A 230,686-nucleotide genomic window follows, 5' to 3' on the forward strand; every position below is an offset into this window, starting at 1 on the left:
CGCGCACAACATCGTCTTCCCCGGCGGGCACTGCATGATCTACCGCATCCCGGACGGCGCCGGCGGTCACCGCCTCAACTGGGTCCTGTACACCACCCCGCCGCAGGCCGAAGGGCTCCACCCGGACCTGCGGACCCCGACCTCGCTGCCGCCGGGCCGGCTCAACTCGGAACTCACGGAGTACCTGCGCGCCCTCGTGACCGACCACTTCCCGCCCTACTGGGCCGCCCGGGTCCTCCGGACCCCCGCCGAGACCACCTTCATCCAGCCCATCTACGACCTGGAGGTCCCGCACTACGCCTCCGGCCGAATGGTCCTCGTCGGTGACGCCGCCAGCGTCGCCCGGCCGCACATCGGCGGCGGCAGCGTGAAGGCCCTCCAGGACGCCCACGCCCTGGAGAACGCCTGGACCGCCGGGGGCAGCTGGAAGGAGGTCATGGACACCTACGACGCGAGTCGCGGCGCGATCGGGGCGGCCATGGTCGCCCTGGCCCGCAGGATGGGCGCGGCGCAGGTCGAGCACACCCCCGACTGGTCCGCCATGGGGCAGCCGGAGTTCGACGCCTGGTGGCAGGACCAGAACAACGGCTCCGACCGGCGCAGCGGATTCGGCGGGCACAGCATCAAGGCCGGGTAGCCGGGGAACCAGGTAGCCGTGCAGCCGGGCGGCCAAGTAGCCGGGCAGCGCGCGGATCGCGGGGCGGGGGCGCGGCGCCGGGGTGGGGCGCCGTCCGGGGGCGTCCTCTACCCGTCCGCTCCGTCCCGCCCCGCGGCCGGCGCGAGTTCGAGCGCGGCATTCAGCTCGGCGGGGTCCGCCCGGACACGCGCACCGTCCAGGCGCAGCGTCGCCCGCCCCGAGGTGAGAACCGTCAGCGTCCGGGCGCATTCGGCCGCGAGCACCGGGCTGGGGGACACCAGCAGGACGGCGATGCCCTCGTCCGCGAGCGTGGCGACCAGTTCGTGCACCTGCCGCACGAGCACCGGCGCCAGCCCCTCGGTCGGCTCGTCGAGCAGCAGCACGCGCGGCGAACCCAGCAGCGCCCTGGCCAGGGCCAGCATCTGCTGTTCACCGCCCGACAGCGCCGCACCCCGGTGGCTCCGGCGCTCGCCCAGCCGGGGCAGCAGCTCCAGCACCCGCGCCGGTGTCCACACGCTGGGGCGTGCGGTGTCGCCGCGCCGGGGCGGGCGGTACGACAGCCGCAGGTGTTCGGCGACCGTGAGCCCGGCGAAGACGCGGCGCCCCTGCGGCACGAGCCCGATTCCGGCCCGTGCGATCCGGTGCGGCGGCCGCCCCGTCACGTCCTGTCCGTCGAGGCGGACGGTGCCGGCCCCGGGGCGTATCAGCCCCGCGACGGTGTGGACGAGGGTCGACTTGCCGGCGCCGTTGTGGCCGACGACGGCGTGCACCGTGCCGGCGGGCACCGACAGGTCGAGCCCGTGCAGGACGGTGCCACCGTGGTAGCCCGCCGTGAGGCCGGTCAGTTCGAGCATCGGGGCCGGTCATCCTCTCGCTTCGGGGTCTGCTGCCGCGCGGGTACGGGGTGTGCCCGCGTCGGCGTCCGCCGGTGCCCCGCCCCCGTGGTACGCCGCGCGGACCTCCGGATGGGTGAGCACCTCCTGGGTCGGACCGGTGAGCAGGACGCGTCCCGCCGTCAGCACGGTCACCGTCGACGCGAGGTGGGCGACGACGTCGACGTGGTGCTCCACCAGGACGACCGCGACGCTCTTCGGCAGGGCGCCGAGGATGTCGAGCAGCCGTCCGATGTCGCGGTCGGTCAGCCCGGCCGCCGGCTCGTCCAGGAGCAGCAGGCGCGGGTCACCGGCCAGGGCGGCGGCCAGGTCCAGCATGCGGCGCCGGCCGTGGGAGAGCGTGGCGGCCGGCCGGTGCGCGAGGTCCGCCAGGCCGGCCGTCTCCAGATGGCGGAGCGCGGACTCGGTGTGCGACCGGTGGCGGGACGGGCTGCGCCAGGCGCCGCGGCGCTTCGGATGGTGCGGCCAGCCGGCCAGGACGACATTGTCCAGAACGGTCAACTCCCCGATGACCGAAGGCTGCTGGAAACTGCGCGCGATGCCGAGCCGGCTCCGCCGGGCCGTGCTCCGGCGGGTGACGTCGGTGCCGTTCAGGGTGATCGTGCCGTGGTCGGGGCGGTCGGTGCCGGCGACGAGGTCGAGCAGCGTGGTCTTGCCGGCGCCGTTGGGGCCGATGACGGCGTGCCGGGCGCCCGGGGGCAGCCGCAGGCTGACGCCGTCCACGGCGGTGAGGCTGCCGTACCTCCGGGTGAGACCGCTCAGCTCCAGCACCGGCGGCTCCGACGGCACCGGAGGCACCGGCGAGGGGATCGGGTCGGGTGTCATGGCGAGGCCTCCCCGGCCGGGGCCGGTACGGGTGCGGACGGGGAAGGGCTCCCGGGCGGCGGTCCGGCCGGGGCGCGTCCGCCCGGACCCGGGCCGAGCAGCCCGGCCAGTCCGCGCGGCAGCAGGTACACGGCGGCCACGAACAGCGCGCCGAGCAGCAGCGGCCCGTGCCCCGGCCAGGAACCGGCCACCCAGTCCCGGGTCATGACGATGAGCCCGGCACCCAGCACCGCGCCGACGACGGACGTCGTCCCACCGATGACGACGGCCAGCAGCGCGAACGCGGCGATCTCGAAGCCGACGTCGGCGGGGGAGAGGTACTGCTGCACGCTGACCATCAGCGAACCGCCGATGCCCGCCAGCGCGCCGGCGCCGATGTACGCCACCAGCAGATGGCGCCCCACCGGATGCCCCGAGGCGCGCATCCTCGCCTCCGCGCCCCGGACCCCGGTCAGCAGTCTCCCGGCCGGGGAGCGCAGCACGAGGAGGGTGACGGCCACGGCGACGACGGTGACGACGAGCGCGTAACGGTAGAGCGCGCTCTCCTCCGTCATCCCCTCCCCGCCCCACAGCGCCCGGGTGGCGGGGAAGCCGACGAGCCCGTCGGCGCCGCCGGTGAGGGACTTGACCTGGTTGATCACCACACCGGTCAGCTCGCCGACCGCCAGGGTGATCATCAGAACCGTGGTCCCGCGCGCCCGGATGACGGCGGGGCCCGTCACCGCGGAGAAGAGCGCCGCCGCGAGCGCGGACAGGACGATCTGGACGGGGCCCGCGGTCCACCCCGCGTCCGCGAGGTTGGCGGTGGCGTACGCGCCGACGGCGAACGGCGCGGTCTGCCCGAGGGTGGGCAGACCGGCGTAGCCGGTGAGGACGGTGACGCTCACCGCGAGCAGTCCGAGCGCCAGCGCCGACCCGGCCAGCGAGATGCTGTACGCGTCGAGCACCCCCGGCAGCGCGATCAGCACGGCGAGGAGCACGAGCAGCGGAGCGGCCCGCCGCAGGACCGCGCCGCCCGGCAGCCGGCGGACGTCCGGGAGCCGGCCGCGCAGGCGGTCCGCGAGGCGGCGGCGGAGCCGTTCGAGCGGGTCGGGGGAGGCGTCCCCCGGGCCCTGCGCGGTCTCCGGTTCGGCGATCCGGGGGCGTATGACGAGCACCGCCGCCATCGCCGCGAAGAGCAGGTACGGCGCCAGGTCCGGGGCCACCGAGACGCCCAGTGTCTGGACCTCGCCGACGGCGACGGCCGCGGCGAACGTCGCCCACAGCGAGCGCAGCCCGCCGAGGACGACGACCACGAGGGACAGCATCAGCACGTTCTCGGACGTGCCGGGGCCGGGGCCGATGATCGGTGCCCCGAGCACCCCCGCCGCACCGGCGAGGGCGCCCGCCGCCGCGAGCACCCCGGTGTGCACCGCCCGGGGGCTGTGCCCGGTGGCGGCGAGCATCTGCGGATCGTCGGCGGACGCCCGGACCGCCGTACCCATCCGGGTCCGGGTCAGCACCCAGGTGCCGAGCGCCGCGAGCAGCACCGCCATCACGATGAAGCAGAGCCGGTACGCCGGGTAGCGGTGGCCCAGCAGCGTCACCGAGGTGTCGAGCGCCTCGGGGACGCGTACCGGGAGTTCGTCCGCGCCGAACAGCTGGACGAGCAGATCGCCGCCGATCAGGGCGAGTCCGAACGTCAGCAGGGCCTGGGCCAGATGCCCGCGCCGCGCGAGCGGGGCCGTCGCGGCGGACAGCCCCACTCCGGCGGCGCACGCCGCGGCGGTACCGGCGGCCAGACCCAGGGCGAGCCCGCCCCAGGTGCCGTCGCTCAGCTCGGCTCCCGTGTAGGCGCCGATGGCGTACAGCGTGCCGTGCGACAGGTTCAGCACGCCCGCGGTGCCGAAGGCGAGACTCAGACCGGCGGCGACCACGAACAGCAGCAGCCCGTAGGCCACACCGTCCACCGCCGGTACGAGGTGGGCGTCCAGGAGTCCCATGTCAGCTGCCGAGCGTCGCCAGGTCCTGGACCATGACGTTGGCCAGCTGGCCCCCGTCCTGCCGCACCTGGCGCAGGTACCAGGTCTGCACCGGCGAATGCGCCTTGTCGCCGAACTCCCAGGCCCCGCGCGGGCTGTCGATCTGGCCCAGGTCCGCGATCGCCTCGTTGATCGTCTTCGACGTCACGTCGCCCTTCTTCGCCGCGTTGGCGATGGCCTTGTCCAGCACCGCCGCCGCGTCGTACGACGCCATCGCGTACGTGGTCGGCTGGGTGTCGTGCTCGGCCGTCCAGTCGGCCGCGAACTTCCGGTTGGCGGCGTTGTCGAGGTCGGCCGCGTAGTTCAGGACGGAGTAGATGTCCTTCGCCGCGGCGCCCTGGGCCTGGAGGACGCTGCCCTCGGTCACGAAGGCCGTGTACAGCGGGAGGTCGGCGATGTCGGACTGGGCGTACTGCTTGGCGAAGTCGATCGCGGCCTTGCCGGCGTAGAAGCAGTACACCGCCTTGGCGTCCGTCTTCGCGATCTCGGCGAAGTACGGCATGAAGTTGGTCGTCTTCGGGAACGGCGTCCAGGTCGTCTTGCCGCCGGGGTTGGCGAGCTTCCCGCCGATCCGCTTGAACTCCTCGGTGAAGCCGCGCAGTTCGTCGTAACCGCCCTGGTAGTCCGGGCCGATCGCGTAGACCGGTCCGTCGACCGTCTTCTTCACGTACGGGGCGATGGCCTTGCCCGGCTCGTCGGACAGGAAGCTCGTCGTCCAGACGTACTCGATGTCCTTGACGGGCGGCCGGGCGTTCGAGCCCAGGAACGGGATCTTGGCCTGGGTGACCAGCGGCAGCACCGCGTTGACCGATCCGCCGCTGACGAGGCCGGTCAGGACGTCGACCTTGTCCTTCTTGACCAGCTTGGTCGCGGCCGGAACGGCGGTGGGCGGGCCGTCCCCCTCGTCGGCGACGACGAGCTTCACCTTCCGCCCGCCCAGCTTGTTGCCGTGGGTGCTCAAGTACAGCTCGAAACCGGCCCGCAGCTCGGTGCCGACCGGTTCGTAGGTGCCGGACAGGGAGGCCACGAGGCCGACCTTCACCGTGGCGTCGTCGCCGCTGTCGCCGCTGCATCCGGTGACGGCGGCCAGACCGAGGGCGAGGGCGGTGGCGACGGCCGGCCGCAGTCTGCGGCGGCGGGTGCGGGATATGTCGAAGAACATGAGGGCTCTCATCGGGAGTGGGTGGCGGACGGGGGAATGGGGCCGGGAACGGGGGAAGGGTGCGGCCGGTCAGTGCGCCTGGGGGAGGCCCGCGTCGCGGACCTGGGGGGACAGCGCGTCACCGACCTGGTTGATCAGTTCGGACATCATGTAGCTGACCTCGCCGATGTCCGCGTCCCTGGTGGTGGTCACCAGCAGGGACGCACCGCTGGAGACGGCCATGGAGAACATGTAGCCGCCCTCCATCGCGGTGAGGCTGTGCTCGACGGGGTCCGTGTTCGTCAACTGGGCGGCGGCGGAGAGCAGGTTGACGACTCCCGAGGCGATGGCGGCCAGCCGCTCGGCGTCGTCCCGCTCCACACCGGCGTAGGCCAGCGCGAGGCCGTCCACGGACACGGCGATCACCTGGGTGACGTCCGGGATGCGCGCGGCGAAACCGCTCAGGATCCAGTTCAGGTCGGTGGGAGAGGTCATTTCTCGGTCCGTTCGGTGTCGTCGTCGGCGGTGGAGCGCCCGCGCTTGTTCGTGCTCCGGTTGATGCCCTGGGCGTACGCGGCCAGGACGTCGGAGACCTGCCGGGAGTCCCGGCGGCGGGGCGTCGGCCGGGGAGTCCCGGCGCCGTCCCGTGGTCCGGCGCCCTCCCGCCGGCCCGGGGCGGGCCGGTGCTGGGGCGTGCCGCGCTGCCGCAGCGGCAGCCCCGAGGGGCTGACCGCGTGTACGGCCGGGGCCGGTTCGTCGTGCACGGGATGCGGCGCGGGCGCGGTGCCGTGGTCGCGCGGGGCGGGGCCGGGCGGCGGAGCGGCCGGGACGCCGCCGCGCTCGGGCCGCGCGGCCGGGGCGGGCGGCCGTCTGCGGACGGGCGGGGCCACGGGCCGGGGCGCCTCGTACCGCACCCCGTTGTCGGGGCCGGCGGCGGCGGGGTCGGGCGGCGGCTCCACCGGGGCGGTGGCCAGCACCTTCGCGGGCAGGGTGACCTCGGCGATGGTGCCGGGGCCGGACGAGCCGCGCAGTTCGACGACGATGCCGTGGCGCGCGGCGATCCGGGCCACCACGTGCAGCCCCATGGACCGTACGTCGCCGATGCCCGCCTGCGGCTCGCGCAGCGCGGTGTTGAGGAGGGCGCGGCGCTCCGCGGGGATGCCCACGCCCTCGTCGACGATCTGCACCACGGCCCGGTCCCACAGCCGCCACACGGCGACGCCGACCGGCTTGTCGGGGGCGGAGAACCGGGTCGCGTTGTCCAGGAGTTCGGCCAGGATGTGCGCCACGTCGTGCACGGCGCGGGCGGCGATGCCGATCCCCGCCTCGACGACCCCGAGGGAGACCCGGTCGAAGCGCTCGATCTGCTGGGCCGCGGCCACGATCACGGAGGAGCAGGCGGCATCGGCGGTGCGGACCCGGGCGTTTCCGTAACCCCCGAGCACCAGCAGGCTGTTGGTGTTGCGTTCCATGCGGATCGCGAGGTGGTCGAGGGCGAAGAAGGCCCGCATCCGCTGCGGGTCGGCCTCGTCGCGCTGGACGGTGTCCAGCTCGGACACCATGACGGCCGTCAGCTGGGCGCCGCGCCGGGCGACCCCGACCAGCGTCTCGGCGAACTGCTCGTGCACATGGGCCTGTTGGGCGGCGAGTCGGACGGCCTCGTGGTGGACCGCGTTGAAGGCCTCACCGACCTCGCCGATCTCGTCCCTGCCGGTGGTCCCGACCGGATCGCCGGTCCGCCGCGCCACCTCCTCGGGCGTCGCGCCGCTGAGCGCGCCGGGCCGGGACAGTTCGGCCATCACCGCGGGCAGTCCGGTGTGGGCGACGTCGTGGGCGGCGTTGCGCAGATCGCGCAGCCGCCGGATCATGACCCGGCCCAGCCGGACGGCGACGACGAAGGCACCGACCAGGGTCAGCACCACCAGGGTGATCTCGGCCCCGGCCGTCCACATGAGCGTGGAGCGGGCGTCGTAGACCGTGTCGCGGACGGAGGCGTCGATCCGCTGCTCCACCGAACGCAGCAGTGTCTGGCGGTCGTTGAAGGCCTTCTGCCACTTCTCCGGGGCGACATCGATGTCCTTGCCGGTGCCGGTGCGGCCGATCTCGTCCTCCAGCCGGCGGGCCTCCATGGCCTTCGCTCCGGAGAGGGTGCGCTCCAGCCAGGTCCGCCACTCGCCGGGGCCGAGGTCGAACAGCACACCGATCGATTCGGTGTAGCCGAGCCGGCCGGCGTCGAAGGTCCGCTGCGAGGCGATGGTGAAGCCGCCGGCGGCCTGCGCCTTCGCGACGGTGACCTGCTGCTGGGCGGTGTGCTCGGCCGCCTCGGAGAGGGCGGCGGCGGCGCGGATGCGGTCCGCGATCCCGGCGTCGACCCCGTCCGCCTGGGCGATCCCGTCGCGGTAGCCGTTGAGGTCGGCGATGACGATCCGGTAGCCGAAGGCGAGCGCGGAGACCGTGCTGCTGCCGGAACGGGCCTGCGCGCGCAGCGCGGGCATGTCGTCGATGAAGCGCTCGATGCGGTCCAGGGCGGCCCGGGTGCTGCCCGGCACCCCGGACAGGTCCTTGATCCGGCTCCGGAATCCGGTGACGCTCCGGTCGGTCGCGTCGGCGCGTAAGCGGAAGGCGTTCGCGTCCCCCTGTCCGGAGACCAGTGCGGTGGCCGCCGCCCGCTCGCGCTGTAACTGATGGGCCAGCTCGCCCGCACCGGCCGCGGCGTCGACCATCGAGGCCAGCCGGTCGGCCTGGAGCGCCTTCTCGGTGGCGGGGGCCAGGGCCAGCACCGAGAAGGTGACGGCCACGGTGAGCGGTGCGGTGACGAGCAGTACGAGACGTCGATTGATTCTCACTGCGCGGCTCCGTCGCCGGAACCGGTCCTGAATATCGGTAACACGCAGATACCTGTCAACGGGGGTGTGGGGGGCCATGGGCACGTCGGCACACACCGATCCGCGCTGTGACGGATGGTGCGAAAGGGATGGGTGGGACTGGTGTGACGCGGCATGATCCTATGCCGTTGCCAGGGCTTTGGGGTGGGTACATCGATGAAAGAGATACGTACTCAACCGCGCACAACCGCTCTGACCAAGTCACGTTCGGTCACAAGACGATCGAAGCCGGGCCGCCTGGCGGGTCAGATGGTCGCGTTCCGGTACGGTCGGCGCCGTCCGGGCGGCCCGGACGTACAGCCGCGCCGCCGTCTCCCGGTCCCCGTCGCGTTCGTGGAGGTACGCCGAGACCGCCGCGTACCTCGGCAGTGCGGGGTCCAGGCCGTCCAGCGCGGCCAGACCGGCCCGGGGGCCGTCGGCCTCGCCCACCGCCACGGCCCGGTTGAGCCGGACCACCGGACTGTCCGTGAGGCGGACCAGCTCGTCGTACCACTCCACGATCTGCACCCAGTCGGTCTCCTCCGCCGTCCGCGCGTCGGCGTGCAGCGCGGCGACGGCGGCCTGCGCCTGGAACTCGCCCAGCCGGTCGCGGGCGAGCGCGGCCTGGAGCACCCCGACCCCCTCGGCGATCATCCGGGTGTCCCACAGCCCCCGGTCCTGCTCGGCCAGCGGGACCAGCCGCCCGCCCGGAGCGGTCCGGGCCGGGCGGCGGGCGTGGTGCAGCAGCATGAGCGCCAGCAGGCCCGCGACCTCCTCGTCGTCCGTCCCGGCCGCCAGCCGGCGGGTCAGCCGGATGGCCTCCGCCTCCAGGTCGACCTCACCGGAGTAGCCCTCGTTGAACACCAGATAGAGGACGCGCCGCACGGTGGCGAGATCGCCGGGCCGGTCGAACCGGACCGTCGACACCGTCCTCTTGGCCCGGCTGATCCGCTGGGCCATCGTCGCCTCCGGCACCAGATAGGCGCGGGCGATCTGCCGTGTGGTCAGCCCGCCGACCGCGCGCAGGGTGAGTGCCACGGCCGAGGCCGGGGTGAGCGAGGGATGCGCGCACAGGAAGTACAGCCGCAGCGAGTCGTCCACCGCCCCGGCCGGTCCCGGGGCGGGTTCGGCGTCGGCCCGTTCCTCGCGCCGGCGCCGCGCGGTGTCCGCGCGGACGGCGTCCAGATACTTGCGCCAGGCCACGGTGATCAGCCAGCCCTTGGGGTCCCGCACCGGGGCCCCCTCGCCCGGAGCACCGGGGGAGGAGGCGTCCGGCCAGGTGCGCACCGCTTCGACCAGGGCGTCCTGGACCGCGTCCTCGGCCGCCGCGAAATCGGCTCCGCGGCGGACGAGGACCCCGATCACCGCGGGCACCAGCTCGCGCAGCAGCGAGGTGTTCACTCGGCCGCGGCGGGGTTCACCCCGTAGAACGGACGCAGCTCGATCCACTCGTGGATCGGCTTCCCGCCCGCGCCCGGGGCCGCCGACAGCTCGCCCGCCAGCTCCACCGCGCGGTCGTACGTCTCGACGTCGATGATCATCCATCCCGCGATCAGGTCCTTCGTCTCCGCGAAGGGCCCGTCGGTCACCGGCGGCCGGCCCTCGCCGTCGTAGCGGACGAAGGTGCCCTCGGGGGAGAGCGCCTGGCCGTCCACGTACTCACCGGTCTTCTCCAGACGGTCGGCGAAGTCCCGCATGTACTGCATGTGGTCGGTCACCTCCCCGGGCGTCCAGCGGTCCATCGGTACGTCGTTGACCGCCTCGGGCGCGCCCCGGTAGTGCTTGAGAAGCAGGTACTTGGCCATCGTGTTCTCCTGGTTCGAGGTACGGCCATCGTGGCCGTGTTCGAGCCTGGGACGGAGCGGGACGCGCGTTCTCGACATCGATCGGGAAGAAAATCCGGGAATTCTCCGGAGGGATTCCCGGGGATGTCTCCGGGAGGGCGCCCGGGGCGGCGATCGGGTGCCGTCGGCGCTCCGGCCGGGTGTCGGGGGCGGCCGGACATGACCCTTCCACGGCGATGTACTAGAGTTATCTCGACATCGAGATATATGCCGAAGGCGCACAGCGGACGGCCGCAGGTAAGGGTTACCTAACTAATCCTTACCTTAGCGGATGGTCGGCGGGCCGAGGCGGCACCACGCGGCGCCCGCCGAAGCGAGGCGCGGCGCGGGGTTACGCGCACATTGATGAAGGAGACTGTCGTGTCGGCGAACAGCTTCGACGCCCGCAGCACGCTGCGCGTGGGCGACGAGTCGTACGAGATCTTCAGGCTGGACAAGGTCGAGGGCTCCGCGCGCCTCCCCTACAGCCTGAAGGTGCTGCTGGAGAACCTGCTCCGCACGGAGGACGGCGCGAACATCACCGCCGACCACATCCGGGCGCTCGGCGGCTGGGACTCCCAGGCGCAGCCCAGCCAGGAGATCCAGTTCACGCCGGCCCGTGTGATCATGCAGGACTTCACCGGTGTGCCGTGCGTCGTGGACCTCGCGACCATGCGTGAGGCCGTCAAGGAGCTGGGCGGCGACCCGGCGAAGATCAACCCCCTCGCGCCGGCCGAGCTGGTCATCGACCACTCCGTCATCGCCGACAAGTTCGGTACGAAGGACGCCTTCGGCCAGAACGTCGAGCTGGAGTACGGCCGCAACAAGGAGCGCTACCAGTTCCTGCGCTGGGGCCAGACCGCCTTCGACGAGTTCAAGGTCGTCCCGCCGGGCACCGGCATCGTCCACCAGGTCAACATCGAGCACCTGGCCCGCACGGTCATGGTGCGGGGCGGCCAGGCGTACCCCGACACCCTCGTCGGCACCGACTCGCACACCACCATGGTCAACGGCCTCGGTGTGCTGGGCTGGGGCGTCGGCGGCATCGAGGCCGAGGCCGCGATGCTGGGCCAGCCGGTCTCCATGCTCATCCCGCGCGTCGTCGGCTTCAAGCTGACCGGCGAGCTGCCGGCCGGCACCACCGCCACCGACCTCGTGCTGACCATCACCGAGATGCTCCGCAAGCACGGCGTCGTCGGCAAGTTCGTCGAGTTCTACGGTGAGGGCGTCGCCGCCACCTCGCTCGCCAACCGCGCCACCATCGGCAACATGTCGCCGGAGTTCGGCTCCACCGCCGCGATCTTCCCGATCGACGACGAGACGCTGAACTACCTGCGTCTGACCGGCCGTGACGCCCAGCAGGTCGCGCTCGTCGAGGCGTACGCCAAGGAGCAGGGCCTCTGGCTCGACCCGGCCGCCGAGCCCGACTTCTCCGAGAAGCTGGAGCTGGACCTCTCCACGGTCGTCCCGTCGATCGCCGGTCCGAAGCGCCCGCAGGACCGCATCGTCCTCGCCAACGCCAAGGCCCAGTTCGCCCAGGACGTCCGCAACTACGTGGACAGCGTGGACGAGGCGGGCAAGGAGTCCTTCCCGGCCTCCGACTCCCCGGCCATCGCCGCCGCGGGCCCGACGAACCCGGTCACCGTCACCGCCCCCGACGGCACCACGTACGAGATCGACCACGGCGCCGTCACCGTCGCCGCGATCACCTCCTGCACCAACACCTCGAACCCGTACGTCATGGTCGCCGCGGCGCTCGTGGCGAAGAAGGCGGTCGAGAAGGGCCTGACCCGCAAGCCGTGGGTCAAGACCACCCTCGCCCCGGGCTCGAAGGTCGTCACCGACTACTTCGACAAGGCGGGTCTGACCCCGTACCTCGACAAGGTCGGCTTCAACCTCGTCGGCTACGGCTGCACCACCTGCATCGGCAACTCCGGCCCGCTGCCGGAGGAGGTCTCCAAGGCGGTCAACGAGCACGACCTGGCCGTGACCTCGGTGCTCTCCGGCAACCGCAACTTCGAGGGCCGGATCAACCCCGACGTCAAGATGAACTACCTGGCGTCCCCGCCGCTGGTCGTCGCGTACGCCATCGCCGGTTCGATGAAGGTCGACATCACCAAGGACGCCCTCGGCGTCGACCAGGACGGCAAGCCGGTCCACCTCGCGGACATCTGGCCCTCCGAGGCCGAGGTCAACGACGTCGTGGCGAACGCCATCGGCGAGGACATGTTCAACAAGTCCTACCAGGACGTCTTCGCGGGCGACGCCCAGTGGCAGGCGCTGCCCATCCCGACCGGCAACACCTTCGAGTGGGACGCCGAGTCCACCTACGTGCGCAAGCCCCCGTACTTCGAGGGCATGACCATGGAGACCACGCCGGTCGAGGACATCGCCGGCGCCCGGGTCCTGGCCAAGCTCGGCGACTCGGTCACCACCGACCACATCTCCCCGGCCGGTGCGATCAAGGCCGACACCCCGGCCGGTCAGTACCTCACGGAGCACGGCATCGAGCGCCGTGACTTCAACTCCTACGGCTCGCGCCGTGGCAACCACGAGGTCATGATCCGCGGCACGTTCGCCAACATCCGCCTGCGCAACCAGATCGCGCCGGGCACGGAGGGCGGCTTCACCCGCGACTTCACCCAGGACGGCGGTCCGGTGTCGTTCATCTACGACGCCTCGCAGAACTACCAGGCCGCCGGCACCCCGCTGGTCATCCTGGCCGGCAAGGAGTACGGCTCCGGCTCGTCCCGCGACTGGGCGGCCAAGGGCACCGCGCTCCTGGGCGTCAAGGCCGTCATCGCCGAGTCCTACGAGCGCATCCACCGCTCGAACCTCATCGGCATGGGCGTCCTCCCGCTCCAGTTCCCCGAGGGCCAGACCGCCGAATCCCTGGGTCTCACCGGCGAGGAGACCTTCTCCTTCACCGGCGTGACCGAGCTGAACGACGGCACCACCCCGCGCACGGTCAAGGTCACCACCGACACCGGTGTGGAGTTCGACGGCGTCGTCCGCATCGACACCCCCGGCGAGGCGGACTACTACCGCAACGGCGGCATCCTGCAGTACGTGCTCCGCAGCCTGATCCGCAGCTAGTCCGCACCGCCCGGCCCCGCAGGGGGCCGGGCGCGGCACGGCGAGAGGGCCGCACTCCCGGTGACGGGGGTGCGGCCCTCTCTCAGTGTGTGGGGGGTGCGGCGGGGATCAGAACAGGAAGCGGTAGGTGTTCCAGCCGCCGTTGCCGATCTTCACGCGGCCGCTGTACGGGGCCGAGGCCTTGCCGGTGCCCTTGTACAGGTACAGCGCACCGGTCTTGTCGCGGGCGACGAGGTCGGTCTTGCCGTCCTCGGTGAGGTCGCCCGTGGAGATGAGCTGGTTGTACGTGTTCCAGCCGGCACCGATCTTGGTGCGGGTGGCGAAGGGCGCCTTGTAGTTGCCGGTGCCCTTGTACAGCCACAGCACGCCGGACGTGTCGCGGGCGACGATGTCGTTCTTGCCGTCGCCGGTGAGGTCGCCGTTGCCGGCGATCTCGGTGTACGCGTTCCAGCCGCCGCCGACCTTGTAGCGGCTGGTCAGCGAGCCGTTGCCGTAGTTCAGGTACAGGTACAGGTTCCCGCTCTTGTCACGGCCGAGCAGGTCGCCCGCCGCGGCGCCGCCGAGGTTGCCGGGGGAGACCACCTTGTTGTAGATGTTCCAGCCCTTGCCGACCTGGGTCGACGAGGTGGCGTCGAACTTCATGTACCCGAGGTACCCGTCGGTCTCGCGGAACCAGATGCCGTCGCTGTCGCCGCTGGCCTTCTGGGTGTTGGCGACCTGGAGCAGGTTGGCGATGCCCGCCCAGCCCGAGCCCTTGTCCTCGCGAGCGGTGAGGCCGCCCTTGCCGTTGGACCGGTACGCGTACGCCTCGCCACCGGAGGTGACGCCGTACAGCGCGAAGTTGGGGACGACGGCGGCCGCGGCGGCGGTGGCCGCGGCGGGCGCCTTGTCCGACGAACCGAGCGCGGGGCTCGGGGAGTCGGAGGCGAAGGCGGTGGTGCCCGTGCCGACCAGGGCGGCGGTGAGCGCCACGGCGGCCGCGCGGGCGGCTATGCGTCTGTGCTGACGGCCAGAAGTTTCGGCCACGAAGTACTCCATGGGTCTGGATGACATGTGGCCCGCCCACCCGATCCGGGTGAGCAGGCCACGGGATTCATGCGAATCGTGTCATGACTTCGGGGGGAAAACCTCCACCTTTGGTCAGAAGATCAGACGGTAGGTGTTCCAGCCACCGTTCCCGATCTTCACGGCGCCCGCGTACGGCGCCGCCGCCTTGCCGGTGCCCTTGTACAGGTAGAGCGCACCGGCCTTGTCACGGGCGATGAGGTCCGTGATGCCGTCCAGGTCGATGTCGCCGGTGGCGTAGAGGCCGTTGTACGTGTTCCAGCCGCCGCCGATCCTGGTGCGGGTGGCGAAGGGGGCCTTGTAGTCGCCGGTGCCCTTGTAGAGCCACAGCACGCCGGACTTGTCGCGGGCGACGAGGTCGTTCTTGCCGTCGCCCGTGAGGTCGCCGTTGCCGGCGAGCTGCGTGTAGACGTCCCAGCCTCCGCCGACCTTGTACCGCTTGGTGACGGTTCCGTCGCCGTAGCCCAGGTACAGGTAGAGGTAGCCGCTCTTGTCGCGGCCGAGCAGATCGCCGGCCTCGGCGCCGCCCAGGTTGCCGGGCGCGACGAGCTTGTCGTAGATGTTCCAGCCGTGTCCGACCTGCTCCGGGTCGGATCCGTCGTTGGCGGCGTAGTCGAGGATGCCCGCCGCGTTCGTCTGCCAGCGGCCGTCCACCGCGCCGTCCGCGTCGTTGTCCACGCGGCCGGCGAACGTGACGTCCTTCCAGCCGGAGTCCAGCGGGGTGCGGGCCGTCAGACCGCCCTCACCGTTCGGGGCGTAGAAGTACGAGGTGCCGGCCGCGTCGAGGCCGACCACGCCGAACATGGGCGCGTCGCCGGGCTCGGCCGCGAAGGCGGTGGCGCCGGTGCCGACGAGCGCCGCGGCTATCGCGGCGGCGGCGAGACGGGAGGCTGCGCGTGCGGGCAGCCGGCCAGAGGTCTTGGCCACGTGTGTTCTCCATGGATGACGGGACGAGGCGTGACGCGCCGCGGGATACGGGGACACGCCACGGAATTGATGTGATCCTTTCACGAGACCCTCACCGCACCAAGGGTTTGACGAGAGACGTCAAGTCCGCATCTCCGCCCCGGGGACGGGCCGTTGCCGGAGCGGCCGGTTCAGCGCCGCACCGCGCGGGCGCCCGCCGCGCCCACCGCGGTCAGCCGGTGGATGCCGTGCGCCTGCGTCATCACGTCCCGCAGCGAGCGGCAGTCCCGCGGCCCCGGCCCGGGTGCCGGACGCGCCGTGCGGTGGCCGTCCTCCAGGCGTCCGCCAGCACGGACAGCGCCGATGTCACGCGGGCCGCCTCCGCCGGGGCCGGCCTCGGCACCCCGTTCCCGACCCGCAGCGCGCACGCGGTCGCCGCGTCGACGGCCCGCTCCGCCGCGACGGTCACCGCCGACCAGTCCTGGCGCCTCCCGCCGAACGGGCCCGGCAGTTCGGCCGCCGCCGTCTCCGCCGCGGCCCGCGCCTCGGCCAGCGCCCGGTACGCGGCGGCGCGCAGGGCCGGCCCCCGGACGTCGTCGCGCGGCCGGTCCCCGCCGTCGTCCGGGGCCTCCAGCACATGCCGCAGATACCGCTCGGTGCACCGCAGCGTGACGGCGAAGCGGTGGCCGACCCGCACCCGGGGGTCGGCCACCCCCGGCAGATGCCCGACGAGCAGCACGATCACACAGGCCAGGAAGGTCTCCAGCAGGCGGGGCCCGGCGGCCTCGGCATCACCCGCCGTGTGCGCGAACGCCAGCACCAGCACCGTGATCACCGCGGTCTGGAACGCGAAGTGGCGGGTGGACAACGGGATCAGGGCACCGGCCGCGACCGCCGCCCCCACGACGGGCACCGGCCCGGAGCCGCCGGACACGCCCGACAGGACGACGAAGACCAGGACTCCGGCGGCGGTCCCGGCGAACCGGTTCACCACCCGGGAGAACAGCGGGCCCATGTCCGGCTTCACGAGGAACGCGGCGGTGGCCGGCAGCCAGTACCAGTGACGCTCGTGCAGCGACAGCGCCACGGCCGCCGTGACCGCCACGCACAGCGCCACCCGCAGTCCGTACTCGCGCCCGGCCGGCGTGAGGAGACCGGACCGCGGCCCGGCGGGGGCCGGTTCCTCGCGGTGCCGGGCGGCCCGCTTCCCGTCGTACGCGCCGGGCGGGCGGCCCGAGGTCGTCCGGTCGAAGACCACTGCGGCCTCCAGGACCGCCCGGTCGAGGGCGAGCCGTTCCACGGTGTCGGGCGCCGCGCTCGGCAGCGGCCCCGCCGGACCGCCGGACCGGACGGCCGCGGCCAGCCGCCTGGGCCCTTCGGCCACCGCGTCCGGCACCGGACTGCCCGCCCACAGCAGCGCGATGCTCGCCTCGCAGAGCGCGACCCCGGCGCCGAAGCGGGCGGCGAGGGCCCGCCGGGCCGCGTCACCGGATCCCGCCGGACCCGGCAGCAGCCGCGTCAGGCGCGAGGGCGTGTCCGGAAGGCCGCGCCGCCCGCCCGCAGGACCGCCGAGCAGGCGGGACTTCCCGGACACGCCCAAGGCCTCGTCGGCCTGCTGCTGCGCGGCGACCAGCCCGCGGCGGGCGGCCGGCGCCCCGGCACTCCCGAGCGCGGCCAGCGCGTCCGCCAGCGCGTCGAACACCGCCGCGACGGCCTCGCGTTCACCGCTCCACCGGGCCGGAGCTGACCGGTCCGCCGCGTCCCGCGCCCCCGAGGTGGGGCGCCGCCGCACGCGTACCGCCGAGAGCCGGGGCAGCAGCCGCAGCGCCACCAGCCAGCCCGCCCCGCCCAGGAAGCTGAGCGCGTGGGCCCAGGCCGGTCCGGTCAGGGGCATGCCCAGCCCGATCGTCGTGGCGACCAACGCCTGGAGGGCGGCCGCCGACCGGACGGGTCCGCGCGCGCTCAGCACCCCGGAGATCCAGCCCACCGCGAAGAGCACCGGCACGGCCGCCCACCGCGCGGTCGCCTCCGCGACGAGCGCGCCGCCGTACAGGCCGAGCGATCCGGCGACCGCCGGAACGCCCATGTGCACGAGGCCCTTGCGCCTGGTTCCGGGCCGGTCGTTGACTCCGGCGAGCATGGCGCCCAGCGCGGCCGGCACGCCCGACCCCGGCCACCCCAGCAGGATCCCGCCCGCCAGCAACGGGCCCGCGCCCAGGGCCCCGCGCACCATCGCGGCCCCGGGCACCGGAGCACTCCGCGACCGCAGCGCATGGGTGAGCCACACCGGGGCGGTCCCGCGGGGTCCGCCCCGGCCGAACCGACGTACCGGGACACGCACCGCGGACCCCCTGACACCGTACCGACGAGGACCCCCGCCCCCACCGGCCCCACAGGGCCCGGAGACGGGGAGAAGCGGGCGACGCCGGCCGCGTACGGCCAACGTAGCCGGGGGATGTGGCGGGGCGGCTGCGGTGGTGTTTCGGGGGTGTGATCACCGGAGGGAGGACGGGGACGTCCCCGGCCGGTGGCGCACGGCCGCCCGTCCGGGCCCCGCCGCACCGGGTCCGCCGCCCCGCTCCGTCGAGGCCCTACGCTCGAAGCCCTGATGACCACGACGAATCCTTCCCCCTCGCCCGGTGCCAAGGCCGGCACCGAGTCCGTCCGGCGGAACAACCTCGGCCTCGTCCTGCGCGCCGTCCTGGAGGAGGGCGAGGCGACCCGTGCCCGGGTGGCCTCCCGCGTCGGACTGACCCGTGCCGCCGTGTCCTCGCTGGTCGAGGAACTGCTCGCGCTCGACCTGCTCACCGAGTCCGGCAAGACGTTCAGCGGCAGCGCCGGACGCCCCGGCACGGTGCTCACGGCCTCCGGCACCGGACCGGCCGGGCTCGGCGTCGAGATCAACATCGACTACGTCTCGGTGTGCGCGGTCGGGCTCGGCGGGACCGACCGGGTCCGCGTCACCGAGCACATCGACAACCGGCACACCCCGCCCGCCGAGGTCCTGGCCCATGCCGCCCGGCTCACCCACCGGGTCATCACCTCCACCGGTGAACAGGGGCTGCGGGCGGTCGGCGTCGAGCTGGCCCTGCCCGGTCTGGTCTCCGGCGGCATGGTCCGTCAGGCGCCCAACCTCGGCTGGTACCGCGTCGCCGCCGAGGGCATCTTCGGCCAGGCCCTCTCCACCCTCCGCCCGGCCGGCCGCGCGCTGGCGGTCAGCTCCGACAACGAGGCCAACCTCGCGGCCCTCGCCGAGCTGTGGTTCGGCGGACACGGCGGCGAACGCGGCTTCCTCTACCTCACCGGGGAGATCGGCGTGGGCGGCGCCCTCGTCCTCCAGGGCGAACTGCTGCGCGGCGCCCACGGTTTCGCGGGTGAGGTCGGCCATGTGGTGGTGGACCCCGAGGGGCCGCCCTGCGGCTGCGGCGCGCGCGGCTGCCTGGAGCAGTACGCCGGGCAGGCCGCGCTGCTGCGCGCCGCCGGCATCGACCCGGCCGCCGGTGTCCGCGGACTCGGCGAACTGGAGCGGCGGGCGGGCGCCGGCGACCCCGGCGTCCTGGAGGTGCTGCGGGCGGCCGGCGACCGGATGGGCGTCGTCCTCTCCGGGGCCGTCAACCTCTTCGACCTCGACGCCGTCGTCCTCGGCGGCATCTACCGCGATCTGATGCCCTGGCTGGCCCCCGCGGCCGACGCCCAGCTCGCCGCCCGCGTCGTGTCCGGCGGCTGGCGGGCCGGCGACGGCGGCGGGCTCCGCGCCTCCTCGCTCTCCGGCGACGCGGCCCGGGGCGCGGCGGCCCGGGTGGTGCGCGGCGTCCTCGCCGACCCCGCGGCGTACGCCGGCCGCTGACACCGTACGGGCCCCGACACCGCTCCGCCCCCGTCCGGGTCAGGCCGGACGGGGGCGGAGCGGGGGGCTCTACAGGGGCTCGTACGGGGGCTACTTCTCCCCGCGGTGGGCCGCGATCAGCTGCTGGTACCAGCGGTAGCTGTCCTTCGGGGTGCGCTCCAGGGTGTCGTAGTCGACCCGGACGATCCCGAACCGCTTCGCGTAGCCGAGCGCCCACTCGAAGTTGTCCAGCAGCGACCAGACGTAGTAGCCGCGGACGTCGACGCCCGCGTCCATCGCCGCGCGCAGCGCCGTGAGGTGCGTACGGAGGTACTCGACGCGGTCGGCGTCGCGCACCTCGCCGTCCGTGTCCACGGTGTCGTACTCGGCCGAGCCGTTCTCCGTGATGTGCACCGGCGGCAGCGCGTCGCCGTAGGTCTGCCCGAGCGCCGTCAGGAGATCGGTGAAGGTCTCCGGCACGACGGGCCAGTTCATCGCGGTCCTGCGGACGTCGGGGTACTCGCCCTCGCTGTACCGGTTGTCGGTGGCGACCCGCAGCGCCGGGTCGGCCTCGCGGTGCGGGGCGGCGGCGACGACGATCGGGCGGTAGTAGTTGATGCCCAGGAAGTCCAGTGGCTGGGAGATCAGCTCCAGGTCGCCCTCGCGCCGGAAGTCCTCCCCGGTGATCAGCTCGCCCCAGGTCTCCTCCTCGGTGGCCGGGTAGCGGCCCGCGAGGATCGGCTCGGTCCACACCAGGTTGTGCTGGGTGTCCGCGCGGACGACGGCGGCGAGGTCGGCGTCCGATTCGGTGGCGGGGACGTTGCGGTCCAGGTTGAGGGTGATGCCCGCCTCGCGGACGCCGGCGGCGCGCAGCTCCTTCATGGCCAGGCCGTGGCCGACGAGCAGGTGGTGCGCGGCGGCCAGCGCCCCGCGCCCCTCCTTGGCGCCCGGCGCGTGCCGGCCCACGGAGTAGCCGAGGAAGGCGCTGCACCACGGCTCGTTGAGCGTGATCCAGCGCGGCACCCGGTCGCCCAGGCGCTCGGCCATGAGCGCGGCGTACTCGCCGAAGCGCTCCGCGGTCTCGCGGACCCGCCAGCCTCCCTTGTCCTCCAGCGCCTGGGGCAGGTCCCAGTGGTAGAGGGTGGCGGCGGGCTCGATCCCCGCCTCCAGGAGCTCGTCGACGAGCCGGGAGTAGAAGTCCAGGCCCTTGGTGTTCACCGCGCCCGAGCCCTCCGGCAGGACGCGGGACCAGGCGATCGAGAAGCGGTACGAGTCGACGCCCAGGCCGCGCAGGAGCGCCACGTCCTCGGGGTAGCGGTGGTAGTGGTCGCAGGCCACGTCACCGGTGTCGCCGCCGTCCGTCCTTCCGGGCGTGTGGCTGTACACGTCCCAGATCGACGGGCCTCGGCCGTCCTCCCGCACGGCGCCCTCGATCTGGTACGCGGCCGTGGCCGCGCCGAACACGAAGCCGGGCGGGAACACGGGGAACTCACTCATGGGTACGACCCTCACTTGACGGAGCCGCCGGTGATCCCGGCGGCGATGTACTTCTGGGAGAGGACGAGCAGGACGGCCGCGGGGATCGCGGACAGCACGGACGCGGCCATCACGGAGCCCCAGTCGCCGACGTGGGCGCCGATGTACTGGTAGATGCCCAGCGTGATGGGCTTCACGTCGTCGGTGGTGTTCAGGGTCAGCGCGAACATGAAGTCGCTCCACGCGTACAGGAACGAGAACAGCCCCGCGGTGATCAGGGAGTTGCGGCTCATCGGGAGCACGACCTGCACGAACGTACGGAAGCGGCCGGCGCCGTCCACCTCGGCGGCCTCGATGACCTCGCGCGGGATGGCGACCATGAACGACCGCATCAGGACGATCGCGAACGGGATGCCCAGCGAGGCGTCGGCCAGCATCAGCCCGACGTAGGAGTTGACCAGGCCCAGGTCCACGTACGCGCTGTACAGGGCGTTCGCGATGACGATGCCGGGCACCATCTGGGTGATCAGGGTGCCGAAGACGACGGTCTTGGTGCCGCGCAGCTTGAACTGCGCCAGGCCGTACGCGGCGGGCGCCGAGATCGCCAGGCAGATCGCCACGGCGCCGAGCGCGACGCCCAGCGAGGTCAGCAGATTGCCGCCCTGGTCGCTGAGGGCCGAGCGGAAGCCCGACAGGTCCAGGCTGTGCGGGAAGGCGTCGACCTCCAGCAGCCCGGACTCGGGCTGGAGCGCGGTGTTCACCATCCAGTACAGCGGGAACAGCATCACGCACAGCACCAGGATCCCGAAGGCCATGGCGCCCCAGCGCCGCTTGGTGCGGCGGACGGAAGGCGTGGGGGCGGCGGGGGTACGCACAGTGCTCGCCATGCCGGTCACTTCCCCTCGTTGCGGTTGGCCCGCAGGTAGAACACCGCGAAGACGGCGGAGATCAGGATCAGGATGTTGCCGACCACGGCACCGGCTCCGAAGTCCAGCTGGACGAAGGAGTTCTGGTACGTGAGCGTGCCCAGGGTCTGGGTGGAGTCGGCGGGGCCGCCGTCGGTGAGGGCGAGGATCAGGTCGAGGATCTTCACCGTCGACATGAAGCCGAGCACCAGCACCACGGTGATGACCGGCCGGAGCATCGGCAGGGTGATCGAGCGGAAGGTCCGCCAGGCGGAGGCGCCGTCGAGCGAGGCGGCCTCGTACAGCTCCTTGGGGACCTCCTGGAGGCCGCCGTAGAGGATCACCATGTTGAACGGGATGCCGATCCAGATGTTCACCAGGACCACGGAGGTCAGGGCCATGCTGGTGCTGGTCAGCCACGGGGTGTCGCCGCCGAAGCCGATCGTGCCGAGGAAGGAGTTGAGGACGCCGGTGTCCTGGTCGAGGATGCGCCGCCAGACGACACCGGAGACGACCATCGGGACGAGCCACGGCAGCAGGATCAGCGAGCGGAGCAGCCCGTTCAGCGGGAAGCGCCGGCTGAAGAAGACGGCGAGTCCCAGACCGATGCAGAACTGGCCGATCAGCGAGCCGATGGTGAACAGGATCGTGTGCCACAGGGCCTTGCCGAAGAGCTCGTCGTTGAAGACGTTGCTCCAGTTGTCCGTGCCGTTGAACGGGGACTTGCCCGTGAAGAACGTGGACGGCGAGTAGTCCTGGAAGCTCATCACGACGTTGCGGACGAGCGGGTAGCCGAAGAACAGCGCCATGAAGATCACGGCGGGGGCGATGAAGCCCCACTGGGCCAGGCGCTTGCGGCGCCGGGCGCGGGCCGGGTTCGGCGCCTTCTTGACCGCGGCGGCCGGGCGGGCGGCGCCGGTGGCCGCGGAGGCGGTGGTGGTCGACATGTCAGGTACCTCAGTTCCCGCTCGTGGCGCGCTGCTGGGCGCGCTTGAGGGCGGTCTCGCTCGACTCGCCGGTCAGGGCGGACTGGAAAGCGCTCTGCAGCGCGAGGGAGACGGACGACCAGCGCGCGCCGAGCTTGGCGGTACGCGAACGGGCCGTGGCGACCTGGTCGGCGAGGGCGGCCAGCTCCGGCGCCTTCGTCCGCCACACGGCCGCGGCCTTCTCGTTGGCGGGGACCATCCAGCTGTTGATGGCGTAGGTGATCTCCTCCTGTTCGCCCGACATACAGCCGATGATCTTCGCGGCGGTCTTCTCCCGCTCGCTGTCCCCGGTGTTGGGGACGGTGAGCACACCGCCGCCCAGCGGGCCGACGGACTCGTCGCCGGCCTTCGGGACCGGGATCTGGGCGATGCCCCAGTTGAGGCCCTTCTTGGAGTTGAGGGTCTCCACCTGCCAGGGGCCGTTGATCATCATCGCGGCGTTGCCGGCCATGAACTGGTCGTTCACGTCGGCCTGGGTCCAGTTGACCGTGGACTTGGAGAGCGAGCCGTCCTTGAGGAGGCTCTTCCAGTAGTCCAGCGCCCCGGCGACCTCCGGGCTGTCCAGCTTCGTCTCGTCGCCGCCGTTGGACCACATGAACGGGGTGAACTGGAAGACGCCGTCCTCCGCGCCGCCCGCGCTCAGCGCCAGACCGTACTTCTTGCCCGAGGTGAGCTTCTTCGCGGTCTCCCGCATCTCGTCCCAGGTGGTGGGCACCTTCAGCCCGGCCTTGGCGAGGGTGTCCTTGTTGTAGAACAGCGCCAGGGTGTTCACGGTGCGGGCCGCGCCGTAGTACTTCCCCCGGTACGACCCGAAGTTGACGATCCCCTCGGGGATGTCGGTCGTGGTCAGGCCCAGGTCCTTCAGCGGGATCAGCCCGCCGGCCTCGGCGAACGTCGGCATCTCCGAGGCGTCCAGCTGGAGCACGTCGGGCAGCGACTTCGAGGACGCCATCCGCAGGGCCTTCGTCATCACCTGCGAGGCCGGGACGCTCTGCTGCTCGATGGTGATCCCGAGCTGCTTGCTGCACCGGTCCAGCGTCTGGGCGTCCCAGCGGTGGTAGGACTCGTCGGTGGACGAGTTCAGGACGGTGTACACGTCCGGGTCCCGCTGCTGACCGCAGCCGGAGAGGACGACGCCGCCGATCAGCGCGGAGACGACGGTGAGCGGGACGACGACCCGCCGGTGGGGACGGCGGCGCGGCTGGCGCGTTCCGTCCGGAGAAGGTGCTGTCACGATGGTGCCCTTGCGTGAGAGGGGTGCCGGCCCGGGGGGACCACTGTGTCCCGACGAGGTGGTTCCGTCCGCCCGGACGCGGGTCCGGCAGGCCCGCGTCCGGGGAGAAGGGGTGCTCCGGCCGGAGCACCCCGGGGGCGTCAGCGGACGCCGAGCAGGTGCTCCATGGCGAGCTGGTCCAGCGCCTCGAACGCCATCGAGCGCTCGGCGGCGGCGTCCACGTCGAAGTCCTCGAACGCGGAACGGTCCGCGAGCAGGCCCTTGACGCCGTCGGCGGCGGTGGGCTGCGCCAGCTCGTCCAGACGCGAGGCGCGCAGCGCCTCCTGCACGGCCGGGTCGGCGCGGAAGGCCAGCGCGCGCTCCTTGAGGATCAGGTAGTTGCGCATGCAGTTCTTCGCGGACTCCCAGACGCCGTCGATGCCGTCGGTGCGCACCGGCTTGAAGTCGAAGTGCAGCGGGCCCGTGTAGTCCGAGCTCTCCAGCAGGTCGACGAGCCAGAAGGCCTGGCGCAGATCACCGGCGCCGAAGCGGAAGTCCTGGTCGTACTTGATGCCGGACTGGCCGTTGAGGTCGATGTGGTACAGCTTGCCCGCCCACAGGGCCTGCGCGATGCCGTGCGGGAAGTTGAGCCCGGCCATCTGCTCGTGGCCGGTCTCCGGGTTCACCCCGTACAGCTCCGGGCGCTCCAGGCGCTCGATGAACGCCAGCGCGTGACCCACCGTGGGGAGCAGGATGTCGCCGCGCGGCTCGTTCGGCTTGGGCTCGATGGCGAAGCGCAGGTCGTAGCCCTGCTCGGTGACGTACTCGCCGAGCAGGTCGAAGGCCTCCTTCATCCGGTCCAGGGCCACCCGCACGTCCTTGGCGCCACCGGACTCCGCGCCCTCGCGCCCGCCCCAGGCGACATAGGTCTGCGCGCCCAGCTCGACCGCGAGGTCGATGTTGCGGATGACCTTGCGCAGCGCGTAGCGGCGCACGGCGCGGTCGTTGGAGGTGAAGCCGCCGTCCTTGAAGACGGGGTGGGTGAAGAGGTTGGTGGTGGCCATCGGGACCTTGAGACCGGTGCGGTCCAGGGCGTCCTTGAAGCGGCCGACGATCGCGGCGCGCTCGGCGTCGGAGGAGCCGAACGGGATCAGGTCGTCGTCGTGGAAGGTCACGCCGTGCGCGCCGAGCTCGGCGAGGCGCTCGACGGACTCGACCGGGTCCAGGGCGGGGCGGGTGGCGTCACCGAAGGGGTCGTTGCCTCGCCAGCCGACGGTCCAGAGCCCGAAGGTGAACCTGTCGGCGGGGGTGGGGGTGAAGCGGTTCGACATTCTGCTGCCTCTTGTCGACATGGACCGGGGCGGCTGCACTGCCGCCCGACCGATTTGTTTGCTGGCAGTACTAATACGGCATCTTGCTGTTTGTTTCTAGACCATCCTGGTGACACATCCGTCACATAGGGGCAACACGGGTGGTGCCGCAAGGGTTTTCGGCCCGGAAAGAGCCCGGTCGCAGCCGTGCGCAGCCCCAGGTGAAGCGCTTCGAAGATTTATTTGTTTTGTGTACGATCAAAACCGGGACCCACAGGAACGAGGTACGACATGCCGCCGCGACCCGCCCAGGACCCGGCCGCCGCGCCGGTATCGGCCGTCATCGGAGTGGACAGCTCCACCCAGTCCACCAAGGCCGCCGTCGTCGACACCGCGACCGGCCGGCTGCTCGCCGTGGGCCGCGCCCCGCACACCGTGACCGGCCGGGCCGGCGCCCGCGAGAGCGACCCCGGACAGTGGTGGGACGCCCTGTGCGCCGCCGTCGCCGCGGCCCTCGCCGAAGCGGACCTGGACCCGGCCGCCGTCACCGGCATCGCCGTCGCCGGCCAGCAGCACGGACTGGTCGTCCTCGGCGCCGACGGCACCCCGCTGCGCCCCGCCCTCCTCTGGAACGACACCCGCTCCGCCCCCCAGGCCGCCGCCCTCACCCGGGCACTGGGCGGGAGCGACGCCTGGCTGGAGCGCACCGGATCGGTGCCCGTCGCCTCGATGACCGCCGCCAAGTGGATGTGGCTGCGGGAGAACGAACCGGACACCGCCGCCGCCACCGCCGCCGTCCGCCTCCCGCACGACTACCTCACCGAGCGGCTGACCGGCACCGCCGTCACTGACCCCGGCGACGCCTCCGGCACCTGCTGGTACGACCCGGCCGCCGGCGCCTACGACCCCGTGCTGCTCGACCTCACCGGCATGCGCGCCGCACTCCTCCCCGAGGTCGCCCCCACCGGAGCCGCCCCCGCCGGCCGCCTCACCCCCGAAGCGGCCCGTGCCCTCGGCCTGCCCCCGGGCATCCCGGTCGCCGCGGGCACCGGCGACAACATGGCCGCCGCCGTCGGACTGGGCCTGGGCGCCGAAGGACTCCTCGACCACCCCGTCATCAGCCTCGGCACCTCCGGCACCGTCTTCGCCGCCACCCGCAACCGCCCGCACTCGCCCCTGCTCGCCGGCTTCGCCGCCACCGACGGCACCCGCCTCCCGCTCGGCTGCACCCTGAACTGCACCCTCGCCGTCGACAAGGTCGCCGCCCTGCTCGGCCTGGACCGCGAGGACGCCGCCCCCGGCGGCGAGACCGTGCTGCTGCCCTTCCTCGACGGCGAACGCACCCCCGACCTCCCCGACGCCTCCGGCCTCCTGCACGGACTGCGCCACGACACCACCCGGCAGCAGATCCTCGGCGCCGCCTACGAGGGCGCCGTCGTCGCCCTCCTCCGGGCCCTGGACGTCCTCCCGCTCGACGCGCCGGACGCGCCGCTGCGCCTGATCGGCGGGGGCGCGCGCGGCACGATGTGGGTGGAGACCGTGCGCCGGCTGTCCGGCCGCGCGGTGGTGCTCCCGGCCGCCGGCGAACTGGTCGCGCTCGGCGCGGCGGCGCTCGCCGCGGGGGCCGCCACCGGCCGCGACCCGGTGGCCCTCGCCGTGGAGTGGGGCACCGGCGAGGGGCGCGAGCTGCCCGCCGTCCCGCGCGACACCGCCACCTGGGACCGGGTGACCTCGGTCCTCGACCGGGCGGCGCCCGCGCTCCTGACCACGCGCCCCTGACGGCGCGCCCCACGACGTACCCCGCACACCCCCGTACCACCGGCTAAGGAAGACCCCCCATGAAGTTCACCGACGGCTTCTGGCAGATGCGAGACGGTGTCCACGCCTCGTACGCCACCGAGATCCGCGATCTGCGCCTCGACGCCGACCGCCTCACCGCGCACGCCGCCGTCAAGCGGGTGACCCGGCGCGGGGACACGCTGAACGCGCCGCTGATCACGGTGGAGGCGCACGCCCCGGCCGAGGGCGTCATCGCCGTCCGCGTCACCCACCTCGCGGGCAGGCGCAGCCCCGGCCCCGACTTCGAACTGCCCGGCGCCACCGGCGACCGCACGGCGGCCACCCACGACGACGGCCCGGCCGCCCGGCTCACCAGCGGCCCGCTCACCCTGCGGCTGCCCACCGAGGGCGACTTCGGCATGGAGTTCCTGGACGCCGACGGCCGCACGCTGACCACCGCCGGACGCAAGGGCACCGCCTTCGCCACGGTCGCCGACGGCGGCCACCACATGATCGCCCAGCTCGCCCTCGGCGTCGGCGAGAACGTCTACGGCCTCGGCGAGCGGTTCACCCCGTACGTCAAGAACGGCCAGGTCGTCGACATGTGGCAGGCCGACGGCGGCACCAGCAGCGAGCAGGCGTACAAGAACGTCCCGTTCTACCTCTCCTCGCGCGGCTACGGCGTCTTCGTCAACCACCCCGGCAAGGTCTCCTTCGAGGTCGGCTCCGAGGCCGTCGGCCAGGTGCAGTTCAGCGTCGAGGGCCAGGTCCTGGAGTACTACGTCGTCGCGGGCCCCACGCCCAAGGACGTCCTCACCCGCTACACCGCCCTCACCGGCCGCCCGGCGCTCCCGCCGGCCTGGTCCTTCGGCCTCTGGCTGACCACCTCGTTCACCACCGACTACGACGAGGCGACCGTCACCTCCTTCGTGGACGGCATGGCCGAGCGCGGCATCCCGCTCTCCGTCTTCCACTTCGACTGCTTCTGGATGCGCGAGTACCAGTGGTGCGACTTCGAGTGGGACCCGCAGACCTTCCCGGACCCGGAGGGCATGCTCGCCCGGCTCAAGGAGAAGGGGCTGAAGATCTGCGTCTGGATCAACCCGTACATCGCGCAGAAGAGCGCCCTGTACGCGGAGGGCGCCGAGAAGGGCTACTTCGTCCGCACCCCCGACGGCGACATCTGGCAGTGGGACAAGTGGCAGGCCGGCATGGCCCTGGTCGACTTCACCAGTCCTGAGGCCACCGCCTGGTTCCAGGGCAAGCTGAAGACGCTCCTCGACCAGGGCGTCGACGGGTTCAAGACCGACTTCGGCGAGCGCATCCCCACCGACGTCGTCTGGCACGACGGCTCCGACCCGGAGCGCATGCACAACTACTACACCCACCTGTACAACAAGGCCGTCTTCGAACTCCTGGAGAAGGAGCGCGGCCAGGGCGAGGCCGTCCTCTTCGCCCGCTCCGCCACCGCCGGCGGCCAGCAGTTCCCGGTGCACTGGGGCGGCGACTGCTGGTCCTCCTTCGAGGCCATGGCCGAGTCCCTGCGCGGCGGGCTCTCCCTGTCGCTCTCCGGCTTCGGCTTCTGGAGCCATGACATCGGCGGCTTCGAGGGCACCCCCGACCCCGCCGTCTTCAAGCGCTGGCTCGCCTTCGGCCTGCTCTCCTCGCACAGCCGGCTCCACGGCTCCTCGTCCTACCGGGTGCCGTGGGCCTTCGGCGAGGAGGCCGTCGAGGTCGCCAAGCGGTTCACCGAACTCAAGCACCGTCTGATGCCGTACCTGTACGGAGCCGCCGTCGAGGCCCACCGCACCGGCGTCCCCGCGATGCGCCCGATGCTGCTGGAGTTCCCCGGCGACCCCTCCGCCCGCATCGCCGACCGGCAGTACCTGCTCGGCCCCGACCTGCTGGTCGCCCCCGTCTTCAGCGAGGACGGCGAGGTCGAGTACTACGTCCCCGAGGGCACCTGGACCCACTTCCTGACCGGCGAGACCGTCACCGGCCCCGCCTGGCACCGGGAGACCCACGGCTTCGACAGCCTGCCGCTCCTCGTCCGCCCCGGCGCCGTCGTCCCCTTCGGCGCCGACGCCTCCCGCCCGGACGGCGACTGGACCGAGGACCTCGAACTGCGGGTGTACGCCCCCGAGGGCCTCGGCGACTTCACCCGCACCGTGACCGTCCCGGACCTCACGGGCGCCCCGGCCGCCACGTACGAGGTGGTCCGCGAGGGCGGCACGCTGCGCGTCACGGCGGACGCGGACCGGCCGTACCGGGTCGTGGTCGTCGGCGAGCCGCTGGAGGCCGTCCGGGGCTGAGCCCGCACCACCCGCCCGGCGGGCGCGCCCCGCGCCCGCCGGGCCCTGCCGGAATGCGAAGGTGGGCCGGCGGGTTCACACCGGCGACAGCACCCGAGCGGTACGGCACACGAGAACGGATGGTCTCCATGGGCGAGTTGATCCTGATCCGGCACGGCGAGACCGAATGGTCCCGCAACGGACAGCACACGAGCCACACCGACCTGCCCCTGACCCCCCTCGGCGAGCGCCAGGCCCGCGCGCTGGCACCGCTGCTCGCCGACCGCGCCATCGCCCTCACCCTGGTCAGCCCCTCCGTCCGGGCCCGGCGCACCGCGGAACTCGCGGGGCTCGCCGCGCCCCGCATCACCCCCGAACTGCGCGAATGGGACTACGGCGGCTACGAGGGCGTCACCACCGACGAGATCCACCGGACCCGCCCCGGCTGGAACCTGTGGACCGACGGCGTCACCCCGGGACCCGAGGCCCATCCGGGCGAGACGCCGGCCGCCGTCGGCGCCCGTGCCGACCGGGTGCTCGCGGAGGTCCGGGAGGCCGCCGGGCGCGCCGGTGACGAGGACGTCGTCCTGGTCGCCCACTCGCACTTCCTGCGCGTCCTGACCGCCCGCTACCTCGGACTGACCCCGGCCGAGGGGACCCTCTTCCAGCTGGCCACCGGGGCCGTGTCCCGGCTCGGCAGGGAGCACGGCCAGCCGGTGATCACCGCGTGGAACGTCACGCTGCCCGAGAGCCTGTTCCCCACCGCCGTACCGGAGACGCCGGAACGCGTCTGAGCGCGTCCCGGCGCCTCCCATACGGGGGAGCGCTCAGCGCAGGGCGCTCGTCATCGTGTTGAGCAGCGTGCCCGAGGCGTCGTCGTTCTCCAGCGAGAAGGCGAACATCCCGGCCAGCCCCTTGCTCTTCGCGTAGGCCGCGCGTGCCTCGATGGCGCGCGGGGTGTCACCGGTCCAGAAGTTGGTGCCGTCGTAGATCCAGGAGCTCTCGGTGACCGGGTCCCAGAAGGTCTGGGCCTCGGTGGGGTTCAGCTCCTTCCAGGCGGCGAGCCCGGACTCCTGGCTCAGCGGCTTGGCGGGGGTGGGCCCGGTCGCGCTCTGGTAGAGCCCGTGGTTCGCCCCGGCCGGCACCCCGGTCCAGCCGCGCCAGTAGAACGGGATCCCCAGGACCAGCTTGGAGGCGGGGAAACCGCCCGCGATGCCGTACTCGGGCAGCCCGTCGGTGTACGCGGTGAGCGCGGTGTCCAGGTTGTACCTGGCGGTGCCGGGCGCCACCGGGGTGGTGGGGTCGGCGGCGCTGTCGTGCAGCGGGTCCTGGTGGTTGGTGGGCCCGGTGGCGTCCCAGGCGCCGTGCATGTCGTACGTCATGACGTCGGCGTAGTCCAGGTAGGCGCCGATCTTGTCGGTCTCCAGGTAGGCGATCTTGTCCTGGCCGCTGGGCAGCGCGGCGGTGAGCAGGAACCGCTTGCCCTGCGCCGCGCCGTAGGCGTCGAGCTGGGTGCGGAACTCCTTGAGGAGCAGGGTAAAGTTGGCCTTGTCCGCGTCCGTGTAGTGGTTGTCGGTGTGACCGCCGGCCGAGCCCGGGTACTCCCAGTCGATGTCGATACCGTCGAAGATCCCGGCGGCCGAGGCGGGACCGCCGGACGGGTCGCCCTGGACGTTCTTCGGCAGGTTGCCCTTCAGGAACATGTCGATGCAGGAGGAGACGTACGCCTTGCGGGAGGCGTCGGTGGCCGCGGCGTCGGAGAAGTACTTGGAGTAGGTCCAGCCGCCCAGCGAGACGGTGAACCGCAGGTTCGGGTACTTCGCCTTCAGCGCGCGCAGCTGGTTGAAGTTGCCCTTCAGCGGCTGCTCGTAGACATCGGCGGTGCCGTCCACGCTGTCCGCCGCCGAGACGTCGGCCTGGTAGTCGGCGTAGGCGTCCCCGGCGCCGTCACCGGCGTTCGGGTTGTCCTCGTTGCCCGCGTCGGAGGCCTTGATGGTCTCGAAGCACTTGTGCGTCGTGGGGTGGATGTTCTCGAAGGCGTAGGTCACCACGTCGAGTCCGGCCGCGGCGCCGCTGGTGCCGATCTGCTTCGGGTAGTAGGCGTTCTCGTAGATCCCCCACTGGTCGAAGTAGGCGGAGGCGTAGGGCTTCGCGGCGGGCGCGGCCCCGGTGGTCACCTCGACCGCCGTGGACTGGGCGGAGGCGTGGGAGCCCTGGTAGCCCTGGACGGTGAAGGTGTAGGTGTGGTGGGGCAGCAGCGAACTGACCGCGACGGTGGTGCCCATCGAGGTGGCCACGAGTTCACCGCCCGACCACACCTTGTACGAGGCCACGCTGCCGTCCTGCGAGGACGTCGTCGACCCGTTCCACTTGAGGACGGCGGCGTTGCCGGTGACCTTGGTCGCGGCGAGGCCGGTGGGGGTGGTGACCTTGCCGTCGCCGCCGGGCCCGTTCGGGTCGCCCGGGGGGTCCGTCGGCGGGTCGGTCGGATCGGTCGGCGGGTCGGTCGGGTCCGTGGGCGGGTCGGTCGGGTCGCCGCCGCCGGGACCGCTCAGGCCGAGGTCGTCGGCGTGGAAGGCGCCCTGCCCGTACCAGCCGTGGGTGTAGACGGTCACCGAGGTCGTGGTGGCGCCCGTTTTGAAGGTGGTGGACAGCTGCTGCCAGGAGGACGCGGAGGGGGCCCAGGCGCTGGCGTCCACGCCGGTGCCCTTGGCGCCCAGATAGACATAGCTGCCCTGCACCCAACCGCTCAGTGTGTAGGTGGTGTTGGGCAGTACGGCCACGGTCTGGCCGCACTGGCCGGTGTCGGCGGCGGAGGCGTTGCCGGCCAGGCCGTGCGTTCCGCTGTGGGCGGTCGAGGTCACCGAGCCGCCGTTCGCGCAGCTCCATCCCTCCAGGGTGCCGGTCTCGAAACCGGCGTTGGTGAGCAGTTCGGCGCCGGCGGCGGAGGCGTGGCCGGGGACGGCGGCGAGCGCCGCTCCCGAGGCGACGAGGACGGCGGCGACCGCCAGGGCCCCGTTGCGCCGTGCGCGTGCGGCGGGACCGCGGACCGGTGCGGCGGGGGAACCGGCTGGATGTGCGGGCATGTTCTTCCTCCGTGGGGATGCGGGGGGACAGGTGGCCGATGTCATGACATCGGCCATCTTTTAGGTGTTCATGCCAAGTGGTCGTACCTGGTGAGATTGGACTGGACCAATAGATCGAGTCAAGGGATCGCGCGGACTTGGGAGAAATTTGGTGTAGACCAATTTTGGGACGCGTGGAGCCGCTCCGGGGGTCGTCCGCGGCGCCGCGCCGAGGTGCCGGAGGTCGTGGGCGTACGGAACCGGCGGCGTCCATCATGAGGTCCGGCCGTCGGAGGGCCGGTCGCGGGCCGCAGCGCCCCTGTCCTGGGGTTATGGCCTCGGAGGGGGTGCCGGAAGGGGGTGGAGTGACAGCCGGTGTCAAGGGTTTCGGCGCCGATTCGGCGGGCCGGTCGACCGGAATGCGGAAATCGTTACCTCCGGTTGAGGGCCACCGGGGTCCAGGTGTCCGCGAGGTCTCAACTCGGGAAAGACTGCCGACCAAACCTGCATTCGATCTTGCTCAGTTGGCGGCAAGTGGACTATACCTGTCGGCGTCCGCACAGGTTCTTTCCATCTGCGCGGCTGGGGGAGACACGGGGGCAGGACATATCGGGACGCCAGGGCGGCGTCCGTTGTTCCGTCTTCCCGGACCCCCCCACTGCAATGGCTAGCCTGAAAATCTGCACCACCCAAGCGCAACTGACCGCGGTGGCGGGGCCCTTCGCCTGAGGCGAATTTCGACGGGGCGACCGGTACACACCGCCTGAGTCCTGGAGAAGGCGAGGACTTGAGCATGGGATCCACCTCCGCCCACAAGAATGAGGGCCTTGGCCGTCGCGATCTGATCAAGCGGTCTGCCGCACTCGGTCTGATCACCGTTCCGACGATGAGCTTCCTGTCGGCCTGTGCGAGCAGCGACGGCGGCAGCGACGACACGGTCAAGAAGGGCAAGACCAGCGCGAAGAACCCGCTGGGCGTCAACGAGACGGCCGCGCTCGACGTGGTCATCTTCGACGGCGGCTTCGGCCAGCAGTACGCGATCGACGCGGAGAAGAAGTACACCGCGGCCTACCCCAAGGCCAAGGTCAAGCACACCGCGACGCAGAAGATCCAGTCGCAGCTCCAGCCGCGCTTCAACGGCGGCACCCCGCCGGACCTGATCGACAACTCCGGTGCCGAGCAGATGGACATGGGCGTCCTCGTCGACAAGAAGCAGCTGTTCGACCTGACCCCGCTGATGGACGCCCCGTCCATCGACGACCCGAGCAAGAAGGTCCGCGACACCCTGCGGCCGGGCGTCCTGGAGATGGGCCAGTTCGACGGCGCCCCGGTCTGGATCATGTACTACGCGTACACCGTGTACGGCGTCTGGTACTCGCAGACCAACCTGGAGAAGCTGGACGCGCAGTACCCGGAGAACTGGGACGACATGCTCGCCCTCTGCGCGAAGGCGAAGAAGCAGGGCATCGCGGGCTGGACGTACCCGGGCAAGTACCCGTACTACCTGCCGTTCTCCCTCTACCCGTTCATCGCCAAGATCGGTGGCCGGGAGGTTCTCGACAAGATCGACAACCTGGAGCCGAACGCCTGGAAGGACCCCGCGGTCAAGGCGGCGTTCGAGGCGTACTACGAGCTGTACAAGAAGGGGTACATCCTCAAGGGCACCCCGGGTCTGACGCACATCCAGTCGCAGACCGAGTGGACGAAGGGCAAGGCGCTCTTCATCCCCAACGGTTCGTGGGTGGAGAACGAGGCGGCGCCGACCACGCCCAAGGACTTCAAGATGATGGTCGCGGCGCCCTCCAGCCTGGACGCGTCCGACAAGATGCCGTTCGGCACCATCTGGGCGTCCGGCGGCGAGCCCTTCGTCGTCCCGTCCAAGGCGAAGAACCCGCAGGGCGGCATGGAGCAGCTGCGCATCATGCTCTCCGAGGAGTCCTCGAAGAACTTCACCAAGCAGGTCAAGTCCCTGTCCGCCTTCAACGGCGGCACCGACGGCCTGACCCTCTCCACGGCCCTGCAGGCCGGTGTCGACGCGCTGAAGAAGGCCGGCGACAACGTGGTGAACCCGCGGATGCAGGACTGGTACGTGAAGCTCCAGAAGGAGCAGATCGGCACCGCCGGTCTCGGCGAGATGATGGCCGGGCGCCTCACCCCCACCGAGGCCATCAAGAAGATCCAGGGCTTCGCGGACGCCGCGGCCAAGGACTCGTCCGTCAAGAAGTACAAGCACCAGTGAGCAACCGTCACCAGCGGCGGCACCCGCGGAAAGATCGGGGTCGGTAAAAGATGCAGCACGGCAAGTACCGGTTCATTGTGGGATTCTTGGTCGTCCCACTGGCGTTGTACGCGGTCTTCGTCATCTGGCCGTTCATCCAGTCCATTTACTATTCGTTCACGGACTGGACCGGCCTGAGCCCGGACTTCAAGATGGTCGGCCTGGACAACTACACCAGGATGTTCAAGGACGACATTTTCTGGAAGTCGCTGCAACACAGTGTGCTGCTCGTGCTGCTGCTGCCGCTGGTGACGCTGGGCCTCGCGCTCTTCTTCGCCTTCATGCTCAATGTCGGCGGCCGACGGCGCAAGAACGCCGCGGTCGCCGGCGTGCGGGGTTCGGGTTTCTACAAGATCGCCTATTTCTTCCCGCAGGTGCTCTCGATCGTCATCGTCGCCCTGCTCTTCCAGTTCGCGTACAACCCGCGCAGCGGCATGCTGAACTCGGCGCTCAAGGGCGTCGGACTGGACTCCGTCCAGCCCGACTGGCTGGGCGACCCCAACCTGGCGCTCATCTGCGTGATGGTTGTTTTGGTCTGGTCGACGGTCGGCTTCTTCGTCGTCCTCTTCTCCGCCGGCATGGCCTCCATCCCGAAGGACTTCTACGAGGCGGCGCTGCTGGACGGCGCCAGCCGCGTCACGACGTTCTTCCGGATCACCGTGCCGCTGCTCTGGGACACCATCCAGTCGGGCTGGGTCTACATGGGCATCCTGGCGCTCGGCGTCGAGGCGTTCACGGCGGTCCAGGTCATGACCGTGGGTCCCGGCGGCCCCGACTACGCGACCTCGGTGCTTCCGCTGTACGTCTACCAGACGGCGTTCCGCGACGGTCAGGCCGGCTACGCGACCACGATCGGTGTGGGGCTGCTCGTCGTCACCATGGTGTTCGCCGCCGTCGTGATGCGTCTGGGCCGTCGCGAGCGGCTGGAGTTCTGATGCCGAGCTCCCCGGGACTTGCCGCCCGGACCCCCAGCAGGCACAACCACCCGGTCCCGGGGGCCGGCTCGACCGTACGAGGTGACCACGCGTGAAGACCACCGAAACCCCTGCCGTGGTCAAGGTGACGCCCCCGGGCCCGGTGTCCGGGACGCCCGGGAAGAAGGGCCGGGAGAAGAGCGGCGAGGGCAGGGTCCTCAACGTCTTCTCGCACGGTGTGCTGATCATCTGGGCGATCCTCGTGGTCATGCCGCTCCTGTGGGCGGTCATGACCTCGTTCAAGACGGACGACTCGATCCTGTCGACCCCGTGGGCGCTGCCCGACAAGCTCCACTTCGAGAACTGGTCGCGCGCCTGGAGCCAGGCGCACATGAGCGAGTACTTCGGCAACACCCTCGTGGTGGTCGGCGGTTCGCTCATCGGCACCCTGCTGCTCGGTTCGATGGCGGCCTACGTCCTGGCCCGCTTCGACTTCCCGGGCAACCGCTTCATCTACTATTTGTTCATCGGCGGGATGAGCTTCCCGATCATCCTGGCGCTGGTCCCGCTGTTCTTCGTGATGAACAACATGGGGCTGCTGAACACCACGCACGGGCTGATCCTGGTCTACATCGCCTACTCGCTGCCGTTCACCGTCTTCTTCCTCACCTCCTTCTTCCGGACGCTGCCCAGCTCCGTGGCGGAGGCGGCGATGCTCGACGGGGCCTCGCACACCCGGACGTTCTTCCAGGTGATGCTGCCGATGGCGAAGCCGGGCCTGATCAGCGTCGGCATCTTCAACTTCCTGGGGCAGTGGAACCAGTACATGCTGCCGACGGTCCTCAACAGCGACCCCGACCACCGGGTGCTCTCCCAGGGCCTGGTCGAACTGGCCAACAGCCAGGGCTACAAGGGCGACTGGTCCGGACTCTTCGCCGGACTCGTGATGGCGATGCTCCCGGTCCTCGCGGCCTACATCGTCTTCCAGCGCCAGGTCGTCGCCGGTCTGACCGCCGGGGCGGTGAAGTAGCCCGACCGCGGGTGCCGTGAAGTAGTAGGCACCACTCCCGTCCCACCAGCACCTCCGCTTCACCGAACCGCCCGCCGGCAGCCATGCCGGCGGGCGGTTCGTCGGTGTACGGGGGAGTTCGTGCCGGACCCCGTGCGGGGGTCCGGTGCTCATCGGCGCCTCGGACTGCTCAAGGTCTTGACGGGGAGCACCCCAAAACGCTGAGCTTAGAGTTCACATGTTGGAGAATACGGCAGGAGTGAGAGAGTCGATGGAGACTCCGGGGTCGCAGACGTCTCTGCATCGCGCCAACCTTGAGCGGGTCGTGCGCGCCGTACGGATGGCGGGGTCACTCACCCAGGCGGAGATCGCCAGGAGCACGGGCCTCTCCGCGGCCACCGTCTCCAATATCGTTCGCGAACTGAAGGACGGCGGCACCGTCGAGGTGACGCCCACCTCGGCCGGCGGCCGACGCGCCCGCAGCGTCTCGCTCAGCGGGGACGCGGGCATCGTCATCGGCGTGGATTTCGGCCATACGCACCTGCGGGTGGCGGTCGGCAACCTGGCCCACCAGGTGCTCGCCGAGGAGTCCGAGCCGCTGGACGTGGACGCCTCGTCCGCCGAGGGCTTCGGCCGGGCGGAACAGCTGGTCAACCGGCTGATCGAGACCACGGGCATCAGCCCCGGCAAGGTCATCGGGGTGGGGCTCGGTGTTCCCGGCCCGATCGACGTCGAGTCCGGCACGCTGGGCTCCACGTCGATCCTGCCGGGCTGGACGGGCATCAACCCCGGCGAGGAGCTCGCCGGACGCCTCGGCGTCCCGGTCTACGTGGACAACGACGCCAACCTCGGCGCCCTCGGCGAGCTGGTCTGGGGGAGCGGCCGCGGGGTCAGGGACCTCGCGTACATCAAGGTCGCCAGCGGGGTCGGCGCCGGTCTGGTGATCGACGGGCACATCTACCGGGGGCCCGGCGGCACGGCCGGCGAGATCGGCCACATCACCCTCGACGAATCGGGCCCCGTCTGCCGCTGCGGCAACCGCGGCTGCCTGGAGACCTTCACGGCCGCGCGCTACGTCCTGCCGCTGCTCCAGCCCAGCCACGGGCCCGATCTCACCATGGAGCGGGTGGTCCAGCTGGCCCGCGAGGGCGATCCGGGGTGCCGCCGGGTGATCGGCGACGTCGGACGGCACATCGGCAGCGGGGTGGCCAACCTCTGCAATCTCCTGAACCCGAGCCGCGTGGTGCTCGGGGGGTCGCTGGCGGAGGCCGGGGAGCTGGTCCTGGGGCCCATCCGCGACTCCGTGTCGCGCTACGCCATCCCCAGTGCCGCCCGGCAGCTCTCGGTGCTTCCCGGGGCCCTGGGCGGCCGTGCGGAGGTGCTGGGAGCGCTGGCCCTCGTACTGAGCGAGATGGGGGATTCGACCCTTTTGGAGAGCACCCTCCCCGCGGCGACTCCTGCCTTCACTTAGATAACGGATGGCACCGTTGTCATCTCGTTAAGGATTTACTCCTTGACGTCGCCTCTGCGGCCGAGTTGACTCCAAGCCACCTCGGCCGCAACGCTGCGGCCTCGTCAGGGAGGCACACCCCCAATGAACGCAACGACGCGACGCATCGTCATCGGCACGGCCGCCGTCTCGATGGCCCTCTCCCTCGCCGCCTGCGGCAAGGCCGGCGACGACAAGAAGGACTCGGCGGACTCGGGCAGCAAGACCAAGATCGGCCTGCTGCTCCCGGAGAACAAGACCGCCCGCTACGAGACGCTGGACAAGCCGCTGTTCATCGAAGCGGTCAAGAAGGACTGCGCGGACTGCGAGGTCGTCTACAACAACGCGGCCGGTGACGTCGGCCAGCAGAAGCAGCAGTTCGAGCAGCAGATAGCCGACGGCATCAAGGTCATCGCGATCTCCTCGGTCGACGCCGAGAAGTCCGCCGCGTGGGTCGCCGACGCGCACAAGAAGGGCGTCAAGGTCGTCGCGTACGACCGCGCCATCGCCGGTGCCGACGCCTACGTCAGCCACGACAACGAGAAGATCGGCACGCTCCAGGGCCAGGCCGTCCTCGACGCCCTCGGCTCCAAGGCGGCCACCGCCAACCTCGTCATGATCAACGGCGACGAGAAGGACCCGAACGCCGGTCTGTTCAAGAAGGGCGCCCACGCGGCCCTCGACGGCAAGATCAAGATCGCCTACGAGGCCTCGGGCGAGTGGGACCCGAAGATCGCCGGCGAGAAGATGACCGCCGCCATCTCCTCGGTCGGCAAGGGCAAGATCAACGCCGTCTACTCCGCCAACGACGGCATGGCGGGCGGCATCATCACGTCCCTCGACAACGCCGGCATCAAGGACATCCCGGTGGGCGGCCAGGACGCCGAACTCCCCGGCATCCAGCGGATCATCGCCGGTACGCAGACCTTCACGATCTACAAGTCGCCGAAGCAGCTCGCCCCGGCGGCCGCCCAGTTCGCCGTCAACCTGCTCCAGGGCAAGGACATCGGCGCCCAGGGCGAGACGGACGGCGTCCCGTCCACGCTGCTGGAGCCGACCGTGGTGAACAAGGACAACATCCAGGACACCGTGATCAAGGACGGCATCTACAAGGTCGGCGACGTCTGCGTCAAGGACATCGCCGCCAAGTGCACCGCGCTGGGCATCAAGTAGTCCCCCCTCGCGCCGGGGTCGAGGGACCCCGGCGCACACGGGTGTGATCCGCGCCGTACGGCGCGGTCCGCCCGCCCCGTGACTGTCCGGCCCCGGCCCGGTTCACACCCCGCTGCCGGCCGGGTGCCGGACACTCGACCCCCAGAACTTCCAGTACGTCGACGCCGCCCCCTCGTGGCGTTGCGTCTCCGCCGGTCAGGCGGCACATCCCCGCCGGTCAGGCGGCGAAGGAGATGGTTCACGTGTCACAGACGCCCGTGCTGGCGTTGCGTGGAGTCTTCAAGCGATTCGGAGCGGTCCAGGTCCTCTCCGGTGTCGATCTCGAAGTCCACGCCGGAGAAGTGGTCGCCCTGGTCGGCGACAACGGTGCAGGAAAGTCCACGCTGGTCAAGACGATCGCCGGCGTGCACCCCATCGATGAGGGCGTCATCGAGTGGGAGGGCGAGAAGGTGGACATCAGCCGCCCGCACGACGCCCAGAACCTCGGCGTCGCCACCGTCTACCAGGACCTCGCGCTCTGCGACAACCTCGACGTCGTCGCCAACCTCTTCCTCGGCCGCGAGATCAAGAAGGGCGGCGTCCTCGACGAGGTCGCCATGGAGAAGCGGGCCCAGGACCTCCTGTCCACGCTCTCCATCCGCATCCCCAGCGTCCGTATCCCGGTGGCCGCGCTCTCCGGCGGCCAGCGCCAGGTCGTGGCCATCGCCCGCGCCCTGGTCGGCGACCCCAAGATCGTGATCCTGGACGAGCCCACCGCCGCCCTCGGCGTCGAGCAGACCGCACAGGTCCTCGACCTCGTGGAGCGGCTGCGCGAGCAGAACCTCGGCGTCATCCTGATCAGCCACAACATGGCCGATGTCAAGGCCGTCGCCGACAAGGTCGCCGTGCTCCGCCTCGGCCACAACAACGGCACCTTCCCCGTGGCGACGACCAGCCACGAAGAAATCATCGCCGCGATCACGGGCGCCACGGACAACGCCGTGACCCGCCGCAAGTCCCGCACCGCGGAGGCATCCAAGTGAGCAACACCAACGAGACGTCGGCCAAGGTCCCGGCCCAGGCGGAGACCACCGAGGCACCCGCGGCGGCGCCCGGCGCCGTCCCGGCCGTCGACCCCCGCCTGCTCGTCCGCGAGCAGGGCTTCAAGGGCTACTGGACCGAGTTCAAGCGCAAGGTGCGCTCGGGCGAGATCGGCTCGCTGCCCGTCGTGGTGGGCCTGATCATCATCGGGATCGTCTTCCAGGCGGAGACCGGCAACTTCCTCACCTCGTACAACCTCGACCAGATCACGCTGTACGCGGCGGGCCCCGGCATCATGGCCGTGGGCATCGTCTTCGTCCTGCTGCTCGGCGAGATCGACCTCGCCGTCGGTTCCGTCGCGGGTCTCGCGGGCGCGGTGTGGGCCGTGCTCGGCACGGACATGCCCGACTCCCTCGCCATCGTGCTCGGCATCCTGTCCGGCACGGTCATCGGCGCCTTCCACGGCATCGTCTTCGCCAAGATCGGCGTGCCCGCGTTCGTCGTGACCCTGGCGGGCTTCCTGGGCTGGGCCGGCATGCAGACCTGGGTGATGGGCGAGAAGTCCACCATCACCACCCCGCTCGGCAGCTTCGTCCGCGACCTGACCAGCTACTACTTCGAGGACGTCGCCGCCGCCTACGGCCTCGCCGTCTTCGTGATCGTCGCCTTCTACCTCGCGCAGCTGCGCGACGCGAGGCGCCGCAAGGCCGCGGAGCTGCCGCACCGCCCGCAGAGCGAGATCATCCTGCGCACCGCGCTGCTCGCCGTGCTGTCGCTGCTCGCCGCGTACGCGTTCAACCAGGAGCAGGGCCTCCCGCTCTCCCTGGTGATCTTCCTCGCGATCCTGGTCGTCACCGACTTCGTCCTGCGCCGCACCACCTACGGCCGGCAGATCTTCGCGGTCGGCGGCGGCATCGAGGCGGCGCGCCGTGCCGGTATCAACGTCTCCTGGATCCGGATCTCGGTGTTCATGATCTCCGGCACGCTCGGTGCGGTCGGCGGTCTCTTCCTGGCCTCCGCGACCGGCGGCGCCGACCGTTCGCTCGGTGGCGGAAACCAGCTCATGATGTGCATCGCCGCGGCCGTCATCGGCGGTACGTCCCTGTTCGGCGGACGCGGCAAGGTCTGGTCCGCGCTGCTGGGCATCCTGGTCATCCAGTCGATCGTCCAGGGCCTCAACCAGATGAACCTGTCGTCGAACGCGATCCAGTACATGATCACCGGTGCGGTGCTGCTCATCGCCGTGATCATCGACTCGGTCTCGCGCCGGACCCAGAAGACGGCGGGGCGCGCCTGACGCGCCCCCCGAGGTCCGTGCCCGGCACCCGCCACGGGTGCCGGGCACGGCCGCGTTCCGGCACGGGTGGGCCAGCACACCCCCGCCCGCTGCCCGCCGGAGCGGGCGGAACATTAGACTCATCGGATCGGCAATGCTCGACCAGCACAATCGCAAGGAGGCACGGTGACACAGCCGCGCGAAGCGCGTCAGGCACGGGCGGTGGTGGGCGACGGATGGGATCTGCTGACCCGCATCGGCGGACCGCGTGACCTGGACCGGCTCACCCCCGAGCAGCTGGAGCAGCTCGCCGAAGAGATCCGGACCTTCCTCGTCGACGCCGTCTCCAAGACCGGCGGCCACCTCGGACCCAACCTCGGCGTGGTCGAGCTGACCATCGCCCTGCACCGGGTCTTCGACTCGCCGAAGGACAAGGTCCTCTTCGACACCGGCCACCAGAGCTATGTGCACAAGCTGCTCACCGGCCGCCAGGACTTCTCGAAGCTCAAGAGCAAGGGCGGCCTCTCCGGCTACCCCTCGCGGGCCGAGTCCGAGCACGACGTCATCGAGAACTCGCACGCCTCCACGGTCCTCGGCTGGGCCGACGGCCTGGCCAAGGCCAACGAGGTCCTGGGCAAGGACGACCACGTCGTCGCGGTCATCGGTGACGGAGCCCTCACCGGAGGCATGGCCTGGGAGGCGCTGAACAACATCGCCGCCGCCAAGGACCGCCCGCTCGTCATCGTCGTCAACGACAACGAGCGCTCCTACGCACCGACCATCGGCGGCCTGGCCAACCACCTCGCCACCCTGCGCACCACCGACGGCTACGAGCGCTTCCTGGCCCGCGGCAAGGACCTCCTGGAGCGCACCCCCGTCGTCGGCAAGCCGCTCTACGAGACGCTGCACGGCGCCAAGAAGGGCCTCAAGGACTTCATCGCCCCGCAGGGCATGTTCGAGGACCTGGGGCTCAAGTACGTGGGCCCGATCGACGGCCACGACCTGGAGGCCCTGGAGTCCGCGCTCCAGCGCGCCAAGCGCTTCGGCGGCCCGGTCATCGTGCACTGCCTCACGGAGAAGGGCCGCGGCTACACCCCGGCCCTCCAGGACGAGGCCGACCGCTTCCACGCCGTCGGCAAGATCCACCCCGACACCGGGCTGCCCGTCGCCACCTCCGGTCTCGACTGGACCTCCGTCTTCGGCGAGGAGATGGTCAGGCTCGGCCACGAGCGCGAGGACATCGTCGCGATCACCGCGGCCATGCTCCAGCCGGTCGGCCTGACCGCGTTCGAGAAGGAGTTCCCGGACCGGATCTACGACGTCGGCATCGCCGAGCAGCACGGCGCGGTCTCCGCCGCCGGGCTCGCCACCGGCGGACTGCACCCGGTCTTCGCGGTGTACGCCACCTTCCTCAACCGCGCCTTCGACCAGGTCCTCATGGACGTCGCCCTGCACAAGTGCGGGGTGACCTTCGTCCTGGACCGGGCCGGGATCACCGGTACGGACGGCGCCTCCCACAACGGCATGTGGGACATGTCGATCCTCCAGGTGGTGCCCTCGCTGCGGATCGCCGCCCCGCGCGACGCCGACCAGGTCCGCGCCCAGCTGCGCGAGGCCGTCGCGGTCGACGACGCCCCGACGGTCGTCCGCTTCTCCAAGGGCGCGGTCGGCCCCTCGGTCAAGGCCGTGGGCACGGTCGGCGGCATGGACGTGCTGCGCGAGTCCGCCGCGGCCCGGCCGGACGTCCTGCTGGTCTCCATCGGCGCGCTCGCCCCGATGTGCCTGGAGATCGCCGGTCTGCTCGACGCCCAGGGCATCTCGACCACCGTCGTCGACCCGCGCTGGGTCAAGCCGGTGGACGCGGCCATGGCCCCGCTCGCCGCGAAGCACCGCGTCGTCGTCACCGTCGAGGACAACAGCCGGGCCGGCGGTGTCGGCTCCGCCGTCGCCCAGGCGCTGCGCGACGCCGACGTCGACGTACCGCTGCGCGACTTCGGCATCCCGCCGGTCTTCCTCGACCACGCCTCCCGCAAGGAGGTCATGGCAGAGATCGGGCTGACCGCGCCGGACATCGCCCGTCAGGTCACCGGTCTGGTCGCCAAGCTCGACGGCCGCTTCGGCGCGGACCGCGCCGAGACCTCCGTGGTGGAGCCGATCCGCGACTGATACGTACGTCCGTACGGCTCACGGGGCCGGTCTGTCACCCGCACGGGTGATCCGACCGGCCCCTTCGCGTGAAATACCGCCGCTTCCGGCGTCGCCCGGCGGACGGCGGCCCCGGGGTCCGAATCATGGCGTGCACGACGAGTGCGTGGAGGTACGCCGGTGAGCACCCAGCAGGACCTGCCCCCGGGCGGAAACGGCCTGTTCCGGACCAAGACGGTCGAGCAGTCCATCCGCGACACCGAGGAGCCGGAGCACGCCCTCAGGAAGTCGCTGTCGGCGCTGGACCTCACGGTCTTCGGGGTCGGCGTCATCATCGGCACCGGCATCTTCGTGCTCACCGGAAAGGTGGCCAAGGAGACCGCGGGCCCCGCCACCGCCATCGCCTTCGTCGTCGCCGGTGTCGTCTGCGGACTGGCCGCGCTCTGCTACGCGGAGTTCGCCTCCACCGTCCCGGTGGCGGGCTCCGCGTACACCTTCTCGTACGCCTCCCTCGGCGAACTGGTCGCCTGGATCATCGGCTGGGACCTCGTCCTGGAGTTCGCGCTGGGCACGGCGGTGGTGGCCGTCGGCTGGTCCGGCTACGTCCGCTCGCTGCTGGACAACGCCGGCTGGCACCTGCCCGACGTGCTCTCCGGAACCGATGTGGCGAATGGTTTCGGCTTCGACATCCTCGCCACCGCTCTGGTCCTCGTCCTGACCGTCGTCCTGGTCCTCGGGATGAAGCTCTCCGCCCGCGTCACCACGGTCGTGGTGGCGGTCAAGGTCGCGGTGGTCCTGATCGTGATCGTCGCCGGAGCCTTCTTCATCGACACCGGCAACTACTCGCCGTTCATCCCCGAGGCCGAGCCGCAGCCCGCCGGATCGGGGCTCACCGCCCCGCTCGTCCAGCTGATCTTCGGCTACGCGCCGACCAACTTCGGCGTCATGGGCATCTTCACCGCCGCCTCCATCGTCTTCTTCGCCTTCATCGGGTTCGACGTGGTCGCCACGGCCGCCGAGGAGACCAAGGTCCCGCAGCGCGACATGCCGCGCGGGATCATGGCCTCGCTCTTCATCTGCACGGCGCTCTACGTCGCCGTCTCGATCGTCGTCACCGGAATGCAGCACTACACCGAACTCTCCGTGAGCGCCCCGCTCGCCGACGCCTTCAAGGCCGTCGGCCACCCCTTCTACGCGGGCGTCATCAGCTTCGGGGCCGCCGTCGGCCTCACCACGGTCTGCATGATCCTGCTGCTGGGCCAGACCCGGGTGTTCTTCGCGATGAGCCGCGACGGGCTGCTCCCGCGCTTCTTCTCCAAGACGCACCCCCGCTTCCGCACCCCGTACCGCCCGACCATCCTGCTGGGCGTGGTGATCGCGATCGTCGCCGGTTTCACCAGCATCGACGAACTGGCGACGCTGGTGAACATCGGCACCCTGTTCGCCTTCGTCGTGGTCGCCCTCGGGGTCATCGTCCTGCGGCGCACCCGCCCCGACCTGCACCGCGCCTTCCGCACCCCCTGGGTCCCGCTGCTCCCGCTGCTGTCGGTGGCCGCCTCGGTCTGGCTGATGCTCAACCTGCCGGCGGAGACCTGGCTGCGGTTCGGCATCTGGATGGCCATCGGCGTGGTCGTCTACTTCGCCTACGGGCGCGGACACAGCCGGGTGCGCCGGGGGCGCTGACGACACGACCGGCCCCGCAGGCCCGGGTGGGCCGGCGGGGCCGGTCGTCGTCGTGCGGGTTCCGGCCCGTCAGCCGCCCGTGGCGGGGGACTTCTTGGCGGACTCGGGGATGGTGCCGTCCTCGCGGATCGCCTTCCAGAGCGTGTCGGCCTGCGGCTGCGCGGCCACCACACGGTTCCGGTCGATCTTGTCGTACGCGACGGGCAGCATGATCGTCTCCATGGTCTCGGGGTCGACCCCGTTCATGGACCGTGCGAACTGCGTCAGGGACTTGAGCGAGGACAGGCCCTCGTCGGTGGTCAGCGACTTGGTCGCCGAGTTGGCGATCTTGTAGGCGCTGGTCGGGCTGCCGAGCAGGTCCTGCTTCTTCACCTCGCTGAGCAGCGCGAACAGGAACTGCTGCTGGAGCGTGATGCGGCCGAGGTCGCTGCCGTCACCGATGCCGTGCCGGGTCCGGACGTACTTCAGCGAGTCCGTGCCGTCGAGCTTCTGCGGCCCGGCCTTCACGTCGAGCCCGGTCGAGGTGTCGTGGATGTCCTGCGGGACGTCGACGGTGACCCCGCCTATCGCGTCGACGAGCCCCTTGAACCCGGCGAAGTTGATCTCCAGGTAGTGGTCGATGCGCACACCCGACATCTTCTCGACCGTCTTCACCACACAGGCCGGTCCGACCTGCGCGTACACCGAGTTGAACATCCGCCGCTCGGCCGAGGGCACCTTCGTCCCGTCGGACTTGGTGCACTCGGGCCGGGTGACCAGCGTGTCACGCGGGATCGACACGGCGACGGCCCTGCTCCGGCCCTCGGGGATGTGCACGACCAGCGCGGTGTCCGAGCGCGCGCCGCTCACACCCCCGCCGCCGCCCAGCTCCTTGTTCTCGGCCCCCGCACGCGAGTCCGATCCCAGCACCAGCAGGTTCTGCCCGCTGGTCGGCAGCTTCTCGGGCCGGTCCTCACCGAGCGCCTTGTCGATGTCGACGCCCTTGATGTTCCCGTCCAACTGGCTGTAGAGCCAGTAGACGGTGCCGCCTGCGGCGATGACGAGGACGAGCAGCACGCCGAGGGTGATCTTCAGGCCGCGGCGGCGCTTGCGGCGGCCGTCCTTGCGCTTGCGTCCGCCGCCATGAGACGCCGGACGGCCTTCGGGGGTGTCCTGGGGCGTGGGGTCGTGACTCATCGTGGTGGAGTCCTCAAATCTCGTGGCCCCGGAGGGGCTGTGGAGTGCGTGGGACTCGGGTGGGGGGTGGGGCCGGTCCGTATGTGCATGGCTGAGCGTGCACTATAGAACAGAGAATCGTTCGAATGGGTGTTTTGGTCCGGGGGGTCCCCGGCGGGGCCGCCCGGAACCGCGCCGTCCGAATCCCCGTCCGCCCGGCGGAGGACGGATCGTCCGGGGCTCCCGCGAGGCCCCGGGGCGCGGCCCCGTACGGGCGGCCTCCTGCCTGATGGGGCGGGTGGGCGCTGAGCATATGATGTCGTCGCCCGTGTGCGGGCGGTACGAAGAACCGGTGAAGCGGAGAGGGCGTTGCGGGCCATGCGGAGAAGAGGATCGGGCTCCGCGGGCAGTGCCCCTGCGCCGGGCCGGGTGACCGGACGCCACGAGGTCGGCGGAACGCCGCGCGGCCGCTGGATGACGCGGGGCAAGGACGGCCGGCTGACCGTCTACACCCTCACGGACGGCGGGCTGCTGCGCTGGACGGAGGCGACCCCGGGCGGCGACGGCTGGGAGGGCCCGGTCTTCGTGGAGATCGAGGGACTGACCGATCTCACCGTCGTGCAGGGCGCCGACTCCTATGTGCACTTCCTCGGCCGCCGCGAGCGCGGCGGGGCCGGTGGTCCGGGCGTCGACTTCGTGCACGCCATCCAGTACCAGACCGGCCGCCCCGTCACGGAGTGGCGCTCCCTCGGCAATTTCTACGCCGACAAGGAGAAGGGCCGGCTGGTGGGCCGGCCCGCCGCCGTGGTCACCCCGCAGGGTGTGGTCTTCGTCTTCGTGCGCAACGCGGGCGGAGGCCTGCAGATGCGCCGCGAGGGCAAGGGCGGCAAATGGTCGGGCTGGACGGACCTCAAGGGGGCCGGGCTCTCCGCCGACCTCGTGGCGTCGACGACCTCCGGCGGACTGGTCGAGGTGTTCGCGACGGGGGAGCGCGGGGTGCAGCAGTGGCGGCAGAGCGATCCGGACGGCCCGCCGGTCATCGCCCCGCCCGTGCAGTTCCAGGCGCTGGAGGGCTCGGTGACGGCGCTGGAGACGGCGCCCGAGCGGCTCACGTACTACTGGACCGATGTGAACCGGTCCGGCGTCGTCGGCTACCGGCCGGGCGCCTGGCCCGTCCCGGTGGGGGGACAGCCCGGGGACGGTGCCGTCGTGGCGCTGCGGGCCCCGCTGGACGGCTACGACTGCACGGTTCTGGCGCAGCGCGGCGCGGGCGGCACCCTGCTGATCGGGGTCTGCGGCACCGAGGCCGAGCAGGACGGTGTCTGGTGGACGGACACCGCCGCTCCGTGCGTGGGTGATCCCGCGCTCGCCCTGGACGGTCAGGGCCGGGTCGTCGTGGCGATGTGCGGCCGCGACGGTGCGGTCGCGGTGGCCCGTCAGGAGCCGGGGCCGGGGCTCACCCTCTCGCCGCACTGGCGGCGGCTCTGAGCCGGAGGGGCCGACGGAGGCGTTCGACGGCGAGGATTCACCGCGCGTTCATGTGATGCTTCCGTGAAGTTGTAAAAGGTTGTACAGAGCATTCGTGGGATTCGTCACGAGCATTTGTCTCCTATGTCCCCTTTTTTGACTGGACGTTGACCGGCTCTTTATGTGAAGGTTCTGTGACTCGCTCACCGGTGCGCGGGGGCGGCCGTCCCGAGGGGCGGTCTGAAGGGGATGACAGGTTTCGGTCTCGTACCGTCCGTCAGACGGAGGCGATGCCGCCCGTCGGCGGGCGTTGGACCGCAGTGGCGTGGACGGTGGATGCCTCGTGGTCGGTTCCGGCAATCCGGAGGCGGGATCGCTGGTTTCGGCGTATCGGTCCGTGATGCCGGCCGGGGCGCGCAAGGGCATCGTCCGCAAGGTGCCGGCCCCGCTGCGTTCCGCCGTGAAGTCCTCGTTCACCTCCGTGGACGCCATCCGGTCCGCGACGGTCGTGTGGGCGATGGGCGGGCGCCGCAGCGCCGCCCGGCACAGCGCCGCCGCCTCCCGCCGCGTGGTGCGCGTCAAGGGGCGGCACATGCGGGCGCTGCTGGTGGAGGGCGCCACGGCCTGGGCCGCCCGCGCCCGCAATCTGCACATCCTCATCGCCGCCCTGGAGGCCGGCGGAGTCGAGTACTTCTGCGTCCGCGGCGGTGCGAAGGACATCCCGACGGTCGCCGTCCCCGTGGCGATGCGCGAGTCGGCCACCGAGATGCTCCAGATCGCCTTCGACCAGACCCCCGGCTACATCGGCGCGGCCACCGGCGCGGAGTCGGACATGCGCCCCGGCGAGGACGACCGCTCCTGGCGGGCCCTGCGCAAGCACGACGTCCTGCGCGTGGCCTGGTACGTCACCGACCCCACCCAGCACCTGGTCTTCGGCGCCGACCAGGGGTGCGACCTGGAGTTCTGGGCGGAGCGGGACGGGAGCTACGAGGCGCCCCGCCCCAACCGCGTGGTGGACCTGGTCCCCTCCGGCACGGCGCGGCCGGTCGCGCCGCAGGCCCTGTTCGCCCTCGTCCCCGGCGCCTACACCACGGGTGTCGCGCACACCCTGCCCGAGTTCACCCAGCCGCTTCCGGACGACCATCTCTTCCCCGTGGACGTCGTCTACACCTGGGTCGACGACAAGGACCCGGTCTGGGCCGCGAAGCGGGACGCCGCCCGCTCCGGGCGCGCCGGTTCGCCCGCGCCCGGCCTGCACGCCCAGGCCGCGAACGACGCCCGCTTCACCAGCCGCGACGAACTGCGCTACTCGCTGCGCTCCCTGCACCAGTACGCGCCCTGGGTCCGCAACATCTACCTGGTCACCGCCGGGCAGCAGCCCGCGTGGCTCGACACGGACGTGCCGGGGCTCCGGGTCGTCGACCACCGGGAGATCTTCTCCGACCCCGAGGCGCTGCCCACGTTCAACTCGCACGCCATCGAGAGCCAGCTCCACCACATCGACGGTCTGTCCGAGCAGTTCCTGTACCTCAACGACGACGTGTTCTTCGGCCGTCCGCTGACGCCGGGGCACTTCTTCCACGCCAACGGGCTGAGCAAGTTCTTCCAGTCCAAGGCGCTCGTGCCCACCGGACCCTCCGGCCCCGGCGACCTCCCGGTCAACGCCGCCGGCAAGAACAGCAGGGCCCTGATCGAGCGGTCCTTCGGCACCCGGATCGCGCAGAAGATGAAGCACACGCCGCACGCCCTGCGGCGCAGCGTGCTCGCCGACATTGAACTGGTGTACGCCGAGGAGCACGGCCGTACGCAGTTCTCCCGCTTCCGCTCGCCGGAGGACGTGCCGATCGCCTCCTCCCTGCACCACTACTACGGCTTCCACACCGGCCGCTCGACCACGGGCAATGTGCGCTACCAGTACATCGACCTCGCCGCCGACCAGGCCCGGCGCCGGCTGAACAGCCTGCTCGCGCACCGGAACTTCGACACCTTCTGTCTGAACGACACCGTCGAGCACCCCGACCCCGAGGCCCAGGAGCGCATGGTCCGGGACTTCCTCGACGCCTACTTCCCGGTGCCCAGCCGCTTCGAGCGCGTGGACTCCGCCGAGTACCGCAACGCGAGTCTGCCGAGCCGGTCGCCGCAGGCCGGCATCAAACGCTGAGGAAACGTTTCCTCTGTTCTCGTACCACCCATCCCTCGCAACGAAAGTGAACCGCGTGTTTGACAACTCCGGTCGAGTAGCGGCCGGCGGGACCACCGCGGGCACCGGCCCCCGCCCGGAGCCCGCGCAACTGCGCAGGAGCCGTACGGAGCGGCACGTCATCGTGGACATGCACAAGCGTGTCGCGCTGGTGCACGACCGGCTCACCCCGCTGTCCGCACGCGAGCTGAACAACCTGGAGGTCCGCCGCGCCCTCGAAGCCGCGCAGATCGACTGGTTCGCCGTACCGGGCCTCGACGACACCGCGTCCGCCGTCGGCGTCGACGCGCGTCTGCGCCCCCAGGCCCTCGCGGCGCTGCGCACCCTGCTCTCCGGCAGCAAGGGCTACCTCGCCCGGCCCAAGTCCGGAATGGCCCCCGGCGACGGCGCGTGGGAGGGCGCCGCGGACAAGACGTGGGAGCGGGCGAGCACGCTGGCCGTCGTCCGCGCCTTCTGGTTCCGCACCACCCAGGAGGGCCACCTGACCCACGGCGCCGACACCGGCTGCGACGTCGAGTTCTGGGAGCCCGCCGAGGGCGTCCCCGGCCGGGGCGTCGACCGCCTCGTCGCCCCCCGCCGCAACCGTGCCAGCGAGTACGTCACCCTGGACCACCAGCAGCTCGTCGTCCCCGGCGAGCAGATGACCCGGCTCGTCGGCCGGGCCCACGGGGCCGAGGCGCCCCAGCTGCGCCCCACCCGCACCCGGCCCGAACTGGACATTCTCTTCCCCGACGAGCACCCCTTCCCGATCGACGTCGTCTACACCTGGGTGGACGGCGACGACCCGGAGTGGCAGCGCCGCCGCGCCGAGAGCCGCGGCGAGGTCTTCCACGCGGAGGCGGCCAGCCTGGCCCGCTACGTCTCCCGGGACGAGCTGAAGTACAGCCTGCGCTCCGTGCGGATGTTCATGCCGTGGGTACGGAACATCTACATCGTCACCGACCGGCAGACCCCGCACTGGTGGGCCCCGGGCGACGGCCGGGCCCGTGTGGTGGACCACCGGGAGATCTTCGACGACCCCTCCCACCTGCCCACCTTCAACAGCCACGCGATCGAGTCCCGGCTCCACCACATCCCGGGACTCTCCCGCCACTTCGTCTACTTCAACGACGACATGTTCATCGGCCGCACGCTCACGCCCTCGGCCTTCTTCCACCCCAACGGCATCGCCAAGTTCTTCCCGTCCCCGGCCCAGGTCCCCTACGGCCCGCCGGAGCCGGACGAGGTGCCCACCTCGGTCGCCGCCAAGAACAACCGCCGGCTCATCCAGCAGCGCTTCGGCCGCACCCTCGTGCAGAAGATGAAGCACGTCCCGTACGCCCTCAACCGGGACGTCCTCACCGCGATCGAACGGGACTTCCCCGAGGAGCACCGGGGCACCTCCGCCAGCCCCGTGCGCAGCATCACCGACCTGTCCATCGCCTCCTCGCTGCACCACTACTACGGCTACTACTCGGGCTGCAGCCTGCCCGGCGACCTGCGGTACGGCTACTTCGCGCTGGACGACCCCGAGCTGGAGCACAAGCTGGAACTCCTGCTGCTGCGCCGGGACAGGGACACCTTCTGCCTCAACGACTCGGCCAGCGACCCCGCCGAGATCGAGCACCAGAGCGAGCTGCTCCACCGGTTCCTGGAGGCCTTCTACCCGGTGCCGAGCCCGTACGAGAAGACGGCGGACTGAGCCCATGAACATCGAGATCCTGGCCCGCACCGTGGCCACCGACTCCGCCGGCGCGCGGGCCGCCGCCCGCCTCGCCCAGACCCTCGCCGCCGGGCACCGGGTCACCGTCGTCGCCGTGCGCGGCGCCGGCACCGCGCACCCGGCGCTCAGGCTGCCCGAGCACATCGACGTCGTCGCCCTCGCCCCCGGGGTCGCGCCCGGCGACCGGGACGCCGAGGACACCTCCCAGCTGGTCATCGCCGGCGACCCCGAGTTCCGGCGCTACGGCCGCGCCGACGACGACCGGATCCGGAAGCACCTGGCGGAGACCGGCGCCGACGTGGTCATCGCGCTCAGCTCCGCACTCGGCGCCGCCCTGGCCCAGTGCCGCACCCCGCACGCCCGGCGCATCGCCCGCCAGCCCTCCCCGGTCGAACGGCTCCCGGAGTCGGTGCGCGCCCGCTGGACCGAGCTCTACCGCTCCCTCGACGCGGTCGTCCCGCTCACCCGGGGCGACGCCGCCGACCCCGCCTACCGGGACCTGGCCGAGGCCGGCGTCGAGGTGCGCCAGATCGCCGAACCCGTCCTGATCGCCGACAGCCCCGACAAGGCGACCACGGGCGTGGTCGTCAGCGCGGGACGGCTCGTCTCGCACCGGCGGGTGGACCTGGCGCTCCACGCCTTCGCCCGCACCCACGAGACCCAGCCCGGCTGGCAGCTGAGGGTCTTCGGCACCGGACCGCTGCGCCGCGAGACCCGGGACCTCATCACCGCGCTCGGGCTCCACGACCGGGTCCTGCTCGTCGACCGGGAGGCCGGCGAGGAGGACTTCTACGACGCCGACATCGCCCTGGTGACCGCCGAGCGCCAGGACAGCGCCCGCCCCGCGCTGGAGGCACTCGCCCAGGGCACCCCCGTCGTCGCCACGGACGTGCCCTACGGCGCGGCCGAAGTGCTCGGGGACGGACACGGCGGACTGCTGGTCCCGGTCGGGGACGTCGACGCCACGACCCGCGCCCTGGAGCGCCTCATGGCCGACGAGCAGCTGCGCGCGGTGCACCGGGGACACGCCCTGCACCTCGCCCGGTCCGCCGGCACGGAACAGGTCGGCGGCGCCTACGACGACCTGTTCACGGCGGTCAGGGCCGGGGTGCGCGGCCGGTGGGGCCAGCGCCGCCGGGCGGCCGGCGGCGCCCCCGCCGAGGAACGCCCCCGCCCCACCGCCGACTGCCGGATCCTGCCGAACGGCCAGTGGGAGCTCACCCTGCACGGGGTGTCCTCCACCCGCACCGTACGCGTCAAGGAACAGGGCAAGGGCCGCCAGGAGGTCGTCGACTTCCCGGCCGAGGGCGGCACCCGGGCCCGCGTCGACGTCCGCGCGCTCGCGGCGCTCGGCGAGGGCCGCGCCGACCTCTACGCCGTCGACGGCAAGGGCAAGGAACGCCGGCTGCGCTACGGACGGTGCACCGTCGGCGGGGCCCGCGACGTCGGACACCTCGGCGATCTGGAGCACTTCCACTGGGTCCTGCCGTACGCGACCGAGGGCGGCTATCTGCGCCTGCGCGTCTGGTCCCGCACCAGCCACGCCGAACTGGTCACCGTCGAGTACGGCGACACGAGCCTGTGGCTCACCGGCTGGCTCCAGGGACAGTGGCGGCTCGGCGAGGAACCGCTGCTGCTCCTGCGCCGGCGCCAGGAACCCACCGTCACCATCGCCGCCGGACGGGTCCGCTTCGAGGGCGGCTGGTTCGGCGCGGAACTGCACATGGACGAGCCCATGCGGGCCCGGCTGCTCCTCCGCGAGAACTGGGACGTCCTCATCACGGACGGCAACGGCGGGGAGCCCGTGAGGCTCGCGCGCATCGCCGACGACCAGGTGGTCCGGCGCGATGTGCAGCGCTTCCCGGAACTCGTGGGGGAGGAGCCCTCCGACCTGTTCGGCCCCGACGTCGGCCGCGCCGTCGTCGGACTGCGCCCCTACTTCACCGCGGACAACGAACTCTCGCTCGTGGTGACCGAGCATCACTGACAGCGGTTCCCAGAACCCCGAGCATCCCAGAGGACAGTTGTGCGGATCTCCTTCCTGCTCCACAGCATCGACAACTTCGGCGGGGTACCCCGGGCGACCAGCAGTCTGGCCTCCGCGCTCGCGGTCCACCACGAGGTCGAGATCGTCTCGGTCTTCCGCACGGCGGACCGGCCGCCCTTCGCCCCGTCCGACCGGGTGGGGCTGCGGTACCTGGTGGACCAGCGGGGCGGCGCGCCGAAGACCGCGGGCGGCCCCCGGTCCCGGATCATGCCGCGCGAGGACAGCTGGTCCGACCAGTACACCCAGGACATCGACGACCTGATCCTCGGTGCGCTCGGACGCGGCGGGAGCGACATCGTGATCGCCGCCCGGCCCTCGTTCGGCGCGTACTTCATCGCCCACGGGCGCCACGGCTACGGCCGCGTGGTCATCGACCACGAAGGCTCCATGGTGCCCTCGCAGGAGCTGCGCGACCGCACCCTGGAGCTGTACCGCGAGATGGACGGCGTCGTCTGCCTCACCCAGGCCGACGCGGACAACTACCGCCGCCAGCTCGGCGACCAGGCACCCCCGTTCGCCGCCATCGGCAACATCGTGCCGCCGCCGGCCCGTCACGCCCCCGTGCGCGGCCTGCCGCTCATCATGGCCGCGGGCCAGCTCGTCCCGCGCAAGGGCTTCGACACGCTCATCAACGCCTTCGCCCGGGTCGCACCCCACCACCCGCAGTGGCGGCTGCGCATCTTCGGCCGCGGCCCCGAACGCGAACGGCTCCAGGACCTCGTCCACGCCCACGGGCTCAGCGACGCGGTCCGTCTCATGGGCGCCGTGCCGGATCTCACGGCCGAATGGGACAAGGCCGCCTTCGCGGTCAGCTCCGCCCGTCGCGAGTCCTTCGGCCTGACCCTCGTCGAGGCCATGCACCACGGACTGCCCGTGCTGGCCGCCGACGCGCCCTTCGGCCCCGGCGAGATCGTCGCGCCGGGCCGCAACGGCATCCTGGTGCCCGTCGGCGACGACGAGGCGATGGCCCACGGGATGCGCTACCTCATCGAGCAGCCCGCCGAACGCGAGCAGCTCTCCCAGGGCGCCTATGCCTCGGCGCCGCTCTACAGCGCCGAGCGCATCGCCTTCCGCTACGACACCTTCCTGCGGGAGGTCTCGGCGGCGGTCCCCCGGCCGGGCGCGGGCGCGGACACCGGCCCGGCCCCCGCGCCCGTGGGCCTGCCCGTCGAGGTACTGGTGCGCGGCGACGGCACCATCGAGGTCGGCGCCGTGCTGCCCCCGGGGACCGAACCCCCCGTGCTCCGCGTCACCCTGCGCAAGGCCGACAGCCCGCTGGCCCGCCTGGCCGCGCTCGGAACCTCGGTGGACGAGGCGACGGGCGCCGTACGCGCGGTGTACGCGATCCCCGCCGAACCGGCCGTCCTCGGCGAGGGCCGCTACGACATCGACGCCGAACTGCCGGACGGCGGACGGAGCCCGCTGACCGTGGAGAGCATCCACACCGGCGGCCTGCTGGTCCGCCGCATCGCGCCGGAGGGCCCCGCCTACTGGCCCTTCCCCTACCGCACCGCCGACGGCCACCTCTCGGTCTTCGTACGCCACCGCGCCGAGCACGCCGAGGTGACCTCCGTCGTCGTCGGCCCGGACGGCTGGCTCGTGCGCGGCACCCTGATCCTGCCGCCGGGCGGCGACACGAACGGGCTGCGCCTGGCGGCCGTGCCGCGCAAGGGGAGCGCCGCCTCCACCGTGTCCGGCCAGGTCTCCGTCGGATACGAGGGCGCCTTCGAGGCCCATCTGCCGTTCGCCGGGGTGGTCGCCGCCTCCTCGGGCGGCCACGACGACTGGGACCTGTGCCTGGAACGCGAACCGGGCCGGCCGCGCATCCGGCTCGCGCGCTTCTTCGACGACCTCCTGGAGCGCAAGCGGATCGACGTCTACCCCACCCAGCGCTGGCACCACCCGACACAGGGCGCCTCGCGCGGACGGGTCTTCTACACCCCGGGCAACGAGCTGTCCTTCACCGTCAGCCCCGACAAGTCCTGACCCCGACTTCTCCGGAGTACACGCGTACATGACCACGCACCACCGCCGCACCCGCAAGGCCGTCATCCCGGCCGCGGGCCTCGGCACCCGATTCCTCCCCGCGACCAAGGCCACGCCCAAGGAGATGCTCCCGGTCGTGGACCGGCCCGCCATCGAGTACGTGGTCGCCGAGGCCGTGCGCAGCGGACTCGACGACGTCCTCATGGTCACCGGCCGCAACAAGCGGGCCCTGGAGGACCACTTCGACCGCGCCTACGAGCTGGAGCACCTGCTGGAGCTGAAGGGCGACCTCGGCCGGCTCGGCCAGGTCCGCGAGTCGAGCGACCTGGCCGACGTCCACTACGTACGCCAGGGCGACCCGCTGGGCCTGGGCCACGCCGTCCTGTGCGCCGAACCCCACGTCGGCGACGCCCCGTTCGCCGTGCTCCTCGGCGACGACCTCATCGACGAGCGCGATCCGCTGCTCGCCCGGATGCTGGAGATCCAGGAACGGCACGGCGGCAGCGTCGTCGCCCTCATGGAGGTCCCCGACGACCGCACCCACCTGTACGGCTGTGCCGCCGTGGCCCCGCTGGACGGCGAGGCGGACGACGTCCTGGCCGTCACCGACCTCGTGGAGAAGCCCGAACCGGGCACCGCGCCCAGCAACCTCGCCGTCATCGGCCGCTATGTCCTCGCCCCGCAGATCTTCGGCGTCCTGCACGACACCCCGCCGGGCCGCGGCGGCGAGATCCAGCTCACCGACGCCCTGCGCCGACTCGCCCTCGACCCCGCGCTCGGCGGCCCCGTCCACGCCGTCGTCTTCGACGGCCGCCGCTACGACACCGGTGACCGCGGCGACTACCTGCGCGCCGTCGTCCGCCTCGCCTGCGAACGCGACGACCTCGGCCCGGACTTCCGCGCCTGGCTGAAGGAGTTCGTCCAGGAGGACGCCGCCCGCTAGGGCGTGTCCGCAACCGCACACGACGAGGGCCGTACGGGAAGATCCCGTACGGCCCTCGCGCGGCACCCGCAGGCGTTACGCCGGAACGCTCGCCACGCCCCGCTCCAGGAACTTCTTCCCGTTCACCCGCTCGGAGACGCCCTCGCGGTCCAGGTACGGCGTGATGCCGCCCAGGTGGAAGGGCCAGCCCGCGCCGGTGATCAGGCAGAGGTCGATGTCCTGGGCCTCGGCGACGACGCCCTCGTCGAGCATCAGGCCGATCTCCTGGGCGACGGCGTCCAGGACGCGGTCGCGGACCTGCTCCTCGGACAGGACGGAGTCGCCCTGCTTGAGGAGGGCGGCGACCTCCGGGTCCAGCTCCGGCTTGCCGGATTCGTAGACGTAGAAGCCGCGCTTGCCGGCCTTGACGACGGCGGCCAGGTTCTCGGAGACGGTGAACCGGTCCGGGAAGGCGCGGTTCAGGGTCTCGGAGACGTGCAGGCCGATCGCCGGGCCGACCAGCTCCAGGAGCACCAGCGGGGACATCGGCAGGCCGAGCGGCTCGATGGCCTTCTCGGCGACCTCGACCGGGGTGCCCTCGTCGATGACGTTCTGGATCTCGCCCATGAAGCGGGTGAGGATGCGGTTGACGACGAACGCCGGGGCGTCCTTCACCAGGACCGCGGTCTTCTTCAGCTTGCGGGCGACACCGAAGGCCGTGGCCAGCGAGGCGTCGTCGGTCTGCTCGCCGCGCACGATCTCCAGGAGCGGGAGGATCGCGACCGGGTTGAAGAAGTGGAAGCCGACGACCCGCTCGGGGTGCTTCAGCTTCGACGCCATCTCGGTGACCGAGAGGGAGGAGGTGTTGGTGGCGAGGATCGCGTGCGCCGGGGCGACGGCCTCGACCTCGGCGAACACCTGCTGCTTGACGCCGATCTCCTCGAAGACCGCCTCGATGATGAAGTCGGCGTCGGAGAAGCCCTCCGCCTTGTCCAGCACACCGGAGACCAGGGCCTTCAGGCGGTTGGCCTTGTCCTGGTTGATGCGGCCCTTGCCGAGCAGCTTCTCGATCTCGGCGTGGACGTAGCCCACACCCTTGTCGACGCGCTCCTGGTCGATGTCGGTCAGCACGACCGGCACCTCCAGGCGGCGCAGGAACAGCAGGGCGAGCTGGCTGGCCATCAGGCCCGCGCCCACCACGCCGACCTTGGTGACCGGGCGGGCCAGGTTCTTGTCCGGGGCACCGGCCGGGCGCTTGGCGCGCTTCTGGACCAGGTTGAAGGAGTAGATCCCGGAGCGCAGCTCGCCGCCCATGATCAGGTCCGCCAGGGCCTGGTCCTCGCGGTCGAAGCCGGCCGACAGGTCGCCGTCCTTGGCCGCGGCGATGATCTCCAGCGCGCGGTACGCGGCCGGGGCGGCGCCGTGCACCTTGGAGTCGGCGATGGCCCGGCCGCGGGCGACGGCCTGGTCCCAGGCCTCCCCGCGGTCGACCTCGGGACGCTCCACCGCGACGGTGCCGTTGAGCACGTCGGCGGTCCAGACGAGCGACCGCTCCAGGAAGTCCGCGCCCTCGAAGATCGCGTCGGCGATGCCCAGCTCGTGGACCTGCTTGCCCTTGAGCTGGCGGTTCTGGTTCAGCGAGTTCTCGATGATCACCGAGACCGCGCGGTCGGCGCCGATCAGGTTCGGCAGCAGGGCGCAGCCGCCCCAGCCGGGGACCAGACCGAGGAAGACCTCGGGCAGCGAGAACGCCGGCAGCGCCTTGGAGACGGTGCGGTACGAGCAGTGCAGACCGACCTCGACACCGCCGCCCATGGCCGCGCCGTTGTAGTACGCGAAGGTGGGCACGGCGAGGCCGGAGAGCCGGCGGAAGACGTCGTGGCCGCCCTTGCCGATGGCGAGCGCGTCCTTGTGCTCCTTCAGCAGCTCGACGCCCTTGAGGTCGGCGCCGACGGCGAAGATGAACGGCTTGCCGGTGATGCCGATGCCGGTGATCGCGCCCTCGGCGGCCTCCTTCTCGACCTGGTCGATCGCGGCGTTCAGGTTCGCCAGCGACTGCGGTCCGAAGGTGGTCGGCTTGGTGTGGTCCAGGCCGTTGTCCAGCGTGATGAGGGCGAAACGGCCCGCACCGGCCGGGAGGTCCAGGTGGCGTACGTGCGCCTGGGTGACGACCTCGCCGGGGAACAGCGCGGCCGCCCCCTTCAGAAGCTCGGCGGTGGTGCTCACTTGTCGCCTCCGGCGTTCTCGAAGTGCGGGTTCTCCCAGATGACGGTGGCGCCCATGCCGAAGCCGACGCACATCGTCGTCAGGCCGTAGCGGACCTGCGGCTGCTCCTCGAACTGGCGGGCCAGCTGGGTCATCAGCCGGACGCCGGAGGAGGCCAGCGGGTGGCCGTAGGCGATGGCGCCGCCGTACTGGTTGACGCGGGCGTCGTCGTCGGCGATGCCGTAGTGCTCCAGGAAGGCCAGCACCTGTACGGCGAAGGCCTCGTTGATCTCGAAGAGGCCGATGTCCGAGATGGACAGGCCGGCCTTGGCGAGGGCCTTCTCGGTGGCCGGGATCGGGCCGTAGCCCATGACCTCCGGCTCCACGCCGGCGAAGGCGTAGGAGACCAGGCGCATCTTGACCGGGAGGCCCAGCTCGCGGGCGACGTCCTCGGCGGCGAGCAGCGAGGCGGTGGCGCCGTCGTTGAGACCCGCGGCGTTACCGGCCGTGACGCGGCCGTGGGCGCGGAAGGGGGTCTTCAGGTTCGCCAGGGACTCCATGGTGGTGCCCGGACGCATCGGCTCGTCGGCGGTGACCAGGCCCCAGCCCGTCTCACCGGCCTCCGCGTTGGTGCGGCGCACCGAGACCGGCACCAGGTCCTGCTGGATCGTGCCGTTGGCGTACGCCTTGGCGGCCTTCTCCTGCGAGCGCACCGCGTAGGCGTCCGCGCGCTCCTTGGTGATCGTGGGGTAGCGGTCGTGCAGGTTCTCCGCGGTCATCCCCATGAACAGGGCGGACTCGTCGACCAGCTTCTCCGACACGAAGCGCGGGTTCGGGTCCACGCCCTCGCCCATCGGGTGGCGGCCCATGTGCTCGACACCGCCGGCGACGACCACGTCGTACGCGCCGAAGGCGATGGAACCGGCCGTCGAGGTCACGGCGGTCAGCGCGCCCGCGCACATGCGGTCGATCGAGTAGCCCGGGACCGACTGCGGCAGTCCGGCGAGGATCCCGGCGGTACGGCCGAGGGTGAGGCCCTGGTCCCCGATCTGGGTGGTCGCGGCGATGGCGACCTCGTCGATCTTCTTGGGGTCCAGATCCGGGTTGCGTCGCAGCAGCTCCCGGATGGCCTTCACGACGAGATCGTCGGCGCGGGTCTCGTGGTAGATGCCCTTCGGGCCCGCCTTGCCGAACGGGGTGCGGACGCCGTCGACGAAGACGACGTCCCGGATGGTACGAGGCACGATGGCTCTCCTCCAGGGTGCGGGATGGCACTGCTGCGAGGCACGCCCGGAGGCGTGCCGCCCTCACATGCTACTAGCGGGTAACCAGACTGCCCAGTCCTTGCGCCGGGAGCGGCGAAGGTCACATGCGGGAAACGGGCCTCACACCTTCCGGGACGATGCGCGAAAGGGCCCGGACCGCCTCCGGGGAGAGCGGTCCGGGCCCGGTGCGTCCGCTGAACGGACACCACGCGAACCTGGCGTGAATACGACCCTGGCAGCGCGTCCGCCCGGCGGCGCTCAGGCCCCCGTGGCGAGCGCGCGGACCAGGAGGGGGGCCACCTGTTCGATCTGCCAGTGCCGCGCGCCGTGTCCGGCGAGCGCGTCCTCGACCGTCTCGGGCGTCAGCCGCTTCGGCGGCTCCCAGCAGACCCGGCGCACGGTGTCCGGCGTGATCAGGTTCTCCTGCGGCATGTGCAGCCGCTCGGCCAGCCCGGAGACGGCCGCGCGGGCGGCCGACAGCCGGGCCGCCGCCGCCGGGTCCTTGTCCGCCCAGGCCCGGGGCGGCGGCGGACCGGCCAGCGGCTGGCCGGGCTGCGGCAGCTCCGTGTCGGGCAGCGCCTTGGCCCGGTCCACCGCGGCCTGCCACTGCTCCAGCTGGCGCCGGCCCATGCGGTGGCCGAAGCCGGGCAGCGCGGTCAGGGCGTGGGTGCTGGACGGCAGCGCGAGCGCGGCCTCCACGATCGCCGCGTCGCCGAGGACCTTGCCGGGCGAGATGTCGCGGCGCCGGGCGACCTGGTCGCGCAGGGTCCACAGCTCGCGGACCACGGCCATCTGCCGGCGGCGGCGGACCTTGTGCATCCCGGAGGTGCGGCGCCACGGATCCTGGCGCGGGGGAGCGGGCGGCGCGGAGGCGATGGCCGCGAACTCCTCCTGCGCCCACTCCAGCTTGCCCTGCCGGTCCAGCTCCTCCTCCAGCGCGTTGCGCAGGTCGATGAGCAGCTCGACGTCGAGGGCCGCGTAGCGCAGCCACGGGTCGGGCAGCGGGCGGGTCGACCAGTCGACGGCCGAGTGGCCCTTCTCCAGGGAGTAGCCGAGGACGCTCTCGACCATGGCGCCGAGGCCGACCCGGGGGAATCCGGCGAGCCGCCCGGCCAGCTCCGTGTCGAAGAGACCGGTCGGTGTCATCCCTATCTCGCGCAGACAGGGCAGGTCCTGGGTGGCCGCGTGCAGGATCCATTCGGTGCCGTGCAGGACCTCGCCGAGACCGGACAGATCGGGGCAGCCGACCGGGTCGACCAGGGCGCTGCCCGCCCCGTCGCGGCGCAGTTGCACCAGGTAGGCGCGCTGCCCGTAGCGGTAGCCCGAGGCGCGCTCGGCGTCCACGGCCACCGGGCCGGAGCCCGCGGCGAAGGCCGCGATCACCCTGGCCAGGGCGTCGTCGGTGGCCACCACCGGCGGAATGCCCTCGCGAGGTTCGAGCAAGGGGATCGGCGCCGGGGCGACGTCGTCCGGGGGGGCGCCCCCGGTGGTTCGCAGTGAACTGTCTGCTGCGGTCTCTTGGGCGTCGGTCACGTGTCAAGGGTATCCGGGGATGTGCGGCGCCCGTCGACGGAATGATCCGTTGACGGGCGCCGATGCATGTAATCCGGCCGGATCCGCATGGCTGCGCACCGGCGGGGGTGCTGTGTCGTCGGGGGCGGGTGGACTCGTGGTCGGGTGGGCTCGGGGTCAGTGGATGATGCCCGTGCGCAGGGCGACGGCGACCATGCCGGCCCGGTCGCCGGTGCCGAGCTTGCGGGCGATGCGGGCGAGGTGGCTCTTGACGGTCAGGGCGGAGAGGCCCATGGAGACGCCGATGGCCTTGTTGGACTGGCCCTCGGCGACCAGGCGCAGGACCTCCACCTCGCGGCCGGAGAGCTCCCGGTAGCCGCCCGGGTGGCTCGGGGTGCCGGGGGGCCGGCGGTGCATACGGGCGGCGGTGGCGCCGATGGGGGCGACGCCGGGGCGGGCGGGGTGGCCGATGTTGGTGCGGGTGCCGGTGACGACGTAGCCCTTGACGCCGCCCGCCAGGGCGTTGCGCACGGCGCCGATGTCGTCGGCGGCCGAGAGGGCGAGACCGTTGGGCCAGCCGGCGGCTCGGGTTTCGGACAGCAGGGTCAGCCCGGAACCGTCGGGCAGATGGACGTCGGCAACGCAGATGTCGCGCGGGTTGCCGACGCGGGGACGGGCCTCCGCGATGGACGACGCCTCGATGACGTCACGAACTCCGAGTGCCCACAGATGGCGGGTGACGGTGGAACGGACGCGCGGGTCGGCCACGACGACCATGGCCGTCGGCTTGTTCGGGCGGTAGGCGACCAGGCTCGAGGGCTGCTCTAGGAGAACGGACACCAGGCCTCCTGGGGAGTGGCGGGACGGCCGGCTCGGGGATGAAGCCGGGGCGAACCGTGCTTGAAGGGTCATTGACTCCTTCGGCAGGGGACCCCTGCTCCTTTAGGGGAAGATCACGATTTGGTGAGTAACAATTCGGGCAAATAGGACGCGCGATCGATTGTACGAAAAGAACGCCGGTGACTGTGCGAGAGCATGTGACGGAGCGTCACGGAGAACGCCGGCGGGGCACGCGGCCCCGCCGGCGGAACGAGGATCCGGAATCCGGACCGGTTACGGCGTCTGCGGACCCCGCCGCTGCGGCAGCGTCACCACGGCCGCGTCCACCGGACCCGACGGGGGCAGCCCGGCGATCTGGCACAGCAGATCGCCCCACGCCATCAGGTGTGCCCCGGTGTCCGGCACCCCGCCGCGGCCCTCGCGCGGCGTCCAGGACGCCCGGATCTCGATCTGCGTCGCCGGCCGCCGGGTCTCCAGCGCCCCGAAGTAGTGCGAGCCCGCCCGCGTGACCGTGCCGCCCGCCTCGCCGTACGACAGCCCGCGCGCCTCCAGCGCACCGGTCAGCCAGGACCAGCACACCTCCGGCAGCAGCGGATCGGACGCCATCTCCGGTTCCAGCTCCGCGCGCACCAGCGTCACCAGCCGGAAACCGCCCTGCCAGGCGTCGTGCCCGGCCGGATCGTGCAGCAGCACCAGCCGCCCGTCCGCGAGGTCCTCGTCGCCGTCGACGACCGCCGCCTCCAGCGCGTACGCGTACGGCGCCAGCCGTTTCGGCGGACGCGTCGGCTCCACCTCCAGCTCGGGGCGGAGCCGCGCCGTGCGCAGGGCGTCCACCGCCGCACGGAACGCGGGCGGGACGGATCCACCCTCCGCGCCGCTCTGCTCGCCGGCGCCGTCGGATTGTTCGGAGAAGTGTCCCTGAGCCGCAGCCATGCGGGGAAGAGTAGGCGGAACCGGAGCCCCGCGTCCGGAAGGACACCCGTGCGGGGGCGGGCTCATTCCGCGTACATGCGAAGATTCTGTACGTGAGCGCCATTGACCGCCCCTCGGGCCAGCAGACGACGACCTCCGCCCCCCACGACTCGGTGTTCCTGAAGGCGTGCCGGCGCGAACCCGTGCCGCACACGCCGGTCTGGTTCATGCGCCAGGCGGGCCGGTCGCTCCCCGAGTACCACAAGGTGCGCGAGGGCATCCCGATGCTGGACTCCTGCACGATCCCGGACCTCATCGCCGAGATCACCCTGCAGCCCGTGCGCCGCCACAAGGTCGACGCCGCGATCTACTTCAGCGACATCGTCGTCCCGCTCCGCGCCATCGGCATCGACCTGGACATCAAGCCCGGCGTCGGCCCCGTCATCGCCGAGCCGATCCGCACCCGCGCCGACCTGGCCCGGCTGCGCGACCTCACCCCCGAGGACGTCCCGTACGTCACCGAGGCCATCGGCACGCTCACCGCCGAGCTGGGCGCCACCCCGCTGATCGGTTTCGCGGGCGCCCCGTTCACCCTCGCGAGCTACCTCGTGGAGGGCGGCCCCTCCCGCAACCACGAGCACACCAAGGCCATGATGTACGGCGACCCGGAGCTCTGGGCCGACCTCCTCGACCGGCTCGCGGAGATCACCGGAGCGTTCCTCAAGGTCCAGATCGAGGCCGGCGCGAGCGCCGTGCAGGTCTTCGACTCCTGGGTCGGCGCCCTGTCCCCCGCCGACTACCGCCGCTCGGTGCTGTCCGCCTCCGCGAAGGTCTTCGACGCCGTCGCCCCGTACGGGGTCCCGCGCATCCACTTCGGCGTCGGCACCGGCGAACTGCTCGGCCTCATGGGCGAGGCCGGCGCGGACGTCGTCGGCGTCGACTGGCGGGTCCCGCTCGACGAGGCCGCCCGCCGCGTCGGCCCCGGCAAGGCGCTCCAGGGCAACCTCGACCCCGCCGTGCTCTACGCCCCGACCTCCGTCGTGGAGGCCAAGGCGCAGGAGGTGCTGGACGCCGCAGCCGGTCTGGAGGGCCACATCTTCAACCTGGGCCACGGCGTCATGCCGTCCATGGACCCCGACGCCCTGACCCGCCTCGTCGAGTACGTCCACCGCAGCAGCGCCCGCTGACCCGGGCGCGGGGCCGGCACGCTCAGACCGTGCCGGCCGCCCGCACCGCGGCCACCGCCTTGCGCGCCGCCACCAGGACCGGGTCCCAGACCGGGGAGAACGGCGGCGCGTAGCCCAGATCGAGCGCGGTCAACTGGTCGACGGTCATCCCGGCGGTCAGGGCCACCGCCGCCACGTCCACCCGCTTCGCCGCCCCGTCGCGGCCGACGATCTGCACCCCCAGCAGCCGTCCCGTGCGGTACTCCGCGATCATCTTCACCGTCATCGGCCGCGCCCCCGGGTAGTAGCCCGCCCGGCCCGTCGACTCGATCGTCGCCGTGACGAACCGCAGCCCCACCGCACGGGCGTCCTTCTCGCGCAGCCCCGTCCGGGCGATCTCCAGATCGCAGACCTTGCTCACCGCGGTGCCGACGACACCGGGGAACGTGCCGTAGCCGCCGCCCACGTTGGACCCGATGATCTGGCCGTGCTTGTTGGCGTGCGTGCCCAGCGCGATGTGCCGGGTGCGGCCCGCCACCAGGTCCAGGACCTCGACGCAGTCCCCGCCCGCCCAGATGTCCTGGTGGCCCACGACCCGCATCGACAGATCGGTGAGCAGCCCGCCGTGCGGCCCCACCGGCAGCCCGGCCGCGCGCGCCAGCTCCGTCTCCGGCTCGACCCCGATGCCGAGCACCACCACGTCCGCCGGGTACGAGCCGTCCGCCGTCTCCACGGCGCTCACCCGGCCGTCCGCCCCGGTGCGGATCGCGGTGACCGCCGCCCCGTTCACCGTCGTGATCCCCAGCCCGGCCATCGCCTCGCCGACCATCCGGCCCATGTCCGGGTCGAGCGTCGCCATCGGCTGCTCGCCCCGGTTGAGGACCGTCACCTCGAAGCCCCGGTTCAGCATCGCCTCGGCCATCTCGACGCCGATGTACCCGGCGCCGACGACGACGGCCCTCCGTCCCCGCGTACGGTCCAGCGAGTCCAGCAGGGCCTGTCCGTCGTCCAGGGTCTGCACCCCGTGCACCCCCGCCGCGTCCATCCCCGGCAGCTCCGGGCGGACCGGCCGGGCACCCGTGGCGATCACCAGCTTGTCGAAGTCCGTCCAGTACGTCTCGCCCGAGTCCCGGTCCCGGGCGCGCACCCGCCGTCCCGCGGCGTCGATCTCCGTCACCTCGGTGCGCATCCGCAGATCGATGCCGCGGGCCCGGTGCTCCTCGGGCGTACGGGCGATCAGATCGTCCCGCTCCGCCACGTCGCCGCCCACCCAGTACGGGATGCCGCAGGCGGAGAACGAGGTGAAGTGACCGCGCTCGAAGGCGATGATCTCCAGCTCCCCGGGGCCCTTGAGCCGGCGCGCCTGGGAGGCGGCGGACATGCCCGCCGCGTCGCCGCCGATGACCACCAGTCGTTCCGCCGCCATGCCCGTACCTCCGACGCCCGTCCGAAAAGGCCCACGCTACGGCGCCGGGGTACCCGGGGGCGCGGCGGCGCCCCCGGGACGCGCTCACCCGCCGGCCGGCGGCGCCGCCTTCCGCCTCCGGCGGGCGGCGAACCGCCACAGGACCAGTGCGGCGGCGGCCACGGCCAGGAACGGCGCCGAGGCCCCCACGGCCATCGCCAGCCACCGCAGCATCGTCGTGAAGGCGTGCCAGCCGCCGGCCAGGGCGTCCACGAACCCCGGATCGTCGTCGGACGCGGCGGCCGGGGACTCCGGCTCGATCAGGTCGAGGGTGACCGTGGCCATCGAGGTACGGTCCCGGAGCGAGGCCTGCTGGGCGAGCAGCGACTCCAGCGCGGCCTGGCGGCTGCTCAGTTCGCCCTCCAGGGCGACCACGTCGGTGAGCTTGTCGGCCCGGTCCATCAGCGCGCGCACCCGGGCCACGCTGGAGCGCTGGGTGGCGATCCGGCTGTCGGTGTCGACGACCTGGTCCGTGACGTCCTTCGCCTCCGAGGTGCGCGACAGCAGCTTCCCGGCCCCCGACAGCTCCCGCAGCACCCGGTCGTACGCGTCCTGCGGGACGCGCAGCACGAGATGCGAGGTGGAGCGGTCGCCGTCCGCCCGCTCGGTGTTCTCCTCGGCGACCAGCCCGCCCGCGTTCTGCGTCACGGTCCGGGCGCTCGCCGCCGCCCGGGAGGCGCTCTTCACCTCGACGGACAGCGTCGCGGTGCGGATGACGTGGGTGGCGGCCGGTTTCGGCTGCTTCGGCGCCGCCGAGCCGGCCGCGCCCTTCGCGGAGCCGTCCGCCCGCGCGGCGCCGGCCGCCTCACCGGCGGCGGAGTCGGCCTTCCCCCGGGCATCGGCGGTCAGTCCGCGCTTGTCGCCGTCCCCTCCGGAGTCGTCGGACGCGGCGCCGCAGCCGCCGAGCGCGAGCGCGGCGGCGAGCAGTCCGGCGGCGAGGGCGATCCGGGAACGGCGGGCGGCGGACGCCGCCGGGCCGGAGCGGAGGTCGGGCACGGGATGCATAACAGTCCCCCCAGGACAGGTGGTTGATGGTGCCGGTTCGACGGATGAGGGGGCGTCAGCGGTTTCGTCCCGACGGTTTCGAAGCGGTCACGGTCAGGACTCGGACGGGGTTTGAGAGAGTGGGGGCATGCAGCGTTCAACACAGCGTGCGGACCGGGCCCCGGCCCATGTGGTCGTCATCGGCGGCGGCATCGCCGGACTCGCGGCCGCCCACCGGCTTCTCGGCAGCGGTCTGCGGGTCACCCTCCTGGAGGCGACCGCCCGGCTCGGCGGCAAGCTCATGACCGGCGAGGTCGCGGGCGTCCGGGTCGACCTCGGCGCCGAGTCCGTGCTCGCCCGCCGGCCGGAGGCGGTCGACCTGGCCCGCGCCGTCGGCCTCGCCGACCGCCTCCAGCCGCCCGCCACCGCCACCGCCGCCCTCTGGACGCGCGAGGCCCTGCGCCCCATGCCCAAGGGCCATGTGATGGGCGTCCCGGGCGACCCGGCGGCCCTGGGCGACGTCCTGACGCCCGAGGGCCTGGCCCGGATCGCCCAGGAGCGCGAGCTGACCCCCACCGCCGTCGGCGAGGACGTCGCGGTCGGCGCCTATGTCGCGGACCGGCTCGGCCGCGAGGTCGTCGACCTGCTCGTGGAACCGCTGCTGGGCGGGGTGTACGCGGGCGACGCCTACCGGATCTCGATGCGCGCCGCCGTACCGCAGCTCTTCGAGGTCGCCCGGGGCTCCGGCTCGCTCCTCGACGGCGTCGCCCGGATCCAGCGGGAGGCGGCCGCCCGGCAGCTCACCGGCCCGGTCTTCCAGGGCATCGAGGGCGGCATCGGCACCCTGCCCGGAGCCGTCGCGGACACCGTGCGCGCGGCCGGCGGGGAGATCCTCACCGAGACCCCGGTGCTCGGCCTGACCCGTACCGCCGACGGCTGGGACGTGCGCACCGACGCCCGGGTGATCGCCGCCGACGGCATCGTCCTCGCCGCCCCCGCCTGGTCGGCGTCCACCCTGCTCGCCGCCGAGTCCCCGGCCGCGTCGGCCGAGCTGGCCGGCGTCGAGTACGCCTCGATGGCCCTGGTCACGATGGCGTTCAGGCGCTCCGACGTGGCCGGGCTGCCGGCCTTCGAGGGGCGCTCCGGCTTCCTGGTGCCCCCGGCCGAGGGCCGCACGATCAAGGCCTCCACCTTCTCCACCCACAAGTGGCGATGGGTCGCCGACGCGGCCCCGGGGCTCTTCGTGCTGCGAACCTCGGTGGGCCGCTACGGCGAGGAGGACCATCTGCACCGCGAGGACGCCGACCTCGTCGCCGTCTCGCTGGCCGACCTCGCCGACGCCACCGGACTGACCGCCCGCCCCGTCGGCACCGAGGTCACCCGCTGGATCGGCGGACTGCCCCAGTACCCCGTGGGCCACCTCACCCGGGTCGCCCGGATCCGCGAGGAGGTCGCCAAGCTGCCCGCGCTGCGCGTCTGCGGTGCGGTCTACGACGGCGTCGGCATCCCCGCCTGCATCGCCGGCGCCCTGCGTGCCGCGGACGAGATCGCCCACGACCTCGGGGGCGTCCGGGCGGCGGAGCAGGGGGAGATCATCGCCACCCCACCCCTGGTTCAGGGCACAGGGAGCGAGGCGGGACAATAGCCGTATGAGTGCTCCTGAGACTGCGACATCCAGCAAGACGCCCAACGCCGGAAAGAAGGCGAAGGACCTCAACGAGGTCATCCGCTACACGCTCTGGTCCGTGTTCAAGCTGCGCGACGTCCTGCCCGCCGACACGGACCGGGCCGACCTGGCCGGCGAGGTCCAGGAGCTGTTCGACCAGCTCGCGGCCAAGGACATCACGATCCGCGGCACCTACGACGTCTCCGGCCTCCGCGCCGACGCCGACGTGATGATCTGGTGGCACGCGGAGACGGCGGACGAGCTCCAGGAGGCGTACAACCTCTTCCGCCGCACCCGGCTGGGCAGGAACCTCGAACCGGTCTGGTCGAACATGGCGCTGCACCGCCCCGCCGAGTTCAACAAGTCGCACATCCCGGCCTTCCTCGCCGACGAGAACGCGCGCGACTACGTCAGCGTGTACCCGTTCGTGCGCTCCTACGACTGGTACCTGCTGCCCGACGAGGACCGTCGCCGGATGCTCGCCGACCACGGCAAGATGGCCCGCGGCTACCCCGACGTGCGCGCCAACACCGTCGCCTCGTTCTCGCTCGGCGACTACGAGTGGATGCTGGCCTTCGAGGCGGACGAGCTGTACCGCATCGTCGACCTGATGCGTCACCTGCGGGCCTCCGAGGCGCGGATGCACGTCCGCGAGGAGGTCCCCTTCTTCACCGGCCGGCGCAAGTCGGTCGCGGACCTGGTGGCCGGGCTCGCGTAGCGAGCGGGACCCGGTCACCCCAGCCCGGAAGATCAGACGGCGGACCGAGCGGCACCTTGTGCCGCCCGCCGGTCCAGCGACACCGGGTTCGGCTCACGGTGCGGCGCGCCTCCCGCGCGCCGCACCGTTGTCATCTACGGGACGGTGCGCGCCGTCCGGCCGGTGAGCGCGGCCCGCAGCGCCGGATCGGCGACCGCCGCGACGCCCCGTACGGCGACCGCCGCCAGCACATCGCCCTCCGGACCGGACGCGGCGAGCCGACGGGCGTCCAGCAGCCGCTGTCCGGCCGGTGAGGCCCACGGGCTGTGCGGTCCCGACTCCATCCGCGCGATGAGCAGACAGCCCACGGTCAGCACCAGCGGCATCGCGAACCAGACGAGCACCGGCACCTCCGACCCCGCCGGACGCGCTCCCTGGATGGGCACGGTCAGCGCGGCGGCACCCATCACGAGCACCAGCGCGGCCGCCCGGCGCACCGCGTGCACGGCCGCGGCGATGTCCGACCCGCCGCCCGGCAGGGCCAGGCCCGCGGCGACCAGCCGGTCCGCGAGGGCCCGCACCGCGTCCGCGGCGGCGGCCGCCGCCCGGACCGGCGGTATCGGCGACTGCCCCTGGGGCCCTATGGCACGGATCACGGTCCGCTCCATGTCGTCCCGGCCGTCCGGATCGACGACCGTGGCCCAGCCGGTGTGGGCCAGCAGCAGCCGGCGGCGCAGATGCATCGAGACCAGCGCGGTGTCGGCGACCCGGTGCGGGCCGCCGGCCAGGAACGCCGTCTCGTACAGGCTCAGTTCGTCCCGCGTGGCGGTGCGCGGCGCGGGCCGGGGAGGGGCGGCCTGCCGGGCGGTGGCCAGGCAGAGCCGGATGCAGGACAGCGCGGCGGCACCCCACGCGACCAGCAGGAACAGAACCCAGAGCATGTCCGATTTCTATGCGACACGCGCGTTTCGCGCCATGGGCTGTTCACCATGCGGACGCGGGACCGCTCAGGAACTGCTGCCGCAGCTCGATCCGCAACTGCTGCCGCCACCACAACTGGACCCGCCGCCACCACAACTGGACCCGCCGCCCCCGCAGCTCGACCCGGACCCCGAACCGCAGCCCGACCCGCCGCCGCAGCCCGAACCGCCGCCGCTCCCCGATGAACCGCCGCAGCTCCCGCCGCCCGGCGCGGACCCCGCGCACCAGACCGCCGGGGCCAGCAGCAGCGCGGAGGAGGCGCCGTCGTGCGACGGGGACGGTGTGCCGCCGGAGCGCCGGGGCGTCCCGCTCCCGGCCCCGGCCCGGACCGCCGTGAGCAGATACGCCCGCAGGACGGGGTCGGGGTGCGCCCGGGGACCGGCCGTCGCCACCAGATGGGCCGCGTCGGTGCGGCCGGGGTGGGCGGCCCGGAACGCGGCGGCGGCCCGGCGCCCCGCCCGGGTGATCCGGGAGCGGGCGACCGCCGCCGTGACCAGGCCCACGACGCTTCCGGCGACCAGGGCGGGCAGCACCTTGAGGACGAACGGGACGCCCTCGTCCACGAAGCCGTCCGAGGCCATCCACTCCGCGACGGTCAGCGCGAACGCGACGGGCAGGGCGAGCAGGCAGAGCACCCCCTGCGTCATGCCCCAGCGCTGCTGGAGCCGGTGCGCGCCGGGGACCTGGAGCAGCCCGCGCGCGGCGAGGCCGTCCCCGATCTCCTGGACGGCGGGGTGGCGCATCACGGCGTCCCGCAGCGTGTGCAGCGCCCCGTTCGGGGCGGCGGCGTGCGCGTGGAGCACGGCGCGCTCCACCGGGTCGTGGGCGACGGCCCGCTGCACGGCCACGATGCCGGGGCCGCCGACGAGGAGCCGGCCGTCCGCGTGCATCGCGGTGAGCGCGGCGTCGACGACCCGCCCGGGTCCGCCGCCCAGGAACGCCGCCTCGGCCGGATCGTGGACCGGGCCGCCGGACGCCCGGCGGTCGCGGACGAGCCCGGCGACCAGCAGCACCGAGGACACGGCGACGGCCAGCGAGAACAGCACGGCGAGCGTGGTCATCCCGTTCACCGCCCCACCAGCACGGAGCGGGCCGCGCGGGCCAGCCGGGCGGCCCGGCCCGGTGGCCGGGACCCCGCGCGGTCCTGCCACCACAGGGTGAGCCGGCGCCGCGCCGCGTCGTCGGCCGGCCGCCCGGCGACCAGCAGGTGCTCGGCGAAGTCCAGCGCGTCGCGCCGGTATCCGCCGGACATCGGCCGCGCCCCCGCGTACGCCAGGAACGCCTCCCGGTAGCCGCGCCCCAGGATCTCCGGAAGCTCGGGAGCCACCTTCGCCACCACATCGGCCCGCTTCGCGGCCAGCGCCCGGCTCTGCACCCCGAGCCTGCGCCGGTCGAAGCCCTCCGGGGCGGGGGTGCCCGCGACCAGGGCGGAGAGCAGCGCGGTCTGGTCGACCGCGAGCCGGTCCCGTACCGCCTCGGACGGTGCGGCGGCGGGCCGTACGGGCTCCCGCCGTACCGGTCCGCGCACCGCACGGTCCACCCCGTGGTCGTCCCCGCCCCGGTCCAGGACCGCGCGGATCGCGTCCAGCTCACCGGCGAGTTCGGCGGCGGGCGGGAAGGCGTCGTCGCGTTCCAGGAGGACGCCGGGCGGGGACACCCGGGAGCGCAGTTCGGCCAGCACGTCCAGGACCGGGGCGGTGACGGGATGGGCGTGGGTGTCGTGCCAGACACCGTCCTTCTCGGTCCCGCCGGCGACATGGACGTACGCGAGGGCCTCCACCGGCAGCGCGGCCAGCGCCTCGGCCGGGTCCTCGCCCCGGTTGACATGGTTGGTGTGCAGATTGGCCACGTCGATGAGCAGCCGCACCCCGGTGCGCTCGACCAGCTCGGCGAGGAACTGCCCCTCGGTCAGCTCCTCGTCCGGCCAGGAGACCAGGGCCGCGATGTTCTCCAGGGCCAGCGGCACGGGCAGCGCGTCCTGCGCGATCGCCACGTTCTCGCAGAGCACGTCCAGGGCGGCCCGGGTCCGGGGGACGGGCAGCAGATGCCCCGCCTCCAGGGCCGGGGTGCCGGTGCGGACACCGCCGGCCCTGACGAACGCGATGTGCTCGGTGACCAGCGGCGCCTCCGTCAGCGCGGCCCGTTCCGCGAGCGCGGCGAGCCGTCCGGCGTCGGGCCGGTCCGCCCCGCCGAGCCCCAGCGAGACGCCGTGCGGCACCACCGTGACCCCGCGTTCCCTCAGCCGCACCAGTGAGTCCGGCAGATGGCCGGCGCAGAGGTTCTCCGCGACCGCCTCCACCCAGTCGATCCCCGGCAGTGCCTCCACCGCTTCGGCGATCTCCGGCCGCCAGCCGATGCCGATTCCCAGCTCCACGCCGTCCCCCCGTCTCCGTTCCGTGCAGGGGTGATGGCCCCGCGGTGTCCTGCCGAACCCGCGAAGGGAGACGTTCAGAGCTTGATTTGAGGTTCCGCCTCCCGGCGACTCAGCGGCGCAGCGCCGGATGGTCGGCGACCACCGTGCAGGAACCGGGGGCGATCTCCGTGAACCCCGCGTCCCGGACCACGGGCAGCCCGCTCACCGTCAGCTCCTTCCAGCGCACCGGGTCCGGGGTGGCGACCGAGAGCGGGAAACCTGCCTCGCGCCAGGCCGTGCGCTCCGCGTCGGACAGCTCCCACCAGGCGAGCTGGGCCCCGTGCCCGGCCTGCGCCATCTCCTTGCCGGCGGACATGCCGAGATCCGGGTTGAGCCAGAGGACCGGGCCCGAGAGGTCCGGGGCGGCGGGCGGCTCCGGATCGTCCAGGTCCGTCCCCGAGACCTGGAGCTTCGCCAGCTCCTTGGGCCAGCCGTCCAGCGGCACCGGGGGATAGACCCGGACCTCGGCCTCCGCGCCGGTGACGGTGATCCCGGGCAGCGCCGAGGCCTTGCGCCACTCCGCGCCGCGCGCCCGCCGGACCACCTTGCGGATCCGGGCGTCCTGCCAGTCCCGCATCGCCTCCGCCCACACGCCCTCGCCCGTGGACCGCTCGTCGGAGAGCATCACGAGCACCGCGCGGGCGGCCGTGCGCAGGGCGTCGGTACGGGCCGGGGGTGCCGTCTTCTCGATGTGCACGACCAACGGCAGGACGTACTGGGGTGCTTCGTCCCGGTCCGTCCGTTCGGTGCGGAACGGGCTGTCCTCGGACAGACCGGCGGAGCCGGACGCGGGGGAGGGGGTGTCGGACGCGGGGGAGGAGGTGTCGTTGCTGCTCACCCGTCCAGTCTGCCAGCCGCCCGCACCGGGTCTCTTGGCGGAATGAAACCCTCCGGGCGAGGATGCACGCCATGAAGAGCGATCTCTTTTCCAGCGAGCACATGGCCCAGCAGGCGACCGTGCCCGGAATGACCCTGCAGAACCCCAAGTCGGTGAAATACGCGGTCAACGGCGAGATGCACGCCCGCCAGGGATCGATGATCGCCTTCCGCGGCAATCTCCAGTTCGAACGCAAGGGCCAGGGCATCGGCGGCATGCTCAAGCGGGCCGTCACCGGCGAGGGGCTGCCGCTGATGGCGGTGCGCGGCCAGGGCGAGGCCTGGTTCGCCCACGAGGCGGCCAACTGCTTCATCGTGGACATCGAGCAGGGCGACGCGCTCACCGTCAACGGCCGCAACGTGCTGTGCTTCGACGCCACGCTCGCCTACGAGATCAAGACCGTGAAGGGCGCCGGCATGGCCGGGGGAGGGCTCTTCAACAGTGTCTTCACCGGGTACGGGAAGCTCGCCCTGATGTGCGAGGGCCACCCGATCGTGATCCCCGTGAGCCCGCAGCAACCGGTCTGCGTCGACACCGACGCGGTCGTCGGCTGGAGCGCCCACCTCGCCACCTCACTGCACCGCTCGCAGAGCGTCGGTTCCATGCTGCGCGGCGGCTCCGGCGAGGCCGTCCAGCTCCGGCTGGAGGGCGAGGGCTTCGTGATCGTCCGGCCCAGCGAGCTGAAGCCCGAGAAGGCGTCGTCCAACTGAACCGGCCCCTGCTGCGGCTGGAGGCGGTGGGCCGCCGGTACGGACTGGCCGGGCCCTGGGTGCTGCGCGGGATCGATCTCGTCCTCCCGGCGGGCTCCCTGATCCGGGTCGAGGGCGCCAACGGCACCGGCAAGTCCACGCTGCTGCGGCTGCTCGCGGGGACGGACGCCCCGACCGAGGGCAGCATCACCCGGCACCGGCCGCGCACCGCGTACGTCCCCGAACGGTTCGCGGCGGCCCTGCCGTTCACGGCCGTCGGCTACCTCGTCCACCTGGGCCGGATCCACGGACTGCGGCGCGCCGAGGCGGTCCGGCGGGCGGAGGAGTGGCTGACCCGCTTCGGTGCCGCCGCTCATGCCGGGACGCCCCTGGCCGAGCTGTCCAAGGGCACCGCCCAGAAGGTCGCGGTCGCCCAGGCGCTGCTGGCCGAGCCCGGACTGCTGGTGCTGGACGAGGCGTGGACCGGACTGGACACCGCGGCCCGCGACGAACTGGACCGGGCCGTCGCCGCCCGTGTCGCTGCCGGATCCACCGCCGTCTACGTCGACCACGACCCGCGCCGGCCGGCGGGCGCCGCGGACACGGTGCTGCGCGTCGAGGGCACCGGGCTCCGCGAGGTGCCCGTTGCCCCGGTCGGACCGGCCGCCGGCCCCCGGGTCCGCATCGAGGTGACGGGACCGCCCGGCACCCCGCTGCCGGACCGGCTCCCCGGAGCCCCCGAACGCACCGCCACCGAGGACGGCGCCCTGCACCTCACGGTGGCCGCCGCGCACTCCGACGCCCTGCTCACCACCCTGCTCACCGCCCGGCCGCCCTGGCACGTCACCGGGGTCGCGGCCCTGCCGGACCTCTCGGGCGAGCCCGTATGACCGCATTGATCGGCTACCGGGCCGCCCTGCCCACCGCCCGGCCGTCCCGGCCTGTCACCGGGGTCGCGGCCCTGCTCAATCCCTCGGACGAGCCCGTATGAACGCACTGATCCGCTACCAGGCCGCCCTGCTCCTGCGCTCCCAGCGCTGGCTCGCCCCGGTGCTGCTCCACCTGGCCTTCGTCGGCACCGTGGTCCAGGCCGGCCAGCCCGTGCTGGACTCGCTCGGTTACACCGCCGCCGCGCTGCTGCCCGTCACCGCGTGGCTCGTTCAGGTCTGCGCGACCCAGGAACCGTCCGCCGCCCGGACCGTCGTCGCCGCGGCCGCCGGGGGCCGGCCCCGGGTCCATCTGGCGGCCCTGGTCACGGCGCTCGGCTGCGCGGTGCTGCTGGGCGCGGCGGCCACCGCCGTCGTGCTGGCGATCAGCGATCCGGCCAGTACCGACCACCGGGTCCGGGTACCGCTGCCCGCGGCCGGTCTCGCCGGGCTGCTCGCCGCCTGCTGCTGCGCGCTGACCGGGGCGGCGGTGGGGACGCTGGGCAGCCGGCCGCTGCTGCACCGGCGCGGCTGGTCGCTCACCGCGATTCCGCTCGGGGCGCTGCTGTGCCTGGTGACCACCGGATCACCCGCGAAGTCCGCCGTGACGGGCCTGGTCACCGGCTCGTTCACCGGAACCGTCCGGGTGCCCGTGCTGCCGCTGCTCGGCGCGGCCGCGGTGGCCGCCGCCGCGGGGGCGCTCGCCTGCCGGCTCACCTCGGTGCGCGGCTGAGTAGGCTCGTACGCATGGACGAGCGCGGAGCTGAGCCCCTGAATCCCGAGGACACGGACTGCTGCGGCACCCCGGACGTCCGGCCCGGGGCGTCCCCGGACGGGCCCGCCGGACCGCCGTACGCGGAGTGCGTGCTGTGCCGGAAGCCGACCGAGTACCCCGAGTCGGTCAAGGGCATCACGCTCTGCCCGGTCTGCGAGTGGCAGGAGGCCCAGCGGACGGCCTGCTCCGGATGACCGGCTGACCGGCTGCCCGAGGCTCTCACCGCCCGGCGATCAGCTGCGAGACGCGCACGAAGCGGTAGCCCCGGGCGCGGAGTTCGGGCACCACCCGCCGGACCGCCTGCGCGGTGACCGGGGCGGCGCTGCGGGTGCAGTGCATGACGACGAGCGAACCGGGCTCCACTCCGTCCAGCACCTGTTCCGCCACCGCGTCCGCGTCGGTCGCGAACGCGTCCCCGCTGACCACGTCCCACTGCACCGCCGTGACCTTCTCCGGCGCGATCGCGCGCAGCGCCGCCCGGTCGTAACACCCGCCCGGGAAACGGAAGTACGGCACCACCCGGCGCGCCCCCGACCGCCGGATCGCGCCGAACGCCCGCTCCACCTCCCCGCGCATCGCCGCCGGATCGCCGTCCACGGCCGGCAGTCCGTAGCAGGGCGTGGTGAACGCGTAGTGGCTGTAGGAGTGGTTGGCGATCTCGAACAGCGGGTCCGTGCCGATGGAGCGGGCCTGGTCGGGGTACTCCTCGGCCCAGCGCCCCGTCATGAACACGGTCGCCGGCACCTTCAGCCGGCGCAGCAGCGCGATCAGCTCCGGATTGTCGAACCGCTCGCCCGCCGCCGCGCGCGGCCCCTCGTCCGCCGTCATATCGGCGTCGAACGTGAGCGCCACGACCTTCTCCGTACGCCCGGCGCCGCGTTTCAGCACGGGCGTCAGACCGCCCGGCCCGGGGGCCAGGACCGGCGGCTCCGGCGCGGGCGGGGGTGTGCGCGGGGCGGCGGGGGAGGCGGGTGCGGAGGCGGACGCGGGGGAGTGCGCGGGGGACGGGGCGTGGGCCGCCGGGGGCGCGGCCTCCGGGGAGCCGTCCGCGTCCGCGCAGCCGGCGAGGCCGCCGCACAGCACCGCACCCAACATGCTCAGAGTCGTCAATTTCCGTGCAGACATGATCACTCACGGAAACTAACCGATCAGGTCATGGGTGCCGTCCCCGGCGCTCCCGGGGCAGCGAAGCCGCCCCGGGATTCACTCAGTCGTCGAGCAGGTACTCCGCCGTGAAGCCGAACAGCCGCTCCGCCGCCGAGGTGTCCACCGGTGCCGCCCGGCCGGGCAGCGGGCGGCGCAGCGGCGTACCGGGGTGGTAGCGGCGCAGCAGTTCCTCCGTCGGGAACGGCACCAGGGTCTCGGGGGCGCACACATGGACGGCGTGCGCGCCCGGCCCCGGCACACCGAGCGCCAGCAGGGCCGCCCGCGCGGCGTCCCGCACCTCCAGATACGTCCACAGGTCCCGGGCCCCCGCCGCCGGATCCGCCGTCAGCCGCGCCGCGTGGGCCCGCAGCCGTTCGTCGAAGCCGCCGACGAAGGGGTAGCGCAGACAGACCACGCCCATCCCGTGCCGCCGCGCCATCGCCGCCGCCGTCGCCTCGTCGACCTGCTTGGACAGCCCGTAGGCGTCCGCCACCTGCGAGGGCATCGCCTCGTCGACCGGCAGATAGGCCGGGTGCGGCGAGGGATCGGCCGTCCACGGCAGTCCCGTGACCCCCCAGGAACTCGCGACGACGGCCCGCCGCACCCCGGCGAGACCCGCCTCCTCCAGCACCGTGAACGTGGCGAGCGTATTGGCACCGAACAGCTCCCGCGCCGGGGTGCGCTCCGGCGTGGGGATCGCCGCCAGATGGATCACCCCGTCCACCCCCTCCAGTGCCGCCCGCACCGCGTCCGCGTCCGCCGCGTCCCCGGTGACGACCCGGCGCGCGGCCAGGTCCCCGGGATCCTCCAGGACCAGGGCGTGGGCCTGCACGGACCGCTCCGCGAGCAGCGCGAGCACCGCCCGTCCGATCCGCCCGGCCGCCCCGGTGACCAGGACTCGTGTGACCATCCGCTGCTCCTTACGCGTAGGCGCGGACCGCGACGACGTGCGCCGACGCGGCCCCGTTGGTCGCTTCGGCCACCAGCCGCACGGCCGAGGCCGTGACCGGAGTGTCCAGCCGGTGCACCTGACGGCGGCGCCGGTTGCCCGTGGTCCGCGCCACGGTCTCCCAGCTCCCGTCCGCGCGCCGCGCCTCGATCCGGTAGTCGCGCAGCAGCGTCGGAAGGACGTCGAACGGGGTGCGGTGGTGGTGCAGATTGATCAGGTCCTCGTTGACGTCGTCGTCGGCCAGCACATCGAACCGCGACAGTGTCACCTGACCGGGCCAGGACAGCTGGAGCCACTCCTCGCCGCCCTCGCGCAGCGGCTCGGAGACCCACATGTGCGGTCCGGCGTACGGGCGGGCGAAACCGTCCACCGCCTTCCGCGGCGCGTACGCCGAGGTGGCCCCCGTCCGCAGGCAGAACGTGCGGCGCAGCAGCCCGGCGTCGGTCCACTCCCGCAGCGGCTGCGGCGACTCGTCCTGCGGCCGCAGCGCCACCCGGGTCAGCGCCAGCACCCCCGGGGCCGGCGCGTCCGAGGTGTACAGGGCGAGATCCGCGTCGGCCCGCACGACGACGAAGGCGTTGCGGGCGCTCTCCGGCGACCAGCGCAGACCCGTGCGCACCCACTGCTTCTCCCCGGCCGCGACCGGCACCTCCACCCGTTCCACCAGGTGGCGGGGCACGTAGTTCTGCCCGAGCCCCGGGTCGTACAGCTCGACGACGAGCCGGGTGTCGCGGGCGGCGTCCACCAGCAGCTCCAGCGCGTCCAGCGCCGGATCGACGGGCACCACGAAACCGGCGTCGGCCGCCAGCGGCCACCGCTCCTGCGCCACCGTCGCGTCGGGGGCCGCCAGCACCGAGGAGGCGGTGGCCGTCGCGCCCAGCGCCAGATCCTCCGGATCGGCCGAGGCCAGCCCGATCACCGAGGCGTCCTCGCGCAGCAGCGTCCGCTGGAGGGCGGCCGGGTCCAGCTCCTTCGGGGCGATCCCGTCGGCGGCGCACAGCGCCGCGGCCGTGCCCGCCGCCTGGCCGAGCGTCGCACAGGTCGCCATGACCCGGGTCGAGCCGAACGCGACGTGGCTGGCCGAGATGTTCCGCCCGGCGAACAGCAGGTTCGTCGTGTTCACGGAGTACAGACTGCGGTACGGGATGTGGTAGATCCCGTCCGCGTACCGCTGCTTGGCCCCGTCCTCGGTGGCGTACACGCCCTTCGGCGGGTGCAGGTCGATCGACCAGCCGCCGAAGGCCACCCGGTCGGCGAACTCGCTCTGGCCCAGGATGTCGCCCTGGTGCAGGACGTAGTCGCCGAGGAAGCGCCGGTACTCGCGCTTGCCGGGCACCGAGCCCACCCACTCCAGCGTCATCGAGTCGGCTTCGAACTCGCCGGAGTTCTTGATGTGGTCCCAGATGCCGTGGATGACCGCCCACAGCTCGTCACGGATGCGCTCGTTGTCGTGCACCGTGTCCAGTTCGCCGCCGAACTCGATCCACCAGTACGCGCAGCCGTTGTCCCCGGACTTGATGATCCGGCGCTGCGGGATGGTGGTCTCGGCGATGTTCCGGGCGAAGTCGGGGGCGACGTACTTGACGGGGTGCCCGGCGTCCTTGGTGTAGAAGAGCAGCGTCGAGCCGAGCGTGATCGAATCGGCGGTCTCCGGCGCCCACGGCTCCGCGTACTCGGCCCGGGACTCCCGGCCGATCCGGTGCCGGGCCCCGGCCAGATGCCCCACCAGCCCGTCCCCCGAGCAGTCCAGGAACAGCGCGCTCTCGAACCGGATCCGCCGCTCGGACCCCATCATCCAGCCGGTGACCGCCGTGATGCGCCGGGCGTCCTCGGGGCCCTCCGCGTCCACCTCGCGCACATCGGTGTTCAGATAGAGCGTGATGTTCGGTTCCGCCCGCACCACGTCCAGGATCACCGCGTCCCAGAAGTACGGATTGCCGTCCGGGTTGCGGAACTGGTTCTCGACGAACAGCTCGCCCATGACGCCGCCCTCGCGGGCGTAGTGGTTGCGGCCGTGCCCGGTCGCGCCGCAGACCCAGACGCGGACCTCGCTGCTGGAGTTCCCGCCGAGGACCGGCCGGTTGTTGATCAGGGCGACGGTGCGGCCCAGCCGGGCGGCGGCGACGGCCGCGCTCACCCCGGCCAGCCCGCCGCCGACCACGGTGACGTCGTGGCGTGCGGTTTCGTTCCTCATGGTGCCGGTGCTCCTACTTCCAGTCGGGGTTGGCGGCGAGGCCGTAGTAGACGCGGGGCGCGCCGTCGAGCGTGAGGGTGACCTTGCCGCCGGCGGCGGTGAGCGTGCGCTCCTGCCCGATGCAGTTCAGCTCCCGCACGGTGCCGTCGACCACGGCCGAGTGGGCCACGACGTCGGTACGGCTCGTCCAGGTGTCGGTCCAGGGCTCCGGCGAGGCGTACCACGGGTCCTCGCCGTGGTCGGCGTTGAGGACGTACCCGTCCGCGCGGCTCCACAGCACCGAGACCGGACCGTCCGGGGTGGTGAACAGCAGCCCCTTGACGTCCGCGTCCGCGAAGACCAGCGGCCGGACGTACACGGCCCCGTCCAGGACCCGCGCCGCCGTGGCGTACGCCAGCAGCGACGGCTTGGGGGAGGTGTCCCGGTGCATCAGCCCGTAGTGGTACTCCGCGTTCGCCGGGTCCGCCTCCTGCGGGTGCAGCACGGTGGAGTCGTGCAGCTGGTACCAGTTGACGCCCCGGACCCCCTCGGCCTTCGCCAGGACGAGCGTCAGCAGGACGTTCTCGGCGGCGTGCCGGTAGGTGTCGGACCACCAGGCGTTCGGCCGGGTCGGCGCGTACGCCTCGGTCAGCCACAGTTCCTTGTCGCCGCCGTACTCCGCGATCACCGCCTTCGCCTTGCGGACCGCGCCCAGGAAGTTCCAGTAGGTGCCGGCCGAGCCCTGGGTCCAGTCCGCCGGATCCGGTGCGAAGTCGGGGGTGAAGTTGCCCCGGCCCGGATGGACGGCGAGCGCGTCGATGAGGTCCCAGCCGCCCGCCGCGCGGAAGTTCTCCAGCCAGACGTAGTCCATCCCGCCCAGGCCCGCGTTCATCACCTTCATCGTCGGACCGGCCGTGGCCAGCCGGTCGGTGACCTGCTTCAGCCCGTCGCGCACGTAGACGTCGGCGCCCCGTCCGGACATCCACGGCTGGTTGACCTCGTTGGCCACCTCGAAGTACCGGGCGCGCGCCGCCACCGCCTTCGCGACGTTGGTGTCCGCCCAGGCGGCGATCTGCTCGGCCGTGCCGCCCAGCGGAATGGAGCTGAGCTCCACGTTGTGCGCGATGCCCGCCGCGTCCAGGGTGTCGATGTCGATGCCGGGCGCCCCCTCGTACGCGATCCGCACCCACTTCACGCCCAGCTTCCGCAGCAGCCCGAGCACCTCCTCCCGGCCCGGCTTCAGCAGCCACGGGTAGTTGGCGATGCCGAACATGGACTCCGTGCCCGCCCGGTAGGTGAAGCCGGGGAGCACCGCGAGGCTGGTCCGGGCGAGCGCCCGGTCGGTGCCCGAGGCGACGGCCACCTCGGTGAAGACGATGCCCTGGCCCGGGGCGGTCAGCGGGAACGAGGCGTCCCACGAGGCGCCCGCCGCCAGCTCCCGGGTCTCCGTGCCGGACCCGAGCACCGCCCCCGCGAAGTCGCGGGCCCACCAGGTCAGCGTCACCGGCCGCGACGCCGCCCCGCCGTTGACCACCTGGGCCCGCAGCAGCATGGAATCCCCGGCCGCCTCGTACAGGTTGAACGGCTGGTCGGTCCACACCTCCACGCCCAGCGGCCGGCCCGCGGCGATCGTCCCGGCCGCACGCGGCCGCAGCTCCCCGAGGACGAAGGCGGCCTCCGTGACGGCGCTGTCCGCGCCCGTCGACGTGCCCGGGGCGTGGATCCAGGTGGCGTTCGTGTAGGACGGATTGGTGGCGTCCAGGCAGAAGAAGCCCGAGGCGTCGCCCCAGGAGGCCGCGTACACCCCGCCGGCGTTGATCTCGTACGGAATGCCGCCCCGGGCGTCGCGCTCCCAGACCGTCAGTGCCTCGTACGACTCCGGGACGCTCGGCTGCACCAGGGTCCGGGCGACCATGAAACCGGTCGGGGTCAGCGTGGCGGAGCCGCCGGCCTCCCAGCGCATGCGCAGGGTCCGGGCGGTGACGTCGAAGACGCCGCTGACGGTGACGCCCGGCGCCCCGCTGCCCATCGTGTACGTGATCCGCAGGGCGGGCCGGCCGTCGGGCAGGGTGATCCGGGCCGGGGTGCCGCCGAAGGTGCGCTGCTGGCCCAGCACGCTGTCCTTGATCATGAAGTGGCTGATCAGGACGCGGTCGGCGCCCGAGCCGTCCCGGACGAGCACGCCGCCGTCGCTCTGGCCGACGACCGTGATCCCCTCGGCGGTGAGGGTGACCGGGTCGGCCGCGTGCGCGGGGGCGGCGGGGAGCAGGGCGGCGCCGGTGGCGACGGCCGTGCCCCGGAGGAAGGTGCGGCGGTGAACGGACATGGTGGTGCCTTTCTCTCGTCCCGAAGAGGAAGGTGCGGGGGAGGGCGTGGAGGGTCAGCCCTTGACGCCGGTGAAACCGAGCCCGGCGACGATGTACTTCTGGCAGACCGCGAAGACGAGCACCGGCGGCGCGACGGCCAGCACCATCGCCGCGATCAGCTGGTCCTGCGGGGCCTGGGTGGCGAGCTGGGCCAGTGCCACGCTGACCGGCTGCTTCTCCGGATCGGTCAGCGCGACCAGCGGCCAGATGAAGTCCTTCCAGCTGTGCATCACGGCCAGCAGACTGATCACGGCCAGCACCGGCCGGCTCATCGGCAGCACGATCTTCGTGAGCAGCTGCCGGGTGGAGACCCCGTCGACCCGGGCCGCGTCGAACAGCTCGCGGGGCAGCGCGTCGAAGAACTGCTTGGCCAGCAGCACCGTGAAGGCGTTCGTCCCGGCGGGCAGCCAGATCGCCCAGTAGGTGTCACCGAGGTTGAGGTGGAGGAACGGTACGTCGATCACGGTCATGAAGAGGCTGACCATGTTCACCGTGTACGGCACGAACATCGTCGCCAGGACCGCCCCGTAGACGACCTTGCCGAAGCGGGGCCTGAGCACCGAGAGCGCGAAGCCGGCGGTGGCCGACACGAAGAGCTGCACCAGCCAGGAACCGCCCACCACCAGCACGGTGTTCATCAGGTAGTGGCCGACGCCCAGATCGCGGTAGGCGGTGGCGAAGTTGCCCGTCAGCGGCCGGTCCGGCCACAGGGCGAGCGGGTGCGTGGTCAGTTCGGCCGGCGGCGACACCGCGCCCTTGACCATCCAGTAGAGCGGTCCGACGCCCAGGAGCAGCAGCAGGACCAGGGTGAGCACCTGGACGGAGCGCACGGCCGCCCGGACCCCGGGCCGCTGGCGGTCGTTGACGGAGACGAAGGTGGTGAGGGAGGTCATGTCTTGCTCCAGCTGCGGGTGGCCCGCAGATAGACCGCGGAGAGCAGGGCGAGGGTGAGGACCATCAGGAAGGAGAGCGCGGCGGCCTGGCCGTACGCCCCGTCCTGGAAGGCGTACCGGAAGATCAGCAGCAGCACCGTGAGGGTGGAGTTCTCCGGGCCGCCGCCGGTGAAGACGTACGGCTCGGTGAAGACCTGCACCGTGTTGATGAGCTGGACGAGCAGCAGCAGACCGATGACCGGACGCAGCTGCGGCAGCATCACGTGCCAGAGCCGCCGCCAGATGCCGGCCCCGTCGACCTCGGCCGCCTCGTACAGCTCGCCCGGGATGCCGACCATCGCGGCGAGGTAGATCAGGACCGCCCCGCCCATGCCCGCCCAGGTCGCCTCCAGGACCAGCGAGAGCATCGCGCTGCCGGAGGACTCCAGCCAGGGGTACGGGCCCAGGCCCACGGTCCCCAGCACGCTGTTGAAGAGCCCGCTGCCCGGGTCGTAGAACCACTTCCACAGCAGGATCGCCACCACCGGCGGGATGACCACCGGCAGATAGACCAGGAAGCGGAAGACCCCGGCGCCCCGCCGCACGGTCGACATCACCGCGGCCAGCAGCAGCGGCGCGGGGAAACCGATCAGCAGGCCGAGCCCGACGAACAGCAGGGTGTTGGAGACGGCGGTCCCCAGCAGCGGATCGTCGAAGACCGCCCGGAAGTTGTCCAGCCCCACCCAGACGGCGGGATCGACGAGATTGGTCCGCTGGAAGCTCAGCAGCAGGCTGCGGACGATCGGCCACCAGGCGAAGAGCCCGAAGACCAGCAGCGTCGGCACGAGGAACAGCCAGGCGGTGAACTGCTTGCGCAGGCCCGCGCCGCGCGGGGTGCCGGAGGGCCCGGCCGGACCGGACCGGTCCGGCTTTCCGGGGGGTGCGGCGGCGGGGCGCCGGGAGGGGGTGAGCAGGCTCATGGCGGACTACTTCTGGCCGGCGGCGAGCTTGGCGTTGACGTCCTTCTCGGCCGAGGCGAGGAGGGCGTCGACATCGGCGTCGCGCTTGGTCAGCACCGCCTGCACGACGGAGTCCAGCGCGGTGTACAGCTGCTGCGCCTGGTACGGCGGTTCGGCCTTGAGCTCCAGCTTCGCCAGCCCGTCCGTGTACGGCTTGAAGTGCTCGGCCTTCACATTGGCGTAGGGGGCGATCGCCGCGTCGATCTGCTTCTGCCGCTCGGCGTCGAAGACCGGCAGCGTCGGCACGCCGACCGCGGACTTCGGGTCGGCGGCCAGGGCCTTCGCCTGCTGCGCGGCGCTCTCGGTGCTGTACTGCGGCTGGGCGTACGCGAAGGTCAGCCACTTGACCGCGGCCGCCGCGTGCTTGCTGTCGGCCGACTTCGGGACCATGTAGATGTCACCGCCGGTCAGCGTGGCGTTGCCGCCGGACTGCGGCAGCGGGCCGATGCCGAAGGCGTCGATGTCCTCCATGCCGAACTGCATCTTGGCCAGCCGGTACGTCCCCGGGCTGCCCATGAACATCCCGACCTGGCCGGCCGCGAACTGCTTGACCACGTCGTTCTGGTTGTTGAGCTGGTTGCGGCCGAGCGAGTCGTCCTTCCAGCGCATGTCCTTGAGCAGGGTGAGCGCCTTCTTCGTGGCGTCGCCCGTGAGCGTGGCGGTGTACGTGTCGCCCTGCCGGGTCTCCAGGTCCCCGCCGAACGCGTACGACAGCATGGTCAGCTGCCAGCCGCCCTGGTTGTCCTTCGACTCGTGGACGAACCCGGCCTTTCCGGTCTTCTCGCTGATCCGCTCGGCGGCGGCCCGGACCTCCTCCCAGGTGGCCGGCGGCTTGTCCGGGTCGAGCCCGGCCTTCTCGAACAGGTCCCGGTTGTAGACCAGGCCCTGGGCGTACGGGTTCTGCGGGACGCCGTAGACCTCGCCCGCCTCGTCGCTGACCGGCTTGAGGACCTGCGGGTTGAACTCCTTGAAGTGGTCCCACGCCTGGAGCTGCCCGGTGATGGGGAGCACCTGCTTCTGCTGGATGAGCCGCTGGGGTTCGGTCAGCGGCACCTTGATGACGTCCTCGACATTGCCGCCGGACAGCTTGGCGGAGAAGGTCAGCGGGTCGAAGACCGTCGTGGACCCCTTCACCTTGATCCCCGGGTTGGCCTTCTCGAAGTCGGCGACCTGCTTCTTGAAGAGGGCGAGGGCCGGCTTGTCGGTGGCCGGGGGCATGCCCTGGACGCGCAGGACGAGATCGCCGCCCGAACCCGCCTTGCCCGGGGTGACGGAGGAACAGCCCGTGAGGGCCACGGCCGCGGCTATGCAGCCGAACACGGCCGCACGTCGGGAGGTTCTGGACATTTCAACTCCAAGAAGGGCAGGGGAAATCAGGGAGGCGGCCGGGAGGGCGCGCGGGGCCGCGGCGGGCCGACGGGGGAGTACGGGAGAGGGGGAGGGGAGAGGGGGCTCAGGAAGTGGGCGCGGGGCCCGTGGAGGAGCGGGGGACCAGCCGGGAGCCGATCTCCACGCAGGGGGCCTCGCCGCCGGTGCGGCCGGCGATGGTCTCGATGAGCAGATCACCGGCGCGGGTGGCGATCTCCTCCGGGTCGATGCGGATGGTGGTGAGCCCCGGCGTGGAGACGGAGGCCAGGAGGGTGTCGTCGATCCCGACGACGCTCACCTCGCCCGGGACGCTGACGCCCAGGTTCGACAGCTGGTGCAGCACCCCGAGGGCGACGAGGTCGTTGTGGGCGATGACCGCCGTGGCGCCGTGCGCGCCGACGAGCGTCGCCGCGTGCACCCCCGTCTCGAACCTCGGCTCGTAGGGGCCGAGCTCGACGAGCGAGAGGTCCAGCGCCTCGAACGACTCCTGGATCGACTTGCCGCGGCTCAGCTCGGCGCGCGAGGCGTTGATGAACACGCAGCGGCGGTGACCGTAGGCGCGCAGGTGCTCGACCGTCTGCGTGATGCCGGCGGACAGCGAGATCCGCACCTCGGGGATGCCCGGCACATGGCGGTTGACGACCACCACCGGCATCCGGTCCGACAGCTCGCGCAGCCGGTCCTCGGTGAGCGTGGACGCCCACAGCACCAGGCCGTCGACCCGCTTGGAGACCGCGGCGATCGCCTCCAGTTCGTCGGCCTCGCGCTCGTCGCTGTCGGCGACCAGGACCGTGTACCCCAGCCGCCGGGCGCGGGCCTGCATCGCCTTGACGATCGGCGGGAAGAACGGGTTGGCGATGTCCGGGACGATCAGCCCGAGCGTGCCCGTGCCGCCGCCCCGCAGGCTGCGCGCCGCCGGGTTGGGCGAATAGCCCAGCTTGGCCGCCGCGTCCAGGATGCGCTGCCGGGTCCTCGGCTGGACCTGGTCCGGTGCGGTGAACGCACGCGACACCGTCGACACCGAGACGCCCGCGGCGCTCGCCACCTCCCGGATTGTGACTGCCACCGTCGGCCTCCTCGCCTCATCCCTGCTGGATGCGGTGGATCCTTGCGAACGTTCCCGGGAGGTGTCAAGACCGTTTCACCAAGGAAAATCTGCTGCGTTCCGGGGGGTTGTGCAGGGGCCTGGTCGATGTCGATGATGCGTTCTCATCAACGGTTCTGAAATTGCGGGAACGTTTTCATAGAGGAGTGGCATGAAGATCACCGGCCTGGAAGTGCTGACGCTGCCCGATCACGGCGACAGCATGATGCTCGTGGTGGTCGACACCGACGAGGGCATCCACGGCCTGGGCGAGGTCGGCATCAGATCGCGGCAGAAGGCGGTCGCCGGCGGACTCGCCCATCTCGCCGAGCTGATCACCGGTGAGGACCCGCGACGCATCGAGCACCTGTGGCAGGTCATGTTCCGCCGCGGCTTCTTCCCCGCCGACCGGATACTCGGGGCCGCCATCGCCGCCGTGGACGTGGCCCTGTGGGACATCCGCGGCAAGGCGCTGGGCGTGCCGGTGCACGAACTCCTCGGCGGCCGGGCCCGCGACCACGTACCCGCCTATGTGCACGTCGGCGACGGATACCACGACCGTCCGTGGTTCCTGGACCGCTGCCGCACGCTCGTCCGGGAGGGCTGGCGCCATCTGCGCTTCGCCGCTCCGCACGACGAGGGCGACGTGCTGGACGCCCGCCGCTGTCTGCGCGACTCCGTCGAACTCTTCCACCAGGTACGGGAGACGGTGGGCGACGAGGTGGAGCTGATCCTGGACGTGCACACCCGGCTCGACCCGCCCGAGGCGCTGACCCTGTGCCGGGAGATCGAGGCGGCCCGCCCGTACTTCGTCGAGGACCCGCTGCGTTCCGAGAACCCCGAGAGCTACCGGATGCTCCGGGCCCGCACCGGTGTTCCGCTGGCCGCCGGCGAACAGTACGGCTCCAAATGGGAGTTCAGGCCGCTGATCGAGGGCGAGCTGATCGACTACGCCCGGGTCGACGTGGGCGTCGCGGCCGGTCTCACCGAGGCCAGGAAGATCGCCGCCATGGCCGAGGCCCACCACATCAAGCTGGCCACCCACAACCCGCTCGGCCCGGTCACCGCCGCCTCCTCGCTCCAGCTCAACCTGGCCTGCCCCAACGTGGCGATCCAGGAGCACCAGACCGACCCCGAGCCGGCCATCGCCGCGCTCTTCACCCACCGCCCCGTGGTGGTGCCGGGCCGGGTCGAGGCGAGCGAACTGCCCGGCATCGGCGTGGACATCGACCGCGAGGCGGCCCGCCGCTGCACGGCCACCGCCGACGAACGCCCCCATCTGCGCACCGACGACGGGGCGTTCACCAACTGGTAGGCGGAGCGGCGGGCCGGGCGCCCGGCCCGGTCAGCGGCTCACCGCCACGGCCCCGTCACCGCGAACGTCGTTCCCGGCGTGTAGCAGTTCACGTACATCGTCTCGTTGTCCGGGGCGAAGGTGACACCGGCGAACTCGCCCCACTCCGGGGCCTGGTCCGTGCCGATGTTCTGCCGGCCGCGGGCCATGGCGTAGACCTCGCCGCGCCGGGTCAGGCCGAAGACGTGCTGGGCGCCGTTGCCGTCCTCGCACACCATCAGCCCGCCGTCGGCGGCCAGGCAGATGTTGTCGGGGGACTCGCCGGGCAGCTGGACGTCGGTGCCGGGGCCGAAGGCGATGACGAGGGTGAGGCGGCGGCGGGCGGGGTCGTAGCGCCAGACCTGTCCGAAGTGGTCGGCGGCCGAGCCCTCGTCGCTGTGGGCGAAGCTGGAGACGAAGTAGACGCTGGAGCCGCCCCAGTAACAGCCCTCCAGCTTCTGGCCGTGGGTGATGCCCTTCGGCCCGAAGTCCTGGAAGCGGATGGGGGTTTCGGCGGCCAGGGGGTCCGGTACGGGGACCCACTCGATGCCCTCGAAGACGGTGCCGGTCTCCTGGACGGCGGAGAGGTCGGCGACGCCCGGGACCCGCATGGCCTCCAGCCGTCCGCCGGCCCGCAGGGAGCCCGTGCCGCCCAGCGGCTTGTGCGGCAGGAAGCGGTAGAACAGCCCGAAGGGCTTCTCGAAGGCGTCCTCCGTCTCGTAGACGACGCCGTTGCGCGGATCGATGGCCACGGCCTCGTGCTGGAAGCGGCCCATCGCGGTCAGCGGGACGGCCCCGGTGCGGTGCGGGTCCGCGCCGTCCACCTCGAAGACGAAACCGTGGTCCTTGGTGTAGCCGTTGGTGCCGGCCCGGTCCTCGGTCTCCTCGCAGGTGAGCCAGGTGTCCCAGGGGGTGCGCCCGCCCGCGCAGTTGACCGCGGTGCCCGCGACGGCGACGCGCTCGCCGAGGACGGCGCCCCGGCGGTCGAGTTCGAGCGCGGTGCAGCCGCCCTTGCCCATCGGGTCGTAGGTGAGCCCCTCCACGGTCGGTACGGCGATCTCCGCGGTGACCCGGTTCTCGTGGTTGCGCACCAGCCGGACGCCGCCGCGCCGGCCGGTGAACGCGGCCATGCCGTCGCAGTGGCTGGGGACCGGCCCCTCGCCCGAGCGGAGTGGATCGCCCTCGCGGGAGAGCACCCGGTAGCGGAACCCCTTCGGCAGATCGAGCAGGCCGTCGGGGTCCGGCACCAGCGGGCCGTAGCCGGCGTGGCCCCGGGCGGAGGCGCTGCCCGCGAAGAGTTCACCGAACGCGCCGGTGAAGGCGACGGCGGCGACCGCGCCGCCCGTGGCCAGGATCTGTCGTCGGGTGGCGGGGGTGCGGGTTTCGTCGGACATGAGGCAACTCCCTGTTGGCGGACAGGTGACATGGCAACGTCAAGAGCAGCCCTGCCCGTTCGACGTCCCGGGCGAACGTTGCCACGCCACAGTGGCCGATTCCGGTCCGACGCCCCGGGGCGTCGGCAGACGGGACGTCGAGCCGTAGCCCGGACGGGTGCCGGGTCCGCGCCGGCCGCGCTGGGCCGCCGCGACGGCCGGAGCGCGGTGCTCCCGGCATGACGACGCCCCCGGGGGCCGGCCGCGACCGGCCCCCGGGGGCAGGGGGAAGAACTCAGGCGAGCGAGGCGCTCAGGGTGATCGTCGTGCCCGTCAGCGCCTGGCTGACCGGGCAGTTGGCCTTGGCGTCCTCGGCCGCCTTCACGAAGCCCGCCTCGTCGAGGCCCTCCACCTCGCCCTGCACGGTGAGGTGGATGCCGGTGATGCCGGTGCCCGGCTGGAAGGTGACCTCGGCCTGGGTGTTCAGCCGGGTCGGCGGGGTGCCGGCCTTGGCGAGGCCGTTGGACAGCGCCATGGAGAAGCAGCTGGAGTGGGCGGCCGCGATCAGCTCCTCGGGGCTGGTCTTCCCGTTCGCCTGCTCCGCGCGGGACGGCCAGGAGACCGGGTACTCCCCGATCCCGGAGGAGTCGAGGGTGACGACGCCCGTGCCTTCGAGCAGGTTGCCTTCCCAGACCGTGTGCGCCTGACGCGTGGTAGCCATGCTGGTTCCCTTCGAACGGAATGCGCGGTTGTACGGGGACGGCGCGGCACTGCGTCGGACCGCGCCGGTGTACGCCCCCGAACCTACTGCGCCACCAGCCCCTTCGCGTCACGCGCCAGGGCCGTCAGCCGGGAGATCGCCCGGAAGTACTTCTTCCGGTAACCGCCGTTCAGCATCTCCTCGCTGAACAGACGGTCGAAGGGCAGTCCGGAGGCGAGCACGGGGATCTCCCGGTCGTACAGCCGGTCGGCGAGCACCACGAGCCGCAGCGCGGTCGACTGGTCCGGCACCGCCCGCACCTCGGTGAGGCACACCGCCCGCACCCCGTCCGTCAGCGCGCCGTACCGGCTGGGGTGCACCCGGGCCAGATGGTCGAGCAGTGCGGGGAAGTCGTCCAGGCTGGCGCCCTCGGTGGCGTACGCGGCCTTGGTGACCTGCTCGTCGGAGTACGGCGGCGGGGCCTCGGGCAGACCGCGGTGACGGTAGTCCTCGCCGTCGATGCGCAGCGGGCGGAAGTGCGCGGAGAGCCCCTGGATCTCCCGCAGGAAGTCCGCGGCGGCGAACCGGCCCTCGCCGAGCTTGCCCGGCAGGGTGTTGGAGGTCGCCGCCAGGGCCACGCCCGCCTCGACCAGCCGGCTCAGCAGCGAGGAGACCAGCACGGTGTCGCCCGGGTCGTCCAGCTCGAACTCGTCGATGCACAGCAGCCGGTGCCCGCTCAGCGTGCGTACGGTCTGCTGGAAGCCGAGCGCGCCCACCAGGTTCGTCAGCTCCACGAAGGTCCCGAAGGCCTTCAGCGACGGCGCGGCGGGGGTGGCGTGCCAGAGCGAGGCCAGCAGATGCGTCTTGCCGACCCCGTACCCGCCGTCGAGGTAGACCCCGCGCGGCCCGCTCGGCGCCACGGCCTTCTTCGCGAACCACCTGCGCCTGCCGGAACCCGAGGCGTGCGCCCCGCCCAGCCCCGCCGCGAAGTCGGAGAGGACCTTGACGGCCTCGGTCTGGCTCGGCTGGTTCGGGTCGGGGACGTAGGTGTCGAAACGCACCGAGTCGAAGCGCGGCGGCGGCACCATCTCGGCGACCAGCCGGTCGGCGGGGACGTGCGGTTCGCGGGCGCACAGGGACAGCGGGGCCGCATCGGCTATCGGACCCGGCCCGGACGCACTGGCAGTGGAGGAGGACACAACCACTCAGCTTACGGCCTCGCGCGCGACGGCCGGCGGGCGAGGCCGTCGGGCCGTGCCAGACTGCGGATCATGCGACGCCTGTTCCCTGTGACCGACCCGACAGCCGCCGAGGACCGCGGGGAGTGGAGCCTCGACGCCCTCGCCGACGCCTACGCGTACCCCGACGGCGACGGACCGTGGCTGCGCGCCAACATGGTCTCCACGCTCGACGGGGCCGCCCAGCACGAGGGCCGCTCCCAGCCGATCTCCTGCGAGAGCGACATGCGGATCTTCGGCACCCTGCGGGGCCTGGCCGACGTGGTGATCGCGGGCGCGGAGACCGTACGCCTGGAGGGGTACCGCCCGGCCAGGGCGCGGGAGGCCTTCGCCGCCCGCCGGGAGGCCGCCGGGCAGGGGCCCGCGCCCGCGATCGCCGTGGTCAGCGGCAGTCTCGACCTGGACTTCTCGCTGCCGCTCTTCGTCTCCCCGCTGGTCCCCACCCTCGTGCTGACCGGGGCCGGGGCACCGCCGGACCGGATCGCGGCGGCCCGGAAGGCGGGCGCCGAGGTGGTGATCGCGGGGGAGGGCTCCCGGGTGGACCCGGCCCGCGCGGTGGCCGAGCTGGCCGCCCTCGGGCACCGCAGGCTGCTGACGGAGGGCGGGCCCCGGCTGCTCGGCCAGTTCGTCGCGGCGGGCGCACTGGACGAGCTCTGTCTGACCCTGGCGCCCATGGTCACGGCGGGCGACGCCCAGCGGATCGCGGGCGGTCCCCCGGTCGCCGTGCCGGAACGATTCGCCCTGGCATCGCTGCTGGAGGAGGCCGGGTTCCTCTTCTCTCGGTACCGTCGGGGCTGACAAACAGCGGAATATCCCGTTCCGGTTAGCGTTCGGTGGGCAGAATGGATCTCGCAGACCCCGTGCGCGCACGGGGAAGGATGGTTTCAGCAGCGATCGGCCACGGTCACTGAATCAGAAGGGCCCCTGTGGTGTTCACCAGCGTTTTGATGATCGAGAAGCCCCTCACCTCCGCGGACGTCGAGTTCGTCACCACCCTGCACGGGGAGGAGCGGATCTCCTTCGTCGTCCTGATGCAGCCGCGCGGGGACCAGGCGGACATCCTGTTGCGCGCCATCGACGATCTGGCGATGGGCGAGCTGAAGGAGGCGGCCCGCGAGAGCGAGGTGCCGGAGGGGAAGAACGCCAGAGACTCCGCCGATCTGGCCCTGGAGGTGTCGGTGGAGGCGCTGCGCCAGGCCGGCTGCGAGGCCGTCGGACAGGTGATCGAGGACCACCCCCTGGACAAGCTGAAGTCCGTCGTCGAGGACGCGCGGGCCGACGAGGTCATCGTCCTGACCGCGCCCCACTACGTCGAGGAGTTCTTCCACCGCGACTGGGCCTCCCGCGCCCGGCACAAGGTCGGCGTCCCGGTGCTCAAGCTCTTCGCGCACAGCGAATAGGCTGGTTCCGCGGCTCCGGAGTGGCACCGGTCCGCAGAACTCGAAGCCCACCCGGAGGAGCACAGATGGCACCCGGCATTCCAGCCGCCATGGAACGACCCCACTTCATCGGCATCGGCGGCGCCGGAATGTCGGGCATCGCCAAGATCCTCACCCAGCGCGGCGCCAAGGTCGCGGGCAGCGACTCCAAGGAGTCCCCCACGGCCGAGGCGCTGCGCGCCCTGGGCGCGACCGTCCACATCGGACACGCCGCGGAGCACCTCGCCGACGACGCCACCTGCGTGGTCGTCTCCAGCGCCATCCGCGCCGACAATCCGGAGCTGGTGCGCGCCGGGGAGCTCTCGATCCCCGTCGTGCACCGCTCCGACGCCCTCGCCTCGCTGATGCACGGGCTGCGCTCCATCGCCGTCGCCGGCACCCACGGCAAGACGACCACCACCTCGATGCTGGCCGTCGCCCTGACCTCCCTGGGCCTCGACCCCTCGTACGCCATCGGCGGCGACCTGGCCGGACCCGGGACCAACGCCACGCACGGCGAGGGCGAGATCTTCGTCGCCGAGGCCGACGAGAGCGACCGCAGCTTCCAGAAGTACGACCCCGAGGTCGCGATCGTCCTCAACGTCGAACTGGACCACCACGCGAACTACGCCTCGATGGACGAGATCTACGAGTCCTTCGAGAAGTTCACCGGCAAGATCGTCCCCGGCGGCACCCTGGTCGTCTCCGCCGACCAGCCCGGGGCCGTCGAGCTGACCGCCCGGGTGCGCGCCCTGCCCGGCGTCACCGTCGTCAGCTACGGCGAGTCCGAGACCGCGGACGTACGCGTCCAGAAGATCACCCCGCGCGGTCTGACCAGCGAGGTCACCGTCGTCCTCAACGGGAAGTACCTCACCTTCACCGTCTCGGTCCCCGGCCGCCACTACGCGCTGAACGCGGTCGCCGCCCTCGCCGCCGGCGTCGCCCTGGGCCTGCCCGCCCACAACCTCGCCTCGGCCCTCGGCACGTACACCGGGGTCAAGCGCCGCCTCCAGCTCAAGGGCGAGGCCGCGGGCGTCCAGGTCATCGACAGCTACGCCCACCACCCCACCGAGATGACCGCCGACCTGGAGGCCATGCGGGGCGCCGCCTCCGACGCCCGCCTCCTCGTCGTCTTCCAGCCCCATCTCTTCTCCCGCACCCAGGAACTGGGCACCGAGATGGGACAGGCCCTGGCGCTCGCCGACGCCTCCGTGGTCCTGGACATCTACCCGGCCCGCGAGGACCCGGTCCCCGGCGTCACCAGCGCCCTGATCATCGACGCCGCCGCGGCCGCCGGGGCCGACGTCGCCGCCGTCCACGACAAGGACACGATTCCCGAGGTCATCGCGGGAATGGCGAAGCCCGGCGACCTCGTTCTCACCATGGGGGCGGGCGACGTCACTGACCTCGGCCCGCGGATCCTGGACCACCTGTCGAGCTGAGGGAGCCACCGTGCCGTACGACATCGAGAAGTCCGACGAGCAGTGGCGGGCGGAGCTCAACCCCGCCGAGTACGCCGTGCTGCGCGACGCGGGCACCGAGCCCGCCTTCGTCGGCGAGTACACCGACACCACGACCGAGGGCGTCTACTCGTGCCGCGCCTGCGGCGCCGAGCTGTTCCGCTCCGACACCAAGTTCGCGTCGCACTGCGGCTGGCCGTCCTTCTACGACCCGAAGGACACCGACGCGGTCGAACTGCTCCAGGACCGCAGCCACGGCATGGTCCGCACCGAGGTGCGCTGCGCCCGCTGCGGCTCGCACCTGGGCCATGTCTTCGAGGGCGAGGGCTACCCCACCCCGACGGACCAGCGCTACTGCATCAACTCGATCTCGCTGAGGCTCACGCCCGACGAGGGCTGAGCCCCTGGCCCCGCCGTCACCCGTCCGCCGGCTGTGCGGTGGACGGCGGCGGGGCCCGCGTGCGTCAGTCGCCGTTCCCGGCGCCGACCGCCGCCCAGGAACGGGGCTGCAGCACCGCGATCACGACGGCGACGGCCGCCCAGGCGCCCACACCGATCGCCGCGGAGGCGAACGCGGAGAGGCCGGTCACGGCGGCGAGCAGCCCCGCCAGCACGAGACCGTTCAGCAGACCGGCGGCCGAGGCCGCGGCGGCCTGCCAGTCGGGCCTGCCGGCCACCGTGGCGACACCCATCCGGATGCCCATCCCGCTCAGGATCAGGACGGGGCCGCCCAGCACGGCGGCCAGCAGCGCCGTCCACCACGGCGACGGGGGCCAGAACAGCAGGAACACAGTGGCCAGCACCGTGCAGAGCACCCCCATGCCGGCCACACCCGTGTCCGGGTCCGTCTTGTCGTCCGCCGCCACCGTCGGCGCCCCCAGGAACGCCGCCGCCAGCGCGACCAGATAGACCGGCACGCACACGGCCACGGTCCAGAACACGGACCAGCCGGTCAGCAGCGTGAACTGGGCCCCGAGACCGCCGGTGGCCAGCAGCGCGTCCCACGACGCGATGCGCCCGGACCCCGGAATCGACGGGGCATGGGCGGGACGGGCGGCAGGCACCGCGTCCGGCGGCACGGGCGACGGCGACGGGACCGCGTCCCCGTCACCGGAGACCCGGGGCCGGGGCGGGGGCGGCGCCGTGTCCGGCTCCGCGGTGACCCGGGGCGGGGGCATGTCGGGCTCCCCGGGGGTCCGGTCCCGGCCGCGCGGGGCGTCGGCCGTGGGCGCGCCGGCGAACGCCAGCGCGTCGGGCGTCACGCGCCCGGCGGCGGGCGGCCGGGCATCGCGCACGGTGCCGGCCGGCAGCGCGCGCAGACTCGCGGACACCGCCTCGGCCGTCGCCGGCCGGTCGTCCGGATCCTTGTGCAGCAGGGCGGCGACCAGCCGGTCCAGACCCGCCGGGACGTCCGGGCGCAGATTCCGCACCGGCTCCGGCGTGCCGTTGAGGTGCTGGGCGAGCACCGACCAGCCCACCCCCTCGAACGGCGGCCTGCCCACCAGGAGCTGGTACAGCAGACAGCCCAGCGAGTAGAGGTCGCTGCGGCCGTCGAGCGTGCGGTCCCCGCGCACCTGCTCCGGGGACATGTAGGCGGGGGTGCCGATCGCCGCCCCCGTGCCCGTCAGCCCGGCGCCGGACTCCTCGACCAGCCGGGCGATCCCGAAGTCGCAGATCTTCAGGTCGTGTTCGCCGTCCCCGTACACCATGACGTTCGCCGGCTTGATGTCCCGGTGGACGACCCCGGCCCCGTGGGCGGCGGCCAGACCGGCGCAGATCTGGAGCGCCCAGGCCACCACCGTCTCGACGCTCCGCCGCTCGGCCGCGTCGAAGGAGGCCATGGAGCGGCCCGGGACCAGCTCCATGACCAGGAAGAGGATCTGCTGCCCGTCGACCAGGGCCTCGCCGTGGTCGTGGATGGTGACGATCCGCGGGTGCGTCAGCCGCGCCGTGGCCCGGGCCTCCTGGCGGAAGCGCGCGGCCGACTCACCGGTGGCGGGCGCGTTCTGGGCGATCACTTTGACGGCCACGTCACGGTCGAGCCGCGCGTCGACGGCCCTCCAGACCTGGCCCATCCCGCCCGCCCCGAGCTTCTCCACCAGCCGGTAGCGGTTCTCCAGCACCTCGCCGCGCACTGACTTCTCCCCCTAGGTCGTGTCCGGGGTCCGGACCCGGTGGTGCGGCCGTCGGACCACGAGGCAGAAGCCTACGCAGCGACGGGCCGTGACACACACTCGCGCGGGGAACCCGTCCGGCGTATCGCTCAGGAGCCGTCCGTCTCCGGTTTCAGCAGCGGGTGCGCCACCCCGGGGAAGACCCGGGCCCGCACGACCTCCTCCGCCGAACCGCCCCGGACCACCGTCTCGGCGACGCCCCAGGGCCGCCCGGTCAGCCGGACGAACAGCGTGTACGAGGCGGAGCAGCCCAGGCACTCGTACCGGTCGACCCAGGTCTCCACCTCCGTGGTGCTGCCCGGGTAGCGCGCCACGTGCCGGTGCAGGGCGTGACAGCGCGCGCACCGCTCGCCCGGCTCGCACGTGCTCCCGCAGGGGCACGGCACGTCGAGGGAGTCCGCGGGCTGCCAGCGCTGGGTGAGCACCGCCTCGCGCGTGGCGCCCATGTCCTTCATCGCCTTGAGGTTCCGCGCGGCCACGTTGTACGACTCACCGGTCGCCGCCATCCGGTCGCGGATCACGTCCTTGCGGCCGCGGTTCGTCGTCACGTCGTTCCTCCTGGGGTTCACGCAGCCCGCCAGGAGCCCATGAGATCGGTACCCGCCCACGGTACCCGGCGGCGCGCACGCACCGCGACACGCGTCACGCCGGAGCACGCCGGAGCACGGGGCGGCACCCGTCCCCGGTTCCGCACGGTCGCGGGCCGCGGTTGCGGACCTCTGGGAATGCGATGACCGTTAAAGGGCTTATGTACGTCCCTTTGTGCACCGGATCGGAGTCCGCATGGACGCGCAGACGTTGAAGCAGCAGATCGTCGCCGCCCACGAGGCGGCGCGGGCCGACGAGGGGTACTGGCTCGGCATGGCGGCCTTCCGCTACGGCTTCCCGCTCCTGGAGATGCACCGCAGCCTGTGGGAGTGGCACGTCGACGCGTCCGCCCCGACGCACCTCGGCGCGATCAACGAGATCCACCACACCCCGCGCCGCGCGGAGCCGAAGGACACGTACTTCGTCACTCCGATCGTCGACGCCCCGTACTCGCGCACCTTCGTGGACCTGTCCGGCGGCGCGGTGGTCCTCACCGTCCCGCCCGTCAGCGACCGCTATTTCACCGTCCAGCTCCTGGACATGTACACCAACAGCTTCGGCTACGTCGGTACGCGCATGGGCGACACCACCGGCGGCGACTACCTGCTGGCCGGGCCCGGCTGGCGCGGCACCGTCCCCGACGGCATCACCCGGGTCATCACCGCTCCCACCCCCCTGCTCTGCCTCCTGGCCCGCGTCACGATCCTCGACGACGACGTCCCCGCCGCCGTGGCTCTGCAGAAGCGGATCGCCCTGCGCCCCGCCGACCCGGCCGCCCCCAAGCCCGACCCCTCGGCCAATCCGCCCGCCCGCGACTGGCGGGGCGAGGGCGGCGACCCCCTGGACTTCTACCGCATGCTCGCCGACTGCCTGAGCGCGAGCCCGCCCCCGGCCGCCGACGCCGGCGTCCTCGGCCTGCTCGCCCGCATCGGCATCACCCCGCACCACCCCTTCGATCCCTCCCGGCTGCACCCCGCCGCCGTCGACGGACTGCGCCGGGCGGTCGCGGACGGACTGCGCGACCTGTACGCGGACATGCCGTTCGCCGGCCCGTCCCGCAACGGCTGGGTGATGGTCGACGTCGACACCATCGGCGACTGGGGCACCGACTACTTCTCCCGCCTGGAGATCGCCCAGATCGGCCTGCTCGCCAACAGCGCGAAGGAGGCGTACTACATCGGCGCCATCCTCGACGACGACGGCGACCCGCTCTCCGGCGAGCACCGCTACGAACTCCGCTTCGGCCCCGACGACTTCCCGCCCGTGGACGCCTTCTGGTCGGTGACCATGTACCTCAACCCGCAGGGCTTCCTCGTCGAGAACCCCATCGGCCGCTACCACCTCGGCAGTCTCACCAAGGACCTCACGTACGGCCCCGACGGCTCCCTCACCCTCTACCTCCAGCGGGAGAACCCCGGCCCGGACAAGGAGTCGAACTGGCTCCCCACGACCGAGCCCGGCGTCCTGTTCCGCCTCATCCTGCGCCAGTACCTGCCCACCCCTGCCATCCTCACCGGCCGCTACGCACCCCCGGCCGTCACGCGCGTCGACCGCTGAACCTTCCCCGCCCTCCTCTTGTTCTGCGGTCCGATCAGACCCGGAAGCCTGTGGACATCGCCCGCGCCCGGGAGTGAGGGCTGGCCCACCTGAAGAACCGGCGGGTAGTGGCCCCAGCCCTTCGACGTCCCACCGCTCACCGTGCACGAGTTCGTCAGGCCCGGCGGACCCGGCCCGCGATCCGGCGGCCGAGCTGCCCGAGGGTGCGCCGGCCGCGGCGGTTCCAGTCGCGGAAGGCGTCCGCCCGGCCGCTGCTGCCGGACCGGGCCACGGCCTCCTCGACGGCGGCGACCCGCTCGGCCGGGAGCGCGCGCACGACCGGGCGCAGCACCTCCTCCAGCAGGGCGGCCGAGGTCCGGCTCCAGGCGGCGCCCGCGTGCGGATGGGCGGTCCAGACGGTGAAGCAGTCCGCGGCGTACGACGGTTCGGCGGTGAGCCGGGCCCGGACGCCGGGGGTGCGGGCCTCCCGGTCGTAGGCGGCGACGAGGTCGGCGTCGCAGCTGTGCACCAGCGCGTACAGCTCGGCCTCCGGCCGGTCCGGGGCGAGGAGCCGGGCGGCGAGCGCCCCGAAGGCGTGGCCCAGGACCTGCGGCTCGACCGGTTCGGCGTCCCGGCGCAGCCCGAGCGCCCGCTCCGCCCACTCGGGCGCGGCCGTGTCCGTGCGCAGCTCACCGGCGAACTCCAGGAGCAGCAGTGCCCCGCGCTCGCGGTCCCCGATCTCCTGCGGGAAGGCGCGCAGCACGTCATGGGCGAGGACCGGTGCCTCCTCGTCGCCCTCGGGCGCGCCGAGCGCGGCGGCGACCAGATGGGCCCAGGTGCCGGCGGTGCGGTGGGCGTCCGATGTGGCGGCCTCCAGGAGCAGCCGGGCCTCGCCCGCCGTGGGCGCGCCCTCCTCCCAGACCAGCCCCACGGCCGTGCGCAGGACCAGCGGCTCGGCGAACGGCGACAGACCGCCGGCGCGCAGCACCCGGTGCATGGCGCCGACCCGGTCGTCCCCGCAGCCGGCCTTCGCCTCCGGCCCCTGCGCGCACATCCGCAGATGCGGCAGCGACTGGGTGCCGGTGAACGGCAGCGGCACCCGCCCCAGCAGCCGTTCCACGGCCGACGGGTCCTGCGGCGCGATCCGGTCCAGGGCGCCGAGCAGCGCCGTACGGACGTCGAACTGCTCGTCCATCAGCTCCAGCAGCGCCGGTGCCCAGGCGGGCTCGCCGCCGGTCTGGGCCAGCAGCGCAGGGGCCAGCCGGCGCACCACCGAGGGCAGCAGCTCCGCGCAGTCCACACCGAGCAGCCGGGCCACCCGCAGCAGCTGCACGGTCCTGGCCACGTCCAGGCCGACGCCCGCGCCGCCCAGCTCGGTGAGGATCTCCGGGCCGAGGACGGAGGCGACGGCCGCGCCCTCGGGCCCGCCGAAGGCGCTGCGGCCCGGCAGCTCCACGGAGGCGTTGCCGCCGCGTACCGCCTCGGTCACCAGCATCGCGGCCAGCGGGGCCGTGGTCGTGGCGGGGGAGCGTCCGTCGAGCGCGGCGAAGAGCCGTCCCGCGGCGTCGAACTCGGGGCCGGTGCGGTCGTCGACGCCCGGGGCGGTCAGTGCCTCGACGAGCTGCCGGGTCCGCTTGTCGTCCAGGGCGTACGGCCGCTCGGCGGCCCAGGCCGCGGCGGCGGCCCGCCCGCCCGGTCCCAGGGCGATGCCCGCGCACAGGGCCGTCACCGCGAGCGGACCGGCGGCGAACGGTTCCCCGGGCAGGGCGGCGGCCTCCCGGAACAGTCCGGGGGCGCGGCCCCGCCAGATCCGTGCGGCGGTCTCCGCCCAGGCGTCCGTCACGGGGCCCTCCGGACGCGCCCCGGCGCAGCGGTGCACGTACAGCTCCGGACCGGTCAGCTCGTCGCCGTCCTGCGGCAGCACCCCGACGACCCGCTGGGGCGCGGTCAACGGGTGGCGGGTGTACGTGGTGAAGGTCAGCCGCTCGGCGGCGTCGGCGGGCAGGGCGACGCAGGCCAGCGCGATCCACCGGGCCACGTCCGCGCTCTGCGGCTCGACCAGGACGATCCGCCCGGCCCCCTCGTCCCGGCACAGCCGCCGCAGATCCGCCAGCACCCCGGCGAGCCACGGGCCCCGCGACACCGCGAAGTCGTTCAGCCCCTCCCGGTCCCCGGCCCGCCCGGCGGCCGCCCCGGTCAGCGGTCCCGGCGCGCCGCGCTCCGGCGTTGTCGCCGCCCAACGGGCGCTTCGGCAGGCGGTGATCGGCAGCGTCCCGCCCGGCAGCCGGCCCCCCGGCGGCAGATGCACCGCATGCGCGTGAAAGCCCGTCCCGGCCGCCGCCCCGCCCCGCACCGCCACGGTCCGGGCCAGCAGATGCCCTCCGTCGGCCAGCGCACTGAAGCTGTACGCCTCGGGCAGCGCCCGCAACGCGGCGTCGGACAGCCCGGATTCGGTCCCGGCGGGCGGCTCGTAGGCCAGCAGCGCCTCCGCCTCGCTCAGCACGGACGCCGGTATCTCCGCGTCAACCGCGCTGAACCGCCCGGACATCGGTCCCGCCCCACCGGAAACGGGCCCCTTCCCGTCCGCCGCCGAGGTGTAGTGCAACTGCGCGAGGCTCATGCGTCGGCTCTCTTCGTCCTGCCGTGAAGGTCCCCTGCCACCCGCACCCGCCCCCGCGGTGGCAGCGCCGTCCCGCCGGAGAGCGGCGACCCCGGCGGGGAGTGCTCCGCAGTCGCTGGGGCGACGCTATCAAGGACCCGCACACCCGTGCGGCGAGACGGCGGAGCGCGGTTCCTCCGCGCGGCCGGCGTGCTCCCCTACTCGAAGCGCGCGGTGTCGCCCGCTCCGCGCCGTACGATCTCCAGCTCGCCGCCGGAGAAGTCGATGACGGTGGTCGGTTCGGTGCCGCAGTCGCCGGAGTCCACGACGACGTCGACCTCGTGGTCGAGGCGTTCCTTGATCTCCCAGCCCTGGGTGAGGGGTTCGGCCTCGTCGGGCAGGAGGAGGGTGCTGGAGAGCAGGGGTTCGCCGAGTTCGGCCAGGAGGGCCTGGACGACGGTGTGGTCGGGGATGCGGACGCCGACGGTCTTCTTCTTCGGGTGCAGGAGCTGGCGGGGCACCTCCTTCGTCGCGGGGAGGATGAAGGTGTACTGGCCGGGGGTGGCCGCCTTGACGGCGCGGAAGACGTCGTTGTCGATGTGGACGAACTGGCCCAGCTGCGCGAAGTTCTGGCACATCAGGGTGAAGTGATGACGGTCGTCGAGGTTGCGGATCGTGCGGATGCGGGAGATGCCGTCACGGCTGCCGAGCTGGCAGCCGAGCGCGTAGCAGGAGTCCGTCGGATACGCGACGAGTGCTCCGGAGCGGATGCTTTCGGCCACGCTGGTGATGCTGCGGGGCTGGGGGTTGTCCGGGTGTACGTCGAAATACTTCGCCATCCGGCGAGTCTACGGCCGGAACGGCGGGCGGTTCGCGGCGAAGGAGGAAGGCGGCGTCTCCGGGAGGGGCAGGACAACCGGTTCGAGTGGCGATCGTCGTTCAAACCTTTTCGGCCACGCCGAACCGTGAATGTGTACCGCACACAATGCATGCATCGTGCACACAATCTGTGATATATCTGTACAGAGGGGTCGTCGTCCCGGAGGAGGAGGCGGCGTCCGTAGTCGTAGGGAGTCGCGTGTGGACATGCCTGTGGACCGGATCGAGTTCGAGACGATGCTGCTCGGCCGGCACATGAGTCTGATGACCTCGCGCGGCGGCGGGCGGCTGGACCGGAGCGCGTACATCCTCCTCAGCCGGATCCGGGTCCAGGGGCCCATGTCCATCGGCCAGTTGAGCGACGCCTTCGGTCTGGACACCTCCACCCTCAACCGGCAGACGGCCGCCATGGCCCGCGCCGGCGTCGTCGAGCGCATCGCCGATCCGGACGGGGGCATCGCCCGCAAGTTCGTCATCACCGAGGAGGGCCGGCGCCGGCTGGACAGGGACCGCGCCGAGAACCGCGAGGGGCTCCAGCGGGTGCTGGCCGAGTGGACCCCGGAGGAGGCGGCCCGGTTCGCGGACGATCTGGCCCGGCTCAACCGGGACATCGAGCGCCTGGACGGGCGGCCCTGGCCGCGCGACTGAGCGGCCGGGCGCGGCCGGGTCGCCCGGACGGAGCAGCGGCCGCGGGCCGGGGTGCCGGGCGTGAAGCGAAGCTGCGGGGGCGCTTAAGAAAACCTCGATGGACCTGGGGCGCGGGGTACGGCAGATTTCTCCGTGACGGCGGAGGATGGTGCGCGGCAGCCGGACGAAGCGCGCTGCCATGCCGTCCCTCTCACTTCCCCGGGCCGCAGGCTTCCTCAGGCATGCCCCCGGCCCGGGGACATCAACGCCGCACCACGCACCAGGGAGCCGCAGCCGTGAAGGCACTCGTGAAGCAGAAGGCCGAGCCGGGACTCTGGCTGATGGACGTGCCCGAACCGGAGACCGGCCCCTCCGACGTGCTGATCAAGGTGCTCCGCACCGGCATCTGCGGCACCGACCTGCACATCCGCGCCTACGACGGATGGGCCCAGCAGGCCGTCACCACCCCGCTCGTCCTCGGCCACGAGTTCGTCGGCGAGGTCGCCGCGATCGGCTCCGACGTCGTGGACATCGCCGTGGGCGACCTGGTCAGCGGCGAGGGCCACCTCGTCTGCGGCAAGTGCCGCAACTGCCTGGCCGGCCGCCGCCACCTGTGCCGCTCCACCGTCGGCCTGGGCGTCGGCCGCGACGGGGCCTTCGCCGAGTACGTCGCGCTGCCCGCGTCCAACGTGTGGGTGCACCGGGTCCCCGTCGACCTGGACATCGCCGCGATCTTCGACCCCTTCGGCAACGCCGTGCACACCGCCCTGTCCTTCCCGCTGGTCGGCGAGGACGTCCTGATCACCGGCGCCGGCCCCATCGGCATCATGGCCGCCGCCGTGGCCAAGCACGCCGGCGCCCGCAACGTCGTCATCACCGACGTCAGCGAGGCCCGGCTGGAGCTGGCCCGCAAGGTCGGCGTCAGCCTCGCCCTCGACGTCTCCGGGCGCACCATCGCCGACGGACAGCGCGAACTCGGCCTGCGCGAGGGCTTCGACATCGGCCTGGAGATGTCCGGCCGCCCCGAGGCCATGCGCGACATGATCGCGAACATGACGCACGGCGGCCGGATCGCCATGCTCGGACTGCCCTCCGAGGAGTTCGCCGTCGACTGGGCCCGGATCGTCACCTCCATGATCACCGTCAAGGGCATCTACGGCCGCGAGATGTTCGAGACCTGGTACGCCATGTCCGTCCTGCTGGAGGGCGGTCTCGACCTCGCCCCCGTGATCACCGGCCGGTACGGCTACCGCGACTTCGAGGCGGCCTTCGACGACGCCGCCAGTGGCCGCGGCGGCAAGGTCATCCTCGACTGGACCGCCTGAGACCTGTCCGTACCAGTCCCGACCCCCTTAAGGAATCCGGCATGTTCGACTCCGTACGCGACGATCTGCGCACCACCCTCGAAGAGATCGAGGCCGCCGGGCTGCACAAGCCCGAGCGCGTCATCGGCACCCCGCAGTCCGCGACCGTGGCCGTCACCGCCGGGGGCCGCCCCGGCGAGGTGCTGAACTTCTGCGCCAACAACTACCTGGGCCTCGCCGACCACCCCGAGGTGATCGCCGCCGCGCACGAGGCGCTGGACCGCTGGGGCTACGGCATGGCCTCGGTCCGCTTCATCTGCGGCACCCAGGAGGTCCACAAGGAGCTGGAGCAGCGGCTCTCCTCCTTCCTGGGCCAGGAGGACACGATCCTCTACTCCTCGTGCTTCGACGCCAACGGCGGCGTCTTCGAGACGATCCTCGGCGCCGAGGACGCGGTCATCTCCGACGCCCTCAACCACGCCTCCATCATCGACGGCATCCGCCTCTCCAAGGCCAAGCGGTTCCGCTACGCCAACCGCGACATGGCCGACCTGGAGAAGCAGCTCAAGGAGGCGTCCGGGGCCCGGCGCCGGCTGATCGTCACCGACGGCGTCTTCTCCATGGACGGGTACGTCGCCCCGCTGCGCGAGATCTGCGACCTCGCCGAGCGCTACGACGCCATGGTCATGGTCGACGACTCGCACGCCGTCGGCTTCGTCGGCCCCGGCGGGCGCGGCACGCCCGAGCTGCACGGCGTCATGGACCGCGTCGACATCATCACCGGCACCCTCGGCAAGGCCCTCGGCGGCGCCTCCGGCGGCTATGTCGCCGCCCGCGCCGAGATCGTCGCCCTGCTGCGCCAGCGCTCGCGCCCGTACCTCTTCTCCAACTCGCTCGCCCCGGTCATCGCCGCGGCCTCCCTGAAGGTCATCGACCTCCTGGAGTCCGCCGGCGACCTGCGCGAGCGGCTCAACGCCAACACCGCGCTCTTCCGTTCCCGGATGACCGAGGAGGGCTTCGACATCCTGCCCGGCGACCACGCCATCGCCCCCGTCATGATCGGGGACGCGGCGAAGGCAGGCCGGATGGCGGAGCTGCTCCTGGAGCGCGGTGTGTACGTGATCGGGTTCTCGTACCCGGTCGTTCCGCAGGGCGCGGCCCGGATCCGCGTCCAGCTCTCGGCGGCCCACTCGACGGCCGACGTCAACCGGGCCGTCGACGCGTTCGTCGCCGCCCGCGCGGCTCTGGAGAGCTGATCCCAGCCGGTCGCGGGGGCGGTCAGGGCGCCCCCGCGACCTGGGACAATAGGCACATGATCGATGCACGGCGGCTGCGCGTCCTGCGCGCCGTGGCGGACCACGGCACGGTGACCGCCGCTGCCGCCGCCCTGTACCTGACCCCCTCCGCCGTCTCCCAGCAGCTCGCCGCGCTGGAGCAGGAGACCGGCCACCACCTCGTCGAGCGCGGTTCGCGCGGTGCTCGGCTGACCCCCGCGGGCGAGATCCTCCTCACCCACACCAACGAGGTGCTGGCCCAGCTGGAGCGGGCCGAGGCCGAACTCGCCGCCTACGGATCGGGCGAGGCCGGCACCGTCACCGTCGCCGCCTTCGCCACCGGCATCGGCCTGGTCCTCGCCCCCGCGATCGCCGCGCTGGGCCGGACCGCGCCCGGGATCAGGGTCCGCGTCCAGGACGCCGAGGGCGATGCCAGCGTCCCCATGGTGCTCGGCCGGCAGGCCGATGTGGCCGTCGCCGTCGAGTACCGGGGCGCACCGGGCGAGGACGACCGCCGGCTCACCCGCGTACCGCTGTACTCGGAACCGTTCGACGCCGTGCTCCCCGTCGGGCACCCGCTGGCCGGTCAGGACGAGGTGGCCGTCGCCGACCTCGCCAAGGACGGCTGGATCGGCCCCTACCCCGGCAACCCCTGCCACGACGTGGTCGTCCTGGCCTGCGAGTACGCCGGTTTCGCACCCAACCTCGAACACTCGTCGGACGACTTCCACGCGGTGGTCGCCCTCGCCGGCGCCGGAGCGGGCGTGGCCCTCGTCCCCCGCTCCGCCCTCAGCGGCACCACCCCGCCCGGCGCCGTGGTCCGCCCGGTCCGCGGCACCGCCCCGACCCGCCGCGTCTTCGCCGCCGTCCGCCGCGGCACGGAGAGCCATCCGCTCATCGCCCCGGTCCTGGACGCCCTGGTGGGGGCGGCGGCCGACGACCTGCTGGGTGGGGGGCCGGAGCGGGGCGGGGGCGACTGACATGCCCGGGCTGCCCGGCTCGGCCCCCCGCCCCGCTACCTCCGTCCCTTCGTGGCGCCGCTCCGCCCCGGCAGCAGCGTGCCCGCCGTCGCGGCCGCCGCGACGGTGAGCGCCAGGAGGACGTAGCGCTCGGGCGGCAGATAGGGCAGTCCGCCCGTCACGGGCAGGGCGAACGCGAGGAGGGGGACGGCGGCGACGGCGGTGCCGATGAGCAGGCCGGCCACGGTGACCAGGACCGTTTCGACGAGGCGCATCCGCCAGACCTGGGCGCGGCCCGCGCCGACCAGGCGCAGCAGGCGGAATTCGGGGCGCCGGCCGGCGGTGATGAGGGCGAGGGTGCTGACCACCGCGAGGAGGGCGAAGCCGCCGATCACGCCGACGCCGATGATGTCCAGCGCCTCGTCGTCGTCCGCCGACGGGGAGATCCGGACGTCGTCCGGGGCCGCCGGGCGGACCGAGAGACCCGCGTAGGGGGCCAGGGCGCGCCGTACGGCCGCCGCCGTGTCCGCGCCGCCCGTCGAGCGGACGAGGATCCGCTGGTCGTGCGGGGCGGTGACATGGCCGGTGAGGGCCTGGCGGGGCAGCAGGAACTCGCCGACGCCCAGCGACCGTTCGTAGACCGCGACGACGGTGGGCCGGATCTGTGCGCCGTCGCCGAGGCGCAGCCGCACCCGGTCGCCGACGCCGGCCCCGAGGCTGTCGGCGCGGTCCTCGCCGAGGGCGATCGTGTTCCGGCCGGTGAGCCGGGAGAGGTCGCCGTCGGTCACCCGGGGGTCGAGCGTCGCGGTGAGCCGGTCCGGGGTGACGCCGAGGACGGGGAAGGAGTCCAGCGCCGGATCGCCGGCCTCCCGGTGGGCGAGGACGACGGTCGAGCGCAGGACACCCGTCGCCGCCGTGACCCCCGGCGCCCCGCGCACGGCGTCGGCCGCGCCCCCGGGGATGCCGGTGGCGGGGCCCGTCACCACGAGGTCGGCCCGCAGCGCGTCCGCCGCCTGCCGGGCGGAGGCCCGCTCCAGGGTGCTGCCCGCCGCGAGTTGCACGCAGACGAACGCGACGACCAGCACGATCGGGGTGAGCGCCGCACCGAGCCTGCGGTGATGCGCGGCGGCGGACCGGGCCGCCAGGAAGCCGGCGACCCCGCCCGTGCGCCGGGCCGGGGCGCCCAGGACCCGCATCGCGATCCGGGCGATCCACGGACCGAGCAGCGCCACCGCGATGATCAGCGAGGTGGCCGCGCCCGAGGCGGCGATCGCCGCCGCCTGCCCGCCCTGGAAGGCCGCCGCGCCCGCCGAGCCGAGGCCCGCGAACCCGGCCAGCACCCCGGCGCCGGTCCGCAGCCGGCCCGGCCGGTCCGGTTCCGGGGCCCGTGCCGCGCCGAGCGCCGCCGCCGGGCGCATCCGGGTGATCGGACGGGCGGCAAGCAGCGCCACCGGCCGGGCCGCCAGTGCGACGACCAGCGCACCGGCCGTGCCCGCCGCGCACGGCAGCCACCAGGGGACCGGCAGCGGCAGCGGGTCCGTGGCCAGCAGGGACCGCATCAGCAGCCCCAGCGGCACCGCGGCGACCGCGCCCAGCACCGCGGCGACGGCCGTCACCCGGCCCGCCTCGCGGCCGATCGCCGACCGGAGCTGCCGGGGCGTCGCCCCGACCGCCCGCAGCAGCGCCAGTTCGCCGGAACGCTGGTGGACGGCCTGTGCCAGCGTCGTGGCGATCACGAGCAGGGCGACCATGACGACCGTCCCGGAGATCGCCGCCAGCATCTGGATCAGCTCGTCGCGTCCGCCGACCACCCCCAGGTGCTCGGCCGCCCCGCGCTCCGCCCCCGTCAGCACCCGCGGCCCGCGCTCACCGCCCTGGCGCCCCGCCACGGCCCGCTCCAGCGAGTCGCGCAGGCCCGCGCCGGAGACCCCGTCCGCGGCGACGACACCGATGGCGTCCACCGTGCGGGGGTGCCCGGCGAGCGCGGTCAGCCGGGACCCGGTGAAGAACACCGCCGGTCCGCCGCCGTGCGCACCGGACGCGATCCCGGTGACGGTGTACCGCCGGGGCGTCCCGTCCGTCTGGAGCAGGATCTGCCGTCCAGGTCCGCCGGACCCCGCGAGGGAGCGGTCCACGACGACCTCGGAGCCGGTCCGCGGTGCCCGTCCCTCGGTCAGGGTGTACGGGGTGAGCACCGCGGACTCCCAGGAGCGGCCCTCCGCCGCCACGCCCCGGCCCGCCGTCACCGGCACCGTGTCGTCCGCCACCGCCCGTGCCACGCCGTCGGCGGCGGCCACCCGGGCCAGGACCGAACGGTCCAGCCGCACCCGCTCCGGCAGATCCGCGCGCACGGTCTCCGGCTCGCTGCCCCAGGGCTTCGCGGTGTACGTGACGCGCTGGTCGGCCACCACGACCGCGTCCGCGCCGGTGTAGCGCTCCACCGGGGGCCGCGCCAGCAGCAGCGCCCCGATCACCAGGGCGAACGCGCCGAGCAGCGCCGAGGCGGCGACCGCCGACGCGAACACCGCCGCCCAGGCCCTCCGGTGGTGCGTCAGGGAACGGCGGGCCAGGAAGGCCGAGGCCCGCCGCACCCCGTGCCGCACGGCTCCGCGCCGCACCGGGGGGCCGGGGCGGCGCACGTCGTGGTTCCGGTCCGTCCGTGTCGCGGTGCGGCTCATCGCAGCCGGCCCCCGTCCATCGTCAGCACGGTGTCCGCCCAGCTCGCCGCCACCGGATCATGGGTGACCATCACGACCGTACGGCCGTCCAGCCGCACCGCGTCCCGCAGCAGACCGAGCACCAGCGCCGCCGCCTCCGGGTCCAGGGACGCGGTCGGCTCGTCGGCGAAGACGACATCGGGCTCGGTCACCAGCGCACGGGCCACCGCGACCCGCTGCTGCTGGCCGCCGGAGAGCGTGCCCGGCGCGTCGCCCGCCCGCCCGGACAGCCCCACCCGGTCCAGCAGCAGCCGTCCCCGGTCCCGCACCCCTCCGTCCTGCGGATCGGCCCCGGCCAGGACCAGCGGCAGCACCACGTTCTCCACGATGGACAGCGAGGGCACCAGATTGAGCGCGTGGGACTGGAAGACGAAACCGATCCGGTCCCGCCGCAGCCGGGTGAGGGCGGCCTCGGAGAGCGAGCCGAGATCGGTGCCCGCGATCCGTACCGTCCCCGAGGTCGGCCGGTCCAGGCCCGCCGCGCACTGGAGCAGCGTGCTCTTGCCGGAGCCCGAGGGCCCGACCACGGCGGTGAAACTGCCCACCGGCACCGCGCAGCTCACCGCGTCCAGCGCGACCGTCTCCCGGCCGCTGCCCCGCCGTCCGTGCCGCCGGGTCACCGCCGCCAGCTCCAGCGCCGCCGCGCGCACCGTCGTGGTTGTCTCCACCGTGAACCCCTCGTTCCTTCCCCGTACCTTCTGACCTGCATAAACGGTAGAAGTCGGGGCCCGGTGCGGGCGAGGGTGCGCGCTCCCGGGCGGGGGTACAGCGGGCTACACCCCCGGCCCGGGGGCCGTCCCTCCTCCGGGGACGGGCCCGCCCCCGTACCGTGGTGCGACATGAGCACCGCCCCCGCCCCGCTGACGACCGCGATCCGCAGATCCTGGCGGGCCTCGCACTATCTGCTCATCGGCATCCCGGTCGCGCTCTGCGCCTACGTCGCCACGTTCCTGGTGGTGGCGGTGCTGCTCTTCGCCGCCGTGCTCATCGGGCTGCCCGCGCTGCCGGAGGCGGCGAAGGTGCTGCACCGCTGCGCGGAGTTCGAACGGCGCAGGGCCGCGGCGTACCTGGGCGTGCCCTGCCGCCCGATCGCCCCCGTCCCGTACGACGGCGGCGAACTCGGCGAGCGGGTGCGGCGGGTGCTCACCGATCCCGTCGTGCGCCGCGAGGCGCTGTGGCTGCCGTTCCAGGCGCTCGCGGGCAATCTCCTGGGCTACGCCACGATGGTGCTGTGGCCGGTGGGGCTGCTGGTCGACGGGGCCGTGCTGCCGGTGATGCACCTGCTGGACCGCCGGGCCGCCGACGAGTACGGCACCGAGCCGCCCGAGCGGCCCGGTCTCGTGCTGCGCTGGCACCCCGTCCTCGCCCGGCTCGCGGCCGACTGGACCCGGGCGCTGCTCACCCCGCCGCAGTCCGCCGCGCTCGCCGAACGCGTCGCGGAACTGACGGAGAGCCGGGCCGGAGCGGTCGAGGCGCACGGTGCCGAACTCCGTCGCATCGAACGGGATCTGCACGACGGCGCGCAGGCCCGGATCGTCGCCCTGTCGATGCGCATCGGTCTGGCCAAACAGCTTCTGGACCGTGATCCGGCCGCCGCCCGGCAGCGCCTCGACGAGGCCCAGGACGGGGTCGACGCCGCACTCGCGGAGCTGCGGCACGTGGTGCGCGGCATCCATCCGCCGGTCCTCACCGACCGGGGACTCGCGGGCGCGGTACGGGCGCTGGCGGCCGACTGCGCCGTCCCGGTCGCCGTGGACCTCGACGGGATCGACGAGACGAACCGGCTGCCCGCCGCCGTCGAGGCCGCCGCCTACTTCGTGGTGGCCGAGGCCCTCACCAACATCGGCAAGCACAGCGGCGCGACGGCCGCGACCGTGCGGATCGGCCGGGGCACCGACACGCTGTCCGTCACCATCGGCGACGATGGACGCGGCGGCGCGGAGGAACGCGGCGGCAGCGGACTGGTCGGGATCAGACGGCGCATCGCCGCCCTGGACGGCACCACCCGCATCAGCAGCCCCCTCGGGGGGCCGACGGACATCGAGGTGGAACTGCCGTGCGGATCGTGATCGCCGAGGACAACGCCCTGCTGCGGGAGGGGCTGATCCTGCTCCTCACCAGCTCCGGCCACGAGGTCGTGGCCGACGCGGTGGCCGGCCCCGAGGTCCTGCCGGCCCTGCTCGAACACCGCCCGGACGCCGCCGTCCTCGACGTGCGCCTGCCCCCGACCTTCCGCGACGAGGGACTGCGTGCCGCCGTCGCCGCCCGCGAACAGCTGCCCGGACTGCCGATCCTGGTCCTCTCCCAGTACGTCGAGGAGACGTACGCGGCCGAACTCCTCGCCCGGGGCGCGCAGGGCATCGGCTATCTCCTCAAGGACCGGGTGGGCCGGGTCGACGAGTTCCTGGAGGCCCTGGACCGCGTGGTGGCGGGCGGCACCGCGCTCGACCCCGAGGTGGTCGGCCAGCTCCTCAGCCGCAAGGCGTCCGCGCAGCCCCTCATGAGCCTCACCCCGCGCGAGCGCGAGGTCCTGGAACTGATGGCCCAGGGCAAGGCGAACGGCACCATCGCCGCCGAACTCGTCGTCACCGAACGGGCGGTGAGCAAGCACATCGGCTCCATCTTCGCCAAGCTCGGCCTGGAGGCCGACGACGGCTCCGTCCACCGCCGGGTCCTCGCCGTCCTCGCCTATCTGGAGGGCCGGGCGTCCCACTGACGGCCGCCGCCGGACGGTGCTACTCCGCGCGCACCACCGGGACGCCCGGCGCGAAGGTGCCCACCGCCGCGGTGAGCGCGTCCCGGTCCAGCCGCCAGCCGTTCACCGCCCGCGAGGCCAGCACCACGTCCTCGGGCACGTGCGGGACGAGGGCGCGCAGCGTGGCGCGCGCCAGGGTGCCCCGACCCGGTCCGGGCGGCGGGGCGGCCCCCGGCCGGCAGGCGACCCCGATCCACTCCATGCCGCTCCCCGGGACGGTCTGCCGCCAGAGCACCACCGCCGCGACGTCCTCCCACGGCACGCGCGCCGTCGTCGCCCGGTAGCGGACCGGCGACCCGCCCAGCAGCACCCCGTCCGCGTCCACCCGGAACGCGGCCCTGCGGCTCAGCGCGCCGTACGCCATCAGCAGCCCGCCCCCGCCGAACAGGACGATCCCCGCCCACCGCATCGGCGCCGACACGTCGAGCACGATCAGCAGCACCGTGAAGACGACGGCCACCGCGACCACCCCCACCGTCCTGGGGTTCCAGCCGTACCTCGCTTCGTACACCCCGTGCGTTCCGTTCGCGTTCATGGGCGGAGCATGACAAGCGGAGACGGTCCTGTGAAGGGCGTACGCACCCGGCGCACCCGCCCCGCGCGCGACACTGTCCGGCATGGACCTCACCGACCCCGCCACCCGGGCCCGGCTCATCGAACGCGCCCGCCGGCTCGCAGGTGCCGGTGGGCGGCGGGTACTGGGCATCGCCGGACCGCCCGGCGCCGGGAAGTCGACGCTCGCGGCCCGCATCACCGAAGCGCTCGGACCGCTCGCGGTGCTCGTCCCGATGGACGGCTTCCACCTCGCCGGGGCCGAACTGGACCGCCTCGGCCGCGCGGACCGCAAGGGCGCCCCCGACACCTTCGACGCGGCCGGCTACACCGCGCTGCTCCGCCGGCTGCGCACCCCCGAACCGGGCACCGTCGTCTACGCCCCCGCCTTCGACCGCGCCCTGGAGGAGCCGGTCGCCGGATCCGTCCCCGTACCCCCGGAGGTCCCGCTGGTCGTCACCGAGGGGAACTACCTGCTGTACGGGGAGGGGCCCTGGGCGCCGGTGCGGGACCTGCTCGACGAGGCCTGGTTCCTGGAGGCCGACGACGAGCTGCGGGTGCGCGGACTGGTCGAGCGGCATGTGCGGTACGGCCGGTCCCCGCTGGCCGCCGAGCGGTGGGTGGCCCGCTCCGACGAGGCGAACGCCCGGCTGGTCGCCCCGGGACGCGCCCGCGCCGACCTCGTCGTACACCGGGGCCGTGTCCGGAAGGTGCCGCCCGGCCCGTGAGGCCGCGCACGCCCGCGGTCCGGCTCGCGGAGCGGGGCGCGGACGGGCAGGATACGGAGAGCCGTTCCGTGCCGCCAGGAGGTTCCGCATGCCCCGATCCGAAGCGCCCGCGCCGTTCACCGCAGACGACTACCGGGCCCGGATGGAGCGGGCCGCCGAGAGCGCCGCGGCCGCCGGACTGGCCGGCGTCCTCGTCGCCCCCGGCCCGGACCTCGTCCATCTGACCGGATACCGGCCCACCGCCATCACCGAACGCCTCACCGTGCTCGTCCTCGCCGCCGGGCAGGACCCCGTGCTCGTCGTGCCCACCCTGGAGGCCCCGGACGCGGAGCGCGCCGCCGGCGCCCCCGCGCTGACCCTCCGCGACTGGACCGACGGCAAGGACCCCTACGCCGTGACCGCCCCGCTGCTCGACGCCCGGGGCCGCTTCGGGATCAGCGACAACGCCTGGGCGATGCATCTGCTGGGCCTCCAGCGGCAGTTGCCCGACACCACCTACACCTCGCTCACCGACGCGCTGCCCATGCTGCGCGCCGTGAAGGACGCCCACGAACTGGAGCGGATCGCCGCGGCCGGCGCCGCCGCCGACGCCGCGTACGAGGAGATCCTCACGGTCCGCTTCGCCGGCCGCAAGGAGACCGAGGTCGCCGCCGACCTCGCCCGGCTGCTCACCGCGCACGGGCACTCCCAGGTCGACTTCACGGTCGTCGGCTCCGGACCCAACGGCGCCAATCCGCACCACGAGGCGGGGGAGCGCACCATCGAACGCGGCGACATGGTCGTCCTCGACTTCGGCGGACTCAAGCACGGCTACGGCTCCGACACCTCCCGCACCGTCCACGTCGGCGAACCCACCCCGGAGGAGCAGCGGGTCCACGACATCGTGCGCGAGGCCCAGGAGGCCGGCTGCGCGGCGGTGCGGCCCGGAGTCGCCTGCCAGGAGGTCGACCGCGCGGCCCGCGCCGTCATCACCGAGTTCGGCTACGGGGAGCGCTTCATCCACCGCACCGGCCACGGCATCGGCGTCACCACCCATGAACCGCCGTACATGATCGAGGGCGAGGAGCAGCCGCTGGTGCCCGGCATGTGCTTCTCCGTGGAGCCCGGCATCTATCTGCCGGGCCGCTTCGGCGTCCGCATCGAGGACATCGTCACCGTCACCGAGGACGGCGGGCGCCGCCTCAACGCGACCGCCCGGGAAATGGCGATCGTCGAGTAGCGCCCGCCCCGTCCCCGTACGGCGTCAGACGTCGGACAGCACCACGCAGGACTCCGCCGGCAGCCGCAGCGTCCCGTCCGCCCCGGGCGGGTCGACGGGCAGCCAGGCGGCCACCACCCGGCCCCCGCCGCCCAGCGGGATCGTGGCGGGCTTCTCGCCGAGGTTCACCGCGATCCGCAGCTCGCCCCGGCGCAGCACCAGCCAGCGGGCGTCGTCGTCGTACGCCGTGCGCACCGCGCCCAGGTCCGGATCGCCGAGGTCCGGCAGGGCCCGGCGCAGTGCGATCAGCTCGCGGTACCAGGCGTGCAGCCGGGCGTGCGGTTCGCGCCCCGGCTCCTCCCAGTCCAGACAGGAGCGGTCGCGGGTGGCGGGGTCCTGCGGATCGGGGATCTCCTCCGCCGTCCAGCCGTGCGCCGCGAACTCCCGCCGCCGGCCGGTGCGCACGGCCTCGGCCAGCTCCGGATCGGTGTGGTCGGTGAAGAACTGCCAGGGCGTCCGGGCACCCCACTCCTCGCCCATGAACAGCATCGGGGTGAACGGGCCGGTCAGCACCAGCGCGGCGGCGCAGGCCAGCAGACCGGGGGAGAGCGTCGCGGACAACCGGTCGCCGAGGGCCCGGTTGCCGATCTGGTCATGGGTCTGGGCGTAGCCGACGAAGCGGTGGGCGGGGACACGGGTCACGTCGACCGGACGGCCGTGCCGGCGGCCCCGGAAGCCGGAGTACGTGCCGTCGTGGAAGAAGGCGTGCGTCACCGTCTTGGCGAGCCCGGCCAGCGGCGCCCGCGCGAAGTCCGCGTAGTAGCCCTGCGACTCGCCCGTCAGCGCGGTGTGCAGACCGTGGTGGAAGTCGTCGTTCCACTGCGCGTGCAGCCCGAGACCGCCCTCCTCACGCGGCGCCGTCGTCCTCGGATCGCAGAGATCGGACTCGGCGATCAGGGCGAGCGGCCGGCCCAGCTCCGCGGCGAGCGCGTCCGTGGCGGCGGACAGCTCCTCCAGGAAGGTCAGCGCCCGGGTGTCGGCCAGCGCGTGCACGGCGTCCAGCCGCAGTCCGTCCAGCCGGTAGTCGCGCAGCCAGGCCAGCGCGCTGCCCCGCAGGAACGCCCGCACCTCGTCCGAGCCCGCCGCGTCCAGATTGACCGCGGCGCCCCACGGGGTGTGGTGCGTCTCGGTGAAGTACGGGCCGAACGCGGGCAGGTGGTTGCCCGACGGGCCGAGGTGGTTGTGGACCACGTCCAGCACCACGGCGAGCCCCAGCCCGTGCGCCGTGTCGACAAAGCGCTTCAGCCCCTCCGGGCCGCCGTACGGTTCGTGCACGGCCCACAGCGACACCCCCTCGTACCCCCAGCCGTGGACCCCGGGGAACGGGCAGACCGGCATCAGCGACACATGCGTGACACCCAGTTCGGCCAGATGCCCCAGCCGGGCCGCCGCCGCGTCGAAGGTGCCCTCCGGGGTGTACGTGCCGATGTGCAGCTCGTACAGCACGGCGCCCGGCAGTCCGCGCCCCGCCCAGTCGGACCGCCAGCCGAACGCCTCGTGGTCCACGACCGCGCTCTCGCCGTCCGGGCCGTCCGGCTGGCGGCGCGAGCGCGGATCGGGGCGCACCGGGCCGCCGTCCAGCCGGAAGCCGTACCGGTCGCCGTCGGCGGCCTCCGCCTCCGCGGTCCACCAGCCCGCGCGCTCCGGATCGGGCCGCATCGTCCGCGCCTCACCGGCCAGCCGCAGAACGGCCGACTCCGCCTCCGGGGCCCAAACCTCGAACAGCATGCGGTGCTCCCTCGTCTCCGTGTGCCGGCCCGCCGAAGCCCCGCTCTCTTCTCCAGGACGCTGGATCGGGGACGTTACCGGCCGTTAGGGTCTGGTTCTGATCACTGCCCGGTCAGGTTGCCCTACTCACCTCGTACGGCTGTGGAGGCCGCGATGACTGTCCCGCCGTTCCCGCCCGGCTTCCTCTGGGGAGCCTCCGCCTCCGCCTTCCAGACGGAGGGCGCCGTCGACGCCGACGGCAAGGGCCCCTCCGGCTGGGACGCCTTCGCCGCCCAGCCCGGACGCATCAAGGACGGCACCGACACCACCCGCGGCACCGGCTTCCACCGGCACTACCGCGAGGACGTCGCCCTGCTCGCCGGGCTCGGTGCCGACGCCTTCCGCTTCTCGGTGAGCTGGCCGCGCGTGGTGCCCGGCGGCAGCGGGCCGGTCAACCCCCAGGGCCTCGACTTCTACGACCGTCTCGTCGACGAACTCTGCGCCCACGGCATCACCCCGGCCCCCACCCTCTACCACTGGGACACCCCGCTCCCGCTGGACGAGGCCGGCGGCTGGCTGGACCGGGACACCGCCTACCGCTTCGCCGAGTACGCCGGCATCGTCGCCGAACGGCTCGCCGACCGGGTCCCCATGTGGATCACCCTCAACGAGCCCGCCGAGGTGACCCTGCTCGGCTACGCGCTCGGCGAGCACGCCCCCGGCCGCACCCTCCTCTTCGACGCGCTCCCCGCCGCCCACCACCAGCTCCTCGCCCACGGACTGGCGGTCCGCGCCCTGCGCGCGGCGGGCGCCGACAACATCGGCATAGCCGTCTCGCACTCGCCGGTCTGGACGGCCGGCGACACCGACGAGGACCGCTTCGCCGCCGAGCTGTACGACACCCTCACCAACCGGCTGTTCGCCGACCCGCTCCTCACCGGGCGCTACCCGGACGAGAACTTCGCCGCGCTGATGCCGGGACCCGTCCAGGACGACCTGCGCACCATCTCCGCCCGGCTCGACTGGTACGGCGTCAACTACTACAACCCGACGCTGGTCGGCGCCCCCCGGCCGGACGCCCTCGACACCTTCGCCGGATTCGGCATGCCCGCCGAACTGCCCTTCGGCATCCGGGAGATCGAGGGCTACGAGAAGACGGACTTCGGCTGGCCCGTCGTCCCCGACGGACTGCGCGAGACCCTCGTCCAGCTGAAGGACCGCTACGGCGACCGGCTCCCGCCGCTCTACATCACGGAGAACGGCTGCGCCGTCGACGAACCCGCCAACGACGCCCGCCGCATCGCCTTCCTCGACGGCCACCTCGGGGCGCTGCGCGAGGCCATCGACGCGGGCGTCGACGTCCGCGGCTACTTCACCTGGTCGCTCACCGACAACATCGAGTGGACCGAGGGCGTCAGCAAGCGCTTCGGCCTGGTCCACATCGACTACGAGACGCTGCGCCGCACCCCGAAGGACTCCTACGCCTGGTACCGCGACGTCATCAAGGCACAGCGCTCGTCGGGCAGATGAGCCTCCGTCAGTCGTCCCAGACCATGTCGAAGGCCCGCTCGAAGTTCACGTAGCCCAGCCGGGCGAAGGACTTCGCCATCGGTACGTTGCCGAGGTCGGTGGCCGCCCGGACGCGCTCCACCCCGTCCTGGGCGGCGAGCACCCGGGTGCCCTCGGCGAGCAGCTCGTCGATGTAGCCGTGACCGCGTTGTTCCGGCAGCACGCCGATGTACGCGATGATCGGGTTGTAGCTGTTGCGCGCCGGGATCACGAAGCCGACGGGGGAGCCGTCCGGGAGTTCCGCGATCCGCCACCACGCGCGCGGGGTGGTGTAGCCGGCCAGCTCCTCGTCGTAGTGCTTCTCCGCCGCCTCGCGGGGCGTCAGGCCCGAGGCCAGGTCCTGTTGCCCGTGGGCGTCCAGGGTGCCTTCCAGGACCGGGGTCATCAGGGCGAGCAGATCCTCCCGGCCGGTCACCTCGCGGAACCGCAGCCGGCCGGAGCCGGCCGGCACCGGCGTCCCCGCCCGCCACTCCAGCCGCAGCCGCTCCACCAGCATCCGGGCCCCGGTGCGCTCCATGACCCGGATCCGGGCCTCCACGACATCACGGGCCGCCGGGTCCTCCCGCCAGTCCGGCGGCACGAAGCGTCCGTACTCCGGCCGCGGGGCGCCGGCCGGCACGACGGCGGCGGTCGCCGTCTCCACCAGCCGCAGCCCGGCCTCGCCCCGCTCCGGCTCCGGCAGCGTGTCGTCCAGGTCGAAGAAGTCGAGCAGCAGCGGCGCGGCACCGTCCCTGCTCCACCAGGCGATCCTCGCCACCACCCGGTCACCGCGCAGCGCCACCCACATCCACTCGGGCCGGCGGCGGCCCGTCGCGAGATCGTCCGCGAGTTCGTGGTCGAGGACATAGGGCAACGAGCAGAACAGGCCGAGCTCCTCGGGCCCGGTGAGCGGACGGACGGTCAGATCGAGTGGTGCGTCGGGCACGTATCCCCCAGGGACGGAAAGGCGCGTCACGGCAGGTCGCCGAGCGCACGGCGGCCGACCTCAGGGTCGGCCGGCGCGTGGAGGGCGGCGTCGCGGGGCCGGGCACGTGCATCTGCGGCGTTGTCGTCAATCACCATGGCTCCGCCATGACTCAATCCTCCGCCTTGCAGCTGCGCGCACCCGGCCCCGCTCCTTCCTCCGCCCTCCACGCGCCGGCCGACCCTAGCAACGTCCGCCGACCGCCGCCGCTCGATATCCGTTGCCCACCGCCCAGGTCAGAGCCGCCGGGGAGGTACGGGCGGGCGGAAAACAGGGTTGTTCTGGACACCCCGGGGGCCTCGGCCCGACAATCGGTGCTGTGACGTCCTCCTTCGAGTCCCACACGTACCCCGTGCGGCTGTCCGACGCCCAGCGCGACCGTGTCCTCGGTGTGCTCAGGGAGGGCGCGGCCCAGGGCAGGCTCTCCCACGACACCTTCATGCGCCGCATGGAACTGGCGCTGCACGCGAGCCGCGTCGAGGAACTGGACGCGCTCACCGCCGATCTGGAGGGCGAGGGCCGCTGGTCGCGGCAGCTGGTCCGGGTCGTGGGCGGGATCTCCGGCTTCCCCGAGCGGGTGCGCCGGGCGTGGCGGGCGGAACGCCTGCCGAAGCTGCTGCTGCCGGCCCCGAGTCCGCATCCGCTGCTGATCGGCCGCGACCCCGGCAACGGACTGCGCCTCACCCACGAGACGGTCTCCCGGATGCACGCCGAACTCATCGCGCACGGCGGCCGGTGGACCCTGCGCGACCTCGGTTCGACCAACGGCACGTGTGTCAACGGGCAGCGCGTCACCGGGACCGTGCCCGTGCGCGACGGCGACCAGGTGAGCTTCGGGCGGATGGCCTTCCGCCTCGCCGCCCCCGCCCTGCGCCCACCGGCCTGACCGCAGTCGCGCGTGCCCGCGGCCCCGCGCCCGTTCACGCCTGCTGGTGCAGGCCCCGGCCCGCCAGCGTCAGGAAGGCCTCGCCGACCGCCTCGGAGAGCGTCGGATGGGGGTGGACGTGGCGGGCCACGTCCGACGGCTCGGCGTCCCAGCCGACGATCAGCTGGCTCTCGGCGACCATCTCAGAGACATGCGGCCCGACCAGATGCACCCCGAGGACCCGGCCGCCCCGCTCCGCGACCACCTTCACCATGCCGCCCTGCCCGTGCACCAGCCCCTTGGCCACCGCCGACAGCGGCATCGTGTTGACCACCACCTCGTGCCCCGCGTCCCGGGCCGCCGCCTCGGACAGGCCGACCGCCGCCGTCTGCGGCGAGGAGTACGTGACCCGGGGCACCGCCGCGTAGTCCACCGGCGCCGGACGCAGCCCCGCCAGCGTCTCGGCCACCACCATCCCCTCGGCGAACGAGGCGTGGGCCAGCCCGAGCGAGGGCGGCGGCAGCAGATCGCCCACCACGTGGATGCCCGGCACCGGCGTCTCCAGCCGCGCCCAGTCGGCCGGTGCCACATATCCGCGCCCGTCCGCGGCCAGCCCCGCCGCCAGCCCCAGACCGTCCGTCACCGGGACCCGGCCCACCGCGACCAGCAGCCGCCGTGCCTCCACCGTCCGGCTCTCGCCGCGCGGGGTGCGGACCGTGGCACGCACCCCGTCCTCCAGCAGCGTCGTGTCCAGCAGCCGCGAACCCACCCGCACATCGATCCCGCGCCGCTTCAGCCCGCGCGTCAGATGGCGCGACACATCGGCGTCCTCCAGCGGCACCAGCCGCTCCGCCGCCTCCACCAGGGTCACGTGCGCCCCCATCGACCGGTGCAGCGAGGCGTACTCGACGCCGATCGCCCCACCGCCCAGGACCAGGACCGAATCCGGCAGACCGGGTGCGAACAGGGCGTCGTCACTGGTCACCACGCGCCGCCCGTCGGCCGGCAGCCCCGGCAGCGTCCTCGGCCGCGACCCCGTGGCGAGCACGATCCCGCGCCGGGCGACGACCTCCCCGTACCCCTCGATCCGGACCCCGCGCGGCCCCGTCAACGCGGCGCTCCCACGGACCACTTCGACCCCCGCGTGCGCCAGATGACCGAGGACGCCCCGGTGGTTGCGGGTCACGATGTCGTCCCGGGTGGCGGTCAGCGCCGGCCAGTCCACGGAGTCCAGCACCGCCTTCACGCCCCACCGCTCACGGGCCTCCGCGATGCCGTCCACCAGCTCGGCCGCGTGCAGCATCGCCTTGCTGGGGACGCAGCCCCGGTGCAGACAGGTGCCGCCCACCTCGTCCCGCTCGGCCAGCACCACCTCCAGTCCCAGCGCCGCCGCCCTCAGCGCCGTCGAGTAGCCGCCCGTACCCCCGCCGACGACCACCACATCGGTCCCGCGCACCCGCTTCGTCCCTGTCATGCCCCCAGCCTCCGCCCGGCCCTTGCCATGAGTCCAAGGCAATGTTTGTGTGGCCGCCATGCACATCGTTCATGACGGGGAGCGGGGGAGCGGACGGTGAGCCTGCGTCAGATGGAGTACTTCGTCGCGGTCGTCGAGGAGGCCTCCTTCACCCGGGCCGCCGCACTCCTCCACGTCACCCAGCCCGCCCTCTCCCACCAGATCAAGGCGCTGGAACGGGAGGTGGGCGGCGCCCTGCTGGAACGGCTGCCCCGGGGCGTGCGGCCGACCCCGATGGGCCGCGCCTTCCTCCCGCACGCGGAACGCGCCGTGCGCAGCGCCGCCCAGGCCGGGCGGGCGGCCCGCGCCGCGGCCGGGGCCGAGGGCGGCGAACTGCACATCGCCACCGTCCACGCCATCGCCGTCGGCATCCTCCCCGACGTCTTCGCACGCTGGCGCGCGGCCCACCCCGGTGCCGCCCTGGTCCTGCACGAGTACGCCGCGACCGACGCGCTGGAGGAGCACGTCGAGCGCGGCACCGCCGACCTCGCCGTCGGCCCGCCGCCCGCCGGATGGCCCGGACCGGTCGTCCCGGTCGGGGCCGAGGACATCGTGCTGGTCGTCCCCTTCGACGACCCGCTCGCCGGCCGGACCTCGGTCCGCCTCGCCGAACTGGCCGGCCGGCCCTGGGTGCGCTGCGCCATGGAACCGGTCGTGCAGGGCCGCCCCTTCCTCGACCTGGCCTGCGCCCGCGCCGGATTCGAACCCCGCACCGCCGTGCGCACCGAGCACACCTCGACCGCCGTCCGCATGGCGGCGGCCGGTGTCGGTGTCGCGACGGCCCCCGCCCACATGGTGCGCGGCGCCGTCGGCGAGGACTGCGCGGTCCTCGCCGTCGACCCGCCCTGGTCGCGGCCGCTCGCGGTGTTCTCCCGCGTCGAGCTGACCGGCGCGGCCGCCGCCTTCACCGAACTCCTGCGCTCCACCCGCCCGCCGGACCCCCGCACCCCCGGCCGCGCCCCTTCGTGACCCCGGCCCGTCACCCGGACGGCCGTACGCCGACTGCGACGGGACCGGCCGGGTGATCCCCTGAGGGGGACCGCGCCGCCCACCGGCGCGCCCGACACCCCGGGGGTACGCCATGCAGGCCGACGCGCCCGGAGAGATACCGGCCCCGACGCCTTCGCCCGAACACCGCTCCGCCCGGCGGCCGGCCGCGCTCCGCCGCCGCACCGGCGCCGGGCCCAGCCTCCTCGCACCGGGCGCCGCGCACGACCCGTACCGCCTCTACCGGGTGCTGCGCGAAAAGCACCCGCTGAGCTACGACGCCCCGCTGGGCGCCTGGCTGGTCAGCCGGTACGACGACGTGGCCGCCGCGCTCACCGACCCCCGCTTCGCGGGCTTCCCGCACGACGGGGCGCCGCGCGGCGGACCGGCACCGGTCGGCCTCTGCCACGGGAGCTACCGCTGCCTGCCCCGCGACCGCTACGCCGTGGAGACCGGCACCGTGCCCCGGGCCGTCGCCGAACGCGTCGAGCGGACCGCCCATGTCCTCGCCCGCCGCATCGCCGGACGCGACCGGGCCGATCTGGTCGAGGAGTTCTGCCGCTGGCTGCCCGCCGGCTCGGGCGGCTTCGCCACGGTCCGGCTGCCCGGCACGCCGGCCGACGCGGGACCCTGCACCCGGCACACCGGACTGCGCGAGACCGCGCTCGCCTCGCTCCTCGCCAATCTGCTCGACGACCCCGACCTGCTGGCCGCCCTGCGCGTCGAACCCGCGCTCGCCGGCCGGGCCTGGACGGAGTCGCTGCGCCGCGATCCGCCCGTCCAGGTCGTCCTGCGCCGCACCCTCACCGAGGTCACCCTCAGCGGCGGCACCCTCCCGGCCGGCGCCCCCGTCGCCTGCCTCCCGGGCTCCGCCGGGCGCGACCCGGAACGCTTCGCCGCCCCGGACGTCTTCGACCCCTTCCGCCGCGACCAGGACCGCGGCCTGCCCGGCCCGGCCGGCTGCCCCGCCGTGGCCCTCGGCCGCCTGGAGGCGGAGGAGGGGCTGCGCGCCCTCCTCGACGCGATGCCGGGCCTGCGCTGGGCGGAGGGCTTCCGCCCCGCCGCGACCGGCCTCCTCACCCGGGGGCCGCGCTCCCTGCTCGTACGGCCCTGAGAGGTACGGCCGGAGAGGCCCGTCAGTCCTCCCCGTCCGCCCGGACACCCCGGACCAGCAGCGCCACCGGGCGCTCTGCGAACAGTTCCCCGGCGTCCACCGCGCCGCCGGAGAACTTCCGGCCCGGGGTCAGCAGTTCGCTCCACACCCCGTCGTCCGGCAGCCTCAGCGCGGTCTCCCGCCAGCCGCCGGACTCCGCCAGCCGCAGCGACAGCCGGGTCACGGCCGTGACCACCTCGCCCGAGCGGCAGAACGCCAGACAGTGCCCGGCCGCCGGACCGGACGCGGTCAGCGGGGCGTACGTTCCGGACTCGCCGAACACCTCGGGCCGCTCCCGGCGCAGCCGCAGCACCGTCGTCGTCAGGGCGGCCTTGTCGTCGACGGGCGCGCCGTCTCCGGGCGGGGCGAACGGGCGCCGGTTGTCCGGGTCGACGAGGGCCAGGTACTCCCGTTCGGTGCCCTGGTAGAGGTCCGGCACCCCGGGCATCGTCAGATGCACCAGCGCCGCGCCCAGGACCTGGGAGCGCACATGGGGGGCGAGCGTGGCCGCGAACCGCTCCAGGAGGGCCCTCGCCGGACCGGTGACGGCGGCCGGACCGGCGCCCACGAAGTCGGTCACCACCCGCTCGTAGACCGGATCGGGCTCGGTCCAGCTGGTGAAGAGCCCCGACTCGCGCACCGCCTTCAGCAGGGCGGGCTCCAGCCGCGCCGCCCGCTCCCCGGCCGGCATTCCCACGCAGCCGAGCGCGGTCTGCCAGGCCTGCCAGGCCAGTTGCGGATCGGGGGCGGCGGGCGCGGTCCGGGTCAGCTCGGCCACCAGCTCCGACCACGCCCCGGGGCACTGCGCGAGCACCGCGACACCCGCCCGGACGTCCGCGCTGCGCTTGGTGTCGTGGGTGGTCAGCACCGTGCCGGTGGCGGGCCAGTCGCGGGCCAGCCGGGCGCAGAAGGCGTGGAACTCCTCCGGCTCCACCGCCGGCCGCCCCGGATCACCGCCCACCTCGTTGGCCGCGACCAGCGGCACGTACCGGTAGTACGCCGTGTCCTCGACCGCCTTGGCCCGCAGCGCCGACGCCGTCTGGGCGAAGCGGGCGCAGAACGCCGCGCGGTCCTCGCCGCCGCCGAGCCGGCCCAGCGCCAGCTCCCGCACGACGTCCACGGCCGCGGCCTCCTCCCGGACCGCGAAGGCCGCCTTGGCGTCGCTCACCGCCGTCGCGTCGAGCGCCGCCTCGGCCGTCAGGGTGCACGGCCCGCCCGCCGTCGCGTACGGCCGGTAGACCGGCACCCGGACCAGCAGTTCGCGCACCGCGGTGTGCAGGGCCCAGGGGGCGTGGTCGCGCAGGGCGGGGTCGGTGTCGCAGATCCGCGCGGCCAGCCGGGCCAGCAGCCCGGTCTCGGCGGCCAGCTCGTGCGTGACCACCCGGTACGCGGCCCGGCGCACCGTCCCCGTCCAGTAGCCGCCCCGGTCCCCGGCCGGGGACGCGTGGTTCCGGTAGCCGCCCAGCAGTGCGGCCGCGCCCTCGGAGTCGGTGAACAGACCGTCGATCCGGTGCAGCGCGTCGTAGCCCGTCGTCCCCGCGACCGCCCAGTTCGCGGGGAGCGGTTCGGCCCCGGTGAGGATCTTCTCCACCACCGTCCACACCCCGCCGCCCGCCTCGGAGAGCCGTTCCAGATAGCCGGCCGGGTCGGCGAGCCCGTCCGGGTGGTCGATCCTCAGCCCCTCCACGACCCCGTCCCGGACCAGCTCCAGGATCTTCGCGTGGGTCGCCTCGAACACCTCGGGGTCCTCGACGCGCACCCCGATCAGCTCGGAGACGGTGAAGAACCGCCGGTAGTTCAGCTCGGTACGGGCCAGCCGCCACCAGCCGAGCCGGTAGTGCTGGGCGTCCAGCAGTTCGGGCAGGGCGAGGTGCGCGGTACCGGCCCGGAGCGGGAACTCCTGCTCCCCGTAGCGCAGCACCTCACCGTCCACCCGCATCCGCTCCCGCTCCTCGGCGAGCCGCCCGGCGAGCACGGGGAGCAGGACGCGCCCGCCGCCCGCCGCCCAGTCGATGTCGAACCAGCGGGCGTACGGGGAGCCGGGGCCCTCGCGCAGCACCTCCCGCAGGGCGTGGTTGTGCCGGGGGTCGGCGGCCATGTGGTTCGGCACGATGTCCAGGACGAGGCCGAGACCGTGCTCCCGCGCGGTGCGGGCGAGCCGCCGCAGCCCCTCCTCGCCGCCCAGCTCGGCGCGGACCCGGCCGTGGTCGACGACGTCGTAGCCGTGCCGGGAGCCGGGAACGGCCTCCAGGACCGGGGACAGATGCAGATGCGAGACGCCGAGCGAGGCGAGGTACGGGACGGCGGCCTCGGCGGCCGGGAACGGGAACTCCGGCTGGAGCTGGAGCCGGTAGGTGGCGGAAGGCGTCATGGGGCGTTCGTACCCAGATCCGGGCCGCCTGTGTCACGGCGGCGCGCACAAGGCCCCGACCGGCGGCCCCGCGCGCAAGACCCGACCGGTGGCCTCGCGCGCCCCGCCCCTACGCGGGACGCTGGAGCACCACCATGCTGCGGCCCACCAGCGTCACCCGATCGCCCGCCGCCACCTTCGGGCCGGAGCCGGTGAGGACCCCTGCCGGGCGGGCCGTGTCGACGACCGCGAGCCACTGCCGGCCGTGGTTGACCGGCACGGCGAATTCCAGGGTCTCCGCGCTCGCGTTGAACATCAGCAGGAAGGAGTCGTCAAAGATGCGCTCGCCGCGCGGACCGGGCTCCGAGATGGCGTGCCCGTTCAGGAAGACGGTCAGCGCCTTGGCGTGCGCGGCCTGCCAGTCCCGCTGCGTCATCTCCTCGCCCTCGGGGGTGAACCAGGCGATGTCCGAGAGCTCGTCGTGCGTGCCCTCCACCGGCCGCCCGTGGAAGAAGCGCCGGCGCCGGAAGACCGGGTGGTCGCGGCGGAGCCACACCATGGCCCGGGTGAAGTCCAGCAGACTGCTGCCGGGCACGGCCCCGGTGCCGTCGCCGTCCTCCCCGTCACCGTCGCCGTCGGAGCCCGCCGGTGCGGACGGTTCCGGCCAGTGCACCCAGGACAGCTCGCTGTCCTGGCAGTAGGCGTTGTTGTTGCCCCGCTGGGTGCGGCCGAACTCGTCGCCGTGACTGAGCATCGGCACGCCCTGGGACAGCATCAGCGTGGCCACGAAGTTGCGCATCTGACGCTCGCGCAGCTCCAGCACCTCGGGCCGGTCCGTCTCGCCCTCCGCGCCGCAGTTCCACGACCGGTTGTGGCTCTCGCCGTCCCGGTTCCCCTCCCCGTTGGCCTCGTTGTGCTTGTCGTTGTACGCGACCAGATCGTGCAGGGTGAAACCGTCGTGGCAGGTGGTGAAGTTGATCGAGGCGAGCGGCCGCCGCCCGTCGTCCTGGTACAGGTCCGAGGAGCCGGTCAGCCGGCCGGCGAACTCGGCGAGGGTGCGCGGCTCGCCGCGCCACAGATCGCGCACCGTGTCGCGGTACTTGCCGTTCCACTCGGTCCACAGCGGCGGGAAGTTCCCCACCTGGTAGCCGCCCTCGCCCACGTCCCACGGTTCGGCGATCAGCTTCACCTGGCTGACCACCGGATCCTGCTGCACCAGGTCGAAGAACGAGGACAGCCGGTCCACCTCGTGGAACTGCCGGGCCAGCGTGGCGGCCAGATCGAAGCGGAACCCGTCCACATGCATCTCGGTCACCCAGTAGCGCAACGAGTCCATGATCAGCTGGAGCACGTGCGGGGAGCGCATCAGCAGGGAGTTCCCGGTCCCCGTGGTGTCCGTGTAGTAGCGCGGGTCGTCGGCGAGCCGGTAGTACGAGGCGTTGTCCAGACCCCGGAAGGAGAGCGTCGGACCCAGGTGGTTGCCCTCGGCCGTGTGGTTGTAGACCACGTCGAGGATCACCTCGATCCCCGCCTGGTGCAGGGCCCGCACCGCCTGCTTGAACTCCAGCACCTGTTCGCCCCGGTCGCCCCAGGAGGCGTACGCGTTGTGCGGGGCGAAGAAGCCGATGGTGTTGTAGCCCCAGTAGTTGGCGAGCCCGGCGTCCGCCAGCCGGTGGTCCTGGACGAACTGGTGCACCGGCATCAGCTCGATCGCCGTCACCCCCAGCTCGGTCAGATGCGCGATGACCTCCGGATGCGCCAGCCCCGCGTAAGTACCGCGCAGTTCCTTCGGCAGCCCCGGATGGAGCATCGTCAGGCCCTTCACATGGGCCTCGTAGATCACCGTGCGGTGGTAGTCCGTCCGGGGCCGGCGGTCGTCGCCCCAGTCGAAGTACGGATTGACCACGACCGAGGTCATCGTGTGCGGGGCCGAGTCCAGGTCGTTGCGGGCGTCGGGCCGGCCGAAGGGGTAGCCGTAGACCGCCTCGCCCCAGCTGATCCGCCCGGCGACCGCGCGCGCGTACGGGTCGAGCAGCAGCTTGGCGGAGTTGCAGCGCGCGCCGCGCTGCGGTTCGTACGGGCCGTGCACCCGGAACCCGTAGCGCTGACCGGGCATCACCCCGGGCAGATAGGCGTGGCGGACGAACGCGTCGGTCTCCCGCAGCTCCACCGCGGTCTCGGAACCGTCGTCGTGCAGCAGGCACAGCTCGATTCGGTGGGCGGCCTCCGAGAAGACCGCGAAGTTGGTGCCGGCGCCGTCGTACGTGGCACCGAGCGGGTACGCCTGTCCCGGCCAGACCTGCATGGATTCGACTCTTCCCCTTCTGATGCGGTTGCCTGGGGATTGCGGGCTCCTGGGGCAGATCTTCCCCGAAAGAGGGCCCCGTACCTAGGACCGCCCGGCGAACGGGGGACGGCGTCGCCCGGTCCGGTCAACTTCGCTCCCCTCCGTGTCGCCCGGAACCGGAATCCGCCGGCCCGATACGGGCCGAAGACCGGAACCAGGCCCGCGATGGGGTGTTTAATCCCTATGAATCCGCTCACTCCGCCCGAACCCGCCCATGAGAACAGGCTTGATCCACGGGGGAGTTGGGAAAGGAGCCTGCGCATCCGGCTGCACCGGCTCCCGCTCCCGGAGTACCCTTCCTTGATCGTTGGTGGGGGAGTGGAAGGCGGTGCGCGGGTGAGCTCGGGAGGGTTCGAGCTGCCCCCGGGTGACACGGGTCACGAGGGGGATCTGGCCGATGTCCCACCCGGGGCGGTCTCGGTGGCGCAGCCGCTGGAGATCGGTGCGGAACTGGACTGGGGCGCGGACGCCTGGAGCGAGGTGCGCACCCGTGCGCAGCGGGCCGGCCGCGCCTACATCTGGCTGAACCTCGTGGAGCAGCGGCTGCGCGCGGTCGTCGCCGCGGTGCTGCGGCCCATCTACGAACCGGTCCACGGCGAGGACTGGGTGGTGGCCGCCGCCGGCCCCGCCGGACAGGAGTGGGTGCAGCGCGCCGTCGCCGTGCGCGAGGTCTCCCGGCGCAAGGGCTATCTGCTGGACCCGGCCGACGACAACGTCCTGAGCTTCCTCACCCTGCCGCAGCTGCGCGAGCTGATGGTCCAGCACTGGCCCTGCTTCGAGCCCTACTTCGACGACCGCCGCGATGTGGAGCTGGCGCTGGACGAGCTGGAGGTCGCCCGCAACGTGGTCTCCCGCAACCGCGCGCTCAACGAGGCGGTGCTCGCCCAGGCCGAGCGGGCCTCCGCCCGGCTGCTGGAGATCCTGGGCAGCGGCGCCGGGGTGCCCTCCGCCGACCGGCTCCCGGTCGACGCGGTGGAGGAGCTGGTCGGCGACCGGTACGCGGACGTGGTCTCCGTCCACCCCGACCGGGTGCGGCTCCAGCGCCAGCTGCCCGCCGAGGACCTGTTCGGCGGGGCGCGCCGGCTGGACGCCATCGGCATAGGGCTCAACCTGCTCGTGCAGAACTTCTCCGGGCGCCGGCTGATCCGGCTCGCCGAGTCGGGGTGCCGGGTCCGGCTGCTGTTCATCAATCCGGCCAGCAGCGCGGTCAAGCGGCGCGAACGGGAGCTGGGGCTGAAGAAGGGCGAGCTGAGCCGCTCGGTGGAGATGAACATCCTCCATATGCGCCGGGTCCGCTCCAAGCTCCGCGATCCGGGCGCCTTCGAGATCCACGTCTTCGACGAGACCCCGCGCTTCACGGCCTATCTGGTGGACGGCGACGGGGCCAACGCGGTGGGGGTCGTCCAGACCTATCTGCGCCGGGCCCGGGGCATGGAGGCCCCGGTGCTGGTGCTGCGGGGCGGCGGGCGGGCGGTGGTGCGGGCCGGGCAGGACACCGAGCACGGACTGTTCGAGACGTACCGCGAGGAGTTCGAGTCCGTGTGGACGGACTCCCGTCCGGTCTCCTGAGACCGCCCCGGGCGTTGTCAGTGGGCCGTGCGAAGGTGTTCGTCATCTGGGGGAGCACCACGAAGGAGGTACGGGATGAGCTGGCACCGGCAGGCGCTGGTCGGCTTCGACCTGGAGACGACGGGGACGGAGCCGCTGGAGGCACGGATCGTGACGGCCGCGGTCGTCCGGGTCGACGGCGCGGGGGGCGAGCCGTCCGAGCGGCGCACCTGGCTGGCCGACCCGGGGATCAGGATCCCGGCGCAGGCGTCCGCGATCCACGGCATCAGCAGTGAGCGGGCGGCCGCCGAGGGCCGGCCGGCGCGCGAGGTGGCCGACGAGGTGGCCGAGGCCCTGACGGACCACTGGCGCCGCGGGGTGCCGGTCGTGGCGTACAACGCGGCGTTCGACCTGACGCTGCTCACCGCCGAACTGCACCGCCACGGACTGCCCTCGCTCACCGAGCGGCTGGGCGGCGAGAGCATCGGACCGGTCGTCGACCCGTACACGATCGACCGCGCCGTCGACCGCTACCGCAAGGGCAAGCGCAATCTGGAAGCGGTCTGCGTCGAGTACGGCGTGGTCCACGGGGGAGCGCACGACGCGGGCGCCGACGCGCTGGCCGCCGTGCGCGTGGCGTACGCCATAGCCCACCGGCACGGCTCCGTCGCCGCCCTGTCGGCGGCCGAGCTGCACGAGCGCCAGATCGTCTGGTACGCGGAGTGGGCCGCCGACTTCCAGCAGTTCCTGCGCCGCAAGGGCACGGCGGACGCCGTGATCGACGGCCGCTGGCCGGTGCGGGAGCCGGTGTCCGAGGAGGTGCCGACCGGCTCCGGGACCGGGTCCGGTTCCAGGTCGGAAAGATAGGGCATACCAGGGCTTTTCGTTCGGTGCGGAGCCGTCAGAACGGGTACCAGCGCACCTCGGGGTCGCCGTCGCGCAGTGACGCCACCCTGCGGCGGAACTCGGCGAGCGCCTTCGGGTTCGTCGGGGCGTGCTGGGCGACCCAGGCACAGCTGGCCGTCTCCCGCGCCCCGCGCAGCACCGCGCAGCCGTCCCACTCGCGCACGTCCCAGCCGTAGGCCGCGGTGAACGCGTCATAGGCCTCGGCCGGCAGGCCGTAGCGGTCGCGGGAGAGGGCGAGGACGACCAGGTCGTGCTCGCGCAGGTCCGAGGAGAAGGTCTCCAGGTCCACCAGGACCGGGCCGTCCGGGCCGACGTGGACATTGCGCGTGAGCGCGTCGCCGTGGATCGGGCCCGGGGTCAGCCGGGGGACCAGCCCGGCGGCGGCAGCGGCGAAACCGTCGCGCCGCTCGCGCAGATAGGCCGCGTCCGCCGGGTCGATCGCCCCGCCCGCCAGCCGCAGCCAGCGCTCCACGCCGCCCAGCAACTCGCGCGGGGGCAGCGTCAGCCCCTCCGGGGCGGGCAGTGCGTGCACGGCGGCGAGCAGCGGCCCCAGGTCCTTCGGCTCGGCGGGGCGCACGGCCTCGGGCAGCCGGTGCCACACGGTCACGGGATGGCCGTCGACCAGCCGCGCCCCGGGCTCGGCGGCCCGCACGGCCGGCACACCGGAGCCGGCCAGCCAGCGGGCCACGGCGACCTCGCGCTCGGCCCGGTCCCACAGCTCCGGGCTCGCCCCGGCGTCCCGGCCGACCTTGACGACCAGGTCCCCGACGGCGAAGACCGCGTTCTCACCCAGCGCGATCAGCTCCGCGTCGCCGGACAGACCGGCGGCGCCCAGCACCTCGCGCGCTCGCATCTCGTTCATGGGTCCGATTTTCGCATCCGTGCAGGCCGCCTTGACGAACCGACGACCCGTCAGGACCATGACGGTGGCCACCTGAGCGGCCAGAACGGTATCAAGCCGGTCGAATCACGCAAGGGGGTCGTCTTCATGACATTGGCTGGTGCAACCGTTTCGTCCGGGCGGAGTGCCCCGCCGGGCACCCGGCCGGGCCCCCGGGGCGGACCGCCCGCCCGGAGCGCCGCGGGCGCCTGGTTCCTGGTGCTGCCCGCCCTGATCCCGATCCTGCTGCTGAGCGTCGTACCGATCCTGTACGGCATCGCGCTGGCGTTCACCGACGCCCAGTCCGGGCGCACCCGCTCCACCCAGTGGATCGGCACCCTGAACTTCCGGGACCTGCTCCACGACGGACTGTTCTGGGAGTCGTTCCGGATCGGCCTGGTCTGGGCCGTGGGCGTCACCGTCCCGCAGTTCGTGCTGGCCCTCGGCCTGGCCCTGCTCCTCAACGAGAACCTGCGGCTCCGCTGGCTGGCCCGCGCCCTGGCGATCGTGCCCTGGGCGATGCCCGAGGTCGTCGTCGGCATCATGTGGCGCCTGGTCTACAACCCGGACGCCGGCATCCTCAACGAGACGATCCGCGATCTCGGGCTGGGCGACGGCCGGGACTGGCTGACCGGGCTCGCCACCGCACTGCCGGCGGTGATCCTCGTCGGCGTCTGGGCCGGAATGCCGCAGACCACGGTCGCGCTGCTGGCCGGACTCCAGAACACCCCGCACGAACTCCACGAGGCCGCGGCCCTGGACGGCGCGGGCGCCTGGCGGCGGTTCAGGACGGTGACCTGGCCCGCGCTGCGGCCCGTCGCCCTCTCCATCACCGCGCTCAACTTCATCTGGAACTTCAACGCCTTCGCCCTGGTCTACGTGCTGACCAACGGCGGCCCCGGCGGCCGGACCCGGCTGCCGATGCTCTTCGCGTACGAAGAGGCGTTCCGCTACGGACAGTTCGGCTACGCCGCCGCGATGGGCTGCGTGATGGTCGCGGTGATCTCCGTGATCCTCGCCGTGTACCTCGCCGGACGGCTCAGGGGAGGCGAGGACCGATGAGCATGCGCACCAGCCGGCCCGCACGCGCCGGACAGTACCTGGCACTCCTCTGCTACCTGGTCTTCCTGGCCTTCCCGTTCCTCTGGCTGATCTCCACCGCCTTCAAACCCGCGCCCGAACTGGGCTCCCTCCACCCCACCTGGATCCCCGAGCACCCCACGCTCGACAACTTCCGGCAGGCCTTCGACGAACAGCCGCTGCTGCGGGCCGCCGCCAACTCGCTGCTCGTGGCGCTCGGCGCGGGCGTGATCGCGGTCGTCGTCGCGACCCCGATGGCGTACGTCATCGCCCGCGCCCGCACCCGGCTCTCCGCCGCCGCGACCGGCTGGGTCGTCGTCAGCCAGGCCTTCCCCTTCGTCCTGCTGATCATCCCGCTCTTCCTGATCCTCAAGGAACTGCGCCTGATCAACACGCTCTGGGGGCTGACCCTGGTCTACGTGGTGTGGGCGCTGCCCTTCGCGCTCTGGATGCTCGTCGGCTACGTACGGGCCGTACCGGCCGAACTGGAGGAGGCGGCCGCGGTCGACGGGGCGGGCCGGCTGCGCATCCTCGTCTCGGTCACCGCCCCGCTGCTCGCCCCCGGCATCGTCGCCACCGCGCTCTTCGCCTTCGTCACCGCGTGGAACGAGTTCTTCTTCGCCCTCGTCCTGCTCAAGACCCCCGAGAAACAGACCCTGCCGGTCGTCCTGACCCACTTCCTGGGCGCCGAGGGCGCCAGCGACCTCGGGCCGCTGGCCGCCGCCGCGTTCCTCGCCACCCTTCCCTCGCTCCTCCTCTTCGCCGTCATCCAGCGCCGGATCACCGGCGGCATGCTGGCCGGGGCGGTGAAGAGCTGATGCGCGCCCTCGCCCGCACCGCGGCCGCCGCGGCCACCGCCCTCGCCCTGCTGCTCACCGGCTGCGCCGGCGGCGGCGACGGCGGGAGGGACGGCACGATCCGGCTCCGGTTCCAGTCGCTGGCCTGGCAGAAGGAGTCCGTCGACATCAACAGACGGCTGGTGAAGGAGTGGAACGCGAGCCATCCGGACGTCCAGGTCCAGTACGTCCAGGGCAGCTGGGACAGCGTCCACGACCAGCTCCTCACCTCCTTCGAGGGAGGCGAGGCGCCCGATGTCATCCACGACGCCTCCGACGACCTGGCGGACTTCGCGTACGGCGGCTACCTCGCCGATCTGCGCACCCTGCTGCCGGACCGGCTGAAGGCCGACATCCCCGAACAGAGCTGGGAGACCGCCACCTTCGACGACGGCGTGTACGGCGTGCCCTTCCTCCAGGAACCGCGCGTCCTGATCGCCAACAGCCGGATCCTCCGGGAGTCCGGGGTCCGGATCCCGACCCCGGCGAAGCCCTGGACCTGGCCCGAGTTCCGCCGGGTCACCCGGGAACTGACCGGGAAGGGCCGCTACGGGATCGCCTGGCCGCTCAAGGAACCCGTCTCCGTCACGCTCAACCTCGGCCTGTCGGCGGGAGGGGAGCTGTTCCACCGGGGCGCCGACGGCAAGGTCACCGTGGCCGTGGAGGCGGGCGACCGGGTGGTCCCCGACACCATCAGGGCCCAGGTCGACACCGACCGCAGCGCCGCCCGCACCGCGCTCGGCATGGGCGGCGGCGACACCCTCCCCGGCCTCTTCGGCGGCAAGTACGCGATGGTGCCGCTCGGCTTCTCCTACCGCCAGCAGGTGGTGGAACAGGCCCCGAAGGGCTTCGAGTGGACCGTGCTGCCCGCCCCGGCCGGCCGCGGGGGCACCGCCCAGGGGGTGAGCCCGCAGACCCTGTCCGTCGCCGAGGACAGCCCGCACAAGAAGGAGGCCGTGGAGTTCATCGACTTCCTGCTGCGGCCGGAGAACATGGTGCGCCTGGCCAAGGGGGACTGGATGCTGCCCACCGGCACGGCCGCGCTGGCCGACCCCGCCCTGCACACCCCGGAGCTGGGCTGGGCCACCGGCGCCGCCCTCGCCGCCGGGCTGCGCCCGGCCCCGGCCCAGTCCGTGCGCGGCTACCCCGAGTGGAAGGACAAGGTCGCCACGCCCGCGTACCAGGAGTACTACAGCGGAGCGATCGACGCCGGGGAGCTGACCGGCCGTCTGGTCGGCGACGGCAACCGGGTCCTGGCCCGCTACCAGCGCTGACGTACGGATCCGCCCTCCCCCTCGGAGCCCGGGGGAGGGCGGATCCGTACGGCACCGGGTCAGACGCCGACCCGCTCCGGCAGGTCGTCCCCGCCCCGGACCCGCGGCCGGTCCGCGCCGGCCGTGTCCGGGAGGCCGTCGAAGGACTCGTCGTGGGTCAGGTCCGGCAGCCACCGGAGCCAGGCGGGGAAGTACCAGTTGCGCTCCCCGAGCAGGGCCATCACGGCCGGCAGCAGCACGCCCCGGATGATCGTGGCGTCGATCAGCACCGCCGCCGCCAGGCCCACGCCCATCTGCTTCATGGACTGCATCGACAGCGTGCCGAAGATCGCGAAGACGGCCACCATGATGACGGCGGCGCTGGTCACCACCCCGGCCGTGGTCACCACCCCGTGGGCGACGGCGTCCCGTGTGGTGCGGCCCTGGAGACGGGCCTCACGGATCCGGGAGACCACGAACACGTGGTAGTCCATCGACAGCCCGAACAGGATCACGAAGAGGAACAGCGGCAGCCAGGAGATGATCGCCCCGACCCCCTCCGCGCCCACCAGCGAGGCGCCCCAGCCGTGCTGGAAGACCGCGGTGAGGATGCCGTAGGCCGCGCCCACCGACAGCAGGTTGAGCACGATGGAGGTGATCGCGACCGTCAGCGAGCGGAAGCAGAGCAGCATCAGCAGGAAGGCGAAGACGACCACGAAGGCGAAGACCGGGACGACCGCCCCGACGATCCGGTCGTTGAAGTCCTTCGACCCCGCCACCTGGCCGGTGATCGGCGCCTCGACCCCCTCGACCCGGCCGAGCGTCGCCGGGCGGACCGTGTCGCGCAGCAGGTCCAGGCTCTTGACCGCCGCGTCCTGGTCGGAGCCGCCGACCAGCGGTACGTCGATGACCGCGATGTTCTCCGCGTCGTGCGTCACCATGTCGACCGGGCCCTGCGAGGCGCCCGAGGAGACGGCCTGCCGGCGGAACTCGGCGAGCGCCCGGCGGACCGGGGCGGACCCGATGTCGTCGGCCCTGACCACGACCCGGGCCGGTTCGGCGCCGCCCGGGAACGCCTCGTTGAGCCGGTCGTAGGTCCGCACGATCGGCAGCGAATCACCGAACTCCTGGTCCGGCGTGAGGTTCTGGGTGTGCATGCCGAGCGCCGGCAGGGCGATCGCGGCGAGCGCCCCGGCGGCCACGACGAGCGCGGTCCACGGACGGCGCAGCACCGCACCGAGCACGGACCTCCACACCCGGCTCTCGCCGTTCGCGCCGCCCGCGCGGGAGCGCTTGAGGCGGTCGAGGAACGGCACCCTGCCCTTCTCGACCCGCTCGCCGAGCAGCGAGAGGAGCGCGGGCAGCACGGTGACGGAGCCGACCATGGCGACCGCGACGACCATCAGCGAGGCCAGGCCCATCGCCTGGAACTCGGCGAGACCGGTGAAGAGCATCCCGGCCATCGCCACACAGACCGTCACACCGGAGACCACGACGGCCCGTCCGCTGGTCGCCGCGGCGATCAGCAGCGCGGTCCGCGGATCGCGCCCCTTGGCCCGCTCCTCGCGCTCCCGGCGCAGATAGAACAGGCAGTAGTCGACGCCGACGGCCAGACCGACCAGCAGCATCACGGAGTCGGCGGTCTCGCTCATCGGCTGGAGGTGGCTCACCAGGCCCATCAGCCCCATCGTGGCGACGATCGCGGTGAGGGCGAGCGCCACCGGCAGCAGCGCGGCGACCAGTGCGCCGAAGGCGATCAGCAGGATCCCGAGCGCGACCGGCACGGCGGAGAACTCGGCCCGCCGGAAGTCGCTGCCGAAGGCGTCGTCGAAGGTCTTGCCCATGCTGGCGCTGCCGATCTCCTCGATCCGCAGCCCCTCGTGCGCGGCGTCGGCCCGCGCCACCGCGTCCAGCACGGGTCCGACGCGCTCGCTCGCGGTCTCGGGGTCGCCCCGCATCTCGAACTGCACCAGCGCGCTGCGCCCGTCCTTCGAGACGGTCCCGGTGGTGTAGGGGGACGTCACGGCCGTGACCTCGCCGGTGGCTTGGACGGCCCGGACGACGTCGTCGACCGCCGCGCGGAACTCGGGGGTCTCGACGGTCCGGGCGGTGCCCTTGCCCTCCGCCTGGACGAGGACCATCTCCCCGGCGGGATCCTTCAGCCCCGCGTCCTCGACGAGCTGGACGGCCCGGCCCACCTCGCCGGAGAGCTGGTCGCTCTCCCTGACGTCGACCCGGCCCGCCGCCGAGCCCAGGACCGTCGCCAGGACGACGAACAGCACCCACAGGCCCACGGCCGCCCAGCGGTGCCGCGCGCTCCAGCCTCCGGCGCGGGCGGCGACGCCCCGCACCCGTGGCGCCCCCGTGTGCGCCGCATCCACTCTCCCCATGACGGGTCCGCCCCCTCGGTGACCGGCTCCGGCCCCGCGCCGTCGCCTCCGTATCCGAAGGTAGGAGCGGCATGAGGCCGTCTCGTCATGCTCGTTGCCGAACCGGGCGGGGCTCCTCTCCGCCCCGGGGACGGGGCTTGCCCCCGAGACGGAGGGTCAAAGCCCCTTACACGTAAAGGTGATCGGGGTATCGCGAAACGGGTGCGGGCGTCCTGTGACGAAAGATTCACGACTGCGTCGGAGCCGTAGGAAGGCCTTGAACTGTGCGCGTCAATCGGTCAGGGTTTCGAGCCAGCCCCCGGAGATCTTCCGGCCGAGGGCCAATCCCCCCACAAAGAATGACGAGGAGACCCCTCTTCATGGCACTTCACAAGCGCGCACGCCGGTTCAAGCTGACCGCCGCCGTCACCGCGGTGGCCGCGGCCGCCGGAGTCACCCTGCTGGGCACCCCGTTCGCCGGGGCCGCACCCGCGCCCGCCACCGGCAAGGTGTACGGCGCCGACGCGGCCACCGCCGTCGCCGGCAGCTACATCGTGATGCTGGACCACAAGGCCGACAAATCCGAACTCGCCGCCAAGTACGGCGGAAAGCTCAAGCGCGACTACAACTCCGCCATCAACGGCTTCTCCGCCAGCGGGCTCTCGGAGACCGAGGCGAGCCGCCTCGCCGCCGACCCGGCCGTCTCCAAGGTCGTCCAGAACAAGAAGTTCCACGTCGACGCCACCCAGGACAACCCGCCGTCCTGGGGCCTGGACCGCATCGACCAGACGGAGACCGCCGGGGACAACGCGTACACCTACCCCGACAGCGCGGGCGAGGGCGTCACCGCGTACGTCATCGACACCGGGGTCCGCACCACCCACGAGGAGTTCGAGGGCCGGGCCAGCTCCGGCTACGACGCCGTGGACGACGACGACAGCGCCGACGACGGCCACGGCCACGGCACCCATGTGGCCGGCACCATCGCCGGGGCCACGTACGGCGTCGCCAAGAACGCCAAGATCGTCGCCGTCCGGGTGCTCGACGACTCCGGCTCGGGCACCACCGAGCAGGTCGTCGCCGGCATCGACTGGGTCACCGAGAACCACGAGGGCCCGTCCGTCGCCAACATGAGCCTCGGCGGCGGCGCCGACGAGGCGCTCGACGCGGCCGTCCAGAAGGCCATCGCCTCCGGCGTCACCTTCGCCGTCGCCGCCGGCAACGAATCCTCCGACGCCGGCGGGGGCTCCCCCTCGCGGGTGCCCGAGGCCATCACCGTCGCCTCGTCCACGGTGGACGACGAGCAGTCCTCGTTCTCCAACTACGGATCCGTCGTGGACATCTACGCCCCGGGCTCGGACATCACCTCGTCCTGGAACACCAGTGACGACGCGTCCAACACCATCTCCGGCACCTCCATGGCGACCCCGCACGTCGTCGGCGCCGCCGCGGTCTACCTGTCCGGGCACCCGGACGCCACCCCGGAGGAGGTGGCGACGGCACTCACCGAGGGAGCCACCCCGGACGCCATCACCAACGCCACCGACGGCACCGCCAACAAGCTGCTGAAGATCGTCGAGTAGCGCCACAGCGCCGCCCACCAGTGACCGCCGCGCCCTCCCCCACGGGGCGCGGCGGCCGCGTGTGCGCGGGGGACTGCCCTAAGGTCTGCACATGATCAGAACCGAACACACGGCCGGAGGCCCCGCGTGAGCGAGCCGTCCCCGGCACTGGCCGCCGCGGTCGAGGGCGAACTGCGCCTCCTCGACCCGCTGGTCCGGTCCTCCGCCGACCTCCTCCTCCAGGTCCTGCACCCCGACTTCCACGAGGTCGACACCACCGGCCGCCGCTGGGACCGCGCCATGGTCGTCGCCGCCCTGATCGCGGACGAGGCCCCGAGGCCCGGCCAGCTCACCGCCTCCCGGATGCGCGGCGTCCAGCTCGGCGACACGCTCGTCCACCTCACCTACGAGACGGAGATCAAGGGCAGGCGCGCCCACCGCAGTTCCCTGTGGCGGCGCACCGGGACGCGATGGCTGCTCTACTACCACCAGGCCACCCCGTACGACGGCGCCGGCCCGGCCCCCGGAAGCTGAGCGGGGAGCTCAGCGACGGGCCGCCCGCTGCGCCCGCGCCGCCCACCGGCCGTCCGTGCGCGAGATCCGCACCGGATGACCGAAGCAGTCGCTGACCAGCTCCGTCGTCAGCACCTCGTCGGCCGCCCCCGAGGCCGTGCACCGGCCGCCGCGCAGCAGCATCGCGTGCGTGGTGGACGCCGGCAGCTCCTCCAGATGATGGGTGACCAGCACCGTCGCCAGCTCCGGATGCTCCTCGCGCAGCGCGTCCAGACTGTCCAGCAACTGCTCCCGGGCGGCCAGGTCGAGACCGGTGGCCGGTTCGTCCAGCAGCAGCAGCCGGGGGCTCGGCATCAGCGCGCGGGCGATCAGCGTCCGGCCCCGCTCGCCCTGCGAGAGCGCCGGCCAGCGCGAGCCCGTCTTGCCGCCCATCCCCAGCATCTTCAGCAGCACCTCGGCCCGCTCCCGCTGTCCGGGCGCGGGCGACCAGCGCGGCACCGGCTCGACCGAGTTGGTCAGACCGGTCAGCACCACCTCGTTCACGGTCAGCGGGGAGCGCAGCGGATGACGCGGATTGACGTGCCCCAGCAGCGTGCGCAGCTCCCGCAGGTCGACCCGGCCCAGCGTGCGCCCCAGTACCTCCACGGTGCCCCGGGTGGGATGGGTGAGCGCGCCCAGCAGACCGAGCAGGGTGCTCTTGCCCGCACCGTTGGCACCGAGCAGCGCCCAGTGCTCCCCGGCGTGCACGGTCAGGGAGACCCCGTCCAGCAGGACGTTGCCGTCGCGGACGAGCGCGACGCCGTCCGCCCGGATCACCGGTGTCCGGGCGGCGGGGGAGGACTGGACGGGGACGGTGGTCGTGGTCACGTGCGGGGGCTCCTTCATGCCGGTGTGCGCGCCCGGTGCGTGCCGTTCAGGCCGGGCCGGGCTCGCGCCCGGCCGGAACGACACGCTCCAGGCGGCTCATGTCCTCGGTGGTCAGCCGGATGTCGCGCGCCCCCAGGTTCTCCGCCAGATGGACGGCCGAACCGGTGCCCGGGGTCGGGCACAGCACGGGGGAGCGGTGCAGCAGCCAGGCGAGCGCGATCTGTCCGCGGGTGGCCCCGTGGCCGTCCGCGACCGCGTCCAGCGCGGCGGCGGTGTCGCCGGTCAGTGCGCCGTTCGCCAGGGGGAACCAGGGCAGGAACGCCAGGCCGTGGGCCTCGCACACCTTCAGCACCGCGTCCGAGGCGCGGTCGAGAAGATTGAAGCGGTTCTGCACCGAGACGATCCCGGTCAGGGAGAGCGCCTGCTCCAGCTGCTCGGCGGTGAGGGTGTCCAGGCCGATGTACCGGATCTTACCCTCCTGCCGCAATCCCTCCAGCGCCCCCAGCTGCTCGTCCATCGGCACCCGCGGGTCCAGCCGGTGCAGCTGGTAGAGATCGATCCGGTCGGTCCGCAGCCGCCGCAGGCTGGCCTCGCACATCGCCCGCAGCTCCTCGGGCCGCCCCGCGACGTGCCAGGCGCTGTCCCCGGTCCGCACCACCCCGCCCTTGGTGGCGATCACCAGCTCCTCGCGGTACGGGTGCAGCGCCTCGGCCACCAGTTCCTCGGCCAGGTCCGGACCGTAGTTGTCCGCCGTGTCGATCAGCGTCACCCCCGCGTCGACCGCCGCCCGCAGCACCGCGACCGCGTCGCGGCGCTCGCCCCGCGGGCCCCAGTACCCGGGGCCGGTCAGCTGGGCGGTGCCGTAACCGAGCCGGCGGACCGGCAGCTCGCCGCCCAGGAGGAACATGTCATCGGGTGAGGGAAGTGCGCTGTTCATGGGGGAACGGTAGTCCGTGCCCGGATCCGGCCCGGGTCCCGGGGCTGTCGCCTTTCTTCAATACGCGCCGCCCGGCCTTTCCTACCGTGGGACGCATGAAGACCGAGCACGCCCATATGACCGAATGCGCCGCCGAGGCGGCCCGGGTGGCCCGCGCCGTGCGCCCCGCCCAGCTCGACGGCACCGCGACCCCCTGCGCGGACTGGGACGTCCGCACCCTCGTGAACCACTGGGTGCTCTACACCTCGCACGGCCTGGAGCACCGCGCCCTGCGCACCGAACTGCCCGGCGAACTGGTCGACCGCGACTTCACCGCGGACGCCGACTGGGCCGAGCGGTACGCCGCCCAGCTCGACCGGGCGGTCGCCGCCTGGTCGGACCCCGCCGTCTGGGAGGGCACCATCGGCACCGGCGACCTGGCCTCCCCGGCCGCCGAGTACGCCGCGATGCTCATCGAGGAGACCGTCCTGCACACCTGGGACGTCGCCCGCGCCACCGGCCAGGAGCTCCGGCTCTCCGACGGGGCCGCCGCGTACCTGCTGGCGACCGTCGAGGGGAACGCCGCGCTGTACCGGAGTTACGACGGCTTCGGCCGAGAGATCGCGGTGGACCCCGGTGCCACCGTCCTCACCCGCGCCCTGGCCGCCTCCGGCCGCGACCCCGAATGGCGCCCCGCCGGGTGAATGGCCCAGCCGGAAGGTCTCCGAATGGCCCGTGAGACCGAGCCACCGGCTGCCTAGGCTCGTCCCATGACCACACAGCGCGCCCCGGAGACGGGCAGGACCGTCGTCGACCTCTACTTCGACCCGGCCTGCCCGTTCGCCTGGATCACCTCACGCTGGATGCTGGAGGTCGAACGGCACCGCCCGGTCGACCTCCGCTTCCATGTGATGAGCCTCTACCTGCACAACACCGGCAACGAACTCCCCGACTGGTACCGCACCCTCGTCGACAAGTCGATCGGCCCCGTCCGCGTCGCCGCGGCCGCCGCGGCCCTGCGCGGCGAGGAGATCCTGCGGGACCTCTACACCGCCTACGGGACCCGGATCCACCGGGAGAAGAACGAGGACTTCGACGAGGTGATCGCCCAGTCCCTCGACGAACTGGGCCTGCCCGCCGAACTGGCCGACGCCGCCCGCTCCGAGGAGTACGACGAGGCGGTCCGCGCCCGGCACGACGCCGGAAAGGACCCGGCCGCCGACGGCTATGTGGGCACCCCTACCCTGCACGTCGACGGAACCGTCTGGTTCGGGCCGGTGCTGCGCGCCGTCCCGCGCGGCGAGGAGGCGGCCCGGCTCTTCGACAGCTTCCGGGTGCTCGCCGCCCACCCCGACTTCTTCGAGCTGAAGCGCACCCGCACCGGCGGCCTCGACCTGGGCTGAGCCGGACGGAAGGGGCCGGCCCGGATCAGGCGCTGAGCCGGGCCGGACGCCTCTGTTCGGCACACGCCTCGTCGTACCGGTCCAGCAGCAGCCGCGCCAGCTCCGGCGCCGGACCCAGCACCCCGGACAGCACCTCGGCGCCGGCCTCGGCCGCCCCCGCCGCGATGCGGTCCGGGAGGCGGCCGGGCGCGATGACGTACGGGGCGACCGCCACCCGGCGGACCCCCTCGGCCCGCAGGGCCCGTACCGCGTCCTCGGTCCGGGGGAAGCCCCCGGCGCGTACAGCGGAGGCGAACGCAGGCCGCACGGAACACCAACCGGTGTGCCGCAGCTCCCGCGCGATTTCAGCGATCACTGCGCCCGCCTCCGGGTCTGTGGAGCCCGCCGAGGCCAGGACCAGCCCCGTCGAGCCGCGGTCGCCGGGACGGATCCCGGCCTCCCGCAACCGCCGCTCCAGCGCGGCGTTCAGCAGCGGCGAGGGCCCCAGCACCTCGGCCTGCCGCACCCGCAGACGGGGAAGCCCGGCACGGGCCTCCCGCAGCACCGCGGGGATGTCGGACTTGGCGTGGAACGCCCGGGTCAGCAGCAGCGGCAGCGCCACCACCTCGTCCGACCCTTCGCCGGCCAGCCGCTCCAGGACCCGCGGCACCGACGGCGCGTTGAAGTCCAGGAACCCGGTCTCCACCCGCAGCCCCGGCCGCAGCGCCCGGACCCGCGCGGTCAGCGCGTGCACGGTCGCGGCGTGCCGGGGATCACGGCTGCCGTGGGCGACGACGAGAAGGACCGGAGTGGTCATGACGGGCACTCAGTTCCTGACCAGGAGACCGCGGCTGCGCAGCACCCACCGCTCCAGCGGGCTGAAGATGAGCAGATCGATGGCGATGCCGACGAACAGGATCAGGATGATGGCGAGGAAGATCCCCGGCATGTCCGCGTTGTTGCGCCCGTTCTCCAGCAACTGGCCGAGCCCCAGCCCGAGATCGGGCGAGGAGGCGATGATCTCGGCGGCCATCAGTGAACGCCAGGAGAACGCCCAGCCCTGCTTCAGACCGGCCAGATAGCCCGGCAGCGCGGCCGGCATGACGATGAACCAGGTCCCGCGCAGCCCGGTCGCGCCCAGCGTCCGGCCCGCCCGCAGGAAGAGCGGAGGCACCTGGTCGACCCCGGAGACCAGCCCGTTGGCGATCGAGGGCACCGCGCCCAGCAGGATCACCGCGAACATCATCCGGTCGTTGAGACCGAGCCAGATCACGGCCGGAGCCACCCAGGCCACCGACGGCAGGGACTGGAGACCGGAGAGGATCGGGCCGATCGCCGCCCGCACCAGCCTCACCCGCGCCACCAGCAGCCCCAGCGGCGTACCGATCGCCACCGACAGCAGGAAACCGAGCAGACCGCGCGAGACGCTGGTCCACACGACCTCCAGCAGGGTGCCCTGGCGCCACATGTCGCCGATGCTCTCCCCGACCGCGGACGGGGACGGCAGCTTGTAGTCGTCGGTCACCTTCGCCCAGACCAGCAGCTGCCAGACCACCAGCACCAGGGCCACCGCGACCACCGGCGGCAGCACCTTGCGCAGCAGCACCTCGCGCACCGGGGTGCGGTGGACCTGCACGGCGTCCAGGGCGTCGAGACCGGCCTCCAGACCGGCCAGATCGTCCGGCTTCACGGCGCCCGGACCGCTCCCGCCGGACCCCGGTGCGTCCGACGTGACATCAGTGCTGGCCATGACGGCGGATCTCCCCACGCAGTTGTTCGGTGATCTCGACGGACAGTTCCGCCACGGCGGTGTCCTCGATACGGCGCGGGTGCTCGATGTCGACCGTCCACTCCCGGGCCACCCGGCCCGGCCGGGAGGAGAGCAGCACCACGCGCTGGGCGAGCCGCACGGCCTCGCGCACATTGTGTGTGACGAACAGGACGGACACGTTCGTCTCGCGCCAGATCCGGGTCAGCTCGTCGTGCAGCACGTCCCGGGTGATCGCGTCGAGCGCGGCGAACGGCTCGTCCATCAGCAGCAGTTGGCTGTCCTGGGCCAGCGCGCGGGCCATCGCCACCCGCTGCCGCATCCCGCCCGACAGCTCGTGCACCCGCTTGCCGTGGGCCCCGCCCAGCCGCACCAGCTCCAGCAGCCGTTCCGACTCCTGGCGGCGCTCCGCCTTGGGGACGCCGCGCAGCCGCAGCGCCAGTTCGATGTTCTTGCCCGCGGTCAGCCACGGGAACAGGGCGTGCTCCTGGAACATCAGGGCCGGCCGCCCGCCGGGGGTCTCGATGGTCCCCCCGGTCGGGCGGTCGAGTCCGGCCACCAGGTTGAGCAGCGTCGACTTCCCGCACCCGGAGGCTCCCAGGAGGGTGACGAACTCACCCGGGGCGACATCGAGCGTGATGTCGTCCAGGACCAGCTGCTGTCCCGTGGGTCCGGAGAAGGACTTCGAGACATGGTCGATACGAGCGGCGTGCCCGACCGAGACGCGTTCCTCGGCCTTGGTGAGGGTGGTCGCCATGGTCGTCACCTCCTGGGGTCGTCGAGCGGCTGGGTTACTTGACGCCGAGACCGGCGTCGGCGACCTCGGGCTTGCCCGCGGCCTTGAGGACCTTGTTCAGCGGCTTCAGGTCGTAGATGCCCTGGAGGTCGGGCTGCTCCAGGAGACCGGCCTTGACGGCGTGCTGCGCCTGCGCGTCGAGCGTGGCGGCCAGCGGGTCGTCGGTGATCTGGATCGACTTCCACGCCGGGTCGAGGATCTCGGCCGGCAGCTCCTTGCCGGTGAGCGACTTGAGCGCGGCGTTGGCCGAGGCCTTCGCCTTGTCCTGGTTGGCGTTGATCCACGCGTTCGTCCGCACCGAGCCGCGCAGCACCGCCTCGACCACGTCCGGGTGGTCCGTGAGGAACTTCTGCGACACGATGATGTTCGTGATCACGAACTTGTCGTCGGGCCAGAGCGTCGACTCGTTCAGCAGCTCCTTCGCGCCCTCGGCGACGAGCTTGGAGGCGGTCGGCTCCGGGACCCAGGCGCCGTCGATGGAGCCCGACTTGTAGGCGTCCGGGGTCACCTTGTTGTCCGTGCGGACCACGGAGACGTCGCCCTTGCCGCTCTGGGCGTCGACCTTCCAGCCCTTCTCGGAGATCCAGTTGAGGAAGGCCACGTCCTGGGTGTTGCCGAGCTGCGGGGTGGCGATCTTCTTGCCCTTGAGGTCGTCCAGGGTCTTGATCTTCTCGGGGTTCACCACGAGCTTCACCCCGCCGGAGGCCGAACCGCCGATGATGCGCAGGTTCTTGCCCTTGGACTTGGTGTAGCCGTTGATCGACGGCGAGGGGCCGATGAAGCCGATGTCGATCGAACCGGCGTTGAGCGCCTCGATCTCGGAGGGACCGGCGTTGAATGTCGCGGTCTTGAGCTGGGTGCCCCCCAGCTCCTTCTGGAACAGGCCCTCCTGGTCACCCACGAGAGCCGTGGCGTGCGTCAGGTTCGGGAAGTAGCCGATCCGTACGGTGTCGGCGGAGAGCTTCTCTCCCTCGGCGGCGACCTTCGCCTTCTTGGCGTCGTCGTCCTTCGCCTCGGAGCCGTAGCCGCAGGCGGTGAGCGCCGCGGCGAGCAGGGGCAGGGCGGCGACGGCGGCCACGGAGCGGCGCAGCGTGGTACGGGGGGCAGACACGGATGGTCTTCCTCTCGGAGGCCCTGGCTCAGCTCCCTCGGAAGTCCGGGGAGGCGGCCGGGCGGTCGGCAGGTCTTCGTCTGTGCGGGCGGTGCGGGTGGTACGGCCGGGCGCGCAAGCGGTGCGCGTACGTCATCGCGCACATCGCGCCACCCCGCCCTGGCCGCTGCCGAGGGCGCCGCTGCCGACCCGGCCGCCCTCCTTCGCGAAGGTCGAGAAGATGTCGGTCCTCATCAGAAGTCCCACTCCGCGTCGTCGTCCGCCGCGGCCTCCGGCTCCGCGGCGGCGGCGAACGAGGCGCCCGCCATGCCCGCGGTGAGCGTGGTGCCGTCGGCCGGGTCGATCAGCAGGAACGAGCCGGTGCGGCGGGAGTCGGCGTACGCGTCCAGCGCCAGCGGCTCCGCGGTGCGCACGACCACGCGGCCGATGTCGTTGGCGACGAGCCGGCCCGGGGCCGGGTGCTGCGAGAGGTCGTCCAGGGTCAGCCGCGACGGGATGTCCTTGACGATGGCCTTGACCGTGCGGGTGGTGTGCTTGATCAGCACCCGCTGGCCGACGGTGAGCGGCTGGTCGGCGACATGGCAGACGGTCGCCTCGACGTCCTGCGTCACGGCCGGCGCGTCGTCGGCCGGGGCGATCAGATCGCCGCGCGAGACGTCGATGTCGTCGGCCAGGCGCAGCGTCACCGACTGCGGCGCCCAGGCGATGTCCACGCTGTCGCCGAGCAGATCGATCCCGGCGACGGTCGAGGTGCGGCCGGAGGGCAGCACGGTGACGGACTCGCCGACCCGGAACACGCCCGCGGCGATCTGGCCGGCGTAGCCCCGGTAGTCGGGGTGCTCGGCGGTCTGCGGCCGGATCACGTACTGGACGGGGAACCGGGCGTGGCAGCCGGTCAGATCGTGGCTGACCGGAACGGTCTCCAGGTGCTCCAGGACCGTCGGCCCGCCGTACCAGTCCATGTGCGCGGACGGCTCCACGACGTTGTCGCCGGCCAGCGCGGAGATCGGGATCGCGGTGATCTCCGGGACGCCCAGGGACGCCGCGTAGGCGGTGAACTCCTCGGCTATGGCGGCGAACACCGGCTCCGCGTAGTCGACCAGGTCCATCTTGTTCACGGCCAGCACCACGTGCGGCACCCGCAGCAGGGCCGCGACGGCCGCGTGCCGGCGGGTCTGCTCGACGACACCGTTGCGCGCGTCGACCAGCACCACGGCCAGCTCGGCGGTCGAGGCGCCGGTGACCATGTTGCGGGTGTACTGCACATGGCCCGGGGTGTCCGCCAGGATGAAGCGGCGCCGGGGGGTCGCGAAGTAGCGGTAGGCCACGTCGATGGTGATGCCCTGCTCGCGCTCGGCGCGCAGACCGTCGGTCAGCAGCGCCAGGTCGGGTGCCTCCTGGCCCCGGTTGCGCGAGGCGTGCTCGACGGCCTCCAGCTGGTCGGTGAGGACCGACTTGGAGTCGTGGAGCAGCCGGCCCACGAGGGTGGACTTGCCGTCGTCGACGGAGCCCGCGGTGGCGAAGCGCAGCAGCGTGGTGGTGGACAGCTGGTCGGCCAGCTGGGTGGGTGTGGTCATGGTTAGAAGTACCCCTCGCGCTTGCGGTCTTCCATCGCGGCCTCGGACATCTTGTCGTCGGCGCGGGTCGCGCCCCGCTCCGTGAGGCGGGAGGCGGCGATCTCGGCGATCACGGCGTCCAGGGTGGTGGCGTCGGAGTCCACGGCGCCCGTGCAGGACATGTCGCCCACCGTGCGGTAGCGCACCTGGCGGGTCTCGGTGCGCTCGTGCTCCCGGGGACCGCCCCAGTCGCCCGCGGTCAGCCACATGCCCGAGCGGTTGAAGACCTCGCGCTCGTGCGCGAAGTAGATCTCCGGCAGCTCGATGCCCTCGCGGGCGATGTACTGCCAGACGTCCAGCTCGGTCCAGTTGGAGATGGGGAAGACCCGGACGTGCTCACCGGCGGCGTGCCGGCCGTTGTACAGCTGCCACAGCTCGGGGCGCTGGCGGCGCGGGTCCCACTGCGAGAACTCGTCGCGCAGCGAGAAGACCCGCTCCTTGGCGCGCGCCTTCTCCTCGTCGCGGCGCCCGCCGCCGAAGACCGCGTCGAAGCGGTGCTGCTGGATCGCCTCGGTCAGCGGCACCGTCTGCAGCGGGTTGCGGGTGCCGTCGGGGCGCTCGCGGAGCTTCCCGGCGTCGATGTACTCCTGGACGGAGGCCACGTGCAGCCGCAGCCCGTGCTCGGCGACCGTGCGGTCGCGGTAGGCCAGCACCTCGGGGAAGTTGTGCCCGGTGTCCACGTGCAGCAGCGCGAACGGCACCGGCGCGGGCGCGAACGCCTTGAGCGCCAGATGCAGCATCAGAATGGAGTCCTTGCCGCCGGAGAACAGGATCACCGGCCGCTCGAACTCGCCCGCCACCTCGCGGAAGATGTGCACCGCCTCGGACTCCAGGGAGTCCAGATGGCTGAGTGCGTACGGATTGTCGGTGCCCTCCGACACAGTCGCGACGGTCGTCACGCTGCACCCCTCTCGCTCAGCAGCGCGTACAGCTCCGCCGCGGACTCCTGCACGGTCTGACGGTGCGACTCGATCCGCAGGTCGGGCGCCTCGGGCGCCTCGTAGGGGTCGTCCACCCCGGTCAGCCCGCTGATCTCGCCCGCCGCCTGCTTGGCGTAGAGGCCCTTCACATCGCGCTCCGAGCAGACCTCGACCGGAGTGGCGACGTGCACCTCCAGATACGGGGTGCCCTCGGCCAGGTGCCGCTTGCGCACCGCGTCACGGCTGTCCGCGTACGGGGCGATGACCGGGACCAGGACCTTCACGCCGTTGGCCGCCAGCAGTTCGGCGACGAAGCCGATCCGCTGGACGTTGGTGTGCCGGTCCTCGCGGGAGAAGCCGAGCCCCGCCGAGAGGAACTCGCGGATCTCGTCCCCGTCGAGGACCTCCACCCGGTGTCCCTCGCCGCGCAGCCGCGCGGCGAGTTCGTACGCGATGGTGGTCTTGCCCGCGCTCGGCAGACCGGTCAGCCAGACGGTGGCTCCCGTCTCCGTCACGCTCATCGAATTCTCCTGCTCCGTCGTCATCAGTCGTGCAGCCCGCACTCGGTCTTGCCGCGCCCGGCCCAGCGGCCGGCGCGGGCGTCCTCGCCCTCTTGCACCCGCCGGGTGCAGGGGGCGCAGCCCACGGAGGCGTAGCCGTCCATCAGCAGCGGGTTGGTGAGCACCCCGTGCTCGGTGACGTAGGCGTCCACGTCGTCCTGGGTCCAGCGGGCGATCGGCGAGATCTTGACCTTCCGCCGCTTCTCGTCCCAGCCGACCACCGGGGTGTTCGCCCGGGTGGGGGACTCGTCGCGGCGCAGCCCGGTGGCCCACGCGGTGTAGCCGGTCAGGCCCTCCCGGAGCGGCTGCACCTTGCGAAGCTTGCAGCACAGGTCCGGGTCGCGGTCGTGCAGCCGGGGGCCGTACTCGGCGTCCTGCTCGGCCACCGACCGACGCGGGGTCAGCGTGATGACGTTGACGTCCATCACGGCCTCGACCGCGTCACGGGTGCCGATGGTCTCCTCGAAGTGGTAGCCGGTGTCCAGGAAGACCACGTCCACGCCGGGCATGGCCCGGGAGGCGAGGTGGGCGACGACGGCGTCCTCCATCGACGAGGTGACGCAGAAGCGCGTGCCGAAGGTCTCGGCGGCCCAGGTCAGGATGGCGAGCGCGGAGGCGTCCTCCAGCTCCCGGCCGGCCTTCTCGGCCAGCTCCCTCAGCTCGGCGTCGGTGCGGTCCCCGGCCAGCAGACTGTCCGTCATATCCCGTCCCCTTCCACGTCGTTGCGCGCCAGTCCCCGGGTCAGCAGGCCCAGGAACTTCAGCTGGAACGCCCGGTTGCAGGAGGCGCATTCCCAGGCCCCGTGCCCCGCCTCGTGGGGGCGCAGGTCCTCGTCGCCGCAGTAGGGGCAGTGGAACGGCGCGGCCCGTCCGCTCATGACAGGGACTCCGCACTGGCCCGAGCCGCCCAGGTCGCGAAGCGCTCGCCCTCCTCGCGCTCGTCCTGGAACTTCCCGAGCACCCGCTCGACGTAGTCCGGCAGTTCGTCCGAGGTGACCTTGAGGCCGCGGACCTTGCGGCCGAAGCCGGCGTCCAGTCCGAGGGCCCCGCCCAGGTGCACCTGGTAGCCCTCCACCTGGTTGCCCTCGTCGTCCAGCATCAGCTGGCCCTTCAGGCCGATGTCCGCGGTCTGGATTCGGGCGCAGGCGTTCGGGCAGCCGTTGATGTTGATGGTCAGCGGCTCGTCGAAGTCCGGGAGGCGGCGCTCCAGTTCCTCGATCAGGGAGGCGGCGCGGCCCTTCGTCTCGACGATGGCGAGCTTGCAGTACTCGATGCCGGTGCAGGCCATCGTGCCGCGGCGGAACGTGGACGGCTTGACCTGGAAGCCCAGCGCCTCCAGTCCGGCGGACAGCGACTCGACCCGGTCGGCCTCCACGTCGAGCACGATCATCTTCTGCTCGACGGTGGTGCGCACCCGGCCGGAGCCGTGCGCCTCGGCCAGGTCGGCGATCTTGGCGAGCGTGGAGCCGTCCACCCGTCCCACGCGCGGCGCGAAGCCGACGTAGAAGCGGCCGTCCTGCTGGGGGTGGACGCCGATGTGGTCGCGCCAGCGGCTGCTGGGCTCGGCGGGCGCCGGGCCGTCCAGCATCGGCCGCTTGAGGTACTCGTCCTCCAGCACCTGGCGGAACCTGGCGACGCCCCAGTCGGCGACCAGGAACTTCAGCCGGGCCCGGTTGCGCAGCCGGCGGTAGCCGTAGTCCCGGAAGATCCCCACGACCCCGGCCCAGACGTCCGCGACCTCGTCCAACGGCACCCAGGCGCCCAGGCGTTCGGCCAGCCGCGGGTTGGTGGACAGCCCGCCGCCGACCCAGAGGTCGAAGCCGGGCCCGTGCTCGGGGTGGTCGACGCCGACGAAGGCGATGTCGTTGATCTCGTGCACCACGTCCTGGACCGGCGATCCGGAGATCGCGGTCTTGAACTTGCGCGGCAGGTTGGAGAATTCGGGGCTGCCGATGTAGCGGCGGTGGATCTCCTCCAGCGCCGGGGTGCCGTCGATGATCTCGTCGGCGGCGATGCCCGCGACCGGGGAGCCGATCATCGTACGCGGGCAGTCCCCGCAGGCCTCGGTGGTGGAGAGCCCCACGGCCTCCAGCTTCTCCCAGATCGCCGGGACGTCCTCGATGCGGATCCAGTGCATCTGGACGTTCTGCCGGTCGGTGATGTCCGCGCTGCCCCGGGCGTACTCCTGCGAGATCTCGCCGATGACGCGCAGCTGCTCGGTGGTCAGCTTCCCGCCGTCGATGCGCACCCGCATCATGAAGTACGAGTCCTCCAGCTCCTCGGGCTCCAGGACCGCGGTCTTGCCGCCGTCGATCCCGGCCCGGCGCTGGGTGTACAGACCCCACCAACGCATGCGCCCGCGAAGGTCGTTGGGGTCGATCGAGTCGAATCCCCGCTTGGAGTAGATCGTCTCAATGCGTGTCCGCACATTGAGACTGTCGTCGTCCTTCTTGAACTGCTCATTGCCGTTCAGCGGGGTGTAGTGCCCCAGGGCCCACTGACCTTCGCCGCGGTGGCGTCCCGCCTTGCGGCGGGGTGCGGCGGGCGCAGGCTGTTCCGGGGTAGCGGCCATGACAGTACGTCCTTCGGGACTGCAGGAGGGCGGCTCTGAACTGCACACTCGCGTGAGGCGCGGCGGTGCGCAGGGATTGCAGAGAAAAGGGGGATCGCGGCGGTGCTGGGACTCTCAGCTCGCCGGACAGATGGCGCTGGACACGCGGCCGAGGTCGACGTGACGCCGACTCACCAAGGCAATTCCAGTTCCAGACATGACGGAAGCGTGTCACGCGGATCTCGGGCCAGTCCACTACTATCCGCAATGTGGACGCGAGAGTCCCGACAGGTGAGACGTTGTGGCGCCCGTCACGTCGGTGGCGGGCGCCGGGTCCCCCGGAAAACCGGACAACCGTGTGCATTTCTTTCGTGCGCGAGACGCTCCCGCGAGGAATTCCGGGATGTGCCCCGCGAGGAATTCTTGAGCGTTCAGGAACGGGACGTCGGGCCGGCCTCCGGCCACGGTCCGGGGGCCGGCACCTCGGGCTCCCGCTCCGTCGTGGTGTCGAAGAGCCGGAAGCCGCGCCGCTCGTAGTTCGCCAGCGCGTGCGGACCGTCCTTGGAGCAGGTGTGCACCCAGACCCGCTTCGTCGCCGGCCGCTGCGGCCACCGCTCCGCCAGGTCCCACGCCCGCGCCGTCCCGTACGACAGCAGGTGCCCGCCGATCCTCCGGCCCCGGAACGCCGGGATCAGACCGAAGTACATGATCTCCACGACCCCGTCGTCCTGCGGGTCCAGCTCGATGTACCCGGCCGGGGTGCCGTCGACGTAGGCCACCCAGGTCTCCGCGCCGGGCCGCTCCAGCACCTCCCGCCACTGCGCGTACGTCATCGGCAGGCGGTCCGTCCACCGGACGTCGCCGCCGACCGCCGTATAGAGGAACCGGCTGAACTCGGGCAGCGGCACCTCGGAGCGGACGATCCGCACCGCGCCCTCCGGCTCGGCGGACGGTCGCAGATCATCGGGAGAGGTCTGCTCCAGCGACCAGACGGTCACCTCGGCCAGGGCGGGACCGGACACGGGTTCGGATGTGCTCATACCCGCCAGACAACCATGCCCCGCGCGCCCGGCCCAAGCCGGGACCTGCGTGAACGCCGTCTCAGGACGCCCCACGCGCAGCCGCCACCACCGGCGCCTTGGACCGCGGCAGCAGATCGACCGGGTCCGCCGGACGCACCACCTCCACCTCGACCCCCTCGCCGAAACGGTACGGGCGGTGCGCCAGCACCTCCGCGAGATGGCGCCGCAGCCGGGAGATCTCCGCCCGGACCGTCACCGTCCGGGTCGGATCGCCGAATAGGTCCTCCGCCAGCTCCGACGCCGTACGCCCCTCCCGGTGCAGCGCCAGCGCGTACAGCAGCTCGGCGTGGCGCGGCGAGAGCCGCTGCGTCCACGTCCCCACCGGGGAGACCACATGCGCCGCGAGCGCCTGCGGCATGCTCAGATCCAGCACCACCCGGCGCGGCGGGCTGTCCAGCGTCCCGTCCGCCACCTGCACCAGCCAGCCGCCGGGCAGCGGCTCCACCCGGCACATCCCCAGCGACGGCAGCCAGATCCGCCCCGGCCTGAGCGATTTGGGCAGCGGCAGCCGCTCCATCGGCGGCATCCCGGTCACCGCGGCCAGCCAGCCGTGGGCGTCCACCGCCAGCGCCCGCCCGCCCAGCCGGCAGAGCATCGGCGCCGCCACCGACCGCAGCCGGTCGATGGACTGGAGGTGGCGGTTCCTGATCTCGCTCTCGGCCAGCCGCGCCACCGACCCCACCAGGGCCAGCGTCGTCGGATGGAAGGTGCTCGCCGGACCGCTGATGTCGACGATCCCCATCAGCCGGCCGTCCCGGGGGTCGCGCACCGGGGCCGCCGCGCACGTCCAGCCGTGCAGGCTGCGCACGAAGTGCTCGGCGGAGTGCACCTGGACCGGGGCGCGCGAGGCCAGCGAGGTGCCGATCGCGTTGGTGCCGGTGATCTCCTCCGACCAGGCCGCGCCCTCGGCCAGACAGATGGCGTCGGCCCGCCGCAGCACGCCCGTGTTGCCCTGGCGCCAGAGCACCCGGCCCTCCGCGTCGGTCACCACCATGATCTGCTGCGAGACGTCCGCGATGCTCACCAGACCGTCGCTCAGCAGCGGCATCACCTCGCCCAGCGCGGAGCTGCGCCGACGGTGCTCGATCTCCTCCTGCTCCAGCAGCTCGCTCTGGGTGGACTGCTCGGGGTCGATGCCGCTGCGCAGCACCCGGTCCCAGGAGGCCCCGATCTCCGCACGCGGGCGCACCCGCGTCCGGCCGCCCTCCAGCCGCGCCTCGCGCGCCCGGTGGAGCCGCGGGTCCTGGCCGGACACCCGGACACCCGGCGGCATCACCTCGACAGGGCCTGTCTCCACGTCGGTATCTCCCTAGGGGGTGGAACGTGCGGGCCGCCCCATCCTGCCGGTACGCGGGCCTGTGCGCCGCAACTCCACACAATGGTTGCAACCCTCTGCAACTCTGGCGACGTCCCCCCGACCGTACAAGAGTGGAAGTACACCGCACGGCGGGGTTTCGGCCCTTTCGGTCGGTGTGTACTGCATGGGGGGTGGTGCCGTGTCGGCGCAGCACCACCCCCTGTTGCCGTACCCGTAGCCGGATCAGTGCTCCACGGCCCTGGCCCGTGCCACCACCGCCGCCAGGTCCAGGGTGTGCGGCAGCGTCCCGAAGGCCCCGCCCCCGTCCCCGCCCAGCCGGGACGCGCAGAACGCGTCGGCCACCTCCGGCGGAGCCCAGCGCACCAGCAGCGAACCCTGGAGGACCAGCGCCATCCGCTCCGCGAGCCGGCGGGCCCGCGCCTCGATCCCCTCCAGATCGGCCAGCTCCGTCAGCAGCTCCCGGATCGCCCGGTCCAGCCGGTGGTCGGCGCCCCGTGCCCGCCCCACCTCCTGGAGGAAGGCGTTCAGCGCGGCGGGCTCCCGCTGGAGCGCCCGCAGGGCGTCGAGCGCCTGCACATTGCCCGAGCCCTCCCAGATCGAGTTGAGCGGCGCCTCGCGCAGCAGCCGGGGCATCCCCGACTCCTCCACGTAGCCGTTGCCGCCCAGGCACTCCAGGGCCTCGGCCACCAGCGGCGTGCACCGCTTGGTCACCCAGTACTTCGCCACCGGCACCGCGAGCCGCAGGAACGCCGTCTCGGCCGCGGACCCGGCGTCGTACGCCGCCGCCAGCCGCAGCGCCAGCACCGTCGCGGCCTCCGACTCCACCGCAAGGTCGGCCAGCACGTTGCGCATCAGCGGTTTGCCGGCCAGTGGCCCGCCGAAGGCGTGCCGGTAGGTGGTGTGGTGGACGGCCTGGGCCACCGCCTGCCGCATCAGTGCCGCCGAACCGGTCACACAGTCCAGCCGGGTCGCCGCCACCATGCCGATGATCGCCCGGACCCCGCGCCCCTCCTCACCGATCCGCCGCGCCCACGTCCCGTCGAACTCGACCTCGGCCGAGGCGTTGGACCGGTTGCCCAGTTTGTCCTTGAGCCGCTGGATCGCGAAGGGGTTGCGGGTGCCGTCCGGGAGCACCCGGGGGAGCAGGAAGCAGGTCGGTCCGCCCGGGGCCTGCGCCAGCACCAGGAACCCGTCGGACATCGGCGCCGAGCAGAACCACTTGTGCCCGGTCAGCAGATACTCGCCCTCGCCGGACAGCGGCTCGGCGCGGGTCGTGTTCGCCCGCACGTCCGTGCCGCCCTGCTTCTCCGTCATGCCCATCCCCAGGAGCGCCCCGGCCTTGAGCCCGACGGGGCGCAGCCCCTCCTCGTACACGTGCGAGGTCAGCAGCGGCTCCCAGACGGCCGCCAGCTCCGGCTCGGTCCGCAGCGCGGGCACCGCGGCGTGCGTCATCGAGACCGGACAGCCGTGCCCGGCCTCGGCCTGCGTCCACACCAGGAAGCCCGCGGCCCGGCGCACATGCCCGCCCGGCACGTCCCAGGCGTCCGTCAGACCCGCGCCGACCGCGTGGCCGAGCAGCCGGTGCCAGGCCGGGTCGAACTCCACCTCGTCGATCCGGTGCCCGTAGCGGTCGTGGGTGCGCAGTCTCGGCGGGTACGCGTCGGCCCGCTCGGCCCACCGCGCGGCCTGCGCGGAACCGGCCGCCCGGCCCAGCTCGCCCAGAGCCGTCCGGGCCGGTCCGAGCAGATCCTCCGGAAGATGCCGCTCCACCGCCTCGACGAGCACCCGGTCCGCCGCGAAGACGTCGTAGCCGAGGAGCGGAGGGGGCTGATTGGACACGGTGTGGGTGCTGGCTGCCATGCCGATACGGTAAGGACGTGCAGGCAGCAAATGAAACACCCGAGCGGCCGACGGGCCGGCTCCACCGGGCCAGAGTGCTCTACCGCAACGTGTCCAAGCGGCACATGGCCTGGCAGCTGCTCAAGGACACCGTCAACTCGTGCATGGAGTACCGCATCCTGGGACTCGCCGCCGAGGCGGCGTTCTTCACCCTGCTGTCCCTGCCGCCGCTGCTGCTCGGCCTGATCGGCCTGCTCGGATACGTCGACGAGTGGACCAGCACCACCACGGTCGCCTCCATCGAGCGCAACATCCTCAGCGCCGCCCAGACGGTGCTGTCCGAGCGCGGCGTCAACGACTTCGCCAAACCGCTGCTCGCGGACGTCACGACCGGGGCCCGTCCCGACGTCATCTCCATCGGCTTCGCCATCGCCCTGTGGTCCGGCTCGCGCGCGGTCAACGTCTTCATCGACACGATCACCGTGATGTACGGACTCGACGGGCACCGCGGCATCGTCAAGACGCGGATGCTCGCCTTCCTGCTGTACGTGGTGGCGCTGCTGCTCGGCGCGGTGGTGCTGCCGCTGCTCGTCGTCGGCCCGGACCGGGTGGTGGAGCTGATCCCCTGGGGCACCGAGGTCATAAGCGTCCTGTACTGGCCGCTGGTGATCGTGCTGTCGATCGCCTTCCTGACGACCCTCTACCACGTGTCCGTCCCGGTCCGCTCGCCGTGGATCGAGGACACCCCGGGCGCCCTGGTGGCCCTGACGATGTGGGTGCTCGGCAGCTTCCTGCTGCGGATCTACCTCACCAGCACGGTCGAGGGACCCACGATCTACGGCTCACTGGCGGCCCCGATCGCCGTGCTCCTGTGGATCGGCATCTCCGCCTTCGCGGTCCTGGTGGGCGCCGCCGTGAACGCCGCCATCGACCGCGTCTGGCCGTCGGTGGCGACCGCCGCGGCCCGCGCCGCGAGCGACCGGGCGCGCGCCGCCCAGGCGGCCGAGTTCGTGGCCCGGACCCAGGCGGAGCACGGGGACCCGGGCCTGGACGACGACATCGAGGACGGCGACCTGCCGTACATGCCGTCCGAGTTCCCCGAGCGGTGGTCGCGGTTCCTGCCGCCCGACGACGTGAAGTCCCGGCTCCAGCCGAGCCGCGAGAAGGAGAAGGAGCCCGACCGGACGGAGAACCCGCACCCCCGGCCGCCCGGGGAGTGAGCGGCGCCCCGGCCGACGGACCCGTCAGCCGGCCGGCGGTGCGGGAGGCGCCGCGGGCTGCGAGGACGGGGACCACGACAGCTTGACCACGAGATGGCCCTCCATCGCGCTCTTCGCGATCACCGCCCCGGCCTCCGAGGTGATCTTCACCCCGAACTCCAGCTCCACCCCGTCCGGCTTCAGCGTCCCGTCACGGAACACGGCGAGCGCCGACTCGGCCGCCGAGCGGATGCCCTGGAGGGCACTGTCGAAGGTGCGCCCGGCCCGCGCCAGTGAGTGCCCGTCCCGCGCGACCAGCCGCGCACCCGGCACATGCCGGTCCACCTCGACCGTCACCGTCGCACCGCTCTCCGTGGTGAACTCCATCATCGACGCCATGAACGCCCCCCGGGATGCCGATACCGCGTGTGCGTGCCCAACCCTGCGTCCCTGAGACTAGTGGCATGGGCCACTCCTACGACCCCTACACAGAGCGCACGTCGAGGCTGGACGGCGCCCTGCTCTGGACCCTGACCCTGCCCCCGGGGGCGTCCCGTCCGGTGCTGCCCGACGGCTGCATGGACCTGCTGTGGATCGGCGGCCGGCTCCTCGTGGCCGGTCCGGACACCCGGGCCCAGACGCCGGCCGCGACCGGGGGCACCTTCACGGGCGTCCGGTTCGCCCCCGGTACGGCCCCCGCCCTGCTCGGCGTGCCGGCGCACGAACTGCGCGACCGGCGGGTCGCGCTGGACGCGCTGTGGCCCGGGGCCCGCGTCCGGGAGCTGACCGAACGCGTCGCCTCGGCCGCCGACCCCGCGACCGCCCTGGAGGCCATCGCCCTGCACCGGGCCGCCCGCACCGCACCCCCCGACCCGCTGATGCGCTCCGTCGCCGCCCGGCTCGACGCCGGCCGCAGCGTCGCCGACACCGCCCGGCTCGCCGGCCTGGGCGCCCGGCAGCTGCACCGCCGTTCCCTGGAAGCGTTCGGCTACGGCCCCAAGACGCTCGCCCGGGTGCTGCGCCTGCAACGGGCCCTGGCCCTGGTCCGCGCCGGAACGCCGTACGCGCACGCGGCCGTCGCGGCGGGCTGCGCCGACCAGGCACACCTGGCCAGGGAGATGCGCGCCCTGGCCGGCACCACCCTGACCGCGTACCTGGACGGTGCCTGAGCCGGTCAGCCCGCCGGGGCGAACAGCGACACCCCGCAGCCGTCCGGGTCGAGGACCACCGCGTACCGCTGCCCCCACACCGCGTCCCACGGCTTCAGATGTCCCTGGTACCCGGCCCCGGTCAGCTCCTCGTACACGGAGTCGACCTCGGCGGGGCTCTCGCAGAGGAAGGCGAGACCGAGCCGTTCCGCGCCCCGTCCAGGGGTCCAGTGGGGGTCGAAGGAGCGGATGACGTCCTCGGTGTCCCACAGCAGGCGCTGTCCGCCCGGGAGCGTCACCTCGACATGGGGCGCCGATTCCGCCCCGTCCGGGATGTCGAGTCCGAGCCTGCGGTAGAAGGCGAGCGAGGCCGCCAGGTCCGTGGTGACGATGCCGATCGCGTCGAGTCGTGGAGTCATGCCACGACCGTAGGGCCGCACGCCCCGCCGGGTCTTGAACGAATCGGCCGTGTCCTTCCCCGTCCCTCTCCGCCCGACGCTCTCCCCACCTGGGACGATGCCGCCTCCCGCCGGGTCCGGGGCCGTGGGCGTGACGTAGGTTCACGGGTGGGGAGGTCGAGAGACATGACACGCGGACGAGTCCTCGCGCGGGGATCACTGGCGGTGGCCTGCGCGCTGCTGGCCTGGCAGGTCTGGATGCTCTTCCACGTCAGCTCCGCCGGGAGCGCCCGGGTCCGCTGGTCCTGCGACGCCTCCGAGTGCGCCACCGACGACCTCGCGGGCGGCGCCCCCTTCATGGGCGCGCTCGTCGTGGCCGCCCTGGCCCTGCTGGCACGGCGCTTCCTGCACCGGGCGGCCCCCGGCGCGGCCCTGACCCTGGCCGCCCTCGCGTTCGGCGCGGGGTGGCGGACGGCCGTGGACCGGGGCGAGCTGCGCGCCGACGAGTCCGCCGGCTGGCTCGTGGACCGGCTCACCGTGTCCGACTGGATCACCGTCTCCCACGCCGCCGCCGCGCTCTTCGCCCTGACCGCCGTCGCGGGCGCCGTGAGCAGTCTGCGCAGGACCAACGGACCGCACCGGCTGCGCCTGCGGCTGCGCGGCCGGCTGGCCACGGCGGAGGCCGAACTGCACGGCTGGGAGCGGACGGGCCGCCACCGGGGCCGGGTCGAGGCACGCTTCACCGACGGGGACGGGGTGCGCCGCGCCTTCCCCGCCGTCGTCCCCCGGGCCGCGCTGGGGCGGCGCACCCTCGTGCTGTACGACCGGGAGCGCCCCGGCGACGCCGCGCGCAGCCGGGTCTCCCTGCCGTGCACGGGGCCGCTCTGACCGTGGGCACCCCCCGTACTCGGTCGGCTCACCGGGGCGGCCGGCCCCGTGCTCCGGGGCACGGTCCACTTCGGCGGCCGAAGCGGTGCGGCCCGAGGGCCGACCGCCGCGCTCCTACGCCTCCGCGTCCAGGCAGTCCCCGGGCGAGGTGCCCGGATTTGTCAGGGCCAGGCCGAGTGCGGCGCGTTCGGTGACCCAGCGGGTCGGGCGGTGGCGCGGATCGCCCGTCGTGGTGTGCAGCGCCCGGTGGAGCTCCAGCATCCGGGCCGCGCCGATCCGGTCGCCCCAGGCCAGCGGGCCCAGCGGGTAGCCCAGTCCGGCGGTGACCGCCAGATCGATCTCGGCCGGTGCGGCGGGCCCGCGCTCGGCGATCGACGCGGCGACGGACACGATCGACGAGAGGAGCCGCTGCGCGACCGAGCCCGCCGTGTCCCGGACCACCGACACCGCGAACGGCTCCCCGCCGTCCGCCGCCCGCGCCAGCACCGCCCGCGCGTCCCGTGCCGCGCCCGCCCCGGCCGCCGGGGTCACGGCCAGCACGCGGCGCCGCCCGGCCGCCGGCAGCGGGTCCACCCCGAAGGTGCGCCCGGCGGGCAGCCCCAGCTCCGCGACGGCCGAGGCGACCGTCGTCCCCCACACCGGGACGAGCACCAGCGCGCCCTCCGGCGGTTCCGGGCCGTCCTCGACCCGGGCGCCCGCCGAGGCCAGCGCCGCGCGCAGCGCCGCCGCGTCCGTCTCACCGGACGGCGAGGCGGCCACCACCAGGACCGGCCGGTCCGGGTCGCCGGTCACCGGGGCCTCCGGGGCGGGCCCGGCGGCCCCGGGACCGTACGCGAACCAGCCCTGTCCCGTCTTGCGGCCGTGCAGTCCGGCGGCCACCCGGTTCGGGGTCAGGGCGGAGGGGCGGAGCCGGTCCTCGTACCGGAAGCCCTCCCAGATGGAGTCGATGACCGCGGCGGTCACATCGAGTCCGGTGAGGTCCATCAGCTCGAAGGGGCCCATCCGCAGCCCCAGGACGTCGCGGGCCACCCGGTCGATGTCCGCGGGGCCGGCGACCCGCTCCTCCAGCAGCGCCAGCGCCTCCGTCACCAGACCGCGTCCGGCGTGGTTGACGAGGAAACCGGGGGTGTCGGCGACCGTCACCGCGCGATGCCCGCAGCTCTCCACCAGGGCGGTCAGCAGCGGCGGGATGTCCGGCCGGGTGGTGGCGCCGGGGACCACCTCGACGATCCGCATCAGCGGCACCGGGTTGAAGAAGTGCAGCCCGGCCAGGCGCGTCGGATCCTTCAGCGCGGCCGCGATCCGGGTGACCGGGAGCGAGGAGGTGTTGGTCGCCAGCACCGTGGAGGCGGGCAGCACCCCCTCCAGCCGGCCGAAGACCTCCGCCTTGGTCTCCAGGTCCTCGCGCACGGCCTCGACGACGAGGTCCACCTCGGGTCCGGCCGCCCACGGGTCGTCCAGCGGGACGATCCGGTCCACCGCCTCCGCCGCGTCCCCGGCGGACATCCGGCCCTTCTCCACGGCCCGGCCGAGCATCGAGCGGACGAAGGCGACCGCGTCGGTCACCGCCTCCGCGCGGACATCGGCCAGTTCGACGGTGTGTCCGCCCGCGGCGGCCCACTGGGCGATCCCCCGTCCCATGGCTCCGGCGCCGACGATCCTGATACGCATGCGGGTCACGGTCCTTTCGAGGGGCGGGGTGCCGCCGGCCTGATCGTGTACGTGGTCGGCCTCCCCGGATACCGGGAGGCGGCCCCACCCTGCCAGCCTTCATTGATCGGCGTCCACTACCGAATTAGGCTCGGATCAGGACGCCGTACACATCAATCGTGGTGGCGGGAGGGACCGCTATGGAACTGCGCCATCTGGAGGGCTTCCTCGCCGTGGCCGAGGAACTGCACTTCGGACGGGCCGCCCGAAGGCTCCAGATGGCCCAGCCGCCGCTGAGCCAGCAGATCCGCCGGCTGGAGAGGGAGCTGGGCGTCCAGCTCTTCGAACGCAACACCCGCTCGGTGCGGCTGACCGGTGCGGGGGAGTCCTTCCTGGAGCCGGTGCGGGCCGTCCTCGATGCCCTCGACACCGCGGTACGGGCCGCGCGGGCGGCCGGACGCGGCGAGTACGGGCGGGTGAGCATCGGCTTCGCCGGCGCCTCCAGCCACGAGACGCTGCCCCTGCTGACCCGGGCCGTCCGGGCCGCGCACCCCGCGATCGAGTTGGTCATGACCGGGCAGACCTACGCCAATGTGGCGCTCGCCCGGGTCGCGGACGGCTCCCTGGACCTGGGGTTCGTCCGGCTGCCGGTGACCCAGCCCGGTGTGGAGGTCCGGGTGATCGGCGAGGAGGAGCTGGTGTGCGCGCTGCCCTCCGACCATCCGCTCGCCGCCCGGGAGGAGGTCCCGCTCGACGCGCTGGCCGGGGAGCCCTTCGTCTCCTTCCCCGCGAACACCGGCTCCACCGTCCGCGACGCCATGGTCGAGGCGTGCGAGTCCGCCGGGTTCAACCCCCGGGTCGTGCAGGAGGCCCCCGACTCGTACACCATCCTGGCGCTGGTCGCGGCGGGCGTCGGGGTGACGCTGACCGTCACCTCCGTCCAGCACATCCAGCAGAACGGCCTGGTCTACCGCCCGCTGGCCGGCCCGCCCATCCGCCGCCAGGCCGCGCTCGCCTGGCGGACCGACAACCCCTCGGCCGCGCTGCGCGCCGTGCTCGCCGTCGCGGAGACCGCGCTGCCCACCCCGGCGGGGCCGGTCACCCGCCCCGGCCCGCGCCGAGGAACGCCAACAGACTGACCGCCGCCGGGCGCACCGAGCGGTGGAGGTCGCGCACGGTCCGCACGACGGCCCGGGTCACCACGTCGGTCCCCGCCTTCCGCTCGAACCAGTCCCAGTCGCCGTGCGCGTTCACCTCCAGGAACACCTGCTCGTCCCCGGCCCGCAGCGGGTCGAACGCCCCGTGGACGAGGCCGAGGCCGGCGGCCAGGGCGCGCACCGCCGAGGCCACGGCGTCCGGCACCGCGACCCGCCGCACCGCCACCGCGTCCGGCCGGGTCCAGACGTCCTCGGGGTGCTCCTTCACGACCTCGAAGGCGTGCAGTTCGTCCCCGGTCCGGTAGACCCGGTACTCCGCGTCGTGCGCGACGTACTCCTGCACCACGACGGGCGTGCCCTCCGGGAGCCCCGGCAGTCGCGCGCGTCCGGACCGGTCCACCACCCGGGGCAGGTACCGGGCGAGCCGGCCCGGCTCCGGTTCCGCGTAGTGCCGGTCCAGGACCTTCACGACGTACCGCCCGGCGGGCAGCAGCGCCCGGTCCGATCGAGCATTCGGCGACCGCGGCCGCCGCGAGGGCGCCCATGGCCCCGGGAGTCTCCCGCGGTTTCCCCTCGTCCGCGGGAAGCGGCGGCCAGATTCCCTGGACCAGAACACCCTGGGCGTACAGTCGCGCAATCATTTCCGTACGGTTGGCCGCGCCCGTTCTCCGGAGCATGTTGCAACTTCTACCACCCGCCGACCTACGCCCAGGCGGTCGCGGTGACGAGCCGCTGGTGGGAGCTGCTGGCCCTGGAGATGCCGCCCGGCGCGGCCGACGGCTTCTCCATGCGGGCGAAGTCCACCGTCAACCTGTGCAGTACGGCCGATCTCGCCGACCCCGAGGTGCCCGGGGCCGTCGCCCGCCCCTTCGAGGGCTACTTCGCCGACGTCTTCGTACCGAAGCTGAACGAGCGCCCCTGGGCGATGGTGGGCCTCTCGGTCAACTACACCAGCCAACTGCCCGTCGCCCTGCGGATGGCCCGGCTGATCCGCACCGTGCTCCCCGACACCGTGATCGTCTTCGGCGGCACCGAGGTCGGCGACGTCGTGAAGTACGCCGCCGAACCGGACGCGCCCTGGCGGGTCTTCCAGGACGCCGACCTGATCGTCCCGGGCGAGGGCGAGACGGCCCTCGTCGGCATCCTCGACGCGATCGGGAACGGCGCCGTCCGGGGCGGCGCCGACTTCGACGCCATCGGCGGAGTGATGACCCGCTCCCGGCCGGACCCGGTCGTCGCGTACGGCAGCGTCGCCACGCTCGCCTCCCCGGCGTACGACGTCTGGGAGTGGGAGCGCTACTGGTCGCCCGAACCGGTCATCCTCTACAGCCCGACCCGGGGCTGCTACTGGAACAAGTGCACCTTCTGCGACTACGGCCTGAACACCGACCGGCCGACCTCCCCCTCGCGCGAACGCCCGGTCGAGGCCGTCCTGGAGGACCTGCGCCGGGCCGCCCGGCACGGCCGGACCCTGTACTTCGCCGTGGACGCCATGTCCCCGCGCCATCTGCGCACCCTGGCCGCCGCGCTCGCCGAATCGTCGCTGGACCTGCGCTGGTCGGCGGAACTCCGGCTGGAGCGCACCTTCCCGAAGCGGGCCGTGGGTGAACTCCTCGCGGCCTCCGGCTGTGTCGCGGTCTCCTTCGGCTACGAGTCCGGCAGCCAGCGGGTCCTCGACCTGATCGACAAGGGCGTGCGGATCGACGTGGTGCCCGAGGTCCTGACGGAGCTGGCGCGCAACGGCATCGCCGCCCAGATGATGGACTTCACCGGCTTCCCCACCGAGACCCGGGCGGAGGCGCTGGCGACCTACGAGTTCCTGAGCGACCACGAGAAGCTCTGGACCACCTCGGGCATCGGGGTGTTCTCGCTGACGCCCGGGTCGATCGTGGCCAAGGACCCCGCCCGCTTCGGCATCGACGTGCTGCCGCTGTCCGCCTCCGACGACATCCGCCGCTGTGTGCCGTGGCGGGACCGGGCGACGGGCGAGGTGCACTGGCCGGTGCCGGAGGACCCCCGGATCCCGCGCGAGTACATCGCGGACAACCGGAAGGTGAGCTTCGACCGGCCGTTCGTCGGCGGCATCGACTCGGCGCACAGCCTGCTCTACTTCGCGCGCTACGCCCGCGGACTGCTGCCCGAGTCGCCGGGCGCGGGGCACACCCGCGAGGAGGAGCCGAGGGTCCGCCTGGTCGAGTGACGGAACCGGCCCGGCGGGGCCGGGGAGCCGCTGTACGGCCGATTGAGACGTTCCGCGTCTTGAATCCGGGGAAACCGGATATTGGACCGAATCAGTCGAGGGTGCGAGGGTCGTGTCGGACCCTTGTCTCCCGCTCCCCGGAAAGGCCCCGCCGTGCCCGACCCTCTCGACGTCGTGATCTGCGAACCCCTGCGCACCCCGATCGGCCGCTTCGGAGGGGTGTTCGCCGGGCAGAAGCCGGCCGGCCTCGCCGCCCGGGTGATCGGCGAGGTCGTCGCCCGTACCGGCATCGACCCCGACCGGGTGGACGAGGTGATCCTCGGCCACTCCTACCCGTCGGCCGAGGCCCCGGCCATCGGCCGGGTCGCCGCGCTGGACGCCGGACTCCCGCAGACGGTCACCGGCTCCCAGACCGACCGCCGCTGCGGTTCCGGGCTCCAGGCGGTCCTGGACGCCGCGATGCAGATCCGGGCCGGATTCAGCGAGGTCGTGATCGCCGGCGGCGTCGACGTGATGAGCGCGGCCCCCTACTACACGCACGAGGGCCGCTGGGGCATCAAGGGCCCTGGCCTCCAACTCCACGACGCGCTCGCCCGCGGCCGGGTCACCGCGGGCGGCGTGAACCACCCGGTCCCCGGCGGCATGATCGAGACCGCCGAGAACCTGCGTCGCGCGTACGGGATCAGCCGCGCCGACCAGGACGCCCTGGCCCTGCGCTCGCAGCGGCGCGCCGGGCGGGCGGCGGCCGAGGGACGGTACGCGGCGGAGACCGTCCCCGTCACCGTGAAGGGCCGCAAGGGCGACACCGTCGTCACCGCCGACGAGCACCCCCGCCCCGACACCACCGCCGAACAGCTCGCCGCGCTCCGACCGGTCATGGCCAAGTCGGACCCCGACGCCACGGTCACCGCGGGCAACGCCAGCGGGCAGAACGACGCGGCCGCCGCCTGCCTGGTCACCAGCGCCGCCACCGCCGAACGCCTCGGCCTGACCCCGCTGGTGCGCCTCGTCTCCTTCGCCCGCGCCGGGGTCCCCGCCGCCACGATGGGCATCGGCCCGGTCCCGGCCACCCGCGCCGCCCTCGACCGCGCCGGGCTCACCCTCGCCGACCTCGACCTGATCGAGCTGAACGAGGCCTTCGCCGCCCAGGTCCTCGCCTGCACCCGCGAGCTGGGTCTCGGCGAGAAGGACCACGAGGAGCGGATCAACGTCAACGGCTCCGGTGTCTCCCTCGGCCATCCCGTCGGCGCCACCGGCGCCCGCATCCTCGCCACCCTCACCCGCGAACTGCACCGCCGCGAGGCGCGCTACGGCCTGGAGACCATGTGTATCGGTGGCGGCCAGGGCCTGGCGGCGGTCTTCGAACGCATCGCGGTCTGAGAGCCGGTCCGTACGGGTACGGGGGCGGCCGCCCGGCCGCCCCCGTACCCGCTGGCGTTCCTACCGTTCGACGGCGACCGGCGCGTCCGCCGTCCGGCCCGCCGCCCGGTCCGCCGCGAGGTGGTCGTCCTCGGCGGACGGGTCCGCCAGCCGGTTGAGCCGGGCCGGCACGTCGAAGCCGACCAGCACCACCACGATCACGGTGCCCGCGAAGGTCAGCACGGCCAGCGCCTGTCCGAGGTCCATCCCGGACGCCAGATGCGCCCCGAGGACCGGGGCGACGGCCCCGCCGAGCGCGCCCACGTTGTAGGTGAAGCCGAGCGCCGCGCCCCGGCTCCGGGTGGGGAAGTGGCCGCCGATCCAGCGGGGGAGCAGTCCGGAGATACCGAAGCTCGTCGCCTGGAGCAGGAAGAGCAGGACGCCGAGGACCATCAGGTTGTCGTGCACCGCGAAGACCGGGAAGACGAAGGCGAGCGAGGCCAGCAGCGTCAGCGCGTACGCCTTCCTCGTACCGATCAGGTCGCCGAGGAAACCGGCCGCCCAGCAGCCCACCATGGTGCCGAAGCCCGCGAAGTAGAGGACGTCGGTGACCTGGTCGGTGGTGTAGCCCAGCTCCGTCTTCAGATACGTCGGCAGCAGGGCCTGGATCGGCCACGAGTACAGGAACGCGAAGAACAGCGTCACGATCATCGACAGGTACAGCACCCAGCCGCGCCGCCCGCCCAGCTGCACGGCGAGCGCGGCGAGCGAGAGTCCGGCGGCCACCGACAGCACCGGCACCAGGCCCGCGCCGCCCGGGGTGAAGACGAGGAACAGCGACACGGTGGCGACCGCGACCAGGGCCGTGTTGACGGTGGCCCGGCGCGGGGTGCGGAACAGCGGCCGGAACGGACGGGGCCGCTCGCCCTCCTCCGCCACGGACTCGGTCCACTCCTCGGCCTCCGGGAGCGCCCGCCGCATCCACAGCGCGACCGCGATCGGGATCAGCCCGAGGTAGAACATCCAGCGCCAGCCGAGCGAGGGCACCACCCAGTCGTAGACCTGCGCCGCGAGCACCGAGCCCACCGAGAAGCCGGAGATCAGGAAGCCGCTGGCCCGGTTGCGCAGGGCGGCGGGCCAGCTCTCCATGACGTACGTCGAACTGGCGCTGTACTCCCCGGCCATGCCCATCCCGATGGCCAGCCGGGCCGCGAACAGGCTGTGGTAGTTCCACGCGAAGCCGCAGGCGAAGGTGCCCAGCGAGTACAGCAGGATGCTGAGCACCATGGAGACCTTGCGGCCGTAGCGGTCGCCCAGCGCACCGAGCACGGCACCGCCCAGCCAGCGGGTGATGAACGCGCCGGAGACCAGACTGGCCGCCTGCACCGTGCTCAGGCCGAAGTCGTCGCTGATCTCGGTCAGTACGAGGGTGATCAGCACGAAGTCGAAGCCGTCGAGGACGTAGCCGATCCAGGCGGCGAAGAACGACTTCCACTGGGTGCGGCTCACCTGGCGGTACCAGGGGAGCGTGGGGGGTGTGGTGTGCACGGTGACTCCAGGATGCGGGACGGCGTTCGCCCTTGAACAGCCGTCCCGCGGGGTGGGGATCGTCAGGGCCGGGTGATTTCCGCGACAAAGCGCGCGGTCAGGGCCGTGGGCGCGGTGATGGCGGTGCCGACGACGACGCTGTGCGCGCCGAGCTCCAGCGCCTTCACCGCCTCCTCGGGGGTGTTGATCCGGCCCTCGGCGACGACGGGGACGTCGATCGCGGCGGACAGCTCCGCGACCAGGGCGAGATCCGGACCGGTCTGCTTCGGCTGCCCCGGTACGTAGCCGGACAGCGTCGTGGAGACGAAGTCCGCGCCCAGCGCGGCGGCCGTGACGCCCTCGGCGAGCGTGGACACATCGGCCATCACCAGCGCGCCGGCGGCGTGCACCGCCTCGACCAGGTCGGCGAAGGACGAGCCGTCGGGGCGCGGCCGGCCGGTGGCGTCGGCGGCGACGACGGCCGCCCCCGCCCCGGCCACGGCCAGGGCGTGCCGGACGGTCGGGGTGATGTAGACCCCGGTGTCGCCGTCCTTCCACAGCCCGATCACGGGCAGGTCCACGGCGGCGGCGACCGCCGCCACGACCTCGGGCTCATTGGCCCGGATCGCCGCGCCGCCCCCGGCCGCCGCCGCGCGGGCGAGCCGGACCAGCGTGGACGTCTCGCGCATCGGATCGCCCGGAGGCGCCTGGCAGGACACGATCAGCCTGCCCCTCAGGGCGGTGGCCAGGTCGCGCGCGGTCGGCGGAGTGCGGGTCATCGGAGTGCTCCCGGACGGTGGAGGGGAAGGGTGGTGGTGAGGGCGGCGGCGCCGAGCACGGCCGCGTCGTGGCCGAAGGCCGGTGCCCGGGGGACGAGGCCGCGCAGCGGGCGCATCAGCTCCGCCGCGAAGGCGTCCCGGAGGGCCTTCTCGTACAGCGGCCCGATCCGGGGGACCCCGCCGCCGACGACGACCCGGTCCGGGCCGAGCGCGTTGGCGAGGCCGCCGAGGACACGGCCGGCCGCCGCCGCGCCGGTGGTGATCGCGGTGACGGCGTGGACGTCGCCCCGCGCGGCGCGCGCCGCGACGGTCTCCAGCCGGTCCACGGGGGCGCCGGTCAGCCGTGCGTCATGGGCGGCGATGCCCGGTCCGGAGGCGATGACCTCCAGATGGCCGCCGGCCCCGCAGGTGCAGGGCAGTCCGGCGGCCTCGGGACTCGGCACATGGCCCAGGTGCCCGGCGATACCGGCCGTGCCGTGCAGCATCCGGCCGTCCACGGCGACGGCGCCGCCGACCCCGGTGCCGATCGCGGCGAAGAGCAGCGAACCGCGCCCGCCGCCCTCCGCCCGGAGCGCGGCCAGCTCCGGACCGGCGGTGGCGCGTACGTCGTTGTCGCAGGCCACCGGGTAGCCGGTGCGGTTCGCCAGGCCGGTGCCCAGCGGGGTGCCGGCCCAGCCGCTGATGGAGTCGGTGGCGCTGGTGACCATGCCGGTACGGGGGTCGATCACCCCGGCCGCCGCGACACCGAGGGCGGCGGCGGTGCGTCCCGGGTCGACCTCGGCGGCCGCGGCGGCGAGCGCGTCGAGCACCGCCGCCGCGCCCTCCCGGGCCGGGGTGGGCCTGCTGTGGCGGGCCAGCACCGTGCCGTCCGCGCCGAGGAGCGCCGCGGCGATCTTGGTTCCGCCCAGGTCGAGCCCGACGACGGGACGCCCGGCCGGGGTCCGCGCTGCGGCGGTCATCGGACCGGCGGCAGGCCGGCGCCGCGCAGCCGCCCGGACACCAGCGCGACGGACTCGGCCGAGAGCGGGATCTGCGGGAACGCGGTGTCGCCGCACTCGATCACGCCCAGCAGCTGGAGCGCCGCCTTGAACGCGCCGAGCGCCGAGGAGCTGCGGCCCATGTCCTCCTCCGGGCCCGCGTCGACCATCGCGAACAGCTCGACCAGCCGCTCCTGCTCCTTGGCGGCCGTCGTCCAGTCGCCGCCCCGCGCGGCCTCGTACAGCCGGACGTAGCCGGCCGGGTCGACGTTGCCCAGACCGGGGACGACGCCGTCGGCGCCGGCCAGCAGGGCCGCGTCCACGGTCAGTTCGGAGCCGGTGAGGATGCCGAAACCGGGGGCCGGTCCGTCCGCGCGGCCTTCGCGGCCGCCCAGTGCGACGACGAGCCGGCGAAGCCCGCCCTCGTCGCCGCTGCTGTCCTTGAGCCCGGCGAGCGTGCCGTCCTCGGCCAGTTCGCGGACCAGGGCGGAGGAGAGCTTGCTGTGCACGGCGACCGGGATGTCGTACGCGAACAGCGGCAGGTCCACCTCGGCGCGCAGCCGGCGGAAGTGGCCGGCGATCTCGCGGGTGTGGGTGCGGGTGTAGAAGGGGGCCGTCGCGACGAGGGCGTCGGCGCCGAGCGCGGCGGCGGTGCGGGCGTGTTCGACGACCCGGGGCGTGGTGGTGTCGATGACGCCGGCCAGGACCGGGACGCGGCCGTCGGTCGCGTTGACGACGGTCTCCAGGACCGTGCCGCGCTGTTCGTCGGTGAGGTAGGCGACCTCGCTGGTGGAGCCGAGCGCGAAGAGCCCGTGCACGCCCCCGCTCACAAGGTGTTCGACGAGCCGGGCGAGGGAGGCGGTGTCGACCTCCCCCCGGTGATCGAGCGGGGTGCAGACCGGCGGGACGACGCCGCGCAGCGGTGCGGTCAGAGGCATGGTGAGGGGCTCCAGCTGATCGGGACAGCGATCCGCGGCCTGAGCGGCTACCCGGATCGAGACATGAGACGTAAGATGTCCTATGTCTGGCTCACCTTAAACAGATGCTCCTGTGAACGGTCAAGGGGCAACGGCACCCCGGGAGGACGTTGTGGCGCGGCCCACCATGGCGCAGGACATCGAGCGCAGGCTCAAGGAGCTGATCCTGGAACGGCGGCTCGCCCCCGGCGACATGCTGCCCACCGAGGGCGAGCTGATGGAGCTGTTCGACGTGGGCCGGGTCTCGGTGCGCGAGGCCCTGAAGTCCCTCCAGGCGGTGAACGTCGTCGAGATCCGGCGGGGCTACGGCACCTTCGTCGGCTCGCTCTCCCTGTCCCCCTTCGTCGAGGGGCTCGCCTTCCGCGCCGCCGTGCGCCACCGCCTCGGCGAGCCGGGACTGGCCGAGCTGATGAAGGTGCGCGAGGCGCTGGAGGCGGGGCTGGTCGGGGCCGTGGCCGCCGGCGTCCCCGACGAGGACCTGGCGGTGCTGCGGGGGCTGGTCGCCGCGATGGAACGGGAGGCGGCCGGCGGCCGGGTGGCCCGCGCCACCGACCGGGCCTTCCACCTCGCGCTCTACGCCGCCCTGGACAACCACCTGCTCAGCGAGGTGCTCGACGCCTTCTGGGCGGCCATGGACCGGGTCCGCGAGGACTTCGACGACGGCCACCAGGACCCGGCGGTCACCTGCGCCCAGCACCGCGAGATCGTCGAGGCCGTCGCGGCCGCCGACGGCGAACGCGCGGTCCGGGCCATGCGCACCCACTTCGACGGCATCCGCGCCCGCCTGGAGCCGACTCCGGCCAGCTGAAGCGACGGGGGGAGCGCTCGGGCTTCCGCAGGTTTGGGTGGGGCAAACCCGGACGGGGTGCGCTCGGCTTTGTGCAGGCCTCGGTGGGGGCTTGCCTGGGCGGGGTGGGTTCGGGTTGCCGCCGATCGGGGGCGGTTGAGCCTGCCGGTGCGGGCTCGGCTCCCCGCCGGCCCGGTGCGGGGCTCACCCCTGCCGGTGCCCGCTCAGCCTTCCGTCGCCCCCGTGATCGCGGTGACCGCCATCCGTACCGCCCGGTCCGTCACCGCCGCGCTGTCGTCGCCGTTCTCGATCGCCGTGGTGGCCGCGTTGACGATGCCCTGGAGGAGCAGCGCCGTGCGCCGGGGGTCCTGTTCGCCCAGCTCGGTGAGCGCCCCGATCAGCGGGGTCAGCAGCTCGCGGTGGACCCGCGCCGCGCTCTCCCGCACCAGCGCCGCGTCCTTGACCCGGGCCAGCGCCCCGGCGATCCGGTGCTCCCCGCCGCGCACCAGCTCCAGCTGCGAGGAGACATAGGCGGCGATCTTCTCCTCGGGCGTCCCGGCCGCCGCCATGCCGGCCCGGATGGCGTCCGTCCAGCGCGGCATCGCGTCCTCGACGACGGCGGCCAGCAGCTCGGGGCGGCCGGGGAAGTACTTGTACACGCTGTTGCGGGCCAGGCCCGTGGCCCTGGCGACCGAGGCGAACGTCACCGCCTCGGCGTCGCCGCCCTCCAGCAGCTCGCGCGCGGCCCGCACCAGCGCCAGCCGCTGCTGGGCGTGGTGCTCGGCGACGGTCGCGGCGCTGATCCTGGGCACCGGCCCAGTTTAGGGCGTGCCGTACGGGCGGGGCCGGGTCCGCCCCGGCCCCCGGACGTCTCACCCCACCCCCCACTTGGGGACGCCGTGTCCCCATCATCTATGTTGGCGACACACCGTCCCTAACATCGATCCACCGAAGGGAACCGCCGTGTTCCTCGCACTGCTGGAACTGCGCGCCGCCCGGGGCCGCTTCCTGCTCATGGGGTCCGTCGTGGTGCTCGTCGCCGCACTCGTCGGCATCGTCTCCGGCTTCACCACCGGACTGGGCGACGACACCATCTCCGCCCTGCGGAGACTGCCCGCCGAACGGCTCGTCTTCTCCTCGGACGCCCGCTCCGACCAGTTCGCCCGCAGCCTCCTCGACGAGAAGACCGCCACCGCCTGGCGCGAGGGGTCGGGCGCCGACCTCACTCCGCTCGGCGTCTCCATCACCCGGGGCACCACGGACCGGGGCGCCGAGGTCGACATCGCCGCCTTCGGCGTCGACCCGGACTCCTTCCTCGCCCCCTCCACCGGCGAGGGCAAGGGGCTGAAGGGCGCGGGCGACGACACCCTGGTGATGTCCGCCCAGCTCGCCGACGACGGCGTGCGCGTCGGCGACACCCTCGTCATCGACCGCCTCGGCATCCGGCTGCGCGTCGTCGGCGCCACCGAACGCTCCAGCTACGGCCATGTGCCCGTCGCCTACGTGCCCCTGACGACCTGGCAGCGCATCCGCTTCAGTACCCCCGGCGCCCCCGCCGCCACCGCCACCGCGATCCCCGCCCAGTACAGCGCCCTGGCCCTGCGCACGGCACCCGCCGGGGAGACGGCCGACGCCCTCGACACCCGCCTCTCCACCACCACCCTCACCAAGGAGAAGGCGTACGAGGCCGCCCCCGGCTACACCGGCGAGCGCGTCACCATGAACTCGATCCAGGTCTTCCTCTACCTGATCGCCCCCCTCGTCGTCGGCGCCTTCTTCGCCGTGTGGACGGTGCAGCGGCAACCCGAACTCGCCCTGCTGCGCGCCCTGGGCGCCTCCCGCCGCCGGCTGCTCGGCCACACCCTCTTCCAGGCCGCCGCCGTCGTCGTCCTCGGCACCGCCGCCGGGGCCCTGCTCGCCGGGGCCGTCGGCCTGCTGGTCGGCGAGAAGGTGCCGTTCAGCCTGCCCGCCGCCACCCTCACCGCCACCATGTGCACCGTCGCGGCCGTCGGCCTCGCGGGCACCGTCCTGACCCTGCGCCGGGTCACCCGAGCCGACCCGCTGACCATGCTGGGAGCCAACCGATGAGCCTCGAACTGAGCGGCGTCACCGTCGCGTTCGGCACCGACGACGCCCGTACCACCGTCCTCGACCAGCTCGACGTCACCTTCGAACCGGGCAGGATGACCGCGCTCGTCGGCCCGTCCGGCTCGGGCAAGTCCACCCTCCTGGCCGTCGCGGGAGCGATGCTGCGGCCCACCGCCGGCACGGTCCTGCTGGACGGCGAGGACCTGGCCGCGCTCTCCGACGCCCGGCGCGCCCAGGCCCGCCGGGAACGGATCGGCTACATGTTCCAGAGCGGCAACCTCCTCTCCGGGCTGAGCTGCGTCGACCAACTGCTCGCCGTCGTCTCGCTCACCGGCGCACGCCCCCGGGCCCACCGCGCCCGCGCCGAGGAGGCGCTGACCCGGGTCGGCCTCGGCCACCGGCTGCGCCACCGCCCCGATCAGCTCTCCGGCGGCGAACGCCAGCGCACCGCCCTGGCCAGGGCCCTCTTCCTCTCGCCCCGGCTGCTGCTGATCGACGAGCCGACGGCGGCCGTGGACCGCGCGCAGGCCGGGGACCTCGCCGCGCTCCTCGCCGAGCGCACCCACCAGGACGCCTGCGTGACCGTCGTCGCCACCCACGACCCGGCCGTGGCGGAGACCGCCGACCGGGTCGTGGACATGGCCGCCCTGACGGCCGCGGCCCCGGCCGGCTGACCGGTGCCGTCGCGACGGAGCCGTATCGTCGCGACGGTGTGGTTCCGTCGGGACGGTCGCGCTACGACGGTTCGGTAGCGGCGTGACGGCCGCGCCACGACGGAACGGTTGCGTCGCGACGGTCGAGCCGCAACGGAACAGGTGCGTCGCGACGGTCGTGTTGCGATGCAACGGTCACGGCGTGACGGCTACGCCACGACGAAACGGTTGCGTCGCGACGATCACGCCGCAACGGAACGAGTCCGTCGCGACGGTCACGCCACGACGAAACGGTCACGGCGCGACGGTCACCGCCGTGCTGCCCGACGCCTGCTTGCCGTCCGCGCGGTAGGTCGCGGTCAGCACGGCGGAGCCGGAGGACCCCGAGGGCACGGTCACCGGCACCTTGACGTTGGCACCCTCGCCCGGCCGCGTCGCCGGGAACGCCACCGTCGCGCCCGTCCAGCCGGCCGGCCCGGACAGCTGCACCGTGCCCGCGCTGCGGCGCACGTCCATCCGGTTGACCACCCGGACCGTGACGTCCGTCGTGGTCCCCGCCTTCAGTGACGCAGGCGGGGTGATCGTGATGTCGGCGCAGGTCCCTCCGAGCCACTTCAGGTCGAACGAGGCGTAGGTGATGTGCTCGTAGTTGCCCCGCTCGTACAGCAGCCCCAGCCGCCCGTCCGGCAGCCGGGTCAGGGTCGAGTACGCCGAGGCACCGGCGTCCACGACCCTTTTGATCGGCCACGACTTCCCGTTGTCGCAGGACATCTTGACCGTGAGGTTCTTGCGCGAGGTGGCCTCGGTGTTGCTGAACAGGAGCCAGGAGGACTGCGGGTTCGACGCGGGTGCGTCGGGGGCGTAGCGCATGATCGAGCCGTTGTTCGCCGGGTCGGGCAGCTCGGTGTCCTGGACGAACGGGGTGTAGGTGACGCCGCCGTCGGTCGAGCGGGCGACCGTGCGGTACGGCGCGGAGCGGTTGTTGAGCATGACCGTGCCGTCGTTTAGCTCGACCGTCTTGTTCTCGTCGCCGCCGGGGCCGACGGGGGTGCCCGTCCTCCACGTCGCCCCGTGGTCGTCGCTGTACGCGCTGACCGCGTAGTTGGCCCCGTTGTTCCGGATCGCGTACTGCTGGATCAGCCGGCCCTTGTGGGGCCCGTTGCGCAGTTGGATGCCCTCCCCGGACGCGGCGAACATCCCGCCCCAGGCCGGGTTCTTGATCTGCTTGGTGATCCGGCGGTGGGTCCAGGTGAGCCCGTCGTCGTCGGAGTAGCTGTAGTCGGCCTGGAGGACGTTCGGGTCGGACTCGTCGGTGCCGGTGGCCGAGCCGAAGAAGCCCTGGTTGACCCCGGCCGCGTAGAACAGGAAGATCCGGCCGGTCTGCCGGTCGACGAGCAGGCTCGGGTCCCCGTAACCGGCGGGCGCGGCGTCCTTGCGGACCACCTGCTGCGCCTGCCAGGTCGTCCCGCCGTCCGTGCTGCGCCGCAGCACGATGCCGATGTTGGACGGCAGGTCGCCGAGGGTGGGGCGGGCGTCGTACGCCGCCAGGACCGTGCCCTTGACCGAGGTGGTCAGGGCCGGGATGCGGTAGTGCGGGGAGCCGACCCCGTCGACGGTCAGGTCCTGGGAGGTGAGCGTGCCGGGGGTGGCGGCCGAGGCCTGGCCGGTGACGGCCGTGGCGGCCACCAGCAGGGCGGCGCCGAGCAGGGCGGTGGGAACGGTTCGCTGCATGGACGGTCTCTCTTCTCGGAAGGGATGGTGCTTCTCGGAAGGGGGGCTCGCGGGGGAGTGCGTGCGGCGTCCGGGTTACGGGACGCGCAGGGAGCACACCGCGCTGCCCGCGTCGAAGATCCGCAGGTCCTTGATCATCTTCAGGGCCATGCGGTGGTGGCCCCGCTCATTGGGGTGCAGCCCGTCGCTGAGCAGGGAGAGGGGGACCTGGCCGCCGTCGCCGGTCAGCCAGTCGTTGTAGTGGTCGACGAAGACCGTCTTCTCCTGGGCCGCGACCTCGCTCATGATCTCGGCGTACCGCGAGAGCCCCACCCGCCCCGGCCATCTCGCCGGATCGACCGGATTGGGCGCCTGGAGGACCGGGACGGGGGAGCCGGGCAGCGCGCGCACCGCACGCACCAGCGAGACCAGATCGGCCCGGTACGCCTCGGGGCCGCGCCCGGCCGTCGCGATGTCGTTCGTCCCGATCATCACCGAGACGACCTGCGGCGCGAAGGCGGTGACCCGCTGGGCGAACTGCGCGAGGAGTTCCGCGCCGGTCGCGCCGCTCACCCCGGTGTCGATGACGAAGTCCCGGTTCTTCGGCTTGCCCAGCTCCCAGCGGACCCGTTCCGTCCAGTGCTCGGGATAGCTGCGCCGGCCGTGGGTGTGCAGCGCGCCGTGCGTGATGCTGTCGCCGGTGAGGACCCAGGTGGCCGGGGTGTCGCCGTTGAGGAGGAGGGAGATCCGGCCCAGGTCGGTGAGGTCCGGGTCGGGGCACTGCGCGACCAGTTCGCTCTCGCTCAGCATCCGGTCCCAGACGGCGGCCCGTTCGATCGTGCCGGTGCAGAACCATTCGCCGCCGGGGTGGTCGCTGTCGGTGTTGCGGCCGAGCGACAGCGAGCCGAGCCCGGAGACGTGGCCGAAGAAGGGGTGTGCGGCGGTTTCGAGGACCGTACGGCCCCCGGCGTGCAGCCGGATGCCGGAGGGGCCGGCGGTCACGGCCACGGTGTGGCTCCGCCCGTCGTCGTAACATGTCCTGGTCATGACATTCGCGAGCACGGCACCCTTCTCCCGTACGGAGAACTGCAGGGCGCCGCCGCTCAGGTTCAGCGTGAGGTTCGAGGAGGGGGCGGTCGGGTCCGAGGCGCTGAGCAGCGTCATCGCCTGGTTGTGGCTGGTGGTGCGGAAGGTGACGACGATGGTGCCCGTGGTGAGCGGGGCGAGTACGCCGACCCGGTTCGACAGGTCGACGTACTCGGTGCCGTCCAGGTCCACGGGGGTGTCGTGGTCCAGGACGGGGCCGCGCCCCGCGGCGAGGGCGCGGCCGCCGAGCTGGCTGCCCAGGGCCGCCGCGCCGGCGGCGAGAAGCATGGATCGTCTGCGCACGGAAGGTGCCTCCGGTCAGGAGTGGCCGGCCTGCCCCGATGACAGGCCTGCGAACAGGGAACGCACCCAGGCCAGTTGCTCCCGCTGCTGGTACTCCGCTCCGCCCTCGTGCCCGTTGAACGCGTAGACCCGGACGTCCTTGGGTCCGGCGTAGCCGTTGTACGCGGCGAAGCACGTGGAGGGCGGGCAGATCTCGTCCATCATCGCGACGGAGAACAGGGCGGGGGCGGTGGCCCGGGTGGCGTGCAGGGCCGCGTCGAAGTACGCGAGCGTCCCGAGGACGGACTCGGCGCGGTCCCGGTGGAGCCTGAGGTACTCGGCGATCTCGGTGAACGGCGGACGGCCCGCGATCTGCGCCCCGCGCCGGATGTCGCACAGGAACGGCACGTCCGGCATCACCCCGGCCAGCCCCGGTACGAGCCCCGCGACGGCCAGGGCGATGCCGCCGCCCTGGCTGATCCCGGTCACCACGATCCGGTCCGGGTCGATCTCCGGCCGGTCGCGCACCGCGTCCACGCAGCGCACCGCGTCGGTGAACAGCCGGCGGTAGTAGTACGTCTCCGGGCTCTCGATGCCCCGGGTGAGGAAACCCGGAACGGACCCGGGCGCGCCCTCGTGCGGATCGGCGGTGTCGCCCCCGGCGGACGACCAGCCCTGCCCGCGGGTGTCCATGAGCAGGTGCGCGTGCCCGGCGGCGGCCCAGAGCAGGTTCTCGTGGGCCAGGCCCCGGCCGCGCCCGTACCCCAGGAACTCCACGACGCAGCCGAGCGGTTCGCTCGCCCCGGCCGGCAGCCGGAGCCAGCCGCGGACCGGCTGCCCGTCGAAGCCGGGCAGGGTCACGTCGTACGTACGGACCTGGGTGAGCCCGGTCCCGACCTCGGTGAACCGTGCCTTCGCGGCCGGGTGGGCGCGGGCCTCGCCGAGGGTCCTCGACCAGAAGGCGTCGAAGTCGGCGGGGACCGGCAGATCGGGCCGGCGGGCGAGGCAGTCCGCGAGCGAGAGGTCGGTCAACGGCATGGGGTGCCCTCCTGGGGCGGTGGTGCGGGCCTGTGAGAGGTCGCCGAGTCATCAGACGGATGACGTCAGATGTCCTGTCGGTACACGGACCCTAGGCATCCCCGCACGGGGGCGTCAAGGGTCCGGCCGGACGGCGTCCGCCCGCCCGGGAGGGTGCGGGCGGAACGTCAGCGGCGGGCGCGGGCCTCGGAGATCCGGCGTCTGACCGGGGCGTAGTGCTCGCCGAGCGACTTGATGAAACCGGCGATGTCACCGGCGCGGGCGGCGTTCACGATGTTCTGGTGGGCGGTGATCGTCTCGGTCTCGTCGGCGTGCGTGAAGCCGTCCAGATGCGGTGCGACGATCGCGTAGACGTCCCAGAACGCCATCGAGAGCTGGCCGATGAGGTCGTTGCCGAGCGGGGCGACGAGCAGGGCGTGGAAGGCCCGGTCGGCGTCGACGAAGCCGTGCCCCTCCTGGGCGCCGGTCGCGCGCATGGTGGCCACGAGCGCGTCCAGGCTGTCGAGCTGCTCGGGGGTGAGCAGCGAGACGATCCGGTCGGCCATGCCGCGCTCGAAGAGTTCGCGCACGTCCACCAGGTCGGCCATCACCTGGAAGTCGTCGTCGGGGGAGAGCAGGCCGCGGAAGGTCAGGCTCTCCACCAGCGCGGACAGGCTGAGCCGGCCCACGTAGGTGCCGTGACCGTGCCGGACCTCCACGATGTCCAGCGCGTTGAGGATCTTCACGGCCTCGCGGACGCTGGAACGGCTGGCGCCCAGCGCCTCGCACAGGGCGGGCTCGGTGGGCAGCGGGTCCCCGGGGCGCAGCCGCTCCTCCAGGATGTACCGCTTGATGCCGTCGACGACTTCCTGCCGGAGCAGCTGCCGGCCGGACCTCGTACCGGACATATGTGAACTCCCCACCTCTTGACCCCTCTCGATTGTCAAGCTACGTTCCCACGCTATCAAGGCATCAGACATCTGACGTCTGATGCTCTGCGCTCCGCGGTCGTTCCGCGGACCCCGCGGAACCCCCCGTTCCGACCCATCTCGCCCCACCTCACGTCCCTGGAGGACCCGTGCCCGAGCTGAGAGCAGCCGGTGTCGAGCGCCGCACCTTCCTTCGTTACACCGGCGCCATCGGTGCCGCGGCCGCCATCACGGCGGGCCTGTCCGCCTGCGGCGGACCGTCCTCGACCACCGACGGCTCGGCGGGCAAGGGCGGCGGCACCGACCTCATCGAGGCCGGCCTGTCCTACGCGCTGTCGACCGGCTTCGACCCGATGATCACCTCGGGCGCGACCCCGTACGCCGCCAATATGCACATCTTCGAGGGCCTGGTGGATCTCGATCCGGCAACACTCGTGGCCCGCCCCGCGCTCGCCACCGAGATGCCGAAGAAGATCAACGCCACCACCTACCGCGCCACCCTCCGCAAGGGCGCCACCTTCCACGACGGCTCGCCGGTCACCGCCGACGACGTGGTGTTCAGCTTCGAGCGCATCCTGGACCCGAAGAACGCCTCGCTGATGGCGCAGTTCGTGCCCTTCATCGACACCGTCGAGGCCGTCGACGCCGGCACGGTGGAGTTCAAGCTCAAGTACCCCTTCGCGCTCTTCCCGTCCCGGATCGCCGTCGCCCGGATCGTGCCGAAGAAGGTCGTCGAGGCCGACGTCAAGGGCTTCGACGCCAAGCCCGTCGGCTCGGGCCCGTACGCGTTCGTCTCCGCCACCCGCGAGGACAAGATCGTCTTCGAGAGGTTCGACGCCTACAACGGGCCCCACCCGGCCAAGGCCAAGAAGATGATCTGGCGCCTCATATCGGACCCGTCGGCCCGTGTCAGCGCCATGCGCTCCGGCCGCGTCCAGGCCATCGAGGACGTCCCGTACATCGACGTGGCCGGACTCTCGGGCAGCGCCAGGACCGAGTCCGTGCAGTCCTTCGGCCTGCTCTTCCTGATGTTCAACACCGCCGACAAGCGGTTCGCCGACAAGCGGGTCCGCCAGGCCCTGCACTACGCGCTGGACACCGAGAAGATCATCAAGACCGCCATGGTCGGCAACGCGGCCGCCGCCACCGGCTACGTCCCCGCCACCCACCCCGACTACCACAAGGCCGCCACCGTCTACACCCACGACGTGGCCAAGGCCAAGCAGCTCCTCGCCGAAGCCGGCGTCAAGAACCTCAAGTTCACCGTCCTGACCGCCGACACCGGCTGGGTCAAGGACATCGCCCCGCTCATCAAGGAGAGCTGGGCGGCGGCCGGCATCGACGCCACCCTCAACATCGCCCAGTCCGCGGCCCAGTACGCCAAGGTCGACAGCGGCGACTTCGAGGTCCTCGTCGCCCCCGGCGACCCCTCCGTCTTCGGCAACGACGTCGACCTGCTGATGCGCTGGTTCTACTACGGCTTCTGGCCCGAGAAGCGCTACGCCTGGTCGAAGACCCCCGCCTACAAGCAGGTCAAGAAGCTCCTCGACCAGGCCGCCGCGGCCGCCGACGAGGCCACCCGCAAGCAGCTCTGGGGACGGATCACCGACCTCGTCGCCGACGAGGTCCCGCTCTACCCGATCCTCCACCGCAAGCTGCCCACCGCCTGGAACGAGAAGTCCCTCACCGGCTTCAAGCCGCTGCCCACCACGGGCCTGTCCTTCCTGGACGTCGCCCGCGCCTGACCGGGCCCGGCCCCAGCCCCCCCCACCCCGGTCCGGGACACCGTCCACCCCCGGCGTCCCGGACCGGACGACCCGCCCAACCGCAAGGAACCCGACGATGGTTGCTTTTCTCCGGCTCGCGCTGCGCCGCGTCGCGATGATGCCGGTGATGATCCTCGGCATCGCGTTGCTCGTCTTCGTGGTGCTGCAGTTCTCGCCGGTCGACCCGGCCTTCAACGCGCTCGGGGAGAGCGCCACTCCCGAGGCCCGGGAGGCGTTCGCCGAGGCCAACGGCCTCAACGACCCGCTGCCCGTCCGCTACTTTCACTTCCTCGGCCAGCTGCTCCACTTCGACCTCGGCATGACGGTCCCGCCGAGCCAGCCCGTGACCGACCGCATCGGCGCGGCGTTCCCGCTCACCCTCCAGCTCACCGTGCTCGGCCTGATCATCGCCGTCGTCCTCGCCGTCATCGGCGGCGTCGTCGGCGCGATGTACCGCGACCGCTGGCCCGACCAGCTCTTCCGGCTGCTCTCCATGGCCGGGGTGGCCGTCCCGTCGTTCTGGCTCGGCGTCCTGCTCATCCAGCAGTTCGCGCTGAACACCCAGCTCTTCCCGACCGGCGGCTACACCAACATGGCCGACTCCTTCGGCGGCTGGCTGCGCACCATGTTCCTGCCTGCCGTCTCCCTCGCCGTCCCCGTCGCCGCCTCCCTCGCCCGCCTCATCCGCACCGCGATGGTCACCGAACTCGACCGGGACTACGTCCGCACCGCCCAGGGCAACGGACTCCCCGTCCTCCTCGTCATCCGCTCGGTGCTGCGCAACGCGCTCGTCACCCCGCTCACCGTGCTCGGCGTCAAGGTCGGCTACCTGCTCAGCGGCGCCGTCGTCATCGAAGCGATCTTCGACCTGCCCGGCATGGGCAAACTCATCCTCGAAGGTGTCACCGGAGGCGACGTCGCCCTGGTCCAGGGCACCGTACTGACCATCGCCATCGCCTTCCTGGTGGTCAACGTCATCGTCGACCTGCTCTATCTGCTGGTCAACCCGCGCATCAGGACGGTGTGACATGTTCGCCACCGGCTCTCTGGCCAAGAAGCTCTCCCGTCCGGGCATCGCCTTCCGCGCCCTCCCGGTCACCTCCCGCGTCGCCCTCGGCGTCCTGGTCGTCGTCGTCCTCGGCGCCGTACTCGCCCCGCTGCTCACCCAGGACCCGCTCGCCACCGGCGACCCCGTCCAGGCCCCGAGCGGCGCCCACTGGTTCGGCACCGACCGGGCCGGCCGCGACGTGTTCGCCCGCGTCGTGCACGGCGCGCGCTACTCGCTCGTCATCGGCCTCGGCGCGACGCTCTGCGCGCTGATCGCCGGATCGCTGCTCGGCTCCCTCGCCGCCACCTCCCGCAAGCTCGGCGACGAGTCCGTCATGCGCACCCTCGACGTCGTCATGTCCTTCCCGCCGATCGCCCTCGCGGCCGTCCTGGTCGCCGTCTTCGGCACCAGCGTCCCGGTGATCATCTTCACCATCGCCTTCGTCTACACCCCCTCCCTCGCCCGCGTCGTGCGCGCCAACGTGCTCGCGCAGTACGGCGAGGACTACGTGGCCGCCGAGAAGGTCATCGGCGCCCGGCGCGGCTCCATCGTCCTGCGCCACGTCGCCGTCAACTGCATGGCCCCGGTCATGGTCTTCGCCACCGTCATGGTCGCCGAGGCCATCATCTTCGAGGCCAGCCTCTCCTTCATCGGCGCCGGCGTGCAGGACCCCGACCCCAGCTGGGGCAGCGTCCTCGCCTACGGACGGCAGATCCTCCTGGCCGGCGGCTGGTGGGCCACCTTCTTCCCCGGCCTCGCCCTCCTGGTCACCGTCCTCGCGCTGAACATCCTCTCCGAGGGACTCACCGACGCCTCCGCCGCGCCCCGCGCCGCGCGCGTCGCCGTCGACCCGGCCGCGACCACCGCACCCGACCCGGTCGAGGCCGCCGCCGAGACCGACGTCGACGCCGCCCTCGTCCGGCTCGCCGCCCACATCGAGGCCACCCCGTCCACCATCACCCCGGTGCGCGAGGACGCCGGTGAACTCCTCGTCGTCCGCGACCTCGCCATCCGCTTCCCCGACCGCTACGGCGACATCCCCGTCGTCGACCGGCTCGACTTCACCGTCCACGAGGGCGAGACCCTCGGCCTGGTCGGCGAGTCCGGCTGCGGCAAGTCCATCACCAGCCTCGCCGTGATGGGCCTCCTCGCCCGCAACGCCGAGGTCAGCGGCGAAATCCTCTACCGCGGCCGGGACCTGCTGAAGCTCCCGCCCAAGGAACGCCGCGCCCTGATGGGCCCCGAGATCGCGATGGTCTACCAGGACGCGCTCTCCTCCCTCAACCCCTCCGTCCTCGTCGGCACCCAGCTGCGGCAGCTGACCTCGCGCGGCGGTACGAAGACACCCGCCGAACTCCTGGAACTCGTCGGCCTCTCACCCGAACGCACCCTGCGCAGCTACCCGCACGAACTCTCCGGCGGCCAGCGCCAGCGCGTCCTCATCGCGATGGCCCTCTCCCGCAGCCCCCGCCTGCTCATCGCGGACGAACCGACCACCGCCCTCGACGTCACCGTCCAGGCCCAGGTCGTCGAACTCCTCGTCGAGCTCCGCGACGAACTCGGCTTCGCCATGGTCCTGGTCTCGCACGACCTCGCCCTGGTCGGCGACCTCTCGCACCGGGTCGCCGTGATGTACGCCGGCCGGCTCGCCGAGGTCGGCGCCACCCGGTCCGTCCTCACCGACCCCAGCCACCACTACAGCCGCGGCCTGCTCGGCTCCGTGGTCTCGCTGGAGGCCGGTGCCCAGCGGCTCCACCAGATCCGCGGCATCGTCCCCGCCCCCCAGGGCTTCGGCGCCGGCTGCCGGTTCGCCGGCCGCTGCGCCGCCGCCACCGAACTCTGCCGCACCACCACCCCCGCGCTCACCGCGCGCGGCACCGCCGACGACCACGGCTTCGCCTGCCACCACCCGGCGGACGCCGCGAAGAAGCTGGAAGGGAGCGCCCTGTGATCAGGCTCGACGGCGTTCACGTACGCCACAAGGCACGCGGCGGCGGCCTCTTCGGCCGCACGGCCGTGCACGCCCTGACCGATGCCACCCTGGAGGTGTCCCGCGGCGAGATCGTCGGCCTGGTCGGCGAGTCCGGCTGCGGCAAATCGACGCTCGCCCGGGTCCTCACCGGACTCCAGAAGCCCACCGAGGGCGAGGTCCGCTTCCACGGCAAGGACCTGTGGACCATGCCGGGGGCCGAGCGCCGCCACGACTTCGGCTCCGCCGTCGGCGTCGTCTTCCAGGACCCCTCCACCGCGCTCAACCCCCGCCTCACGGTCCGTCAGATCCTGCGCGACCCGCTCGATGTGCACCGCCGGGGCACCCGGGCGGAGCGCGAGGCGCGGGTCGCGGAACTGCTCGACCTGGTCGGCCTGCCCGGACACACCCTGGCCGCGCTGCCCGGCCAGCTCTCCGGCGGCCAGCGCCAGCGCGTCGCCATCGCCCGCGCGCTCGCCCTGGAACCGGAGCTGATCGTCGCCGACGAACCCACCTCCGCCCTCGACGTCTCCGTGCGCGCCCAGGTCCTCAACCTCCTGGTGGACCTGCGCGACCGGCTCGGCCTCGGCATGGTGTTCATCTCGCACGACATCCAGACCGTGCGCTACCTCGCCGACCGCATCGCCGTCCTCTACCTCGGCCGCATCGTCGAGGAGGGCCCCGCGGACCGGGTGGCCACGAGCCCCCGCCACCCGTACACCGAGGCCCTGCTCTCCGCGACGCCCAGCCTCATGGAGGCCACGGAGCGCATCGTGCTCACCGGCCCGGTGCCCTCGGCGACCAATCCGCCGCCCGGCTGCCCGTTCACCACCCGCTGCTGGAAGGCCGACGCCGACTGCTCCACCGCCTTCCCGGCCGCGACCGACGGCCCCGACGGACGCCGCTGGCACTGCGTCCACCCCCAGACCCCCACGTCCCCCTCCGGGGACCCGGCCCCCGTACCGTCCGCAAGGAGCACCGCATGACCGCCCGAACCCCCCGCTACTCGGGAGTGATCCCGCCCGTCGTCACCCCGCTCACCGCGGACGGCGCGCTCGACCGCCCCTCCCTGGAGCGGGTCGTGGGCCACCTTCTCGACGGCGGCGTCAGCGGGCTCTTCGCCCTCGGCAGCTCCGGCGAGACCGCGTATCTGACGCCCTCCCAGCAGGACGAGGTCATCGAGGTCGTCACGGCGTCGGCCGCCGGCCGGGTGCCGGTCCTCGTCGGCGCGATCGAGACCACCACCAACCGCGCGATCGAGCGTGCCCGCCGTGCCGCCGCCCTCGGCGCCGACGCCGTCGTCGCCACCGCGCCCTTCTACACCCGCACCCACGACCTGGAGATCGACCGGCACTTCCGGGACATCGCCGCCGCCGTCGACCTGCCGCTGCTCGCCTACGACGTGCCGGTCTGCGTCCACAGCAAGCTCGACCCGGAACTGTTGCTGCCGCTCGCCGCCGACGGTGTCCTCGCCGGGGTGAAGGACTCCAGCGGGGACGACGGCTCGTTCCGCCGGCTGGCCATCGGCGCCCGCGAACTGCCGGACTTCTCCGTGCTGACCGGTCACGAACTGGTGGTCGACGCGATGATGCTGGGCGGCGCCGACGGCTCGGTGCCGGGGCTCGGCAACGTCGACCCGCACGGGTACGTCCGGCTGCACGAGGCCGCGGTGCGCGGCGACTGGGCGGCGGCCGCGGCCGAACAGGACCGCCTCGTCGCCCTGTTCGACATCATCCGCGCCGCCCGCCCCGGCACCGCGTCCGCCACGGCGGCGGGGCTGGGCGCCTTCAAGACCGCGCTGATGCTCCGCGGGATCATCGCCACCAATGTGATGAGCCCGCCGATGCGGCGGCTGGACGCGGCGGAGACGCAGGCGGTGGCCGCCTGTCTGGAGCGCGCAGGCCTCGACCGCATCTGACGGAAAGTCATCACGGTACGCGGAAGGGGGCGGGCGGGACAGCGTGTGGCTGTCCCGCCCGCCCCCTTCGCGTGGTCGGGCGACTACTTCTGCGCGGCGCGGGCGCGGCGCATCAGCAGACCGCCGCCGAGCACCATGGCGGCGCTGGCGCCACCGGCGATGCCGAGGTTCTCATTGGCGCCGGTGTGGGCCATCTGCGGCGGCTTGTGGTGCTTGTGCGGCGTGTGGTGCCACCCGGTGTGGGTGGGCGGCGCCGGAGGAGTCGGCGGGTTGTGGTGGTGGCTCGGGGGGCAGTCGTCGTTGTGGTGGTGCACCGGCGGCTTCGGGGGCTTCGGCGGGTTGTGGTGGTGGCTCGGAGGGCAGTTGTGGTCGTGGTGGTGCACCGGCGGCTTCGGGGGCTTCGGCGGGTTGTGGTGGTGGCTGGGCGGGCAGTTGTGGTCGTGGTGGTGCACCGGCGGCTTCGGCGGCTTGGGGGGCTCCGGCGGGTTGTGGTGACCGCCGCAGTGGCAGTCGTGGTCGTGGCCGTGCGGGTGCGGCGGGTTGGTCGTGGGCTCCGGCGGGACCTCGGTGCCGCCGCCGCTCTCGTTCTCGCACTCGTTGCCCGCGGCCGGGTTCAGCAGACCGACGACGTTCACGGTGTTGCCGCAGACGTTGACCGGCACGTCGACCGGCGCCTGGATCAGGTTGCCCGACAGTACCCCGGGGGAGTTGGCCGCGACACCGGAGGCGCTCGCGCCCTGGGCGTCGCCGGCCGAGGCGCCCTCGCTCTCGTTCTCGCACTCGTTGCCGAAGGCGGGGTTCAGCGCACCGATGACGTTGACCGTGTTGCCGCAGAGGTTCACCGGAACGTGCACCGGCACCTGCACGGTGTTGCCCGAGCCGACTCCGGGCGAGCCGATCGCGGCGCCCTCGGCCGACGCGTCGGCGAACGCGTAGCCGCCGGAGGCGGTCAGGATGCCTGACGCCGCCGCCATGACGAGCACGCTCTTACTCAAGGCTTTTCGCATCGTTGCCCTTCCTTGGGACTTGTTCTCGCGGGTGCGTGATCGACCCGCATTCGTTCATCAGGCGGTGCAGCAACCGACGGGCCCGACCGACCTGCGGGGGTGGCCGTCCCGCCGGGCAGGCTTGACGACACCCATAACGAGGGTCGGGTGGGCGGGAAACGTGGAATCCGTGAAAATCCTGTGATCACTCGGAAGGTCTACGTATAGGCGTTCGGGTCGATGAATCGTCGGCTCTCGATGTATCTCTCGTACGGACGTCCGCCTCACCCCGACATTCGGGTGAATGCCGATAACCAAACGCCGGGAGGCCAGTTGATCAGGGCGCTCCGGTACGGGGCGTCCAGTACGAGAAGGGTTCATCGTGATCAAGAAGGTCCTGGCTACGGGCGCCGTCGCCGCCTCCATCCTCGGTCTCGGCGCGACGCAGGCGATGGCCATCGGCAACGACGGCGGCACCACCTCCGTCAACGGCAACGGGGCTTCGCAGGTGTTCGGCAACGCCGAGACGCACGGCGACGGCAGCCCGCAGTTCGGCCTGGTCCAGGGCTCGCTGAACAAGCCCTGCATCGGTCTGCCGGCCAAGGTCAACGCCGGTTCGCTGATCGGTCTCATCCCGATCGCGGTCCAGGACGTCAACGTCCTGTCCTCCCCGCAGAACCAGCAGTGCACCGAGAACTCCACCCAGGCCAAGGGCGACGAGCCGCTGTCGCACATCCTGAGCGGGATCCCGGTTCTCTCCGGCAACGGTGCCGGCAACAGCTGATCCGGCCGGTCAGCAGGCCCGGACCGCCGGCGTTCCTCCTCCGCGCGGTCCGGGCCTGCTGCTGTCCTTTCCGGGGCCACCCCGGAAGGGTCCCGGCGCATCCGGCCGTGACGCCGGATGCGCCGGAGCTGCGTCATTCGGGCGGATTCCGAAGAATATCCTCCGGGAAGAGTTTCGCTTACCGTCCTAAATCGTTACGAATGACAGCGGCGGAGTTACGAGTAGGGGCAGGACCGTGCTCGTGCGGCACGAACGTCGTAGCCGCTCCGGACTCCGCCGAAGAAAGGGTAGAAAAGTGAAGTACACCAAGATCGCCGCCGTCGCCGCCGGTACCCTCATGGCGATGGGCGCCGCCGCTCCGGCTTTCGCCGACTCCGGCGCCGAGGGCGCGTCCGTGAACTCGCCGGGTGTCATCTCCGGCAACACCATCCAGATTCCGGTTCACGTGCCGGTCAACGTCTGCGGCAACACGATCAACGTCGTCGGCCTGCTGAACCCGGCCTTCGGGAACACCTGCGTCAACGCCTGAGCAAAACCCGCCGAATTCCTTCGGCACCGGAAGGCCCCGGACCGCGCACAGCGCCGTCCGGGGCCTTTCTCATTTCCCCCGCACCGGAAAAGCGACCGATGTCCCGGCACATACGGCGCAGAAAAGCGGGACCTTCCAGTTGCCCACCCGTGAACCGCTCGTTGTGCAGAGGGAATGCGGCATGGATCACCGCCACGGAAGGCCGGTGCGGCGCGCGTACGCGACGGAAGGCCATGCCGCCGCAGAAGGGAATCCGACAGTGAAGTACGCGAAGACAGCTGCGTTCGTCGCCGGTTCCGTGGTCGCTCTCGGTACGGCTGCCCCCGCCTTCGCCGCCGCGAACCCCACGGCCCCCAGCTTCAGCCTCGACGGCGGGATCAACCAGGTGACGGCCGCGGCCCCGCAGGTCGTCGACCCCGTCTCGCAGGCTGTGGACGGCGCCGCCGACGCCCTGACGAAGGACGGCACGGTCACGAAGCTCGCCGGTCAGGCCACCGAGGCGGCCAAGGGCGCCGCCCCGCTCATCGGCGGCCTCCCGGTCGGCGGCTGACACCTCGTACGAAGGCGCGCACGGGCACACCGTTCGAGTGAAGCGCCACAACCATTCCCGCCGGGGCGAGTTGATCAGACCGTGCCGGACAGGCGGGCACACGCACAACCCGAGAAGGGCTTTTCAGTGATCAAGAAGATTATGGCCTCGGCCGCCGTCGCCGCTTCGATCGTCGGCGTCTCCGCTGCCGCCGCTCCCGCGGCCATGGCGATCGGCAACGACCAGGGCACCACGTCGGTCAACGGCAACGGCGCCGTCCAGGCCTACGGCAACTCCGCCACCCACGGTGACTGGAGCCCGCAGTTCGCGCTCATCCAGGGCTCGCTCAACAAGCCCTGCATCGCCCTGCCGGCCAAGGCCAACGTCGGTTCCGTGCTCGGCGTCGTCCCGATCTCGGTGCAGGACCTCAACGTCCTGTCCTCGCCGCAGAACCAGCAGTGCACCGAGAACTCCACCCAGGCCAAGGGCGACGAGCCGCTGTCGCACATCCTGGACAACATCCCGGTGCTCTCCGGCAACGGTGTCGCCAACGACTAGTCGGCACCCCGGCGCCCGCGGTTCCGTACCGCGCAGGGGGCCGGTCCGTCGCGGGGCAGCCGGATCTCCGGCCGCCCCGGGCGGGCCGGCCCCCGTCGCGTGGACGGGCCCGGCTCCCCCGAACGGGCGGGGCGGCTGGGCCGGTTGCCGTAGCGGCGGCCGCGGCCCCCGGCGGACCGGGTAGGGCCCCTCCATGGACCAGTACGGCAGTCAACGACGGCAGGACCCGCGCCGCTTCCCGCAGGGCGGCACCCCGATCTACGACCGCCTCCTCGCCGAATGGCAGGCGGCCCGCGACCGCGCGGCGCCCCCGGAGGCCGGTGCCCCGGGCCCGGCCCCCTCCCGCGCGAGCGGTCTCGTCCCCGGGGCGCGGACATCCGCGGAGAGTCCCCGGGACTGACGCCCAAAGCGTCGAACTTTTACCGGATTCAACCCTTTTGAGTGGAACTGCGGAACCGAAACCTCCGACGGGGGTTGAGCAGTACGTTCCCCAACGGAACGCTCCGAAAGGTGAAGCGTGATGAAGAAGATGATGGCCGGTGCGGCAGTTGCCGTGTCCCTGGTCGGCCTGTCCGCCGCCGCGGCCCCCTCGGCCATGGCGATCGGCAACGACGGGGGCACCACGTCCGTCAACGGCAACGGCGCCGTCGACGCGTTCGGCAACGCCGTGACCCGCGGTGACGGCAGCCCGCAGGTCCAGCTCGTCCAGGGTTCCCTGAACAAGCTCTGCGTCGGTGCGCCGATCAAGGCCAACGCCGGTTCCCTCGTGGGCCTGCTGGTGCCCGTCGCGGTCCAGGACATCAACGTCCTGCACTCGCCGCAGAACCAGCAGTGCGCCGAGAACTCCACCCAGGCCAAGGGCGACGAGGCCCTGTCGCACCTGGTGGAGGGCATCCCGGTCCTCTCGGGCAACGGGATCGCCAACAACTGAGCCCCACATCGCGGGCGGCCGGTACGTCCTACCGGCCGCCCGCGGTACGCACGATGCCCACCGCTCCACGGGGGAGGGGTGGGCATCGGTGTGTCCGGCGTCAGCCCAGGCTGCGGACCGGGAGGACCGCGTGCGCGGAGGACTCGATGACGGCCGGGTCCCCGGCGAAGGCCCGCAGGATGGCCTCGTCGACCGTGAGGCCCGGGGCGCCCTGCGGCCACGGGCGGGTGGCGAACATGGCGTGCACCTCGCCCTGGGCGTGGGCCGCCGCCAGCCACTGCGGCGGCACCGGATACTGCGCCGAGAAATGAGGGAGCGTCAGCACCGCCTGTCCGGCCTGGACGAGGAGCTTCACCGGCAGCCCCGGCTTCTCCTCGGCACGCACCGCGGCGCCGCCGACCGGGAGTCCGCAGCGCTCCAGCGCGATGCGCATGGCGCTCTCGCCGACCGCTGGGCCCTCCGATCCGTCGCCCAGGGAGTAGACGAGCAGGAACGCGATGTCCTGGCCCGTGTGGGGGTGTTCGCCGCTCCAGCCGATCAGGGTGAGGGTGCCCAACTGGGCCTGGGTGAAGGTGCCGGAGGCAGTCTGGGGGGAGGTCATGTCCGGCACCCTAACCGTCCGCGACCGGTCGATCGCCCTGCGTGTCACTCGATCGGGGGAGGGCGCGGGCGAGAACGGGCGGCCGGAAATAATCCGTTGACGCCGCTCCCGTACCGGACGCTAGGGTGTGCCGCGTAACGGACGGCGGAGCGACCGCCGTACCGACCGAGGCGAGCCGGAGGTGAGGACGTTGGCGAAGGCCATTGCGGTGGGCACTGCCCACGAGCCGAAGCACATCGATTCCACCCCCGTGGTCACCGGCTGACCTGACGCGTTCGTGCGCCGCCGTGCGCACCGCCGGGACCACCCTGTGAAGGGTCTCCCTTGTCTCTCTCGTTCTCCTCCTCCCTGTCCGCCTACGGCTGGGACGCCGGCTGGGACGCCGCGTTCGCCCCGTACGCCGAGCGGGGTCTGCTTCCCGGGCGCGTGGTCCGCGTCGACCGGGGCCAGTGCGATCTCGTGACCCCGATGGGCACGGTCCGCGCCGACACCGCGTTCGTCGTGCCCCGGGACCCGATGCGGATCGTCTGCACCGGCGACTGGGCCGCCGTGGACGCCGACGGCGACCCGCGGTTCGTCCGTACGCTGCTGCCCCGGCGCACCGCCTTCGTCCGCTCCACCTCGTCCAAGCGCTCCGAGGGCCAGGTGCTCGCCACCAATGTCGACCACATCGCCATCTGCGTCTCCCTCGCGGTCGAACTCGACCTGGGCCGGGTGGAGCGCTTCCTGGCGCTCGCCCTGTCCAGCGCGGGAGGCGACGCGCTCCTCCGTGAGGGGGCGGCGGACGGCGACGGGACCGCCGAGACCCTGGTCGTGCTGACCAAGGCCGATCTCGTCCCCGACCCGGCCACCCTCGCCCATCTCGTCGAGGACGTCGCACGCCTGGCGCCCGGGGTCCAGGTGCTGCCCGTCAGCTCCACCACCGGTGAGGGCGTCGACGTGTTCTCCGCGATCGTCTCCGGCGGGACGAGCGTGCTCCTCGGAGCCTCCGGCGCGGGCAAGTCCACCCTCGCCAACACCCTCCTCGGCCGGGACGCCATGGACGTGCGGGCCGCCCGTGACGTCGACGGCAAGGGCCGGCACACCACCACCACCCGCAACCTCCTCGTGCTGCCCTCCGGCGGGGTGATCATCGACACCCCCGGGCTGCGCGGCGTCGGCCTCTGGGACGCGGAGACCGGGGTCGGGCAGGTCTTCACAGAGATCGAGGAACTGGCCGGGGGCTGCCGCTTCCACGACTGCGCGCACGGGACGGAACCGGGCTGCGCGGTCCGCGAGGCGATCGAGGACGGCGCGCTGCCCGAGCGGCGCTTCGACAGCTACCTCAAGCTCCGGCGCGAGAACCAGCGGATCGTCGCCAAGACGGACGCCCGGGTCCGCTCGGAGATCCGGCGCGACTGGAAGCGCAAGGGCGCCGAGGGGCGGGCCGCGATGGAGGCCAAGCGGGGAAGGGTGCGGTAGCCGGCCCCCTGCTCGATGTCCGAAAACCGCGAGTGAAGTGTGTCCCGGGGACGCACACTGGACGGTATGAGGGACGAGGAAAGCAGGTACGAGGCGGTGAGCAGCCGCGACGCGCGGTTCGACGGGGAGTTCTTCTTCGCCGTCGCGACGACCGGCATCTACTGCCGTCCGAGCTGCCCCGCCGTCACCCCCAAGCGGAAGAACGTCCGCTTCTACCCGACGGCCGCCGCCGCCCAGGGCAACGGCTTCCGGGCGTGCCGCCGCTGCCGCCCGGACGCCGTGCCCGGATCGGCGGAGTGGAACGTCCGGGCCGATGTGGTGGGCCGTGCCATGCGGATGATCGGCGACGGGGTCGTCGACCGGGAGGGCGTCCCCGGCCTCGCCCGCCGGCTCGGCTACAGCGCCCGCCAGGTCCAGCGGCAGCTCAACGCCGAGCTGGGCGCCGGCCCCGTCGCCCTGGCCCGCGCCCAGCGCGCCCACACCGCCCGGGTGCTCCTCCAGACCACCGAGCTGCCCGTCACGGACATCGCCTTCGCGTCCGGATGCGCCAGCGTCCGTCAGTTCAACGACACCATCCGCACCATCTACGCCCGCACCCCGAGCCAGCTGCGTGCCGAGACGGGCACCGGGACCGGGGCCCGCCGGGCCCGGGGCGCCGGTGTCCCGCTCCGGCTCGCCCACCGCGGACCGTACGCCGCCCGCGAGGTCTTCGATCTGCTCGCCGCCGAGCAGGTGCCCCTGGTCGAGGAGGTCGCCGGGGAGCCGGGGGCCCGCACCTACCGCCGCACCCTGCGCCTGCCGCACGGCACCGGCATCGCCGCCGTCGACGAGCGGTCCGCCGGATCCTGGCTGGAGGCCCGGATCCACCTCACGGACCTGCGCGATCTGACCACGGCCGTGCAGCGGCTGCGCCGCCTCTTCGACCTGGACGCCGATCCGTACGCCGTGGACGACCTCCTCGCCGCCGACCCGCTCCTCGCGGAACGGGTCGCCGCCCGCCCGGGGGTGCGCTCGCCCGGCACAGCCGACCCCGAGGAGTTCGCCCTGCGGACACTGATGGCACCGGGGGAGGCCGGGGAGCTGGTCGAGGCGTACGGGAAGGTCCTGGACACCCCCTGCGGCGGCCTCAGCCGGGTGTTCCCGGAGCCGGGCGTCCTCGCCGCGTCCGCGCCCGGCGCCGGGCTGCGGGCCCTGGCCTCGGCGCTCGCCGACGGCGCGGTGCGGCTGGACGCGGGCGCCGACCGGGACGAGGCCGAACAGGCGCTGCTCCGGATCCCCGGCATGACCGTCCCGGCCGCGCGGCTGATCCGGATGCGCGCCCTGGGCGACCCCGACGTGGACCCGTACGACACCCCCGGCTCCGGCCGGTGGCGCCCCTGGCGCTCGTACGGGGTCCGCCGGACCCTCTGAGCCCTGCCCCGTCGACGGGATGCCCCGGGCACGGCCCGGACCTCCCGGGCGATCAGCCCCAGATCACCGCGCCCAGCCACGCGCCCGCCACCAGCAGGCAGGCGAACAGCTCGACGAGCACGGAGTAGCCGGTGGTCCGCATCACCGAGCGCACCGAGGCCCAGCCCGCGCCCCGGCTGCCCAGCCGGAGCCGTTCCGCCCCGTAGATCACGCCGACGTAGCCCGCGATCGCGCCGATCACCGGGACCACGAAGAAGCCGGCGATCGCGCCGATCCCGCCCAGCATCAGGGTCCGCCGGGGCGCGCCCGACTCGCGGGGACGGCGCGGCGGCAGCAGCGGTTTGAGGGCCTGGTTGAGCAGCAGCAGCGCGGTGGAGGCGATCAGGACGCCCCAGGCGGCCGGTGACATGTCCGTCAGCGCCCACCACAGCACGGCGGCCCAGACGATCGCCTGACCCGGCACACCGGGCACCAGCACACCGATCAGGCCGAGCAGCATGACCAGGCCGACGGCGACGAGCTGCCACACACTCATGCCACCAGCCTGCCGGAGTCCGGCCGGTCCCGCCCGTCGTCGCACCCCGGCCCGGCGGGCGTCGGTGCAGCTCAGAGGGTGTGCGGACCGGCCCCGAGGGGTGTCAGCGGGCGACCCAGCCCCGTTCGAAGGCGTGCCACCCCAGCTGGAGCCGGGTCGAGACCCCGGTCAGCTCCATGAGGCCCTTGACCCGGCGCTGCACCGTGCGCAGCCCGAGATCCAGCTGTTTGGCCACGCTGGCGTCGGTCAGCCCGGCCAGCAGCAGGGACAGGATCTCCAGATCCGTCGGATCGGGACCCGCCGCGTCCTCGCCGATGCCGCCGCTCTCGGCCAGCCGCAGCGGCATCGCCTCGCGCCACACCGCCTCGAAGAGCCCCGTCAGCGACTCCAGCAGCCCCGAGCCGTGCACCACGAGCGCGGCGGGATCCGCGCCCCGGCCGGTCAGCGGCACCATCGCCATCGCGCCGTCGGCGATGACCAGTTTCGTGGGGACCCGGTCGACCACCCGGCACTGCTCGTGGCGGCTCAGCGCCGCCGACAGCTCCACGATCCCCGAGGGCAGCGCCAGCACCTCGCGCTCCACCACCACCCGGAAGGAGACCCCGCGCGCGGCGGCCTGCTCCTCCGACTCGTTCTCCATCCCGCTGACCGCGATCGGCTTCCCGGTGACCAGGGCGCAGACCTCGTGCACCGCCCCCAGCTGCAACTGGTGGAAGCGGTGCGCCACCGCGCTCGCGCCCGTGACCACCTCGACCAGATCGTGCACGGCCGGCTGGTCGGCGTCCATCCGGTACTCCTCGGCGAGCAGCACCGCCGCCAGCTCCGCCTGTTCCAGCTCGTGGCGCTGCTGGGTCAGGAGCGCCCCCAGGGCGACACCCGGGGGCGCCGCCACCCAGCGTTCGGTGCGCGCCGAGGACTGGGCGGCCAGACCGTGCTGCTCCAGCCGGCGCAGGGCCCGCTCGGTGTCGGCCTCGGGGAGGCCCAGCCGGTGCGCCAGATCGGACACCTCCGCGGCGCCCAGGGCCACGAGCGCGCGGTAGGCCGATTCCTGTCTCTCGTCGAGACCTATCGCTCCCAGCATCCTCGGGCCCCTCCCGGACGTGTGGTTTCCCCGGCGCGTACGGCGGCGCGGTGCGACGGCCGTGGCGGAAAACGGCCACGGCGTAAACCCGCCGCACAACATCATCCCTGTACCGCCCGCCACTCTGCCAATGTGGCGCCACCGCAGCACCAACAACCTCCGGAACGCGGGGCTTTGCCCTGTCCGTTCTGGTTTGACGTGGGGAGAGGGATGCGTCCGATATCGCGTACGGCACTGGGGGCGGCCACCGCCGCGGTCCTCGCCGTCACGGTGATCGCACCGTCCGTGGCGGCGCCACCGGGCGACACGACCGCGAAGAGGCCACTGACCGGCAGCGCGGCCACCGACCGGGGCGCCGAACCCGTGACCGTCACCCTGGTCACCGGCGACCGGATCCGGGTGAACACCGACACGTCGGGCCGTGCCTCGGCCACCGCCCAGCCGCGCGAGGACGGCACCGTCCCCCTCGTGCAGACCCGCCGCTCGGGCCGGGACCTCTACGTCTACCCGGAGGGCGCCGCGAAGGCGCTCGCCGAAGGCACCGTGGACGAGGAGTTGTTCAACGTCACCGGGCTGATCCGCCAGGGCTACGACGACGCCCACGCGGACTCCGTACCCGTCATCGCCACGTACACCGCGAGCACCGCCCGCAGCGCGCCCGCCACCCCGCGCGGCGCCGTGCGCGGACTGGCCCTCCCGTCCATCGACGGCGTCGCGCTCAAGGCGGACAAGAAGCAGGCCGCCGGTTTCTGGGCCGACGTCACGGGCCCCGCCCGGTCCCGCTCCGCCGCCGGGCTGAAGAAGCTCTGGCTGGACCGCAAGGTCGAGGCCAGCCTGGACCGTTCGACCAAGCAGGTCGGCGCCGATCTCGCGTGGGCCGCCGGTTACGACGGCAAGGGCACCACGGTCGCCGTCCTGGACACCGGGGCCGACGCCGGACACCCCGATCTCGAAGGCCGCATCACCGAGTCGAAGAACTTCACCGACTCCGACACCACCGACGACCGCCAGGGCCACGGCACCCACACCCTCTCCACCGTCGGCGGCTCCGGCGCGGCGAGCGGCGGGAAGAAGAAGGGCGTCGCCCCCGGGGCCGGACTCCTCGTCGGCAAGGTCCTCAACGACAGCGGCTCCGGCGACTCCTCCTGGATCATCGCGGGCATGCAGTGGGCCGTCGACCGGAAGGCCGACGTCGTCTCCATGAGCCTCGGCAGCCAGACCCCCACCGACTGCACCGACCCGATGAGCCTGGCCGCCGAGGAGCTCGGCAAGAGCAAGGACACCCTGTTCGTCGTCGCGGCCGGCAACCTCGGCCCGGCGCTCAACACGGTCTCCTCGCCCGGCTGCGCGCCCAGCGTCCTCACCGTCGGCGCCGTCGACCGCGACGACTCCACCGCGCCGTTCTCCAGCAGGGGCCCCGCCATCGGCGCCCACACCCTCAAGCCCGAGATCGCCGCTCCCGGCGTCGCGATCTCCGCCGCCTCGGCCGGCGGCCGGGGCGTCTACGCCTACCGTTCGATGTCCGGTACGTCGATGGCCGCCCCGCACGTCGCCGGCGCCGCCGCGATCGTCAAGCAGCGCCACCCGGGCTGGACCGCCCAGCAGGTGAAGGCCGCCCTCGTCTCCTCCGCGAAGAGCGACGTCCCCGGCGACGTCCGCGAGACCGGCGGTGGACGGCTCGACGTGAAGGCCGCGATCGACACCACCGTGACCGGCGCCCCCGCCGTCCAGGGCGGCACCTTCAACTGGCCCCAGGACGCGACGGACCGCACCACCCTGCGGATCCCGTACACCAACACCGGCGACAAGCCGGTGAAACTGTCGCTCGCCGTCCGGGGCGTCACCGGCAACGACGGCTCCGCCGTCCGTTCCTCCGTCGCCGCCCTCGGCGCGAAGAGCGTCACCGTGCCCGCGGGCGGGACGGCGGAGGTCCCGCTGAAGCTCGATCCGACCGCGCGTCTCAAGGCCGCGCAGTACGGCGACATCACCGGCCGGATCCTCGCCACGGCCCCCGGCGGGACCGCCGTCTCCACCCCGTTCTCGCTGTACGTCGGGGCCGAGACCGTCACCCTGCGCGTCAAGCTGATCGACAACCGGGGCAGGGCCGCCGAGGGATCCTCGTCGCTGGACGTCATCGGCACCGACACCGCCACCGGTGAGCGCCGCTTCAACAACGGCTCCGCCGACCAGGTGTACCAACTGCGCCCCGGCGCCTACTTCGTCTCCGGATTCGTCGTCTCGCCGAACCCCGAGGACGCCACCGGGCGGCTCGCCGGTTCGGTCGCCTACCTCGCCCGGCCGCAGCTGAACCTCACCGAGGACACGACCCTGGTCCTGGACTCCCGCACGGCCCACCGGATCGGGGTGCGGACCGAGGACCGGACCAGCGAGACCCGCAGCGGCACCCTCGCCTTCGGGCGGACCTGGGACGGCACCTGGCTGCACGCCGGTTCCCTCACGGCCGGCGGACTCGTGAAGGACTACCGCGTCGACATCCGCGGCAGGGCCCAGGACGGCTCCTTCGAGTTCGACAGCTTCTGGCGCGCCTACGCCCCGAAGATCGAGAAGCTGTCGGTGGTCTCCGGCGCCGCCCTGCACCCGGTCGCCGCCTCCCAGGGCTCCGTCAACCTCGACGGCACCGGCCGGGCCGCCCTCGTCGACGCCGGGAAGGGCACCCCCGAGGAGTTGGCCGCCGCCGGTGCCTCCGGCAGGGTCGTCCTGGTCTCCGTCCCGGACGACGGCACGGTCAGCGCCCAGGCGAAGAACGCCAAGGCGGCCGGGGCCGTGGCCCTGCTGGTGCACCGCCCCTCCGCGGGCCCCTGGCAGCCGTCCGTCGGATACGCGCAGGCACCGCTGCCGACGCTCGGCATCCCCGCCGACGAGGCGGAGGGCCTGGCCGGCGCGCTGGCCGCCGGACCGGTCGCCCTGGACTGGAAGGCCACCGCCGTCAGCCCGTTCGTCTACAACCTGGCCTTCCCCGAGAACGGCCCGGTCACCTCGGACCGCACCTACCGGGTCAGGGACCGCGCGCTCGGCCGGGTCGACTCCACCTACGAGTCGATGGGCGTCGCCACCGACTTCGTCGACACGCTCGTGGTCGCCCGTCCCTACGGGGCGAACTTCTCCGTGGGCCAGTTCGACACCGTTCCTGCGCCGGGCAAGCGGACCGAGTACTACTCGGCGGGTGACAGCACCTGGCAGCAGGGCCTCTCGTCCAGCTTCCCGTGGGGCGAGTACATGATGGACCCGTTCCGCACCTACCGGGCGGGCTCGCACCGTGACGCCGAGTGGTACCGGGGCCTGCTGGTCCCGTCCGCGCCCCGCGACGCGAACGGCGCCGAACAGCTCGCCGCCGAACGCCAGGACAACCTCATCGGCGTCGCCCCCGGTTTCTGGAGCGACACCGAACACGCAGGGATCCAGGGCTCGTTCGGTGATCTGGGCAGTCTGCGCCTCACCCGCGACGGCGAGGAGACCGGCCGGACGGGCTGGCCCTCCGGGGTCTTCGAGGTCCCGGCCGGGGACGCGGCGTACGAACTCACCCTGATGACCGCCAAGTCGGGCCAGCCGGCCGCCGTGTGGAAGCGCTCGACGCGCACCGAGACCACCTGGCGGTTCCGCTCGCACCGGGACGAGAACGTCTACTCGCAGGGCATCCCGCTGCTCTTCCCCGGGTACGACCTCCCCTCGGACGGCATGAAGACGCTGCCCGCGAAGGACGGCCAGACCATCGGACTGAGCGTCACCGGACACGCCGGCTACACCCCGGGCACGGTGACCTCCGCCAGGGCCTCCTACTCCTACGACGGCGGCGAGACCTGGACCGAGGCCGTCACCGCCCGGCGCGACGGCCGGTGGACCGCGACCGTGGACCACGCGGGCGCGGCCGGGAAGCCGGTCACCCTGCGCACCGAACTGACGGACTCCCACGGGAACTCCGTCGTCCAGACCGTGACCGACGCCTACGCCGTGCGCTGACGCCGGATCACCGACCGGTCCGCCGGGCGTCCTTCCCGTGGGGGGTGGGGCCGCCCGGCGGACCCCTGTGCGGGGGCGGGCCCGAGCACTTTTTCCGGATGTCCCGTTTTCGTACGGCCCTCGCGGTGGACAATAAGGGCATGAGTCAGCAGGGGGAGACGCCCGCCGCCCACGAGGACGACTGGTGGCGCAGGCTGTACGACGAATCCGCCCCGGACACCGGGGCGAGCCAGGTGGCCGACACGCTCGACGACCGCTTCGACTCGGCGTCCGGGGCGCTGCGGCCGGGGGCCGGCGGGGAGGACGGGGCCGCCGCACCCGTGCCGGAGCCCAGGGAGGCGGTCGCCGCCGTCACCCGAACGGCGGATACGGTGCCGCCCCGGTCGCCGGAGTTCACCGCCCGCGCCCCGTGGGAGCCGCCCGCCGGCCCACCCGGACCCCGCACCTTCACCCCACCCCGCCCGGCCGCACCGGAACCACCGCCGGAGCCCGCACCGCCCGTACGGGACGCACCGCCCGCACCGCCCGTACGGGACGCGGCCCCGCCGCCTCCGGAGCCGGCCCCGCCGCCGGAGCCGTCGCCGTCCCTGTCGTCCTGGGAGCCGCCGTCCTGGGAGCCGCCCTCCTGGGAACCCTCACGGCCCTCGGCCGATCCCCGCGTCGCCCCGGCCCCGGCCGCCGCCGGCGCCCCGTGGGACGAGACCGAGGCACCCACCGTCGCCGCCCCCTCCGCACCGGCGGCCCCGGAGCCCGCCCCCTCCTCCGAACCGGTCACCGCCGCGCCCGCCGAGCCCGCCGCGCCCGCCGAGCCCGTGGAAGCCGCCGTGCCGCCGCTGCCCCGTCGCCCGGTCACGGAACGGCCGCCGGTCGAGAGCACGCCCTCGGCGGCGCGGGAGCCCGAGCCCGATCCGGAGCCGGTTCCGGCACCCGTTCCCGCGCCGCGCGCCGAGGTGGGGCATGTGGGCGCCCGGCCGCCCACGTACGACGCGGAGCCCACCGCGCTGCCCGCGAGCGACCCGCGCGCCCTGGACGGGCTGGTCCCCGACACGGTCCTCGACGGCGCCCGCTACGGCACGTACACCCTGCGGGCCGCCTCCGTACGGGGCGACTCCGCGCGGTACCGGGGCGAGCCCCGGCGCGACGCGCTGCTGACCGTCCGCTTCGGCGCCGGGGAGGACGCGCTGGTCCTGGTCGCGGTCGCCGGCGGCGGCCGGACCGCGGACCTCGCCCATCTGGCCGCCGCCGACGCCTGCCGCTGGATCGGCGAGGCCGTCGGACGGAGCCACGCCCGGCTCTCCGACGACATAAGGGCGGACCGGCGCGGCGACCTCAAGTCCGGACTGCACCGGCTCGCCGACCGCACGTACGGCAAGCTGCGCGCCCGTGCCGCCGAACTCGGCCTGGAACCCGCGGAGTACAGCGCCGGACTGCGCTGCCTGCTGCTCTCCGCCGACCCCGGCTGCCGCACCCGGGTCTTCTTCGGCGTCGGCGGCGGCGGGCTGTTCCGGCTCCGCGACGGCGGCTGGCAGGACCTCGAACCGCTGGTGCCGCAGAGCGAGCCGCCGGCCGCCGAATCCGTCGCCGGTTTCGGCGCGGCCGTGCCCGAGAGCACCCCCGGCGGCGAGCGCCTGACCATGGACCTCGGCATCACCACCGCCCCCGCGCCCTATGTCGAGGCCCCCGTCCCGCCACCCGCCGAGCCTTTCCGCTTCCGGGCCTCCGTCGCCCGGCCGGGCGACACGCTCCTGCTGTGCAGCCAGGGCCTGGCCGCGCCGCTGCGCGGCGAGCCCGCCCTGGCCGAGGCCCTGTCCGCCCGCTGGTCGGCGGCCGGTCCACCGGGCCTCGGCGTCTTCCTCGACGACGCCCGGCTGAGGGTGGCGGGGTACGCCGACGACCGGACGGCGGTCGGCGTCTGGGAGGCGTAACCACGCTGGCCATGGGTTGATGGACTCCGGAGAACCGTCGAGGGAGTGCGCACCCATGGCCAAGCAGAACGTGTCGGAGCAGTTCGTCGACATCCTGTCCCGGGCAGGCGTCACGCGGATGTACGGGGTCGTCGGTGACAGTCTCAACCCGGTCGTCGACGCCATCCGGCGCCACCCGGACATCGACTGGATCCAGGTCAGGCACGAGGAGACCGCCGCGTTCGCGGCCGGCGCCGAGGCCCAGATCACCGGCGGACTCGCGGCCTGCGCGGGCTCCTGCGGCCCCGGCAACCTGCACCTCATCAACGGCCTCTACGACGCCCACCGCTCCATGGCCCCGGTCCTCGCGCTCGCCTCGCACATCCCGTCCGGCGAGATCGGCCTCGGCTTCTTCCAGGAGACCCATCCGGAGCTGCTCTTCCAGGAGTGCAGCCACTACAACGAGATGATCTCCAACCCCCAGCAGATGCCCCGGCTGCTCCAGACCGCCATCCAGCACGCCATCGGCCGGGGCGGCGTCTCGGTCGTCACCATGCCCGGCGACGTCGCCTCCCGGCCCGCCCCGGAGAAGTCCGTCGAACACGCCCTGGTCACCTCGCGGCCCACCGTGCGCCCCGGCGACGCGGAGATCGACAAGCTCTGCCGGATGGTCGACGAGGCCAAACGGGTGACGCTGTTCTGCGGCAGCGGAACGGCCGGCGCGCACGCCGAGGTCATGGAGTTCGCCGAGCGGGTCAAGGCCCCGGTGGGCCACGCCCTGCGCGGCAAGGAGTGGATCCAGTACGACAACCCGTACGACGTCGGCATGAGCGGGCTGCTCGGCTACGGCGCCGCGTACGAGGCGACCAACGAGTGCGATCTGCTGATCCTGCTCGGCACGGACTTCCCGTACAACGCCTTCCTGCCCACCGATGTGAAGATCGTCCAGGTCGATGTGCGCCCCGAGCACCTGGGCCGGCGCTCCAAACTCGACCTCGCGGTCTGGGGCGACGTCCGCGAGACGCTGCGCTGTCTGACGCCCCGGGTGAAGGCGAAGAGCGACCGCCGCTTCCTCGACCGGATGCTCAAGAAGCACGCCGACGCGCTGGAGGGCGTGATCCGCGCCTACACCCGCAAGGTCGACAAGCACGTCCCGATCCACCCCGAGTACGTGGCCTCGGTGCTCGACGACCTCGCGGACGAGGACGCCGTGTTCACCGTCGACACCGGTATGTGCAACGTCTGGGCGGCCCGCTATCTGACACCGAACGGCAAGCGCCGGGTGATCGGCTCGTTCAGCCACGGCTCCATGGCCAACGCGCTGCCGCAGGCCATCGGCGCCCAGTTCACCGACCGGAACCGGCAGGTCGTCTCCATGTCCGGCGACGGCGGGTTCACCATGCTGATGGGGGACTTCCTGACCCTCGTCCAGTACGACCTGCCGGTGAAGGTCGTCCTCTTCAACAACTCCTCGCTGGGCATGGTCGAACTGGAGATGCTCGTCGGGGGCCTCCCGTCGTTCGGCACGACCAACAAGAACCCGGACTTCGCGGCCGTCGCCCGCGCCGCCGGGGCGTACGGCGTCCGCGTCGAGAAGCCCAAGCAGCTGGAGAGCGCGCTCAAGGACGCCTTCAAGCACGACGGCCCCGCCCTCGTCGACGTCGTCACCGACCCCAACGCGCTCTCCATCCCCCCGAAGATCAGCGCCGACATGGTCACCGGATTCGCGCTCTCCGCAGGAAAGATCGTGCTGGACGGCGGGGTGGGCCGGATGGTCCAGATGGCCCGCTCCAACCTCCGCAACGTGCCCCGCCCCTGACCCGGGCCGGCCGCCTCAGGCCGGGGTCAGCCGCACCGTCAGGATCTGGAACGGCCGCAGCTCCGGCTCCAGCCCGTCCGGCCCGGCCGGGGCCGGACCCAGCGGGCGCTCCAGAAGATCGGTGATCCGCGCCTCCACCACGGGGAACGCCGCCCGCAGCCGCGCCCGTGCCCGCCCGCCCGCCGACTCGTACAGCCGCACCACCACATCGCCGCTGCGGTCGTCGGCCAGTTTCACCGACTCCACCGTCACCGCCGGATGACCGGTCTCGACGAGCGCGGGGACGAGGGGCGCGACGGCGGCCCGCAGCGGCAGATTGAGGGCGAGCCCCTCCCGGACCGCGTCCGTGACCTCCGCCCCGGGTGCCAGCGCGTACCGGAAGCGGTGCGTGCCGAGGTCGGTGCCGGGGTCCGGGCTGTGCGGGGCGCGCAGCAGCGTCAGCCGTACGGTCGTGCCCAGCCCGTCCGGGTGCGGGGTGCGGACCACCTCGTGGCCGTACGTCGAGTCGTTGAGCACGGCCACGCCGTACCCCGGCTCGGCGACCCGCAGCCAGCGGTGGGCGCAGATCTCGAAACGGGCCGCGTCCCAGCCGGTGTTGTCGTGCGTGGCCCGGTGCACATGGCCGAACTGGATCTCGGCCGTGGACCGTTCGGCGTGCACATCGAGCGGGAAGGCCGCCTTGAGGACCTTCTCCGACTCCTGCCAGTCCACCTCGGTCTCGATGTCGACCTGCCGGGACCCCGCCGCCAGCCGGATCTCCTGCACGACCGCCGAGGCGCCGAAGGCGCGGACCACGCGCACCGAGGCGCGCAGCGGTCCCTCCTCCACCCGCTCCACCTGCTCCGCCTCCGTCAGATCGGTGTGCGAGCGGCGGTAGTGGCGGTCGAGGTCCCAGGCGTCCCAGTGGTTCGGGTGGTCCGGATGCAGTTGCAGCAGATTGGCGCGGTGGCCCGGGGCCAGCACCTCGCGGTCCGCCACGAGATCGCGGACGGAGGAGATCAGCCCGTCCGCGTCGACCACCACCCGCAGCAGCCCGTTGTCCAGCACGCTGCCGCCGTCCTGCGACGCCCCGGCCGTGACCGGTGCCCCCGGGAGCGCCGCACCGTCCAGCGGCCCCGCCCCCAGCCCCGGCACCTCGGCCGGCACCAGCGTGCGGCTCCCGCCCAGCCGCTGCGCCCGCGCCCCGGACGGCAGCAGCGCGCTCGCCTCGGCGTCCAGTTCGAGGATCTGGGAACGGGCGTACGGGGAGGCGTTGAGGACGGCCGGGACCCGCGCCGGGCCCAGGGCCGCCACCGCGTCCGCGATCAGACCGGCCAGCTCCTCGCGGATCCTCTCGTACGTCTCCCGCGCCTCGCGGTGCACCCAGGCGATCGAGGATCCCGGCAGGATGTCGTGGAACTGGTGCAGCAGCACCGTCTTCCAGATCCGGTCCAGCTCGTCGTACGGATAGGCGTACTCCGGCGACCTCAGGGCCGCTGCCGTCGCCCACAACTCCGCCTCGCGCAGGAGGTGTTCACTGCGTCTGTTGCCCTGCTTGGTCTTCGCCTGCGTGGTGTACGTGGCGCGGTGCAGCTCCAGATACAGCTCGCCCGACCAGACCGGGGCCCGCGCCCCGTACTCCTCCTCGGCCGCCGCGAAGAAGGCGGAGGGCTTCTCGACCGCGACGCGCGGGGAGCCCTCCAGATCGGCGAGCCTGCGCGCCTTCTCCAGCATTTCCCGGGTGGGGCCGCCGCCCCCGTCGCCCCAGCCGAACGGCACCAGGGAGCGGCCGGCCAGCCCCTTCTCCCGGAAGTTCTTCTCGGCGTGCGCGAGTTCGCTGCCGTGGAACTGCGCGTTGTAGGTGTCGACGGGCGGGAAGTGGGTGAAGACCCGGGTGCCGTCGATGCCCTCCCACCAGAAGGTGTGGTGGGGCATCCGGTTCGTCTGGTTCCACGACAGCTTCTGCGTCAGGAACCAGCGGACGCCGGCCAGCCGGGCCAGCTGCGGGAACGCGGCGGTGTAGCCGAAGGAGTCCGGCAGCCAGATCTCCCGGGTCTCCACGCCGAACTCCTGCTCGAAGAACCGCTTCCCGTGCACGAGCTGCCGGGCCAGCGCCTCGCCGCCCGGCAGATTGGCGTCGGACTCCACCCACATCGAGCCCACCGGCTCCCACTGCCCCTCGGCCACGGCCCGCCGGATCCGCTCCCAGACGTGCGGCTGGTGCTCCTTCACCCAGGCGTACTGCTGGGCCTGCGAACAGGCGAAGACCAGCTCCGGATAGTCCTGGGCGAGCGCGGTGACGTTGGCGAAGGTGCGCGAGGCCTTGCGGACCGTCTCGCGCAGCGGCCAGAGCCACGCCGAGTCGATGTGGGCGTGCCCGGCAGCCGAGATCCGGTGGGCGCTCGCCGACGCCGGCCGGGACAGGGCCCCGGCCAGCTCGGCCCGGCCGGCCGCCGCCGTGCCGGAGACGTCGTGCAGGTCCAGGGCGTCGAGCATGCGCTCCAGGGCCCGCAGGATCTCGTGGTGCCGCGAACGGTCGGCGGGCAGCTCCCGCATCAGCTCGGACAGCACCTCGATGTCCAGGACCAGATGCCACACCTTCTCGTCCAGCACGGCGAGGTCGGCGGAGGCGAAGCGGTACAGCGGCACGTCGCCCGCCGTCAGGACGTCGCCGAGCGGTGTCGGCGCGAAGCCGTGCTCCAGGACGGCGGGGTTGGCGGCGGCCTCCAGCAGCAGGGAGACCGTCTCGCCGCCGGCGGCGGACGCGGTGACGGTGAGGTGGCGGTTGCGCGGATGGACGCCCTTGAGCGGCACGCCCTCCGCGTCGTACAGCAGGCCCTCGGCCTGGAAACCGGGCGCCTGGCCGGAGAAGCCGGGGTCGACGACCGCCTCGACCCGCCGGCCGGCCCAGGCGGCGGGAACCGTCCCGGTCAGCCGGAACCAGCTGGTGGACCAGGGCGCGCCCCACTCCGTGCCCGTCGTGAAGGGTTCGTACGAGGCGGCCAGCGCCTCCGCCACCGGCACCGGCTCGCCCCGGACGTGCCACACCGCGAGTGTCAGCGGCGTCCGGTCCGCGTACGTGGCGGGGCGGATGAACTGGTTCAGGGCCCGCTCCAGCCGGGCCTCCACCAGTGCGCTGTCGTCGTGCATCGCCGCTCCTCCGGATCGCCGTCAGGCAGGGTCAAGGGCTTGTCTTCCCCTGCTGCCGCGGGCCATCCCTCACCGGCCGGAGCCTCCCTCCGTCGGCCCCGCACCCCGTGGCGCACGCATGAAGGGCCGTCAGATCACCTGTGCCGACGACCTCTTGGCACCCTCAGAACCATGTGACATATTACTGACGTGTTCACGAAGAAGCCGTGGGACGTGATCGTCGTCGGGGCCGGGGTCGTCGGTGCCGCCTGTGCGCGGGCGGCCGCCCGGTCCGGACTCGCGGTCGCCGTCGTGGACCGGGGGCCGGTCGCGGGCGGCACCACGGGGGCGGGGGAGGGCAACCTCCTGGTCTCCGACAAACCGCCCGGACCCGAGCTGGACCTCGCGCTCCTCTCCCTCGGGCTCTGGCGCTCACTGGCCGAAGAGCTGCCGGAGGCGGTGGAGTTCGAGGCGAAGGGCGGTCTGGTGGTGGCCGCCGGACCGGAGTCGCTGGCCGCCCTCGGCCGGACCGCAGAGGGACAGCGGGCGGCCGGCGTGCGTACCGAGTCCGTGGGCCCCGACGAACTGCGCGTCCTCGAACCCCATCTGACGCCCCAGCTGGCCGGGGGCGTGCACTATCCGCAGGACGCCCAGATCCAGCCGGCCCTGGCCGCCGCCCATCTGCTCCGGGCCGCCCGTGACGACGGCGCCGTGTTCCTCCCCGGCCGCGCGGTCACGGCCGTCCTCACCGGGCCGCGGGGCGAGGTCCGGGGCGTGCGCACGGACGCGGGGGATCTGCTCGCCCCGGCGGTGGTCAACGCGGCGGGCGTCCACGGCGGGGAACTCGCGGCGCTGGCGGGGGTGGAGCTGCCCGTCCTGCCCCGGCGCGGCTTCGTCCTCGTCACCGAGCCCCTGCCGCGCCTGATCCGGCACAAGGTGTACGCGGCGGAGTACGTCGCCGACGTGTCCAGCGCCTCCGCGGAACTCCAGACCTCACCCGTGGTGGAGGGCACGGCCGCCGGGCCCGTCCTGATCGGGGCCAGCCGCGAACGGGTCGGCTACGACCGCACCCTGTCGGTCCCCGTCGTCAGCCGGCTGGCCGCGGCGGCGGCCGCGCTGTTCCCGGTGCTGGCGCGGACCCGGGTGCTCCGCGCCTACCACGGCTTCCGGCCCTACCTCCCCGACCATCTGCCCGCGATCGGCCCGGACGGCCGGGTCCCCGGCCTCTTCCACGCCTGCGGCCACGAGGGCGCCGGAATCGGGCTCGCCCCCGCGACGGCCGCCCTGATCACCGCCGCCCTCCTCGGCGAGCGGCCACCCCTCGACCCGCACCCCTTCCGCCCGGACCGCTTCGGACCGGAACCGGTGACCGTCCGGACCGCATGAGCGGCCGGCCGCCCGGTCCGCCCCGGTCCGGGCGCCCGTGACCGGCCGTCCGGAGCGCTTCGGCCGGGCCCCACGCAGACGACGGACCCGCCCCACCCCGACCGCCCCTCCCGAACGAGCAGGAGCCCTTGGTGAGACGCCCCCGTACCCGTACCCCCGCCTCCGCGGCCGCACCCGCGTTCACCCTCATCTTCGACGGCCGGCCGGTCCCCGCCCTGCCCGGACAGAGCATCGCCGCCGCGCTCTGGGCGGCCTCCGTGCTCAGCTGGCGCACCACGCGGAACGGGGGACGGCCCAGGGGCGCCTTCTGCGGGATCGGGTCCTGCTACGAGTGCCTGGCCACGGTGAACGGAAGCCCCAACCGGCGGGCCTGTCTCGTTCCGGCCCGGCCCGGCGACGTCGTCACCACGCAGGAGGGCAACGGGCATGCCGGACACCTCGACTGAACGGGCCCCCGCCGCACTCGCGGTGGTGGGCGCCGGCCCCGCCGGGCTCGCGGCGGCCGTCACCGCGGCCGACGGCGGGCTCGACGTGCTGCTGCTCGACACGGCCGCCGCGCCGGGCGGCCAGTACTACCGCACCCCCGCCCCCGGGCTCGCGGCCGGGCGTCCCGAGCCGCCGCACCACGGCCGGAAGGCCTTCGCCGCGCTCGCCGCCCGCCTCGCCCGGCACCGCGCGACGGGCCGGATCCGCCACCTCACGGCCCACCACGTCTGGACGGTCGAACGGACCGGCGAGGACTGGACCCTGCACTGTGTCACCGGACCCGACGGGCAGGACGGTCCGGCCGCGCCCCGGGCCCGCCGGCTGCTGATCGCGACCGGGTCGACCGAACGCCAGCTGCCCTTTCCCGGCTGGACCCTGCCCGGCGTCGTCGGCGCGGCGGGCGCCCAGGCCATGCTGAAGTCCGGCCTGGTGCTGCCCGGCCGACGGATCGTCGTCGCGGGCAGCGGACCGCTGCTCCAGGCCGTCGCCGTCTCGCTGGCCCGCGCCGGGGCCCGTGTCCCCGCCCTCGTCGAGGCCGCCGGCTACCGCGCGTACGCCCGTGCGCCGCTCACCCTCGCCCGCTGCCCCGGCCGCCTCGCGGAAGGGGCCCGGTACCGCGCCGCGCTGGCCCGGAACGGCGTGCGGCTGCTGACGCACCGGGCGGTCACCGCCGTGCACGGCACCGAGCGGGTCACCGGGGTCACCGTGGCCCGGCTGGACGCGGACTGGCGGCCGGTGCCGGGGACCGGGCGCCGCCTGGACTGCGACGCCCTCGCCGTCGGCCACGGCCTGGTGCCCCAGCTGGACCTCGCCGTCGGCCTCGGCTGTGCCACCCGCGGCGGGCCCGACGGAACGGCCGCCCTCGTGCTCGACGCCGGGGCCCGCACCACCGTGCCGGGCGTCTGGGCCGCCGGTGAGACCGGGGGAGTCGGCGGGGTCCGGCTCGCCCTGACCGAGGGGGAGCTGGCCGGCCGTTCGGTGGTCGCGGACGCCCGCGGCGGTCCGCCCGGGGACCCGCGACGCACGGCCGCGCTGCGCCGGTCCCGGGAGCGGATGCGCGCGTTCGCCGGGCTGATGGGGGCCGTGCACCGGCCGGGGTCCGGCTGGCCCGGATGGCTGGAGCCCGATACCGAGATCTGCCGGTGCGAGGAGGTCACCGCCGGGGCCGTCCGTACGGCCGTCGACACACTCGGCGCCGGCGACAGCCGCACGGTCAAACTCCTCACCCGCGCCGGAATGGGCTGGTGCCAGGGCCGTACCTGCGGCTTCGCCGTCCGGGAACTGGCCGGCCGCGCGGCGGAGACCGGCGCCCCGGACCGCCGGCCGTTCGCCTGCCCCGTCCCGCTCGGCGAACTGGCCCGCGCCGACCGCCCCGAGGAGCCGTGAGGGCGCCCCGCGCCCGGCCACCGAAACCGCACCACTCCCGTCCCGTCCGCACCACCCCATGTGAGGAGCCCAGATGACGGACAGCACCTGGCAGCGCGAGACCCCCTGGCGGGGCGTCATGGTCGCCACCCCGCTCACCCTGCGCGAGGACCGGTCCATCGACTTCGACGCGTACGCCGCCCATGTGCGCGACCTCGTGGCCGCCGGCTGCGACGGTGTGGTCCCCAACGGTTCGCTGGGGGAGTACCAGACCCTCACCGACCGCGAGCGCGACGAGGTCGTGCGCGTCGCCGTCGAGTCGGCCGGCGACGGGGCCCGCGTCATGCCCGGGGTCTCCTCGTACGACAGCGTCCAGTCCCGGCGCCGCGCCGAGCGGGCGGCCGAGGCGGGCGCGGGCTCCGTGCTCCTGCTGCCGCCCAACGGCTATCCGTGCGTGGACGAGGCGGTCCGCGCGCACTACGCCGAGGTCGCCGCCGCGGGGCTCCCGGTCGTCGCCTACAACAACCCGTTCGACACCAAGGTCGATCTGACACCGCGGCTGCTCGCCCGGCTCCACGCGGACGGCTCCGTCGTCGCGGTGAAGGAGTTCAGCGGCGACGTCCGCCGGGCCTACGAGATCGCCGAACGGGCCCCCGGACTCGATCTGCTGGCCGGGGCCGACGACGTCCTGCTCGAACTCGCCGTGGCCGGCGCCGCCGGATGGATCGCCGGCTGCCCCAATATGCTCCCCGCCTCGTGCGCCGCGCTGTACCGGGCGGCCGTCGACGGGGACCTGGAGACCGCGCTCCCGCTCTACCGCACGCTGCACCCGCTGCTGCGCTGGGACTCCAAACCGGAGTTCGTCCAGGCCATCAAGGCCTCGATGGACCTCGTCGGACGCCATGGCGGCCCCACCCGGCCGCCGCGGCTGCCGCTCGGCGCGGACGCCCTGGCGGCCGTGCGCGCCGCCACCGAGAAGGCCCTCGCCGAGGGCCTGCACTGAACCCGCCCGCACGGACCACCGAGGGGGAACCTTGCGCAGCCGTCACATCTTCCACGCCGTCGACTCGCACACCGAGGGCATGCCGACCCGGGTGATCACCGGAGGCGTCGGGACCCTGCCCGGCGTCACGATGGCCGAGCGCCGCGCGTACTTCATGGAGCACCGCGACGCGGTGCGGACCCTGCTGATGTACGAACCGCGCGGCCACTCCGCCATGAGCGGGGCGGTCCTCCAGCCGCCGACCCGGCCGGACGCCGACGTCGGGGTGCTGTTCATGGAGGTCTCCGGCTGTCTGCCCATGTGCGGGCACGGCACCATCGGGGTGGCCACCGTCCTGGTGGAGACCGGGCTGGTGGAGGTCACCGAACCCGTCACCCGGGTCCGGCTGGACACCCCCGCCGGGCTGGTGACGGCCGATGTTCGGGTCGAGGACGGGGCCGCCGTCCATGTCACGCTCACCAACGTCCCCTCCTTCAGCGCCGGTCTCGGACTGACCGCGAAGGTGCCCGGCCACGGCACGGTGCCCTACGACCTCGCGTACGGGGGCAACTTCTACGCGATGGTCCGGCTGGAGGACCTGGGGCTGCCGTTCGACCGCTCGCGCAAGGACGAACTGCTGGCGGCGGGGCTCGCCCTGATGGACGCGGTCAACGCGCACGACCGGCCGGTCCATCCGGTCGACCCCGCCATCCACGGCCTCAAGCACGTCCAGCTGATCGCCCCGGGCTCGGACGCCGTCCGCTCCCGGCACGCGATGGCCATCCACCCCGGCTGGTTCGACCGCTCCCCGTGCGGCACCGGGACCTCCGCCCGGATGGCCCAGCTGCACGCCCGGGGCGAACTGGCGCTGGGCGCCGACTTCGTCAACGAGTCCTTCATCGGCACGGAGTTCACCGGACGGCTCGTCGCCGAGACCACGGTGGGCTCGCTGCCGGCCGTCGTGCCCACCGTGACGGGACGGGCCTGGATCACCGGCACCGCGCAGTACTTCCTCGACCCGGCCGACCCGTTCCCCGCAGGGTTCCTGCTGTGAGCCGGGACCCGGCCGCCGGGCAACGTCACATTGTATTCTTGGGCTCCGCACGGCCCCGGAGGAACAGACATGGCCCGCCTGACGTCGCTCAACGCGCTCTCGGCGCGGGAACATCTGCGTGATCAGGTGGCGCACGCGCTGCGGGCGGCGCTCATCTCCGGCGAACTGGAGCCCGGGACGGTCTACTCGGCCCCCGCGCTCGCCGCCGAGTTCGGCGTCTCCGCGACCCCGGTGCGCGAGGCGATGCTCGACCTGGCCCGGGAGGGACTGGTCGAGGCCGTCCGCAACAAGGGCTTCCGCATCACCGAACTGACCGAGCAGGACCTCGACGACTTCACCGACCTGCGCGCCCTGATCGAGGTGCCCACCGTGGGCCGGATCGCGCGCATGGGGCTCACCCGGGAGCTGGAGGCGCTGCGGCCCGCCGCCGAGGAGATCGTGGCGGCGGCCCGTCGCCACGACATCCTGGGCTATCTGGACGCCGACCGCCGCTTCCACCTCGCCCTGCTCGGGCTGGCCGGGAACCGCCGTCTGGTCGAGGAGGTCGGCGAACTGCGCAAGCGCTCCCGGCTGTTCGGCCTGAACCGGCTGGCCGAGTCGGGCCAGCTGGTGGCCTCCGCGCAGGAACACGTCCAGCTGCTGGACCTCGTCGTCGCGGGTGACGCCGAGGGCGCCGAGGCCTGCATGCTCGGCCATATGTCCCACGTCCGCTCCCTGTGGGCCGACGGGACGCCGGACGGCGGCGCCGCCCCGGCCTCCGAGGGCGCGGCGGCCGGCCGCGCCTGAGCAGGACCCCGCCAACGCCTCCGCCTCTCACATGAGTTGAGGGCTTCACAAAGGTGTGCGCGGCCGCTTCCTAAGGACATGTGACATGTGCCATTGTACTGACGGTCGCGAATGAGGTCGTGTCCATGTCAGGTCATCCCCTGGGCTTCCGGGCCCCGCGGGGTGGCCTCCGGCACGGCCCGGCCCGCGCCATCCCCCACTCGCCGTGCGACGCGTCGCACGGCACCACACCGCTGGGAGGCGGCACGTGAGGAACCGAACGGTTCGACAGAGATTCACCGCACTCTCCACCGCGGCCCTGGCCGCATGCCTGGGCATCGGACTGCTTGTGGCCCCGGCCGGGGCCGCCGAGCCCCGGCCGGCATCCCCGGCCGCGGCACCGGCGCGCACCGGAGCCCCCGAGGCCGGCGGCCCCGCCGCACGCTCCGCCGGAGCACCCGTCCGGGACGCGGACCATCTGGCCGCCGACGCCGTGAGCCCCGCCGACCGGGCTCCGCTCACCGCGTCCAAGGACGCCCTGCGCCGCGACTACGACGCCCCGGACGCCGCCGAGCCGAGCCACCCCGCCCCCTCGATGGCGGCGAAGGCCCGCACCGCGGCGAAGGCCGCCGGAATCGCCCCGGCCGCCGCGTGCTCCGTGGCCGACTTCACCAGCCGCACCGGCAGCGCCCTCGTCCAGCAGATCCGCTCCTCGACGACGGACTGCGTCAACACGCTGTTCTCCGTCAAGGGCAATGACGGCTACCTCGCCTTCCGCGAGTCCCAGATGGTCGCCGTCGCCGACGCCATGCGCGACGGATCGGCCGCCTACCCCGGCGACAGCAGCACCGGAATGCCCCAACTGGTGCTCTACCTCCGGGCCGGCTACTACGTGCAGTACTACGACCCCGGAACGGTCGGCGACTACGGAACGGCCCTGCGCACCTCGATCCGGGGCGCGCTGGACGCCTTCTTCGCCTCGTCGCACTCCCGCGACGTCACCGACGCCAACGGCGAGACCCTGTCCGAGGCGGTCGTCCTCATCGACAGCGCGGAACAGAACGCCCGCTACCTGTACGTCGTCAAGCGGCTGCTCGCCGACTACAACAGCGCGTACGACAGCTCCTGGTACATGCTCAACGCGGTCAACAGCGTCTACACCGTGACCTTCCGCGGCCACCAGGTGCCCGAGTTCGTCAGCGCCGTCGAGGCCGACCCGAGCCTGCTCGACGCGCTCGCCGGATTCGCCCGCGACCACCTCGGCCTGCTCGGCACCGACCGCTCGTACCTGACCTCCAACGCCGGACGGGAACTCGGCCGCTTCCTCCAGGAGGCGTCCCTGCGCCCCAAGGCCCGCCCGCTCGTCATCGACCTCCTGGGCCGCACCGCGATCACCGGGCCGACCGCGCCGCTCTGGGTCGGGCTGGCCGAGATGACCGACTACTACGACCGGGCCGACTGCGCCGCGTACGGCACCTGCGACCTGGCCGCCCGGCTGAAGTCGGCCGTCCTGCCGGTCTCGTACACCTGCAGCGACAGCATCCGCATCCTCGCCCAGCAGATGTCGTCGGCCGATCTGACGAAGGCCTGCACCAGCCTCAAGGGCCAGGACGCCTACTTCCACGGCATCGCCCGGGACGGCGGACCCGTCGCCGGTGACCTCAACAGCACCATCGAAGTGATCGTCTTCGACTCCAGCACCGACTACCAGACCTACGCCGGAGCGATCTACGGGATCGACACCAACAACGGCGGGATGTACCTGGAGGGTGACCCCTCGGCGGCCGGCAACCAGCCCCGGTTCATCGCCTACGAGGCCGAGTGGACGCGGCCGGACTTCCAGATCTGGAACCTCAACCACGAGTACACCCACTACCTCGACGGCCGGTTCGACATGGCCGGTGACTTCGAGGCCAACATCACCACACCGACCATCTGGTGGGTCGAGGGCTTCGCGGAGTACGTCTCCTACTCCTACCGGGGCGTCACCTACGACGACGCCGTCGCCCGCGCCGCGGAGCACACGTACACCCTGCGGACGCTGTTCGACACCACCTACGAGAACGCCGACCAGACCCGCGTCTACAACTGGGGCTATCTGGCCGTCCGCTACATGCTCCAGTCGCACCGCGCCGACGTCGACACCCTGCTGGCCCGCTACCGCGCCGGTGACTGGGCCGGGGCGCGCACCCTGCTCACCTCGACCATAGGCAGCCGCTACGACGCCGACTGGAACACCTGGCTCACCGCCTGCGCGGCGGGCAGCTGCGGGGAGAGCACCGGGCCCGACCCCGACCCGTCCGCGGAGTGCACGGCGGGCGACGCGCGCGAACTGGGCGAGAACTGCGCCCGCAGCGGACAGCGGGCCACCGAGGGCAACTACTCCTATCTGTATCTGTACGTGCCCGCGGGTACCGACAGCCTCACCGTCACCACCAGTGGCGGTACGGGCGACGCCGATCTGTACTACAGCGCGAACGGCTGGGCCACCACCGGCTCGTACACGGCCCGTGCCACCGGCGCCGGAACGGCCCACACGCTGACGATCGACCGTCCGGCGGCGGGTGCCCACTACATCAGCCTGTACGCCGTCCGGGACTTCGCCGATGTGAAGGTGGCGACCCGGTACTGACCCGCGTACGGACCACGGACCACGGGCCACGGGTGCGGTCGCGCATCCGTGGCCCGGAGGTCCGTGCCGCAGGTGGGGGGTGAGGGCCGCGGCACGGACCGGACCGGGGACGGCCTCAGCAGCCGAAGTCGATGAGGTCGAAGGTCGCGTAGTGGTCCGAGGTGTAGTAGTCCTCCTCGTACGCCTCGCCCGTGACGATGCGCCGGGCACCGCGGGTCGGGGAGCCGGGGGTGATCACGGTGTACTCGTGGTAGTAGCCGGTGCTTCGGCCGGGCAGGACGCCTTCCCGGTTCTGGAAGACGGTGCCGTCCTGGGAGTACGGGAACGGGCCGCCCGCCTCGATGAGGTCGAGCGTGTCGTGCGCCTGGGAGGGCAGATCCGAGGAGCAGATGCTGCCGACCGACGCGAGGGAGGCGGCGGAGACGGGGGTGGCGGTGGGGGAGGCGGTCGCGGTCGCCGTGACCGGGCCGCCGACGAGGAGGGCGGACAGAAGGGCGGCAGCGCCGCCGAGCGTGGTGATCCGTGGGGGGATTCGCATGCCACCCATGATGACGCGCGTAGATGCCGCTCCGTCAACGCCAAGTCGAGTGAATTTCCCGGAAGTTAACCGGAACGGGGGATGGCCTCGGTCATGGGTGTGTCCGAGCGGAACAAATGGGGGAGGTTTCGCACGTATTGATGAACGCGGACGCGTGACAGCGCGTAGGCGGGGCATGCATGGCGTGAGGAAGACCGAGCGGAGGGGGACGATTCACAGTGTCGGCGGGGGAGACCATGGAACGTCAGGAACTGGCCCGATTGCATCGCAGAGTCGGCCGCGCAGATTTGGCGGCCGTGGCCGAAGTGCGCGGTGCGGTAAGGGAATTACTTCGATATCGCTGGAAGGAGGAGCCCGCCCGGGTGGCCGAGCTGCTGCTGAGCGAACTGGTCACCAACGCGCTGGTCCACACGGACGACGGAGCGGTCGTCGCCGTCAGCGTGGCGCCTCGCAGACTCCGCGTGGAGGTCCGGGACTTCGTCCCCGGGATGCCCGTGTCGCACGTACCGGACGCCGACGACGGTACGCACGGCAGGGGCCTGGTCCTGGTGGAGAGTCTCGCGGACGCCTGGGGCGTCAGCACCCGCGGTCCGGGCAAGGTGGTCTGGTTCGAACTCGACGGCGAACGGCCCTGACGGTCGACGGGGACCATCAGGGCCGTTTCCGCCGGACGGAGTCCGGAGCGGTGGTTCAGCCGAACTGCTGCTCCAGATCCTTCAGCTTCTGCTCCAGCGAGTCGAGCCGGGGCAGGGCCTGGGTGTCGTCCTCGGCGGTGAGGTCCACCGTCCGGGGATCAGTCCCGTTCAGCTCCGGCACGTCCCGCGACTGCGGGCCGTTGACGGCCTGCAGGGACGGCCGGGGCCTCAGGGGCAGCTGTCCCGCTTCCGATATGGCGGGCTCCGCGACGGACTGCGTGGAGGCCGACGCCGGGGCGATGGCCTGCACATCCACCTGGGCGGGTGCGCGGCCGATCCGGGTCCAGGCGCGGTTCTGCCGGTTCAGGGCCTTGATGTGTGCCCGGTCCAGCTTCTCCTGGTCGCGTCTGCGGAGACGGTTCTGCTCTTTCTCCCGGCGGTCCTCCCGCACCTCGTCGACCGCCTCGTCCAGGGTGCGGACGCCCTCCAGGAGCATCAGCGACCAGGCGCCGTAGGTCTCCCGGGGAGCGCGCAGCCAGCGGACGATACGGATCTGCGGCAGCGGGCGGGGCACCAGGCCCTGCTCGCGCAGCGCCGCGCGACGGGTCTGCTTCAGCGCGCGGTCGAACAGCACCGCGGCCGAGAGCGACATCCCCGCGAAGAAGTGCGGGGCGCCCGCGTGGGTCAGACCGCGCGGGGCGTGCACCCAGTTGAACCAGGCGGCCGCCCCGGCGAACGTCCACACCAGCAGGCGCGAGCCCAGGGCCGCGTCACCGTGGCTGGCCTCGCGCACGGCGAGGACCGAGCAGAACATGGCGGCCCCGTCGAGCCCGAAGGGCACCAGGTACTCCCAGCCCCCGGAGAGGCTGAGGTTTTGCCGGCCGAAGCCGACGAGGCCGTGGAAGGAGAGGGCCGCCGCGACCGCGGCGCAGCAGAACAGCAGGACGTAGGAGGCGGTGGCGAACAGCGCCTCCTTGCGTCTGCGCCGTTCCTCGCTGCGCTCCCAGGAGTCGTCGGCCGCGGATGTGTCAGAGGCGCGCTTGCCGCGCGCGACCACCGTAGCCGCCGCCATGACCCCCGCCAGCAGCACGACGGCCGGCAGCAGCCAGTCAAGCGATATGTCGGTCAGTCTCATGCGCGGTCCCTTGTGTCACGTAGGCGTTTCGGACGCCATCGTGCCGGGGAATTCCACGCTTCCAGGCGGTTTCGGTGCAAGAGAACGCCAATGGGGTGGCGGAGTCGTGGGATATTCACGATCTGGTCGAATACCCATACGGATAAGCCGAGTTGGGTTCGAATTACGCCCTCCCCGCGGGCGGCGCGGATCAGGGCGCGGGCATCAGCCGGCGGACCCGTTCCGCGTCACAGGTGCGCGGGCAGGTGACGCAGGTGTCCTCGGGGCGCAGCGTGTAGAACATGCAGCAGCTCGCCCGGTCCCGGGTCGGCAGCGACTCCCCGCCGGGCCCGGTCAGTTCGCGGAAGCCCGGTGTGCCGACGTACGGCTTCGCGGTGCCCGGCAGCAGCGCCTCCAGCTCGGCCATCGCGCGCGGCTCCTCGCCGAGCAGGGCGCCGATGTACCAGAGCCCCTCGACGATCTCGTCGGTCGCCATGCCCCACAGCGCCCGGCGCCCGCGCCGCATCCGCGGCCGGAAGCCTTCGAGCACCGGCCCCAGGTGCTCGGCCACGGCCGCCAGCACCTCGGCGCGCAGCGCGGCTTCGTCGGCCACCACCCGCGCGCCCGGCAGCCCCGCCGCGGGATCGTCCGGCAGGCAGGCGAACTCCGTGACGCGGACGGTCAGATGGCCCAGCGCCCGCTGGAACGCCACGTCCTCGACGGGGATCCTCGGCACCCGGCGGTGCAGGAACCACGGCACCGTCACCAACAGGCAGGCCGGCCACGCGTAGCGGTGCAGTCCGAAACCGGCGACCACGTCCGGCCGGGCCCGTTCGCCGTAGTCCCGCACCACCTGCTCGTCGTCCCAGACGAGGAAGGCGTCGAGCGCGGAGCCGCCGGCCGCGAGCTCGTGCGCGCCCACCCATCCGGCACCGTCGGGCGAGGGGGCGCCGGCCGGCAGGGCCTCGGCGCGCAGCCCCGGGAAGACCTCGGCCAGCCGCGCGTACGCGTCCGTCACCGCCGAGGCCGTCGAGCCGGGGGCAAGCGTGGGAAGGGTCATGCAGGGACCACCGAATCGCGATCGTTTGCAGGTAAGCCTTACCTTACCCGACGCGATCGATGTTTGAACTGCGGGCCCTTGCGCCTATCGTGCACAAGGGGCCCGGTGTGCGCGAGCCGTGCCCGCGAAGGCCGAGGAGGTACCCGTGGAGCAGGGCAGAGCGCGTGAGGACGCGTGGGCGCCGTACGTGTCCGCCGCCCCCATGACCGCGTCCTCGTCCGTCCGGGTGCCCGAACAGGCCCGGGGCGAGCACACCCACAGCGAGCCGCCCGCCCCCCGGGCCACGGTGCGCCGGCACTCCGTGCGCGGCCAGATCCTGGACGCGCTGCGGGCCGCCCTCGTCGACGGCGAGCTGGTCCCCGGCCAGGTCTACTCCGCCCCGGCGCTCGGCGCCCGCTTCGGTGTCTCCGCCACCCCGGTGCGCGAGGCGATGCAGCAGCTCGCCGTCGAGGGCGCCGTGGAGGTCGTGCCGAACCGGGGCTTCCGGGTCTCCGAGCGCGGTCCGGGCGAGCTGGCCGAGCTGGCCGAGGTGCGCGCCCTGATCGAGGTCCCCGTGATGCTGCGGCTCGCCCGCACCGTGCCCCCGGCCGCCTGGTGCGCGCTGCGCCCGCTGGCCGACGCCACGGTCGCGGCGGCGGCGGTCGGCGACCGGGCGAGCTACGCGGAGGCCGACCGGGCCTTCCACGGGGCGGTGCTCGCCCTGGCCGGGAACACCCAGCTGGTGATGGTCGCCGACGATCTGCACCGTCGCTCCCAGTGGCCCCTGGAGGACAACCCCGCCACCCGCCGGGCCGATCTGCTGGCCGACGCCGCCGAGCACACCGCCCTCCTGGACGCGCTGATCGCCCAGGACGTGGCCGTGGTGCAGTCGCTGGTGCGGGAGCACTTCGCGGGCGCGGACCGCTGACCCTCCCCGGACCGCCGACCCGCCCCCGGCCGGGCCACCGTCCGGCCGGGGGATCCGGACGGGTTCAGTTCGCCTCGGCCGTCGCCGGGTCCGGCGGGTCCAGATGCGGTGCCAGCCAGGTCGGCACGCCGCCCAGCAGCCGGAACAGCCGTCCCGCCTCGGCGCGCAGCCGGGCCGCCTCCTCCGGCTCGGGCTCCGAATCGGCCATGGCGATGAGGGCCGGGGCCGTACCGACCAGATAGCCCAGCTCCTCCCTTATCCGCAGCGACTCCGCGAAACCGTGCCGGGCCTCCGCCAACTCGCCCTCGCGCAGGGCGATCAGGGCCAGATGGCGCCAGGTGGAGGAGAGCAGCAGCGCGTCCCCCTGGGCGGTCGCCCCGGCGTGCGCCCTGCGGTACGCGGCACGCGCGGCCTGCGGCGAATCGGCGATGTTCTGCGCGATCAGGCCCCGGCGGAAGTCCAGCAGCGGGCGGGCCGGTGCGGCGGGGGAGAGCAGGGCGGCGGCCCGGCCGAGCGCCACCCGGGCCTCGTCCGCCCGGTCGCGCACCCCGAGGAGGGTGGAGGCGTACGCCAGATGGCCGCGTTCGCAGGCCGCGGCCCCGCGCTCGGCGTCGTCCTGGGCCATGGCCTCGGCGGTGCGCAGCGCGTCCTCGGCCTCCGTCCAGCCCTGGCCGGTGTACAGACAGCGCTCGGTCAGCAGGGCCGTGCGCTGGAGGGCCGCGGCCGGGTCGGTGGCGGCGTCGTGTTCGAGCAGGGCGGCCGCGTCCGTCCAACAGGCGCGCGACCGCAGGCGCCATACCGCTGTCTGGAGCGGCGGATCGTCATCTGCTGTCGTTCCGGAACCAGACATGGCGGTATGCGCCACATTGCCCTCCCCGAGCGCGCCATCGAGCTGTGGAGAGCGTCCGGACCCCCTCGGGGGCGGACACTCGGAGTCTGGCCGCATCACAGCACGGATTGGCACGCCGGGCCAAGAGGTCGAGTCAAGGATAGGTGAAACTTTTCACAATCGACCGGGTGTGCACGGGGCCCGGCGCGGGCCCGGGGCGTCAGCTCATCCGCAGGGCGAGGAAGAAATCGAGCTTGTCCTCCAGCCGGGAAAGGTCACGACCCGTCAACTGCTCGATACGCCCCACCCGGTAGCGCAACGTGTTGACGTGCAGGTGGAGCCGCGAGGCGCAGCGGGTCCACGATCCGTCGCAGTCCAGGAACGCCTCCAGGGTCGGGATCAGCTCCGCGCGGTGGCGCCGGTCGTAGTCGCGCAGCGGGTCGAGCAGACGTGCGGTGAACGCGCGCCGCACGTCGTCCGGGACGAACGGCAGGAGCAGCACGTGCGAGGCCAGCTCGTGGTGGCCGGCCGCGCAGACCCGCCCCGGCCGGGCCGCCGCCACCCGCCGGGCGTGCCGGGCCTCCTCCAGGGCGCCGCGCAGCCCCTCCGGCGAATGCACCGAGGCGCTGACGCCCAGGGTGAGCCGGCCGTCGTCGGCCAGTCCCGCGGAGAGCGGGGTCCGCACCGCGTCCAGCAGCGTGTCGGCGTGCAGTGCCGGGTCCTCCGGGGCCTCCCCGGCCGCGGCCCCCTCCGTGTCCGCCGCCGGGAGGGCGGGCAGCGGGACGAGCGCGACGGCCTCATCACCCGTATGGGCGACGGCGATCCGGTCGGCGGAATCGGGGCCCGAGAGCGCGGGGTCGATCAGGATCTCCTCCAGCAGCGCCTGCGCGGCCGGGCCGCCGGCGATCCCGGAGCCGGAGCCGCCGGGCGCCCCGTGCTCGTCCCACTCCACCCGGGCCACGACCACCTGCCAGTGCGGCGCCGCGCCGAGCCCCGGCAGCAGCACCGGGGCGGCCACCCGCAGCCGGGCGGCGATCTCGGCGGGCGGCGCCCCCGCCTGGACCAGCTCCAGTACCTCCTGGGCCAGCCGGCGGCGCACCGTCCGGGCGGCGTCCCGCCGCTCCCGCTCCACCGCGATCAGCTGGGTGACGCCCTGGAGCAGATCGAGCCGGGCGGCCGGCCAGTCGCCCGCGTCGGCCTCCACGGCCAGCAGCCAGTCCGACAGGACCGACTCCCGGACGTCCCGGGAGGCCGGCGCGGCGCCCCGGCCGGCGTTCCGGATCGGGAACAGCGCGTACGTCACGCCACCGCTCACGGCCCGGTGCGGGGCGCGGCGGCCCGCGCGCACCGCGGCCAGATGCGCCCCCGCCAGCTCCGCGCCGACCGGGGCGGGCAGCGGCTCACCGGAGCCCGCGATCCGCCGCCCGGTGGGGGAGAGCACCCAGGCCCGCAGGTCGAGATCGGAGCCGAGCAGATCGAGCACCGCCTCCGGGCCGCCGCCCGCCGGGCCCGAGGTCATCAGCCGGCGGTGCCGGTCCACGACGGCCGCCAGGTCCCCGGCGCGCTCGCCCGACACCTGGCGCACCACATGCTCGGTGATCGTTGCGAACGCAACCGTCTCATGGACCGCGAACAGCGGGAGCCGGTGCCGGCGGCACGCCTCGACCAGGTCCTCCGGGATGTCGCCCAGCTCCGCCTCGCCCGCCGCGAGACCGGCCACGCCGGCCGCCGCCAGGATCCGTACGAAGGGCTCCGCGTCCCCGGCGTCCCGGCGCCAGGCCAGCCCGGTCAGCACCAGCTCGCCGCCCGTGAGATAGCGGCTCGGATCACGCAGATCCGTGGTCATCACACCGCGGACCGAACGGTCCAGTTCGTCCTCGCCGCCGAGCAGCCGCAGGCCGAGGGCATCCGTCTCCAGCAGGGTGCGCAGCCGCATCTCGTCGCCGTTCTCTTTCGTTCGTGCGGGGAAGAACTGGGTATTGCCGCGAGGTAACGAGTCCCCGCCATTCGTTCGAATCTACAAGACGGGGGCGGAGACCAGCCAACTCCTTCATGGTTTCGGTGACTGCACCAGGTGGAGCAGGGCTTGTGTACTGGGCCGCACACCGCGTGAACAAGACATGAACAGGAACCGGGCCGGCCGTCCCCCAGCCCCAGCGAACGACCGATCGAGAAGAGAGCCACTCATGGACTTCCTTCGCCCCGCCAGCTGGGAGGAGGCGCTCGCCGCCAAGGCCGAGCACCCGACGGCTGTACCCATCGCGGGCGGCACCGATGTGATGGTCGAGATCAACTTCGACCACCGGCGGCCCGAGCAGCTGCTCGACCTGAACCGCATCGGTGAGCTGACCGAGTGGGAGGTGGGCCCCGAGAGCGTACGGCTCGGCGCCTCGGTGCCGTACAGCAGCATCATGGAACACCTGCGGACCGAGCTGCCCGGACTGGCGCTCGCCTCGCACACCGTCGCCTCGCCGCAGATCCGCAACCGGGGCGGCGTCGGCGGCAACCTGGGCACCGCCTCGCCCGCCGGGGACGCCCACCCCGCCCTGCTCGCCGCCGGCGCCGAGGTCGAGGCCGCGTCCGTCCGGGGCACCCGGATGATCCCCATCGACGCCTTCTACACCGGCGTCAAGCGCAACGCCCTGGAGCCCGACGAGCTGATCCGGGCCGTCCACATCAAGAAGGCCGACGGGCCGCAGCAGTACTCCAAGGTCGGCACCCGCAACGCGATGGTCATCGCCGTCTGCGCCTTCGGCCTCGCCCTGCACCCCGAGACCCGCACGGTCCGCACCGGCATCGGCTCCGCCGCCCCGACACCCGTCCGGGCCAAGGAGGCCGAGGAATTCCTGAACGCCGCCCTGGAGGAGGGCGGCTTCTGGGACAGCCGGGCGATCATCACCCCCTCCGTCGCCACCCGGTTCGCCCAGCTCGCCGCGGGCGCCTGCAACCCGATCGACGATGTGCGCGGCACCGCGAGCTACCGCCGCCACGCCGTCGGGATCATGGCCCGCCGGACCCTCGGCTGGACCTGGGAGTCCTATCGCGGCCAGGGCCGCAGCACCGAAGGAGCCGCCTGATCATGCGCGTCAATTTCACGGTCAACGGCCGCCCGCACGAGGCCGACGACGTCTGGGAGGGCGAGTCCCTCCTCTACGTCCTGCGCGAGCGGATGGGCCTGCCCGGCTCCAAGAACGCCTGCGAACAGGGCGAGTGCGGCTCCTGCACCGTCCGCCTCGACGGGGTGCCCGTCTGCTCCTGCCTGGTCGCCGCCGGCCAGGTCGAGGGCCGCGACGTCGTCACCGTCGAAGGACTGGCCGACTTCGCCGCCCACCGCGCCGAGGCCCACCCCGGCACCGGCTGCGCCTCCGGCGCCTGCGGCGTCACGGTCGACACGGCGCAGCGTTGGAAGGCCAGGCCCACCGCCGAGGAGACCCGCGACACCGGAGCGCTCTCCCCGATCCAGCAGGCCTTCATCGACGCGGGCGCCGTCCAGTGCGGCTTCTGCACCCCCGGCCTGCTGGTCGCCGCGGACGAACTGCTGGAACGCAACCCGGAACCGTCCGACGCGGACATCCGCGAGGCGCTCTCCGGCAACCTCTGCCGCTGCACCGGCTACGAGAAGATCCTCGACGCGGTCCGTCTCGCGGCCGCCCGCGCGGAAGAGGCGGTCTAGACGATGGGCGTCACCGGATCCCCCACCAACATCAACCAGGGAACCCGCACCAGGGGCGGCATCGGCGAGTCCACGCTGCGCCCCGACGGCATCCTGAAGGTCACCGGCGAGTTCGCGTACTCCTCCGACATGTGGCACGAGGACATGCTCTGGGGCCACACCCTGCGCTCCACCGTCGCGCACGCCGAGATCCGCTCCATCGACGTCTCCGAGGCGCTCGCCACCTCCGGCGTCTACGCCGTGCTCACCTACGACGACCTGCCGGCCGAGGTGAAGAACTACGGGCTGGAGATCCAGGACACCCCCGTCCTCGCCCACGGCCGGGTCCGCCACCACGGCGAACCGGTCGCGCTGGTCGCCGCCGACCACCCGGAGACGGCCCGCCGCGCCGCCGCGAAGATCCGCATCGACTACCGCGAACTGCCGGTCGTCACCGACGAGGCGTCCGCGACCGCGCCCGGCGCGCCCCTCATCCACGAGAACCGCGACGACCACCACATCGGGCACGTACCGCACCCCAACATCGTCCACCGCCAGCCCATCGTCCGCGGCGACGCCGAGGCCGCGAAGGCCCGCGCCGACGTGGTGGTCAGCGGCGAATACGTCTTCGGCATGCAGGACCAGGCCTTCCTCGGCCCCGAGTCCGGCCTCGCGGTCCCCGCCGAGGACGGCGGAGTCGACCTCTACGTCGCCACCCAGTGGCTCCACTCCGACCTGCGCCAGATCGCCCCCGTCCTCGGCCTGCCCGAGGACAAGGTCCGCATGACGCTCTCCGGCGTCGGCGGCGCCTTCGGCGGACGCGAGGACCTGTCGATGCAGATCCACGCCTGCCTGCTCGCCCTGCGCACCGGCAAACCCGTCAAGATCGTCTACAACCGCTTCGAGTCCTTCTTCGGACACGTCCACCGCCACCCCGCCAAGCTCTGGTACGAACACGGCGCCACCCGCGACGGCAAGCTCACCCACATGAAGTGCCGCATCGTGCTGGACGGCGGCGCCTACGCCTCCGCCTCCCCGGCCGTCGTCGGCAACGCCTCCTCGCTCTCCGTCGGCCCCTATGTCGTCGAGGACGTCGACATCGAGGCGATCGCCCTCTACACCAACAACCCGCCCTGCGGCGCGATGCGCGGCTTCGGCGCGGTCCAGGCCTGCTTCGCCTACGAGGCGCAGATGGACAAGCTGGCCGCCGCGCTCGGCATGGACCCGGTCGAGTTCCGTCAGCTCAACGCCATGGAACAGGGCTCCCTGCTGCCCACCGGACAGCGGGTCGACTCGCCCGCCCCGGTCGCCGAACTGCTCCGCCGGGTCAAGGCCCGCCCCCTGCCGCCCGAGCGCCAGTGGGAGAGCGCGGGCGCCGGCCCCGACGTACGCGCCCTGCCCGGCGGACTCTCCAACACCACGCACGGCGAGGGCGTCGTCCGGGGCGTCGGCTACGCGGTCGGACTGAAGAACGTCGGCTTCTCCGAGGGCTTCGACGACTACTCCACCGCCCGGGTGCGCATGGAGGTCATCGCCGGCGAACCCGTCGCGACCGTCCACACCGCCATGGCCGAGGTCGGGCAGGGCGGTGTCACCGTGCACGCCCAGATCGCCCGGACCGAACTCGGCGTCGCCCAGGTCACCATCCACCCCGCCGACACCCGGGTCGGCTCCGCCGGATCGACGTCCGCCTCCCGGCAGACGTACGTCACGGGCGGCGCCGTGAAGAACTCCTGCGAGGCCGTGCGGGAACAGGTGCTGGAGATGGGGCGCCGCAAGTTCGGCACCTACCACCCGGCCTGGGCCACCGCCGAACTCCTCCTGGAGGGCGGCAAGGTGGTCACCGACGGCGGCGAGGTGCTGGCCGACCTCGTCGACGTCCTGGAGGACGAGGCGGTCGACGTCGAGCTGGAGTGGCGCCACCGGCCCACCGAGCCCTTCGACCTGCGGACCGGCCAGGGCAACGGCCACGTCCAGTACTCCATCGCCGCCCACCGCGCCGTCGTCGAGGTCGACACCGAACTCGGCCTGGTCAAGGTCATCGAACTGGCCTGCGCCCAGGACGTCGGCAAGGCCCTCAACCCGCTGTCCGTCCTCGGCCAGATCCAGGGCGGCACCCTCCAGGGCATGGGCGTCGCCGTCATGGAGGAGATCATCGTCGACCCCACGACCGCGAAGGTGCGCAACCCCTCCTTCACGGACTACCTCCTCCCCACCATCCTCGACACCCCGACCATCCCGGTCGATGTGCTCGAACTCGCCGACGAGCACGCCCCGTACGGGCTGCGCGGCATCGGCGAGGCCCCCACCCTGTCGTCCACCCCGGCCGTCCTCGCGGCGATCCGGAACGCGACGGGGCTGGAGCTCAACCGGACCCCGGTCCGCCCGGAGCACCTCACCGGCACCTGACCGGAGCTCCCCCACCACGCTCCGGGCGGTGCGCGCCCAGGGAACGTCACACCCTCCCCGCCGCACCGCCCGGAGTCACCGGATCCCGCACCGCTCGCGGGCCCCGGACCGTTCCGCGGCGGCGTTCCGGCGCCGCCGGCCGTACCCGTTCCTCACCACTTCGCATGAACAGTTCGTCTCGGGCCGTCCCCCGGGTCGTGCCGCCAGCGCAGTCATCCCAAATCCCGCATATCGATTCGTCATCGCGGGTGCCCCTGTGAACCTTGGGAGTCAGGCATCATGACCCAGCAGTCAGTGGAACCGAAGACCGGCGCCAAGGAGGCGGGCCGCGGCTCGCGCGTCCCCGCCGGAAGATCATGGCTCGACCGGTACTTCCACATATCCGAGCGCGGATCGACCGTCGCCACCGAGGTGCGCGGCGGCGTCACCACCTTCATGGCGATGGCGTACATCCTGCTGCTCAACCCGCTCATCCTCGGCGGCAAGGACGTCGACGGCAACGTCCTCAGCCAGCCCGGACTGATCACCGCCACCGCGCTCGCCGCCGCCGCGACCACCCTGCTGATGGGCTTCGTCGGCAAGGTCCCGCTCGCCCTCGCCGCGGGGCTCAGCGTCTCCGGCGTGCTGTCCTCGCAGGTCGCCCCGGAGATGACCTGGCCGCAGGCCATGGGCATGTGCGTGATGTACGGCGTGGTGATCTGCCTCCTGGTGGTCACCGGTCTGCGCGAGCTGATCATGAACGCGATCCCGCTGCCCCTCAAGCACGGCATCACCATGGGCATCGGGCTGTTCATCGCCCTCATCGGCCTCTACAAGGCCGGCTTCGTCGGCAAGGGCACCGCCACCCCGGTCACCCTCGGCCCCACCGGTGAACTCGCCGGCTGGCCCGTCCTCGTCTTCGCGGTGACCCTGCTCCTCATCTTCATGCTCCAGGCCCGCAACATCCCCGGCGCGATCCTCATCGGCATCGTCGTCGGCACCGTGGTCGCCGTCGTCGTCAACAAGGCCGCCGACGTCGACCCGAAGATCTGGAGCAGCGGCCCGCCCGAGCTGAGCGGATCCGCGGTCTCCTCGCCGGACTTCTCGCTCTTCGGCGACGTCGAGTTCGGCGGCTGGGGCGACGTCGGCGCGATGACCGTCGGCTTCATCGTCTTCACCCTGGTGCTGGCCGGCTTCTTCGACGCGATGGCCACCATCATCGGGGTCGGCACGGAGGCCGGGCTCGCCGACGACCGGGGCCGGATGCCCGGTCTCTCCAAGGCGCTGTTCATCGACGGCGCGGGCGGCGCGATCGGCGGTGTCGCCGGAGGCTCCGGCCAGACGGTCTTCGTCGAATCCGCCACCGGCGTCGGGGAGGGCGCCCGCACCGGACTGGCCTCCGTCGTCACCGGCCTCTTCTTCGCGGCCTGCCTCTTCTTCACCCCGCTCACCGCGATCGTGCCGGCCGAGGTGGCCTCCGCCGCCCTCGTCGTCATCGGTGCCATGATGATGCAGAACGCCCGGCACGTGGACTGGAGCGACCGCTCGGTGGCCGTCCCGGTCTTCCTGACCGTGGTCCTGATGCCCTTCACGTACACCATCACCACCGGGGTGGCCGCCGGTGTCATCTCGTACGTCGCCATCAAGGCGGCCCAGGGCCGGGCCCGCGAGGTCGGCGCCTTCATGTGGGGACTGACGGTGATCTTCGTCGTCTACTTCGCCCTGCACCCGATCGAGAGCTGGCTGGGCGTCAGCTGACCCTTCCCGTAGGCCGTTCCCCCCATTCGTCCGCCAAGGAGACCGAGATGCTGGACATCGCCGAGGAGCTCGACCGATGGACCGGGCAGGGCCGCGACTTCGCCGTGGCCACCGTCGTCGCCGTCGGCGGCAGCGCGCCCCGGCAGCCCGGGGCCGCGCTCGCCGTCGACCGCGACGGCACCGCGATCGGCTCGGTCTCCGGCGGATGCGTGGAGGGCGCGGTCTACGAGCTGTGCCGGCAGGCGCTCGACGACGGCACCCCCGTCCGCGAACGCTTCGGCTACAGCGACGAGGACGCCTTCGCCGTGGGGCTGACCTGCGGCGGCGTCATCGACATCCTGGTGACACCGGTACGGGCGGACGACCCCGCCCGCCCGGTGTTCGCCGCCGCGTTCGCCGCCGCCGCGCGGGGGGAGGCGGCGGCGCTCGCCCGGATCGCCGACGGACCCGCCGAACTGCTCGGACGGCCGCTGCTCGTCCGGCCGGACGGCGGGGCGGAGGGCGGGCTCGGCGGCCATCCGGAACTGGACCGCACCGCCGCCGCCGAGACCCGGGCCCTGCTCGACGCCGGGCGCACCGGCACCCTCACCATCGGCGCGGACGGCTCCCGCTGCGGCCGGCCGCTCACCCTGCTCGTCGAGTCCAGCGTCCCGCCGCCCCGGATGATCGTGTTCGGGGCCATCGACTTCGCGGCGGCCCTGGTGCGGGCCGGGAAGTTCCTCGGCTACCACGTCACGGTGTGCGACGCCCGGCCCGTCTTCGCGACCCGGGCCCGCTTCCCGGAGGCCGACGAACTCGTCGTCGAATGGCCGCACCGCTATCTCGCCGCGACCGGGGTGGACGCGCGCACCGTGCTCTGCGTCCTCACCCACGACGCCAAGTTCGACATCCCGCTGCTGGAGACCGCGCTCCGGCTCCCCGTCGCCTACATCGGCGCGATGGGCTCGCGCCGCACCCATCTGGACCGCAACGACCGGCTGCGCCGGGTCGGGGTGACGGAAGCGGAACTGGCCCGGCTGCACTCGCCGATCGGCCTCGACCTCGGCGCCCGCACCCCCGAGGAGACCGCCCTGTCCATCGCCGCCGAGATCGTCGCCGAGCGGCGCGGTGGCAGCGGACGCCCGCTCACCGGCGCGCACACCCCGATCCACCCGGCCCCGGCTCCCGTCGGACGGCTCGGATCCGCCGCCTGAGAGCAGGCCGTCCGCGATTCCGGAAACGGCGGCGCTCCGAGGCGGCGGTTTTCCGCCGCGGCGGTTTCCCGCCAGCGGTGCCCCCTGACCAACCGGTGTAATTGATCGTTAGATCACTGCATGACATCAACACCCTCCACCCCCGTCGACCGGGCCGGACCGGCCCGCGCACGGCGCCGGGCCCTCCTCATAGCGACGTCCGTCGCCCTGGTGAGCGGTGCGCTGCTGCCCGTCACGGGTACCGCCGCCGCGGCAGGACCCGCGCCGAGCGCCGACCGGAGCGCTCCGGTCCACGACTACGACATCACGCTGGTCACCGGCGACGTGGTCCACTACGCCGACGGCGTCGGCAAGCAGGACACCGTCACCGTGGACCGTCCGGACGGCGCGGTGGGCGGGGTGCACGTCCAGCAGGCCGGCGACGACCTCTACGTCCTGCCCGACGAGGCCACGGGCCTGATCGCCGCGGGCAAGCTGGACCGCCGCCTCTTCAACGTCACCGCTCTCGCGAAGATGGGCTACGACGACGCGCGCACCGGCGGTATCCCGCTGATCGCCACCTACCCGGCGGGCAAGGCGCGGTCGCTGCCCGCCGCTCCGCGCGGCAGCAGGACCGTCCGGACCCTGGAGTCCATCCACGGTGCGGCGCTGACGGCCGGCAAGGACACCACGCGCGCCTTCTGGAACGACATCGCGCGCACGTCCACGACCCGCTCGCTGGACAACGGCATCGCGAAGCTCTGGCTCGACGGCAGGGTCGAGGCCGCGCTCAAGGACTCCGTCCCGCAGATCAACGCCCCGCAGGCGTGGGCCGACGGATACGACGGCAAGGGCATCAAGGTCGCCGTCCTGGACACCGGCATCGACGAGGACCACCCGGACGTCAAGGACCGCCTCCTGGAGGCCAAGAGCTTCGTCCCGGGCGAGGAGGTCGACGACAAGCACGGCCACGGCACGCATGTCGCCTCCACCATCGCGGGCTCCGGCGCCGCGTCCGACGGCCTCAACAAGGGGGTCGCCCCCGGCGCCGGCCTGATCGTCGGCAAGGTGCTGAGCGACGAAGGCTCCGGTGCCGACTCGGGCATCATCGAGGGCATGGAGTGGGCCAAGGCGGAGGGCGCCGACGTCGTCTCCATGAGCCTCGGCTCCGACGTCTCCGACGACGGCACCTCCCCGATGGCCCAGGCGGTCGACGCGCTGTCCACCGACGGCGGTCCGCTGTTCGTGATCGCCGCGGGCAACGCCTACGGCGCCGGCACCATCGGCGCGCCTGGCTCGGCGGAGAAGGCGCTCACCATCGCCGCCGTCGACAAACAGGACAACCGCGCGGACTTCTCCTCCATGGGGCCGCTGACCCGCTCCTACGGCCTCAAGCCGGACCTCTCCGCGCCCGGAGTCGGGATCAACGCGGCCGCCTCGCAGTCGGTCCCCGGCATCGAGGGCATGTACCAGTCCATGGACGGCACGTCGATGGCGACCCCGCACGTCGCGGGCGCGGCAGCCATCCTCAAGGAGCGTCACCCCGACTGGTCCGGTCAGCGCATCAAGGACGCGCTGATGAGCTCGTCCAAGGTGCTGCCGGCCTACACGCCGTACGAGCAGGGCACCGGTCGGGTCGACGTCAAGGCCGCGATCGACACGACGATCGAGGCCACCGGCTCCGTCGAGGTCGCTTCCTACGCCTGGCCCCACAGCGCGTCCGACCCGGTCGCCGAGCGGACGATCACGTACCGCAACAGCGGCACGAAGGATGTCACCCTCGATCTGGCGACGGACAGCGACGAGGCCGCGTACACGCTGTCGGTGAAGCAGCTGACCGTCCCGGCCGGTTCGACCGCCGAGGCGGTGCTGAGGCTGGACCCGTCGAAGGTCGCGAACAACACCACCTTCTCCGGCCAGGTCATCGCGACGGACGTCTCGGGCGCCGTCGTCGCGCACACCGGCTTCGCGCTGAACAAGGAGCAGGAGCTCTACGATCTGACGCTCCAGCTCCGCGACCGCTCCGGCAAGCCCATGAACGGCGAGGTCGTCTTCGCCGCTCTCGGCGACGAGAACCTGAGCGTCGTCTCCGTCCCCGGTGACACCACGCTGCGGCTGCCCCCGGGCAGCTACACCGCCTGGTCCGCCGCCGACGTCAAGGGTGACACCGCCGACTCGCAGGCCCTGGCCTTCCTGGCGGCCCCCGAGATCAACCTCGACAAGCCCACCACCGTCTCCCTCGACGCCTCCAAGGCCCACAAGGTCAGCGTGAGGACGCCGCAGGAGTCCGAGACCCGCCAGCTGCGCTACGACATGGCGCGCACCGCGCCGGACGGCACCGTCCAGCGCGACGCGTACCAGATCCCCATCACCTACGACCAGCTGTGGGCGAGCCCCACCAAGAAGGTCAAGCAGGGAAGTTTCTCCTTCCTGACCAGGTGGCGGCAGGGTGAGCGGCAGTTCGACGTCACGGCCGACGGCCGGGACGTTCCGGTCACCGGTCAGGTCGGCTCGCCCGTCGACGAGGACAGCCGCAAAAAGTTCGACGCCGTCTTCGCGGGCAACGGCACCACCGCGGACTACCGGGGCCTCAAGGCCAAGGGCAAGGCCGTCGTCGTGCGCCGCAGCGACGCGGTGTCCCCCGCCGAGCGGATGGCCAACGCCGTCGCCGCGGGTGCCAAGGCGCTCCTCGTCGTCAAC

At 73.0% G+C, this 230,686-nt stretch carries 187 protein-coding genes and 1 pseudogene (2 of these 188 cut by a window edge); 95 read left to right on the forward strand and 93 right to left on the reverse strand.

Going from position 1 to position 230,686, the window contains the following annotated elements; translation table 11 throughout:
• Window positions 1-637 carry the 3' portion of an FAD-dependent monooxygenase gene (locus tag ACZ4FH_RS05940; protein ID WP_467302597.1) on the forward strand. 581 nt of this gene lie to the left of the window's left edge, so only the last 637 of its 1,218 coding nucleotides appear in the window; the start codon falls outside the window, past its left edge; it ends in the stop codon at window positions 635-637.
• A 107-nt stretch (window positions 638-744) separates the two neighbouring features.
• On the opposite strand, the gene ACZ4FH_RS05945 is transcribed toward ACZ4FH_RS05940, so the two are convergent.
• From ACZ4FH_RS05945 to ACZ4FH_RS05980, 8 genes are all read right to left on the reverse strand, one after another.
• Window positions 745-1,491 (reverse strand): ABC transporter ATP-binding protein, encoded by a 747-nt coding sequence (locus ACZ4FH_RS05945; RefSeq protein ID WP_467302599.1) that lies wholly within the window; start codon window positions 1,489-1,491, stop codon window positions 745-747.
• 9 nt (window positions 1,492-1,500) lie between these two features.
• On the reverse strand, window positions 1,501-2,355 hold the full coding sequence (locus ACZ4FH_RS05950; RefSeq protein ID WP_467302600.1) for an ABC transporter ATP-binding protein: 855 nt from the start codon (window positions 2,353-2,355) through the stop codon (window positions 1,501-1,503).
• Window positions 2,352-4,337 (reverse strand): branched-chain amino acid ABC transporter permease, encoded by a 1,986-nt coding sequence (locus ACZ4FH_RS05955; RefSeq protein ID WP_467302602.1) that lies wholly within the window; start codon window positions 4,335-4,337, stop codon window positions 2,352-2,354. The genes ACZ4FH_RS05950 and ACZ4FH_RS05955 overlap by 4 nt, the downstream gene beginning before the upstream one ends.
• Before the next feature lies 1 nt (window position 4,338).
• Window positions 4,339-5,538, reverse strand: a complete 1,200-nt coding sequence (locus tag ACZ4FH_RS05960; protein ID WP_383642449.1) for an ABC transporter substrate-binding protein — start codon at window positions 5,536-5,538, stop codon at window positions 4,339-4,341.
• A gap of 69 nt (window positions 5,539-5,607) precedes the next feature.
• Window positions 5,608-6,012, reverse strand: coding sequence for a roadblock/LC7 domain-containing protein (locus ACZ4FH_RS05965; protein ID WP_383642113.1), 405 nt, complete (start codon window positions 6,010-6,012; stop codon window positions 5,608-5,610).
• Complete coding sequence (locus tag ACZ4FH_RS05970; RefSeq protein ID WP_467302604.1) at window positions 6,009-8,363, reverse strand: sensor histidine kinase; 2,355 nt, start codon at window positions 8,361-8,363, stop codon at window positions 6,009-6,011. The genes ACZ4FH_RS05965 and ACZ4FH_RS05970 overlap by 4 nt, the downstream gene beginning before the upstream one ends.
• A gap of 240 nt (window positions 8,364-8,603) precedes the next feature.
• Complete coding sequence (locus ACZ4FH_RS05975) at window positions 8,604-9,782, reverse strand: RNA polymerase sigma factor (protein WP_467302606.1); 1,179 nt, start codon at window positions 9,780-9,782, stop codon at window positions 8,604-8,606.
• Entirely contained in the window at window positions 9,779-10,186 is a 408-nt protein-coding gene (locus ACZ4FH_RS05980; protein ID WP_467302608.1) for a YciI family protein, read from the reverse strand. The genes ACZ4FH_RS05975 and ACZ4FH_RS05980 overlap by 4 nt, the downstream gene beginning before the upstream one ends.
• A 399-nt stretch (window positions 10,187-10,585) precedes the next feature.
• On the opposite strand from ACZ4FH_RS05980, the gene acnA reads away from it, so the two are divergent.
• Window positions 10,586-13,300, forward strand: coding sequence for an aconitate hydratase AcnA (gene acnA / locus ACZ4FH_RS05985; protein WP_383642102.1), 2,715 nt, complete (start codon window positions 10,586-10,588; stop codon window positions 13,298-13,300).
• A 108-nt stretch (window positions 13,301-13,408) separates the two neighbouring features.
• Here acnA and ACZ4FH_RS05990 read toward each other — a convergent pair whose 3' ends face one another.
• From ACZ4FH_RS05990 to ACZ4FH_RS06000, 3 genes are all read right to left on the reverse strand, one after another.
• Window positions 13,409-14,326: an FG-GAP-like repeat-containing protein gene (locus ACZ4FH_RS05990; RefSeq protein ID WP_467302609.1), complete on the reverse strand. Its 918-nt coding sequence runs from the start codon at window positions 14,324-14,326 to the stop codon at window positions 13,409-13,411.
• A gap of 114 nt (window positions 14,327-14,440) precedes the next feature.
• Window positions 14,441-15,292, reverse strand: coding sequence for an FG-GAP repeat domain-containing protein (locus ACZ4FH_RS05995; RefSeq protein WP_467302611.1), 852 nt, complete (start codon window positions 15,290-15,292; stop codon window positions 14,441-14,443).
• A gap of 241 nt (window positions 15,293-15,533) precedes the next feature.
• Window positions 15,534-17,519 (reverse strand): FUSC family protein, encoded by a 1,986-nt coding sequence (locus ACZ4FH_RS06000; protein WP_467302612.1) that lies wholly within the window; start codon window positions 17,517-17,519, stop codon window positions 15,534-15,536.
• A gap of 360 nt (window positions 17,520-17,879) precedes the next feature.
• Between ACZ4FH_RS06000 and ACZ4FH_RS06005 the strand changes: the two genes are divergently transcribed.
• The gene (locus ACZ4FH_RS06005; RefSeq protein ID WP_467302614.1) at window positions 17,880-19,118 is read left to right on the forward strand and encodes an ROK family transcriptional regulator; all 1,239 of its coding nucleotides are present in this window, start codon (window positions 17,880-17,882) and stop codon (window positions 19,116-19,118) included.
• A gap of 90 nt (window positions 19,119-19,208) precedes the next feature.
• Here ACZ4FH_RS06005 and ACZ4FH_RS06010 read toward each other — a convergent pair whose 3' ends face one another.
• The 5 genes from ACZ4FH_RS06010 to xylA all read right to left on the reverse strand — a co-directional run bounded on the left by ACZ4FH_RS06010 (window position 19,209) and on the right by xylA (window position 25,008).
• Complete coding sequence (locus tag ACZ4FH_RS06010; RefSeq protein ID WP_467302615.1) at window positions 19,209-20,594, reverse strand: GH1 family beta-glucosidase; 1,386 nt, start codon at window positions 20,592-20,594, stop codon at window positions 19,209-19,211.
• An 11-nt stretch (window positions 20,595-20,605) separates the two neighbouring features.
• Entirely contained in the window at window positions 20,606-21,460 is an 855-nt protein-coding gene (locus tag ACZ4FH_RS06015) for a carbohydrate ABC transporter permease (protein ID WP_383642085.1), read from the reverse strand.
• Window positions 21,461-21,465: 5 nt separating this feature from the next.
• On the reverse strand, window positions 21,466-22,425 hold the full coding sequence (locus ACZ4FH_RS06020) for a carbohydrate ABC transporter permease (RefSeq protein ID WP_467302616.1): 960 nt from the start codon (window positions 22,423-22,425) through the stop codon (window positions 21,466-21,468).
• 10 nt (window positions 22,426-22,435) lie between these two features.
• A complete protein-coding gene (locus ACZ4FH_RS06025; RefSeq protein ID WP_467302618.1) occupies window positions 22,436-23,698 on the reverse strand; it encodes an ABC transporter substrate-binding protein in 1,263 nt (420 codons plus the stop codon).
• Window positions 23,699-23,838: 140 nt separating this feature from the next.
• Window positions 23,839-25,008, reverse strand: a complete 1,170-nt coding sequence (xylA, locus tag ACZ4FH_RS06030; protein ID WP_383642077.1) for a xylose isomerase — start codon at window positions 25,006-25,008, stop codon at window positions 23,839-23,841.
• 270 nt (window positions 25,009-25,278) lie between these two features.
• Here xylA and xylB point away from each other — a divergent pair, with 270 nt between their 5' ends.
• The 3 genes from xylB (at window position 25,279) to ACZ4FH_RS06045 (ending at window position 29,851) form a co-directional block, all read left to right on the forward strand.
• Window positions 25,279-26,766 carry a xylulokinase gene (gene xylB, locus ACZ4FH_RS06035; protein ID WP_467302620.1) on the forward strand — a complete coding sequence of 496 codons (1,488 nt, stop codon included), beginning with the start codon at window positions 25,279-25,281 and terminating at the stop codon, window positions 26,764-26,766.
• Window positions 26,767-26,825: 59 nt separating this feature from the next.
• Window positions 26,826-29,078, forward strand: coding sequence for an alpha-xylosidase (gene yicI / locus ACZ4FH_RS06040; RefSeq protein ID WP_467302621.1), 2,253 nt, complete (start codon window positions 26,826-26,828; stop codon window positions 29,076-29,078).
• 128 nt (window positions 29,079-29,206) lie between these two features.
• A complete protein-coding gene (locus ACZ4FH_RS06045) occupies window positions 29,207-29,851 on the forward strand; it encodes a histidine phosphatase family protein (protein WP_467302622.1) in 645 nt (214 codons plus the stop codon).
• Between the two features lie 33 nt (window positions 29,852-29,884).
• Here the strand turns inward: ACZ4FH_RS06045 and ACZ4FH_RS06050 are convergent, their stop codons facing one another.
• Complete coding sequence (locus ACZ4FH_RS06050) at window positions 29,885-32,143, reverse strand: glycosyl hydrolase family 18 protein (protein WP_467302623.1); 2,259 nt, start codon at window positions 32,141-32,143, stop codon at window positions 29,885-29,887.
• Between the two features lie 772 nt (window positions 32,144-32,915).
• On the opposite strand from ACZ4FH_RS06050, the gene ngcE reads away from it, so the two are divergent.
• The 9 genes from ngcE (at window position 32,916) to ACZ4FH_RS06095 (ending at window position 45,109) form a co-directional block, all read left to right on the forward strand.
• Window positions 32,916-34,361: an N-acetylglucosamine/diacetylchitobiose ABC transporter substrate-binding protein gene (gene ngcE / locus ACZ4FH_RS06055; protein WP_467302625.1), complete on the forward strand. Its 1,446-nt coding sequence runs from the start codon at window positions 32,916-32,918 to the stop codon at window positions 34,359-34,361.
• A gap of 50 nt (window positions 34,362-34,411) precedes the next feature.
• A complete protein-coding gene (locus tag ACZ4FH_RS06060; protein WP_467302627.1) occupies window positions 34,412-35,335 on the forward strand; it encodes a carbohydrate ABC transporter permease in 924 nt (307 codons plus the stop codon).
• Window positions 35,336-35,426: 91 nt separating this feature from the next.
• Window positions 35,427-36,344: a carbohydrate ABC transporter permease gene (locus ACZ4FH_RS06065; protein WP_467302628.1), complete on the forward strand. Its 918-nt coding sequence runs from the start codon at window positions 35,427-35,429 to the stop codon at window positions 36,342-36,344.
• A 250-nt stretch (window positions 36,345-36,594) separates the two neighbouring features.
• On the forward strand, window positions 36,595-37,794 hold the full coding sequence (locus ACZ4FH_RS06070) for an ROK family transcriptional regulator (protein WP_383642051.1): 1,200 nt from the start codon (window positions 36,595-36,597) through the stop codon (window positions 37,792-37,794).
• A gap of 123 nt (window positions 37,795-37,917) precedes the next feature.
• Window positions 37,918-38,985 carry a sugar ABC transporter substrate-binding protein gene (locus ACZ4FH_RS06075; RefSeq protein ID WP_467302629.1) on the forward strand — a complete coding sequence of 356 codons (1,068 nt, stop codon included), beginning with the start codon at window positions 37,918-37,920 and terminating at the stop codon, window positions 38,983-38,985.
• Between the two features lie 233 nt (window positions 38,986-39,218).
• Window positions 39,219-40,007, forward strand: coding sequence for an ATP-binding cassette domain-containing protein (locus ACZ4FH_RS06080; RefSeq protein ID WP_385108342.1), 789 nt, complete (start codon window positions 39,219-39,221; stop codon window positions 40,005-40,007).
• Window positions 40,004-41,302, forward strand: a complete 1,299-nt coding sequence (locus ACZ4FH_RS06085; protein WP_383642041.1) for a sugar ABC transporter permease — start codon at window positions 40,004-40,006, stop codon at window positions 41,300-41,302. The genes ACZ4FH_RS06080 and ACZ4FH_RS06085 overlap by 4 nt, the downstream gene beginning before the upstream one ends.
• 222 nt (window positions 41,303-41,524) lie before the next feature.
• The gene (dxs, locus tag ACZ4FH_RS06090; RefSeq protein ID WP_467303076.1) at window positions 41,525-43,447 is read left to right on the forward strand and encodes a 1-deoxy-D-xylulose-5-phosphate synthase; all 1,923 of its coding nucleotides are present in this window, start codon (window positions 41,525-41,527) and stop codon (window positions 43,445-43,447) included.
• A gap of 159 nt (window positions 43,448-43,606) precedes the next feature.
• Window positions 43,607-45,109 carry an amino acid permease gene (locus ACZ4FH_RS06095; RefSeq protein WP_467302633.1) on the forward strand — a complete coding sequence of 501 codons (1,503 nt, stop codon included), beginning with the start codon at window positions 43,607-43,609 and terminating at the stop codon, window positions 45,107-45,109.
• A 69-nt stretch (window positions 45,110-45,178) separates the two neighbouring features.
• Here ACZ4FH_RS06095 and ACZ4FH_RS06100 read toward each other — a convergent pair whose 3' ends face one another.
• Window positions 45,179-46,285 carry an LCP family protein gene (locus ACZ4FH_RS06100; protein WP_467302635.1) on the reverse strand — a complete coding sequence of 369 codons (1,107 nt, stop codon included), beginning with the start codon at window positions 46,283-46,285 and terminating at the stop codon, window positions 45,179-45,181.
• Between the two features lie 408 nt (window positions 46,286-46,693).
• Here ACZ4FH_RS06100 and ACZ4FH_RS06105 point away from each other — a divergent pair, with 408 nt between their 5' ends.
• From ACZ4FH_RS06105 to galU, 6 genes are all read left to right on the forward strand, one after another.
• Window positions 46,694-47,752: a hypothetical protein gene (locus tag ACZ4FH_RS06105; RefSeq protein WP_467302636.1), complete on the forward strand. Its 1,059-nt coding sequence runs from the start codon at window positions 46,694-46,696 to the stop codon at window positions 47,750-47,752.
• 379 nt (window positions 47,753-48,131) lie between these two features.
• Window positions 48,132-49,892, forward strand: a complete 1,761-nt coding sequence (locus ACZ4FH_RS06110) for a stealth family protein (RefSeq protein WP_467302637.1) — start codon at window positions 48,132-48,134, stop codon at window positions 49,890-49,892.
• Window positions 49,893-49,947: 55 nt separating this feature from the next.
• Entirely contained in the window at window positions 49,948-51,612 is a 1,665-nt protein-coding gene (locus ACZ4FH_RS06115) for a stealth family protein (protein ID WP_467302639.1), read from the forward strand.
• A gap of 4 nt (window positions 51,613-51,616) precedes the next feature.
• Complete coding sequence (locus ACZ4FH_RS06120) at window positions 51,617-53,620, forward strand: glycosyltransferase (protein WP_467302640.1); 2,004 nt, start codon at window positions 51,617-51,619, stop codon at window positions 53,618-53,620.
• Between the two features lie 39 nt (window positions 53,621-53,659).
• Window positions 53,660-55,666 (forward strand): glycosyltransferase, encoded by a 2,007-nt coding sequence (locus tag ACZ4FH_RS06125; protein ID WP_467302642.1) that lies wholly within the window; start codon window positions 53,660-53,662, stop codon window positions 55,664-55,666.
• Between the two features lie 28 nt (window positions 55,667-55,694).
• On the forward strand, window positions 55,695-56,609 hold the full coding sequence (galU, locus tag ACZ4FH_RS06130) for a UTP--glucose-1-phosphate uridylyltransferase GalU (RefSeq protein ID WP_467302643.1): 915 nt from the start codon (window positions 55,695-55,697) through the stop codon (window positions 56,607-56,609).
• 75 nt (window positions 56,610-56,684) lie between these two features.
• Here galU and ACZ4FH_RS06135 read toward each other — a convergent pair whose 3' ends face one another.
• The 5 genes from ACZ4FH_RS06135 to ACZ4FH_RS06155 form a co-directional block, all read right to left on the reverse strand.
• Window positions 56,685-58,814 (reverse strand): 3-hydroxyacyl-CoA dehydrogenase NAD-binding domain-containing protein, encoded by a 2,130-nt coding sequence (locus tag ACZ4FH_RS06135; RefSeq protein WP_467302645.1) that lies wholly within the window; start codon window positions 58,812-58,814, stop codon window positions 56,685-56,687.
• Complete coding sequence (locus ACZ4FH_RS06140) at window positions 58,811-60,037, reverse strand: thiolase family protein (RefSeq protein ID WP_385108348.1); 1,227 nt, start codon at window positions 60,035-60,037, stop codon at window positions 58,811-58,813. The genes ACZ4FH_RS06135 and ACZ4FH_RS06140 overlap by 4 nt, the downstream gene beginning before the upstream one ends.
• 279 nt (window positions 60,038-60,316) lie before the next feature.
• Window positions 60,317-61,591, reverse strand: coding sequence for a ribonuclease D (locus ACZ4FH_RS06145; protein WP_467302646.1), 1,275 nt, complete (start codon window positions 61,589-61,591; stop codon window positions 60,317-60,319).
• Between the two features lie 156 nt (window positions 61,592-61,747).
• Window positions 61,748-62,410 carry a helix-turn-helix transcriptional regulator gene (locus ACZ4FH_RS06150; protein WP_467302648.1) on the reverse strand — a complete coding sequence of 221 codons (663 nt, stop codon included), beginning with the start codon at window positions 62,408-62,410 and terminating at the stop codon, window positions 61,748-61,750.
• A 273-nt stretch (window positions 62,411-62,683) separates the two neighbouring features.
• Window positions 62,684-63,343 (reverse strand): DUF3000 domain-containing protein, encoded by a 660-nt coding sequence (locus ACZ4FH_RS06155; protein ID WP_467302649.1) that lies wholly within the window; start codon window positions 63,341-63,343, stop codon window positions 62,684-62,686.
• Between the two features lie 92 nt (window positions 63,344-63,435).
• Here ACZ4FH_RS06155 and hemE point away from each other — a divergent pair, with 92 nt between their 5' ends.
• Window positions 63,436-64,509, forward strand: a complete 1,074-nt coding sequence (gene hemE / locus ACZ4FH_RS06160) for a uroporphyrinogen decarboxylase (RefSeq protein ID WP_467302651.1) — start codon at window positions 63,436-63,438, stop codon at window positions 64,507-64,509.
• A 22-nt stretch (window positions 64,510-64,531) separates the two neighbouring features.
• On the opposite strand, the gene ACZ4FH_RS06165 is transcribed toward hemE, so the two are convergent.
• Window positions 64,532-65,914 (reverse strand): FAD-dependent oxidoreductase, encoded by a 1,383-nt coding sequence (locus ACZ4FH_RS06165; protein ID WP_467302652.1) that lies wholly within the window; start codon window positions 65,912-65,914, stop codon window positions 64,532-64,534.
• Between the two features lie 84 nt (window positions 65,915-65,998).
• Complete coding sequence (locus tag ACZ4FH_RS06170) at window positions 65,999-66,949, reverse strand: DUF4349 domain-containing protein (protein WP_467302654.1); 951 nt, start codon at window positions 66,947-66,949, stop codon at window positions 65,999-66,001.
• 136 nt (window positions 66,950-67,085) lie between these two features.
• Here ACZ4FH_RS06170 and hemG point away from each other — a divergent pair, with 136 nt between their 5' ends.
• Both hemG and hemQ read left to right on the forward strand, forming a co-directional pair.
• Window positions 67,086-68,582, forward strand: a complete 1,497-nt coding sequence (gene hemG, locus ACZ4FH_RS06175; RefSeq protein ID WP_467302655.1) for a protoporphyrinogen oxidase — start codon at window positions 67,086-67,088, stop codon at window positions 68,580-68,582.
• Window positions 68,583-68,586: 4 nt separating this feature from the next.
• Window positions 68,587-69,321, forward strand: coding sequence for a hydrogen peroxide-dependent heme synthase (gene hemQ, locus ACZ4FH_RS06180; protein WP_467302657.1), 735 nt, complete (start codon window positions 68,587-68,589; stop codon window positions 69,319-69,321).
• 134 nt (window positions 69,322-69,455) lie between these two features.
• Here hemQ and ACZ4FH_RS06185 read toward each other — a convergent pair whose 3' ends face one another.
• From ACZ4FH_RS06185 to ACZ4FH_RS06200, 4 genes are all read right to left on the reverse strand, one after another.
• Window positions 69,456-70,241, reverse strand: a complete 786-nt coding sequence (locus ACZ4FH_RS06185) for a TIGR04222 domain-containing membrane protein (RefSeq protein WP_467302659.1) — start codon at window positions 70,239-70,241, stop codon at window positions 69,456-69,458.
• Between the two features lie 66 nt (window positions 70,242-70,307).
• Window positions 70,308-71,342 (reverse strand): TIGR04222 domain-containing membrane protein, encoded by a 1,035-nt coding sequence (locus ACZ4FH_RS06190; protein ID WP_467302660.1) that lies wholly within the window; start codon window positions 71,340-71,342, stop codon window positions 70,308-70,310.
• Window positions 71,343-71,347: 5 nt separating this feature from the next.
• Window positions 71,348-72,655, reverse strand: a complete 1,308-nt coding sequence (locus tag ACZ4FH_RS06195) for an MbnB/TglH/ChrH family RiPP precursor modification enzyme (RefSeq protein ID WP_467302662.1) — start codon at window positions 72,653-72,655, stop codon at window positions 71,348-71,350.
• 109 nt (window positions 72,656-72,764) lie between these two features.
• The gene (locus ACZ4FH_RS06200) at window positions 72,765-73,532 is read right to left on the reverse strand and encodes a peptidyl-tRNA hydrolase (RefSeq protein WP_467302664.1); all 768 of its coding nucleotides are present in this window, start codon (window positions 73,530-73,532) and stop codon (window positions 72,765-72,767) included.
• A 71-nt stretch (window positions 73,533-73,603) separates the two neighbouring features.
• Here ACZ4FH_RS06200 and ACZ4FH_RS06205 point away from each other — a divergent pair, with 71 nt between their 5' ends.
• The 4 genes from ACZ4FH_RS06205 (at window position 73,604) to ACZ4FH_RS06220 (ending at window position 76,155) form a co-directional block, all read left to right on the forward strand.
• Window positions 73,604-74,281, forward strand: coding sequence for an AIM24 family protein (locus tag ACZ4FH_RS06205; protein WP_467302666.1), 678 nt, complete (start codon window positions 73,604-73,606; stop codon window positions 74,279-74,281).
• 59 nt (window positions 74,282-74,340) lie between these two features.
• Window positions 74,341-75,150 carry an ATP-binding cassette domain-containing protein gene (locus ACZ4FH_RS06210; protein ID WP_467303078.1) on the forward strand — a complete coding sequence of 270 codons (810 nt, stop codon included), beginning with the start codon at window positions 74,341-74,343 and terminating at the stop codon, window positions 75,148-75,150.
• 97 nt (window positions 75,151-75,247) lie between these two features.
• On the forward strand, window positions 75,248-75,919 hold the full coding sequence (locus ACZ4FH_RS06215) for an ABC transporter (RefSeq protein ID WP_467302668.1): 672 nt from the start codon (window positions 75,248-75,250) through the stop codon (window positions 75,917-75,919).
• A 14-nt stretch (window positions 75,920-75,933) separates the two neighbouring features.
• A complete protein-coding gene (locus ACZ4FH_RS06220) occupies window positions 75,934-76,155 on the forward strand; it encodes a hypothetical protein (protein ID WP_467302669.1) in 222 nt (73 codons plus the stop codon).
• Between the two features lie 25 nt (window positions 76,156-76,180).
• Here the strand turns inward: ACZ4FH_RS06220 and ACZ4FH_RS06225 are convergent, their stop codons facing one another.
• The 8 genes from ACZ4FH_RS06225 to ACZ4FH_RS06260 all read right to left on the reverse strand — a co-directional run bounded on the left by ACZ4FH_RS06225 (window position 76,181) and on the right by ACZ4FH_RS06260 (window position 86,920).
• A complete protein-coding gene (locus ACZ4FH_RS06225) occupies window positions 76,181-77,056 on the reverse strand; it encodes a polysaccharide deacetylase family protein (RefSeq protein ID WP_467302671.1) in 876 nt (291 codons plus the stop codon).
• 112 nt (window positions 77,057-77,168) lie between these two features.
• Window positions 77,169-78,017, reverse strand: a complete 849-nt coding sequence (locus tag ACZ4FH_RS06230; RefSeq protein WP_467302672.1) for an NAD-dependent epimerase/dehydratase family protein — start codon at window positions 78,015-78,017, stop codon at window positions 77,169-77,171.
• A 10-nt stretch (window positions 78,018-78,027) separates the two neighbouring features.
• Window positions 78,028-80,250 (reverse strand): FAD-dependent oxidoreductase, encoded by a 2,223-nt coding sequence (locus ACZ4FH_RS06235; RefSeq protein ID WP_467302673.1) that lies wholly within the window; start codon window positions 80,248-80,250, stop codon window positions 78,028-78,030.
• A gap of 13 nt (window positions 80,251-80,263) precedes the next feature.
• Window positions 80,264-82,555, reverse strand: coding sequence for a hypothetical protein (locus ACZ4FH_RS06240; protein WP_467302675.1), 2,292 nt, complete (start codon window positions 82,553-82,555; stop codon window positions 80,264-80,266).
• A gap of 54 nt (window positions 82,556-82,609) precedes the next feature.
• Window positions 82,610-83,488, reverse strand: a complete 879-nt coding sequence (locus tag ACZ4FH_RS06245) for a carbohydrate ABC transporter permease (protein WP_383641957.1) — start codon at window positions 83,486-83,488, stop codon at window positions 82,610-82,612.
• On the reverse strand, window positions 83,485-84,447 hold the full coding sequence (locus ACZ4FH_RS06250; protein ID WP_467302677.1) for a carbohydrate ABC transporter permease: 963 nt from the start codon (window positions 84,445-84,447) through the stop codon (window positions 83,485-83,487). The genes ACZ4FH_RS06245 and ACZ4FH_RS06250 overlap by 4 nt, the downstream gene beginning before the upstream one ends.
• 6 nt (window positions 84,448-84,453) lie before the next feature.
• On the reverse strand, window positions 84,454-85,833 hold the full coding sequence (locus tag ACZ4FH_RS06255; protein ID WP_467302678.1) for an ABC transporter substrate-binding protein: 1,380 nt from the start codon (window positions 85,831-85,833) through the stop codon (window positions 84,454-84,456).
• 106 nt (window positions 85,834-85,939) lie between these two features.
• On the reverse strand, window positions 85,940-86,920 hold the full coding sequence (locus ACZ4FH_RS06260; RefSeq protein ID WP_467302680.1) for a LacI family DNA-binding transcriptional regulator: 981 nt from the start codon (window positions 86,918-86,920) through the stop codon (window positions 85,940-85,942).
• A gap of 190 nt (window positions 86,921-87,110) precedes the next feature.
• Here ACZ4FH_RS06260 and ACZ4FH_RS06265 point away from each other — a divergent pair, with 190 nt between their 5' ends.
• On the forward strand, window positions 87,111-88,253 hold the full coding sequence (locus tag ACZ4FH_RS06265; protein ID WP_467302682.1) for a mandelate racemase/muconate lactonizing enzyme family protein: 1,143 nt from the start codon (window positions 87,111-87,113) through the stop codon (window positions 88,251-88,253).
• A 38-nt stretch (window positions 88,254-88,291) separates the two neighbouring features.
• On the opposite strand, the gene ACZ4FH_RS06270 is transcribed toward ACZ4FH_RS06265, so the two are convergent.
• The 3 genes from ACZ4FH_RS06270 to zapE form a co-directional block, all read right to left on the reverse strand.
• Window positions 88,292-89,665 (reverse strand): alkaline phosphatase PhoX, encoded by a 1,374-nt coding sequence (locus ACZ4FH_RS06270; protein ID WP_467302683.1) that lies wholly within the window; start codon window positions 89,663-89,665, stop codon window positions 88,292-88,294.
• Between the two features lie 274 nt (window positions 89,666-89,939).
• The gene (locus ACZ4FH_RS06275) at window positions 89,940-90,365 is read right to left on the reverse strand and encodes an OsmC family protein (RefSeq protein ID WP_467302685.1); all 426 of its coding nucleotides are present in this window, start codon (window positions 90,363-90,365) and stop codon (window positions 89,940-89,942) included.
• Between the two features lie 83 nt (window positions 90,366-90,448).
• Entirely contained in the window at window positions 90,449-91,543 is a 1,095-nt protein-coding gene (zapE, locus tag ACZ4FH_RS06280) for a cell division protein ZapE (RefSeq protein WP_467302687.1), read from the reverse strand.
• Window positions 91,544-91,615: 72 nt separating this feature from the next.
• On the opposite strand from zapE, the gene ACZ4FH_RS06285 reads away from it, so the two are divergent.
• The 4 genes from ACZ4FH_RS06285 to msrB all read left to right on the forward strand — a co-directional run bounded on the left by ACZ4FH_RS06285 (window position 91,616) and on the right by msrB (window position 94,860).
• Window positions 91,616-92,380, forward strand: coding sequence for a pyrimidine reductase family protein (locus tag ACZ4FH_RS06285; protein WP_467302688.1), 765 nt, complete (start codon window positions 91,616-91,618; stop codon window positions 92,378-92,380).
• A gap of 149 nt (window positions 92,381-92,529) precedes the next feature.
• Window positions 92,530-92,982 carry an indole-3-glycerol phosphate synthase gene (locus tag ACZ4FH_RS06290; RefSeq protein WP_467302690.1) on the forward strand — a complete coding sequence of 151 codons (453 nt, stop codon included), beginning with the start codon at window positions 92,530-92,532 and terminating at the stop codon, window positions 92,980-92,982.
• A gap of 65 nt (window positions 92,983-93,047) precedes the next feature.
• The gene (murC, locus tag ACZ4FH_RS06295; RefSeq protein ID WP_467302692.1) at window positions 93,048-94,442 is read left to right on the forward strand and encodes a UDP-N-acetylmuramate--L-alanine ligase; all 1,395 of its coding nucleotides are present in this window, start codon (window positions 93,048-93,050) and stop codon (window positions 94,440-94,442) included.
• Between the two features lie 10 nt (window positions 94,443-94,452).
• Window positions 94,453-94,860, forward strand: coding sequence for a peptide-methionine (R)-S-oxide reductase MsrB (msrB, locus tag ACZ4FH_RS06300; RefSeq protein WP_383641914.1), 408 nt, complete (start codon window positions 94,453-94,455; stop codon window positions 94,858-94,860).
• A gap of 64 nt (window positions 94,861-94,924) precedes the next feature.
• Here the strand turns inward: msrB and ACZ4FH_RS06305 are convergent, their stop codons facing one another.
• Both ACZ4FH_RS06305 and ACZ4FH_RS06310 read right to left on the reverse strand, forming a co-directional pair.
• On the reverse strand, window positions 94,925-96,595 hold the full coding sequence (locus ACZ4FH_RS06305) for a protein kinase domain-containing protein (protein WP_467302694.1): 1,671 nt from the start codon (window positions 96,593-96,595) through the stop codon (window positions 94,925-94,927).
• A gap of 128 nt (window positions 96,596-96,723) precedes the next feature.
• Complete coding sequence (locus ACZ4FH_RS06310) at window positions 96,724-97,182, reverse strand: hypothetical protein (protein WP_467302696.1); 459 nt, start codon at window positions 97,180-97,182, stop codon at window positions 96,724-96,726.
• Window positions 97,183-97,417: 235 nt separating this feature from the next.
• On the opposite strand from ACZ4FH_RS06310, the gene ACZ4FH_RS06315 reads away from it, so the two are divergent.
• Window positions 97,418-98,779, forward strand: a complete 1,362-nt coding sequence (locus ACZ4FH_RS06315; RefSeq protein WP_467302698.1) for a DUF1254 domain-containing protein — start codon at window positions 97,418-97,420, stop codon at window positions 98,777-98,779.
• Between the two features lie 154 nt (window positions 98,780-98,933).
• On the opposite strand, the gene ACZ4FH_RS06320 is transcribed toward ACZ4FH_RS06315, so the two are convergent.
• Window positions 98,934-101,378 (reverse strand): GTPase-associated protein 1-related protein, encoded by a 2,445-nt coding sequence (locus tag ACZ4FH_RS06320; protein ID WP_467302699.1) that lies wholly within the window; start codon window positions 101,376-101,378, stop codon window positions 98,934-98,936.
• 197 nt (window positions 101,379-101,575) lie between these two features.
• Window positions 101,576-102,196: an L-threonylcarbamoyladenylate synthase gene (locus tag ACZ4FH_RS06325; RefSeq protein ID WP_467302701.1), complete on the reverse strand. Its 621-nt coding sequence runs from the start codon at window positions 102,194-102,196 to the stop codon at window positions 101,576-101,578.
• Between the two features lie 241 nt (window positions 102,197-102,437).
• Between ACZ4FH_RS06325 and ACZ4FH_RS06330 the strand changes: the two genes are divergently transcribed.
• The 4 genes from ACZ4FH_RS06330 (at window position 102,438) to ACZ4FH_RS06345 (ending at window position 106,421) form a co-directional block, all read left to right on the forward strand.
• Window positions 102,438-102,884 carry a MarR family winged helix-turn-helix transcriptional regulator gene (locus ACZ4FH_RS06330; protein ID WP_467302703.1) on the forward strand — a complete coding sequence of 149 codons (447 nt, stop codon included), beginning with the start codon at window positions 102,438-102,440 and terminating at the stop codon, window positions 102,882-102,884.
• A gap of 275 nt (window positions 102,885-103,159) precedes the next feature.
• Complete coding sequence (gene tdh / locus ACZ4FH_RS06335) at window positions 103,160-104,188, forward strand: L-threonine 3-dehydrogenase (protein ID WP_467302705.1); 1,029 nt, start codon at window positions 103,160-103,162, stop codon at window positions 104,186-104,188.
• A 41-nt stretch (window positions 104,189-104,229) separates the two neighbouring features.
• Entirely contained in the window at window positions 104,230-105,423 is a 1,194-nt protein-coding gene (locus ACZ4FH_RS06340; protein ID WP_467302707.1) for a glycine C-acetyltransferase, read from the forward strand.
• A 56-nt stretch (window positions 105,424-105,479) separates the two neighbouring features.
• Window positions 105,480-106,421, forward strand: coding sequence for a LysR family transcriptional regulator (locus ACZ4FH_RS06345; protein WP_467302708.1), 942 nt, complete (start codon window positions 105,480-105,482; stop codon window positions 106,419-106,421).
• A gap of 35 nt (window positions 106,422-106,456) precedes the next feature.
• Here the strand turns inward: ACZ4FH_RS06345 and ACZ4FH_RS06350 are convergent, their stop codons facing one another.
• Entirely contained in the window at window positions 106,457-109,078 is a 2,622-nt protein-coding gene (locus ACZ4FH_RS06350; RefSeq protein ID WP_467302709.1) for an FtsX-like permease family protein, read from the reverse strand.
• Entirely contained in the window at window positions 109,075-109,785 is a 711-nt protein-coding gene (locus ACZ4FH_RS06355; RefSeq protein ID WP_467302710.1) for an ABC transporter ATP-binding protein, read from the reverse strand. Before ACZ4FH_RS06355 ends, ACZ4FH_RS06350 begins: the two co-directional genes overlap by 4 nt.
• A gap of 171 nt (window positions 109,786-109,956) precedes the next feature.
• Here ACZ4FH_RS06355 and ACZ4FH_RS06360 point away from each other — a divergent pair, with 171 nt between their 5' ends.
• Window positions 109,957-111,186, forward strand: coding sequence for a sensor histidine kinase (locus tag ACZ4FH_RS06360; protein ID WP_467302711.1), 1,230 nt, complete (start codon window positions 109,957-109,959; stop codon window positions 111,184-111,186).
• Entirely contained in the window at window positions 111,174-111,833 is a 660-nt protein-coding gene (locus ACZ4FH_RS06365; RefSeq protein ID WP_467302713.1) for a LuxR C-terminal-related transcriptional regulator, read from the forward strand. Before ACZ4FH_RS06360 ends, ACZ4FH_RS06365 begins: the two co-directional genes overlap by 13 nt.
• Before the next feature lie 19 nt (window positions 111,834-111,852).
• Here ACZ4FH_RS06365 and ACZ4FH_RS06370 read toward each other — a convergent pair whose 3' ends face one another.
• Complete coding sequence (locus ACZ4FH_RS06370; RefSeq protein ID WP_467302715.1) at window positions 111,853-112,407, reverse strand: hypothetical protein; 555 nt, start codon at window positions 112,405-112,407, stop codon at window positions 111,853-111,855.
• Window positions 112,408-112,489: 82 nt separating this feature from the next.
• On the opposite strand from ACZ4FH_RS06370, the gene ACZ4FH_RS06375 reads away from it, so the two are divergent.
• Complete coding sequence (locus tag ACZ4FH_RS06375; protein WP_467302716.1) at window positions 112,490-113,152, forward strand: nucleoside/nucleotide kinase family protein; 663 nt, start codon at window positions 112,490-112,492, stop codon at window positions 113,150-113,152.
• Between the two features lie 88 nt (window positions 113,153-113,240).
• Window positions 113,241-114,371 carry a M24 family metallopeptidase gene (locus tag ACZ4FH_RS06380; RefSeq protein WP_467302718.1) on the forward strand — a complete coding sequence of 377 codons (1,131 nt, stop codon included), beginning with the start codon at window positions 113,241-113,243 and terminating at the stop codon, window positions 114,369-114,371.
• 24 nt (window positions 114,372-114,395) lie between these two features.
• On the opposite strand, the gene treZ is transcribed toward ACZ4FH_RS06380, so the two are convergent.
• The gene (treZ, locus tag ACZ4FH_RS06385; protein WP_467302719.1) at window positions 114,396-116,138 is read right to left on the reverse strand and encodes a malto-oligosyltrehalose trehalohydrolase; all 1,743 of its coding nucleotides are present in this window, start codon (window positions 116,136-116,138) and stop codon (window positions 114,396-114,398) included.
• 153 nt (window positions 116,139-116,291) lie between these two features.
• Between treZ and ACZ4FH_RS06390 the strand changes: the two genes are divergently transcribed.
• A complete protein-coding gene (locus tag ACZ4FH_RS06390; protein ID WP_467302721.1) occupies window positions 116,292-117,647 on the forward strand; it encodes a GH1 family beta-glucosidase in 1,356 nt (451 codons plus the stop codon).
• A 7-nt stretch (window positions 117,648-117,654) separates the two neighbouring features.
• On the opposite strand, the gene ACZ4FH_RS06395 is transcribed toward ACZ4FH_RS06390, so the two are convergent.
• Window positions 117,655-118,611 carry a GNAT family N-acetyltransferase gene (locus ACZ4FH_RS06395; RefSeq protein ID WP_467302723.1) on the reverse strand — a complete coding sequence of 319 codons (957 nt, stop codon included), beginning with the start codon at window positions 118,609-118,611 and terminating at the stop codon, window positions 117,655-117,657.
• A gap of 358 nt (window positions 118,612-118,969) precedes the next feature.
• Between ACZ4FH_RS06395 and ACZ4FH_RS06400 the strand changes: the two genes are divergently transcribed.
• Window positions 118,970-119,536 (forward strand): FHA domain-containing protein, encoded by a 567-nt coding sequence (locus ACZ4FH_RS06400; RefSeq protein ID WP_467302724.1) that lies wholly within the window; start codon window positions 118,970-118,972, stop codon window positions 119,534-119,536.
• A 34-nt stretch (window positions 119,537-119,570) separates the two neighbouring features.
• On the opposite strand, the gene ACZ4FH_RS06405 is transcribed toward ACZ4FH_RS06400, so the two are convergent.
• Window positions 119,571-120,989, reverse strand: a complete 1,419-nt coding sequence (locus ACZ4FH_RS06405) for an FAD-dependent oxidoreductase (protein WP_467302725.1) — start codon at window positions 120,987-120,989, stop codon at window positions 119,571-119,573.
• Between the two features lie 96 nt (window positions 120,990-121,085).
• On the opposite strand from ACZ4FH_RS06405, the gene ACZ4FH_RS06410 reads away from it, so the two are divergent.
• Both ACZ4FH_RS06410 and ACZ4FH_RS06415 read left to right on the forward strand, forming a co-directional pair.
• Window positions 121,086-121,997: a LysR family transcriptional regulator gene (locus ACZ4FH_RS06410; protein ID WP_467302727.1), complete on the forward strand. Its 912-nt coding sequence runs from the start codon at window positions 121,086-121,088 to the stop codon at window positions 121,995-121,997.
• 112 nt (window positions 121,998-122,109) lie between these two features.
• Complete coding sequence (locus ACZ4FH_RS06415) at window positions 122,110-123,129, forward strand: cytochrome P450 (RefSeq protein WP_467302729.1); 1,020 nt, start codon at window positions 122,110-122,112, stop codon at window positions 123,127-123,129.
• Between the two features lie 22 nt (window positions 123,130-123,151).
• On the opposite strand, the gene treY is transcribed toward ACZ4FH_RS06415, so the two are convergent.
• Together treY and glgX are read right to left on the reverse strand one after the other, a co-directional pair.
• Window positions 123,152-125,539: a malto-oligosyltrehalose synthase gene (gene treY, locus ACZ4FH_RS06420; RefSeq protein WP_467302731.1), complete on the reverse strand. Its 2,388-nt coding sequence runs from the start codon at window positions 125,537-125,539 to the stop codon at window positions 123,152-123,154.
• A 109-nt stretch (window positions 125,540-125,648) separates the two neighbouring features.
• A complete protein-coding gene (glgX, locus tag ACZ4FH_RS06425; RefSeq protein WP_467302732.1) occupies window positions 125,649-127,823 on the reverse strand; it encodes a glycogen debranching protein GlgX in 2,175 nt (724 codons plus the stop codon).
• A 378-nt stretch (window positions 127,824-128,201) separates the two neighbouring features.
• Between glgX and ACZ4FH_RS06430 the strand changes: the two genes are divergently transcribed.
• Window positions 128,202-129,434, forward strand: coding sequence for an SAV2148 family HEPN domain-containing protein (locus tag ACZ4FH_RS06430; protein ID WP_383641837.1), 1,233 nt, complete (start codon window positions 128,202-128,204; stop codon window positions 129,432-129,434).
• A 75-nt stretch (window positions 129,435-129,509) separates the two neighbouring features.
• The gene (locus ACZ4FH_RS06435; protein WP_467302734.1) at window positions 129,510-130,280 is read left to right on the forward strand and encodes an exonuclease domain-containing protein; all 771 of its coding nucleotides are present in this window, start codon (window positions 129,510-129,512) and stop codon (window positions 130,278-130,280) included.
• A gap of 34 nt (window positions 130,281-130,314) precedes the next feature.
• Here ACZ4FH_RS06435 and ACZ4FH_RS06440 read toward each other — a convergent pair whose 3' ends face one another.
• Window positions 130,315-131,181 (reverse strand): phosphotransferase enzyme family protein, encoded by an 867-nt coding sequence (locus ACZ4FH_RS06440; RefSeq protein ID WP_467302736.1) that lies wholly within the window; start codon window positions 131,179-131,181, stop codon window positions 130,315-130,317.
• A 126-nt stretch (window positions 131,182-131,307) separates the two neighbouring features.
• Here ACZ4FH_RS06440 and ACZ4FH_RS06445 point away from each other — a divergent pair, with 126 nt between their 5' ends.
• The 3 genes from ACZ4FH_RS06445 to ACZ4FH_RS06455 are packed head-to-tail and all read left to right on the forward strand — an operon-like array spanning window position 131,308 to window position 134,389.
• On the forward strand, window positions 131,308-132,261 hold the full coding sequence (locus tag ACZ4FH_RS06445) for a carbohydrate ABC transporter permease (protein ID WP_467302737.1): 954 nt from the start codon (window positions 131,308-131,310) through the stop codon (window positions 132,259-132,261).
• The gene (locus ACZ4FH_RS06450; RefSeq protein ID WP_467302738.1) at window positions 132,258-133,097 is read left to right on the forward strand and encodes a carbohydrate ABC transporter permease; all 840 of its coding nucleotides are present in this window, start codon (window positions 132,258-132,260) and stop codon (window positions 133,095-133,097) included. Before ACZ4FH_RS06445 ends, ACZ4FH_RS06450 begins: the two co-directional genes overlap by 4 nt.
• Window positions 133,097-134,389, forward strand: coding sequence for an ABC transporter substrate-binding protein (locus tag ACZ4FH_RS06455; RefSeq protein ID WP_467302740.1), 1,293 nt, complete (start codon window positions 133,097-133,099; stop codon window positions 134,387-134,389). The genes ACZ4FH_RS06450 and ACZ4FH_RS06455 overlap by 1 nt, the downstream gene beginning before the upstream one ends.
• Before the next feature lie 59 nt (window positions 134,390-134,448).
• Here the strand turns inward: ACZ4FH_RS06455 and ACZ4FH_RS06460 are convergent, their stop codons facing one another.
• Entirely contained in the window at window positions 134,449-136,758 is a 2,310-nt protein-coding gene (locus ACZ4FH_RS06460; protein WP_467302741.1) for an MMPL family transporter, read from the reverse strand.
• 359 nt (window positions 136,759-137,117) lie between these two features.
• On the opposite strand from ACZ4FH_RS06460, the gene ACZ4FH_RS06465 reads away from it, so the two are divergent.
• Both ACZ4FH_RS06465 and ACZ4FH_RS06470 read left to right on the forward strand, forming a co-directional pair.
• Window positions 137,118-138,320 (forward strand): S8 family peptidase, encoded by a 1,203-nt coding sequence (locus ACZ4FH_RS06465; protein WP_467302743.1) that lies wholly within the window; start codon window positions 137,118-137,120, stop codon window positions 138,318-138,320.
• A 126-nt stretch (window positions 138,321-138,446) separates the two neighbouring features.
• On the forward strand, window positions 138,447-138,833 hold the full coding sequence (locus ACZ4FH_RS06470) for a nuclear transport factor 2 family protein (RefSeq protein WP_467302744.1): 387 nt from the start codon (window positions 138,447-138,449) through the stop codon (window positions 138,831-138,833).
• A 9-nt stretch (window positions 138,834-138,842) separates the two neighbouring features.
• Here ACZ4FH_RS06470 and ACZ4FH_RS06475 read toward each other — a convergent pair whose 3' ends face one another.
• Window positions 138,843-139,679 carry an ABC transporter ATP-binding protein gene (locus ACZ4FH_RS06475; RefSeq protein ID WP_467302745.1) on the reverse strand — a complete coding sequence of 279 codons (837 nt, stop codon included), beginning with the start codon at window positions 139,677-139,679 and terminating at the stop codon, window positions 138,843-138,845.
• 46 nt (window positions 139,680-139,725) lie between these two features.
• Complete coding sequence (locus ACZ4FH_RS06480; protein ID WP_467302746.1) at window positions 139,726-140,616, reverse strand: aldo/keto reductase; 891 nt, start codon at window positions 140,614-140,616, stop codon at window positions 139,726-139,728.
• A 95-nt stretch (window positions 140,617-140,711) separates the two neighbouring features.
• Between ACZ4FH_RS06480 and ACZ4FH_RS06485 the strand changes: the two genes are divergently transcribed.
• Window positions 140,712-141,299, forward strand: a complete 588-nt coding sequence (locus ACZ4FH_RS06485; RefSeq protein ID WP_467302747.1) for a TIGR03086 family metal-binding protein — start codon at window positions 140,712-140,714, stop codon at window positions 141,297-141,299.
• 66 nt (window positions 141,300-141,365) lie between these two features.
• Complete coding sequence (locus ACZ4FH_RS06490; protein ID WP_467302749.1) at window positions 141,366-141,998, forward strand: mycothiol-dependent nitroreductase Rv2466c family protein; 633 nt, start codon at window positions 141,366-141,368, stop codon at window positions 141,996-141,998.
• 25 nt (window positions 141,999-142,023) lie between these two features.
• Here ACZ4FH_RS06490 and ACZ4FH_RS06495 read toward each other — a convergent pair whose 3' ends face one another.
• The 14 genes from ACZ4FH_RS06495 to ACZ4FH_RS06560 form a co-directional block, all read right to left on the reverse strand.
• Window positions 142,024-142,794 carry a sirohydrochlorin chelatase gene (locus ACZ4FH_RS06495; RefSeq protein WP_467302750.1) on the reverse strand — a complete coding sequence of 257 codons (771 nt, stop codon included), beginning with the start codon at window positions 142,792-142,794 and terminating at the stop codon, window positions 142,024-142,026.
• Between the two features lie 9 nt (window positions 142,795-142,803).
• A complete protein-coding gene (locus ACZ4FH_RS06500) occupies window positions 142,804-143,727 on the reverse strand; it encodes an ABC transporter permease (RefSeq protein ID WP_467302752.1) in 924 nt (307 codons plus the stop codon).
• Window positions 143,714-144,502 (reverse strand): ABC transporter ATP-binding protein, encoded by a 789-nt coding sequence (locus tag ACZ4FH_RS06505; protein WP_383641796.1) that lies wholly within the window; start codon window positions 144,500-144,502, stop codon window positions 143,714-143,716. Before ACZ4FH_RS06505 ends, ACZ4FH_RS06500 begins: the two co-directional genes overlap by 14 nt.
• Before the next feature lie 34 nt (window positions 144,503-144,536).
• Window positions 144,537-145,652, reverse strand: coding sequence for an aliphatic sulfonate ABC transporter substrate-binding protein (locus ACZ4FH_RS06510; RefSeq protein WP_467302753.1), 1,116 nt, complete (start codon window positions 145,650-145,652; stop codon window positions 144,537-144,539).
• Between the two features lie 233 nt (window positions 145,653-145,885).
• Window positions 145,886-147,229, reverse strand: coding sequence for a sulfate adenylyltransferase subunit 1 (locus ACZ4FH_RS06515; RefSeq protein WP_467302755.1), 1,344 nt, complete (start codon window positions 147,227-147,229; stop codon window positions 145,886-145,888).
• A gap of 2 nt (window positions 147,230-147,231) precedes the next feature.
• Complete coding sequence (cysD, locus tag ACZ4FH_RS06520) at window positions 147,232-148,167, reverse strand: sulfate adenylyltransferase subunit CysD (RefSeq protein ID WP_467302757.1); 936 nt, start codon at window positions 148,165-148,167, stop codon at window positions 147,232-147,234.
• Window positions 148,164-148,709 (reverse strand): adenylyl-sulfate kinase, encoded by a 546-nt coding sequence (gene cysC / locus ACZ4FH_RS06525; RefSeq protein WP_467302759.1) that lies wholly within the window; start codon window positions 148,707-148,709, stop codon window positions 148,164-148,166. Before cysC ends, cysD begins: the two co-directional genes overlap by 4 nt.
• Window positions 148,710-148,732: 23 nt before the next feature.
• A complete protein-coding gene (locus tag ACZ4FH_RS06530) occupies window positions 148,733-149,449 on the reverse strand; it encodes a phosphoadenylyl-sulfate reductase (RefSeq protein WP_467302761.1) in 717 nt (238 codons plus the stop codon).
• Entirely contained in the window at window positions 149,446-149,625 is a 180-nt protein-coding gene (locus ACZ4FH_RS06535) for a hypothetical protein (protein ID WP_385108428.1), read from the reverse strand. Before ACZ4FH_RS06535 ends, ACZ4FH_RS06530 begins: the two co-directional genes overlap by 4 nt.
• Entirely contained in the window at window positions 149,622-151,319 is a 1,698-nt protein-coding gene (locus ACZ4FH_RS06540; RefSeq protein WP_467302762.1) for a nitrite/sulfite reductase, read from the reverse strand. The genes ACZ4FH_RS06535 and ACZ4FH_RS06540 overlap by 4 nt, the downstream gene beginning before the upstream one ends.
• Before the next feature lie 114 nt (window positions 151,320-151,433).
• Window positions 151,434-151,517, reverse strand: coding sequence for a putative leader peptide (locus ACZ4FH_RS06545; protein ID WP_311203059.1), 84 nt, complete (start codon window positions 151,515-151,517; stop codon window positions 151,434-151,436).
• Between the two features lie 212 nt (window positions 151,518-151,729).
• Window positions 151,730-152,338, reverse strand: a complete 609-nt coding sequence (locus ACZ4FH_RS06550; RefSeq protein WP_467302763.1) for a GNAT family N-acetyltransferase — start codon at window positions 152,336-152,338, stop codon at window positions 151,730-151,732.
• Window positions 152,339-152,399: 61 nt separating this feature from the next.
• The gene (locus ACZ4FH_RS06555) at window positions 152,400-153,653 is read right to left on the reverse strand and encodes a helix-turn-helix domain-containing protein (RefSeq protein WP_467303079.1); all 1,254 of its coding nucleotides are present in this window, start codon (window positions 153,651-153,653) and stop codon (window positions 152,400-152,402) included.
• A 267-nt stretch (window positions 153,654-153,920) separates the two neighbouring features.
• On the reverse strand, window positions 153,921-155,558 hold the full coding sequence (locus ACZ4FH_RS06560) for an acyl-CoA dehydrogenase family protein (RefSeq protein ID WP_467302764.1): 1,638 nt from the start codon (window positions 155,556-155,558) through the stop codon (window positions 153,921-153,923).
• Window positions 155,559-155,632: 74 nt separating this feature from the next.
• On the opposite strand from ACZ4FH_RS06560, the gene ACZ4FH_RS06565 reads away from it, so the two are divergent.
• Entirely contained in the window at window positions 155,633-156,757 is a 1,125-nt protein-coding gene (locus ACZ4FH_RS06565; RefSeq protein WP_467303080.1) for a YihY/virulence factor BrkB family protein, read from the forward strand.
• A gap of 24 nt (window positions 156,758-156,781) precedes the next feature.
• Here ACZ4FH_RS06565 and ACZ4FH_RS06570 read toward each other — a convergent pair whose 3' ends face one another.
• Window positions 156,782-157,135 (reverse strand): CU044_2847 family protein, encoded by a 354-nt coding sequence (locus ACZ4FH_RS06570; RefSeq protein WP_467302766.1) that lies wholly within the window; start codon window positions 157,133-157,135, stop codon window positions 156,782-156,784.
• A gap of 65 nt (window positions 157,136-157,200) precedes the next feature.
• Between ACZ4FH_RS06570 and ACZ4FH_RS06575 the strand changes: the two genes are divergently transcribed.
• Window positions 157,201-157,905 (forward strand): DUF6597 domain-containing transcriptional factor, encoded by a 705-nt coding sequence (locus ACZ4FH_RS06575; RefSeq protein ID WP_467302768.1) that lies wholly within the window; start codon window positions 157,201-157,203, stop codon window positions 157,903-157,905.
• A 5-nt stretch (window positions 157,906-157,910) separates the two neighbouring features.
• Here ACZ4FH_RS06575 and ACZ4FH_RS06580 read toward each other — a convergent pair whose 3' ends face one another.
• On the reverse strand, window positions 157,911-158,303 hold the full coding sequence (locus ACZ4FH_RS06580) for a VOC family protein (protein WP_467302770.1): 393 nt from the start codon (window positions 158,301-158,303) through the stop codon (window positions 157,911-157,913).
• A gap of 165 nt (window positions 158,304-158,468) precedes the next feature.
• On the opposite strand from ACZ4FH_RS06580, the gene ACZ4FH_RS06585 reads away from it, so the two are divergent.
• Complete coding sequence (locus ACZ4FH_RS06585; protein WP_467302771.1) at window positions 158,469-159,170, forward strand: MYXO-CTERM sorting domain-containing protein; 702 nt, start codon at window positions 158,469-158,471, stop codon at window positions 159,168-159,170.
• A 114-nt stretch (window positions 159,171-159,284) separates the two neighbouring features.
• Here the strand turns inward: ACZ4FH_RS06585 and ACZ4FH_RS06590 are convergent, their stop codons facing one another.
• Window positions 159,285-160,841: a 3-hydroxyacyl-CoA dehydrogenase gene (locus ACZ4FH_RS06590; protein WP_467302773.1), complete on the reverse strand. Its 1,557-nt coding sequence runs from the start codon at window positions 160,839-160,841 to the stop codon at window positions 159,285-159,287.
• Window positions 160,842-161,020: 179 nt separating this feature from the next.
• On the opposite strand from ACZ4FH_RS06590, the gene ACZ4FH_RS06595 reads away from it, so the two are divergent.
• Entirely contained in the window at window positions 161,021-161,959 is a 939-nt protein-coding gene (locus ACZ4FH_RS06595; protein WP_467302775.1) for a LysR family transcriptional regulator, read from the forward strand.
• Here the strand turns inward: ACZ4FH_RS06595 and ACZ4FH_RS06600 are convergent.
• Complete coding sequence (locus ACZ4FH_RS06600; RefSeq protein ID WP_467302776.1) at window positions 161,919-162,446, reverse strand: hypothetical protein; 528 nt, start codon at window positions 162,444-162,446, stop codon at window positions 161,919-161,921. The two genes, ACZ4FH_RS06595 and ACZ4FH_RS06600, sit on opposite strands and share 41 nt — an antisense overlap.
• Before the next feature lie 252 nt (window positions 162,447-162,698).
• Between ACZ4FH_RS06600 and ACZ4FH_RS06605 the strand changes: the two genes are divergently transcribed.
• Window positions 162,699-164,177, forward strand: a complete 1,479-nt coding sequence (locus tag ACZ4FH_RS06605) for a B12-binding domain-containing radical SAM protein (RefSeq protein ID WP_467302778.1) — start codon at window positions 162,699-162,701, stop codon at window positions 164,175-164,177.
• A 153-nt stretch (window positions 164,178-164,330) separates the two neighbouring features.
• Entirely contained in the window at window positions 164,331-165,557 is a 1,227-nt protein-coding gene (locus ACZ4FH_RS06610) for an acetyl-CoA C-acetyltransferase (RefSeq protein WP_467302780.1), read from the forward strand.
• 60 nt (window positions 165,558-165,617) lie between these two features.
• On the opposite strand, the gene ACZ4FH_RS06615 is transcribed toward ACZ4FH_RS06610, so the two are convergent.
• The 4 genes from ACZ4FH_RS06615 to ACZ4FH_RS06630 all read right to left on the reverse strand — a co-directional run bounded on the left by ACZ4FH_RS06615 (window position 165,618) and on the right by ACZ4FH_RS06630 (window position 169,757).
• Entirely contained in the window at window positions 165,618-167,084 is a 1,467-nt protein-coding gene (locus ACZ4FH_RS06615; RefSeq protein WP_467302782.1) for a sialate:H+ symport family MFS transporter, read from the reverse strand.
• A gap of 62 nt (window positions 167,085-167,146) precedes the next feature.
• A complete protein-coding gene (locus tag ACZ4FH_RS06620; RefSeq protein WP_467302784.1) occupies window positions 167,147-167,842 on the reverse strand; it encodes an N-acetylmannosamine-6-phosphate 2-epimerase in 696 nt (231 codons plus the stop codon).
• Entirely contained in the window at window positions 167,839-168,801 is a 963-nt protein-coding gene (locus tag ACZ4FH_RS06625) for an ROK family protein (RefSeq protein WP_467302786.1), read from the reverse strand. The genes ACZ4FH_RS06620 and ACZ4FH_RS06625 overlap by 4 nt, the downstream gene beginning before the upstream one ends.
• A complete protein-coding gene (locus tag ACZ4FH_RS06630; protein WP_467302788.1) occupies window positions 168,798-169,757 on the reverse strand; it encodes a dihydrodipicolinate synthase family protein in 960 nt (319 codons plus the stop codon). The genes ACZ4FH_RS06625 and ACZ4FH_RS06630 overlap by 4 nt, the downstream gene beginning before the upstream one ends.
• A 151-nt stretch (window positions 169,758-169,908) precedes the next feature.
• Between ACZ4FH_RS06630 and ACZ4FH_RS06635 the strand changes: the two genes are divergently transcribed.
• A complete protein-coding gene (locus ACZ4FH_RS06635) occupies window positions 169,909-170,604 on the forward strand; it encodes a FadR/GntR family transcriptional regulator (RefSeq protein WP_467302789.1) in 696 nt (231 codons plus the stop codon).
• Between the two features lie 203 nt (window positions 170,605-170,807).
• Here the strand turns inward: ACZ4FH_RS06635 and ACZ4FH_RS06640 are convergent, their stop codons facing one another.
• Window positions 170,808-171,395 carry a TetR/AcrR family transcriptional regulator gene (locus ACZ4FH_RS06640; protein ID WP_467302791.1) on the reverse strand — a complete coding sequence of 196 codons (588 nt, stop codon included), beginning with the start codon at window positions 171,393-171,395 and terminating at the stop codon, window positions 170,808-170,810.
• A 151-nt stretch (window positions 171,396-171,546) separates the two neighbouring features.
• On the opposite strand from ACZ4FH_RS06640, the gene ACZ4FH_RS06645 reads away from it, so the two are divergent.
• Window positions 171,547-172,671 carry an ABC transporter permease gene (locus ACZ4FH_RS06645; protein ID WP_467302792.1) on the forward strand — a complete coding sequence of 375 codons (1,125 nt, stop codon included), beginning with the start codon at window positions 171,547-171,549 and terminating at the stop codon, window positions 172,669-172,671.
• Window positions 172,668-173,345, forward strand: coding sequence for an ABC transporter ATP-binding protein (locus ACZ4FH_RS06650; RefSeq protein WP_467302793.1), 678 nt, complete (start codon window positions 172,668-172,670; stop codon window positions 173,343-173,345). The genes ACZ4FH_RS06645 and ACZ4FH_RS06650 overlap by 4 nt, the downstream gene beginning before the upstream one ends.
• Before the next feature lie 273 nt (window positions 173,346-173,618).
• On the opposite strand, the gene ACZ4FH_RS06655 is transcribed toward ACZ4FH_RS06650, so the two are convergent.
• From ACZ4FH_RS06655 to ACZ4FH_RS06670, 4 genes are all read right to left on the reverse strand, one after another.
• Window positions 173,619-175,055, reverse strand: a complete 1,437-nt coding sequence (locus ACZ4FH_RS06655) for a sialidase family protein (RefSeq protein ID WP_467302794.1) — start codon at window positions 175,053-175,055, stop codon at window positions 173,619-173,621.
• A 75-nt stretch (window positions 175,056-175,130) separates the two neighbouring features.
• Window positions 175,131-176,423, reverse strand: coding sequence for a GDSL-type esterase/lipase family protein (locus tag ACZ4FH_RS06660; protein WP_467302795.1), 1,293 nt, complete (start codon window positions 176,421-176,423; stop codon window positions 175,131-175,133).
• Between the two features lie 15 nt (window positions 176,424-176,438).
• Window positions 176,439-177,440, reverse strand: a complete 1,002-nt coding sequence (locus tag ACZ4FH_RS06665; RefSeq protein ID WP_467302797.1) for an acetylxylan esterase — start codon at window positions 177,438-177,440, stop codon at window positions 176,439-176,441.
• 167 nt (window positions 177,441-177,607) lie between these two features.
• The gene (locus tag ACZ4FH_RS06670) at window positions 177,608-178,327 is read right to left on the reverse strand and encodes a FadR/GntR family transcriptional regulator (protein ID WP_467302798.1); all 720 of its coding nucleotides are present in this window, start codon (window positions 178,325-178,327) and stop codon (window positions 177,608-177,610) included.
• A gap of 170 nt (window positions 178,328-178,497) precedes the next feature.
• Between ACZ4FH_RS06670 and ACZ4FH_RS06675 the strand changes: the two genes are divergently transcribed.
• From ACZ4FH_RS06675 to ACZ4FH_RS06695, 5 genes are all read left to right on the forward strand, one after another.
• Complete coding sequence (locus tag ACZ4FH_RS06675) at window positions 178,498-180,093, forward strand: ABC transporter substrate-binding protein (protein ID WP_467302799.1); 1,596 nt, start codon at window positions 178,498-178,500, stop codon at window positions 180,091-180,093.
• 97 nt (window positions 180,094-180,190) lie between these two features.
• A complete protein-coding gene (locus ACZ4FH_RS06680) occupies window positions 180,191-181,141 on the forward strand; it encodes an ABC transporter permease (RefSeq protein WP_467302800.1) in 951 nt (316 codons plus the stop codon).
• Window position 181,142: 1 nt separating this feature from the next.
• Window positions 181,143-183,113, forward strand: coding sequence for a dipeptide/oligopeptide/nickel ABC transporter permease/ATP-binding protein (locus tag ACZ4FH_RS06685; protein WP_467302801.1), 1,971 nt, complete (start codon window positions 181,143-181,145; stop codon window positions 183,111-183,113).
• The gene (locus ACZ4FH_RS06690) at window positions 183,110-184,117 is read left to right on the forward strand and encodes an ABC transporter ATP-binding protein (RefSeq protein WP_467302802.1); all 1,008 of its coding nucleotides are present in this window, start codon (window positions 183,110-183,112) and stop codon (window positions 184,115-184,117) included. Before ACZ4FH_RS06685 ends, ACZ4FH_RS06690 begins: the two co-directional genes overlap by 4 nt.
• A complete protein-coding gene (locus ACZ4FH_RS06695; protein WP_383641693.1) occupies window positions 184,114-185,049 on the forward strand; it encodes a dihydrodipicolinate synthase family protein in 936 nt (311 codons plus the stop codon). The genes ACZ4FH_RS06690 and ACZ4FH_RS06695 overlap by 4 nt, the downstream gene beginning before the upstream one ends.
• 83 nt (window positions 185,050-185,132) lie before the next feature.
• Here ACZ4FH_RS06695 and ACZ4FH_RS06700 read toward each other — a convergent pair whose 3' ends face one another.
• Entirely contained in the window at window positions 185,133-186,032 is a 900-nt protein-coding gene (locus ACZ4FH_RS06700; protein ID WP_467303082.1) for a chaplin, read from the reverse strand.
• A 385-nt stretch (window positions 186,033-186,417) separates the two neighbouring features.
• Here ACZ4FH_RS06700 and ACZ4FH_RS06705 point away from each other — a divergent pair, with 385 nt between their 5' ends.
• The 6 genes from ACZ4FH_RS06705 (at window position 186,418) to ACZ4FH_RS06730 (ending at window position 189,366) form a co-directional block, all read left to right on the forward strand.
• Window positions 186,418-186,819 (forward strand): rodlin, encoded by a 402-nt coding sequence (locus ACZ4FH_RS06705; RefSeq protein ID WP_467302804.1) that lies wholly within the window; start codon window positions 186,418-186,420, stop codon window positions 186,817-186,819.
• A gap of 295 nt (window positions 186,820-187,114) precedes the next feature.
• Window positions 187,115-187,348 carry a chaplin gene (locus tag ACZ4FH_RS06710; RefSeq protein ID WP_467302806.1) on the forward strand — a complete coding sequence of 78 codons (234 nt, stop codon included), beginning with the start codon at window positions 187,115-187,117 and terminating at the stop codon, window positions 187,346-187,348.
• 259 nt (window positions 187,349-187,607) lie between these two features.
• Window positions 187,608-187,898: a hypothetical protein gene (locus ACZ4FH_RS06715; RefSeq protein ID WP_467302807.1), complete on the forward strand. Its 291-nt coding sequence runs from the start codon at window positions 187,608-187,610 to the stop codon at window positions 187,896-187,898.
• 126 nt (window positions 187,899-188,024) lie between these two features.
• Window positions 188,025-188,435: a rodlin gene (locus ACZ4FH_RS06720; protein WP_467302809.1), complete on the forward strand. Its 411-nt coding sequence runs from the start codon at window positions 188,025-188,027 to the stop codon at window positions 188,433-188,435.
• Between the two features lie 193 nt (window positions 188,436-188,628).
• Entirely contained in the window at window positions 188,629-188,835 is a 207-nt protein-coding gene (locus ACZ4FH_RS06725; RefSeq protein ID WP_467302811.1) for a hypothetical protein, read from the forward strand.
• Between the two features lie 120 nt (window positions 188,836-188,955).
• Complete coding sequence (locus tag ACZ4FH_RS06730) at window positions 188,956-189,366, forward strand: rodlin (protein WP_467302813.1); 411 nt, start codon at window positions 188,956-188,958, stop codon at window positions 189,364-189,366.
• 100 nt (window positions 189,367-189,466) lie between these two features.
• On the opposite strand, the gene ACZ4FH_RS06735 is transcribed toward ACZ4FH_RS06730, so the two are convergent.
• Entirely contained in the window at window positions 189,467-189,967 is a 501-nt protein-coding gene (locus ACZ4FH_RS06735; RefSeq protein WP_383639199.1) for a DUF5949 family protein, read from the reverse strand.
• 324 nt (window positions 189,968-190,291) lie between these two features.
• Between ACZ4FH_RS06735 and rsgA the strand changes: the two genes are divergently transcribed.
• Window positions 190,292-191,428, forward strand: coding sequence for a ribosome small subunit-dependent GTPase A (gene rsgA / locus ACZ4FH_RS06740; protein ID WP_467302816.1), 1,137 nt, complete (start codon window positions 190,292-190,294; stop codon window positions 191,426-191,428).
• Between the two features lie 66 nt (window positions 191,429-191,494).
• Window positions 191,495-192,966: pseudogene (locus tag ACZ4FH_RS06745) on the forward strand (DNA-3-methyladenine glycosylase 2 family protein).
• On the opposite strand, the gene ACZ4FH_RS06750 reads toward ACZ4FH_RS06745, so the two are convergent.
• The gene (locus ACZ4FH_RS06750) at window positions 192,891-193,373 is read right to left on the reverse strand and encodes a DUF456 domain-containing protein (protein WP_383639208.1); all 483 of its coding nucleotides are present in this window, start codon (window positions 193,371-193,373) and stop codon (window positions 192,891-192,893) included. The pseudogene ACZ4FH_RS06745 and the gene ACZ4FH_RS06750 sit on opposite strands and share 76 nt — an antisense overlap.
• Before the next feature lie 103 nt (window positions 193,374-193,476).
• Complete coding sequence (locus ACZ4FH_RS06755) at window positions 193,477-194,454, reverse strand: helix-turn-helix domain-containing protein (protein WP_467302818.1); 978 nt, start codon at window positions 194,452-194,454, stop codon at window positions 193,477-193,479.
• A 210-nt stretch (window positions 194,455-194,664) separates the two neighbouring features.
• Between ACZ4FH_RS06755 and ACZ4FH_RS06760 the strand changes: the two genes are divergently transcribed.
• The 3 genes from ACZ4FH_RS06760 to ACZ4FH_RS06770 all read left to right on the forward strand — a co-directional run bounded on the left by ACZ4FH_RS06760 (window position 194,665) and on the right by ACZ4FH_RS06770 (window position 202,155).
• Entirely contained in the window at window positions 194,665-198,432 is a 3,768-nt protein-coding gene (locus ACZ4FH_RS06760; RefSeq protein ID WP_467302820.1) for a S8 family peptidase, read from the forward strand.
• 140 nt (window positions 198,433-198,572) lie between these two features.
• Window positions 198,573-200,357 carry a protein phosphatase 2C domain-containing protein gene (locus ACZ4FH_RS06765; protein ID WP_467302822.1) on the forward strand — a complete coding sequence of 595 codons (1,785 nt, stop codon included), beginning with the start codon at window positions 198,573-198,575 and terminating at the stop codon, window positions 200,355-200,357.
• A gap of 55 nt (window positions 200,358-200,412) precedes the next feature.
• Window positions 200,413-202,155 (forward strand): pyruvate dehydrogenase, encoded by a 1,743-nt coding sequence (locus tag ACZ4FH_RS06770; protein ID WP_467302824.1) that lies wholly within the window; start codon window positions 200,413-200,415, stop codon window positions 202,153-202,155.
• Between the two features lie 15 nt (window positions 202,156-202,170).
• Here ACZ4FH_RS06770 and ACZ4FH_RS06775 read toward each other — a convergent pair whose 3' ends face one another.
• Entirely contained in the window at window positions 202,171-205,284 is a 3,114-nt protein-coding gene (locus ACZ4FH_RS06775) for an alpha-mannosidase (RefSeq protein WP_467302826.1), read from the reverse strand.
• 189 nt (window positions 205,285-205,473) lie between these two features.
• Here ACZ4FH_RS06775 and ACZ4FH_RS06780 point away from each other — a divergent pair, with 189 nt between their 5' ends.
• From ACZ4FH_RS06780 to ACZ4FH_RS06810, 7 genes are all read left to right on the forward strand, one after another.
• Complete coding sequence (locus ACZ4FH_RS06780; RefSeq protein WP_467302828.1) at window positions 205,474-206,649, forward strand: NAD(P)/FAD-dependent oxidoreductase; 1,176 nt, start codon at window positions 205,474-205,476, stop codon at window positions 206,647-206,649.
• A 131-nt stretch (window positions 206,650-206,780) separates the two neighbouring features.
• Entirely contained in the window at window positions 206,781-207,095 is a 315-nt protein-coding gene (locus ACZ4FH_RS06785; RefSeq protein ID WP_467302830.1) for a (2Fe-2S)-binding protein, read from the forward strand.
• Entirely contained in the window at window positions 207,076-208,521 is a 1,446-nt protein-coding gene (locus ACZ4FH_RS06790) for an FAD-dependent oxidoreductase (RefSeq protein ID WP_467302832.1), read from the forward strand. The genes ACZ4FH_RS06785 and ACZ4FH_RS06790 overlap by 20 nt, the downstream gene beginning before the upstream one ends.
• Window positions 208,522-208,594: 73 nt before the next feature.
• A complete protein-coding gene (locus ACZ4FH_RS06795) occupies window positions 208,595-209,503 on the forward strand; it encodes a dihydrodipicolinate synthase family protein (RefSeq protein WP_467302834.1) in 909 nt (302 codons plus the stop codon).
• 31 nt (window positions 209,504-209,534) lie between these two features.
• Window positions 209,535-210,536: a proline racemase family protein gene (locus ACZ4FH_RS06800; RefSeq protein ID WP_467302836.1), complete on the forward strand. Its 1,002-nt coding sequence runs from the start codon at window positions 209,535-209,537 to the stop codon at window positions 210,534-210,536.
• 69 nt (window positions 210,537-210,605) lie between these two features.
• Entirely contained in the window at window positions 210,606-211,322 is a 717-nt protein-coding gene (locus ACZ4FH_RS06805) for a GntR family transcriptional regulator (RefSeq protein WP_467302838.1), read from the forward strand.
• Window positions 211,323-211,569: 247 nt separating this feature from the next.
• A complete protein-coding gene (locus ACZ4FH_RS06810; RefSeq protein WP_467302840.1) occupies window positions 211,570-213,933 on the forward strand; it encodes a M9 family metallopeptidase in 2,364 nt (787 codons plus the stop codon).
• 115 nt (window positions 213,934-214,048) lie between these two features.
• Here the strand turns inward: ACZ4FH_RS06810 and ACZ4FH_RS06815 are convergent, their stop codons facing one another.
• Window positions 214,049-214,471, reverse strand: coding sequence for a ribonuclease domain-containing protein (locus tag ACZ4FH_RS06815; RefSeq protein ID WP_467302842.1), 423 nt, complete (start codon window positions 214,469-214,471; stop codon window positions 214,049-214,051).
• Window positions 214,472-214,707: 236 nt separating this feature from the next.
• On the opposite strand from ACZ4FH_RS06815, the gene ACZ4FH_RS06820 reads away from it, so the two are divergent.
• Window positions 214,708-215,106, forward strand: a complete 399-nt coding sequence (locus tag ACZ4FH_RS06820; RefSeq protein WP_467302843.1) for an ATP-binding protein — start codon at window positions 214,708-214,710, stop codon at window positions 215,104-215,106.
• Window positions 215,107-215,161: 55 nt separating this feature from the next.
• On the opposite strand, the gene ACZ4FH_RS06825 is transcribed toward ACZ4FH_RS06820, so the two are convergent.
• Together ACZ4FH_RS06825 and ACZ4FH_RS06830 are read right to left on the reverse strand one after the other, a co-directional pair.
• Window positions 215,162-216,241 carry a DUF2637 domain-containing protein gene (locus ACZ4FH_RS06825; RefSeq protein WP_383639254.1) on the reverse strand — a complete coding sequence of 360 codons (1,080 nt, stop codon included), beginning with the start codon at window positions 216,239-216,241 and terminating at the stop codon, window positions 215,162-215,164.
• A gap of 190 nt (window positions 216,242-216,431) precedes the next feature.
• Window positions 216,432-217,280, reverse strand: coding sequence for a (2Fe-2S)-binding protein (locus ACZ4FH_RS06830; protein WP_467302846.1), 849 nt, complete (start codon window positions 217,278-217,280; stop codon window positions 216,432-216,434).
• A gap of 145 nt (window positions 217,281-217,425) precedes the next feature.
• On the opposite strand from ACZ4FH_RS06830, the gene ACZ4FH_RS06835 reads away from it, so the two are divergent.
• Window positions 217,426-218,187 carry a GntR family transcriptional regulator gene (locus ACZ4FH_RS06835; RefSeq protein ID WP_467302847.1) on the forward strand — a complete coding sequence of 254 codons (762 nt, stop codon included), beginning with the start codon at window positions 217,426-217,428 and terminating at the stop codon, window positions 218,185-218,187.
• Between the two features lie 64 nt (window positions 218,188-218,251).
• Here ACZ4FH_RS06835 and ACZ4FH_RS06840 read toward each other — a convergent pair whose 3' ends face one another.
• Together ACZ4FH_RS06840 and ACZ4FH_RS06845 are read right to left on the reverse strand one after the other, a co-directional pair.
• On the reverse strand, window positions 218,252-219,037 hold the full coding sequence (locus ACZ4FH_RS06840) for a hypothetical protein (protein ID WP_383639263.1): 786 nt from the start codon (window positions 219,035-219,037) through the stop codon (window positions 218,252-218,254).
• A gap of 199 nt (window positions 219,038-219,236) precedes the next feature.
• A complete protein-coding gene (locus ACZ4FH_RS06845; RefSeq protein ID WP_467302850.1) occupies window positions 219,237-220,952 on the reverse strand; it encodes a PucR family transcriptional regulator in 1,716 nt (571 codons plus the stop codon).
• Window positions 220,953-221,202: 250 nt separating this feature from the next.
• Here ACZ4FH_RS06845 and ACZ4FH_RS06850 point away from each other — a divergent pair, with 250 nt between their 5' ends.
• From ACZ4FH_RS06850 to ACZ4FH_RS06875, 6 genes are all read left to right on the forward strand, one after another.
• Window positions 221,203-222,093 carry an FAD binding domain-containing protein gene (locus ACZ4FH_RS06850; RefSeq protein ID WP_467302852.1) on the forward strand — a complete coding sequence of 297 codons (891 nt, stop codon included), beginning with the start codon at window positions 221,203-221,205 and terminating at the stop codon, window positions 222,091-222,093.
• Window positions 222,094-222,095: 2 nt separating this feature from the next.
• A complete protein-coding gene (locus ACZ4FH_RS06855) occupies window positions 222,096-222,689 on the forward strand; it encodes a (2Fe-2S)-binding protein (protein WP_467302853.1) in 594 nt (197 codons plus the stop codon).
• A 3-nt stretch (window positions 222,690-222,692) separates the two neighbouring features.
• Window positions 222,693-225,077, forward strand: a complete 2,385-nt coding sequence (gene pucD, locus ACZ4FH_RS06860; protein WP_467302855.1) for a xanthine dehydrogenase subunit D — start codon at window positions 222,693-222,695, stop codon at window positions 225,075-225,077.
• A gap of 279 nt (window positions 225,078-225,356) precedes the next feature.
• A complete protein-coding gene (locus ACZ4FH_RS06865; RefSeq protein ID WP_467302857.1) occupies window positions 225,357-226,814 on the forward strand; it encodes an NCS2 family permease in 1,458 nt (485 codons plus the stop codon).
• 47 nt (window positions 226,815-226,861) lie between these two features.
• The gene (locus tag ACZ4FH_RS06870) at window positions 226,862-228,007 is read left to right on the forward strand and encodes an XdhC family protein (RefSeq protein WP_467302859.1); all 1,146 of its coding nucleotides are present in this window, start codon (window positions 226,862-226,864) and stop codon (window positions 228,005-228,007) included.
• Between the two features lie 120 nt (window positions 228,008-228,127).
• Window positions 228,128-230,686, forward strand: partial view of a S8 family serine peptidase gene (locus tag ACZ4FH_RS06875; RefSeq protein ID WP_467302860.1) — the 5' portion only. Its footprint extends 1,191 nt past the window's final position; 2,559 of the gene's 3,750 nt are visible here — the first part of the coding sequence; the start codon lies at window positions 228,128-228,130; the stop codon falls past the right edge of the window.

The sequence above is a fragment of the Streptomyces sp. NPDC024555 genome, from assembly GCF_055559335.1.

Coding starts and splice junctions, on each gene's coding strand:
- ACZ4FH_RS05945 (WP_467302599.1), bottom strand. CDS start 1,491: ATGCTCGAACTGACCGGCCTCACGGCGGGCTACCACGGTGGCACCGTC.
- ACZ4FH_RS05950 (WP_467302600.1), bottom strand. CDS start 2,355: ATGACACCCGACCCGATCCCCTCGCCGGTGCCTCCGGTGCCGTCGGAG.
- ACZ4FH_RS05955 (WP_467302602.1), bottom strand. CDS start 4,337: ATGGGACTCCTGGACGCCCACCTCGTACCGGCGGTGGACGGTGTGGCC.
- ACZ4FH_RS05960 (WP_383642449.1), bottom strand. CDS start 5,538: ATGTTCTTCGACATATCCCGCACCCGCCGCCGCAGACTGCGGCCGGCC.
- ACZ4FH_RS05965 (WP_383642113.1), bottom strand. CDS start 6,012: ATGACCTCTCCCACCGACCTGAACTGGATCCTGAGCGGTTTCGCCGCG.
- ACZ4FH_RS05980 (WP_467302608.1), bottom strand. CDS start 10,186: ATGGCCAAGTACCTGCTTCTCAAGCACTACCGGGGCGCGCCCGAGGCG.
- ACZ4FH_RS06005 (WP_467302614.1), top strand. CDS start 17,880: ATGACCACGACGAATCCTTCCCCCTCGCCCGGTGCCAAGGCCGGCACC.
- ACZ4FH_RS06010 (WP_467302615.1), bottom strand. CDS start 20,594: ATGAGTGAGTTCCCCGTGTTCCCGCCCGGCTTCGTGTTCGGCGCGGCC.
- ACZ4FH_RS06015 (WP_383642085.1), bottom strand. CDS start 21,460: ATGGCGAGCACTGTGCGTACCCCCGCCGCCCCCACGCCTTCCGTCCGC.
- ACZ4FH_RS06020 (WP_467302616.1), bottom strand. CDS start 22,425: ATGTCGACCACCACCGCCTCCGCGGCCACCGGCGCCGCCCGCCCGGCC.
- xylA (WP_383642077.1), bottom strand. CDS start 25,008: ATGTCGAACCGCTTCACCCCCACCCCCGCCGACAGGTTCACCTTCGGG.
- xylB (WP_467302620.1), top strand. CDS start 25,279: ATGCCGCCGCGACCCGCCCAGGACCCGGCCGCCGCGCCGGTATCGGCC.
- yicI (WP_467302621.1), top strand. CDS start 26,826: ATGAAGTTCACCGACGGCTTCTGGCAGATGCGAGACGGTGTCCACGCC.
- ACZ4FH_RS06045 (WP_467302622.1), top strand. CDS start 29,207: ATGGGCGAGTTGATCCTGATCCGGCACGGCGAGACCGAATGGTCCCGC.
- ACZ4FH_RS06050 (WP_467302623.1), bottom strand. CDS start 32,143: ATGCCCGCACATCCAGCCGGTTCCCCCGCCGCACCGGTCCGCGGTCCC.
- ngcE (WP_467302625.1), top strand. CDS start 32,916: ATGGGATCCACCTCCGCCCACAAGAATGAGGGCCTTGGCCGTCGCGAT.
- ACZ4FH_RS06060 (WP_467302627.1), top strand. CDS start 34,412: ATGCAGCACGGCAAGTACCGGTTCATTGTGGGATTCTTGGTCGTCCCA.
- ACZ4FH_RS06070 (WP_383642051.1), top strand. CDS start 36,595: ATGGAGACTCCGGGGTCGCAGACGTCTCTGCATCGCGCCAACCTTGAG.
- ACZ4FH_RS06075 (WP_467302629.1), top strand. CDS start 37,918: ATGAACGCAACGACGCGACGCATCGTCATCGGCACGGCCGCCGTCTCG.
- ACZ4FH_RS06080 (WP_385108342.1), top strand. CDS start 39,219: ATGGTTCACGTGTCACAGACGCCCGTGCTGGCGTTGCGTGGAGTCTTC.
- ACZ4FH_RS06100 (WP_467302635.1), bottom strand. CDS start 46,285: ATGAGTCACGACCCCACGCCCCAGGACACCCCCGAAGGCCGTCCGGCG.
- ACZ4FH_RS06110 (WP_467302637.1), top strand. CDS start 48,132: ATGCCGGCCGGGGCGCGCAAGGGCATCGTCCGCAAGGTGCCGGCCCCG.
- ACZ4FH_RS06120 (WP_467302640.1), top strand. CDS start 51,617: ATGAACATCGAGATCCTGGCCCGCACCGTGGCCACCGACTCCGCCGGC.
- galU (WP_467302643.1), top strand. CDS start 55,695: ATGACCACGCACCACCGCCGCACCCGCAAGGCCGTCATCCCGGCCGCG.
- ACZ4FH_RS06155 (WP_467302649.1), bottom strand. CDS start 63,343: ATGGCTGCGGCTCAGGGACACTTCTCCGAACAATCCGACGGCGCCGGC.
- ACZ4FH_RS06165 (WP_467302652.1), bottom strand. CDS start 65,914: ATGGCGGCGGAACGACTGGTGGTCATCGGCGGCGACGCGGCGGGCATG.
- hemG (WP_467302655.1), top strand. CDS start 67,086: ATGCAGCGTTCAACACAGCGTGCGGACCGGGCCCCGGCCCATGTGGTC.
- hemQ (WP_467302657.1), top strand. CDS start 68,587: ATGAGTGCTCCTGAGACTGCGACATCCAGCAAGACGCCCAACGCCGGA.
- ACZ4FH_RS06185 (WP_467302659.1), bottom strand. CDS start 70,241: ATGCTCTGGGTTCTGTTCCTGCTGGTCGCGTGGGGTGCCGCCGCGCTG.
- ACZ4FH_RS06190 (WP_467302660.1), bottom strand. CDS start 71,342: ATGACCACGCTCGCCGTGCTGTTCTCGCTGGCCGTCGCCGTGTCCTCG.
- ACZ4FH_RS06205 (WP_467302666.1), top strand. CDS start 73,604: ATGAAGAGCGATCTCTTTTCCAGCGAGCACATGGCCCAGCAGGCGACC.
- ACZ4FH_RS06215 (WP_467302668.1), top strand. CDS start 75,248: ATGAACGCACTGATCCGCTACCAGGCCGCCCTGCTCCTGCGCTCCCAG.
- ACZ4FH_RS06220 (WP_467302669.1), top strand. CDS start 75,934: ATGGACGAGCGCGGAGCTGAGCCCCTGAATCCCGAGGACACGGACTGC.
- ACZ4FH_RS06225 (WP_467302671.1), bottom strand. CDS start 77,056: ATGTTGGGTGCGGTGCTGTGCGGCGGCCTCGCCGGCTGCGCGGACGCG.
- ACZ4FH_RS06230 (WP_467302672.1), bottom strand. CDS start 78,017: ATGGTCACACGAGTCCTGGTCACCGGGGCGGCCGGGCGGATCGGACGG.
- ACZ4FH_RS06235 (WP_467302673.1), bottom strand. CDS start 80,250: ATGAGGAACGAAACCGCACGCCACGACGTCACCGTGGTCGGCGGCGGG.
- ACZ4FH_RS06240 (WP_467302675.1), bottom strand. CDS start 82,555: ATGTCCGTTCACCGCCGCACCTTCCTCCGGGGCACGGCCGTCGCCACC.
- ACZ4FH_RS06245 (WP_383641957.1), bottom strand. CDS start 83,488: ATGACCTCCCTCACCACCTTCGTCTCCGTCAACGACCGCCAGCGGCCC.
- ACZ4FH_RS06250 (WP_467302677.1), bottom strand. CDS start 84,447: ATGAGCCTGCTCACCCCCTCCCGGCGCCCCGCCGCCGCACCCCCCGGA.
- ACZ4FH_RS06255 (WP_467302678.1), bottom strand. CDS start 85,833: ATGTCCAGAACCTCCCGACGTGCGGCCGTGTTCGGCTGCATAGCCGCG.
- ACZ4FH_RS06265 (WP_467302682.1), top strand. CDS start 87,111: ATGAAGATCACCGGCCTGGAAGTGCTGACGCTGCCCGATCACGGCGAC.
- ACZ4FH_RS06270 (WP_467302683.1), bottom strand. CDS start 89,665: ATGTCCGACGAAACCCGCACCCCCGCCACCCGACGACAGATCCTGGCC.
- ACZ4FH_RS06275 (WP_467302685.1), bottom strand. CDS start 90,365: ATGGCTACCACGCGTCAGGCGCACACGGTCTGGGAAGGCAACCTGCTC.
- ACZ4FH_RS06285 (WP_467302688.1), top strand. CDS start 91,616: ATGCGACGCCTGTTCCCTGTGACCGACCCGACAGCCGCCGAGGACCGC.
- ACZ4FH_RS06290 (WP_467302690.1), top strand. CDS start 92,530: ATGATCGAGAAGCCCCTCACCTCCGCGGACGTCGAGTTCGTCACCACC.
- murC (WP_467302692.1), top strand. CDS start 93,048: ATGGCACCCGGCATTCCAGCCGCCATGGAACGACCCCACTTCATCGGC.
- ACZ4FH_RS06315 (WP_467302698.1), top strand. CDS start 97,418: ATGGACGCGCAGACGTTGAAGCAGCAGATCGTCGCCGCCCACGAGGCG.
- ACZ4FH_RS06320 (WP_467302699.1), bottom strand. CDS start 101,378: ATGAGCCTCGCGCAGTTGCACTACACCTCGGCGGCGGACGGGAAGGGG.
- ACZ4FH_RS06325 (WP_467302701.1), bottom strand. CDS start 102,196: ATGGCGAAGTATTTCGACGTACACCCGGACAACCCCCAGCCCCGCAGC.
- ACZ4FH_RS06340 (WP_467302707.1), top strand. CDS start 104,230: ATGTTCGACTCCGTACGCGACGATCTGCGCACCACCCTCGAAGAGATC.
- ACZ4FH_RS06345 (WP_467302708.1), top strand. CDS start 105,480: ATGATCGATGCACGGCGGCTGCGCGTCCTGCGCGCCGTGGCGGACCAC.
- ACZ4FH_RS06350 (WP_467302709.1), bottom strand. CDS start 109,078: ATGAGCCGCACCGCGACACGGACGGACCGGAACCACGACGTGCGCCGC.
- ACZ4FH_RS06360 (WP_467302711.1), top strand. CDS start 109,957: ATGAGCACCGCCCCCGCCCCGCTGACGACCGCGATCCGCAGATCCTGG.
- ACZ4FH_RS06370 (WP_467302715.1), bottom strand. CDS start 112,407: ATGAACGCGAACGGAACGCACGGGGTGTACGAAGCGAGGTACGGCTGG.
- ACZ4FH_RS06375 (WP_467302716.1), top strand. CDS start 112,490: ATGGACCTCACCGACCCCGCCACCCGGGCCCGGCTCATCGAACGCGCC.
- ACZ4FH_RS06380 (WP_467302718.1), top strand. CDS start 113,241: ATGCCCCGATCCGAAGCGCCCGCGCCGTTCACCGCAGACGACTACCGG.
- treZ (WP_467302719.1), bottom strand. CDS start 116,138: ATGCTGTTCGAGGTTTGGGCCCCGGAGGCGGAGTCGGCCGTTCTGCGG.
- ACZ4FH_RS06390 (WP_467302721.1), top strand. CDS start 116,292: ATGACTGTCCCGCCGTTCCCGCCCGGCTTCCTCTGGGGAGCCTCCGCC.
- ACZ4FH_RS06405 (WP_467302725.1), bottom strand. CDS start 120,989: ATGACAGGGACGAAGCGGGTGCGCGGGACCGATGTGGTGGTCGTCGGC.
- ACZ4FH_RS06415 (WP_467302729.1), top strand. CDS start 122,110: ATGCAGGCCGACGCGCCCGGAGAGATACCGGCCCCGACGCCTTCGCCC.
- treY (WP_467302731.1), bottom strand. CDS start 125,539: ATGACGCCTTCCGCCACCTACCGGCTCCAGCTCCAGCCGGAGTTCCCG.
- glgX (WP_467302732.1), bottom strand. CDS start 127,823: ATGCAGGTCTGGCCGGGACAGGCGTACCCGCTCGGTGCCACGTACGAC.
- ACZ4FH_RS06435 (WP_467302734.1), top strand. CDS start 129,510: ATGAGCTGGCACCGGCAGGCGCTGGTCGGCTTCGACCTGGAGACGACG.
- ACZ4FH_RS06440 (WP_467302736.1), bottom strand. CDS start 131,181: ATGAACGAGATGCGAGCGCGCGAGGTGCTGGGCGCCGCCGGTCTGTCC.
- ACZ4FH_RS06445 (WP_467302737.1), top strand. CDS start 131,308: ATGACATTGGCTGGTGCAACCGTTTCGTCCGGGCGGAGTGCCCCGCCG.
- ACZ4FH_RS06450 (WP_467302738.1), top strand. CDS start 132,258: ATGAGCATGCGCACCAGCCGGCCCGCACGCGCCGGACAGTACCTGGCA.
- ACZ4FH_RS06455 (WP_467302740.1), top strand. CDS start 133,097: ATGCGCGCCCTCGCCCGCACCGCGGCCGCCGCGGCCACCGCCCTCGCC.
- ACZ4FH_RS06460 (WP_467302741.1), bottom strand. CDS start 136,758: ATGGGGAGAGTGGATGCGGCGCACACGGGGGCGCCACGGGTGCGGGGC.
- ACZ4FH_RS06465 (WP_467302743.1), top strand. CDS start 137,118: ATGGCACTTCACAAGCGCGCACGCCGGTTCAAGCTGACCGCCGCCGTC.
- ACZ4FH_RS06480 (WP_467302746.1), bottom strand. CDS start 140,616: ATGAACAGCGCACTTCCCTCACCCGATGACATGTTCCTCCTGGGCGGC.
- ACZ4FH_RS06485 (WP_467302747.1), top strand. CDS start 140,712: ATGAAGACCGAGCACGCCCATATGACCGAATGCGCCGCCGAGGCGGCC.
- ACZ4FH_RS06490 (WP_467302749.1), top strand. CDS start 141,366: ATGACCACACAGCGCGCCCCGGAGACGGGCAGGACCGTCGTCGACCTC.
- ACZ4FH_RS06495 (WP_467302750.1), bottom strand. CDS start 142,794: ATGACCACTCCGGTCCTTCTCGTCGTCGCCCACGGCAGCCGTGATCCC.
- ACZ4FH_RS06500 (WP_467302752.1), bottom strand. CDS start 143,727: ATGGCCAGCACTGATGTCACGTCGGACGCACCGGGGTCCGGCGGGAGC.
- ACZ4FH_RS06505 (WP_383641796.1), bottom strand. CDS start 144,502: ATGGCGACCACCCTCACCAAGGCCGAGGAACGCGTCTCGGTCGGGCAC.
- ACZ4FH_RS06515 (WP_467302755.1), bottom strand. CDS start 147,229: ATGACCACACCCACCCAGCTGGCCGACCAGCTGTCCACCACCACGCTG.
- cysC (WP_467302759.1), bottom strand. CDS start 148,709: ATGAGCGTGACGGAGACGGGAGCCACCGTCTGGCTGACCGGTCTGCCG.
- ACZ4FH_RS06530 (WP_467302761.1), bottom strand. CDS start 149,449: ATGACGGACAGTCTGCTGGCCGGGGACCGCACCGACGCCGAGCTGAGG.
- ACZ4FH_RS06535 (WP_385108428.1), bottom strand. CDS start 149,625: ATGAGCGGACGGGCCGCGCCGTTCCACTGCCCCTACTGCGGCGACGAG.
- ACZ4FH_RS06540 (WP_467302762.1), bottom strand. CDS start 151,319: ATGGCCGCTACCCCGGAACAGCCTGCGCCCGCCGCACCCCGCCGCAAG.
- ACZ4FH_RS06545 (WP_311203059.1), bottom strand. CDS start 151,517: ATGTCTGGAACTGGAATTGCCTTGGTGAGTCGGCGTCACGTCGACCTC.
- ACZ4FH_RS06550 (WP_467302763.1), bottom strand. CDS start 152,338: ATGAGCACATCCGAACCCGTGTCCGGTCCCGCCCTGGCCGAGGTGACC.
- ACZ4FH_RS06555 (WP_467303079.1), bottom strand. CDS start 153,653: ATGCCGCCGGGTGTCCGGGTGTCCGGCCAGGACCCGCGGCTCCACCGG.
- ACZ4FH_RS06560 (WP_467302764.1), bottom strand. CDS start 155,558: ATGGCAGCCAGCACCCACACCGTGTCCAATCAGCCCCCTCCGCTCCTC.
- ACZ4FH_RS06570 (WP_467302766.1), bottom strand. CDS start 157,135: ATGGCGTCGATGATGGAGTTCACCACGGAGAGCGGTGCGACGGTGACG.
- ACZ4FH_RS06575 (WP_467302768.1), top strand. CDS start 157,201: ATGGGCCACTCCTACGACCCCTACACAGAGCGCACGTCGAGGCTGGAC.
- ACZ4FH_RS06580 (WP_467302770.1), bottom strand. CDS start 158,303: ATGACTCCACGACTCGACGCGATCGGCATCGTCACCACGGACCTGGCG.
- ACZ4FH_RS06585 (WP_467302771.1), top strand. CDS start 158,469: ATGACACGCGGACGAGTCCTCGCGCGGGGATCACTGGCGGTGGCCTGC.
- ACZ4FH_RS06590 (WP_467302773.1), bottom strand. CDS start 160,841: ATGCGTATCAGGATCGTCGGCGCCGGAGCCATGGGACGGGGGATCGCC.
- ACZ4FH_RS06595 (WP_467302775.1), top strand. CDS start 161,021: ATGGAACTGCGCCATCTGGAGGGCTTCCTCGCCGTGGCCGAGGAACTG.
- ACZ4FH_RS06620 (WP_467302784.1), bottom strand. CDS start 167,842: ATGACCCGCACTCCGCCGACCGCGCGCGACCTGGCCACCGCCCTGAGG.
- ACZ4FH_RS06625 (WP_467302786.1), bottom strand. CDS start 168,801: ATGACCGCCGCAGCGCGGACCCCGGCCGGGCGTCCCGTCGTCGGGCTC.
- ACZ4FH_RS06630 (WP_467302788.1), bottom strand. CDS start 169,757: ATGCCTCTGACCGCACCGCTGCGCGGCGTCGTCCCGCCGGTCTGCACC.
- ACZ4FH_RS06650 (WP_467302793.1), top strand. CDS start 172,668: ATGAGCCTCGAACTGAGCGGCGTCACCGTCGCGTTCGGCACCGACGAC.
- ACZ4FH_RS06655 (WP_467302794.1), bottom strand. CDS start 175,055: ATGCAGCGAACCGTTCCCACCGCCCTGCTCGGCGCCGCCCTGCTGGTG.
- ACZ4FH_RS06665 (WP_467302797.1), bottom strand. CDS start 177,440: ATGCCGTTGACCGACCTCTCGCTCGCGGACTGCCTCGCCCGCCGGCCC.
- ACZ4FH_RS06670 (WP_467302798.1), bottom strand. CDS start 178,327: ATGTCCGGTACGAGGTCCGGCCGGCAGCTGCTCCGGCAGGAAGTCGTC.
- ACZ4FH_RS06680 (WP_467302800.1), top strand. CDS start 180,191: ATGGTTGCTTTTCTCCGGCTCGCGCTGCGCCGCGTCGCGATGATGCCG.
- ACZ4FH_RS06685 (WP_467302801.1), top strand. CDS start 181,143: ATGTTCGCCACCGGCTCTCTGGCCAAGAAGCTCTCCCGTCCGGGCATC.
- ACZ4FH_RS06695 (WP_383641693.1), top strand. CDS start 184,114: ATGACCGCCCGAACCCCCCGCTACTCGGGAGTGATCCCGCCCGTCGTC.
- ACZ4FH_RS06725 (WP_467302811.1), top strand. CDS start 188,629: ATGGACCAGTACGGCAGTCAACGACGGCAGGACCCGCGCCGCTTCCCG.
- ACZ4FH_RS06730 (WP_467302813.1), top strand. CDS start 188,956: ATGAAGAAGATGATGGCCGGTGCGGCAGTTGCCGTGTCCCTGGTCGGC.
- ACZ4FH_RS06735 (WP_383639199.1), bottom strand. CDS start 189,967: ATGACCTCCCCCCAGACTGCCTCCGGCACCTTCACCCAGGCCCAGTTG.
- ACZ4FH_RS06750 (WP_383639208.1), bottom strand. CDS start 193,373: ATGAGTGTGTGGCAGCTCGTCGCCGTCGGCCTGGTCATGCTGCTCGGC.
- ACZ4FH_RS06755 (WP_467302818.1), bottom strand. CDS start 194,454: ATGCTGGGAGCGATAGGTCTCGACGAGAGACAGGAATCGGCCTACCGC.
- ACZ4FH_RS06760 (WP_467302820.1), top strand. CDS start 194,665: ATGCGTCCGATATCGCGTACGGCACTGGGGGCGGCCACCGCCGCGGTC.
- ACZ4FH_RS06765 (WP_467302822.1), top strand. CDS start 198,573: ATGAGTCAGCAGGGGGAGACGCCCGCCGCCCACGAGGACGACTGGTGG.
- ACZ4FH_RS06770 (WP_467302824.1), top strand. CDS start 200,413: ATGGCCAAGCAGAACGTGTCGGAGCAGTTCGTCGACATCCTGTCCCGG.
- ACZ4FH_RS06775 (WP_467302826.1), bottom strand. CDS start 205,284: ATGCACGACGACAGCGCACTGGTGGAGGCCCGGCTGGAGCGGGCCCTG.
- ACZ4FH_RS06790 (WP_467302832.1), top strand. CDS start 207,076: ATGCCGGACACCTCGACTGAACGGGCCCCCGCCGCACTCGCGGTGGTG.
- ACZ4FH_RS06795 (WP_467302834.1), top strand. CDS start 208,595: ATGACGGACAGCACCTGGCAGCGCGAGACCCCCTGGCGGGGCGTCATG.
- ACZ4FH_RS06805 (WP_467302838.1), top strand. CDS start 210,606: ATGGCCCGCCTGACGTCGCTCAACGCGCTCTCGGCGCGGGAACATCTG.
- ACZ4FH_RS06815 (WP_467302842.1), bottom strand. CDS start 214,471: ATGCGAATCCCCCCACGGATCACCACGCTCGGCGGCGCTGCCGCCCTT.
- ACZ4FH_RS06820 (WP_467302843.1), top strand. CDS start 214,708: ATGGAACGTCAGGAACTGGCCCGATTGCATCGCAGAGTCGGCCGCGCA.
- ACZ4FH_RS06825 (WP_383639254.1), bottom strand. CDS start 216,241: ATGAGACTGACCGACATATCGCTTGACTGGCTGCTGCCGGCCGTCGTG.
- ACZ4FH_RS06830 (WP_467302846.1), bottom strand. CDS start 217,280: ATGACCCTTCCCACGCTTGCCCCCGGCTCGACGGCCTCGGCGGTGACG.
- ACZ4FH_RS06840 (WP_383639263.1), bottom strand. CDS start 219,037: ATGTCTGGTTCCGGAACGACAGCAGATGACGATCCGCCGCTCCAGACA.
- ACZ4FH_RS06845 (WP_467302850.1), bottom strand. CDS start 220,952: ATGCGGCTGCGCACCCTGCTGGAGACGGATGCCCTCGGCCTGCGGCTG.
- ACZ4FH_RS06850 (WP_467302852.1), top strand. CDS start 221,203: ATGGACTTCCTTCGCCCCGCCAGCTGGGAGGAGGCGCTCGCCGCCAAG.
- ACZ4FH_RS06855 (WP_467302853.1), top strand. CDS start 222,096: ATGCGCGTCAATTTCACGGTCAACGGCCGCCCGCACGAGGCCGACGAC.
- pucD (WP_467302855.1), top strand. CDS start 222,693: ATGGGCGTCACCGGATCCCCCACCAACATCAACCAGGGAACCCGCACC.
- ACZ4FH_RS06865 (WP_467302857.1), top strand. CDS start 225,357: ATGACCCAGCAGTCAGTGGAACCGAAGACCGGCGCCAAGGAGGCGGGC.
- ACZ4FH_RS06870 (WP_467302859.1), top strand. CDS start 226,862: ATGCTGGACATCGCCGAGGAGCTCGACCGATGGACCGGGCAGGGCCGC.